General features: G+C 61.9%; 200 protein-coding genes, 2 tRNA genes, 3 rRNA genes and 15 pseudogenes (2 of these 220 cut by a window edge). 113 read left to right on the top strand and 107 right to left on the bottom strand.

The features are described 5' to 3' along the window. From B0G76_RS28765 to B0G76_RS28750, 4 genes and pseudogenes are all read right to left on the bottom strand, one after another. Nucleotides 1-248, bottom strand: partial view of a DUF2950 domain-containing protein gene (locus B0G76_RS28765; protein WP_183082167.1) — the start only. 718 nt of this gene lie to the left of the window's left edge; only the first 248 of its 966 coding nucleotides appear in the window; the start codon lies at nt 246-248; its stop codon lies off the left edge, out of view. 69 nt (nt 249-317) lie between these two features. After that, entirely contained in the window at nt 318-1,775 is a 1,458-nt protein-coding gene (locus B0G76_RS28760; RefSeq protein WP_120295482.1) for a DUF3300 domain-containing protein, read from the bottom strand. A gap of 638 nt (nt 1,776-2,413) precedes the next feature. Continuing rightward, nucleotides 2,414-2,665 (bottom strand): annotated as a pseudogene (locus B0G76_RS28755) (DDE-type integrase/transposase/recombinase); the annotation flags it as partial. A gap of 89 nt (nt 2,666-2,754) precedes the next feature. After that, on the bottom strand, nt 2,755-3,789 hold the full coding sequence (locus tag B0G76_RS28750) for an AraC family transcriptional regulator (protein WP_183082166.1): 1,035 nt from the start codon (nt 3,787-3,789) through the stop codon (nt 2,755-2,757). Nucleotides 3,790-3,991: 202 nt separating this feature from the next. Between B0G76_RS28750 and B0G76_RS28745 the strand changes: the two genes are divergently transcribed. The 14 genes and pseudogenes from B0G76_RS28745 (at nt 3,992) to B0G76_RS28695 (ending at nt 18,690) form a co-directional block, all read left to right on the top strand. Continuing rightward, nucleotides 3,992-4,915, top strand: coding sequence for a M24 family metallopeptidase (locus B0G76_RS28745; protein ID WP_120295480.1), 924 nt, complete (start codon nt 3,992-3,994; stop codon nt 4,913-4,915). A gap of 129 nt (nt 4,916-5,044) precedes the next feature. Further along, nucleotides 5,045-5,884, top strand: a complete 840-nt coding sequence (locus B0G76_RS28740; RefSeq protein WP_259460751.1) for an SDR family oxidoreductase — start codon at nt 5,045-5,047, stop codon at nt 5,882-5,884. A 140-nt stretch (nt 5,885-6,024) separates the two neighbouring features. Then, nucleotides 6,025-7,461: a DUF1254 domain-containing protein gene (locus B0G76_RS28735; RefSeq protein ID WP_259460877.1), complete on the top strand. Its 1,437-nt coding sequence runs from the start codon at nt 6,025-6,027 to the stop codon at nt 7,459-7,461. Nucleotides 7,462-7,708: 247 nt separating this feature from the next. After that, a pseudogene (locus B0G76_RS28730) lies at nt 7,709-9,338 on the top strand (3-(methylthio)propionyl-CoA ligase). A gap of 75 nt (nt 9,339-9,413) precedes the next feature. Continuing rightward, nucleotides 9,414-10,544: a porin gene (locus B0G76_RS28725; protein ID WP_120295478.1), complete on the top strand. Its 1,131-nt coding sequence runs from the start codon at nt 9,414-9,416 to the stop codon at nt 10,542-10,544. Nucleotides 10,545-10,725: 181 nt separating this feature from the next. Beyond that, a complete protein-coding gene (locus tag B0G76_RS43025) occupies nt 10,726-10,863 on the top strand; it encodes a hypothetical protein (RefSeq protein WP_183082164.1) in 138 nt (45 codons plus the stop codon). 17 nt (nt 10,864-10,880) lie between these two features. Then, nucleotides 10,881-12,518, top strand: coding sequence for a methyl-accepting chemotaxis protein (locus B0G76_RS44620; RefSeq protein ID WP_120295477.1), 1,638 nt, complete (start codon nt 10,881-10,883; stop codon nt 12,516-12,518). A 30-nt stretch (nt 12,519-12,548) separates the two neighbouring features. After that, nucleotides 12,549-12,681: pseudogene (locus B0G76_RS44960) on the top strand (helix-turn-helix domain-containing protein); the annotation flags it as partial. A 121-nt stretch (nt 12,682-12,802) separates the two neighbouring features. After that, nucleotides 12,803-14,539 (top strand): IS1634 family transposase, encoded by a 1,737-nt coding sequence (locus B0G76_RS28715; protein WP_120290289.1) that lies wholly within the window; start codon nt 12,803-12,805, stop codon nt 14,537-14,539. A 66-nt stretch (nt 14,540-14,605) separates the two neighbouring features. Beyond that, nucleotides 14,606-15,488: pseudogene (locus tag B0G76_RS28710) on the top strand (IS630 family transposase); the annotation flags it as partial. Between the two features lie 10 nt (nt 15,489-15,498). Continuing rightward, on the top strand, nt 15,499-15,762 hold the full coding sequence (locus B0G76_RS42575) for a hypothetical protein (protein ID WP_147394098.1): 264 nt from the start codon (nt 15,499-15,501) through the stop codon (nt 15,760-15,762). 983 nt (nt 15,763-16,745) lie between these two features. Then, nucleotides 16,746-17,276: a hypothetical protein gene (locus tag B0G76_RS28705; protein WP_120295476.1), complete on the top strand. Its 531-nt coding sequence runs from the start codon at nt 16,746-16,748 to the stop codon at nt 17,274-17,276. Between the two features lie 9 nt (nt 17,277-17,285). Beyond that, nucleotides 17,286-17,978, top strand: a complete 693-nt coding sequence (locus B0G76_RS28700; protein WP_120295475.1) for a protein mobD — start codon at nt 17,286-17,288, stop codon at nt 17,976-17,978. Further along, entirely contained in the window at nt 17,971-18,690 is a 720-nt protein-coding gene (locus B0G76_RS28695) for a hypothetical protein (RefSeq protein ID WP_259460750.1), read from the top strand. The genes B0G76_RS28700 and B0G76_RS28695 overlap by 8 nt, the downstream gene beginning before the upstream one ends. On the opposite strand, the gene B0G76_RS28690 is transcribed toward B0G76_RS28695, so the two are convergent. The 4 genes from B0G76_RS28690 to B0G76_RS28680 all read right to left on the bottom strand — a co-directional run bounded on the left by B0G76_RS28690 (nt 18,631) and on the right by B0G76_RS28680 (nt 22,356). Then, a complete protein-coding gene (locus tag B0G76_RS28690) occupies nt 18,631-18,990 on the bottom strand; it encodes a hypothetical protein (RefSeq protein WP_120295474.1) in 360 nt (119 codons plus the stop codon). The genes B0G76_RS28695 and B0G76_RS28690 overlap by 60 nt on opposite strands. 57 nt (nt 18,991-19,047) lie before the next feature. Continuing rightward, entirely contained in the window at nt 19,048-20,388 is a 1,341-nt protein-coding gene (locus B0G76_RS44955; protein WP_409076735.1) for a hypothetical protein, read from the bottom strand. Between the two features lie 60 nt (nt 20,389-20,448). Beyond that, complete coding sequence (locus B0G76_RS44950; RefSeq protein WP_409076734.1) at nt 20,449-21,390, bottom strand: ParB/RepB/Spo0J family partition protein; 942 nt, start codon at nt 21,388-21,390, stop codon at nt 20,449-20,451. 132 nt (nt 21,391-21,522) lie between these two features. Continuing rightward, on the bottom strand, nt 21,523-22,356 hold the full coding sequence (locus tag B0G76_RS28680) for a DUF932 domain-containing protein (protein ID WP_120295473.1): 834 nt from the start codon (nt 22,354-22,356) through the stop codon (nt 21,523-21,525). A gap of 605 nt (nt 22,357-22,961) precedes the next feature. On the opposite strand from B0G76_RS28680, the gene B0G76_RS28675 reads away from it, so the two are divergent. Continuing rightward, nucleotides 22,962-23,243: a hypothetical protein gene (locus B0G76_RS28675; RefSeq protein WP_120295472.1), complete on the top strand. Its 282-nt coding sequence runs from the start codon at nt 22,962-22,964 to the stop codon at nt 23,241-23,243. Between the two features lie 373 nt (nt 23,244-23,616). Here the strand turns inward: B0G76_RS28675 and B0G76_RS28665 are convergent, their stop codons facing one another. Together B0G76_RS28665 and B0G76_RS28660 are read right to left on the bottom strand one after the other, a co-directional pair. Then, nucleotides 23,617-24,168, bottom strand: a complete 552-nt coding sequence (locus B0G76_RS28665) for an SET domain-containing protein (protein WP_120296894.1) — start codon at nt 24,166-24,168, stop codon at nt 23,617-23,619. 176 nt (nt 24,169-24,344) lie between these two features. Then, on the bottom strand, nt 24,345-24,536 hold the full coding sequence (locus tag B0G76_RS28660) for a hypothetical protein (RefSeq protein ID WP_120295470.1): 192 nt from the start codon (nt 24,534-24,536) through the stop codon (nt 24,345-24,347). On the opposite strand from B0G76_RS28660, the gene B0G76_RS42570 reads away from it, so the two are divergent. Beyond that, on the top strand, nt 24,535-24,798 hold the full coding sequence (locus B0G76_RS42570; protein ID WP_147394097.1) for a hypothetical protein: 264 nt from the start codon (nt 24,535-24,537) through the stop codon (nt 24,796-24,798). The two genes, B0G76_RS28660 and B0G76_RS42570, sit on opposite strands and share 2 nt — an antisense overlap. A 101-nt stretch (nt 24,799-24,899) precedes the next feature. On the opposite strand, the gene B0G76_RS42565 is transcribed toward B0G76_RS42570, so the two are convergent. After that, nucleotides 24,900-25,532 (bottom strand): hypothetical protein, encoded by a 633-nt coding sequence (locus tag B0G76_RS42565; protein ID WP_147394096.1) that lies wholly within the window; start codon nt 25,530-25,532, stop codon nt 24,900-24,902. 139 nt (nt 25,533-25,671) lie between these two features. Between B0G76_RS42565 and gmtX the strand changes: the two genes are divergently transcribed. The 4 genes from gmtX to B0G76_RS28640 all read left to right on the top strand — a co-directional run bounded on the left by gmtX (nt 25,672) and on the right by B0G76_RS28640 (nt 27,054). Next, on the top strand, nt 25,672-26,085 hold the full coding sequence (gene gmtX, locus B0G76_RS28655) for a gamma-mobile-trio protein GmtX (RefSeq protein WP_147394095.1): 414 nt from the start codon (nt 25,672-25,674) through the stop codon (nt 26,083-26,085). A 38-nt stretch (nt 26,086-26,123) separates the two neighbouring features. Beyond that, nucleotides 26,124-26,315 carry a tyrosine-type recombinase/integrase gene (locus tag B0G76_RS28650; RefSeq protein WP_120295468.1) on the top strand — a complete coding sequence of 64 codons (192 nt, stop codon included), beginning with the start codon at nt 26,124-26,126 and terminating at the stop codon, nt 26,313-26,315. Between the two features lie 99 nt (nt 26,316-26,414). Beyond that, complete coding sequence (locus B0G76_RS28645) at nt 26,415-26,651, top strand: FitA-like ribbon-helix-helix domain-containing protein (protein ID WP_120295467.1); 237 nt, start codon at nt 26,415-26,417, stop codon at nt 26,649-26,651. Next, complete coding sequence (locus tag B0G76_RS28640; RefSeq protein ID WP_120295466.1) at nt 26,638-27,054, top strand: type II toxin-antitoxin system VapC family toxin; 417 nt, start codon at nt 26,638-26,640, stop codon at nt 27,052-27,054. The genes B0G76_RS28645 and B0G76_RS28640 overlap by 14 nt, the downstream gene beginning before the upstream one ends. An 84-nt stretch (nt 27,055-27,138) precedes the next feature. Here the strand turns inward: B0G76_RS28640 and B0G76_RS44945 are convergent, their stop codons facing one another. The 4 genes and pseudogenes from B0G76_RS44945 to B0G76_RS28620 all read right to left on the bottom strand — a co-directional run. Next, nucleotides 27,139-27,369, bottom strand: a complete 231-nt coding sequence (locus B0G76_RS44945; protein WP_409076767.1) for a hypothetical protein — start codon at nt 27,367-27,369, stop codon at nt 27,139-27,141. A 104-nt stretch (nt 27,370-27,473) separates the two neighbouring features. Continuing rightward, nucleotides 27,474-27,842: a helix-turn-helix domain-containing protein gene (locus tag B0G76_RS28635; RefSeq protein WP_120295465.1), complete on the bottom strand. Its 369-nt coding sequence runs from the start codon at nt 27,840-27,842 to the stop codon at nt 27,474-27,476. After that, a complete protein-coding gene (locus B0G76_RS28630; protein ID WP_120295464.1) occupies nt 27,835-28,206 on the bottom strand; it encodes a DUF6516 family protein in 372 nt (123 codons plus the stop codon). The genes B0G76_RS28635 and B0G76_RS28630 overlap by 8 nt, the downstream gene beginning before the upstream one ends. A gap of 444 nt (nt 28,207-28,650) precedes the next feature. After that, a pseudogene (locus tag B0G76_RS28620) lies at nt 28,651-28,803 on the bottom strand (transposase); the annotation flags it as partial. A gap of 405 nt (nt 28,804-29,208) precedes the next feature. Between B0G76_RS28620 and B0G76_RS28615 the strand changes: the two are divergent. After that, nucleotides 29,209-29,454 (top strand): AlpA family transcriptional regulator, encoded by a 246-nt coding sequence (locus B0G76_RS28615; protein ID WP_120296893.1) that lies wholly within the window; start codon nt 29,209-29,211, stop codon nt 29,452-29,454. Between the two features lie 409 nt (nt 29,455-29,863). Here the strand turns inward: B0G76_RS28615 and B0G76_RS44940 are convergent. After that, a pseudogene (locus tag B0G76_RS44940) lies at nt 29,864-31,140 on the bottom strand (tyrosine-type recombinase/integrase). A gap of 192 nt (nt 31,141-31,332) precedes the next feature. On the opposite strand from B0G76_RS44940, the gene B0G76_RS28605 reads away from it, so the two are divergent. Next, nucleotides 31,333-32,088, top strand: coding sequence for a DeoR/GlpR family DNA-binding transcription regulator (locus B0G76_RS28605; protein WP_120296892.1), 756 nt, complete (start codon nt 31,333-31,335; stop codon nt 32,086-32,088). Nucleotides 32,089-32,149: 61 nt separating this feature from the next. Here B0G76_RS28605 and B0G76_RS28600 read toward each other — a convergent pair whose 3' ends face one another. After that, the gene (locus tag B0G76_RS28600) at nt 32,150-33,274 is read right to left on the bottom strand and encodes a 2-aminoethylphosphonate--pyruvate transaminase (protein WP_409076766.1); all 1,125 of its coding nucleotides are present in this window, start codon (nt 33,272-33,274) and stop codon (nt 32,150-32,152) included. A gap of 351 nt (nt 33,275-33,625) precedes the next feature. Between B0G76_RS28600 and phnS the strand changes: the two genes are divergently transcribed. From phnS to rrf, 13 genes are all read left to right on the top strand, one after another. Continuing rightward, nucleotides 33,626-34,717 carry a 2-aminoethylphosphonate ABC transporter substrate-binding protein gene (gene phnS / locus B0G76_RS28595; RefSeq protein WP_120295461.1) on the top strand — a complete coding sequence of 364 codons (1,092 nt, stop codon included), beginning with the start codon at nt 33,626-33,628 and terminating at the stop codon, nt 34,715-34,717. An 88-nt stretch (nt 34,718-34,805) separates the two neighbouring features. Further along, a complete protein-coding gene (gene phnT, locus B0G76_RS28590; protein WP_120296891.1) occupies nt 34,806-35,906 on the top strand; it encodes a 2-aminoethylphosphonate ABC transport system ATP-binding subunit PhnT in 1,101 nt (366 codons plus the stop codon). After that, on the top strand, nt 35,884-36,834 hold the full coding sequence (locus B0G76_RS28585) for a 2-aminoethylphosphonate ABC transporter permease subunit (protein WP_120295460.1): 951 nt from the start codon (nt 35,884-35,886) through the stop codon (nt 36,832-36,834). Before phnT ends, B0G76_RS28585 begins: the two co-directional genes overlap by 23 nt. Beyond that, nucleotides 36,824-37,687, top strand: coding sequence for a 2-aminoethylphosphonate ABC transport system, membrane component PhnV (phnV, locus tag B0G76_RS28580; protein WP_120295459.1), 864 nt, complete (start codon nt 36,824-36,826; stop codon nt 37,685-37,687). Before B0G76_RS28585 ends, phnV begins: the two co-directional genes overlap by 11 nt. A gap of 82 nt (nt 37,688-37,769) precedes the next feature. Beyond that, a complete protein-coding gene (locus B0G76_RS28575; protein WP_120296890.1) occupies nt 37,770-38,507 on the top strand; it encodes a phosphonate utilization associated transcriptional regulator in 738 nt (245 codons plus the stop codon). A gap of 57 nt (nt 38,508-38,564) precedes the next feature. Then, complete coding sequence (gene phnA / locus B0G76_RS28570) at nt 38,565-39,821, top strand: phosphonoacetate hydrolase (RefSeq protein WP_120295458.1); 1,257 nt, start codon at nt 38,565-38,567, stop codon at nt 39,819-39,821. Then, nucleotides 39,818-41,269, top strand: coding sequence for a phosphonoacetaldehyde dehydrogenase (gene phnY / locus B0G76_RS28565; RefSeq protein ID WP_120295457.1), 1,452 nt, complete (start codon nt 39,818-39,820; stop codon nt 41,267-41,269). Before phnA ends, phnY begins: the two co-directional genes overlap by 4 nt. Before the next feature lie 4 nt (nt 41,270-41,273). Then, on the top strand, nt 41,274-41,834 hold the full coding sequence (locus B0G76_RS28560; protein WP_120295456.1) for a phosphonate degradation HD-domain oxygenase: 561 nt from the start codon (nt 41,274-41,276) through the stop codon (nt 41,832-41,834). A 566-nt stretch (nt 41,835-42,400) separates the two neighbouring features. Further along, a 16S ribosomal RNA gene (locus B0G76_RS28555) occupies nt 42,401-43,931 on the top strand. Between the two features lie 64 nt (nt 43,932-43,995). Next, nucleotides 43,996-44,072, top strand: a tRNA-Ile gene (locus B0G76_RS28550). Nucleotides 44,073-44,129: 57 nt separating this feature from the next. Then, nucleotides 44,130-44,205 (top strand) — tRNA-Ala (locus B0G76_RS28545). A gap of 342 nt (nt 44,206-44,547) precedes the next feature. Further along, nucleotides 44,548-47,427, top strand: a 23S ribosomal RNA gene (locus tag B0G76_RS28540). Nucleotides 47,428-47,577: 150 nt separating this feature from the next. Next, nucleotides 47,578-47,690 (top strand): 5S ribosomal RNA (rrf, locus tag B0G76_RS28535). Together the 16S, 23S and 5S rRNA genes with 2 tRNA genes alongside form the textbook arrangement of a ribosomal RNA operon. Before the next feature lie 221 nt (nt 47,691-47,911). Here the strand turns inward: rrf and B0G76_RS28530 are convergent. Further along, a complete protein-coding gene (locus B0G76_RS28530; protein ID WP_120295455.1) occupies nt 47,912-48,913 on the bottom strand; it encodes a LysR family transcriptional regulator in 1,002 nt (333 codons plus the stop codon). A 256-nt stretch (nt 48,914-49,169) separates the two neighbouring features. Between B0G76_RS28530 and B0G76_RS28525 the strand changes: the two genes are divergently transcribed. The 3 genes from B0G76_RS28525 (at nt 49,170) to B0G76_RS28515 (ending at nt 53,362) form a co-directional block, all read left to right on the top strand. Then, a complete protein-coding gene (locus tag B0G76_RS28525) occupies nt 49,170-51,278 on the top strand; it encodes an FUSC family protein (protein WP_409076733.1) in 2,109 nt (702 codons plus the stop codon). Between the two features lie 170 nt (nt 51,279-51,448). Next, nucleotides 51,449-51,664, top strand: a complete 216-nt coding sequence (locus B0G76_RS28520; RefSeq protein WP_120295453.1) for a hypothetical protein — start codon at nt 51,449-51,451, stop codon at nt 51,662-51,664. Between the two features lie 183 nt (nt 51,665-51,847). Then, nucleotides 51,848-53,362 carry an acetyl-CoA hydrolase/transferase family protein gene (locus tag B0G76_RS28515; RefSeq protein WP_120295452.1) on the top strand — a complete coding sequence of 505 codons (1,515 nt, stop codon included), beginning with the start codon at nt 51,848-51,850 and terminating at the stop codon, nt 53,360-53,362. A gap of 65 nt (nt 53,363-53,427) precedes the next feature. Here B0G76_RS28515 and B0G76_RS28510 read toward each other — a convergent pair whose 3' ends face one another. Together B0G76_RS28510 and B0G76_RS28505 are read right to left on the bottom strand one after the other, a co-directional pair. Continuing rightward, entirely contained in the window at nt 53,428-53,682 is a 255-nt protein-coding gene (locus B0G76_RS28510) for a GlsB/YeaQ/YmgE family stress response membrane protein (protein ID WP_028197420.1), read from the bottom strand. Between the two features lie 162 nt (nt 53,683-53,844). Continuing rightward, nucleotides 53,845-54,552 carry an MgtC/SapB family protein gene (locus tag B0G76_RS28505; protein WP_120295451.1) on the bottom strand — a complete coding sequence of 236 codons (708 nt, stop codon included), beginning with the start codon at nt 54,550-54,552 and terminating at the stop codon, nt 53,845-53,847. A gap of 722 nt (nt 54,553-55,274) precedes the next feature. On the opposite strand from B0G76_RS28505, the gene B0G76_RS28500 reads away from it, so the two are divergent. Then, complete coding sequence (locus B0G76_RS28500; protein WP_120295450.1) at nt 55,275-55,799, top strand: hypothetical protein; 525 nt, start codon at nt 55,275-55,277, stop codon at nt 55,797-55,799. Nucleotides 55,800-55,923: 124 nt separating this feature from the next. Here the strand turns inward: B0G76_RS28500 and B0G76_RS28495 are convergent, their stop codons facing one another. Continuing rightward, the gene (locus B0G76_RS28495) at nt 55,924-57,087 is read right to left on the bottom strand and encodes a metallophosphoesterase (RefSeq protein ID WP_120295449.1); all 1,164 of its coding nucleotides are present in this window, start codon (nt 57,085-57,087) and stop codon (nt 55,924-55,926) included. A gap of 376 nt (nt 57,088-57,463) precedes the next feature. Between B0G76_RS28495 and B0G76_RS28490 the strand changes: the two genes are divergently transcribed. After that, nucleotides 57,464-57,793, top strand: coding sequence for a hypothetical protein (locus B0G76_RS28490; protein WP_120295448.1), 330 nt, complete (start codon nt 57,464-57,466; stop codon nt 57,791-57,793). 23 nt (nt 57,794-57,816) lie between these two features. Here B0G76_RS28490 and B0G76_RS28485 read toward each other — a convergent pair whose 3' ends face one another. Next, nucleotides 57,817-58,401, bottom strand: a complete 585-nt coding sequence (locus B0G76_RS28485; RefSeq protein ID WP_120295447.1) for a malonic semialdehyde reductase — start codon at nt 58,399-58,401, stop codon at nt 57,817-57,819. Between the two features lie 166 nt (nt 58,402-58,567). Between B0G76_RS28485 and B0G76_RS28480 the strand changes: the two genes are divergently transcribed. The 5 genes from B0G76_RS28480 (at nt 58,568) to yjfF (ending at nt 64,465) form a co-directional block, all read left to right on the top strand. After that, nucleotides 58,568-59,167, top strand: a complete 600-nt coding sequence (locus tag B0G76_RS28480; protein ID WP_120295446.1) for an alpha-ketoglutarate-dependent dioxygenase AlkB — start codon at nt 58,568-58,570, stop codon at nt 59,165-59,167. A 346-nt stretch (nt 59,168-59,513) separates the two neighbouring features. Next, the gene (locus tag B0G76_RS28475; RefSeq protein ID WP_120295445.1) at nt 59,514-60,500 is read left to right on the top strand and encodes an ABC transporter substrate-binding protein; all 987 of its coding nucleotides are present in this window, start codon (nt 59,514-59,516) and stop codon (nt 60,498-60,500) included. 223 nt (nt 60,501-60,723) lie between these two features. Further along, the gene (locus B0G76_RS28470; protein ID WP_120295444.1) at nt 60,724-62,343 is read left to right on the top strand and encodes a sugar ABC transporter ATP-binding protein; all 1,620 of its coding nucleotides are present in this window, start codon (nt 60,724-60,726) and stop codon (nt 62,341-62,343) included. Continuing rightward, nucleotides 62,340-63,371 carry an ABC transporter permease gene (locus B0G76_RS28465; protein ID WP_120295443.1) on the top strand — a complete coding sequence of 344 codons (1,032 nt, stop codon included), beginning with the start codon at nt 62,340-62,342 and terminating at the stop codon, nt 63,369-63,371. The genes B0G76_RS28470 and B0G76_RS28465 overlap by 4 nt, the downstream gene beginning before the upstream one ends. After that, nucleotides 63,368-64,465: a galactofuranose ABC transporter, permease protein YjfF gene (gene yjfF, locus B0G76_RS28460; protein WP_120295442.1), complete on the top strand. Its 1,098-nt coding sequence runs from the start codon at nt 63,368-63,370 to the stop codon at nt 64,463-64,465. The genes B0G76_RS28465 and yjfF overlap by 4 nt, the downstream gene beginning before the upstream one ends. Nucleotides 64,466-64,487: 22 nt before the next feature. On the opposite strand, the gene B0G76_RS28455 is transcribed toward yjfF, so the two are convergent. Then, nucleotides 64,488-65,789, bottom strand: coding sequence for an MFS transporter (locus B0G76_RS28455; protein ID WP_183082163.1), 1,302 nt, complete (start codon nt 65,787-65,789; stop codon nt 64,488-64,490). A gap of 72 nt (nt 65,790-65,861) precedes the next feature. Next, the gene (locus B0G76_RS28450; protein ID WP_120295441.1) at nt 65,862-66,641 is read right to left on the bottom strand and encodes a putative hydro-lyase; all 780 of its coding nucleotides are present in this window, start codon (nt 66,639-66,641) and stop codon (nt 65,862-65,864) included. A 172-nt stretch (nt 66,642-66,813) separates the two neighbouring features. Between B0G76_RS28450 and B0G76_RS28445 the strand changes: the two genes are divergently transcribed. Next, complete coding sequence (locus B0G76_RS28445) at nt 66,814-67,752, top strand: LysR family transcriptional regulator (protein WP_120295440.1); 939 nt, start codon at nt 66,814-66,816, stop codon at nt 67,750-67,752. A 51-nt stretch (nt 67,753-67,803) separates the two neighbouring features. Here the strand turns inward: B0G76_RS28445 and mdcH are convergent, their stop codons facing one another. From mdcH to B0G76_RS28405, 8 genes are read right to left on the bottom strand one after another with little or no spacing between them, the layout of a single operon-like run. Then, entirely contained in the window at nt 67,804-68,742 is a 939-nt protein-coding gene (gene mdcH / locus B0G76_RS28440; protein WP_120295439.1) for a malonate decarboxylase subunit epsilon, read from the bottom strand. Next, a complete protein-coding gene (locus B0G76_RS28435) occupies nt 68,742-69,434 on the bottom strand; it encodes a malonate decarboxylase holo-ACP synthase (protein ID WP_120295438.1) in 693 nt (230 codons plus the stop codon). Before B0G76_RS28435 ends, mdcH begins: the two co-directional genes overlap by 1 nt. Next, nucleotides 69,434-70,249: a biotin-independent malonate decarboxylase subunit gamma gene (gene mdcE, locus B0G76_RS28430; RefSeq protein WP_120295437.1), complete on the bottom strand. Its 816-nt coding sequence runs from the start codon at nt 70,247-70,249 to the stop codon at nt 69,434-69,436. The genes B0G76_RS28435 and mdcE overlap by 1 nt, the downstream gene beginning before the upstream one ends. Beyond that, nucleotides 70,246-71,130 (bottom strand): biotin-independent malonate decarboxylase subunit beta, encoded by an 885-nt coding sequence (locus B0G76_RS28425; RefSeq protein ID WP_120295436.1) that lies wholly within the window; start codon nt 71,128-71,130, stop codon nt 70,246-70,248. Before B0G76_RS28425 ends, mdcE begins: the two co-directional genes overlap by 4 nt. Beyond that, nucleotides 71,127-71,441: a malonate decarboxylase subunit delta gene (locus B0G76_RS28420; protein ID WP_120295435.1), complete on the bottom strand. Its 315-nt coding sequence runs from the start codon at nt 71,439-71,441 to the stop codon at nt 71,127-71,129. Before B0G76_RS28420 ends, B0G76_RS28425 begins: the two co-directional genes overlap by 4 nt. Further along, on the bottom strand, nt 71,429-72,430 hold the full coding sequence (locus B0G76_RS28415) for a triphosphoribosyl-dephospho-CoA synthase (RefSeq protein ID WP_120296888.1): 1,002 nt from the start codon (nt 72,428-72,430) through the stop codon (nt 71,429-71,431). Before B0G76_RS28415 ends, B0G76_RS28420 begins: the two co-directional genes overlap by 13 nt. A gap of 2 nt (nt 72,431-72,432) precedes the next feature. Then, the gene (gene mdcA, locus B0G76_RS28410; RefSeq protein WP_120295434.1) at nt 72,433-74,103 is read right to left on the bottom strand and encodes a malonate decarboxylase subunit alpha; all 1,671 of its coding nucleotides are present in this window, start codon (nt 74,101-74,103) and stop codon (nt 72,433-72,435) included. Between the two features lie 8 nt (nt 74,104-74,111). Then, entirely contained in the window at nt 74,112-74,885 is a 774-nt protein-coding gene (locus tag B0G76_RS28405; protein WP_120295433.1) for a GntR family transcriptional regulator, read from the bottom strand. Nucleotides 74,886-75,070: 185 nt separating this feature from the next. Here B0G76_RS28405 and B0G76_RS28400 point away from each other — a divergent pair, with 185 nt between their 5' ends. From B0G76_RS28400 to B0G76_RS28390, 3 genes are all read left to right on the top strand, one after another. Next, nucleotides 75,071-76,369 (top strand): MFS transporter, encoded by a 1,299-nt coding sequence (locus B0G76_RS28400; RefSeq protein ID WP_183082236.1) that lies wholly within the window; start codon nt 75,071-75,073, stop codon nt 76,367-76,369. A gap of 266 nt (nt 76,370-76,635) precedes the next feature. Then, nucleotides 76,636-76,929: a type II toxin-antitoxin system Phd/YefM family antitoxin gene (locus tag B0G76_RS28395; protein WP_120295431.1), complete on the top strand. Its 294-nt coding sequence runs from the start codon at nt 76,636-76,638 to the stop codon at nt 76,927-76,929. 10 nt (nt 76,930-76,939) lie between these two features. Beyond that, a complete protein-coding gene (locus tag B0G76_RS28390) occupies nt 76,940-77,191 on the top strand; it encodes a Txe/YoeB family addiction module toxin (RefSeq protein ID WP_120295430.1) in 252 nt (83 codons plus the stop codon). Nucleotides 77,192-77,244: 53 nt separating this feature from the next. On the opposite strand, the gene B0G76_RS28385 is transcribed toward B0G76_RS28390, so the two are convergent. Next, the gene (locus tag B0G76_RS28385) at nt 77,245-78,162 is read right to left on the bottom strand and encodes a DMT family transporter (protein WP_120295429.1); all 918 of its coding nucleotides are present in this window, start codon (nt 78,160-78,162) and stop codon (nt 77,245-77,247) included. 114 nt (nt 78,163-78,276) lie between these two features. Here B0G76_RS28385 and B0G76_RS28380 point away from each other — a divergent pair, with 114 nt between their 5' ends. Next, nucleotides 78,277-79,158, top strand: a complete 882-nt coding sequence (locus tag B0G76_RS28380; RefSeq protein WP_120295428.1) for a LysR substrate-binding domain-containing protein — start codon at nt 78,277-78,279, stop codon at nt 79,156-79,158. 10 nt (nt 79,159-79,168) lie between these two features. On the opposite strand, the gene B0G76_RS28375 is transcribed toward B0G76_RS28380, so the two are convergent. From B0G76_RS28375 to B0G76_RS28350, 6 genes and pseudogenes are all read right to left on the bottom strand, one after another. Beyond that, nucleotides 79,169-80,227, bottom strand: a complete 1,059-nt coding sequence (locus tag B0G76_RS28375) for an ABC transporter ATP-binding protein (RefSeq protein WP_120295427.1) — start codon at nt 80,225-80,227, stop codon at nt 79,169-79,171. Nucleotides 80,228-80,266: 39 nt separating this feature from the next. Further along, complete coding sequence (locus tag B0G76_RS28370) at nt 80,267-81,871, bottom strand: iron ABC transporter permease (RefSeq protein WP_120295426.1); 1,605 nt, start codon at nt 81,869-81,871, stop codon at nt 80,267-80,269. Beyond that, nucleotides 81,872-82,903 carry an iron ABC transporter substrate-binding protein gene (locus B0G76_RS28365; RefSeq protein ID WP_120295425.1) on the bottom strand — a complete coding sequence of 344 codons (1,032 nt, stop codon included), beginning with the start codon at nt 82,901-82,903 and terminating at the stop codon, nt 81,872-81,874. An 86-nt stretch (nt 82,904-82,989) separates the two neighbouring features. Then, the gene (efeB, locus tag B0G76_RS28360; protein ID WP_120295424.1) at nt 82,990-84,291 is read right to left on the bottom strand and encodes an iron uptake transporter deferrochelatase/peroxidase subunit; all 1,302 of its coding nucleotides are present in this window, start codon (nt 84,289-84,291) and stop codon (nt 82,990-82,992) included. A gap of 78 nt (nt 84,292-84,369) precedes the next feature. Next, on the bottom strand, nt 84,370-85,521 hold the full coding sequence (locus B0G76_RS28355; RefSeq protein WP_120295423.1) for a hypothetical protein: 1,152 nt from the start codon (nt 85,519-85,521) through the stop codon (nt 84,370-84,372). A 124-nt stretch (nt 85,522-85,645) separates the two neighbouring features. Next, nucleotides 85,646-87,071, bottom strand: a pseudogene (locus tag B0G76_RS28350) (carbohydrate porin). On the opposite strand from B0G76_RS28350, the gene B0G76_RS44190 reads away from it, so the two are divergent. From B0G76_RS44190 to hutC (B0G76_RS28305), 10 genes are all read left to right on the top strand, one after another. Continuing rightward, a complete protein-coding gene (locus tag B0G76_RS44190; RefSeq protein WP_259460892.1) occupies nt 87,010-87,213 on the top strand; it encodes a hypothetical protein in 204 nt (67 codons plus the stop codon). The pseudogene B0G76_RS28350 and the gene B0G76_RS44190 overlap by 62 nt on opposite strands. A 290-nt stretch (nt 87,214-87,503) precedes the next feature. Next, a complete protein-coding gene (locus tag B0G76_RS28345) occupies nt 87,504-88,187 on the top strand; it encodes a hypothetical protein (protein ID WP_120295422.1) in 684 nt (227 codons plus the stop codon). A 191-nt stretch (nt 88,188-88,378) separates the two neighbouring features. Further along, on the top strand, nt 88,379-89,218 hold the full coding sequence (locus B0G76_RS28340; RefSeq protein ID WP_120295421.1) for an arylamine N-acetyltransferase: 840 nt from the start codon (nt 88,379-88,381) through the stop codon (nt 89,216-89,218). A gap of 62 nt (nt 89,219-89,280) precedes the next feature. Next, on the top strand, nt 89,281-89,961 hold the full coding sequence (locus B0G76_RS28335; RefSeq protein ID WP_120295420.1) for an isoprenylcysteine carboxylmethyltransferase family protein: 681 nt from the start codon (nt 89,281-89,283) through the stop codon (nt 89,959-89,961). A gap of 327 nt (nt 89,962-90,288) precedes the next feature. Then, entirely contained in the window at nt 90,289-91,113 is an 825-nt protein-coding gene (locus B0G76_RS28330; RefSeq protein WP_409076765.1) for a transporter substrate-binding domain-containing protein, read from the top strand. 91 nt (nt 91,114-91,204) lie between these two features. Then, a complete protein-coding gene (locus B0G76_RS28325; protein ID WP_120295418.1) occupies nt 91,205-91,927 on the top strand; it encodes an ABC transporter permease in 723 nt (240 codons plus the stop codon). A gap of 15 nt (nt 91,928-91,942) precedes the next feature. Next, complete coding sequence (locus B0G76_RS28320; protein WP_120295417.1) at nt 91,943-92,698, top strand: ABC transporter permease; 756 nt, start codon at nt 91,943-91,945, stop codon at nt 92,696-92,698. 34 nt (nt 92,699-92,732) lie between these two features. Further along, nucleotides 92,733-93,524, top strand: coding sequence for an ABC transporter ATP-binding protein (locus B0G76_RS28315; protein WP_028197383.1), 792 nt, complete (start codon nt 92,733-92,735; stop codon nt 93,522-93,524). Nucleotides 93,525-93,579: 55 nt separating this feature from the next. Next, a complete protein-coding gene (hutH, locus tag B0G76_RS28310) occupies nt 93,580-95,223 on the top strand; it encodes a histidine ammonia-lyase (protein WP_120295416.1) in 1,644 nt (547 codons plus the stop codon). 236 nt (nt 95,224-95,459) lie between these two features. Next, nucleotides 95,460-96,143, top strand: a complete 684-nt coding sequence (gene hutC, locus B0G76_RS28305) for a histidine utilization repressor (RefSeq protein ID WP_120295415.1) — start codon at nt 95,460-95,462, stop codon at nt 96,141-96,143. A 61-nt stretch (nt 96,144-96,204) separates the two neighbouring features. Here hutC (B0G76_RS28305) and hutC (B0G76_RS28300) read toward each other — a convergent pair whose 3' ends face one another. From hutC (B0G76_RS28300) to B0G76_RS28280, 5 genes are all read right to left on the bottom strand, one after another. Further along, nucleotides 96,205-96,954, bottom strand: a complete 750-nt coding sequence (gene hutC, locus B0G76_RS28300) for a histidine utilization repressor (RefSeq protein WP_120295414.1) — start codon at nt 96,952-96,954, stop codon at nt 96,205-96,207. Further along, nucleotides 96,951-97,820 carry an amino acid ABC transporter ATP-binding protein gene (locus B0G76_RS28295; protein WP_120295413.1) on the bottom strand — a complete coding sequence of 290 codons (870 nt, stop codon included), beginning with the start codon at nt 97,818-97,820 and terminating at the stop codon, nt 96,951-96,953. Before B0G76_RS28295 ends, hutC (B0G76_RS28300) begins: the two co-directional genes overlap by 4 nt. Before the next feature lie 20 nt (nt 97,821-97,840). Continuing rightward, nucleotides 97,841-98,503, bottom strand: coding sequence for an amino acid ABC transporter permease (locus tag B0G76_RS28290; protein ID WP_120295412.1), 663 nt, complete (start codon nt 98,501-98,503; stop codon nt 97,841-97,843). Nucleotides 98,504-98,532: 29 nt separating this feature from the next. Continuing rightward, nucleotides 98,533-99,183: an amino acid ABC transporter permease gene (locus B0G76_RS28285; RefSeq protein WP_120295411.1), complete on the bottom strand. Its 651-nt coding sequence runs from the start codon at nt 99,181-99,183 to the stop codon at nt 98,533-98,535. 103 nt (nt 99,184-99,286) lie between these two features. After that, nucleotides 99,287-100,114 (bottom strand): transporter substrate-binding domain-containing protein, encoded by an 828-nt coding sequence (locus B0G76_RS28280; protein ID WP_120295410.1) that lies wholly within the window; start codon nt 100,112-100,114, stop codon nt 99,287-99,289. 298 nt (nt 100,115-100,412) lie between these two features. On the opposite strand from B0G76_RS28280, the gene B0G76_RS28275 reads away from it, so the two are divergent. After that, nucleotides 100,413-101,402: an isopenicillin N synthase family oxygenase gene (locus B0G76_RS28275; RefSeq protein WP_120295409.1), complete on the top strand. Its 990-nt coding sequence runs from the start codon at nt 100,413-100,415 to the stop codon at nt 101,400-101,402. Beyond that, nucleotides 101,399-102,844: an FAD-binding oxidoreductase gene (locus tag B0G76_RS28270; RefSeq protein WP_120295408.1), complete on the top strand. Its 1,446-nt coding sequence runs from the start codon at nt 101,399-101,401 to the stop codon at nt 102,842-102,844. The genes B0G76_RS28275 and B0G76_RS28270 overlap by 4 nt, the downstream gene beginning before the upstream one ends. A 28-nt stretch (nt 102,845-102,872) precedes the next feature. Here B0G76_RS28270 and B0G76_RS28265 read toward each other — a convergent pair whose 3' ends face one another. The 3 genes from B0G76_RS28265 to B0G76_RS28255 form a co-directional block, all read right to left on the bottom strand. Continuing rightward, complete coding sequence (locus tag B0G76_RS28265; protein WP_147394094.1) at nt 102,873-103,586, bottom strand: hypothetical protein; 714 nt, start codon at nt 103,584-103,586, stop codon at nt 102,873-102,875. A gap of 204 nt (nt 103,587-103,790) precedes the next feature. Continuing rightward, nucleotides 103,791-107,201 (bottom strand): alpha/beta fold hydrolase, encoded by a 3,411-nt coding sequence (locus B0G76_RS28260; protein WP_120295406.1) that lies wholly within the window; start codon nt 107,199-107,201, stop codon nt 103,791-103,793. Nucleotides 107,202-107,407: 206 nt separating this feature from the next. Next, complete coding sequence (locus B0G76_RS28255) at nt 107,408-108,199, bottom strand: hypothetical protein (RefSeq protein ID WP_120296887.1); 792 nt, start codon at nt 108,197-108,199, stop codon at nt 107,408-107,410. A 288-nt stretch (nt 108,200-108,487) separates the two neighbouring features. On the opposite strand from B0G76_RS28255, the gene B0G76_RS28250 reads away from it, so the two are divergent. After that, nucleotides 108,488-110,272: a hybrid sensor histidine kinase/response regulator gene (locus tag B0G76_RS28250; protein ID WP_120295405.1), complete on the top strand. Its 1,785-nt coding sequence runs from the start codon at nt 108,488-108,490 to the stop codon at nt 110,270-110,272. Nucleotides 110,273-110,314: 42 nt separating this feature from the next. On the opposite strand, the gene B0G76_RS28245 is transcribed toward B0G76_RS28250, so the two are convergent. The 5 genes and pseudogenes from B0G76_RS28245 to B0G76_RS44185 form a co-directional block, all read right to left on the bottom strand. Then, nucleotides 110,315-111,088 carry a response regulator transcription factor gene (locus tag B0G76_RS28245; RefSeq protein ID WP_120295404.1) on the bottom strand — a complete coding sequence of 258 codons (774 nt, stop codon included), beginning with the start codon at nt 111,086-111,088 and terminating at the stop codon, nt 110,315-110,317. A gap of 339 nt (nt 111,089-111,427) precedes the next feature. Beyond that, nucleotides 111,428-111,619 carry a hypothetical protein gene (locus B0G76_RS28240; protein ID WP_120295403.1) on the bottom strand — a complete coding sequence of 64 codons (192 nt, stop codon included), beginning with the start codon at nt 111,617-111,619 and terminating at the stop codon, nt 111,428-111,430. Next, nucleotides 111,594-112,598: a cytochrome d ubiquinol oxidase subunit II gene (cydB, locus tag B0G76_RS28235; protein ID WP_120295402.1), complete on the bottom strand. Its 1,005-nt coding sequence runs from the start codon at nt 112,596-112,598 to the stop codon at nt 111,594-111,596. The genes B0G76_RS28240 and cydB overlap by 26 nt, the downstream gene beginning before the upstream one ends. A 23-nt stretch (nt 112,599-112,621) precedes the next feature. After that, complete coding sequence (locus tag B0G76_RS28230) at nt 112,622-114,034, bottom strand: cytochrome ubiquinol oxidase subunit I (RefSeq protein ID WP_120295401.1); 1,413 nt, start codon at nt 114,032-114,034, stop codon at nt 112,622-112,624. 287 nt (nt 114,035-114,321) lie between these two features. Further along, nucleotides 114,322-114,492 (bottom strand): annotated as a pseudogene (locus B0G76_RS44185) (helix-turn-helix domain-containing protein); the annotation flags it as partial. 565 nt (nt 114,493-115,057) lie between these two features. On the opposite strand from B0G76_RS44185, the gene B0G76_RS28220 reads away from it, so the two are divergent. Continuing rightward, entirely contained in the window at nt 115,058-115,879 is an 822-nt protein-coding gene (locus tag B0G76_RS28220; RefSeq protein ID WP_120295399.1) for an alpha/beta fold hydrolase, read from the top strand. Nucleotides 115,880-115,960: 81 nt separating this feature from the next. On the opposite strand, the gene B0G76_RS28215 is transcribed toward B0G76_RS28220, so the two are convergent. Beyond that, complete coding sequence (locus B0G76_RS28215) at nt 115,961-116,500, bottom strand: DUF2867 domain-containing protein (protein WP_120295398.1); 540 nt, start codon at nt 116,498-116,500, stop codon at nt 115,961-115,963. Between the two features lie 407 nt (nt 116,501-116,907). Here B0G76_RS28215 and B0G76_RS28210 point away from each other — a divergent pair, with 407 nt between their 5' ends. Further along, nucleotides 116,908-117,735 carry an NAD(P)-dependent oxidoreductase gene (locus tag B0G76_RS28210; RefSeq protein WP_120295397.1) on the top strand — a complete coding sequence of 276 codons (828 nt, stop codon included), beginning with the start codon at nt 116,908-116,910 and terminating at the stop codon, nt 117,733-117,735. 33 nt (nt 117,736-117,768) lie between these two features. Beyond that, nucleotides 117,769-119,061 carry an MFS transporter gene (locus B0G76_RS28205; RefSeq protein ID WP_120295396.1) on the top strand — a complete coding sequence of 431 codons (1,293 nt, stop codon included), beginning with the start codon at nt 117,769-117,771 and terminating at the stop codon, nt 119,059-119,061. Nucleotides 119,062-119,167: 106 nt separating this feature from the next. Here B0G76_RS28205 and B0G76_RS28200 read toward each other — a convergent pair. The 4 genes and pseudogenes from B0G76_RS28200 to garL form a co-directional block, all read right to left on the bottom strand. Continuing rightward, nucleotides 119,168-121,184, bottom strand: a pseudogene (locus B0G76_RS28200) (glycoside hydrolase family 28 protein). Between the two features lie 429 nt (nt 121,185-121,613). Further along, nucleotides 121,614-122,811, bottom strand: a pseudogene (locus tag B0G76_RS28195) (IS4 family transposase). Between the two features lie 72 nt (nt 122,812-122,883). Further along, nucleotides 122,884-123,798, bottom strand: coding sequence for a 2-hydroxy-3-oxopropionate reductase (locus B0G76_RS28185; protein ID WP_120295393.1), 915 nt, complete (start codon nt 123,796-123,798; stop codon nt 122,884-122,886). Between the two features lie 23 nt (nt 123,799-123,821). Next, nucleotides 123,822-124,622, bottom strand: coding sequence for a 2-dehydro-3-deoxyglucarate aldolase (gene garL, locus B0G76_RS28180; protein ID WP_120295392.1), 801 nt, complete (start codon nt 124,620-124,622; stop codon nt 123,822-123,824). 223 nt (nt 124,623-124,845) lie between these two features. Here garL and B0G76_RS28175 point away from each other — a divergent pair, with 223 nt between their 5' ends. Further along, nucleotides 124,846-126,429 carry an aldehyde dehydrogenase (NADP(+)) gene (locus B0G76_RS28175; RefSeq protein WP_120295391.1) on the top strand — a complete coding sequence of 528 codons (1,584 nt, stop codon included), beginning with the start codon at nt 124,846-124,848 and terminating at the stop codon, nt 126,427-126,429. 126 nt (nt 126,430-126,555) lie between these two features. On the opposite strand, the gene B0G76_RS28170 is transcribed toward B0G76_RS28175, so the two are convergent. The 3 genes from B0G76_RS28170 to kdgD all read right to left on the bottom strand — a co-directional run bounded on the left by B0G76_RS28170 (nt 126,556) and on the right by kdgD (nt 129,898). Further along, entirely contained in the window at nt 126,556-127,299 is a 744-nt protein-coding gene (locus B0G76_RS28170) for a FadR/GntR family transcriptional regulator (RefSeq protein ID WP_120295390.1), read from the bottom strand. A gap of 198 nt (nt 127,300-127,497) precedes the next feature. Then, nucleotides 127,498-128,850: an MFS transporter gene (locus B0G76_RS28165; RefSeq protein ID WP_120296886.1), complete on the bottom strand. Its 1,353-nt coding sequence runs from the start codon at nt 128,848-128,850 to the stop codon at nt 127,498-127,500. A gap of 130 nt (nt 128,851-128,980) precedes the next feature. Further along, a complete protein-coding gene (kdgD, locus tag B0G76_RS28160; protein WP_120295389.1) occupies nt 128,981-129,898 on the bottom strand; it encodes a 5-dehydro-4-deoxyglucarate dehydratase in 918 nt (305 codons plus the stop codon). A gap of 240 nt (nt 129,899-130,138) precedes the next feature. Between kdgD and garD the strand changes: the two genes are divergently transcribed. The 7 genes from garD to B0G76_RS28125 all read left to right on the top strand — a co-directional run bounded on the left by garD (nt 130,139) and on the right by B0G76_RS28125 (nt 138,357). Continuing rightward, nucleotides 130,139-131,728, top strand: coding sequence for a galactarate dehydratase (garD, locus tag B0G76_RS28155; protein ID WP_120296885.1), 1,590 nt, complete (start codon nt 130,139-130,141; stop codon nt 131,726-131,728). A gap of 34 nt (nt 131,729-131,762) precedes the next feature. Next, nucleotides 131,763-132,605: an NAD(P)-dependent oxidoreductase gene (locus B0G76_RS28150; RefSeq protein ID WP_120295388.1), complete on the top strand. Its 843-nt coding sequence runs from the start codon at nt 131,763-131,765 to the stop codon at nt 132,603-132,605. Next, a complete protein-coding gene (locus tag B0G76_RS28145) occupies nt 132,602-133,531 on the top strand; it encodes an SMP-30/gluconolactonase/LRE family protein (RefSeq protein WP_120295387.1) in 930 nt (309 codons plus the stop codon). Before B0G76_RS28150 ends, B0G76_RS28145 begins: the two co-directional genes overlap by 4 nt. 565 nt (nt 133,532-134,096) lie before the next feature. Continuing rightward, complete coding sequence (locus B0G76_RS28140) at nt 134,097-135,089, top strand: TRAP transporter substrate-binding protein (protein WP_120295386.1); 993 nt, start codon at nt 134,097-134,099, stop codon at nt 135,087-135,089. A 143-nt stretch (nt 135,090-135,232) separates the two neighbouring features. Next, nucleotides 135,233-135,712 (top strand): TRAP transporter small permease, encoded by a 480-nt coding sequence (locus B0G76_RS28135; RefSeq protein WP_259460749.1) that lies wholly within the window; start codon nt 135,233-135,235, stop codon nt 135,710-135,712. Between the two features lie 7 nt (nt 135,713-135,719). After that, nucleotides 135,720-137,072 (top strand): TRAP transporter large permease, encoded by a 1,353-nt coding sequence (locus tag B0G76_RS28130; RefSeq protein WP_120295384.1) that lies wholly within the window; start codon nt 135,720-135,722, stop codon nt 137,070-137,072. Between the two features lie 73 nt (nt 137,073-137,145). Next, on the top strand, nt 137,146-138,357 hold the full coding sequence (locus tag B0G76_RS28125; RefSeq protein WP_120295383.1) for a porin: 1,212 nt from the start codon (nt 137,146-137,148) through the stop codon (nt 138,355-138,357). Nucleotides 138,358-138,468: 111 nt separating this feature from the next. Here the strand turns inward: B0G76_RS28125 and B0G76_RS28120 are convergent. The 3 genes and pseudogenes from B0G76_RS28120 to B0G76_RS28110 form a co-directional block, all read right to left on the bottom strand. After that, nucleotides 138,469-138,666: pseudogene (locus B0G76_RS28120) on the bottom strand (4-oxalocrotonate tautomerase); the annotation flags it as partial. Nucleotides 138,667-138,749: 83 nt separating this feature from the next. After that, nucleotides 138,750-139,526, bottom strand: a complete 777-nt coding sequence (locus B0G76_RS28115; protein WP_120295381.1) for a class II aldolase/adducin family protein — start codon at nt 139,524-139,526, stop codon at nt 138,750-138,752. Between the two features lie 40 nt (nt 139,527-139,566). Next, the gene (locus B0G76_RS28110; protein WP_120295380.1) at nt 139,567-140,511 is read right to left on the bottom strand and encodes an urea transporter; all 945 of its coding nucleotides are present in this window, start codon (nt 140,509-140,511) and stop codon (nt 139,567-139,569) included. Nucleotides 140,512-140,784: 273 nt separating this feature from the next. Between B0G76_RS28110 and B0G76_RS28105 the strand changes: the two genes are divergently transcribed. Further along, nucleotides 140,785-141,339, top strand: coding sequence for a putative glycolipid-binding domain-containing protein (locus tag B0G76_RS28105; protein WP_120295379.1), 555 nt, complete (start codon nt 140,785-140,787; stop codon nt 141,337-141,339). On the opposite strand, the gene B0G76_RS28100 is transcribed toward B0G76_RS28105, so the two are convergent. From B0G76_RS28100 to B0G76_RS28045, 12 genes are all read right to left on the bottom strand, one after another. Continuing rightward, nucleotides 141,314-142,285: an alpha/beta fold hydrolase gene (locus B0G76_RS28100; RefSeq protein WP_120295378.1), complete on the bottom strand. Its 972-nt coding sequence runs from the start codon at nt 142,283-142,285 to the stop codon at nt 141,314-141,316. The genes B0G76_RS28105 and B0G76_RS28100 overlap by 26 nt on opposite strands. Then, the gene (locus B0G76_RS28095) at nt 142,282-143,181 is read right to left on the bottom strand and encodes a metal-dependent hydrolase (protein ID WP_120295377.1); all 900 of its coding nucleotides are present in this window, start codon (nt 143,179-143,181) and stop codon (nt 142,282-142,284) included. The genes B0G76_RS28100 and B0G76_RS28095 overlap by 4 nt, the downstream gene beginning before the upstream one ends. 82 nt (nt 143,182-143,263) lie before the next feature. Then, nucleotides 143,264-144,172 carry an SDR family oxidoreductase gene (locus tag B0G76_RS28090; protein WP_120295376.1) on the bottom strand — a complete coding sequence of 303 codons (909 nt, stop codon included), beginning with the start codon at nt 144,170-144,172 and terminating at the stop codon, nt 143,264-143,266. Between the two features lie 48 nt (nt 144,173-144,220). Then, nucleotides 144,221-145,837, bottom strand: coding sequence for an NAD(P)/FAD-dependent oxidoreductase (locus tag B0G76_RS28085; RefSeq protein ID WP_120295375.1), 1,617 nt, complete (start codon nt 145,835-145,837; stop codon nt 144,221-144,223). Nucleotides 145,838-146,115: 278 nt separating this feature from the next. After that, nucleotides 146,116-147,312, bottom strand: a complete 1,197-nt coding sequence (locus tag B0G76_RS28080; RefSeq protein WP_120289567.1) for an IS4 family transposase — start codon at nt 147,310-147,312, stop codon at nt 146,116-146,118. 250 nt (nt 147,313-147,562) lie between these two features. Continuing rightward, complete coding sequence (locus B0G76_RS28075) at nt 147,563-148,462, bottom strand: mechanosensitive ion channel family protein (RefSeq protein WP_120295374.1); 900 nt, start codon at nt 148,460-148,462, stop codon at nt 147,563-147,565. A gap of 397 nt (nt 148,463-148,859) precedes the next feature. Next, the gene (locus B0G76_RS28070) at nt 148,860-149,873 is read right to left on the bottom strand and encodes a sulfonate ABC transporter substrate-binding protein (protein ID WP_120296884.1); all 1,014 of its coding nucleotides are present in this window, start codon (nt 149,871-149,873) and stop codon (nt 148,860-148,862) included. 207 nt (nt 149,874-150,080) lie between these two features. Then, nucleotides 150,081-150,932, bottom strand: coding sequence for a MerR family transcriptional regulator (locus B0G76_RS28065; protein WP_120295373.1), 852 nt, complete (start codon nt 150,930-150,932; stop codon nt 150,081-150,083). A 23-nt stretch (nt 150,933-150,955) separates the two neighbouring features. Further along, nucleotides 150,956-151,318 carry a type II toxin-antitoxin system PemK/MazF family toxin gene (locus B0G76_RS28060; RefSeq protein ID WP_120295372.1) on the bottom strand — a complete coding sequence of 121 codons (363 nt, stop codon included), beginning with the start codon at nt 151,316-151,318 and terminating at the stop codon, nt 150,956-150,958. After that, a complete protein-coding gene (locus B0G76_RS28055) occupies nt 151,318-151,572 on the bottom strand; it encodes an AbrB/MazE/SpoVT family DNA-binding domain-containing protein (RefSeq protein ID WP_120295371.1) in 255 nt (84 codons plus the stop codon). The genes B0G76_RS28060 and B0G76_RS28055 overlap by 1 nt, the downstream gene beginning before the upstream one ends. Nucleotides 151,573-151,839: 267 nt before the next feature. Continuing rightward, nucleotides 151,840-152,451 carry a GNAT family N-acetyltransferase gene (locus B0G76_RS28050; protein ID WP_120295370.1) on the bottom strand — a complete coding sequence of 204 codons (612 nt, stop codon included), beginning with the start codon at nt 152,449-152,451 and terminating at the stop codon, nt 151,840-151,842. Nucleotides 152,452-152,721: 270 nt separating this feature from the next. Beyond that, nucleotides 152,722-153,033, bottom strand: a complete 312-nt coding sequence (locus tag B0G76_RS28045; RefSeq protein ID WP_120295369.1) for a hypothetical protein — start codon at nt 153,031-153,033, stop codon at nt 152,722-152,724. Nucleotides 153,034-153,096: 63 nt separating this feature from the next. On the opposite strand from B0G76_RS28045, the pseudogene B0G76_RS44935 reads away from it, so the two are divergent. Next, nucleotides 153,097-153,315: pseudogene (locus B0G76_RS44935) on the top strand (hypothetical protein); the annotation flags it as partial. Here B0G76_RS44935 and sapR read toward each other — a convergent pair. Both sapR and B0G76_RS28030 read right to left on the bottom strand, forming a co-directional pair. Beyond that, nucleotides 153,209-154,114: a sap1 transcriptional regulator SapR gene (gene sapR, locus B0G76_RS28035; protein WP_120295368.1), complete on the bottom strand. Its 906-nt coding sequence runs from the start codon at nt 154,112-154,114 to the stop codon at nt 153,209-153,211. The pseudogene B0G76_RS44935 and the gene sapR overlap by 107 nt on opposite strands. A gap of 111 nt (nt 154,115-154,225) precedes the next feature. After that, nucleotides 154,226-155,113 carry a DMT family transporter gene (locus B0G76_RS28030; RefSeq protein ID WP_120295367.1) on the bottom strand — a complete coding sequence of 296 codons (888 nt, stop codon included), beginning with the start codon at nt 155,111-155,113 and terminating at the stop codon, nt 154,226-154,228. 230 nt (nt 155,114-155,343) lie between these two features. Here B0G76_RS28030 and B0G76_RS28025 point away from each other — a divergent pair, with 230 nt between their 5' ends. Continuing rightward, nucleotides 155,344-156,717 (top strand): PLP-dependent aminotransferase family protein, encoded by a 1,374-nt coding sequence (locus tag B0G76_RS28025; RefSeq protein ID WP_120296883.1) that lies wholly within the window; start codon nt 155,344-155,346, stop codon nt 156,715-156,717. A gap of 24 nt (nt 156,718-156,741) precedes the next feature. On the opposite strand, the gene B0G76_RS28020 is transcribed toward B0G76_RS28025, so the two are convergent. From B0G76_RS28020 to B0G76_RS28005, 3 genes are all read right to left on the bottom strand, one after another. Beyond that, a complete protein-coding gene (locus B0G76_RS28020; RefSeq protein WP_120295366.1) occupies nt 156,742-157,827 on the bottom strand; it encodes a TAXI family TRAP transporter solute-binding subunit in 1,086 nt (361 codons plus the stop codon). A gap of 203 nt (nt 157,828-158,030) precedes the next feature. After that, nucleotides 158,031-159,101 carry a hypothetical protein gene (locus tag B0G76_RS28015; RefSeq protein WP_120295365.1) on the bottom strand — a complete coding sequence of 357 codons (1,071 nt, stop codon included), beginning with the start codon at nt 159,099-159,101 and terminating at the stop codon, nt 158,031-158,033. A gap of 441 nt (nt 159,102-159,542) precedes the next feature. Next, nucleotides 159,543-161,090 carry an MDR family MFS transporter gene (locus B0G76_RS28005; protein ID WP_183082161.1) on the bottom strand — a complete coding sequence of 516 codons (1,548 nt, stop codon included), beginning with the start codon at nt 161,088-161,090 and terminating at the stop codon, nt 159,543-159,545. A gap of 75 nt (nt 161,091-161,165) precedes the next feature. Between B0G76_RS28005 and B0G76_RS28000 the strand changes: the two genes are divergently transcribed. Then, on the top strand, nt 161,166-161,939 hold the full coding sequence (locus B0G76_RS28000) for a TetR/AcrR family transcriptional regulator (protein WP_120296882.1): 774 nt from the start codon (nt 161,166-161,168) through the stop codon (nt 161,937-161,939). Between the two features lie 13 nt (nt 161,940-161,952). On the opposite strand, the gene B0G76_RS27995 is transcribed toward B0G76_RS28000, so the two are convergent. Next, nucleotides 161,953-162,675 (bottom strand): ribonuclease activity regulator RraA, encoded by a 723-nt coding sequence (locus B0G76_RS27995; RefSeq protein WP_120295362.1) that lies wholly within the window; start codon nt 162,673-162,675, stop codon nt 161,953-161,955. Between the two features lie 502 nt (nt 162,676-163,177). Here B0G76_RS27995 and B0G76_RS27980 point away from each other — a divergent pair. After that, nucleotides 163,178-163,690, top strand: coding sequence for a response regulator (locus tag B0G76_RS27980; RefSeq protein ID WP_120295359.1), 513 nt, complete (start codon nt 163,178-163,180; stop codon nt 163,688-163,690). A gap of 132 nt (nt 163,691-163,822) precedes the next feature. Here B0G76_RS27980 and B0G76_RS27975 read toward each other — a convergent pair whose 3' ends face one another. The 3 genes from B0G76_RS27975 to B0G76_RS27965 all read right to left on the bottom strand — a co-directional run bounded on the left by B0G76_RS27975 (nt 163,823) and on the right by B0G76_RS27965 (nt 165,838). Further along, nucleotides 163,823-164,443, bottom strand: coding sequence for a Fur family transcriptional regulator (locus B0G76_RS27975; protein WP_120296880.1), 621 nt, complete (start codon nt 164,441-164,443; stop codon nt 163,823-163,825). A 109-nt stretch (nt 164,444-164,552) separates the two neighbouring features. Further along, nucleotides 164,553-165,179, bottom strand: coding sequence for a glutathione S-transferase N-terminal domain-containing protein (locus B0G76_RS27970; protein WP_120295358.1), 627 nt, complete (start codon nt 165,177-165,179; stop codon nt 164,553-164,555). A gap of 32 nt (nt 165,180-165,211) precedes the next feature. Continuing rightward, entirely contained in the window at nt 165,212-165,838 is a 627-nt protein-coding gene (locus B0G76_RS27965) for a glutathione S-transferase family protein (RefSeq protein ID WP_120295357.1), read from the bottom strand. Nucleotides 165,839-165,987: 149 nt separating this feature from the next. Between B0G76_RS27965 and B0G76_RS27960 the strand changes: the two genes are divergently transcribed. Then, the gene (locus B0G76_RS27960) at nt 165,988-167,691 is read left to right on the top strand and encodes an ATP-binding domain-containing protein (RefSeq protein ID WP_120295356.1); all 1,704 of its coding nucleotides are present in this window, start codon (nt 165,988-165,990) and stop codon (nt 167,689-167,691) included. A 4-nt stretch (nt 167,692-167,695) separates the two neighbouring features. Here the strand turns inward: B0G76_RS27960 and B0G76_RS27955 are convergent, their stop codons facing one another. Beyond that, a complete protein-coding gene (locus B0G76_RS27955; RefSeq protein WP_120295355.1) occupies nt 167,696-168,646 on the bottom strand; it encodes a phosphoribosyltransferase in 951 nt (316 codons plus the stop codon). 288 nt (nt 168,647-168,934) lie between these two features. Here B0G76_RS27955 and B0G76_RS27950 point away from each other — a divergent pair, with 288 nt between their 5' ends. Next, nucleotides 168,935-169,483 (top strand): molybdopterin-dependent oxidoreductase, encoded by a 549-nt coding sequence (locus tag B0G76_RS27950; RefSeq protein ID WP_120295354.1) that lies wholly within the window; start codon nt 168,935-168,937, stop codon nt 169,481-169,483. Further along, the gene (locus B0G76_RS27945; protein WP_120295353.1) at nt 169,453-171,315 is read left to right on the top strand and encodes an ATP-binding protein; all 1,863 of its coding nucleotides are present in this window, start codon (nt 169,453-169,455) and stop codon (nt 171,313-171,315) included. Before B0G76_RS27950 ends, B0G76_RS27945 begins: the two co-directional genes overlap by 31 nt. Nucleotides 171,316-171,405: 90 nt before the next feature. Here B0G76_RS27945 and B0G76_RS27940 read toward each other — a convergent pair whose 3' ends face one another. The 3 genes from B0G76_RS27940 to B0G76_RS27930 all read right to left on the bottom strand — a co-directional run bounded on the left by B0G76_RS27940 (nt 171,406) and on the right by B0G76_RS27930 (nt 174,162). Continuing rightward, nucleotides 171,406-172,260, bottom strand: coding sequence for a helix-turn-helix domain-containing protein (locus B0G76_RS27940; protein ID WP_120296878.1), 855 nt, complete (start codon nt 172,258-172,260; stop codon nt 171,406-171,408). 304 nt (nt 172,261-172,564) lie between these two features. Continuing rightward, nucleotides 172,565-173,905 carry a type II toxin-antitoxin system HipA family toxin gene (locus tag B0G76_RS27935; RefSeq protein ID WP_120295352.1) on the bottom strand — a complete coding sequence of 447 codons (1,341 nt, stop codon included), beginning with the start codon at nt 173,903-173,905 and terminating at the stop codon, nt 172,565-172,567. A 2-nt stretch (nt 173,906-173,907) separates the two neighbouring features. Then, the gene (locus B0G76_RS27930; protein WP_120295351.1) at nt 173,908-174,162 is read right to left on the bottom strand and encodes a helix-turn-helix transcriptional regulator; all 255 of its coding nucleotides are present in this window, start codon (nt 174,160-174,162) and stop codon (nt 173,908-173,910) included. A 206-nt stretch (nt 174,163-174,368) separates the two neighbouring features. On the opposite strand from B0G76_RS27930, the pseudogene B0G76_RS27925 reads away from it, so the two are divergent. From B0G76_RS27925 to zwf, 4 genes and pseudogenes are all read left to right on the top strand, one after another. After that, nucleotides 174,369-175,008: pseudogene (locus tag B0G76_RS27925) on the top strand (C39 family peptidase). Between the two features lie 153 nt (nt 175,009-175,161). Further along, nucleotides 175,162-176,256: a TrkA family potassium uptake protein gene (locus B0G76_RS27920; RefSeq protein WP_120295350.1), complete on the top strand. Its 1,095-nt coding sequence runs from the start codon at nt 175,162-175,164 to the stop codon at nt 176,254-176,256. 38 nt (nt 176,257-176,294) lie between these two features. Further along, nucleotides 176,295-177,248 (top strand): bifunctional Delta(1)-pyrroline-2-carboxylate/Delta(1)-piperideine-2-carboxylate reductase, encoded by a 954-nt coding sequence (lhpI, locus tag B0G76_RS27915; protein ID WP_120295349.1) that lies wholly within the window; start codon nt 176,295-176,297, stop codon nt 177,246-177,248. Between the two features lie 202 nt (nt 177,249-177,450). Continuing rightward, the gene (zwf, locus tag B0G76_RS27910; RefSeq protein ID WP_120295348.1) at nt 177,451-178,932 is read left to right on the top strand and encodes a glucose-6-phosphate dehydrogenase; all 1,482 of its coding nucleotides are present in this window, start codon (nt 177,451-177,453) and stop codon (nt 178,930-178,932) included. Between the two features lie 146 nt (nt 178,933-179,078). Here the strand turns inward: zwf and icmH are convergent, their stop codons facing one another. The 3 genes from icmH to tssJ all read right to left on the bottom strand — a co-directional run bounded on the left by icmH (nt 179,079) and on the right by tssJ (nt 181,937). After that, nucleotides 179,079-179,858: a type IVB secretion system protein IcmH/DotU gene (gene icmH / locus B0G76_RS27905; RefSeq protein ID WP_120295347.1), complete on the bottom strand. Its 780-nt coding sequence runs from the start codon at nt 179,856-179,858 to the stop codon at nt 179,079-179,081. After that, on the bottom strand, nt 179,855-181,201 hold the full coding sequence (gene tssK / locus B0G76_RS27900) for a type VI secretion system baseplate subunit TssK (RefSeq protein ID WP_120295346.1): 1,347 nt from the start codon (nt 181,199-181,201) through the stop codon (nt 179,855-179,857). Before tssK ends, icmH begins: the two co-directional genes overlap by 4 nt. 109 nt (nt 181,202-181,310) lie before the next feature. Continuing rightward, the gene (gene tssJ / locus B0G76_RS27895; protein WP_120296876.1) at nt 181,311-181,937 is read right to left on the bottom strand and encodes a type VI secretion system lipoprotein TssJ; all 627 of its coding nucleotides are present in this window, start codon (nt 181,935-181,937) and stop codon (nt 181,311-181,313) included. 363 nt (nt 181,938-182,300) lie between these two features. Between tssJ and B0G76_RS27890 the strand changes: the two genes are divergently transcribed. The 9 genes from B0G76_RS27890 (at nt 182,301) to tssA (ending at nt 193,142) form a co-directional block, all read left to right on the top strand. Next, a complete protein-coding gene (locus tag B0G76_RS27890) occupies nt 182,301-182,987 on the top strand; it encodes a tetratricopeptide repeat protein (protein WP_120295345.1) in 687 nt (228 codons plus the stop codon). Nucleotides 182,988-183,024: 37 nt separating this feature from the next. Then, nucleotides 183,025-183,573 (top strand): type VI secretion system contractile sheath small subunit, encoded by a 549-nt coding sequence (gene tssB, locus B0G76_RS27885; RefSeq protein WP_120295344.1) that lies wholly within the window; start codon nt 183,025-183,027, stop codon nt 183,571-183,573. An 18-nt stretch (nt 183,574-183,591) separates the two neighbouring features. Beyond that, nucleotides 183,592-185,082, top strand: coding sequence for a type VI secretion system contractile sheath large subunit (gene tssC, locus B0G76_RS27880; RefSeq protein ID WP_120295343.1), 1,491 nt, complete (start codon nt 183,592-183,594; stop codon nt 185,080-185,082). Between the two features lie 72 nt (nt 185,083-185,154). Then, nucleotides 185,155-185,658, top strand: coding sequence for a type VI secretion system tube protein Hcp (locus B0G76_RS27875; protein ID WP_074287739.1), 504 nt, complete (start codon nt 185,155-185,157; stop codon nt 185,656-185,658). Nucleotides 185,659-185,740: 82 nt separating this feature from the next. Next, a complete protein-coding gene (gene tssE, locus B0G76_RS27870) occupies nt 185,741-186,220 on the top strand; it encodes a type VI secretion system baseplate subunit TssE (protein WP_054036473.1) in 480 nt (159 codons plus the stop codon). A 138-nt stretch (nt 186,221-186,358) separates the two neighbouring features. After that, nucleotides 186,359-188,197 (top strand): type VI secretion system baseplate subunit TssF, encoded by a 1,839-nt coding sequence (gene tssF / locus B0G76_RS27865; protein ID WP_120295342.1) that lies wholly within the window; start codon nt 186,359-186,361, stop codon nt 188,195-188,197. Further along, a complete protein-coding gene (tssG, locus tag B0G76_RS27860) occupies nt 188,161-189,255 on the top strand; it encodes a type VI secretion system baseplate subunit TssG (RefSeq protein ID WP_120295341.1) in 1,095 nt (364 codons plus the stop codon). Before tssF ends, tssG begins: the two co-directional genes overlap by 37 nt. 35 nt (nt 189,256-189,290) lie before the next feature. After that, complete coding sequence (gene tssH, locus B0G76_RS27855; RefSeq protein ID WP_120295340.1) at nt 189,291-191,966, top strand: type VI secretion system ATPase TssH; 2,676 nt, start codon at nt 189,291-189,293, stop codon at nt 191,964-191,966. 66 nt (nt 191,967-192,032) lie between these two features. Beyond that, nucleotides 192,033-193,142: a type VI secretion system protein TssA gene (tssA, locus tag B0G76_RS27850; protein WP_120295339.1), complete on the top strand. Its 1,110-nt coding sequence runs from the start codon at nt 192,033-192,035 to the stop codon at nt 193,140-193,142. Between the two features lie 90 nt (nt 193,143-193,232). On the opposite strand, the gene B0G76_RS27845 is transcribed toward tssA, so the two are convergent. The 4 genes from B0G76_RS27845 to B0G76_RS27830 all read right to left on the bottom strand — a co-directional run bounded on the left by B0G76_RS27845 (nt 193,233) and on the right by B0G76_RS27830 (nt 200,216). Next, on the bottom strand, nt 193,233-194,189 hold the full coding sequence (locus B0G76_RS27845; protein ID WP_120295338.1) for an OmpA family protein: 957 nt from the start codon (nt 194,187-194,189) through the stop codon (nt 193,233-193,235). Between the two features lie 4 nt (nt 194,190-194,193). Continuing rightward, entirely contained in the window at nt 194,194-195,186 is a 993-nt protein-coding gene (gene tagF, locus B0G76_RS27840; protein WP_120295337.1) for a type VI secretion system-associated protein TagF, read from the bottom strand. After that, nucleotides 195,183-199,103 (bottom strand): type VI secretion system membrane subunit TssM, encoded by a 3,921-nt coding sequence (gene tssM / locus B0G76_RS27835; RefSeq protein WP_120295336.1) that lies wholly within the window; start codon nt 199,101-199,103, stop codon nt 195,183-195,185. Before tssM ends, tagF begins: the two co-directional genes overlap by 4 nt. A gap of 267 nt (nt 199,104-199,370) precedes the next feature. Next, entirely contained in the window at nt 199,371-200,216 is an 846-nt protein-coding gene (locus tag B0G76_RS27830) for a M15 family metallopeptidase (protein WP_183082160.1), read from the bottom strand. 125 nt (nt 200,217-200,341) lie between these two features. Here B0G76_RS27830 and B0G76_RS27825 point away from each other — a divergent pair, with 125 nt between their 5' ends. After that, a complete protein-coding gene (locus B0G76_RS27825; protein WP_120295334.1) occupies nt 200,342-201,307 on the top strand; it encodes a hypothetical protein in 966 nt (321 codons plus the stop codon). 350 nt (nt 201,308-201,657) lie between these two features. Continuing rightward, nucleotides 201,658-201,866: pseudogene (locus B0G76_RS44175) on the top strand (nucleoside hydrolase); the annotation flags it as partial. A gap of 37 nt (nt 201,867-201,903) precedes the next feature. Here B0G76_RS44175 and B0G76_RS27820 read toward each other — a convergent pair. Continuing rightward, complete coding sequence (locus B0G76_RS27820) at nt 201,904-202,860, bottom strand: LysR family transcriptional regulator (protein WP_147394093.1); 957 nt, start codon at nt 202,858-202,860, stop codon at nt 201,904-201,906. Nucleotides 202,861-203,676: 816 nt separating this feature from the next. Further along, nucleotides 203,677-204,729 carry an NAD(P)-dependent alcohol dehydrogenase gene (locus tag B0G76_RS27815; RefSeq protein ID WP_120295332.1) on the bottom strand — a complete coding sequence of 351 codons (1,053 nt, stop codon included), beginning with the start codon at nt 204,727-204,729 and terminating at the stop codon, nt 203,677-203,679. Nucleotides 204,730-205,049: 320 nt separating this feature from the next. Between B0G76_RS27815 and B0G76_RS27810 the strand changes: the two genes are divergently transcribed. Next, the gene (locus B0G76_RS27810) at nt 205,050-206,048 is read left to right on the top strand and encodes an AraC family transcriptional regulator (protein ID WP_183082158.1); all 999 of its coding nucleotides are present in this window, start codon (nt 205,050-205,052) and stop codon (nt 206,046-206,048) included. A 31-nt stretch (nt 206,049-206,079) separates the two neighbouring features. Here B0G76_RS27810 and B0G76_RS27805 read toward each other — a convergent pair whose 3' ends face one another. The 3 genes and pseudogenes from B0G76_RS27805 to B0G76_RS27795 all read right to left on the bottom strand — a co-directional run bounded on the left by B0G76_RS27805 (nt 206,080) and on the right by B0G76_RS27795 (nt 208,212). Continuing rightward, nucleotides 206,080-206,853 (bottom strand): molybdopterin-dependent oxidoreductase, encoded by a 774-nt coding sequence (locus B0G76_RS27805; RefSeq protein ID WP_120295331.1) that lies wholly within the window; start codon nt 206,851-206,853, stop codon nt 206,080-206,082. Beyond that, nucleotides 206,850-207,482: a cytochrome b/b6 domain-containing protein gene (locus B0G76_RS27800; RefSeq protein ID WP_120295330.1), complete on the bottom strand. Its 633-nt coding sequence runs from the start codon at nt 207,480-207,482 to the stop codon at nt 206,850-206,852. Before B0G76_RS27800 ends, B0G76_RS27805 begins: the two co-directional genes overlap by 4 nt. Nucleotides 207,483-207,580: 98 nt before the next feature. Continuing rightward, nucleotides 207,581-208,212 (bottom strand): annotated as a pseudogene (locus B0G76_RS27795) (hypothetical protein). A 184-nt stretch (nt 208,213-208,396) separates the two neighbouring features. On the opposite strand from B0G76_RS27795, the gene B0G76_RS27790 reads away from it, so the two are divergent. Next, complete coding sequence (locus tag B0G76_RS27790) at nt 208,397-209,068, top strand: heavy metal response regulator transcription factor (protein WP_120295329.1); 672 nt, start codon at nt 208,397-208,399, stop codon at nt 209,066-209,068. Continuing rightward, nucleotides 209,065-210,465 (top strand): heavy metal sensor histidine kinase, encoded by a 1,401-nt coding sequence (locus tag B0G76_RS27785; protein ID WP_120295328.1) that lies wholly within the window; start codon nt 209,065-209,067, stop codon nt 210,463-210,465. The genes B0G76_RS27790 and B0G76_RS27785 overlap by 4 nt, the downstream gene beginning before the upstream one ends. 21 nt (nt 210,466-210,486) lie before the next feature. On the opposite strand, the gene B0G76_RS27780 is transcribed toward B0G76_RS27785, so the two are convergent. Next, nucleotides 210,487-210,828, bottom strand: a complete 342-nt coding sequence (locus B0G76_RS27780) for a zinc ribbon domain-containing protein YjdM (protein ID WP_120295327.1) — start codon at nt 210,826-210,828, stop codon at nt 210,487-210,489. 220 nt (nt 210,829-211,048) lie between these two features. Between B0G76_RS27780 and B0G76_RS27775 the strand changes: the two genes are divergently transcribed. Continuing rightward, a complete protein-coding gene (locus B0G76_RS27775) occupies nt 211,049-211,372 on the top strand; it encodes a hypothetical protein (protein ID WP_120295326.1) in 324 nt (107 codons plus the stop codon). 172 nt (nt 211,373-211,544) lie between these two features. Next, complete coding sequence (locus tag B0G76_RS27770) at nt 211,545-211,847, top strand: putative quinol monooxygenase (RefSeq protein WP_120295325.1); 303 nt, start codon at nt 211,545-211,547, stop codon at nt 211,845-211,847. Between the two features lie 75 nt (nt 211,848-211,922). Here B0G76_RS27770 and B0G76_RS27765 read toward each other — a convergent pair whose 3' ends face one another. Continuing rightward, on the bottom strand, nt 211,923-213,350 hold the full coding sequence (locus B0G76_RS27765; protein ID WP_120295324.1) for a sensor domain-containing diguanylate cyclase: 1,428 nt from the start codon (nt 213,348-213,350) through the stop codon (nt 211,923-211,925). A 373-nt stretch (nt 213,351-213,723) separates the two neighbouring features. On the opposite strand from B0G76_RS27765, the gene B0G76_RS27760 reads away from it, so the two are divergent. Continuing rightward, entirely contained in the window at nt 213,724-214,656 is a 933-nt protein-coding gene (locus B0G76_RS27760) for a 2-hydroxyacid dehydrogenase (protein ID WP_120295323.1), read from the top strand. Between the two features lie 83 nt (nt 214,657-214,739). On the opposite strand, the gene B0G76_RS27755 is transcribed toward B0G76_RS27760, so the two are convergent. Then, nucleotides 214,740-215,498, bottom strand: a complete 759-nt coding sequence (locus B0G76_RS27755) for a GntR family transcriptional regulator (protein WP_120295322.1) — start codon at nt 215,496-215,498, stop codon at nt 214,740-214,742. Nucleotides 215,499-215,786: 288 nt separating this feature from the next. On the opposite strand from B0G76_RS27755, the gene B0G76_RS27750 reads away from it, so the two are divergent. The 6 genes from B0G76_RS27750 to B0G76_RS27725 are packed head-to-tail and all read left to right on the top strand — an operon-like array spanning nt 215,787 to nt 220,562. After that, nucleotides 215,787-216,515, top strand: coding sequence for a succinate dehydrogenase/fumarate reductase iron-sulfur subunit (locus B0G76_RS27750; RefSeq protein ID WP_120295321.1), 729 nt, complete (start codon nt 215,787-215,789; stop codon nt 216,513-216,515). Further along, a complete protein-coding gene (locus B0G76_RS27745) occupies nt 216,512-216,856 on the top strand; it encodes a succinate dehydrogenase (RefSeq protein WP_120295320.1) in 345 nt (114 codons plus the stop codon). The genes B0G76_RS27750 and B0G76_RS27745 overlap by 4 nt, the downstream gene beginning before the upstream one ends. Further along, a complete protein-coding gene (gene sdhC / locus B0G76_RS27740) occupies nt 216,853-217,248 on the top strand; it encodes a succinate dehydrogenase, cytochrome b556 subunit (protein WP_120295319.1) in 396 nt (131 codons plus the stop codon). The genes B0G76_RS27745 and sdhC overlap by 4 nt, the downstream gene beginning before the upstream one ends. Nucleotides 217,249-217,272: 24 nt before the next feature. Beyond that, nucleotides 217,273-218,178, top strand: coding sequence for a fumarate hydratase (locus B0G76_RS27735; RefSeq protein WP_120296872.1), 906 nt, complete (start codon nt 217,273-217,275; stop codon nt 218,176-218,178). Further along, nucleotides 218,168-218,803, top strand: a complete 636-nt coding sequence (locus tag B0G76_RS27730; RefSeq protein WP_259460748.1) for a fumarate hydratase C-terminal domain-containing protein — start codon at nt 218,168-218,170, stop codon at nt 218,801-218,803. The genes B0G76_RS27735 and B0G76_RS27730 overlap by 11 nt, the downstream gene beginning before the upstream one ends. Nucleotides 218,804-218,825: 22 nt before the next feature. Beyond that, complete coding sequence (locus B0G76_RS27725; protein WP_120295318.1) at nt 218,826-220,562, top strand: L-aspartate oxidase; 1,737 nt, start codon at nt 218,826-218,828, stop codon at nt 220,560-220,562. Here B0G76_RS27725 and B0G76_RS27720 read toward each other — a convergent pair. Genes B0G76_RS27720 through B0G76_RS27705 form a run of 4 tightly spaced genes read right to left on the bottom strand, consistent with a single transcriptional unit; the run spans nt 220,484 to nt 224,143 of the window. Beyond that, entirely contained in the window at nt 220,484-221,410 is a 927-nt protein-coding gene (locus tag B0G76_RS27720) for a LysR substrate-binding domain-containing protein (RefSeq protein ID WP_120295317.1), read from the bottom strand. The genes B0G76_RS27725 and B0G76_RS27720 overlap by 79 nt on opposite strands. A 16-nt stretch (nt 221,411-221,426) precedes the next feature. Next, complete coding sequence (locus B0G76_RS27715; RefSeq protein WP_120295316.1) at nt 221,427-222,332, bottom strand: ABC transporter permease; 906 nt, start codon at nt 222,330-222,332, stop codon at nt 221,427-221,429. After that, nucleotides 222,325-223,122 (bottom strand): ABC transporter ATP-binding protein, encoded by a 798-nt coding sequence (locus tag B0G76_RS27710; RefSeq protein WP_120295315.1) that lies wholly within the window; start codon nt 223,120-223,122, stop codon nt 222,325-222,327. Before B0G76_RS27710 ends, B0G76_RS27715 begins: the two co-directional genes overlap by 8 nt. A gap of 1 nt (nt 223,123) precedes the next feature. Further along, entirely contained in the window at nt 223,124-224,143 is a 1,020-nt protein-coding gene (locus tag B0G76_RS27705; protein ID WP_120295314.1) for an ABC transporter substrate-binding protein, read from the bottom strand. Between the two features lie 635 nt (nt 224,144-224,778). On the opposite strand from B0G76_RS27705, the gene B0G76_RS27700 reads away from it, so the two are divergent. From B0G76_RS27700 to B0G76_RS27685, 4 genes are all read left to right on the top strand, one after another. Then, on the top strand, nt 224,779-225,123 hold the full coding sequence (locus tag B0G76_RS27700; protein WP_259460747.1) for a UxaA family hydrolase: 345 nt from the start codon (nt 224,779-224,781) through the stop codon (nt 225,121-225,123). Between the two features lie 104 nt (nt 225,124-225,227). Further along, nucleotides 225,228-226,403 carry a UxaA family hydrolase gene (locus B0G76_RS27695; protein WP_120295313.1) on the top strand — a complete coding sequence of 392 codons (1,176 nt, stop codon included), beginning with the start codon at nt 225,228-225,230 and terminating at the stop codon, nt 226,401-226,403. 166 nt (nt 226,404-226,569) lie between these two features. Next, nucleotides 226,570-227,925 (top strand): C4-dicarboxylate transporter DctA, encoded by a 1,356-nt coding sequence (gene dctA / locus B0G76_RS27690; RefSeq protein ID WP_120295312.1) that lies wholly within the window; start codon nt 226,570-226,572, stop codon nt 227,923-227,925. Continuing rightward, nucleotides 227,922-228,080 carry the 5' portion of a hydroxyacid dehydrogenase gene (locus B0G76_RS27685; RefSeq protein WP_120295311.1) on the top strand. Its footprint extends 771 nt past the window's final position, so 159 of the gene's 930 nt are visible here — the first part of the coding sequence; the start codon lies at nt 227,922-227,924; the stop codon falls past the right edge of the window. Before dctA ends, B0G76_RS27685 begins: the two co-directional genes overlap by 4 nt.

The raw sequence follows: 228,080 nt of genomic DNA, 5'->3' as shown, positions 1-228,080 counted from the left end.
CGGTAATCTGCGCCCAGAACCTTTCTCAGTCCGTTGATATCGCTTGTTGCGAGCGTCTGCTGCAGCGCTTCGGCCGCCGCAGCAGGCGATGGATACGTCGCCTGCGCATTGCACTGGCTGGCCGCCGCTAGCAGGCCGCCGAGTATGGCGAGAGCGGTCAGCCCCCGTAAACAGCGCGATCTTTCCGGCACACTTCCGGGTTCGGGCGTCCGATTGTCTTGCGTAGACGATTGTGTAGACTGGGTCATGAGGCGCTCCATGCATCAGATGGCGTGTCAGGCTGCGACCAATGAGGCGTACAGTGATGTTCCCTGGACCTACGGACGGCGAAGACCGCCACCACCACCCCTGGCGCCCCCTCCCGCCCCGCCGCCAGCCGCTCTTCCGCTCCCACCTCGGGACGAATTGGCGGCACCAGCACCAGCACCATCGCGGGCATTGCCCTGGCGCGCTGTGTTCACGGCGCCACCCGGGTTCGCGTTGGCGGCGTTGCGACTTTGCAGGCCACGGTCAATGTTTTGCCGGCCGCCGTTGGCATTTCCCGCATCGCGCAGTGCATTGTCACGGTTCACGTTCTGCGCGCGGTTCTGCACATCAGCCCGGTTCACCGTCGCGGCTGCGTTGCTGCGTGCTGCTTCTTCCCTGCCACCGGCACCGGCGCCGCGGCTCCGTGCAGTTGCGGCATTGCCCCCGGCCACGCCCCCCTGACGCATGCTGTTGACGCGCTCGCTTGCCGACCCGCTCATGCTTTGCCCGGTGCGCTGGCTAAGCGTCTGGCTAGCCTGCGCCCGTTGCGCATTCTCGCGCCCACGATAGGCACTGCGATCGGCTGCCGCGCCAGGTACAGTTGGCCGTCCATTAATGTTGCCGGGTCGATTGCCTGTTGCCTGCATGCGATTGCGGTTATTGATCGCGTTAGTACGATCCCAGCCCGATGTGGTGCGGCTCGCGTCGATCCGACGGTTGACGTTGATGTTGTTGTACCGGTTGACGTTCACATTGACGTCGCGGCGCCCCCAGTCGCATCCGCCCCACAATGCATTGGTAATCGCGATGCCAGCGCCGAAAGCCATCCCCGCCGCAAGTGCATTGCCCACCACGTATCCAGGAGGTGGAGGCAGGTACGTCGGTGGATACGCCGGATAGGGCCACGGACCGTAAAAGATCGTGGGGTTGTAGGCCGGCACATAGACGACCTGCGGATTGACTGGCTGGATGACGATCGTATTCGTCGCGGGTTGAACCACGACAGTCTGCTGCGGGGTCGCTTTCAGGTTGCCCGCCTTATACGCCGCCTGACGAAGCCGCTGCACGGAATCCATTACGTCGGAGGGCTGGGTGAGGAACGCCTGTCCGATGGCTTCAACCCAGTTCGGATTCTGAGCCATGGTCGCGAGCGCCTGCGGAAAGGCCAACAGCGACTGGACGCTCGGATCCCAAGGCATCGAGGCCGCCGCCTTCACAGCGTCATCGCCCTTCAGGTCGGGATGACTCTCCGACCAGGCCGCAGCCGCAACAACGTCATCCGGAAACGTCGTTGCCATAAGCACCTGCGCGAGCAACGGGTCAGGATAGGCTGCAATAGGTGCAGTCAATACGTCGAGTTGCTGAGCATCCAGTTTCGGCGCAGCGGGCACCGACGGCAGAGGTGTCTGTGCAAAAGTCAGCGAGTCGGTGCTAGTCACGGTGTTTAGCGCCAGAATCGCGCAGGCCGTGAGAATGGCTCTGCCCCCCCACGCGACGATCCTGCCGGCATACGCAGCGGCGATTAGCATTTTCTGCTCCGATTGCGTCGACAATGCGACATCAGGAAGAGGACCAGACTGATGTCGTAGGAATTCGTGATGCGAAGCTGCCCGATCGCAACCGCAACCGGCGAGTTGGCCGTCGCGGCGTCTAGGCTCAAGCCCTTTGCGCCAACCCGGCACCCGCTTATGGGAGAAAAAAGTATGGCGTTCCCGGGACAATGTCGTTGTGTCTGCGCCGGTCATAACATGGAGGATCCTTCTCTTTAATCATTGCCAGAAGAACATGAAATGCTGACTGCGGTGTCGTTCAAAAACGCAAGGCATAACGTTTACACAACAGGACCATGGCTTGATGCACCGAGCGATGTTGTCACTTTCAATATCCTCAAAATGTTCTGTCCGGGCAATAGGACTTTGGTCCTACAGAACAATGGCGTGGCGCTCAGGAAATCGCGCACTACGACGTGCAACGGCGACAGTTTCGGCGTCGCTTGGTATGTAGATACGACGGACCTCCCGGTTCGATATCAAAGTCCGCGTAGCGCATGGAACGACAGCCATCTACGCGAGGCCGCGCATGTGGCGAGATCGCAGGTGCTCCTTGCGCGAGCCACTCTTCCACAGGAAGGGAATTACTGACGTGTGCACCATATGATAAGAACTGCTTATATCACTAGCGAATAGAATCGCTCGGCAACAGTCCGTTGGATGGCCGCGTCCTTCATCTGCCCTTTCCTGATCATATGCATCACTTCGATGCCTGACAGGATGACGCGGACGCAGCGAAAATTCTTGAAGCCCATCACCGGCCTGATGATACGTTTGATGGCACGATGGTCCTGCTCGACATAGCGACCCGCGGCAGCCTTGTCGCGATAGGCCCGAAGCAGGAAATCGACGGTATTGCCAGCCTTGTCCGATCCGGCAGGTAGCAACCGAGCCGGTTCGCCGCAAGGTCGCCTCGCGACGAGACAACAAAGAGCGCGGTCCACCAACTGCCTCGGGACTACAGGCGAGAGGCGCGGTCAACCTTGCCGGCTGTCATGCCGTGCCAGCGACGAAATGCGCGGCAGAAAGCCGTCACGTCGGAGAAGCCAAGGATCTCGGCAATTTCGGCTTGGGAGAGCCTGGACTGGCGTAAGTAACGCAACGCGAGTTCGGCGCGCATCCGGTCTCGAATCGCACCAAAGCTCTCCCCACATTCGGCGAGGCGACGCTGCAAGGTGCGTTCGGACAATCGGAGCGCCGATGCTATCTGCTGCCGTGAGCACGCCGAATAAGGCAGCATTGCCCCCACAGTCTCTTCGACTTTCAAAACCACATCCTTGGGAGTTGCTCCGCGTCGAGTGTCCAGCAAAGCCTCAATCTGACGGTGACGGAGCATCGAACCCGATACGATCGGTCCTTTCAATAAATCGTGCTCGAGTAGTACTGTACTTCGTGCCTGGTCGAACACCAGATTTGAACCAAAGACCTTGCGATGCAAGCCGAGATCCTGTGGTGCACTGTGTCGGAACTCTACAAGGGACGGCTGCCAGCCTCGAGGAGCATAGCCACGGAGTTCGTTGCATAGCACGGCGATACCAAGCTCAATCGTCTGCACATCCGAGACTGGGATTCCCGGCGAGAGGCTATAGCCGATCGACAGCCCTTCCGCCGTGCGAGATGCCATCACTTGCGCGCCGCGAGTATGGAGCATGAAATACCGCGCCAGGTCCTGCAACATCTCGAGAACTGTCGACGCGCTCTGCATCAAGAGCCATACCGGACCGAGTACGGCCAGGCTCTGCTTCGCGGCGAGTTGCACGCCGAAGCTCTCGTGCTTCGTCTGTCTTGCCGCCTGTTCCAGAAAGCTTACGAACTGCGTAGCCGTGAGTGGAAAGTCTCCCTCGTTCAGGGACTGCGACGGCACACCTGCTGACAGGCAGACCGCCTCAGGATCTCCCCCCAATTCGATGATCAGCTCCCTCGCGCCTGTCAACGCTCCACTTCGGACCCAGGATTCTGGGGCACGATGTGCCGTATCGGGATAAGTACTCATGGCTTCCATTGTCAATAATTTGGCTCACAGAGTCAATTGTGACGAAGCTCTGACTGCTACATTCGTATCGCTCCCGTCGAGTTAATCGACTGCCTTCTGGGACTTTCTCCCTTAAATCGGGGCTGTGGCTGCCTTTGTGCGCGGTCGCTTTGGGGCTGATAGGGATCTACCACGGTGCATAGACAGCAAACAAGAGACAATCATGCAATATTCGACTATTCGCGCATCAGACCTTCAGCGGTTTCGCCAGGTCCAAAAGCTGGCCTACGACTGCGTGGAATACACCGCGGCAAGTTTGCGAACCGGCATGACGGAAAAACATGCATGTGCTCTCATGAGAGACTGGCTGAAGGCTCACGGGGTACACGATCTGTTTCACGATCCGTTCGCCTGGTTCGGCGATCGCGCAGCATTCAAGGGGTTCTGGGCGGACCACAAGTTTCTGCCGTCGGACCGTCGGCTCGAGAACGGAATGACGGGGATACTCGACATCGCACCAATCATCGACGGCTACTCAGCCGACATCGGTTATTGCTTCGTCCACGGGAAAAATCCGGCTACCCAGGCGATCCTTGACGATATGAACCGTACCTTGTTGCAGGTGCGTGAACTCATTCTCGATGGTGTTCGGGAGCGTCGGACCTTCAAGTCCATCTATGAGGAGGTCGACTCGATCGTCGAGGCGGCCGGATACGTCAGTCAGCACAGACGCTATCCCCATCGGGTTCTCGGTCACCGTGTCGGACGCCATTTGTCGAACCCCTTGAATAAGGTGCGGTGGCTGGGTTTTGGGTTGCCTACCTACGTCTGGCTGATGTCGCGTCAGTGGGCGTCGAAGCTGACACCGGGAACCATTCATTCGCCACTATGGAATGATCGCCGTGAGTCCGATCACCAGCCGTTCGAAGGCTTGTGGGCCGTCGAACCGCATATCGCCCTGCCGGATCAAAGCCTCGGAACCAAATGGGAAGAAATACTGGTGATCACCAAGGACAATGCCTGGTGGCTGGACGATGACGTCCCACACTGCCGGCGTGCCGCAGCGCAAGGATGGTGGAGCGCATCAACTGAGTCAGCCGCACAAGCCTTCACTGGCAAGTCGCCTGACCTGCTCATTTGCGGATGAGCAAATCCTGCCTCAGAGGCATCTCTATTTCAAACCTTGACCGCCGTCGCGGTCACACAAGCAAATGACGTCGCAAGCGATCACGCTGATCTTCCGTGAGAGCGAGCCACATCGCTTCGACAAGGAGACATGATGTCAATTACAAAACTCAAGAACAAGCAGGTTCTTGTGACCGGCGCCTCATCGGGGATCGGTTATGAAACGGCGATCGCGTTTGCGCGCGGCGGCGCCAACCTCATCCTCGTCGACATCAATGCGGAAGGGCTCGCGGCAGCGGCAGAGTCGGTTCGTACCCACGGTGTCGAATGTCTGACGTTTCGGGCCGACGTCGCCGATCCACAGGCGATGGCGGATCTCGCCCAAGAGGTAAGCGAGTCTGTTGGTGCGCTCGATGTGCTGGTGAACAACGCCGGTGTTGGATTTATCGGGACATTCATCGAAACGCCGGTCGAGATCTGGCGCCGCCTCCTGAACATCAACCTGATGGGCGTGGTAAACGGCTGTAGCGTGTTCCTGCCGAAGATGCGCGAAGCGGCTGGCCCAAGGCATATCGTCAATGTGGCGTCCGCTGCCGGCCTTGCGCCGACGTGCAACATGAGCGCATACGCGGCATCCAAACACGCCGTGGTCGGGTTGACTGACAGTTTGGCGATGGAGCTCGCCGGATCGGAAGTCCGGGTTACCGTGGTTTGCCCTGGCATCATCAACACACCGATTGCCCATGCCAGTTCGGCGAACGTTGGTAAGAGCATCACGCGAGAGCAACTGGATCGCCTTGCCGAGTTCTACCGAACCAAAGGCGCGCATCCGCGCGTTGTCGGCGAGGCCATCGTCGACGCCGTGCTTTCGGACAGGGGTCTGGTGCTCGTTGGACCTTTCGCCCGACTGATCTACAACCTGCGTCGCGTATCCCGCTCGCTGCTGTTCAGGGTTCTGATCGCCGACTCCAGGAAGATGGGGTGGATATGAACCGAGGACACTTCAGGAGCGACTCAAGCCGTCGGGCACAAGAGGCCTCTTCGGCATCTGACGCTGTGGAGCATCATGCGACGGTCAATCGGAGTTCTCGTCGAATCGTCGTCACGGTTGGCGTGGCAGCCGTGCTGGCGATGATCTTCTTTGTGAACCTGTCGTATCTGATGGCCTTCAAGCGTGGCGTGCAAGCCTATCTTTATGGGTATCCGCTGGTTTCGATGGACGTAACCAGACAGGTGATGACCGCGCCACAAGTCGCACGTGTACCAGGGGCACGCCTCAGGCTTGGCGCAGGCCCGATCAATCAGTTCACCCACGTTGGAGAATTCCCCGATCCCACATTCAAGGATGTGGTGGCACCCAACGCAGATACGCTATACAGCATCGCATGGCTCGACCTGAAGGCAGAACCGCTGGTGCTGAGCATGCCGGACATGCACGGACGTTGGGTGCTGATGGAAGTGCTGGACGCCTGGACCAACGCGTACGCGTCACTGGGTACCCGCCAGTATGGCGGCGGGCCGCGGCAATACCTTATAACCGGCCCAGGCTGGACCGGCACGGTGCCCGCGGGAATGATTCAGATCAAGTCGCCCACAAACATGAACTGGATCATTGGCAGAACCTATACGAAAGACGCGGCCGACTTTGCACCTGTGCACGCGCTCCAGGTCCAGTACCGCCTGACCACGCTGTCGAAATTTTTGAATCAGCCGATAGCCGTAGATCCCGCTCACGCAACCGGCGGTGCGGTCGATACGACCACACCGGTTCTCACGCAGGTCGCGCGACTCAACACACGCGAATTCTTCTCCAGGCTGGCCGCCCTGATGGGAGACAATCCGCCGAGCCCCTCAGACAAGGCAATGGTGGACCTTCTTGGGCGGCTCGGCATTGTGACGGCCCAACCCTTTGCCTGGGACCGGCTCGATGCGGCAACGCGCAACGGGCTGGAAGATGCGGTCTGGTTTGTGCGCGCGCTGTTCGAAGCGAGGTCTCCGGGCACGCAGGGTCCTACTGACACAAATCGTGTGCAGGAGGCGTTTTTCAGGTGGGCAAATGCCGCAATGAGCAAGGTGATGCTGAACTCGCATAACGGCTGGCTTGTTCCCCTCAACCTTGGTCGCTATGGGACGAACTATGCTCTGCGCGCAATGGTGACACTCGTTGGACTTGGGGCTAACGTACCCGAGGACGCGGTGTATCCGTCCACAGCCGTTGATGAAGGGGGCCATCCCCTTGACGGCATAAATCGCTACCAGCTGCATTTCGAGCGCAATGCTCTGCCACCTGCCAGAACTTTCTGGTCGCTCACGATGTACGACTCCAAAGGCTTCTTCGTGGAAAACCCGATCAGGCGTTATGCGATCGGGGACAGAAACGGCTTGCATTTCAACCAGGACGGCTCTTTGGACCTTTGGATACAGCGCCAGCAACCAGAGACCGAGAGGAGCTCAAACTGGTTGCCGGCGCCGGCCGGACCTTTCAAGCTGTACATGCGCATTTACGACCCCAAACCAGAGGTTCTCGAGAATCGCTGGGTACCACCGGTGATTCAGAGAATTCATTGAGTCTTCGTTATCACTGGAACGTCTTCAGCAATGCCGCCCGGTCCGTCTGCAATGCTCCATAGAAAAGCAGAATCCAGCGCTAAGGAGGGGCGGCGAGAGTCGCCGCCGAGCCTGAAGTCCACGAAGATGAGGGTGACAGACCGCTGCGGTGGTCCCGGTTAGCTGTCTTGCGGGTCATGTCGCGATGATATTGGGCCTCCGCATGTAATAAGTATTGCATAGCATACAAATAATACGGAATTCAGAAATGAAAGGCTTGATGATGCAGCAGCCGCTGCTGGTCGCGTCGCTGTTGACGCACGCCGAGCGGCATCACGGTGGGCAGGAGATCGTATCGCGTCGCGTCGAAGGTGACATTCACCGCTATTGTTTTCGCGATCTTGCACAACGCTCGCGACGACTGGCGAACGCGCTCGCGAAGCTCGGCATTGCGCCAGGCGAGCGGGCGGGAACACTCGCCTGGAACGGCTACCGGCACATGGAGCTGTACTTCGCCGTATCCGGGCCCGGCGCGGTGCTGCACACACTCAACCCGCGGCTGCACCTCGATCAGTTGGTGTACATCATCGAGCACGCGGACGATAGGGTTGTCTTCTTCGATCTGACTTTGCTGCCGATTATCGAAACCGTAGCCGCCCGCGTGAAGAGCCCGAAAGTGTATGTAGCGATGACCGATCGTGCGCATATGCCGGAAACTCGCGGCCTGCCTGTCCAGCTCTTATGTTACGAAGACCTCGTCGACGCGCACACCGATGACTTCGAGTGGCCCCTGCTTGACGAGAACACGGCCGCGTCGTTGTGCTACCCGTCCGGGACCACCGGCAATCCGAAGGGTGTGCTGTATAGCCACCGCTCGACCGTCCTGCATACCTACGCAGCGGCGCTCCCGGATTCGCTGAACTGTTCGACGCGTGACGTGATCCTGCCCGTCGTGCCGATGTTCCATGTGAACGCATGGGGGCTGCCGTACATCGCCTGCATGGTCGGCGCAAAGCTCGTCTTTCCGGGGCCGGGGCTTGACGGCAAATCGCTCTATGAATTGATCGAAGCCGAAAAGGTCACGCTCTCTGCCGGCGTTGCCGACTGTCTGGCAGGGCCTGCTCGCGCATGTCGAGGAGCCTCAGCACGCGTTCTCGTCGATGAAGCGCACGGTAATCGGTGGTGCGCCCTGTCCAACCGCGATGACAGCGACGTTTCAGGAGCGTCACCAGGTCGACGTACTCCACGCATGGGGCATGACCGAACTGAGTCCAGTGGGCACCGTTTGTAGTTTCAAGTCACAGCATCAGTCGTTGCCGTCGAACGAGCGCTACGCGTTACAAGCCAGGCAAGGCCGGGCCGTGTTCGGTGTGGACATGAAAATCGTCGGGCCGGCTGGCAACGAGCTGCCGTGGGATGGTCATGCGGCCGGTGAACTGCTGGTCCGCGGTCCTTGGGTCACGTGCGGGTATTTCGGCACTAAGGATAAGTCACTGCTGCGCGATGGCTGATTTCCGACTGGCGATGTCGCGACCATCGACGCCGACGGCTTCATGCAGATCACCGATCGCAGCAAGGACGTAATCAAGTCCGGCGGAGAGTGGATCAGTTCAATCGAGATCGAGAACATCGCGGCCGCGCATCCGGCGATAGCAAGCGCCGCGTGCATAGCGGCAAAACATCCGAAGTGGGATGAACGGCCGCTGCTACTTGCCGTCAAGCGGCCTGACGCGCACGTGAGCGCCGAGGAATTGCTGGCGTTCTTCGAGGGAAAGATCGCGAAGTGGTGGACGCCGGACGCGGTCGTGTTTGTCGCTGCAGTGCCGCTTGGCGCGACCGGCAAGGTGTTGAAGAACCAGTTGCGCGACGAGTTTCAGAATTATCTGTTGCCCTCGTGAGCCGACAGGCAGTCTTTTGTGGTGAGCGTGGATGTAGATCGTTTGGGTTATATAAAGCAATAAATCGGAGACGCAATGAAATTGAAATGGGTAGCGGCCGCTGCAATGGCTGCGCTTGGCAGTGCCGCACATGCGCAATCGTCGGTGACGCTGTACGGTGTAGTCGATTCGGGGCTGATGTATCAGAGCACGTCGGCGGCTTCGTTCAGTCCAGCGGCGAAGAACCTCGGGAAGGTCTATCGCTTCAAGGATGGCGGCATCTACTCGAGTATCTACGGCATGAAGGGTACCGAGGACATTGGCGGCGGATATCACGTCAACTTCAAGCTGCAAGGGTCTTTCGACAGCGGCACCGGCAAGTTCGGTCTCGCCGATACCACAGGTGCTTCCGCGATGTTCAACCAGTTTGCGACTGTCGGCATGTCGGGACCGTTCGGTTCGGTCACTGCGGGCAGGCAGATCGTCCCGATGGCGTACGCAATGGCCGAGACCGACGTTCGCTCGGGGGACTACTTTGGCAGCATCCTGACCGCGTGGATCGGCATGAACACGGCAGCGGGCTGGGCGGGCGCCAACACCAATGGCCCGATCGGTGCACTCTACGACAGCAATGCGATCGTCTACGAGTCGCCGAAATTCGCCGGGGTGTCGGGCTTGCTCGAATACGCGCCCGGCGGCGTCGCGGGAAGCTTCCAGGGCGGCACGCGCGAATCGGCCGTGCTGAAGTACTCGAACTATGGCCTCAGCCTGGCGGCCTTTTATTACAACGGTCACGACACCAACACCGGTTTGACGCCGCCCGTCCCCACCGGGCTGGACAATAACCGCATGTGGTATGTGGGCGCAAAATATACGACGCTCAGCGGCATCTCGATGTCCGCGTCGTACAGCAACGGCAAGAACCCGGCCCATGCGAATCTGGTCAACCTGGACATGTATACGGCAGGTCTGGGCTATCAGATTTCGCCAGCGTTGAAAGTCACAAGCGGCGTCTATTATCTGAAAGACAAGAACAGTTCGGCCAACAAATCGCTTGAGGTCGCTGGAGGCGGTGAATACAGCCTGTCAAAGACCACGCTGGTCTATGCCCAGGTGGGTTGGGTGAACAACCACGGAGATATGACCCAGACGATTGCATACGGCCAGCCGGCTGCGCCCGGCATGGGCACGACGGCTGTCATGCTCGGGATGCGTCACGCGTTCTGATCGAGCGAAATAACGGCTCGCAAGCAGTCGTTGCTCGCGAACCGCAATCGTCTGAGCAACGGTATCGGATAGCCCACGAAACCCGCCGATGACCGGGGCGGTGGACTGTCCAGGCAGGTCCGGTGGACCTGTTCCCAGTTGCTCAGGTACAGCGCAATTCTTTCGGTAAGCGAGCAGGGAAATGAAAGTTATTGTCGCCTTCGGCGCGATCGGCGTTATCGCTCTGGCTGTCTGGCTACCTGCAGAGGCACTGGATCAAAGCAACAACATCACCGTTCCGGCCACCCTGACTGCGGTCAGAGATCTGGTCGAGCGTTGAGATCAACCGGGTTCGCCATGAATAAAATCAGCATCAGGACCCGCCTGGTCCTATTGGTTGCCGCGCTGCTCGCTTTGCTCACGACGGCATCGGGCTTCGCTGTCCTGCGGCTGAGTCAAGCCAATGCATCGATTGAAACCATTTACAACGATCGCGTAGTGTCTCTCGGTCAGCTGAAAGGTGTATCGGATGGTAATGCCGTGAACATCATCGAGACGGCGCAAAAAGTTCGGGATGGGATCATACCGGCAGCAGAGGGAATAAAAAGGATTACTGATGCTCGCAGCCGCATTGGCAGGGACTGGAGAAATTACTCGGCGACCTATCTTACGAACCGTGAGAAACAGCTAGTTAGCGAGGCCACACCACTCATGGATCGGAGCGACGCTGCTGCTGCGCGTCTGCTCGAACTGCTACGGTCAAACGACGCGGAAAGCTTGCGCGCATTCGTCGCAAACGACATGTATCCGGCATTCGATCCCTTGTTGGTGGTACTCGGCCAGCTAGTGCAGCTTCAGATGGATGTGGCGCAGCGAGAGTATGTCAAGTCGCACGAAGCGTATCAGCGCGCACGGTGGGGGAACTCCATCGTGACCGTGTTTGTGCTGGCCGCCGCTACCATGGTCTGCTGGTTGCTGATTCGCTCGATCGTGAGGCCACTCGCCGAAGCGGTGCGGGTTGCCGAGACTGTTGCGGCCGGCGACCTGACCTATCGAATCGATGTGACGGGGCGCGACGAGACAAGCCAGTTGCTGGGGGCACTCAAGCAGATGAACGGCAGCCTCGTGGAAATCGTCGGTGGAGTGCGGGCAAGTGGCGAGTCAATCGGGGCGGCGACAAAGCAGATCGCGGCAGGCAACATCGACCTGTCTTCTCGCACTGAGGAGCAGGCGGCATCCCTCGAAGAGACCGCTGCAAGCATGGAGGAGTTGACCGGCACGGTTCGGCAGAATGCGGAAAACGCCCGTCAGGCAAGTGCGCTGGCCAGCAGCGCAGCGGATATTGCGAACCGCGGAAACGACGCAGTGGCACGCGTCATCGGTACGATGGGCGAAATCAGCGAAAGCTCGACGAAGATTGCCGCCATCATTGCCTTGATCGAGGGTATCGCATTCCAGACCAATATTCTGGCACTAAACGCTGCGGTAGAGGCCGCGCGTGCCGGCGAGCAGGGGCGTGGTTTCGCCGTGGTCGCCGGGGAGGTGCGAGTACTTGCCCAACGTTCGTCGAGTGCTGCGAAGGAGATCAAAGCGCTGATCGAGACGTCAGTCGCGCGCGTGGCAACCGGCACGGAACTCGTCAATCAGGCCGGCAGCACAATGCATGAAATCAATAACGCCGTGTCCAGAGTGACCAGCATTATGGGCGAAATTGCGGCGGCGTCGGGCGAGCAAAGTAAAGGTATCGATCAGGTTGGTCATGCGATCACCCAGATGGATGACGTCACGCAACAGAATGCTGCCCTTGTGGAACAGGCGGCGGCTGCCGCGCAGTCACTTGAGGACCAGGCCACAAGGCTCAATGCGGCCGTGGCAACGTTCAAGCTCAATACGGATGCAAGAGCGGTCGTGCACTCACCTTTGGGGCCGGTTGTCAGCGGGCGTGAGTCGGGGGCGTACCGGCGTGCGTTGGATTCGCGTTGCCAGACGACGTGAAGGGCAGCGGGTCCATCATTCAAAAGTAAGGCGGCTGACGGAGAACCTAACAGCGCGATTGCGCAGCATCTGCAACTCACGCGTGCCACGGTGGGCAAGTGGCGTCTGTCTGCGGTTCCTGGAGCAGCGCATTAACCCGAAGTTCCCCCATCCACCCAAGCCACCAAGCGGGTGCAAGCCCCCGTGTTTCAAGGCATCCGCGCTTTCGAAGCCCTTCCTGTGGATTACAAAATGTAGTCACTAAAATTTCTTGAAATCTACGCAATATTACCTATATTTGTTCTATGGCAAGCAGGACTGGAACCGCTCACGTCGTCACCACAACGCGCACTTACAAGGGCACGGTGTACCGCACGCACCTGCTGCGACGTAGCTACCGCGAGGACGGCAAGGTCAAGAACGAGACGCTGGGCAACCTCTCGCATCTGCCCGAGCCGCTGATCGAGATCATTCGGCGCTCGCTGCAGGGCGAGACGTTCGTCCCGCTGGGCCAGGCGTTCGAAGTCACCGGCTCCCTCGCTCACGGCCATGTGCAGGCCGTTGAGTTGGCGATGCAGCGCCTGGACTTCGCGTCGCTGCTGGGCAGCAAGCCCTCACCTGAGCGCGAACGGGTGCTGGCGATGGTGGCCGCGCGCATCGTGGCGCCGCACACAAAGCTGGCCACCACGCGCTGGTGGCACACCACCACGCTGGCGACGGACTTCGGCGTGGCCGACGCGAACGAGGACGATCTGTACGCGGCGATGGACTGGCTGCTCGCGCGCCAGGACGCGATCCAGAAGAAGCTCGCCGCGCGGCATTTGAGCGCCGGCGGCCTGGTGCTGTACGACCTGAGTTCGAGCTACTTCGAGGGCACCACCTGCCCGCTGGCCCGGCTGGGCCACAACCGCGACGGCAAGAAGGGACTGCTGCAGGTCAATTACGGACTGCTCACCGATGCGCGGGGCTGCCCGGTAGCGGTGTCGGTGTATGAAGGCAACGTGGCCGACAGCAGCACCTTCCTGCCCGAGGTGCAGCGCCTGCGCGAGAGCTTCGGCGTCGGGCAGCTGGTGATGGTCGGCGATCGCGGCATGATCTCCAGCAAGGCCATCGACGAGCTGCGCGAGACGCAGGGCATCGACTGGATCACGGCCTTGAAGAGTGCATCGATCCGCGCACTGGTCGAGCAGGGCCAACTGCAGCTGGGGCTGTTCGATGAGCACAACCTCATGGAGATCGCCTCGCCGGAGTATCCCGGCGAGCGGCTGGTGGCGTGTCGCAATCCGCAGCTCGCGACGCTGCGAGCGCACAAGCGGCAGGACCTGCTCGCTGCTACCGAAAAGAACCTGCAGCAGATCAAGGAACGCGTGGAAGCGGGCAGACTCAAGGGCGCCGATGCGATTGGGCTGCGCGTGGGCAAGGTGGTCAACCAGTACAAGGTGGCCAAACACTTTGAACTGCAGATCAGCGACGGGAGCTTCTCGTTTACGCGCAAGCACGAGGCGATCGCCGCGGAGGCCGCGCTGGACGGCATCTACATCATCCGTACTTCGGTCGAGGCCACGCGCATGGAGGCGGCCGAGTGCGTGCGCAACTACAAGGCGCTGGCCAACGTCGAGCGGGCCTTCCGCAGCCTCAAGACGGTGGACCTGAAGGTGCGCCCAATCCACCATCGCACGGCTGCTCGGGTGCGCGCGCACATTCTGCTGTGCATGCTCGCCTACTACGTGGAATGGCACATGCTCGAAGCCTGGCGCGAACTGATGTTCGCCGACACCGACCTGGCGGCCAAGGCCACGCGCGACCCGGTGGCGCCGGCGCAGCGCTCGCAGCAGGCGCAGGAGAAGGTGGTGAGTCGCACCGTGGCGGATGGCTCGCCCGTCCACAGCTTCTCCACGCTGATGGCCGAGCTGGGCAGCATTGTGCGCAACACCTGCCGCACACCAGGAGCTGGCCCCGAGGCGCCGACGTTCGACATCATCACCACGCCCAATGTGACGCAGCGTCACGCACTCGATCTGATCAGACAGATCCACCCGTAGACAGAAACCGGATCTCCGAATTTATGCCGGTGCCTGTGGCACGGGGGCAAACTCGCCCGGCCAATACTGGAACTTCGGATTAACGGGCTGTATGACGAAGTGCGTCCCGGCAAGCCGCGCACGATCGACGATGAACGGCTGGCCCAACTGATTCACAAGACCCTGCACACGAAACCTGTGGATGGCTCTACACACTGGAGCGCGCGCACGATCGCCGCCGAAACTGCCATCTCGCCGACCAGTGTGCACCGTTACTTCAAGTTGCTGGAGCTGCAACCGCACCGCAGCGAAAGCTTCAAGCTGTCGACCGATCAATTCATCATCGAGAAGCTGCGTGATGTGGTGGGTCTGTATCTGAGCCCGCCGGAGAATGCACTGGTACTGTGCGTGGACGAGAAGAGCCAGTGTCAGGCGCTTGAGCGTACGCAACCCATGCTGCCGATGGGTTTCGGATACGTCGAAGGCGTCACGCACGATTACGTTCGTCATGGTACGACCACGATGTTCGCCGCCCCTGAACGTGCTCAACGGCGCCGTACTCGCCACCTGCAAGCCGCGTCACCGGCATCAGGAGTTCCTGTCGTTTCTGCGTGAAATCGACAAGGCAGTGCCGACCGACCTTGACGTGCACTGCATCGTGGACAACTACAGCGCCCACAAGCATCCGAAGGTCAAAGCGTGGCTGGCAGCACGCCCTCGGTGGCATATGCATTTCATTCCGACTTACAGTTCGTGGCTTAACCAGGTCGAACGCTTCTTCGCGCTGATCACCGGCAAGGCCATACGCTGTGGCTCGTTTGGTTCGGTCAGGCAACTGGTTAAACGTATCGATCAATTCGTCTCTCACTACAATCAGGACTGCAAGCCATTCATGTGGACCGCTACCGCCGATTCGATCCTTGCCAGGCTACAAAGACTATGTACGCGAATCAGCGGCACAGAACACTAGGCCCAGTTCAATGAAAAGGTTGCTCTTGAGTGTGGTGCGTCGCTTTTGCATCAATCGTGGAAAAGGATTTATTTTGGCGACGGTTTTCCACCTGTCGTTCTGGGCGCTGCGCTGGGATCTCCTCGGGCGGCGCTCGGCGGGCTCCCCGACCTGTATACCCAATACCATTTCCTATGTCTTCGCAGGCTTGGGCGAGTCGTTTATCGGCGATCGGATCGATACGACGGGGTATGCCTCTGTGATCTTCTCGGTATCGCGGCGGCGTCCGCATTGAGTGCTCTATCTGTCCGCTGATGATCGAGCGATAGAAATCTGCAGTTGGGCAAGCGTGTTGCCGTCCTTGCCCAGGTTCTCCAGGGCGCTAGTACGTACTTGGTGCCCAAAACCGGCGATAGCCTATCCTGCGCTCACTCATTTCCATTGCGTTTTTTGTTGCCCGTAGTAAACGTTTTGCGCAGAGGTAGCGGCTTTCACGCAAATGACAGATTGAGCCCTGTAGAAACGCTGCGTCACCCCGTGCGAAGAGATGACGTAATGGTCGCCGCGAAAGCGCAAATGCAGCGCGCTTCCGGGTGCGAAAAAAATCCGTACGTCCGTACGTCATGCTCTCCGGCTTAAGATTAAACCGCGTGCGAGAACGTTGCATACCTGGTGCGTAAGAGATGTGTATCGGTGTGCTTATCTCGTGCGTCGAGGTGGTTACACCAGACGCAAACCGCGTGCGTTAAAAATGCGCTTTGGCGGAACGACGCAATGCGTTATGGCTGCGTACCCGAAAAACGGGCGAGAGCTTATCGCTGCGTATCGCCTGCGCCCGGCGGATACAGGACATGTCCAGTGCCGTGCGCTATACAGGATGCAAGGTGAGCGTGAAGTGAGCGCAGAAATGGCGAACCTATGGCCAAACCGCATGCGTTGAGGGTTCACAAGGATGTGCAAACCGGTTGCGTTAGCGGCGGTGACGTTGCGGCGTCAAGGTGTCCATGTTCATCGCAAACGCAACGCATAACGGTGGCGACAAGCTCTCTATGCTCAGCGCAGATCGCCTGCGCAATGGCGGTGAATGGGAATGCGTCAGAGGAGAAACGTTGCGCGCGCACGACACGCGAAAAAAAGTGCGTTGTTCTCCCGTGTTCCCATGAGTTCCATGGAGTACCCACGGTGCCTTGCGGTGCAAACGGACGGCGTTGACACGTGCTTTATGCGTGAGCAGGATGGAGCGCAGGCGGAGTGGTCCGATGTGCGCTGGAGGTGGCGATGCCTGTTGCCAGGGTCTATACGAAATCGCAATGGGATGCGTTTGCCCGGACGCTCGATGCGCTGCCGGAAAAACCGCAGGCCGAACGCGGCCTGAGTGTTCGCGAAGCGATGAAAGAGGTGCGTGCCCCTATCCGTCACGCGCAGGGGAAGGGATATGCGCTGGAGCAGATCGCGGAGCAGGCGAAACGGGCAGGCATCGATATTACGGCTGGCATGATCCGCTATGCGCTGCGTTCTGAAGGGAAGGGAAGCCGTGCAGGAAAGGGAAACAGCGCAGGCAGCATGGCGCGTCCTGCGACCGGAGCGCCAGCAACGGGAACTGTCACAACACTGCCCCGCGCGCATGGAGCAGCGCACGGTGGCGTATCACGTGCGAACAGCCTGCGCAATGAGGGGCGCACTGAAGATGGCAATGAAGGCCGCAATGAAGCGCATCCACATGGGGGAAAAGCAGAAGTCAAACCGCAACCCATGCCGGTACAGGGCTCGCTCGTATTTGCGATCAAACCCGATACCGACGACCTGTAAAGGACGGCAATGGCAACGACCCTCAACCCCATCTATCTGGTAGGTGGCAGCAAAGGCGGCGTGGGCAAAAGCATCGTTGCGCTGGCGCTGGCCGATCATCTGCAACGGCGCGACGAGAGCCTCGTTCTGGTCGAGACGGACACGTCCAATCCGGATGTCATGAAGGCGGTCCACGGCGAGATCGAATGCGCGGCGTTTGACCTCGACGAGGCGGACGGCTGGATTGGACTGGTCAACTACTGCGATGCGAAGCGCGATGCGGTGGTGATCGTCAATACGGCGGCACGCAATCAGGCGGGTGTGGCGCGCTATGGCGCGACGCTTGCCAGTACGCTTGATGAACTGTCGCGGCGGCTCGTCGTGTTCTGGGTCATCAACCGGCAGCGCGATAGTCTGGAGTTGCTGCGCGAATTCGGCGCGACGTTTCCCGATGCGACCACCCACGTCGTGCGCAACGCTTACTTTGGCATTGCCGACAAGTTCACGCTCTATCAGGATTCGAACATCCGCAAGGGGATCGAAGCGAAGGGGAAATCACTGGATTTTCCGGACCTTGCGGATCGCGTGGCCGATGACCTTCGCAGCCAGCGCCTGTCGGTGCGCAAGGCGGCAGAGACGCTGCCCATCGGGCAGCGTGCCGAACTGCTGCGCTGGCGCTCGCTCTATGACGCAATGTTTACCGGTGTGATTGTCGATGACTGATGGGACATCCGGTGCCTGGACGCACCCGGGACGTCTGCGCCGCTCGCGGCGCACCCGCCCGCCCGATCCGCTTGCGCGCCTGTTCCTCGACGTGTCGGGCGAGGTCCCGAACGAGGCGAGCATCGCGCGCATGCGACGCGTGTCGGCGGCGCTGAACCTGCACGATAACGATGCGCTGTGGTCGGTACTCGCCGTGCTCGAATACTATGCGCGGCTATATGAGGTGATGCCGGATCGCATCAGGAAAGTGGGCGAAGGCGGCCTCGATACGATGCGCGCCGAAGTGAGGGAAGCGACGGATGTGCTGATGGCGCAGCACCGCGATGCGCTCGCGCGTTGCAAGGAAACGATACGGCTTGCCGAGCACATGATCCACGAGCATGAGGAACGCTACCGGGCCGCTCTCGCGGGACTGAACGAGGCCGCGCTCGATGCGCTGGTGGACCGCTCTGCCAACCGGATCGCGCGTGCTGCCGGCAACCGTCTGATGGGCGCGTTTGCCGTCGCCACACGTGAGCAGCGCGCGCGACTTGACGGGGCCATCGCGGTTTTCGAGCGGGCGACGCTGGAAGCGGGGCGGCAGGCGCAGGCCGGGGCGCAAATACTGGAGCGCCGGTACTGGCGCGCGCTCAGGGCCGTGCTGGCGCTCGGGTTAACAGTGCTGGCCGGTGCGGCAGCGATAGCTGTCTGGCTGGCCGTGTGGCGGGGATAACAAACAGGTGCGACAGGCGCGAGAAGTGGAAAGGGGATCCCCGGCCTGTCGCGTGATGCGCTCGTGCATGACGTTGCGCCGTGCGATGAATGCGCTGATGTCTATCAGCAACCTGACCAGATCGTCGGCCTCCAGTGCCAGCATGGGAGTCACGAAGCCCGTGTCGGTGGCCCGCGTGACAGCGATACGGAAATGCTCGGCGTTGCGGTATTCATCGTCGGTCACTTCAACCGGGGTTGTGAAAACGTGGCCGGAGCCGTTGTTGATCGCGATCACGATGACCTTGATGCATTGTTTCATGATTGCCCCTGTCCGGATATGCACGCCTGACGGCATGCGGTTACGCAGCGTTCTGCGTCATGGACGCGTCGTCAGGCGGCGCCTCGGTTGCGGCGCTCGCAACAGTTGCGGCAGTCGGGAACGGCCACGCGGGGGCGGACCGTTGCGGTCTGTCGCGGCGGGCTCCTGTGTCCCGGTCGGGCCGTCCACCGGCGACGGGGTTCCGGTGCCTTCGCCGGGTTCCGTGCCGTTGATGCGGTCGTGGCCGTGACTGTCGCCGTGGTCGTCGCCTTGCGCGTCGCCGTCCTGCGCTTCATCGCCGGTGTCGCCTTCCTCGTCGTCACCCTCATCCGCGTCATGGGCCACGCCGTAGGAACGGGCTGCCGGGATTTCGCGATCGGTGAGGATTTCAGGCAACCATGCCGACTTTGCGAGTCGCAGTTCGGCGGCGGCTGCCGCATCGGCCTTCTTCATCTTGCCGAGGTCGGCGGCGATCTTCGGTGACACGGCGCTGGCGACGACTTCCGCGATGCGCGCCTTGCTGACGTGATCGAAATACGAGGCGCGCGTGGGCGTCCAGTACCGCGTCATGTCGAGGTTCAGCGCGCTGGCAAGCGCATTGATGGCGTGAGGCGTTTCTTCCCCGGCGATGCCGTCGAGCAGCGTGCCGGTGCAGCAGGCGAGCAGGTCCAGCAGGGTCGTGCCGGGGTCCTGTTCGATCAGCCACGGCAGCAGGTCCGCGCGCCGCGCGGGCAGTTCGCGGCCCCAGTGCTCGCGCTGCGCCTCGAGGACGCCCCATGCGGTGGTGGCGGGCAGGTCGTCCGCCGCGTCGAGCAGGCTGTCCCGGTTGCTGTTGCACGACAATGCCAGTGCGTGCGGCGCGAAGCTGAGTCCGTACCGTTCCGGAAAGATTTCCGGAATCCTGCGTTGCAGGAGCGCGGCGAGCGCGACGCACGGCTGTGCGATGAGTTCCGCATGAACGGCGGCGGTACGGTGCGCGGTCAGGCGCTGGCAGAGCTTCGCGCTGTGAACAGGCTTCTCTTTCTGCACCGGTTGTGCTGTCGGGTCCGGTTCACTGTCCGCTTCGGGCGTGCCGGTCACGGTCGCGCCCGCCGCATCCAGTGCCGCACTGTTCTCACGTCGCACCAGACCCCGCTCGACCACCAGTTCGCCCTGCGGGCTCAGGATCACGAACGCGCCTGCCTCGGCCATCTGCTGAACGTCCCACGTCAGCATGCGGCTTTCGAGCGCGATGAGGGTGGTGTTCACCCGGTCGATTTCGGTTTCGAGCCGTTCGGCTTCCTCGTACGCGTTCTCGCTGTCCTCGCCCAGGGCGTCAAACTGTTCGGCCGGTTCGTCCTGCCTCGCGATGAGCGCGTCCATTTCCCGCTGTTCGTCGTTGGTGAGGGCGCGCTGCACCGGTTACAGCCTGCCGTAGCGGTTCAGTTCAAACACATCGTGCTCGATGCGGCCCTCGGCCTAGCCCCATCCCTCATTTCGGACTGCTTCGGCGACGGCGTCGAGCTTCTGTGCGGCGAGACGCTGCAGCAGCTCGGCATCGGCAATGTATCCCGCGTTTTCATCGTCGCTGAAGGGGTCACGTCTCACGTAACCTCCCTGTGCTTCATAGGCGTCCAGCCCCACGAAGCGCACCAGACGGCTGCTGCTCGCGTCGATCTCGGTGCGCGTGATCGCCTGACGCAGATAGTTGGGCTGGCGTTGCCACTCGTTTGCATCGAACCAGATGCGTTCCTGCGTTTCGTGATCCTCGGTAAGCGCGAGCGCCGAAAGCTGGTCGAGCGTGATGGCGTCCTCGCGCAGCAGGGCAAGCAGCTTCGGGGAGGTGCTGGCGAGCTTCATGCGTCGTTTTACCGTGATCGGCGCAGCCGAGAAAAGTGCCGCGATGTAATCGACGCTGCGACCTTCCCCGGCCAGCATCCGGTAGGCGCGCAGCACGTCGAACGGGTCGAGTCCTTCGCGTTCGTTGTTCTCGATCAGCGAAATGGCGAGGGCTTCGCCTTCGCTGACGATGCGCACCGGCACCGGGTAGTCAGCGGTAATGTGACCCTGCCCGAACAGCAGGTCGAGTGCGGCCTGTCGGCGCTGACCGGCACAGACGCCAAGCTTGCGATGCTTGCCTCGCGAGCCCTTCATTTCGTGAACAATGAGGTTTTGCAGCAGCCCTTTCGCCCTGATGTTCGTGGCGAGCGCGTCAATGCCCGACAGCGGTTTCGTACGGGCGTTGAGCGGCGAGCGCCGCAGGGCGGAATACGGCACGGTCACGACCGGCTGCTCGTTGCCGAAACTGGTTTCGAGCAGTGGCGCAGCGTTAGCCGTCGCGTCTGTGATGACGTCGGCTTCGGCGGCGTTTGCGGTATCGTTCGCAGTGTCGTTCATTCGCGTGTTGACTTCGGCTTGCATGATTCACTCCAGATAGAAAATGGAAGGTTCCGGGTCGCGTTGGTACGGAATTCCGTCAGGGCTGGACCCGGATAGGAATCCTGACAGAATGAACCGGAATCGGGCGGCGATGGGCCGCCGCCCGTGCCGTGCTTACGCCTTCATCTGGCGCATCGCGTCTGCGAGCATCCACAGCGCACGGTTCAGTTTCACGTTCTGGTCGATGCCGGTGACGGGGCGGGTGGACATGGAGCGTCCGCTGCGCGAGCGTCCATGCAGGCCGCCCTTGGTCAAGGACTCCTGAATCCGGTTAAAAACGGTCCAGAGATCGTCGCGGCAATCCTCGAAGCGGCGCACGTTCAGAAGCTGGCTTTCGGTAACCGGGGCGGGCGCTTGCGCGTCGGTCGGGTCGTAACGCAGCGCGAGGGCGGAGCGGGCGAACGCGTGCTGTTCGTCGCGGCTGAGTGTTACGGCGCGCATGCCGTCCTTCTGTTCGCGGATCAGGTCAAAGCCGTCGAGCACCTCGAATGCGCCGATGACGACGTTCTGCACGATATTGCCCTTGTGGGGTATGCGAACCTCGCCGACGGTTTCGCCCGCGACCATGCCGTTCTGGCAAACAAACCGGTAGACGCCACCCAGCATTTGATAAGAGCTGGTCCCATCGTGCGAATTGAGGAGAATGATTTCGTTGACGTCCTCGCCGGTAATCTCGTTCGCGGGGCGCATGCGGATCAGATGTTTTGTGAATTCGCGCCTGTCCTGATCGCGCACGCGGGTCTGGCAGACCATGAACGGCTGGAAGCCTTCGTTGCGCAGGCCGCGCAGCACGTCGATGGTCGGGATGTAGGTGTAGCGCTCCGAGCGGCTTTGGTGCTTGCCGTCCGCGAAGATGGACGGGGCGACGCGGCGAATCTGGTCGTCCGAGAGGGGGGAGTCGGAGCGGAGCATCGGGGAGCCATAACGGAAGGAGGAAGCAAGTTGCATGTCAGTCTCCAGAGAGAGAAACAATCAAAAAGGGTTGATCGGTGTTGCGCTGACCGGGCTCCAAGATTCGCCCCGCTGTAGGGGTTGGGCTCGTCCTGGTGGAACCCGGGGCTGGCTTTGCTGCCGCCAGTCTCCTGAGTTCGCGCCCGTGCGACTCAAGGAGCCGATGGGGGGCAAACGTCAAGGAAAAAAGGCGAGGGAGGGGTGCGGGCAACACGGTCCCTCGCCCCTTGACGTTTGCCCCCCATCGGCTACTGTCGCGGGTGTCGGGCGGGAACTGAGGAGACTGGTGAATGCAAGGCGTCGGGTTTGAGCGGGATGAGCCGCCGCGCGGCGAGCGCGAATGTGGAGGCCGCCTGCGGCCTTCACCTGATTGGGGGTTAAAAGGTGTTGGGTGTTGGGTGTTGGGTGTCGGAGGTTGAGGTTTTGCGCCAGAGGTTGAAGCCCGGGAGGGCCGGGACGCCGCCGGCGGCCCGGTGCGAAGCACGAAAGCCCGCCCGCAGCGCAAGCGGAGGGGGTGCCCTGAGAGGGCGTTGGGATCGCAGTGACGTAGCTTCCGGCATCGTTGCTAGAATGCCGGACTGAAGAACGGACCGTTGCGACCCATGCCTTTGCCAGTCGATATTGAACTGCTCGCGGATGTGAGCATGAATGCCCTGGATGCGACGCGACAGCGTGACCAGATGTCCGGGCGTGCGCGCACCAGCGCCTTCACCGGATCGCGCATCAGGATGCGGGACCACGAACTGCTGGTGGTCGAAATTGGCCCCTTCGGGCAGGGGCCGGGCCGTACGGTGACCTTCCGCGCGCAATCGGTGGGGGCGGTCGTCGCACCGGCGGGTGCGATTCTCGATACGCGCTGGGGCATCTGCGAAGTGGTGGCCTGAACCTGGGTGCGAGGTTGCGCACAACGGGCGTTCAGGCGGCGTTACCGTGTGCGCATGTACACGGGATAAAGCGACGGGCTCAGTTCGCACAGGTCCGCACGGCGTTCGACCAGGTCGTGATGACGCCTTTGGCACCTCAGATTCAGCAGATCAGGACGAGGCGCATTTCCCGTTCGCGGCAAGCCGTCGGGAGGGTTGCGCGAGACCGGTTTTCCCGATCAGCGGCCAGGCGGTAAACCAGGCCAGATCGGAGTTGTTGCCGGCTCCTTCGTAGCCCGCATTGAACCTCACGAGCAGGGGGCAGACGCCGGTCGCCTGTGAAACGTTGCTTGAATACGAACCGCTCGCACACCCTGACATTCCACTGGAGCATTCAATCCTGAAGGGCGTCGCAAGGATTGCGTGCCTTTGCTGACCGTCTTCTGCGTTCGGCTAGCATGGTCCTTCGGCACTCTGGCGAGCCGCAATGGCAGGCGTACCGCTGGCGGAGTTCACGTGTGTGACGACCTTCCACGAAGAGCGCGTAGTCGATGCTGAGCTCCTCGCCAGCCCGTATCGGCTGAACGGTAAGTATGAATATCCGGCCGTTGTGATCCTCAGCCTCGCAGTTGGGGCGGCACGCATGGTTGATCCAGCGGGCGCTGTTGCCGCCTACTGCCCCGTCGATAACAGTGCCGTCGCCGAGGTCGAAATAAAAAGTGTGGTCCGGATGTGCCGGATCACGTGGATGGCGGCGCAGTGCTTCGTCCCACGGGATACGTTCGCCGAGGTACTCACAGACGAGTTCGCCCGGGGCAAGCTCACGCGTGGCGAACACCCCTCTGCCGTGGACCGTCGACCGCCGGACAGCAATCCGGCGGCTGCGATCACGGATGGCATTGGAGGGTTTCAACGCGGGAGCATCAGAGGTGTTCGTCAGGGGCATTGTCGACACAGTTGCAGGGCGGATGGAACCGGACAGGAGCAAAAGCATAGGGTGCACGGCCGAATTCACCTTTGCAACCGGCGCGGGCGGTTCCTGCATCAAAGGCAAAAACGGAAGGACGGACAACCAGCATGGCGTGACGTGCTGCCGCGAAGCGGGGGCAGGGCCTGAAAGAGCTACAGGATCCTCAGATCCCGGATCCTGCCGATCTGCGGTGAGCGTTTCAGGATCAGCTCGGCGATGAATTCAGGGAGCAGGGCGCGAGGAATGCTCGCCGGAACATCGTCAACCCGTTGTGAAGCGATGCGCGCGATAAAGTCATTGGGGGCACTTGCCAGACTGTGCTCATAGCTCACGCAGTAGTCCATGATGCAGCGTGCTCCCAAAGATATTTTTCATGCGCCTGCTGATTCTATCAGCAGCGGAGCGGTGCGCTCCACGGTGACTGCAGGGAAGCTGGCATCGACCGAGCGGTTACGCTGGTCGCTGGCAGATGACGTGTCTGGCCTGAAGCTGAAACTGGAGTCGACGGATTTTCGCCGGGGACGCGTACCGGTGCGACGGGATGGCGGTAAATCTGGCGCGTGTCGGAACATGGCCGAGATCTGGACACATCGGGAGGGCAATTAATAAGACCCGTTGGGTAGAAAGTCAGATGATCGGGGAACATGGACGGTTCATGCCATTTGGAAACAACAAAACATTGGTGGGTGTCAGCCCGCGGGACGGTTTCAGATCGTCGACGGGCGGCAATGAACCGTGAGCCGTCGCAATGCTTCGTGAGATAGATGCCGTAATGACGTCGGCTCTTTGCGGCGCGCGCTCAAGCAGTGCAACACGGGCAACTGGAAAAATGCTGTGGGAAGGACAGGGATGGCCATTGCAACGAGGTGCGATCGAAACAACGGCAAGACCGTGCACGACCCCTGATAGGAGTGTCGAGGCATCGCCGATTCAGGTGTTGCATCGCTATCTGGCGCAATCGGCGATAACACGTCGGCTGCAAGAAAACGCTTCAACCGTTCTTCGGCCTCTACAATCCGATGGGAGGGCATCGCAGTGAGCTGTTCGTCATGCAGCAACAGGACGTGTTCAAGAGCACGCCTGTCAGCTTCGGATAATGGCCGGCCACCTCCCGTTTTGGCGCACACGGCAACAGAGTGAAGTGCCGTTTCCGAGATTCGAAACGGCGCGAGGTCGCGAGGGCCACTGGTTGCTTCCTGAACGAAGTAGGCAATGTACAGGGTTCTGAACAGCCGACCGATCAGCTCAACGTTGCAATTCCCTGCACGCAGCGCGGCAAGCGCAAGGTGGTGTCCCAGAGTGCGATCGCGCGAGATCGTCGCCGGGAGAGGTAACAACATGTCCCGTGTCATCGGCCGTCTGCCGGTGGTTTGCTTTGACCTGCGTGACTTTGGGTTGGATGCCATAGAACATTCTTCGATTCGTTAGCGTATTTTCCGACACGGAAAATCCATGTGCGGGCGGCGTCAGGTCAAAGATATGGAAAGCAGACGCACGGAAAAATCTGGCAAAGAATATCAAGGCGCGCCTGCTGAAGCGACTGGCATCTGGACATTACCAGGCATCAGAGAGACTGCCGCCAGTAAGAATAAACGGGTCGACGAGGGGCGAAGAAATGTCGGAATGAATCCGATGGCCAACCAGAACTCGGTGCTCGATCTTTCCGGACCTAATTCGACTCTACCGGAACGGGCGGCTCCGCCAATCGGGCTCCGGCTCACGCTTCAGGAAGTATCCGCTCTGGAAGCAGCCATCAGTTCGTCCACGATGTCGCACTGGGGCTGGAAGGTCGACGCTGCTGGCAGAGTTACCGCTGAAAGTGGCCAAGTGGTCTTCCGTGCAGGCTTTGCCTCGGCGATCCGTAAAACCGTCGATCACGTTGCGGATTTCTAATATGATGAAAACACGCGCAATGCTTTGAAGTTGTTGAAATGTTATATACAGCACTAGCAAAAACGGCGCGGCGCACATTCGCGAGTCGGCTGCTCGCAAACGGGCATTCGTTAGAAACCGTGCAAGTTCTGCTTGGGCATGCGCATCTGGACCACGTTTCGCCATACCTTGAAGTTTCGCCACGTGAGCGGCGTGCCGCGGTCGCTGGGTTCGACGGATGGTTAGATTAAAGAAAATGAGGATTCCGGCCGTTAAATCACTGACGCTATCAATGCTTGCAATCTCTACCTTGCATGCTATCATTGATATCAATGAGGCAAGGAGTAGATATGGCAAACCTTTTGGTACGTGGGGTGGATGACGCGCTTGTTCAAAGCTTGCGCGAGTTGGCGGCTGCTCATGGCCGCAGCTCAGAAGCTGAGCACAGGGAAATTCTTGCCAGAGCGCTGCGACGACCGAAGCGAAAGAGCTTTGCGGAAGTGCTGATGGCCATGCCCGATGTGGGCGAAGACGCAGATTTCCAGCGCGTTGACGACGCGGGTGAGGTCGCGCGTGTATTTGATTGATACGAACGTCATCAGTGAAGCAAGGAAGCGCGATCGCGCGAACAGCGGCGTCAGAAAGTTTTTCAGACAGGCGGCAAAGAGCGACGCGGAGATCTACATGTCGGTCGTGACCGTCGGGGAACTGCGTCGGGGCGTTGAGCTGGTCCGGCACCGTGGCGACGCCGCGCAAGCGAACTTGCTTGAAACATGGCTTCAAACAATCCTGATTGAGTACGCGCAGAACATCCTTCCGATTGACGAAGACGTTGGACAGGTTTGGGGGCGTCTTCGAGTGTCGCATCCCGAGCACGTCTTGGATAAATTGATCGCAGCGACGGCTTTGATTCACGATCTAGTCGTCGTGACGCGGAACATTGACGATTTTTCGGCGACGGGTGTTCGTCTGTTGAACCCATTTGAATAACGGAAAAGAATCTTTCCCGTTGTCCAATCACGACGCGCTCGATGCGCATAAATGCGGCCTGAGAAATGTCGTTATCAAATCGATCTATGGCATCCGTAGGCCGAGTACGCTGACAATGATCGCGATGGCCGCGCAGTTGACGTGCTCATATGCAAGCATCTGCTTCAGGGTCTTGCTGGTGGGGCCGACGCGTTTCGCGATCTCCTTCGTGCCTTTGTCTTTGACGGCATGGCCGAGGGACGTACGGATTTCTCCTGAGTCGCCGCTCTCGTAGGCCTCAGCGAGGTAGTGGCGGATGGTCTCGTCGTCGGTCAGCTACTCGGACGCGTCGAATGGTTTTGCTTTTGTCATGTGGACAAAATAAAGAAGCCCGCGATGCCGGTCGGCGTGTCGCGGGCTTGGCGCCGTGAGTAGGGGTGTTAGGCGAACGACATTTCGAGGCTGATGCCTGAATAGTTCACCCGTGGTGCGACCTCGCGGCCATCGCCCTTCTCGAAGTACACAATGCCGTACCGCTCCATCGTCTTAAGCGTGCGCGAAAGGTTGGACTTGGCCCGTCCGGACGTTACGGACAGCTCCGTCAATGAAGCCGGATTCGTCTTGGCAATCAGAGCGAGCAACGCCTGATTTTTTCCCGACAGCACTTGCGCGAACGACTCAGGCGACGAAAACCAGATCTTCGGCTCGTCAGGTGACGGCTTGTATTCGCCCCGCGCGATTGCCATCGTCCGGGCCTTGAATTGCTCCATCGGGGCAATCCCGACTTTCAGGATGTGTTCGTTAGTCATCGCTCTCGCTCCTTTCCTTCATCACTGTTTCGACTTCGGTCCAGAAGTCTGCAAGCAGTGTCGCGGCATCCATATAATCGTAAAACCGGATGCGCTCGCCAGCGTGCTTGTGGTCGTACTCGATCCGAGTCCGTGCGCCGGGGCCTGCACCTTCCCTGACCGGATGCGCGTTATCGAATCCCAACAGGCGCGTACCCTTCTCATCGTGCAACGTCAGGGAATATTTCATTCCGTGTGGGCGCTCCGGTGATACTGCGATGCGCGCTACTTCAAATTTCACCCAGCAACACCCGGTCTCGTCGACGGTGTACATCACGCCGTCCAGCTCGAGCAGGGTGTCCAGGCTGTGGACTCGATCTGTCATGGCCGTAATGTTATCATCGGATGACAACTAAAGCAAGGGATGCTCGGTTTCCGGGAACACGTCGATGACGAACGCGACATAGACGAAGCCCTGCCAGCTCGCCAGTGGAGTAAGAGACCGAGCGTAGTCGAACTATTTCCCGGTCTCTCCTCCCCGAACCGGACTTGCGCCTCTCAGCGCATCCGGCTCTCCATTCAAGCGTTGCTCATAGCAAAGGCGACATCGGCATAGCGAGACTCGATGGTGTTGCGTGTCTCATCGCGCATGATGTACGGATTTTCCGACGGCGTACGCCACCTGAACTGACCCTTGCGGCTGGTGACCAGGCGCCGCAGCGCCACCGCCCCATACCAACCCCGACTGTTCTGGCCTTGTAACATCCATGTTGCAGCCTGTCCCGGCTCCGGTGCCCGGATATGGTCGCGCATCAGCGACCGGAACCCGCTCCTGCAGTTGCTTCTTCCAGTCCGTGATCTGGTTCGGATGGACATCAAACTGCTGGGCCAACTCTGCCAGCGTCTTGTCGCCCTTGAGCGCCGCGAGTGCCACCTTTGCCTTGAACGCCGGTGAGTGTGTCCGTCGGTTTCGTTTCGTCATCTTCTGGTTCCTTGTCGCCGGCCATTATGACCGACTCACGCCCCAGCTTTTCCACTCAACGAACTGTCCGAATTCTCGGCGCCACCTCTCTGCTTGCCGCATACGTTTTACGGAACGCGGAATAAAAAAATCAACGTCAGGAAGCGTGGCGCCGATGATTTTCAGTTCAAGCTGATTTTGCATAGGACTACGGGGGAACTCCTGGGAAAACTATCGTGCAATGGATGCGCCGCGAAACGCAATTTTGTTCTCGCAAGGCGATTTGCCCAACTCGACCTCGCCCGCTAAATCCGGAAGTACGCTTTGCGCACATTTGATGCGCTAGCCACTCCCCCGTCGTTCGTATTGGAAACAGTGCCGTGCGGATAGGGAGTCATCGGCAACAGACGGAAGGTGGAGACGGCGATGAAAATCCGTTTTTCTCTGAAAGAAGTGGCAGAGGCGCTTTCCTTGTCGCCGACGACCGTACAGAAACTGGTGCGCGAAAAAAGCTTCCCTGAACCGCGGTTACTATCCGGCCGCAGGGTGGGATGGCTCGCACACGAGGTCCGGAAGTGGGCTGACGCTCGCCCCGTTGCTGACCTGCTGCCGCCGGAGAAAGCGGGCGCTAGAAAGCGGCAAATTCCTCAAGGCGAGCGGCCAGCTTCGTGATCCATTCGCGTTTTCCGGCATCGTAGCTGTAGAGGTTGTCGCCGCCCACCCCCCAACGACACTCAGCTTAATGTTACGAATGATGTTGTCGGCTACCTCGTTGATGCACCTCTCCGCGCCGAGGATCGTCCGTGCGGTTTTCGACCAGGGTTGTGCAGCGTCCGTCCCGTCACCAGGATCGGGAGATCAGTCATTGGCTCGCTGCTTGCCTTCCAATAGGGTTGGTAGCGCACAATGATGTACGCGATAGCCGCCCGCGTAAGGCGTTCTGTGGTCGGGGCGAGGCGACGTCCAGCATTCTGGGCAGTGTAAGGAAACAGATAGTGGGCGCCGCAAATCACCCATCGTTGCTTAACGATCAGATCGACCGGCGAGCGGGGCCTGGTGTGCAGTCGCAAATTCTATCCGCTTATTTTTTGTCCTTGCCTGCGGAGTTGCCCGTTATATGTTCAAGATGGATCGCGAGTTGCGTGAGCCATTCGCGCTTCTCCTTATCGTATCTGTGCCGGTTATAGATGCCCGCGACGCCCGGCAGCACGTGGCCGAGAACAGCCTCGGCCACCTCGTGCGGACACCCGAGAGCAGCCAGCATAGTTCGGGACGTGCGGCGCAGATCGTGCGGCGCCCAGTGTGACACAGGTAGTTGCGGTCGCAACGTCTGGCCCGGCTTGAGCGAGTAGGGTTGGTGCGCCCATACAACGGCCTGCACGCTTTTCTGAGGTATATGGCGACTGTCGGCAGTCGGAAACAGGTAGCCTTTCCCGTATAGTCCGAGCCGACGCTGGACAATCTTTTCCGCGCGCCCGGCCAGCGGCACGCGATGGTCGGTAGCGGACGCCCGGTTCTTGTTCTTGGTCTTTGCCTTTGGAATGGTCCACCACAAGCCGTCCGGCTCTTTCGACATTTCCTTGCCTTCCATCACAACTATTTCGCCGCCGCGCAGCCCGGTCCATAGGTACATGGTCAGCACGTCGGAGATCGTTTCTGACAGCTTCGACAGCCACGGATGAGAGTAGCCAGTTCGTCTTCGCTGAGCACGCGCTTGACGTTCTCCACCTTTCCGCTGCGTTTTCGCCCCACGCTTCTCAGTTTGCCGCGCATGACCTGCCGCCACCAGTTTGGGGTGTCCTCTGGAACGCGGCCCGCGTCCAGCGCGTAATCCCATGCTGCGCCAAGCTCGGAACGCAGAATGGCAGCGTTCCGCGGTGCCTGACGCTCCCCATCGAGCAGGTCGAACGCCTGTTTTCGCGTGACCGAGGCGGCGGCCAGGCCGGCAATCGGGGCGATCTTTGCCATGATGCGCCGACGGGACTGCGCGGCGCCGAGCGAATCGCGGTACCGTTCAATATGGCCCGTGAGGAAATCCTCACACAGTTTTCGCACCGTGTATGATTCCGGCGTCGCAGCTATCACAGGTTGGTTCGATGCCTTGCGTGTGAGAACAGGGTCTTCGCCAGCGTCGCGGCGCGTCCGGATTTCTTGCCAGTCGGCTATCGCGGCAGCGTAGGACGTTGCTGGCCACTCTCCCAGCTTCTGCTGGCGCATCCGGCCGTCGACGGGCGACTTGAACCGGTAGGTCCAACTGCGCCGCGATGCAGTCGCTTCCAGACGAAGGCCCGGGAACGCCTCGAAGGTGATGTGGGTACCAGGTTTGAGCTGTTTCGCGGCCTTGGCATCAAATCGCATGGTCGGCGTAGGTTTTAAGCGATTCAGAGTAAAAAGCTACGCCAACGTCTAGAGTTTTGCAACTTGGCGATGACCGTAGATACCTCTTGCGGCGCAGGTTGTGGATGCAAAAAGCCCTTATGTGAAGGGCCTTTGATGAAGAAGTGCCTCGCGTGACAAGCCTCTCGCGGGATGATGAAGGAAAAGGCCTCGATGCTCGCAGAACAACGTCACCAATACATCCTGGCGCAAGTCGCCAAAACCGGCGCGCTCTCGGTCGCTGAACTGGTGCGCGAACTGAATGTGTCGCGCGAGACGATCCGCCGCGATCTGAATGCGCTGGCCGGGCGCGGTCTACTGGTCACGACCCACGGCGGCGCGCTGTCGAGCGACCGGCGCGAGCCCGACCTCGATACGCGCGAAGCCGCCAATGCGGGCGCCAAGCGGGCGATCGGCGAGCGCGCGGCCGAGTTCGTGCCGGACGGCGCTTCGCTGATCATCGATTCGGGCAGCACCACCCAGGCGGTGGCGCGGGCGTTGCTCGACCGCCATCGCCTGGCGGTCTATACGAACGACTGGCGTATCGCGCTGCTGCTCGGCCGCCGCAACGATAACCGCGTGACGCTGCTGGGCGGCGAACTGTCGGATATCGAAGACGCCACCTTCGGTCTCGACACGGTGCACCAGTTGACGCAGTACCACGCGGACTTCGCCTTTATCGGCGCGGGCGGCATTTCGCCGGACGGCTACCTGACCGACTACAGCCGCATGGCCGCCGAAGTGCGCAGCCGCATGATCGCCGCCGCCGACACGGTGGTGATCGTCGCCGACCACTCGAAGTTCGGGCGCGTGACGCCGGTGCGCATCAACGGCATCGAATCGGCGCGTTATCTGATCACCGAACTGGCGCCGGAGAAGGTGCTCGGCAAGGCGATCACGGCGCATGGGCCGGAAATCCTGATCGCCTGAGCGGTTGACGGTCCAATGTCTCGTGCACCTCGGGGTCACGCTGTGCTCCGCCGCGTCCCCATCACTTCACTCGAATCCCAAGCTGTTTCAGCGCACGGTCGATCGCCGCCACCGCGTTATGCAGTTCGTTCGCGTCGATCGCGCCGATGCAGCCCACGCGGAACGTTTCCACCTGCGTGAGCTTGCCCGGATACAGCACGTAACCGGCTTCGCGCACCGCGGCGTAAAAGTCCGCAAAATTCCACGCGGGGTCGCGCGGCGCGTGAAATGTGACGATCACCGGCGCCTGCACGTCGGGTTTCAGAAACGGCTCGAAGCCGAGTGCTTTCATATCGTTCACCAACGCCGCGCAGTTCTGCCTGTACCGAGTGCCGCGCGCCGCTTGTCCCCCTTCCGCGATGAATTGATCGAGCGCCTGACGCAAAGCCGCGACCACATGAGTCGGCGGCGTGAAGCGCCACTGCGTCGTCTTTTCCATATAGACGTATTGATCGTGGAGGTCCAGCGCGAGCGACGGCGAGCGTCCTTCGCCCCGTTCCAGCACGCTGCGCCGCACAATCACGAATCCCATTCCCGGCACGCCTTCCAGACATTTGCCGCTCGCCGAGATCAGCGCGTCTATGCCGCCGCGCCGCAAGTCGATCGGCAGCGCACCGAACGAACTCATCGCGTCCACGATCAGGCTCTTGCCGTGCCGCTGACACACTGCGGCGATATCGTCGAGCGGATTGAGCAGGCCGGCGCTCGTTTCCAGATGGACTTGTGCAACGTGGCTGATGCGCGAATTGCGATTGAAAGCGTCTTCGATGGCGGCAGCGCTGACCGGTTCGTCCTCGCGCAGCGCCAGTTCGACATAAGCGATCCCCATGCGCTGCAAGATGCGGATCAGGCGGGCGCAATACGCGCCGTTGTTCGGCACCAGCACACAGCCTTGACGCGGCACCAGCGTGCCGAGCGCCGCTTCGACCGCGAAGGTGCCGCTGCCCTGAAGCGGTACGCATACGTAGTCACTTTCGCCATTTACGATCTTCACGAGATCGGCGCACACGCTATGGGTCATGCGATTGAACGCGGCGTCCCACGAACCCCAGTCGCGCAGCATCGCCTCGCGAGTTTGCGGCGAGGTGGAGAGCGGTCCCGGGGTCAGCAGGATTGGGTCGTTTCCAAGGATCACACAAGCCTCCATCATCAGATGAATGTTCGTCGCCCAGACCGGGTGACAAAAAGATTGATTTGGATATTATTGGCGAATTGTGTCATTTTTTGGAATTCGACAGAATAGTCACGGCGTTGTCATGGAAACCTGTGATCCTTGCCGTGCCCGTTCAGGCATGGCCGGCAGCGCGAACGTTGTTGGGGAGCTGTTAGTCAGGCTGAAGGAGAAGCGGCAAAGTTGTCGGCAATCTGCAATCCAAGCGGAACTGCACGGCAACTGGCTGCGGGCAACACGCAAGCGGCACGGCGCTAACGCCGTTCAATCACAACAGGTATCGGGCTATCCCGACCGTCTGGTTTTTTGCCTTTCGGAGAGAGCGACATGACAAAGACGAATTCCTTTCACGCCACGGCCGGCCTCGCACGCAAACTGTTGCCGGCGCTGATCGCCGCGGCAGCATTCGGCGGCACGGCAATGCAGGCGCATGCGGCTGACGCAGTGGTGCTGTACACCGCCGACGGCCTCGAAAACCTCTATAAGGATGTGCTGCCGGCCTTCGAAAAGAAGGAGGGCGTGAAGGTCAACATCGTCACGGCAGGTAGCGGCGAAGTGGTGAACCGCGCCACCATCGAGAAGGATCAGCCGAAGGCCGACGTGATCGTCACGTTGCCGCCGTTCATTCAGCAAGCCGACCAGTCCGGCCTGCTGCAGGCTTATCAGAGCGCCAACTACAAGAACGTGCCGGCAATCGCCAAGGCGCCGAATGGTGCATGGGCGACCTTCGTGAACAACTACTTCTCGTTCGCGATCAACCCGGACGTCACGAAGAACCAGCCGAAGACATTCGCCGACCTGCTGCACCCGGACTACACCGGCAAGGTCGCCTACTCGAACCCGGCCACGGCTGGCGACGGCATGGCTGTGATCATCCTGACCACGTCGCTGATGGGCGAAGACAAGGCGTTCGATTACCTGAAGAAGCTTGAAGAGAGCGCCAAGTTCCACACCAAGGGCACGGGCTACCTCGACGTGCTGCTCTCGCGTAACGAAATCGCCTTCGCCAACGGCGACCTGCAAATGGATCTGGACGACGCAGCGAACGGCGGCCTGTCGCTCAAGCCGATCTTCCTCGCAGCCAGCGCCGGCGGCAAGCCGACCACGTTCCAGTTGCCGTACGCGATCGGCCTGATCAAGAACGGTCCGAACCAGGCAGAAGGCAAGAAGCTGATCGACTACCTGATGTCGACCGACGTGCAAGCCAAGGTGCCGGACATCTTCGGTATCCCGGGCCGCACCGATGTGCCGCTCGCCGGCAAGAACGGCGAAGCAGTCAAGAAGGCGATCGCCGGCGTGACGCTGATTCCGGTGGACTGGACGCAAGTGATGGCGAAGAAGGCTGACTGGACGGCACGCTGGAAGAGCGACGTGATCGGTTCGTCGGGCAAGCAGATCGAAGTCGTCAAGCCGAAGTAAACCGGACAGTTCGCAATTGAGTCAGGCGGCGCCCCGGCATGCGAGCGGGGCGCCGTATCAGCATTAATCTAGTTAGAGGATGAACCCGGTGAATACGGCCAGTCTTGCTCACCAAGGCGCGCTCGGCGCCTCACCGGACGCGCTTGACGCCGCGCGTTCGAACACGCCGGGCGGCGTGCAGATCGACCATCTGACGGTGCGCTTCGGTTCGCGCACGGTGCTCGACGATCTGTCGCTGACCATTCATCGTGGCGAATTGCTCACCGTGCTCGGCCGCAGCGGTTGCGGCAAGACCACGCTGTTGCGCTTCATCGCCGGATTCATTGAAGCGGATGGACTGTCGGGCACCTTGACCGTGGCCGGTCACGACCTGACGCATGTGCCGCCGCATAAGCGCAATCTCGGCTTGCTGTTTCAGAGCTACGCGCTGTTCCCGCATCTGTCGGTGTTCGATAACGTGGCGTTCGGGCTGCGCGCGCGTCGCACGCCGTCGAAAGATGTCGCCCGACGTGTTGCCGATGCCTTGAAACTCGTGCAGTTGGGCGACGCCGGGCATCACATGCCCGCGCAATTGTCGGGCGGCATGCAGCAGCGCGTGGCCTTGGCGCGCGCGCTCGTGATCGAGCCGGACGTGCTGTTGCTCGACGAACCGCTTTCCGCACTCGACGCCAATCTGCGCGCCTCGGTGCGATCCGAATTGAAAGCGCTGCACGAGCGCCTGCCGAATCTGACGATCGTCTGCGTGACGCACGATCAGGACGACGCGCTGGTGCTGTCCGACCGCACGCTGCTGATGCGCGAAGGTCGCATCGCGCAACTCGGCACGCCACAGCAGTTGTACGACACGCCGAACGACGGTTTCGTCGCGCGCTATCTGGGCGCGGCCAATCTGCTGCCGCCGCAGGTCGCATTCAGCATGGGTGACGTGCGCCATAACGAGCGCGATCGCGTGGCCTGTCTGCGTCCGGAAGCACTGCGCATCGTGCCGCTCGGCGAAGGGCAATTGCACGGCGCGATCACGTCGGTCGAATGGTACGGCGCGGTGCTGTCGGTGTCGGTCGTTCTGGACGCGATGCCTAACGAGCCGGTGCTCGTCACCATGCAGCGCGGCCAAGGCATGACGCCGGAGAAGGGCGCGCGTATTTCCCTGCGTTATGAGGCTGACGATGTCGTCCTTATCAACCGCTGATACCCCCAATTCCCTCGGCGCGGCCGCCGATGCCGCCGATGCCCGCCGCAACGCGAGCGCGGCCTCGCATACGGCCGCGGTGAAGCGACGCGAACGCGCGGCGCAATGGCACCTGCTGTTCCTGGCGGTGGTCGTGCTGGGTCCGCTCGTGATCTACCCGCTTGTTCGCCTGGTGCTGCTGAGTGTCACCGGCACACACGGTTTGAGCCTGCAGGCCTACTCGACGTTTTTCAGCAATCCCGAAACAAGCGGCGTGGTCGGCACGACGCTGTGGATTCTGTTTGTGAGTGCCGGGCTCGCCTCTTTGCTCGGCATTGCCCTCGCGGCGCTGTTGTTCTTCAAGCCGTTTCCCGGCGCGCGCATGGTCACCCGGTTCCTCGAACTGTTCGTCGCGTTCCCTTCGTTTCTGGTCGCCTTCACGCTGATCTTTCTGTATGGCTCGCAAGGATCGGTCAGCATTGCCTTGCAGCGGCTGTTTCATCTCGAGGCGCCGCCGCTCAATTTCCTGTTCGGTGTGGGCGGCGTGATTCTCGCGGAAGTGGTCTTCTACGCGCCGTTCGTCGTGCGCCCCACGCTGGCGTCGTTCGCCACGCTCGACATGCGTTTGATCGAAGCCGCCCGCAGTCTCGGCGCAAGCGGCTGGATGGTTGCGTTCAAAGTGATCCTGCCGCTCGCGTGGCCGGGCATCGCCGCGGGCACGATCCTGTGTTTCCTGCTGACGTTGAACGAGTTCGGCATTCTGCTCGTGCTCGGCAGCGCGCATCTGATCACGCTGCCGGTCGCGATCTATAGCTCCGCGACCGTCGACCTCGATCTGCCGACCGCTGCTGCTGGCGCGGTGGTGATGCTGATCATGTCTTTGTCGCTGTACGCGTTGTACCGCCAGGTCAACCGTCGCAAGGTGAAAGGAGCGGGCCATGGCCGTTGAACTCGACCCGACCGTATTGCCGGTCATGCACAAGAAGGCGCGGCCGGTGCGCCGCAGCCTGCCGGTGCGCATGCTCGGCAGCCTGTTTCTCGGTTTTGCCGCGTTGCTGTGCTTCTGGCTGTTCGTCTTGCCGGTGCTGGTGGTCGCGCTGTCGAGCATGGCCGGGCACTGGTCGGGCACCATCCTGCCGGACAGCCTCAGCATGCGCTGGTTCGAGCGGCTCGGCTCCAGCGACTTCGACGCGCTGACGACAAGCCTCGAAATCGGCATGGGCGTCGCCGTGCTTGGCACGATTCTCGGGCTGTGGCTGGCGTTGGCGCTCGAAGGACGCGACCGGCGCGGTCTCGGCGCGATCGTCGACACCATCGCGATGATGCCCAACGGCGTGCCGAGCGTGGTGCTCGGGCTGGCCGTGCTGATCGCCTATCACAAGCGGCCGCTGGATCTGTCGAGCTCGGCGGCGATCGTCGTGTTCGTGCAGCTCGCGCTGGTGCTGCCGTTCTGCTACCGCTGCGCGGCTGCAGCGTTGCGTCCGGAATTGACCATTCTGCGCGAAGCGGCTGCGAGCCTGGGGGCGCCGCCGTCGATGGTGCTGCGCCGCGTCGTGCTGCCGCAACTGGTGCCGGCGATCCGTGCAAGTCTCGCGCTCGGCTTCGCGCTTTCGCTCGGCGAACTGGGTGCCACGCTCACCGTCTACCCGCCGGGCTTTGCGACGGTGCCGATCGTCGTCGTCGGGCAGGTGGAGCGCGGCTACTACCTGCCGGCTTCCGCGTTGTCGCTGATTCTGTTGATGGTCTCGCTTGCTGCGCTGCTGCTGATCGCGGCACGTGTCCCGCGCCGTCGGGCGGACTGACGAGTACCTTCCGATGGTTGTGCGTGCGCGCCTTGATGGTGCGCAAGCCTATCCATATATCGATGTGGCAAAATTTGTCAAAATGACCGAATATATGCAAACTGCTTCTGTCGATCCGATTGAGGTTGTGCGCAGGCATTCGCTGACGACGCTGGTCCGCGACGAAATCGAACGGCACATCATCGAAGGGGCGATCGCGCCCGGCGATAAACTCAACGAAGCCGACTGGGCCGCGCGTCTGCAGGTGTCGCGCGGGCCGGTGCGCGAGGCGTTTCGCGCGCTCGAACAAGCAGGCCTCGTGCGCACCGAGAAGAATCGCGGCGTGTTCGTGCGGACGGTGTCGCTGGCGGAAGCCGACGAGATTTATGCCGTGCGTGCGGTGCTCGAAGAGGCGGCGTGCCGGATGCTGGCGTCGCGTATCGATGCACGCAAGCTTGCTGTGTTGCGCGACTGGCTCGACGCGATGCGCGCGGCGCTCGACGCCGAGGATCACGATGCCTACGCGCTCGCCAATGTGGCGTTTCACGACGCGATCGTGGCGGCCTCGGGCAACGGCAAGCTGTATGAGACGTATCGAAGACTGGTGAGCGAGTTGAGCCTGTTTCGCCGCGCCGCGCTGGTGGTGCATGCCGACGCGATGGAGCGCTCGCTCGCCGAGCATCGCGCGATCCTGACGGCGCTGGCTTCGCGCGACGCTGAACATGCCGCGGCGCTGATGCATGCGCATGTGAACGGCGGGTTGCAGCGCGCGCGTGAGGCGTGCGAATCGGCGGGGCCCTTGGTTGGGGCGGCGCGAATATCGGCGGTATCGAACGATTGAGACTGGCCGCAACGGATTGACAAGAGCACGCGTGCTCTCAACGCATGGAAGGTAACGATGGCAAACGCAAGCGAACGTACGATCGAAGTCAATGGCCGTAGCTACCGGCTGCCCGCACAGCCGACTGTGGTGGTGTGCGTCGACGGCTGCGAATACGATTACCTCGAAGCCGCGGTCGCGGCGGGCGTCGCGCCGTTTATCGGCAAGATGCTCGAAAGCGGCGCGGCCTTCAAGGGCGACTGCGTGATTCCGTCGTTCACCAACCCGAACAACCTCTCGATCGTGTGCGGCGTGCCGCCCTCAGTGCACGGTATTTGCGGCAACTATTTCTGGGACCCGGACGCGAACGGTGGCGAAGGCGCGGAAGTGATGATGAACGATCCGGCCTATCTGCGCGCGGGGACCTTGCTGGCCGCCGCAGCGGAAGCCGGCGCCGCGGTTGCCGTGGTCACCGCGAAAGACAAACTGCGCCGGCTGCTCGGCTGGCAATTGAAGGGCATCTGCTTTTCGGCGGAGAAAGCCGACACGGTGACGCGCGAAGAAAACGGCATCGACGAAGTGCTCGATCTGGTCGGCTTGCCGGTGCCGGATGTGTATAGCGCGGGTCTGTCCGAATTCGTGTTCGCCGCCGGCGTGCGGCTTGCTGAAACCCGCAAGCTCGACCTGATGTATCTGTCGACCACCGATTACATCCAGCACAAATGGGCGCCGGGCACCGAAGGCGCGAACGCGTTCTACGCAATGATGGATGGCTACCTCGCCAAACTCGATGCGCTGGGCTGGGTGATCGGCTTGACCGCGGACCACGGCATGAACGCCAAGCATGACTTGAAGACCGGCGAGCCGAATGTGATCTATCTGCAGGATGTGCTGGACGATTGGCTTGGGCATGGGAAAGCGCGCGTGATTCTGCCGATCACCGATCCGTATGTCGTGCATCACGGCGCGCTCGGTTCGTTCGCGACAATTTACCTGCCGAGCGACATGAGCGTCGCGCAGGTGATCGAACGGATCGGCGGTTTGCAGGGTATCGAAGTGGTCCTCGACAATCGGGCCGCATGCGAGCGCTTCGAATTGCCGAATGACCGTGTGGGCGATATCGTCGTGGTCAGCACCCAGCACGTGGTGCTCGGGACGCGCCGCGATGAACACGATCTGTCCGGACTGACCGTGCCGTTGCGCTCGCACGGCGGGATCTCCGAGCAGGAAGTGCCGCTGCTATTCAATCGTCGCGTCGAGGGGGTGCCCACCAATAAACGGCTGCGCAACTTCGATATCTTCGACGTCGCATTGAATCACGTGTCGGCATCATGAACGCCGTACTGCGGGACCATCCTGCATTTCGGGCCGAAGCGCTGCGGCTCAAGGGCGAGCGCGCGACGCGTTCGCGCACACTCGACGTGCTCGATCCTTTTACGGGGACGCGGGTGGGCACGGTCCCGTTGGCGAGCATCGACGACGTGCGCGCGGCGTTCGAATATGCCGCCGCGTATCAGGCGAACCTCACACGCTACGAGCGCTCGCAGATTCTCGAACGCGCCGCTGCATTGCTGCGGGAGCGGACCGAAGACGCCTCGGACTTGATTTCGCTAGAGTCGGGTTTGTCGAAACAGGATTCGCGCTACGAGATCGGCCGCGTTGCCGACGTGTTCAAGTTCGCCTCGATCGAGGCCTTGCGCGACGACGGCCAGAGCTTCTCCTGCGATCTCACGCCGCATGGCAAGAAGCGTCGTGTGTTTTCGCAGCGTGAGCCGCTGGCGGGTGTGATCGTGGCGATTACGCCGTTCAACCATCCGATGAACCAGGTCGCGCACAAGATTGCGCCGGCGATCGCGACGAACAATCGCGTGGTGCTCAAACCGTCGGAGAAGGTGCCTTTGTCGGCGTTGTATCTGGCGGACATACTTTATGAAGCGGGTTTGCCGACGCCGATGCTGCAGGTCCTGACCGGCGATCCGCGCGAAATCGCCGACGAACTGATCACGCATCCGCTGGCGGAACTCGTGACGTTCACGGGTGGCGTGGTGATCGGCAAATACATCGCGGCGAAGGCGGCCTACCGGCGCGTTGTGCTGGAACTGGGCGGCAACGACCCGTTGATCGTGCTCGAAGACGCCGATCTCGATCGTGCGGCGACGCTGGCCGTGCAGGGCTCGTATAAGAACTCCGGGCAGCGGTGCACCGCGGTCAAGCGGATGCTGGTGCAAAAGAGCATCGCGGCGGATTTCACGGATCTCGTTGTGGAGAAGACGCGCGCATGGACCTACGGCGATCCGTTCGACGCATCGAATCAGATGGGCACCGTGATCGACGTCGCCGCCGCGCAGCTATTCGAGGCGCGCGTGAACGAAGCAATCGCGGCCGGCGCGCGCTTGCGGATCGGCAACCAGCGCGACGGCGCGCTTTATGCGCCGACGGTGCTGGATGGCGTCGACCCGTCGATGACACTGGTGCGCGAGGAAACGTTTGGCCCGGTGTCCCCGATTATCACCTTCGATACGCTCGACGACGCTATCCGTATCAGTAACGGCACGCCGTTCGGGTTGTCGTCCGGGGTGTGCACGAACCGGCAGGACGCGATCACACGCTTCATCAACGAATTGCGTGTGGGCACGGTCAACGTGTGGGAAGTGCCGGGATACCGGATCGAGCTGACGCCGTTCGGCGGCATCAAGGACTCCGGGCTTGGCTATAAGGAAGGCGTTCAGGAAGCGATGAAGAGCTTCACCAACCTGAAGACCTTTTCATTACCGTGGGAGTAAGAGCGTGGCATTGAGTCTGAGCGACATCCGTTCGTTATTTGAGCAATACGGGAATCTTGCCTACAGCGGCGAGCCGGTGACGCAGCTTGAACATGCGCTGCAAAGCGGTGCATTGGCGGAAGAGGCAGGCGCTCACGAGGAACTCGTTGCCGCCGCGTTTCTGCACGACCTCGGTCACCTGCTGAATCTGCAAGGTGAAACGCCGACGGAGCGGGGCATCGACGATCTGCATCAGTATTTCGCGCTGCCATTCTTGCGGCCGGTGTTGCCGGACGCGGTGTTGGAGCCGATCCGGCTGCATGTCGACGCCAAGCGCTGCCTCTGTGCAATCGACGACGCGTACTTCGGCCAGCTTTCCGTCGATTCGGGGCGGAGCCTGGAATTGCAAGGCGGTATCTTCAGCAAGGAAGAGGCTGAGGCGTTCCTGCAGAAGCCGTACGCGGAAGATGCACTACGCCTGCGCAAATGGGACGATCGCGCCAAAGAAGAGAACCGCGCGACGCCGGGCCTCGATCATTATCTGGGCGTAGTCGAGCGCGTGATGCAGAAGCGCGTGGCTGCCTGAACGAGGGGGTTGTCGGCTGATCTTCGGGTGTGCTTGTTGTGCCATCTTCGCGCCATTTCTGGCGCAATCCATGCATATCAAAATAACGCTTGCAAGGCACGGTGCGGCTCGCTAGAATCTCGCTCTTTCGTGCTCCGGACAGCGGGGCACGGGAAGCGGGAGAGCCAGTAGTGGCAAGGCTTTGAGCGAAGTGAACGGGTTCAGGAAGTTAAAGAAACCTGTTGACGACGTAGCGAAAGTTCTTCATAATCTCGTTTCTCTGCTGCTGATGCAGCGACGCAGAACGAAGCGGTGCCGGGTGTTGTGATGGTTGCAGCGCGGTGCCGGTTTGGTAGTGGATGCGGACTCGATCTTTAAAAATTAACAGCCGATAAGTGTGGGCGCTTGATGCGCGACGCGCCGGTGGACTCTTCGGGGTTTGCCGGGAAGCGAAAGTATCAAGTCTCACACTAGTATTAAAGGAAGGTTTTCCTGCTGGTATGGATTCATGCTGGCAGGATGATCATTCGTCAGTACGTTGAGTGAGCGACCGGTTTCGAAAGAGACCGAAAAACAGTAACAGGTTTGAACTGAAGAGTTTGATCCTGGCTCAGATTGAACGCTGGCGGCATGCCTTACACATGCAAGTCGAACGGCAGCACGGGGGCAACCCTGGTGGCGAGTGGCGAACGGGTGAGTAATACATCGGAACGTGTCCTGTAGTGGGGGATAGCCCGGCGAAAGCCGGATTAATACCGCATACGCTCTACGGAGGAAAGGGGGGGATCTTAGGACCTCTCGCTACAGGGGCGGCCGATGGCAGATTAGCTAGTTGGTGGGGTAAAGGCCTACCAAGGCGACGATCTGTAGCTGGTCTGAGAGGACGACCAGCCACACTGGGACTGAGACACGGCCCAGACTCCTACGGGAGGCAGCAGTGGGGAATTTTGGACAATGGGGGCAACCCTGATCCAGCAATGCCGCGTGTGTGAAGAAGGCCTTCGGGTTGTAAAGCACTTTTGTCCGGAAAGAAAACCTCCGCCCTAATACGGTGGGGGGATGACGGTACCGGAAGAATAAGCACCGGCTAACTACGTGCCAGCAGCCGCGGTAATACGTAGGGTGCAAGCGTTAATCGGAATTACTGGGCGTAAAGCGTGCGCAGGCGGTCCGCTAAGACAGATGTGAAATCCCCGGGCTTAACCTGGGAACTGCATTTGTGACTGGCGGGCTAGAGTATGGCAGAGGGGGGTAGAATTCCACGTGTAGCAGTGAAATGCGTAGAGATGTGGAGGAATACCGATGGCGAAGGCAGCCCCCTGGGCCAATACTGACGCTCATGCACGAAAGCGTGGGGAGCAAACAGGATTAGATACCCTGGTAGTCCACGCCCTAAACGATGTCAACTAGTTGTTGGGTCTTCATTGACTTAGTAACGTAGCTAACGCGTGAAGTTGACCGCCTGGGGAGTACGGTCGCAAGATTAAAACTCAAAGGAATTGACGGGGACCCGCACAAGCGGTGGATGATGTGGATTAATTCGATGCAACGCGAAAAACCTTACCTACCCTTGACATGTATGGAATCCTGCTGAGAGGTGGGAGTGCCCGAAAGGGAGCCATAACACAGGTGCTGCATGGCTGTCGTCAGCTCGTGTCGTGAGATGTTGGGTTAAGTCCCGCAACGAGCGCAACCCTTGTCCCTAGTTGCTACGCAAGAGCACTCTAGGGAGACTGCCGGTGACAAACCGGAGGAAGGTGGGGATGACGTCAAGTCCTCATGGCCCTTATGGGTAGGGCTTCACACGTCATACAATGGTCGGAACAGAGGGTCGCCAAGCCGCGAGGTGGAGCCAATCCCAGAAAACCGATCGTAGTCCGGATCGCACTCTGCAACTCGAGTGCGTGAAGCTGGAATCGCTAGTAATCGCGGATCAGCATGCCGCGGTGAATACGTTCCCGGGTCTTGTACACACCGCCCGTCACACCATGGGAGTGGGTTTTACCAGAAGTGGCTAGTCTAACCGCAAGGAGGACGGTCACCACGGTAGGATTCATGACTGGGGTGAAGTCGTAACAAGGTAGCCGTATCGGAAGGTGCGGCTGGATCACCTCCTTTCTCGAGCTAACGTGTCAATGCGTTGAGCGCTCACGCTTATCGGCTGTGAACAGGACAGACTCAGGGGTCTGTAGCTCAGTTGGTTAGAGCACCGTCTTGATAAGGCGGGGGTCGATGGTTCGAATCCATCCAGACCCACCACTGTTTCTGCGGTGGCTGAACTAACCAACCGGAGACACCTGAGGTACTTGTGTGACTGGGGGATTAGCTCAGCTGGGAGAGCACCTGCTTTGCAAGCAGGGGGTCGTCGGTTCGATCCCGTCATCCTCCACCAATCTTCAATGCCGGTTTTACTGCGGCAAACCCTGAAAGAGGTTTGCGGTGTAGTGAAACGGGCATTGGCGATTGAGCCAGTCAGAGTGATATGCGGTTATAGCAACCGCAATATCGGCTGTCGTTCTTTAACAATCAGGAAGAAGTAGTAAAGAGATTCACGAAAGATCGCCTGGAGATGGGTGATTGAGTAGGTGAATCAGGGTTGTGATTGTATCAATGTATGAAAAGAGGGATCGAGAGATCGCTTTTGGAATACGGCGCAACACGAATACTCAACCTGTAGCGATTGTGAGGAACACGTCATTCCCAGTGGATGAGGTGGGAGACACACCCGTTATAGGGTCAAGCGAACAAGTGCATGTGGTGGATGCCTTGGCGATCACAGGCGATGAAGGACGCGGTAGCCTGCGAAAAGCGGTGGGGAGCTGGCAAACGAGCTTTGATCCACCGATATCCGAATGGGGAAACCCGGCCCGAATGGGTCATCCATGACTGAATACATAGGTCATGTGAAGCGAACGCGGTGAACTGAAACATCTAAGTAACCGCAGGAAAAGAAATCAACCGAGATTCCCAGAGTAGTGGCGAGCGAAATGGGACCAGCCTGTACTCTTTATCTTCATTGTTAGTCGAAGGCTCTGGAAAGTGCCGCCATAGCAGGTGATAGCCCTGTAGACGAAAACAGCGAGGAAGAACCAGGGGTACGACAAGTAGGGCGGGACACGTGAAATCCTGTCTGAAGATGGGGGGACCATCCTCCAAGGCTAAATACTCGTGATCGACCGATAGTGAACCAGTACCGTGAGGGAAAGGCGAAAAGAACCCCGGGAGGGGAGTGAAATAGATCCTGAAACCGCATGCATACAAACAGTAGGAGCCTCGCAAGGGGTGACTGCGTACCTTTTGTATAATGGGTCAGCGACTTACATTCAGTGGCAAGCTTAACCGATTAGGGCAGGCGTAGCGAAAGCGAGTCCGAACAGGGCGATTCAGTCGCTGGGTGTAGACCCGAAACCAGGTGATCTATCCATGGCCAGGATGAAGGTGCGGTAACACGTACTGGAGGTCCGAACCCACTAACGTTGAAAAGTTAGGGGATGAGCTGTGGATAGGGGTGAAAGGCTAAACAAACCTGGAAATAGCTGGTTCTCTCCGAAAACTATTTAGGTAGTGCCTCGTGTATCACCTTCGGGGGTAGAGCACTGTCATGGTTGTGGGGTCCATTGCGGATTACTACGCCATAGCAAACTCCGAATACCGAAGAGTGCAATCACGGGAGACAGACATCGGGTGCTAACGTCCGGTGTCAAGAGGGAAACAACCCAGACCGCCAGCTAAGGTCCCCAAATATTGCTAAGTGGGAAACGAAGTGGGAAGGCTAAAACAGTCAGGAGGTTGGCTTAGAAGCAGCCATCCTTTAAAGAAAGCGTAATAGCTCACTGATCGAGTCGTCCTGCGCGGAAGATGTAACGGGGCTAAGCAATATACCGAAGCTGCGGATGCACATTGATGTGCATGGTAGGAGAGCGTTCCGTAAGCCTGCGAAGGTGCACTGAAAAGTGCGCTGGAGGTATCGGAAGTGCGAATGCTGACATGAGTAGCGATAAAGGGGGTGAAAGGCCCCCTCGCCGTAAGCCCAAGGTTTCCTACGCAACGTTCATCGGCGTAGGGTGAGTCGGCCCCTAAGGCGAGGCAGAAATGCGTAGCTGATGGGAAGCAGGTTAATATTCCTGCACCATTGTTAAATGCGATGGGGGGACGGATCGCGGAAGGTTGTCCGGGTGTTGGAAGTCCCGGTCCTTGCATTGGAGAAGGCGCTTAGGCAAATCCGGGCGCGCAATTCAAGGGTGCGAGGCCATTCACTTAGGTGAAGAAGCAATCGGAAGTGGTTCCAAGAAAAGCCTCTAAGCTTCAGTTTAACAAGACCGTACCGCAAACCGACACAGGTGGGCGAGATGAGTATTCTAAGGCGCTTGAGAGAACTCGGGAGAAGGAACTCGGCAAATTGGTACCGTAACTTCGGGATAAGGTACGCCCCTGTAGCCTGACTCGCCTGCGCGAGAAGGGTGAAGGGGTTGCAATAAACTGGTGGCTGCGACTGTTTAATAAAAACACAGCACTCTGCAAACACGAAAGTGGACGTATAGGGTGTGACGCCTGCCCGGTGCCGGAAGATTAAATGATGGGGTGCAAGCTCTTGATTGAAGTCCCGGTAAACGGCGGCCGTAACTATAACGGTCCTAAGGTAGCGAAATTCCTTGTCGGGTAAGTTCCGACCTGCACGAATGGCGTAACGATGGCCACACTGTCTCCTCCCGAGACTCAGCGAAGTTGAAGTGTTTGTGATGATGCAATCTCCCCGCGGCTAGACGGAAAGACCCCATGAACCTTTACTGTAGCTTTGCATTGGACTTTGAACCGATCTGTGTAGGATAGGTGGGAGGCTATGAAGCGTGAACGCCAGTTTGCGTGGAGCCGTCCTTGAAATACCACCCTGGTTTGTTTGAGGTTCTAACCTTGGCCCGTGATCCGGGTCGGGGACAGTGCATGGTAGGCAGTTTGACTGGGGCGGTCTCCTCCCAAAGTGTAACGGAGGAGTACGAAGGTACGCTAGGTACGGTCGGAAATCGTGCTGATAGTGCAATGGCATAAGCGTGCTTAACTGCGAGACCGACAAGTCGAGCAGGTGCGAAAGCAGGTCATAGTGATCCGGTGGTTCTGTATGGAAGGGCCATCGCTCAACGGATAAAAGGTACTCTGGGGATAACAGGCTGATACCGCCCAAGAGTTCATATCGACGGCGGTGTTTGGCACCTCGATGTCGGCTCATCTCATCCTGGGGCTGTAGCCGGTCCCAAGGGTATGGCTGTTCGCCATTTAAAGAGGTACGTGAGCTGGGTTTAAAACGTCGTGAGACAGTTTGGTCCCTATCTGCCGTGGGCGCTGGATATTTGAAGGGGGCTGCTCCTAGTACGAGAGGACCGGAGTGGACGAACCTCTGGTGTACCGGTTGTCACGCCAGTGGCATCGCCGGGTAGCTATGTTCGGAAGAGATAACCGCTGAAAGCATCTAAGCGGGAAACTCGCCTTAAGATGAGATATCCCCGGGGCTTCGAGCCCCTTGAAGGGTCGTTCAAGACCAGGACGTTGATAGGTCAGGTGTGGAAGCGCAGTAATGCGTTAAGCTAACTGATACTAATTGCCCGTAAGGCTTGATCCTATAACCGGTGTGTTTTACACACGCACGGTTGAGATCAGTGTTGTGCCGGAAACAACACAGCCCAGACTTCATCTGATGAAACCATCATCAGAAACTACTTCTTCCCGATTGGTTGTGCCGCCCACCAGGGCGACACGGCAACAAGTCATGCCTGATGACCATAGCGAGTCGGTCCCACCCCTTCCCATCCCGAACAGGACCGTGAAACGACTCCACGCCGATGATAGTGCGGATTCCCGTGTGAAAGTAGGTAATCGTCAGGCTCCCCCGCAGCAAACAGAAACCCCACCCGGAAAGGTGGGGTTTCTGCGTTTACGGCCCGCAAAAAACAGCGGCAAGAAAGCGGACGCGTCACTCCCTGCAAACCAAAAAACATTCCCGCTAAGTGGCGGACCATAGAGGCCATCACACATGGGTCGCCACTTCGCTATCCGCGTCGCTGTCCTGTGCAAACGCGGTCCGCTCTTCGGCATTCAAATCTGCGTCAGCGCGCGGCGACGTCTCCGTCTCCAATGGCGGCCGCTCCCACCGGCGCCACGCCATCAGCCGCATACAACTGGCCGACTTCCGCTAGTAGCGCCTCGTCGCGTGCAATTACCTTCGGCAGATGCGTGCGTAGGAATTCAACCCATGTCCGCGTCTTCGCATCGATGAACTTGCGCGACGGATACAGCGCATGAACGTTCATCTTCTGCAGCGTGTATTCAGGCAACACGCGGACTAACGTCCCGTCACGCAACCCGGCGATCGCCGCATAGAGCGGCACCATACCTATGCCCATTCCCTCGTGAATCGCGACGATCAACGATTCCGCGATATTCACGTGCACGGGTCCGTTCACTTCCATCATCTCGCTGCCGTTGGGGCCGTCGAGTACCCATTCATGGGGCGGGAATGCTGGCGTGTGCAGGATCAGACACTCGTGATGCGCCAGGTCGCTGGGCTTTTGCGGCGCGCCGTGAGCACGCACGTAAGCAGGCGATGCGCACAAAATGCTGAAAGTTGTACCGAGCGGGAGCGACACGAGCTCGGAATTCGGCAGGGTCGAGGCACCGATCACAGCGACGTCGGCGCTGCCTTCGAACAGGTCGGGCATGCGTTGCGACAACGTCAGTTCGACGGTCACTTCGGGATAAAGCGCGCGATAGCGCGAGATGGCCGGCAGCACGTAATGCTGCCCGATGCTGGCAAAGCTGTGCATGCGCAACGCGCCGCTCGGGCGTTCGTGCGCGCAACTTGCTTCTTCTTCGGCGGTATCGACATCGGCAAGGATCTGTTGAGATCGCTTCAGGTAACGCTCGCCTGCAGTGGTGAGCGCGAGCCGCCGCGTCGACCGGTTCAGCAAGCGCGTACGCAGATGAGCCTCGAGTTCAGAGACCGCGCGGGACATTGCCCCAGTCGTCGAATTGAGTGACAGCGCGGCGGCGGTAAAGCTACCGGCTTCAACCACGCGCACGAACACTCGCATATTTTGTAACGTATCCATCGATCCTTCTATTTCACGGCCGAAGCCGTATTGTCCGCCTGTCCCGCAAGCCCATTGTTGTTCGATCTGGAAGGGACGTTCCGCGCCCGTCCTATTAATGCGCGCAGCGCATGGTCCTACAATCGGCGCCTTGCCTGCCGGTGTGCGCAGCGTTCGCCGGTGCCTTTTTCAGCAACAAACCGGGACGCGTTGCTTTCTGATGAAACGCCAACATGCGATCAAACCGACGGTGGATTCCCGCCGGCCGTGGAGCGTCATGTTGCCAACGCCCAGTCCGGTCATTCGCGACTGGGCGAATAGCGACGGTCTGGTCTGGCTGCATCTGCTGAAGACGGTCACGGCGGGTCTGTTGGCGCTCGGCATTGCCATGCTGCTGGATCTCCAGCAACCGCGAATCGCAATGACTACCGTATTCGTGCTGATGCAGCCGTTCAGCGGCATGGTGCTCGCCAAGAGTTTCTATCGGATTCTCGGTACCGCGGCGGGTACGATCGCCGCACTGGTGCTCGGCGCGCTGTTCGTCCAGCAGCCCGAGTTGTACATGCTCGGGATGATCGGCTGGGTGAGCGCCTGTATCGCGGCAGCGGTCCGGTATCGGCATTTCAGATGGTACGGCTTTGTGCTGGCGGGCTATACCGCCGCTCTGATTGGCATCCCGAACGTCACGGCGCCTCACGATCTGTTTCTGGCGGCGCTCACGCGCGCGGCAGAGGTGGCGGTCGGTATCGTGTGTTCGAGCGCGGTGAGCGCATTGATCGTGCCTCAGCGTTCCAGCCTTGCATTGCGGCGCGCGCTCCAGATTCGCTATGCAAATTTTACTGCGTTCGCTGCCGATGTGCTGGGTCGTGGAGTCGAGCGTGGGCAGTTTGAACGGCGTTTTGCGGACCTCGTCGACGAGATCGTTGGTTTTGAAGCGACGCGAACATTTGCTGCCTTCGAAGATCCGGCCATGCGCTCACGAAGCCAGCATCTTGGTCGTCTGAACGGCGAGTTCATGGACGCATGCGCGCGGCTGCATGCGCTGCACCAGTTGCTCAAACGTCTACGCGTTGGCGGCTCGAGCCGGATAGTCGATGCCATCACGCCATACTTTCACGAGTTGTCGGCACTGCTGGCGCCTACCCAGGACGCGGACGTCGAGGCATCACGCACAGCAGCACGTATGCGGTTATTCCAGGCGAGCTTGCCAAGGCGCGTACGCGAAACGAGGCGGCCGCTGGAAGCCGCTCCCGCCGAATCGCTGGCGGACTTCGATACGGCCGCGGAATTGCTCTATCGGTTCGTCGGCGAATGGATTCGTTACTCCGAGACGTACGCATCTTTGGCGCGGCGCAAGCCGGGAGCCGGGCAGCCTATCGCTGGGCGCTACGTGAGCAGGACGAACGGCTTCGTGGTCGCGTTGACCTTTGCCCGGTCGGCGGTGGTTATGGCGATTGCCGGCTGGTTCTGGATCGCCACCGACTGGCCCAGCGGCGGACTGGCGGTAATCGGCGCGGCGCTGGTCTGTGCGTTGACGTCGACCGCGCCGAACGCATCGAAAATGGCCATGCAGATGGCAGTCGGCACCGTGCTGGCGACCATGACGGGCTACCTTTTCACGTGTTACGTGTATCCCAACATCGACGGCTTTCCGCTGCTTGGCGCGACGCTCGCTCCGGTGCTCGCACTCGGCGCCTTCATCGCGTCGCGTAAGCGCGCGGCAGGGTTTGGTATCGGTTTTTCGGTGTTCTTCTGCCTGCTCGCCGGGCCGGACAACGTCGTCACGTATGCGCCCGATCTGCTGATCAACAACGGCATAGCAATCACCGCCTCGCTCTTTCTTGCAGCGATCGTTTTCGCGGTTGTGTTTCCCGCGGATATGACGTGGCTCACGGAGAGAATCAAGGGCGATTTGCGTGCGCAGGTCGTGTCTGCCTGCAAGGACGAACTGCCCGGACTCAATCAGCGCTTTCAGTCGAGCACACACGATCTGACCTCGCAGTTGCGCATGCTGCTGACGCGCCGCTCCCGACGCCGCCGTGATGCCTTGCGCTGGATGCTCGTCACGCTCGAAGTTGGGCACGCCGTGATTGATCTGCGCAATGAAGCGGCGCGTGCCGGCTACGCGCAGGGCCTTCATTCGCGCTGGAGCAGCAGCCTCTCCCAGACTTGCGACGACCTCGCGCGGCTTTTCGCGCGGCCTGGAGCGCGTGCTCTCGATCAATCGCTCGTATCCGTGCGCTCGGCCACGTGGATCGCGCAGGACGTTCTGAAAACCGTTCATGCCGATCGCGACAAGCGGCACGACCTGCAGCGCATCCTGAGCTGTCTGCACTTCATCCGTACAGCATTGCTCGACAAAGACGCGCCGTTCAATGCACGTTGATCCAGGTGCGTCGCATCGGGCGTGCGCCTCAATCCTTCTGTCAGATGGAAAGATCACTTCCGTCCAGGCCCGTTTATCTGCGCAGGTGGCGGTCATATAGTTTCATCACTGCCACGCAGTCTCCCAAAGGGACTTCCTACTGGCAGTAACCGTAAGTACTGGAGAACGAAATGAATGTGTTGAAGATTGCTCTGATTGCCTGCTCTTTATCCGTTGTCGTCGCCCATGCGCAGACGGCGCCGGCCGCGCCGGAACAACAGGTCGCACAAGCGAATGCGCCGCGCGCCAATAGCGTCGCCGCGCAAGGCAGCGTCGTTGCACCGAAGGTCAAAGCTGAAGAGTGCGTCGGGCCCGTAAGCTTTTGCACGATCTACTTCGGCAGCTAGGCAGCGCCACGAGCAACACTCGCTGTACCTGTCGCGGGAATTTTGCACGTGACGAAACGCCTCGCCGCGACGCCGTCCCATCGAGACGCCGCGGCTGGTGCGACACTCTGGCTACCGAGCGAAGCACACCGCAGACGTGCGCACCGGTAGACTGGACGGGTGACTATGGAGAGACTCAGTTTCATGTACCAAGACCGGATTCGTTGCTCCGCGCTGCGCGGAAAAATCACTTCAGCCGCCGAGGCGGCGCTTCTGATTCAGGACGGCATGCGCGTCGGCGCCAGCGGCTTTACGCGCGCGGGCGACGCCAAAGCGGTCCCAGTCGCGCTCGCCGAACGTGTTCGCCAGGAAGGCAAGCCGCTGCAAATTACGTTGATGACCGGGGCATCGCTCGGTCACGACGTGGATCGCATGCTCACCGTGGCGCATGTGTTGGCGCGCCGCTTGCCGTTTCAGGTCGACAAGACCCTGCGCGATGCGATCAACCGCGGCGAGGTGATGTTCGTCGATCAGCATCTGTCCGAAACCGTCGAGATGCTGCGCGCTAATCAGCTCGGCAAACTCGATATCGCCATTATCGAAGCCGTCGCGATCACCGAAAGCGGCGGCATTGTGCCGACCACCTCAGTCGGCAACTCGGCCAGCTTCGCGATCCTCGCCGACAAGGTCATCGTCGAAATCAATCTTGCTCAGCCGCTCGCCCTCGAGGGACTGCACGACATCTGGATTCCGGGCCGCCGGCCGAATCGCGAACCGCTGCCGATCGTGCATCCGCAAGACCGTGTCGGCACGCAAGCAATCGAGATTCCGCTGGATAAAATCGCGGCGATCGTGATTACCGATAAGGCGGACAGCCCGTCCACGGTGCTGCCCGCGGATACGGAAACCGAGTTGATCGCCGGCCATCTGATTGAGTTTTTCCGGCATGAAGTGTCGCGCGGGCGCATGCTTCGTCACTTACCGCCGTTGCAGGCAGGTATCGGCACGATTGCCAATGCGGTGCTGGCGGGCTTTGTTGATTCGCCTTTCGAAGCCTTCGAAATTTACTCAGAAGTGCTGCAGGATTCGACCTTCGATTTGATGGACGCCGGCAAGGTGACGTTCGCCTCGGGGGCGTCCATCACGTTGTCTGCCGCGCGTCAGGCGCAAGTGTTCGGCGAACTCGAGCGCTATCGCGATCGCCTGGTGCTGCGTCCGCAGGAGGTCAGCAATCATCCTGAAGTGATTCGCCGGCTCGGTCTGATCGCGTTGAATACCGCGTTGGAGTTCGACATATACGGCAACGTGAATTCCACGCACGTCGGCGGCACGCACATGATGAACGGCATTGGCGGTTCGGGTGATTTCGCGCGCAATGCGTCATGCGCGATCTTTGCGACGAAGTCGATGGCGAAGGGTGGCCGTATTTCGAGTGTCGTGCCGATGGTGCCACACTGTGATCACAACGAGCATGATGTGGACGTGGTCGTGACAGAGCAGGGCCTCGCCGATCTGCGTGGACTGGCGCCACGAGAACGCGCTACGTTGATCATCGACAATTGCACGCATCCGCTCTATCGCGATCTGCTTCGCGACTACTATCGGGAGGCCTTGCAATGGGGTGGGCAAACGCCGCATCAGTTGGAGCAGGCTTTTGCCTGGCATACGCGGCTGCGTGACACCGGCTCGATGTTGCCGGCAGTGGAGGCGCCCCTCTAAACACCAGGTAAAGCCGGCGTCAGGTGGCATTCGCCGCTGACGCCGTAAGACATCAGGTGCTACGCTCAGGTACCGCGCCGGACGAGCCGGATAAGAAACAGCAGAATGACCGCGCCGATCACAGCGGTGATGATCGAGCCGATCCAGCCGCCGCCGAGTGAAATGTGCAGCACGCCGGCAAGCCAGCCGCCGATGAATGCGCCGACAATCCCGACGATGATGTCGACGATCAGGCCGAAGCCGCCGCCCTTGACGAGCACGCCGGCAAGCCAGCCGGCGATCGCGCCGATGATGAGCCATGCAATGATGCCGTGTTCCATAATCGAGACTCCATGGTTGAGTGTGAAAAATTCACGGTGACAGAGCTTAGTCGAAGGTTATGGGACAGTCCATATTCAGGACGCGGAATTAACATTGTCTAAATCTATTGCAAGCTAAGTGTAGACGATGCGCGCGAATATGGGGAGCTTACGCGTGATGACTCACTCCGGCGTCGGCTCTGCTTCTTTGGCCGTCCAACTGACGCTCGATACGCTCTTTTCCATGCTGATGCGGCTCGCCATCAGTTCGAGCTTCGACTGATCTTTCGGATGCAGTTTTAAGGTTGCCGTAACGCGAATGCGTCCCGTATCGTCTTCGACGTCTTCGCTCGTCAGGCTCTGGAACGACAACGGCGCCGAATACATCGAGTTGGATACCGCTGTGCGAATGTGAATTTCATCAGCCTCCCGGCACACGATCGTCAGCACATACTCACGCACCAGGTCCGCGTTCGAAACAGGCGTCGAGTTGATCATACGGCTCACTTCACGCAGCACCGTATTGGTCAGCAGTACGACCGCGGTGCCGGCGAGGGCCGGGCCGTAGTGCCCCGCACCGCACAATACACCGACCGCCGCCGAGCACCACAAGGTCGCGGCGGTATTGATCCCCTGAATGGAGCCCTTGTCGCGCATGATCACGCCGCCGCCGAGAAAGCCGACGCCGGATACGACATACGCCGCAATCTGTGTGATGCCGGCCGTGCCGTTGCCAGTCAGCACGCCGAGCGTGACGAACAGGCACGCGCCGCTGGCGACCAGCGTGATGGTGCGCAGGCCGGCGTTGCGCTGGCGCATCTGCCGTTCGAGGCCGATCGCGACGCCGCAGCTGAAGGCGGCAAAGAGCCGCAAGACGAATTCAATTGTCATCAGTAAGAAAGGTTGAGGCGCGTGTTCGCACAGTGTGAACCTTACGCGTGACAGCCGCACGTATCAGCACGTATCAGCACGTGTCAGCACGTATCAGCACGTGTCAGCACGTGTCAGCACGTGTCCGCGCGTGGAACGCGGCGGCGGTCAGGCGTGACGAGGCAAGCGAGCCAAAGCTGGCGCGCTGGAAAGTCATGGAGCGACAGCCGGGCATCGAGCCATGCGGCGCTTCACTGGCAGTACGAGGATATAGACGACGTGCACCGTCGGGCCCGAAGGCAAGACGGCGACAGGCAAAGGCTGACGCGGAAATCTTGCCGATCAGGCGATCGGGCGAATCGAAGCTCGACTGGTACGGCTGCTACTGTCCAAGATCGTGATTCCGGTTAAGTGAACTGGGCGAATTTTAGGCAGCTCTGCAAAGTTAAGTCAAGCCGGAATGAAGCAGGGCGGCGAAAGGCGTTCTTTGACGCTTGTGGATTTTTCCGCGTCAGACTCGGAATTTTCCTCGCATCAATACGGACTCCGAATGTTGACGGTGTCCATCCCGGAAAACACACTGTTGGCACACTTCGAAACACGTCGTGCGTTTTGGCGCTCAATCCGCGTTTCACCTCTTACGGTTTCGCCCAGAAAGTTTCCGGTTGTCCTCGCGCTATGTGAGACGCATCTGATCCGCGCGACATCATCTCTTTTCCGCTGGTCACCCAATTGAGGAATGTATGAAAGATAAGGCTTTTGGCATCATTGCTGGTGCATTGATTGCTGCGGCTCCCCTCGTGTCATTTGCCGCTAGTTTGCCCGCGCCGTTTGAAGGCAGCAGCACGCTGCAGGCCGATGGTGTCGTGAAGTCGGTTGATCAGGCTAAACATTCGGTGACCGTGATCGATGCACAGGGCGGCGAAGCTTCCTTCAACGTCACGGATCCGAGCAACCTGGCTCAGATCAAGCAGGGTAACAAGGTTCACATCCGGATGATGCGCAACGCCATGATTAGCGTTATGCGTGGTGCCGACGGCCACGGCACGGCTGCGCAACCGGTGCAGCAGAACACCGTCCAGAGCGTGACCGCCGAAGCTCAGGCCGTCGACCACGCGTCCGGCGTTTTGGCCTTGAAGGACCCGAATGGCTCGGTGTTCCATATCCGCGGTCGTGAGCCGGCAAAGGTCGCCGGCGTGACGCCGGGTATGCACGTGTCGGTGGCGTACGCGCCGCAGGTCAACGTGGCCGTAGCGCCTGCGCAGTAACTCAGGCTAGCTTAAGCGGCGCGTCAGCGCCGAAGCGCGAATGTCCTTTGCGGACATCCGCGCTTTTTTTCGCCCAATTCAAGACGACGTTGACGCGCTGATACCTGGCGCGTGGCTCGACGCTTCAGTCGGGCTCGCCGGGAACGAGGCGCAGTCGTGTGATTTCCGAGGGGGCGCCCAGGCGCTTTGGTGGTCCCCAGTACCCGGTGCCGCGACTCGTGTAAACCCACAGGCCGTTCAGCCGCGCGAGACCGGCCGTGAACGGCTGCTGGAAGCGCACAAAGAAATTCCACGGGAAGAACTGGCCGCCGTGCGTATGGCCGGATAGCTGCAGCGTAAAACCTGCTGCTGCGGCTGCTTCTGCCGAGCGCGGCTGGTGCGCGAGCAGGACTTTGATCAGCACGTCGCCGGGCGCGCCGGCGATGGCCGCAACGGGGTCGCTGCGATGCAAGGGATCATGATGGCCCGCGGAGTAATCGGTTACCCCGGCAATCACGGCGCGCGCGCCGTCGTGCTCCACGATCACATGCTCGTTAAGCAGAACGTTCAGCCCCAGGCGCCGGAATTCATCGATCCAGGCGTTCGCACCGGCGTAATACTCGTGGTTGCCGGTCACGAGGAACGCGCCGTGACGTGCACTGAGCCGCGATAGGGGCTGCGTGTGTTTGGTCAGTTGCGGCACGCTGCCATCTACCACATCGCCGGTGACCGCAATCAGATCCGGCTTGAGACGATTCACCGCGTCGACGATTGCATCCACATAACGGCCTTTGATGGTGGGGCCGACGTGGATATCGCTGATCTGGACGATCGTGAAGCCGTCGAGCGCTGCCGGCAAGTCGTCGATCGGCACCTCGATCGTCACCACTTTGGCGCGGCGCCGTGCGTTGAACAGGCCGACGAGTGTCGAGAGCAACGCGAGCAACGGGACCGCTGCCGCCGAGCCGATGCGCCAGTGCGCGATGGCAATCGTGTTCGGCCAGATGGCATCGACGGTGAGCAGCGAGGCGAGCGCCAGGTCGCGCGCGAACGTCAGGACCAGCAGCGACGAGAAGAAGCCCATCGCCAGCAGGCCGACCCACGCGAGGCGGTCGCTGAGCGGCTGCTGCTTGATGGTGCGCGCCAGCATGCCGAGGGGGATCAGAAAGATCGACAGCACCAGCCACAGCGCGCAGAGCCATCGGCCGGCGGCACTGATCGGCATGTCGGGAATCAAACGAAGGCCGACGTAGATATGCAGCAGGATGCCAATCAGGATGAAGCGAACAAGAAACGATGAGCGGCGCATAGAGAGGGCAGAGGCGGGAAGGGGCCGACACGAACGGAGCAACGGCGGAGTCTCGCCAACTGCAACCGGAAAAAAGTGGACGAGCCGGATCATTCTACCGAGATGTGCACCCGCTTGCCGACGGCGCCAGATTTGCGCCCAAGGGCGGCCGAGGATGTCCGCGATTGACGTGGAAAAGGGTATTGCGTTGCAGCAATTTTCTTTGCCGCATGTCGGTCAGCTGAACTGCTGCGGCACCCTAATTAAATGGACTGTGAATTGTGTTCCGGGTGGACTATTCTCAAATAGAACCGCCTGGTATCAGCACAATCAGGGCAATCGTGGCCCACGGACGGTTCGTTTTGTGGTCGGTTGAAGGCGAGGCGGGAGGCGCATCATGAAACTGCTTGGATCAGGCAATCACGTACGCCACGGACTTCATGGGCATCACGTCGGACGAGAGGGCAGCCACGTCATGCTGCCGCTGGTGGGCATATCGGTGATGGCGCTTGCCTTGTACTTCGGCGTGCGCGGCATCGAATTCTCCGAACTGGGCAAAAGTGCGTTATTCGACGTGGTGATGGTATGCGTCGCGCTCGGCATCGCGGGGCTGTTCGGCGTCGTCGGCGCGTGGTTGCGTTCCAATGGTGACGACGCCGAAGAAGGCTTCTGCTTTATCGGTGCGGTGATCGGCGCGGTGGTGTTCTACGTGGCGCTCTTCAGTTAAATGCACCGGCGGCCTAAGGCCTGTCAGACGATCCGGGCGGCTTCGTCGAAGGAGAAGCGCGGGCTGCGCGGGAACAGCTTCGACGGGTCGCCGTAGCCCAGATTGATCAGGAAGTTCGACTTCACGGTCGTGCCGGCGAAGAAGGCCTCGTCGACCTTGGCGGCGTCGAATCCCGACATCGCACCCGTGTCCAGACCGAGCGCGCGGGCCGCGAGAATCAGATAGCCACCTTGCAGTGTCGAATTGCGAAAGGCCGTATCCGCGATCGCCTTGTCGTTGCCGGCGAACCAGCTACGCGCGTCGGCATGCGGAAACAGTTTCGGCAGATGCTCGTAAAACGCCATATCCATGCCGACGATCACCGTGACCGGCGCCGCCATTGTTTTCTCGAGATTGCCCGGCGACATGGCCGGACGCAGCTTTTCTTTGCCTTCGGGCGTTTTCACGTAGACGAAGCGGCCGGGGCTCGAATTGGCCGAGGTCGGCCCGAGCAGCACAAGCTCGGTGAGCTGTTTGAGCACGGCGTCGTCGACCGGTTTGGCTTGCCAGCCGTTATGCGTGCGCGCTTCGCGAAAGAGCTGATCGAGCACCTGATCGGAAAGAATCATAATGAAAATCCGTTGAAGTAGCAGAGTGAGAAAAACGGATGACAGCGCAAGCCGCAGGCGTGAGCGCCGTCGTCGTTGCCGCCATAATAGCCAGAGTTTTCACTCGCGCACGTATCGCTTACCTATCGCGCACAACTCGCGCACGCAATCGCATTCAGGCAATCTCATGGCGGACCTTTTCGACGACCTTCCGGCGCCCGACGTGGACTGGTATCCCGAGTGGCTCGAGCCCGAGGCCGCGGCGCACGCCTTGACGCAACTCATCGGCGAAGTGGCATGGCGTCAGGACATGATGGGCACGCCTGCCGGCCGCGTGCCGCTGCCGCGGCTGACTGCCTGGCAGGGCGAGGCGGACGCGATCTACGTCTACTCCGGAATTCGCAACGTACCGCAACCGTGGACCCCGACCGTCGCCGAACTGCGAGCCGCCGCGGAGGCGACTTGCCACGTGCGCTTTAACAGCGTACTGATCAACCGCTACCGCAGCGGCACGGACAGCATGGGCTGGCACGCGGACCGCGAGCCCGAGCTCGGCGCCCAGCCGGTGATTGCGTCGATCAGTCTCGGCGTTACGCGCACCTTCGACTTGCGGCACAACCGGACCGGCGTGGTGCAGTCGTTTTTCCTGAAGGGTGGCAGCTTGCTGGTGATGAAGGGCGACACGCAGGCTAACTGGCGGCATCGCGTGCCGAAGGAGCCGCGTGTGGCCGGAGAGCGCATCAATCTGACGTTTCGCTGGGTGACGCCGCGCGAAGCAGTTCGTTAGTTTCAGATTGGCCGGCGGCTGTTTAAGCGCCGGTCCGAAGCCCGAAGCCTGCTCACCGCCCACCGCACGCTCGGACTCCAACGTCGAGCACTTAAACGCATAAAAAAGCGCTCCCACGCCACGCTCCATCACCTTCAGCACTCGACCAAACCCCACCGCATTCCCCACGTCCGTGCCACAGCCGATACCGCTCGCGATACCAAAATTGATATCGCCGACGCGAATCATATGATTGGACGGTTAACGCCCCAGACACTACGCTACAGCACGATCCACGCACCGTGAGGGCCGCAAACACCGGGCGGGTTCGATGGATCGCCTACACAACAACGATCAGGAGACAGTCATGGCGAATACACGACGCGCCGCATGTCGTGCGTTGGGCGCGCTCGCGCTTTGCTCGAGCATTGGTGTGCTGGCGCTGACCACGCCGGGCGCTTACGCGCAGGACAAACAGATCACGCTCGGCTTCGCGCAGGTCGGCGCGGAAAGCGCATGGCGAACCGCCAATACCGAGTCGGTGAAGTCCGCGGCGGCCGACGCCAAAATCAAGCTCAAATTCTCCGACGCCCAGCAAAAGCAGGAAAACCAGATCAAGGCGATCCGCTCCTACATTGCGCAGAAAGTCGATGTGATCGCGTTCTCTCCGGTTGTCGAATCCGGTTGGGAGCCGGTGCTGCGTGAAGCGAAGGCCGCGAAAATTCCGGTGATCCTGACAGACCGCAACATCGACGTGAAAGACACGTCTCTGTACGTGACGATGATCGGCTCGGACTTCATGGAAGAGGGCCGGCGCGGCGGTCATTGGCTCGCGGATCACTATAAAAATGATCCAGGTCCCATCAACATCGCCGAACTTCAGGGAACGGTCGGCTCGGCGCCCGCCAACGACCGGCATTCCGGCCTGATCGAAGTGATCAAAAGCGATCCCAAATTCAAGATCATTGCGTCGCAGAGCGGCGACTTCACGCTTGCCGGTGGCAAGCAGGTGATGGAGGCGTTTATAAAAACTTATGGAAATAAAATAAATGTAGTTTATGCGCATAACGACGATATGGCGCTCGGCGCCATTCAGGCGATGGAAGAGGCCGGCATGCATCCGGGCAAGGACATCACCGTGGTCTCGTTCGATGCGACCAAGGGCGGCTTCCAGGCGATGGCCGCGGGCAAGATGAACGTCGACGTGGAGTGCAGCCCGTTGCTGGGACCGCAACTGATGTCGGCGGTCAAGGATGTGGTGGCTGGCAAGCCGTTGCCCAAGCGGATCCTGACGGAAGAGACCGTCTTCCCGATGAGCGTCGCGGCGCAGACTTTGCCGACGCGCAAGTACTGAGGCGAAAGGTATTAGGCAGAGCAGGGTGGCTAACTGATTAGCTGTCCATACGGAAGGCGCAGGACACAAGCGAAGTACGGACAGATCGCAGGGGTTTCTCCAGCGGTGCCTGACCGCCCGGCTGCTTCGGCAACGGGCGGTCTCTTTTCCGCCGGATCAGGTTGCGTGCAACTTCACCCGCCTGAGCCCACCCGACCCACGCACCGCCCATCGAGCGAGGTCTATGACGCATCCCGCATCGGAATCCAATCCACTGGGCACGAAAGACATCGCAGGCGACGCTCGCTCAGGCGTCGCCTCGAATGCACGCGATCCCATTGAGCCCATTCTGGCCACGGCCGGTGTCAGCAAGACGTTCCCGGGCGTGAAAGCGCTGCAGCGGGTCGACTTTCGCCTCTTTCCCGGCGAGATCCATACGCTGATGGGGCAGAACGGCGCCGGCAAATCCACCCTGATCAACGTGCTGACCGGTGTGGTTGCGCCCGACGCCGGCACGATCCGCCTGGGTGGCGAGATCGTGGCGTTTGCCTCGCCGCAGGAGGCCGAGGCGGCCGGCGTGCGCACGCTGTATCAGGAAGTGAACCTGTGTCCGAACCTCTCGGTGGCGGAGAACATTTTTGCGGGCAGGCAGCCCAAACGGTTTGGCGCGATCGATTGGCCCGACATCAAGCGCCGCGCGCAGGCCGCGCTCGCGCGCCTCGACGTTTCGCTCGACGTCACCCGATCGCTCGACGCCTATCCGATCGCCGTGCAGCAGATGGTGGCGATCGCCAGAGCGCTGTCAGTCGACGCCCGCGTGCTGATCCTCGACGAGCCGACCTCCAGTCTCGATGACGGCGAAGTCGCGCAGCTTTTCAAAATACTTCGTTATCTTAAGCAATCGGGTATCGCCATTCTGTTCGTCACGCATTTTATCGAGCAGACCTATGCCATCTCCGATCGCATCACGGTGATGCGCAACGGCGAGCGGGAAGGCGAATACCTCGCACGCGATCTGCCGGCCGATCAACTGGTCGCGAAGATGGTCGGTCACGAGCGCATGAGCGCGCGCCTGCGCGAAGCGGCGCAGGAGGGGCACGCTGCTCACGAAGGGCCTCAAAGCAAGGAAGCGGTTCAACCGTTCATCGAACTGCGCGGCGTCGGACGGCGCGGCACGCTTCAGCCGGTCGACCTCGACGTGCAGCCGGGCCAGATCCTGGGGCTTGCCGGTCTACTCGGCTCGGGCCGCACGGAGACCGCACGGCTGTTGTTCGGGGCGGACCGCGCCGATAGCGGCACCATCCTGATCGAAGGCCGCCCCGTGCGGCTGCGTTCGCCACGGGACGCGGTGCGGCACGGCATCGGCTACTGCGCGGAGGACCGCAAGAAAGAGGGTATCGTCGCCGAATTGTCGATCCGCGAGAACATTCTGCTGGCGTTGCAGGCGCGACGCGGCTGGTGGCGCAAGATCAAACGGAATCGCGCGCGTGAAATCGCGGACCTGTGGATCGAGCGTCTCGGCATCAAGGCGACTGACGCCGAACAACCGATCGGCCTGCTTTCCGGCGGCAACCAGCAAAAAGCGCTGCTCGCGCGCTGGCTCGCCACCGACCCCAAGCTGCTGATTCTCGACGAGCCCACGCGCGGCATCGACGTCGCCGCGAAGTTCGACATCATGGACCGCCTGCTGGCGCTGTGCGCGAACGGCCTGAGCATCCTGTTCATCTCGTCGGAGATCGGCGAGGTGCTGCGCGTGAGTCATCGCGTGGCGGTACTGCGCGACCGCCGCAAGATCGCTGAAGTGACCGGCAACGCGTCGAACGAAGACAACATCTATCGACTCATCGCGGGGAGCGGCGAATGAAGCTATCGAACTGGTTCGTGCGCGATGGCGCGGAGCGTCCGTTGATCTGGCCGTGCGTTACCCTGGTGCTGTTGTGCGCCCTGAACCTGTGGGTGAATCCGCATTTTCTATCGCTGCGGATGCTCGACGGCCACCTGTTCGGCGCGCCGATCGACGTCCTGAATCGCGCGGCGCCGCTGGTCCTGGTCGCGACCGGCATGACGCTCGTGATCGCCACACGCGGCATCGATATTTCGGTCGGCGCGGTCGTGGCGATTGCCGGCGCCGCCGCGGCCACGATACTCGCCACGCAACCCGCGCCGGGCGCGGGATTGATCGCGCAGGCGCTGCTAGCGGCGTTGCTCGTCGGCGTGTTGAGCGGCATGTGGAACGGGCTGCTGGTGTCGTTCGTCGGCATGCAGCCGATCATTGCCACGCTGATCCTGATGGTGGCCGGCCGCGGTATAGCGCAATTACTGACAGCGGGGCAGATCATACCGATCGGGGCACCCGGCTATCTGTTCGTCGGTGGCGGTTATTGGCTCGGCGTGCCGTGCTCCGTGTGGATTGCGAGCGTTGCCGTGCTGGCCACCGCGGCGCTCGTTGAAGGCACGGCGCTCGGGCTCTTCATTCGCGCGATCGGCGTCAATCCGGTGGCGACGCGTCTTGTTGGCCTGCGCTCGAAAGCGCTGGTATTCGCGGTGTACGGCTTCTCGGGATTGACCGCCGCGATGGCGGGCGTTCTCATCAGCTCGAACGTGCGAAGCGCCGACGGCAATAACGCGGGTCTGCTGCTCGAACTCGACGCGATTCTGGCGGTGACGCTCGGCGGTACCTCGCTGCTCGGTGGCCGCTTCAGTCTGACGGGCACGGTGCTGGGCGCGCTGATCATCCAGACACTCACCTACACGACCTATTCAATCGGCGTGCCGCCGGAAGCGACGCTCGTCGTCAAGGCGGCCGTCGTGCTCGCGGTGAGCGTGATCCAGTCGCCCTCGGCACGCTCGCTCGCCATGTCGCTCTTTACGCCGCGCGGGGTGGCGCGATGAGACGACTCCTCGAAGCGTGGGCCCATATCGTCGATCCGCGCACGCTGCCGATCGCCGTCACCGTCGTGCTGTTTTGCGCGCTGTTCGGCTTCGGCTCGGTGATGTACACCGGCTTTTTCTCGTGGCAAGTGCTGCTCGATCTGCTGGTCGATAACGCCTTCCTGCTGATCGTCGCAATCGGTATGACGTTTGTGATCGTGTCCGGGGGGATCGATCTGTCGGTGGGCTCGGTGGTGGCGTTGACCACCATTGTTGAAGCAGTGCTGTCCGAACATTTGCATCTGTCGGTGTGGCTGATCGTGCCGATCGTGTTGCTGATGGGGACGGTGTTCGGCGCCGTACAGGGTGCGCTGATTCACTTCTTCCGCTTGCAGGCGTTCATCGTTACACTGGCCGGCATGTTCTTCGCTCGTGGCTTGTGCTTTCTGATCACGACGCAGTCGATCACCATCAACGATCCGACGTTCCAGAAGATTTCCGCGTTTCGCCTCGACATCGGCGTCGGTTCGGTGACCGCCAATGTGTTGATTGCCCTTATCACGCTTGCCGCGGCGATCTATGTCGCGCATTTCACGCGATTTGGCCGCAACGTTTACGCGGTGGGCGGCAACCCCCGCTCGGCGTTGCTGATGGGCTTGCCGGTCGCGCGTACGCGGATCGGCGTGTATGCGCTGAGCGGATTCTGTTCGGCGCTCGGCGGCGCGGTGTTCACGTTCTACGTGCTGTCGGGTTATGGCCTGCAAGGGCAGGGTATGGAACTCGACGCGATCGCGGCGACCGTGATCGGCGGAACGTTACTAACGGGCGGTGTCGGCTATGTGATCGGCTCGCTGTTCGGCGTCGGCATTCTGGGTACGATCCAGGCGTTGATTACCTTCGACGGCACGCTCAGTTCGTGGTGGACCCGCATCGTGATCGGCGCCTTGCTGTGTGCGTTCTGCCTGCTGCAACGGCTGATCGAGCGGCATGCAAAATCGGCGCGGCGTCCGGGTGGCACGGGGGCCGTTGTGACGCCAGGCCGCCAGCACGGTCGGGGCGACACAGCGGCGTCCGATTCGCATGCGATCGGACGCGCGCCAGAGCAGGCGCTGTAGCGTAAATGTGCGGTGGTGCCGTTCAAGCGTTGAGTACGCGTCCTTTAGTTTCCGGCAACGTCAGCGCGGCGAGGATCACGATACCGTAAGCCGCGGCGGCGAATACACCGATCGCGTGACCGAGCGTCATGGTCTGCGAGACGTAGCCGATCAGGAACGGAAACGTCGCGCCGATTGCCCGCCCGAAGTTGTAGCAGAACCCCTGGCCGGAGCCACGAATGCGCGTCGGAAATAGCTCGGTGAGGAACGCGCCCATTCCCGAGAAAATGCCCGACGCGCAGAAGCCGAGCGGGAAACCGAGCGCGAGCATGGTGAGGTTGTCGAGCGGCAGTTGGGTGTAGATCAACGCGATCGCACACGAGGCCAGCGCGAACGCGATGAAGGCGCGCTTGCGGCCGATTTTGTCGCTGACGTAAGCGCCCGTCAGATACCCGCAGTACGACCCGACGATCACGACACCCAGATAGCTGCCGGTGCCGATCACGCTCAGATGCCGCTCGGTTTTCAGGTACGTCGGCAGCCACGTGGTCACCGCGTAGTAGCCGCCTTGCACGCCGGTCGCGAGAATGGACGCGCGCAGCGTCGTCCAGACGATATCGCCGCGGAAGATGTCGAGTAGCGAAGGGCGAGTTTGTGCCGCGGCCTGCGCTTGTTTCTGCTGCCGATGCACCTCCGGCTCGTCGACAAAGCGGCGGATCCAGATCACGAACGGCGCGGGCGCAATGCCGATCGCGAACAGCACGCGCCACGCGTAATCGGCCGGAATCCATGAAAACACGGCCATGAACAGCAACGTCGACACGCCCCAGCCGATCGCCCAGCCTGCCTGTACCAGACCGACCGCCTTGCCGCGGTCGCGCGGACGGATGACTTCGCCGATCAGCACCGCGCCGGCCGTCCACTCGCCGCCGAAGCCGAGTCCCATCAGTCCGCGCGCCCACAGCAACTGGGAGAAGTTCTGCGCCAGCGCGCAAGCCAGCGTGAACACGGCGAACCAGAGAATCGTGATCTGCAAGGTCTTCACCCGGCCGATGCGATCGGACAGCACACCGGCTGCCCAGCCGCCGAGTGCCGAACTCAGTAGCGTGACCGTTCCGATGAGACCGGCTTCGCCGCGCGTGATGCCCCATGTCGCAATCAGCGTCGGAATCACGAAGCTCAGGAATTGCGTGTCCATTGCGTCAAGCACGTAGCCGATCTTGCAGCTCCAGAACGCACGCTTCTCGCCGGTGGAAATCTGCTGATACCACGCGAACGGTCCTTTTCCTATGCCGGGCGCGTCGTAGCGTTCGACGTCCGCGGTCAATTGCGCTTCGGTTTTCATGCATGGGCTCCGGTCGTATTCAAGGCCCGCGTCTTGCCGCGCGGCTTATTGTTGGGACAAATAACGCGGTGGTTAGAGGACCGCCAGCGTGGTGTTGGGAATGTCGGTGACGAGCATGTGTCCCGGTTTGTGCGCGATCGCGAATGGCAAACGCGCGCTTTCTATCGCGGCTTGCGGCGTGACGCCACATGCCCAGAACACGGGCAACTCGTCGCTGCGCACGTCGACTGCATCGCCGAAATCGGGCCGCGCGATGTCACGAATGCCGATCAGCGAGGGGTCGCCGATATGAACGGGCGCGCCATGTACCGCGGGAAAACGGCTGGTGATCTGAATGGCGCGGATCGCGTCGGCGGCTTTCATCGGCCGCATCGAGACCACGCGGTTGCCACCGAACACGCCTGCGCTCACGTTGCGTTCACCGGTTCGATACATCGGCACGTTGACCTGCTGTTCGATATGGCGCAGCGGAATGCCTTCGCGTTTCAACATTTCTTCGAATGAAAACGAGCAGCCGATCGCGAACACCACCAGATCGTCGCGCCACAGTGCGTCGAGACTACGCACCTCCTCGGCACGTTCGCCGTGGCGGTAGACGTAAAACGCGGGGACGTCGTTGCGTATGTCGAGATCGGCGCCGAGCGACGGAACGCGCCATGCGCCCGGTTCGCCGATGCCCAGCAACGGGCAAGCCTTCGGATTGAGCGTGCAGAAGCGCAGAAAGTCGTCGGCGTACTGCCTCGGCAGGATGGCGAGATTGGCTTGCGCATAGTCGCCGCAGTAGCCCGCAGTCGGCCCGGACAGGCGGCGGCTGCGAATCTGCTGACGAAACTCCGATGGCGTGTAGGACATGAACGGCTCGACTCCAGCTAGGTCCGGGTGACCGATGGAAGCCAGATTAGTAACGCCAAAAATATCCATCCAGCGAGTTATTCTTGTGTTTCGTTAAATTAAACTTAACAGCGCCAGAGAGTTTTGCGGCGATGATCGAATGTATCGGGTCGCTGTTGGGAGAGCTAATATAATGAATACCCGCTTTGTCGAAACGTTTCTGACGCTCGCGCGTCTGGGCAGTTTTCGCGCGACCGCTGCAGCCATGCACGCAACGCCCGCCGCGATTTCGCTGCGTATCAAAACGCTTGAAGCCGAGTTGGGCGTCGAATTGATCGAGCGCGACGCGGCGGAGTTTCAACTCACAGCGCATGGAGAACGGCTGCTCGCGCATGCGCGGTCGGTAGTCCAGGCCACGCGCTCGCTGCAACTGGCCGCGCAGGACGAAACTCAGGTGACGAAGCGGCTGCGGCTCGGCGTCATCGAAACGGTGGTGCATAGCTGGCTGCCGGACTACATCCGGATGCTGAACGTCGAGTACCACCGCATCGTTGTGGATCTGAGCGTCGACTCGAGTGCGGTGCTTGGGCCCCGGTTGCGCGCGGGCGAACTGGATCTCGTGATTCAGGTGGAGGAAACCGGCGAGCAGGAAGCGTCGATTGTTTCGACCTTGCTCGCTAGCTATCCGGTGCGCTGGATTGCGCGCAACGATCTGATTCCGGCGAGCCGCGCGAAACATGTGCAGACGGTATTGCAGAAACCTGTTCTGACGTTCGGCCGTGGCACCGCACCGCAAATCGTAGTGGAAGCGATCGTCGAAACGCTAGCGAAGCGCGCCGGTGTGCCGCTTGCGGATACTCAGGTGACCTGCATGCCGTCGGTGGCGGTGATCGTGAAACTGTTGCGCGATGGCTATGGAATTGCGGCCGTGCCGGCCTTGTTCGTCGAGCCTTTCCTGAGCAGCGGCGAACTGGGGCAATTGCAGGTGCGTCCGCTGCCGCCGCCGATTGACGTTGCGATGTACTACCGCGACGACGCCGACGTCGGTGTGCTGGCGGCGTCACGTGTTGCGCGTAGTGCGTGTGATCAGTATGCGAAGGTGATGGGGCGGCAGTTGATTGAGAGGCGGTGATGTGCCGCGACGTCAGTGGATGGAATTCAAACGCAATGGCGAGGCCGCGTCTTAAGGCCCATCCATGTCGAGGCGCCGACGCGCGGCCGCGACCAGTTTGTCGAAGGAAAAGCTGCTCGCGGCAAGCGCGGTGGTATCCGGAAAGTTCTCACGCGTGATGTCCGTCAACACCTGGCCCGGCGGGGCTTCGATCAGTACGCGGGCACCCATTTCCTGCATGACGGTGAGCGCATCGAACCAACGCACTGTGTGGCGCATATTGGTCGCGAGATCGTCGCGAATGGCATCCGCCGTGTACAAGGGACGGCCGCCGCGATTGCCGATATAGGCGCTTTGCAGTGCATGAAAAGGGATGTCCTGTGCGTATGCGACCAGCTCGTCTGTTGCATGCGCGAGCAGTTCGCAATGTGACGGCACACTCACCGCAAGACGGATCGCTTTGCGTGCGCCCGCCGCCAAAGCGCGTTCGATAAACGTGTCCAACGCATCGTTCGCCCCGGCCATGACGATCTGGCGTGGTGCATTCACATTGCCGATATAAGCGCGCTGATTGCCCGCATCCGCGTGTTCTGCTGCGAGTGTTTCCAGTTGGTGCTCGGTCAAGCCCGACACGGCCACGAGACCGTAGCCCGACGGGTACGCCGTCTCCATCAATTCGGCGCGCTTTCGCACCATCCGTAATGCGTCGCCAAAGCGAATCGCGCCGCAGCTGACCGCCGCTGCATACGCACCTACCGACAAACCCGCGCTGATCTCCGGCGTGAGCTGTTCATCCGCCAGAGCGCGCGTGATCGCCACGCCCGCGACGGTCAAACCGATCTGAACGGCTACGGTCGAGCGCAGCGCGTCGGGTGTGTCGAGTGTGAGCACGTTGGTGCCGAGCAATTGAGACGCTTCTTCGAGCGTGTCGGTCACAGCGTGGTGCTGCGGCAGACGATGCAGGAATCCCTCCGACTGCGCGCCCTGGCCGGGAAACAGAAGGGCAAGCATCAGGCATCGCCGTGAGCGGGCGCCCACGGATCGATAACCAACTGGGGACCCCGAGCGTGGCGCGCCATCACGCGTGCTTTGCTCGTTGCCCACTCGACGAGCGCAATGCCGCCTGCAGGTGTTTCCAATTGTGCGTCCACGCGAATGCCGACGCGGTGTGCGATTGCTTGCAGATGATTCAGCAACTGCATGGCTGTGTCGTGCGAGATTTTTTCCGGCGCGCGGATCAGCAGATCGAGATCGCTCGACAACGTGACGGTGGGCACCTGAGTGGTCAGTTCGAAACCTGTGCTGCCGGTTGGTCCCCAGACGAATCCAGTCAATGCGCCGACCGCGTCGCGTTGTAATGCGGCAAGCGCTGCGAACGCAGGTAACGCATTGCGCTCCGCAAGCGGGCTGTGCCGCGCTAACGCTTCCGGCGGCACGAGGCTTTCTATATCGTCCAGATGCGCCCACGTGCCGTAACGCTGGGATCGTTCGACACCGCGCAAACCGATCGCCACGAAGCCGTCAGCGGCCGGCGCGCGTCTTACGACCGCATACGGTGCGCGTTCGAACGACTCGTGAATCCATGCCGGTTCGCCGTCAAACTGCCGCAAATGGTTCAAGCGCAGCAGATCGTGCGGCCGCCAACGCGCTTCGCGCGACGATGCGTGATCGGCGGCAAACGGCCGCGCTGCGCAGATCTGCATTACACGGCGTCCCATTGTTCGGCGAGACGCCGTCGCACTTGGATCGAAGCCGCGCGATTCTTGTGAGCCGCAGCCGATTCCAGACGATGCGACAAACCGCGGCTGCCGTCACGTGCGCTGCGAATCTGCTCGGTCAACACCTGACGCACGCGCTCGATTTGTGCGGCGTCCGGCGCATCGGCATCGACGTTTTCAATCAGCTGATCGAGCAGGCCGAGTTTGGCAAACGACGTCATCGAGTACGACATCGGCACGATGGTTTCGCCGAGCGCATCCAGTGCTTCGACGGTGCGCCGCGTGACCCGGGCAGCCGCTTCCTTGCCCATTGCGTGGACCATCGTGCCGGGCGCGTCGAGTGCGACGATCCGGTTGGCCTGATAGCCATGCGCGAGGAACGCGCCCGACATGGCCGGCCCGACGATCAGCGCGATCACGGGATGCCCGGCGTCGCGCGCCGATGCATAGGCATCGATCGCGGCGGCGCAGGCGAGGTGAATGCCGAGCATCTCTTCGCGGTAGCCGTACGCCTGGCTTTTGACATCGACGATCGCGACGATCGGGCGGCGCGTACCGCTCGCTTCGTCATGCTCGATGGCCTCGCGTACAGCACGCGCGAGCTGCCAGCCTTGCTCGAGTCCGACGACGTTATCGGTCGCGCGGGGAAAGCGGTTGCCGGGATCAGGGACGACCGCGATGAAGCGCGCGGTCTCGCCGCCGAGCGACGCATCGCCGCTCCATACGGGCGCTTTACCGGACGGTTCGCCGGCCAGTGCGTGGAACCAGCGTGCGCCGCGGCTGAGAGTGGTATCGCTCATGCCTGCTCCTTGCGCGCGTTGTTCTGCGCATGCGGGTTGTACACCTCACGCATCGTTTCCGGCGTGACGCTGGCCGGGTCGATCCGCGCGAGGCGGTCAAGAAAAGTGTCGACCTGTTCGCTGCGATGCGCAGTTGGCAGTCCTTGAATGAATGCCGAACGCACGGCGGCACGCACTGCGTCTGCATCGTCGTCGACCAGTTGATCGGCGAGCGCGGTCGCAGTCCGTTGTTCGCCGCCGATCAACTGCCACACGCGGCGCCGATCGCTCGCGTCGAGTTCGTCGATACCGGCTTCCTGTTCGATCACTTCAGGGCCGTTCATGCCAAGCCGTCCTTGCTTCGTCACGACGAGATACGAACACAAGGCCGCCGCCAGCGACATGCCGCCAAAGCAACCGACCATTCCCGCAATCACGCCGACGACCGGCACATGCCGGCGCAACGCAACGATCGCGGCCTGAACCTCGGCGATCACCGCGAGGCCGAGGTTGGCTTCCTGAAGCCGCACGCCGCCGGTTTCGAACAACACGACAGGGCGGACGATCTTGCCTCGTTCGCAGTCGCGCAAGGCCATCTCCAGCGCGGCGGCGATCTTGCTGCCCGAGACTTCGCCGATGCTGCCACCCTGGAACGCGGACTCGATCGCGGCGACCACGGCCGGCTCGCCGTCGATGGTGCCGCGCGCGATCACGCATCCGTCATCGGCCTGGCAGACGACGCCTTGCAATGGCAACCACGGCGATTCGATCTTGTCGAACGGTCCGAGCAGTTCGCGGAACGTGCCCGCGTCGAGCAGCGAGCGGGCGCGTTCGCGCGCGGGCAGTTCAATGAAGCTTTCGCGCAGCAGCGGCGCGGAATGGACGGTGGCGACAGCGTTCATGCGTCGTCTCCCTGTTCCGCGGCTTCGATGGCTTCTGCCAGCCGTAGCGCCACAACGCCGGGCGTCGCGCCGAAGTCGTTGATTTCGATTTGCGCCGCGCCGTCGTAACGGGTGAAGAAGCGGTCGAGCACGCTTTTCCAGATGTGGCTGTAGCCGTCGACGCTGGTCCGCACGACCACATGCGCGGTCAGGGCGGCGCTGTTTTCAGCAGGCGACAGCAGCACTTCCAGATCGCCCGAGCCCACTACGCCGACCTGCGCACGGGTCGTGACGGCGCGTTGCGCCGGATAGTCGAAGGTCAGATGTTCCATGAGGCTGAACTCCCGCTGGCGTCGCGATGCGCCAGCATGTCGAGAAAGAGGGTGGCGGCGAGCAGATCGGCTGCGCCGCCAGGCGATGCGTTGAGCGACAGCAATGCGTGTTCGAGTGCAACGAGAGCGGTGTACCCCTCCGGCGTCGAGCTTCCGCCGGCTTGCAGCACGCGGCGCGCGCCGTGTTGCGCAGCGTGCAAACCCGGCAAGCCCGCGCGATGCAGCAGGCAGGTGTCGTCGAGCGACACCATGATCGAGAGCAGGGCGTCGATACGCGCGGCGTTTTCGTCGATGCCGTTGGCTCGCGCTGCGAGCAACGCGGGCAAACCGATATCGATGACGTGCGGGAAGCCGTCTTGTGCCTCACGGCGCGCTCCACCCACCTGATAGCGCTGTCGTGCTCGCTCGCCGTGACTATCGGCGGGGGCGGCGAAGCGATCCGGGAAGCACGCGATCCGCGCGGCGAGCGTGCAGACTTTCGATGCGTTCGGACGTGTGGTGTCGTCCGTCATCGAGGCGCCCGCCACCAGCAGCCCGACGATCCAGATTGCGCCGCGATGTGCGTTGCTGCCGCCGGTGGCACGCAGCATGTCCTGTTCGCCGGCGCGGCCGATTTGCGCGAGTTCAGCACGCACAAGCGCGGATGGTTCGCCGCGGCGCTGCGCGGCGCGTGCAAGAGCGGCGAAGGTGGGTTCGAGCGCGTGCGCCGAGCGCAGCATGGTGGCGAGATCGAGGTCACGATGCGCACCGCTGCCGCGCCGGTCCACCAGCGCGGGTTTCGGCGTGAGTTGCGCTTCCTCGATCAGCGCGATGACGGCGAAGTGCGCGAGTTGCGCATCGCACGGTGCTGTCCGTGCGCTAACCGTCGGCCTGTGTACCGTGCTTGCCGCGCGCAAAATCGTGGCGTGCCGGCAGGCCAGGGGCGTGAGTCCGGCTTTCGCCTCCGGCATGGCGTCGGCCTCGCGTTCGAGCAAAGCAGCGGGCGCCATCGTCACCAGCTCCTGAAGCGGGCCGGCGGCGCGTACAGCCCGCCCGACCACGTCACCAGATCGTCAATGCTGCGTGCCGCCAGCAGCGAACGCTTGGCTTCGCCGCGACGAATGCCGAGGTCTTCCGGATACGCGACGATGCCGCGCCGGCGCAACTCGGCCGTTTTCTCCGGCTTGGCGCGCAACCCGATCGGTGTGACACCGGCCACCGCTGCCAGCGCCGCGCGCCGCTCGTCGATCCCTTCGGCCTTGTGCAAATACGCGATGCCTTCCTCGGTGACGACATGGCTCACGTCGTCGCCGTAGATCATCACGGGTGCGATCGGCATGCCGCTTTTCGCGCCGACGGCAACCGCATCGAGTTCATCGACGAAGGTCGGCTCGCCGCCTTTCTTGTACGTCTCCGCCATTTGCACGACCAGCTTCTGCCCACGCGAGACCGGACCCTGGTCCTTCAGCAGCTTGAGCCACGCTTCGCTCGAATGACGCCGGCCGCGCGGATCGTGGCCCATGTTCGGCGCACCGCCGAAACCGGCAAGACGCCCGCGCGTGACCGTCGACGAATTCGCGTCCGCGTCGATCTGCAAGGTCGAGCCGATAAACAGATCGACGCCGTATTGACCGGCCAGTTGGCACAGCACACGGTTCGAGCGCAGGCTGCCGTCGTTGCCCGTGAAAAATACGTCGGGACGTGCCTCGATATACGCCTCCATGCCGACTTCACTGCCGAAGCAATGGATGCTGTCGACCCAGCCCGATTCGATCGCGGGAATCATGGTGGGGTGCGGATTGAGCGTCCAGTTGCGGCAGATTTTGCCTTTCAGGCCGAGCGATTCGCCGTAGGTGGGCAGCAGCAGTTCGATCGCCGCGGTATCGAAGCCGATGCCGTGATTCAGCGAGCTCACGCCGTACGGTTCGTAGATGCCGCGAATCACCATCATCGCGGTGAGCACCTGCAGATCGCCGATATGCCGTGGGTCGCGCGTGAACAGCGGCTCGACGGCGAACGGTCTATCGGCCTCAACGACCACGTCGACCCACGAACCCGGAATATCCACGCGCGGCAGTTCGTCGACGATCTCGTTGACCTGCACGATCACGATGCCATGCCGGAACGCGGCGGCTTCGGCGATGGTCGGCGTGTCTTCGGTATTCGGGCCGGTGTACAGATTGCCTTGACGGTCGGCCTTTTCCGCGCACAGCAACGCGACGTGCGGCGTGAGATCGACGAACATCCGCGCGTACAACTCGACGTACGTATAGATCGCGCCGATTTCCAGCTGGCCGTCTTCGAGCAACTGTGCGACGCGCAAACTCTGTGGCCCCGCAAACGAGAAATCGACCTTGTGCGCGATGCCGCGCTCGAACAGCGTCAGATGTTCAGGACGACTGATGCTCGAAATCAGCAGATGCACGTCGTGTATTTTTTGCGGGTCCACCTTGGCGAACGAGCGCGACAGGAAGTCGGCCTGTTTCTGGTTGTCGCCTTCGAGCGCGACGCGGTCGCCCGGTTGAATCAGTGTTTCGAGTGCATCGACGATGCGGTTTGTCGGCAGGATGCCGTCTTCCAGCCACGGTGCAATGGCCGCGAGGCGGCGGTTCTTTTCGTCGCGGCGCGTGGTCCAGGAGCGTGCGGTGGCGGACGCTTCGGCGGCTTCGGCGGGTCGGTTCATCGGCGGATTCAGCTCCCGGTAGTGGCGCGCGCGCGTCTGCCGCGCGGCTTGGGTTGGTTCGCAAGCGCGGCTTCCGCCTGCGCGCGTTCGGTCAGGAAACGATGGAGCAGGTCGCCTGTGCCGAGCAGATGCGCGACGACCAGGGACTGCGCAGCAGGAATGTCGCGGCGTTGCACCGCGTCGAGCAAGGCGGCGTGTTCGTTGTCCGACTCGCCTTTGTACGACGGCAAGCCGAACTTGAGGCGCAAATACCGTTCGCCGCGCCGATGCAGCGTGCCGATCATGTCCTCGAGTTGCGGACGGGCGGCGGGTGCATACAGGCTCATATGAAAGGCCACATTGCGTGCGACGTACAACGACGGGTCCGGCTCGCGTTCGGCGGCCCGGCACAGTCTGGCGCATTCGCGCAGCGTGGCGGCAGTGTGACTCGGAATCGCGAGGCCGATGGCGAGGCTTTCCAGCGCTGAGCGGATCTCATAGATTTCGCGCGCTTCATCCGCCGACAACGGCGCGACAGTCGCGCCCTTGTGCACGGCGGCTCGCGCCCAGCCTTCGCTTTCGAGCTGACGCAAAGCCTCGCGCACGGGAATCGCGCTGACCGAGAAGTGCCGCGCGATCGCGTCCTGCCGCAGTGGCGCACCAGGCGCCAGCGTGCCGTCGACAATCGCCGCGCGCAGCGCCTCCGCGATGACGTGGGACGTGCTCTCACGCGGCGCCGCCGCGGGTAAAAGCGGGATGCGCGCCGGGGCGTCCAGGGGAAAACCATCGATTGCGTTGCTCATGATTTCAAATATTATATATAAAAATTAGAGTTTTGAAGACGGGCAAACCCGCAAAATTTTCACCACCGGCGCCTGCAGTGTCCTCGCAACGTTATACGAGGCACCTCGATTCACCAACAAGCGCGCCGTCTCGTTGTCCCCCTTTAGTAAGCCAGGTAAGCCAACCGCAGGGCCGGAGGAGCATGATGAATTCAGTTACCGAGAGCGTGTCAAACGCGCGGCGCCGCACGCCGCTCAATCGTTCGCAGATCGCAGGGTTTTGGGGAGCGTGGGCCGGCTGGACGCTCGACGGGATGGACTCGTTCATCTACGCGCTCGTGCTGACGCCGGCGCTGACCGAGCTGTTGCCGCGCTCGGGGTACGCCGCGACGCCCGCGAATGTCGGCCTCGCCGGCTCGATTCTGTTCGCGCTGTTTCTGGTCGGCTGGGGGCTGTCGTTCATCTGGGGGCCGTTGGCGGATCGCTTCGGCCGCACCAAGGTGCTGGCGGGCACCATTTTCACGTTCGCCATTTTCACGGGACTGGCCGCGACGTCGCACAACGTGTGGGAGCTCGCCATCTATCGCTTCATTGCCGGAGTGGGCATTGGCGGCGAGTGGGCATTGGCGGGGACGTATGTGGCTGAGTCGTGGCCGGAAGATCGCCGCAAGATGGGCGCCGGGTATCTGCAAACGGGCTACTACGCCGGGTTCTTTCTGGCGGCCGCGCTCAACTACACGATCGGTGTGCATTTCGGCTGGCGCGCGATGTTCCTGACGGGTGCGGTGCCGGTTGTAGTCGCGATTCTGGTGCTGTTGCGCGTGAAGGAATCGGAGAAGTGGCAGAAGGCGGACGCACGCACCGAGCACGTCAAACCGCTGCGCGAAATCTTCGGACCGGTGTATCGGCGCCGCACGTGGGTTGCGTGCATTCTGCTGACGATCGCGATTGTCGGTTTGTGGGCGGGCGCTGTGTACGAGCCGTCGGCGGTGATTCAACTGGCGACGAAGGCCGGCATGGCGAAGAACGACGCGATCAGGACGGCGTCGCTGGCAACCGGCTTGCTTTCGATTGCGACGATTCTCGGTTGTCTTGCGTTGCCGCCGCTGGCCGAGCGGTTTGGCCGCAAGAAGACCCTGGCGTTTTACTTCACCGGCATGGCGGTGGCGATTGCCGGCAGTTTCGGGTGGGCGTTCTATCTGCCGAACGGGCTCGCGCCGTTTATCGCGTGGCTCTTCGTGCTGGGATTCTTCGGCGGTAATTTCGCGCTGTTCAGCTTGTGGCTGCCGGAGCAGTTCGAGACTCGCGTACGGGCTACGGCGTTTGCGTTCTGCACGTCTTTCGGACGGTTTGTTGGGGCGGGTGTCAACTTTCTGCTCGGCGCGGCGGTGCTGCATATGCATACGCTCGGCGCGCCGGTGGCGCTCACGGCGCTGGCGTTTATTGTTGGCCTGTTCGTGATTCCGTTCGCGCCGGAGACTAAGGGCGAAGTGCTGCCGCAGTGAGATTGGCCGTTTGGCTGAGTGGCGGGCGGGGTCGCTAGCGGGCATGCTTCCTATTGGTTGGGCGACATCTTCCTACGCAGTTTTGGGTTTGCTGATATGTACAGTGCTCTGTACAATGATTGTGGTGGCTCAGCGCGGTTTTGTTGCTGCGAGCTGCCGCCTCATGTGGCAGCCTTCGGGGTACAAATACTCCGTTCAGCGGCGGAAACGTCTCTAACTTTTTGACAGGAGCGACTGGAGGGAAACCTCTCAGATCGAGAAAACGAATGAACGTCCTTACTTATAGCGAGGCACGCGCTGGCTTTAAGCAAGCGATGGACGACGTCTGCCGCGATCACACGCCCATGCTGATAACCCGGCAGAGCGGCGAAAATGTGGTCATGGTTTCGCTCGAGGATTTCAACGCGATGCAGGAAACCTTGTATCTGTTGAGTTCGTCGAAGAACGCCCAGCGGCTTGCCAGATCCATCGCCCAGTTGAATGCCGGCAGTGCGGTTTCTCGCGACCTGCTGACCGATGAACAAACAGAAAAGCCGCAACGAGGAGGCCGCAAAGGCTAATAGTGTTTTTATGTTCACGGACGAAGCGTGGGACGACTACCTGCACTGGCAAGAGACTGATCGAAAGGTCTTGCGCAAGATCAATACGTTGCTAGAGGAATGTCGGCGCGATCCTTACCGCGGCACGGGAAAACCGGAAGCGCTGATGGGCAGCCTAAGCGGCTTCTGGTCACGACGCATTACTCATGCTGACCGTTTGGTCTACTTGCCGGGAGACGGAAAGATCTATGTGATTGCTTGCCGCTTCCACTACGATGACTAAACCAATGAAACCGGGCGCAACTGAAATCGCCCGGTTCTTTTTTGCTTAGCGAATCAACGCGTGCTGCGCGTCCGTCCCCCAGGACGCAACATTGAAAGCAGCGGCCAGCCAAGATTCACCCCAAGGCTGGCGATCACGATCAATACCATCCCCGCAAGCTGCGGCAGCGACAGCGCCCGCCCATACACCACAGCATCGACCACGATCGCCGTCAGCGGATAAACGAACAGCAGCACGGCGATGATCGGCGTGGTCAGCTTCGGTAGCGCACCGTAGATCAGCACATACGAAAGCCCCGTATGCAGCACGCCCATGCCGACCAGCCAGAACCACTGCATCGGCCCGATATGCACGGCGGTGAGCGGCGCAATGAACGGCAGGCACACCACGCCGACCGCGCATTGCGCGAGCGTCAGCAGATGCGGCCGCAAATTGCCAAGCCCTTTGGCGATCAACGTGACGCTCGCGTACATCACCGAGCCTACCAATGCCTCGCCGATGCCGATCAGATAGCTCGTATGCCCCTGCAGATTCGCGGCCGCCAGAACACCCGAGGCAAGCACGAGCCCGATGAACGCGGTCGCGATCCAGCCGAGTCGGTCAACGCCGAGTCGTTCATTGAACAGCGCCGCGCCCATCAACACGACCCAGAACGGCTGCACATGAAATACCACCGTCGCCACCGCAATGCTGGTGCGATGGATCGCGTCGAAGAAACCGACCCACTGTGTGACCATCAACACGCCGGAGATCAGCGCGAGCGCGACGGTGCGCGGCTTGAAATGCGCGCGCGTGAAGAAACCTTTCCACGCGCAATACGCCGCGAGCGAAAGGAAACCGAACAGACAGCGAAAGAACACCAGCGTCAGCGCACCGAGCCGCGCTTCCTCGACGAAGATGCCGATCGTGCCCATCAGAAGCCCGCCGCTGGCCAGCGTAATGGCGCCCTGTTGACGTTGGGTGAGGGACATGCGAAGCGGCTCCGGAAGTGGGTCACATAAAGTCGAGCCACAAGTATGGCGCGGCTTGCCTCATGTCGACAAACGAATTAAATTGAGAAATTCCATAAGCTGGATTGATAAATCATGCATCCGGAATTCGACGTCGATCTGCTGCGCACCTTCGTCGCGGTGGTCGAAACGGGCAGCTTCACGAAGGCTTCGACTACCGTGCATCGTTCGCAGGCGGCGGTCAGCATGCAGATCAAGCGGCTCGAAACCATGCTCGGCACCACGCTGTTCGCCCGCAACACGCGCAATCTCTCGCTCACGCGGCCCGGCAATACGCTGCTCGAGTACGCGCGGCGGGTGCTGGCGTTGCATGAAGAGGCGTGGTCGGCGATCGTGCGGCCCGAGGTGACCGGGCGCGTGGTGCTGGGCGCACCGGACGACTACGTGTCGTCGCTGCTCTCGCCGGTGTTGCGGCGCTTTTCGAATCTGTATCCGCATGTGGAGATCGAAATCGTCTGCGCGCAGAGCACGTCGCTCGCGCCGATGCTAGCCGATAACAAGATCGATCTCGCCTTCGTCACGCGCGACCACAAATTGCGCGGTGAGTTCGTGCGTAGCGAACCGATGGTATGGGTGGGGGCGTCGGTGGATACGCCGGTACTGGCGACGTCGCCGTTGCCGGTCGGGCTGTACGAGCCGGGCTGTGTCGCGCGCCAGCATACGCTGGCGGCGCTCGACGGTGCGCGTATCCGCTATCGGGCGGCGTTTAGCAGCGCAAGTCTGATGGGTTTGGTGGCGACCGTGGATGCGGGGCTGTCGGTGATCGCGCTCACGCGCTGCAGCGTGCCGGCGCGGCTCGCGATACTCGGCGAAGCGCAAGGCTTGCCGACGATCGCGCCGCTGGAAATCGTGGTGGCGCGCAGCGCGAAATCGGACCGGCCGACGTGCGATTATCTGGCCGCGCAGATGGTGCAGGATTTGTCGCTGCGCACGCCAACGCGCGGGGCGGCGGCGTAGTGTTTATCGCCTAGACGCGCGGATAAGCCGTCACCTCGCCATCCACCGCAAGCCGCACGTGCTCACCCGGCCGCGGCGACAGATACCCCGGCACGCGAGCGCGCACCACCGTCCGCGCGCCGGACTGCAATTGCAGCGTGACACCCGCGTCCTGTCCCTGAAAGATCACCTCCTGCACGACGGCATCATGGGCCGCAGCGCCATTCGGGATCGTTTCGTCGGCACGCAACAGACGGATCTGTTCAGGCCGCACCATGACGTCGACCGCGCCGTTGCCCATCGGCTCGCACAGCGGCAAATCACCGAGTTCGCAGTCGACGCGATTCTGCTTGACCACGCCCGGCAACAGCACCGCTTCACCGACGAACGACGCAAGCTCGCGCGTCACCGGACGGCGGTACAGCGTCTCCGGTGTCGCGGTCTGGATCAGCCGGCCGTTCCACAGCACCGCGACCTCATGGCCGAGCGACAGCGCTTCCGATTGATCGTGCGTGACGAGCACGGCAGTCGCGCCGGCTGCGGCCAAAGCACTGGCCACCGCCTGGCGCGTTTCGAGCCGCAATGCGGCGTCGAGCGACGAGAAGGGCTCATCGAGCATCACCAGGGTCGGCGAGGGGGCGAGTGCGCGAGCCAGTGCGACACGCTGCTGCTGGCCACCCGACAACTGCTGCGGCGCGCGCGCGCCGAAGTTCGCCGGCAAGCCGACAAGCTCCAGCAATTCGGCCACCCGATGACGCGCGCGGCGCTGCGTGCGCGGCAAGCCGAACACGATGTTGTCCGCCACGGAAAGATGCGGAAACAGCGCGCCTTCCTGCGGCACATAGCCGATGCGGCGCTGCTCGGATGGCACATGCAGGTTGTCGCCGGCCACGCGCCGGCCGTCGATCTCGACGCTGCCGCTATCCGCGCGTTCGAAGCCGCACAACAGGCGCAGCAAGGTGGTCTTGCCGCTGCCGGACGGTCCGAGCAGCGCGAGCAGTGTGCCGCGCTCGACGGAGAGATCGATGCCGTGCAGCACCGGATGGCCGTCGAACGATTTTTGCAGTCCGCGGATACGAAGTTCGCTCATGAAAATCCGATGGAAAAAGCAGGCGATGGCGCGCGGCGTTCAGCTGCGCTCGCCAAGTAACGCCGATTTGCCGAGCAACGCGAACAGGAGGCCGGAGGCGAACAGCGAGATGCCGGTGAGCAGTGCCGCATAGGGCGCTGCGGCGGCAAACGCCATCGTCGACGTGTCGGCCCAGACCTGGGTCGCAAGAGTTTGGGTGTCGATCGGGGAGAGCAGCAGCGTTGCGTTGAGCTCGGTGACGACCGAGATGAACACCATCGCCGCTGCCGCGCCGAGCCCTGGGCCCGCCAGCGGCAACACCACGCGAAACAGGGTCTGCGTCCAGGTCAGGCCGAGCGCGCGCGCCGTCTCTTCGAGACGCGGCTGCGCCTGCATGAACGCGGCGCGCACGCTCACCAGCGCGATCGGCATGAACAGCATCGCGTACGCGATCACCAGCAGCGTCGCGCTTTGATAAAGCGGTTGCAGCGCATGCACCGCGAGCGACACGATGGCCAGCGCGATTACCAACCCCGGTATGCCTTGCGCCAGAAACACGGTGCGTTCGAACAGCGTCGCGAAACGTGTCGGATAGCGCACCAGCAGGAACGCCAGCGGCACGACGAGCAGTGTGGTCAGCAGCGCGGCGGCGAGCCCGAAGCCGAGCGACGAGATCGTTGCGTTGAACAGCAGTTCGGGTGAGACGTCGGCTGGTGTGACGGCTGCCGCGCCCGGTTGTGTGAGCCAGTAGCCGATCATACCGAGCGGCACGCCGAGCGTGGCGATCGCCAGGGCGGCGAAGCCGGCGACGACGACCCAGCGCCATGCGCCGAGGTCGTAGCGCAACACTGCGCGACGTGTGCCGCGATCGACGCGTTCATAACGCGCCGCACCGCGCACGCGAAACTCGAATGCCAGTACAACCAGGCAGATGACGATCAGCAGGCACGCGAGCAGTGAAGCGCCGCCGCCGTCGAAACTGGTGCGGTATTCCGCGTAGATTTGCGTGGTGAAGGTTCGAAAGCGCAGCAGCGTAAACGCACCGAATTCGGACAGTACGCCCAGCGCCACCAGCAGCATGCCGCCGAGCAGTGCCGGACGCAGTTGCGGGAGCACGACGCGAATGAACGTGGTCCAGCGGTTGCAGCCGAGCGCGCGCGCGCTTTCTTCGAGCGCGGGGTCCATGCTGCGCAACGCCGCGGCCACGGGCAGATAGACGAGCGGGAAATACGCGGAACTCAGCACCAGTAACGCGCCGTTGAAGTCCTGCAGATCCAGGCTCAGCGACACCCACGCATAGCTTGAGATGAACGCCGGCATGGCGAGCGGCGCCGCAGCGAGCACCGCCCAGATTCGACGCCCCGGCAGATTCGTGCGTTCGACAAACCATGCGGCGGCCGTGCCGACGACAGCGCAGACGAGCGTTGTCGATACGGTGATCAGTACCGTATTGATGAGCAGTTCGCCGACGAGCGGACGGAAGATCAGATCAACCGCTTCGCCGATACCGAAGCTCGCGGCACGCCAGAAGGTAAACGCAATCGGCAGCAACACCAGCAAAGCGCTGAGTGCTGCTGCCGCAAACAACCCGCGCGGCGCGCGCGAACGGGCGCGCACCGGGGCGGGGGTTCCAGCCGGAGGCCCGGCTGACACGGCATCGCTCATTTACAGCAAACCTGCCTGGCGCAACAGCTTGCCGGCCTGGCTGTCGTCGCCGAGTTGCTGGATGGTCAGCGCCGGCGGGCTCAGTTCAGCGAGGGGCTTGAGGATCGGGGCCGGTGCCACGCCTGCATGCAGCGGATATTCGAACATGACGTGGCTGTTCGCCATCAGCTGCTGGGCGCGCTCGCTGACCAGATAGGCCAGAAACTTCTGCGCGCCATCCGTGTTGTGAGCCGACTTCAGCACCGCTGCGCCCGACACGTTCACCATCGCGCCGGCGTCGCCTTTGCCGAAGTGATAGATCGCGCTGCGGGTTTTCGCATCGCCGAGTTCGGCGTGCAGACGCGCCCAGTAGTAGTTGTTGATGATGCCGGTCGCGACGCCGCCGCGATTGACGGCTGCCACCACGCCTTCGTCGTCGTCGAAAATCTGCGCGTTGGCTTTCAGGCCCTTCAGCCATGCGACGGTTTGTGCTTCGCCCTTCAGCGCGAGCACGGCGCTCACCAGCGGCAGGAAGTCGCTGTCGCTCGGTGCGATGCCAACCTTGCCTTTCCATTCCGGCTTGGCGAGATCGAACAGCGACTGCGGCAGTTGCGATGTCTGCAGCTTGGTCGTGTTATAGGCCAGCACGCTTTCGCGCGCGGTCACGCCCACCCATGCGCCGGTCGGCGAGCTAAAGCGCGCCGGCACGGTGGCGAGCGTCGAGCCGTCCACCTTGTTCAACAGGCCTTTCTCTTCGAGCAGCATCAGCTCGGGCGAATTTTCCGTGAAGTACACGTCGGCGGGCGTTGCCGCGCCTTCCGCGACGATTTGCGCGGCCATTGCCGGGCCTTCGCCGTTGCGGATCTTCACCGAAATGCCCGACTGCTTTTCGAAGTCTTTGGCGAGCAGATTGACGACCTGTTCGTGCTGCGCGTTGTACAGCGTGATCGACGCGGCGTGCGCCGTCGACGGCACGGTCGCGAACGCAGCCAGCGTGAGGGCGGCAGCGCTGCTGACGAGGCGCAGGCGGGAGCCAAACCAGGAATGAGCCATGATCCTAAAATCCGTTGATGATGTTGTCGTTGGTCTTTGATGCGCCGCCATGCCTCGCGGCATGGTGGCTTCCTTCGCGGCTTGCCTTACGTCTCGAACAGGCCCGCGCCGATATACGAACCCGGTTTCGCGCCCGGCGGCACAGCGAACACCGCGCTGCCGACGTGCGTCGTGAACTGGTTCATCATGTCGAACTTCGCGAGTTTATCGTTGATCGGAATGAAGCCGGTACGCGGGTCGCTCTGGTGAGCCACAAAAATCAGCCCCGCGTCGTATTCGGTTTCCTGACGCCATGGCGGCCAGCGCTCGATATAGAAGTTCGTGCCGTCGTTGTACGAATAGGAACGGCGCAAAATCTGCGCACCGTTGTTGCTGGCCTGATTCGACAGACGCACGTGCGAGTTCTCCGGGATCACCGGATTGCCGTCCTTGTCTTCTTCCTTCAGGTCTACGGCGTCGAACTCGTTCTTCTTGCCGATCGGCGCGCCGCTGTATTTGTGACGGCCAAACACCTGTTCCTGGAAATCGACTTCGGTGTTGTCCCAGTGTTCCAGCGTAATGCGAATGCGCCGCACGACGGTGTAGGTGCCGCCTTCCATCCACGGCGCGTCGGCGGTGGCGCCGGCCCAGACGAATTCGTTCATCAACTGCGGCTTCGCGGTCGACGGATTGTTGGTGCCGTCCTTGAAACCCATCAGATTGCGCGGCGTCTGACCGCGCGGACCGGACAGGAAGCCGGACTGGCCCCAACGCATTGCCGCGACGCCGTAAGCGAGGCGCGACAGTTGACGCACCGCGTGAAACGCAACCTGCTGGTCGTTCGCGCAAGCCTGAATGAACAGGTCGCCGCCGGTCTTCTCGGCGATCAGCTGGTCGCCGTTGAAGCGCGGCAGGTCGACAAGCGCGGCCGGGCGGCGCGCGGCCAGCCCGTAGCGGTCCTTACCTTCATGCGTGAAGAGGCCGGGGCCGAAGCCGAAGGTGATCGTCAGGCCGCAGGGGCCGAGGCCGAGCACGTCGCCGGAATCGGGTGCGGCTTTGTTATTGCCCGTGTCGCCTGTGGGCAGCGGTGCGGCCGTGGCGCCTTGCGCCAGGCGCGCGGCAGCGTCGGTCCAGGCACGCAGCAGGGCGATCACGTCGTCGCGTTTGTCGGTCGTCAGATCGAGCGCGGCCACGTACGTGTGACTTTGCTGCGGTGTAACGACGCCGCCTTGATGCAAGCCGTAGAACGGCTCGACCGCCATCTGCGGGTCGGCGTTGTGCGCCGGCGTCTTGCCGAGCGCGGCCTGGGCGGCGGCGGTCGCACCAAGGCTCGCGCCCGCTGCGACCGCCGCACTGCCGGCCTTCAGAAGACCGCGCCGTGAGGGCCGCGGGGGTTGATCGATTGCCATGGTTACTTCACCTTCTTGTGGCCGTGGGGTGTGCAGGAAGCGCCTTCGGCCTGGGGGCCAGATTTGCGCGCCTGGTTTTTACTTCGCAAGGACCAGCGTGTTTACGTCGTCTTGCACGTAATAGAAGCCGTCGCCTTCGGGTGTCATCGCAAGACCGAAGAGGTCGCCGTTGCCCGGGGGCGATTGCGCCTTGTCGGTATCGATCCAGCGCGCGTAGATCTGCTTGCCGCTGGCAGGGTCGATCTCGACGATCTGGCCGTTCAGTGCGTTGGTGACGAGCAGGTGGCCGTTCGGTGCGGTGACCATGGCGAGCGGGCGATGCAGCAGGCCGTCGGCGGTCAGTTGGCGACCCACACCCGCGCTCGTGTCGCGCGTCATCGGATCGTCGATTTCGGTGATGCGGTTGCCGATTGCGTCGGACACGTACAGCAGTTTCTGATCGCCCGAGAGCGCGAGGCCGGTCGGACCGACGAGGAACACGCCCTTGTCCGCTTGCGCGCCAAAGCCGCTGCCGATCACGGTTTCCTTCTTCACGACCGGCGGCTTACCGGTCGGCACGTCCAGGTCCAGACGCAGCACGGTGGCCTGCTTGAACACCGGCGGATTGCCGTTCGCACCGCCCACGCCGAAGCCGGCGTTGCTGACGAACAGCGTCGCGCTCGTGCCGTTGTCGACGACCGCCAGGTTGCCCCACGGATCGTTGATGTTCGGGCTGTTGATGGTCGACGCGATCTTGCCGTTCGGATCGATCACGATCAGGCAGCCGGCACCCTTGGTGCCGGTGGTGCCGTCATTGCTCGGCGTGCTGCCGACGATCACATAACCCGACTTGAGCATCGTCATCGCGGTCGAGAGGCCGATGCCGCCCGGGCATTCCTTCAGATCGCGCGGCACCGTCGCGAACACCGTCATCTGTTTGGTGTCCGGATGATAATTGATGATCGTGCTGCCGGTGCCTTGCAGATTGGTCGAGTTATTGAAGTTGCCGACCAGCACGTCACCCTTTTTGACGGTGCCTGCCGTGACCGGCGCGACCACCACCGCATACGGATTCTGGTCGCCGTTTTCCGGCACGGTGTTGATCAGCGTGGTGTGATGCTTGACGGTCTCGAGGAAACCTTGCGGGTCGGCGTGCGCGACGCCGGCCGTCGCGAATGCGGCGGCGCTGACGGTTGCGGCAATCAGGGCCCGCGCGGCGCGCGGCGAAATGGAGCGCGTGGGGTTGTTCATGAATGAGCCTCCGTGCCTGCGCACAAAGCGGTAGTTGCGGTCATGATCGAAAGCATGGGATTCGATTTATCTTGAGCGTGCAGATTTGCGTACGAGTGTGCTGTTGGTGTCATGGCGAACGGCATCAGAACGTGATGTTGGTCCGCACGCCGATGACGAACGTGTTGCGCAGCGGTTGCGTCGGATCGCTCGGGTTCTGGCCGGCGCCGGCATTGAACGTGTATTGCGCATCGGCTTGCAGTTGCCACCACGGGTTGACCTGATACTGGTAGGTCGCTTCGAGCGTGGTTTCGCTGGTGCGCACGCCGTAGGGGCCACCGCTGAATGCCCGGTTATCCTGATCGAGACCATTCACGTGGTTGCCGATCTTGATGTACGTGAGCGCGATACCGGCGCTGTCGTTGTCGCGGCCGGCGAACGGCGCTTTCATCACGATGCCGAGGTTGGCGGCGAGGCTCACCAGGTTGCGGTCGCCCGGCGCGCCCATCACACGCGCGAAGACATTGAGGCTGCGTGGCTCGTCCGGATCCGGGCGCCAGATCATCTGGTCGGCGACCGCGTAAAGGCTGTAGTCGCCGCGATGATTCTGCGCAACGCCGGTACTCGCCGGGTTCGCAAGCGAGAGACCGGTGTTGTCGAAACGCTGGTCAGCAAAGCTGCCGTTGTTGTACCAGACGCCGACTTTGTAGGTGCCCGGCAAACCGCCGCCGCCCGCACCGACCATTTCGCCGTCGGCCGGCTGGTTGATCGCGTACTGCAGCTCGCCGATGAACAGTGTGCCGTTGTGCAGGTTGAAGTTGGTCCCGCTCAGGTTGTTCGGGTTGTTGCCAAGCGGATCGCCATCGAACACACCCGCGAGCGCCGTCAACGAAGGCGTGATCTGGCCGCGCACACGCACGCCGAGGTCGGCCAGCGGATAAGCGGGACCGCCGGAGGGCATGTCGTAGGACGGCAGGGCAGGCCAGCCGAACATCGTATTCACGAACAGCGCCGAGTTTCGTGCTGGCGATGAATTCCTGGTCGATACTTTGCTGACCAATTTTGACGTCGATGCGCTTGTTCAGGAACGATTGCTGATACCACAGTTCCCACAGGCGGGTGGTATCCTGGGCTTCGATACCGCTCGCCGTATTCAGCGTGCCCAGCTTGTTGGCGCTGAGATTGGCGCCGTGGATCTGCAAGGCGCTGACGTTGAACAGGCCGCCCGGCAAACCGAACGCCTTTTGCGTGTCCATTTGCACGGTCGCTGTTGTCAGGCCGTCGTAGTCAGCGCCGCGCGCCAGACCGCCACGAACGTTGGCGAGCACTTCGCTGGTTTCGGTGAGCGCGAAAGTCACGCCATACTTGCCGAGCCACGGACGCAGGCCGCCGATGTCGCCGAGCATGGTCGGGCGATTCCAGAAGCCGGTCCATTGATTCGTTTGCGTCGCCTTGATGTTCAGGTCGGCTTCCGGCGCTTCCGGTGTGGCATCGGGATTGGCGTCGGCCATGGCTGCGCCGGCGGTCAAGGAGGCCCAGGCGAAAGCCGTGCAGAGCGCGGTGCGCCGCATGGAAGGCAAGCGCGAACGACGCACGGCGCGGGCAGCGGAGTCGCGAAGCGAAGGTGCCCGGCCCGCGAATTCAGTTGATTGGGCGAACTTCATCGAAATCCTTATTTGTGTTGTATCGACTCATCTAACGATCGCAGCATGACGTTGTCGTGTGCCTGCGATTTGCCGCATCGGTTCGCGACGCCAGATGCAGCAGATGGCGAGATCGTACGCATGCGGAATGGGTGCGTCAACACAAATGAGAACGATTCGTATCAATATTTCCAATGTGTAATTTTGAGTTTTACGTACTGCCGCTAAAGGTTGTTTGAGTGAAAGTTAAATGGAATTAAAACGTAATGTTTTGGCATGAATGTGGTCATATCGAACCGGTCCCGGTGAGTGGTGTCGAAGGGCACGAGTACCCCGAAAGGCCAATGTCAGGAGATAGAGATGAACAAACGCATCCTTTTGCTTTCGTTGCTGGCGAGCGCCGGTTTGCTGGTGAGCGGCGTATCGAACGCGCAACTGAATCTGAAGCAGTTCGGCATAGGCGGCGGCAATAGTTCGGCGGATGCAGGCGCGACGGCTTCGTCGGGCGGCGTATCGCAGTTGTTGCAGACCTACGTGGGCGCGAACCAGCAGGTGCTGAGCGGCCAATCGAGTCTTGCATCGGCAATGGGCATGACGAGCGCCGCGGGGCAGGCGCAGCAAGCGGCGGGATTGCTGAGCGGCGGAACGCCCTCGGTAAGTCAGTTGACACAGGTGGGCAGCACGCAGCAGTCGTTATCGCAGTCGTTGACCCAGGCATTCGCGAGCCGCGCGAGTGGCGGCGCGTCGGCAACGCCGGTGAACAAGCAGGCGTTCACGGATGGATTGTCCTCGTTGGGGAAGGGCGTGAGCCAGTATTCGAGTTTGCAGTCGGGGCTGGGCAGTCTCGGCCAGATGAATCCGTCGTCGCTGTTGCAGGCGGGGATGAATCCGCAGACGGCGCAGAGCGCGTCCTATATCGCGCAATCGGCGCCCGGCCAGTTGCAATCGTTGATGTCGACGCTGAGCTCGGCAGTACAGTTCGCGTCGAGTCATGGAATCAGCGTGCCGTCGATCGCGACCGCGGCGTTGAAGGGTGGGCAGTAATGAGCGCTTTCTGAAGGTGGTGCCGCCTCGCAATGGGGCGGCGCCAATAGACCCAATATCGGTCACTACGCAAACAAGAAAGACCCGCGTGCTGGGCGGGCAACAAAAGCAGCTATGATCGTCTTCCGATGCCGCGCCGTTGCGCGAAGCCCTTGAGTGCCCAGCCCCCAAACCAAACCGGGACGACACCGATGCCACACACCGTGAATCTGGATAATTACTTCACCCGCATAGGCTACGAAGGGCCCCGCGCGGCGACGCTGGAAGTCCTCCAGGAAATCCATCAGCTGCACCCCCGATCGATCCCCTTCGAGAATCTGAATCCGCTCACGCGCCGCGCGGTAAAACTCGATCTCGAATCAGTCGAACACAAGCTGATCACGCAAAAACGCGGCGGCTACTGCTTCGAACAGAACGCACTCTTCGCGAACGTCCTGACGCAGTTGGGCTTCAACGTAACGCCCCTGATCGGGCGAGTCTTGTGGGGCCGCGAATCCGGCACAATCCCTCCTCGCACGCACATGGTCTTGCGTGTCGACATTAAAAACGAAGCATGGATTGCCGACGTCGGGTTCGGCAGCGTGACGCTAACGGCACCGCTGCGCCTGATCGCCGGCACCGCGAAGCACACGCAACTCGGCACGTTCCGTCTGGCCGACGCATCGCACGGGGCGTTCTACCTCGAAGTGCAATCGCGCGACGAAACCTGGGCTCGCATCTACCGTTTCGACTTGCACCCGGTCGAATGGATCGACTATGAGACCTCGAACTGGTACACCTCGACCGCACCGGATTCCATCTTCCTGAACAACCTGATTGTCTGCCGGGTTCTGTCGGAATCGCGCCTCACGTTGCTGAACGATCAACTGAATGAACGCTCGGCGGATGGTCAGGTTATCGGCGAGCGCCAACTGAAGACCGCGGACGAACTCGCAACCTGCCTGCGCGATCAATTCGGTCTGAACACGGGCGACATCGATATGGCAGACGTGTTCTGGCGCGTGCGCTCACCCGCGGCGGCTTCCGCCTGAGACCAAAGCGTGACACGTACCTACAACCGCCAACGACTAGAAACGAGCGCCACGACCCGACTATGATCACACGCCTCATCCTGCAAACGGTGGTCTGGCTGGCATGCATGGGCGCACTGCTGTTCGGCGCCGCGGGTACGTTCGCCTGGCCGGCGGGGTGGTGGTATCTGATCGAGACAGGCGGGCTGAGTTTATGGGTCGGTTTCTGGCTGGCTCGCCACGATCCCGGTCTGCTTGCCGAACGTCTCGCGCCAATCATTCAGGCGCAACAGAGCCGTTGGGACCGCTTCTTTATGGTGGGTGTGGCGGTGATGTGGTGCGCCTGGCTCGTCCTGATGGCACTCGACGCTATGCGCTATCGCTGGTCGGCGCCGTTGCCGGTCTGGCTGGTGAGCCTCGGCTCGCTCTGCATCTTCCTGTGTATTTTCATGTGCCTGATCGTCTTCCGGGCCAATAGCTATGCCGCGCCGGTCGTGAAGATTCAGGCGAGCCGCGGCCATAAAGTCATCGATACCGGCCCGTATGCCCTCGTTCGCCATCCGATGTACTCGGCCGCATTGCTGATGTTCGTCGGCACGCCTTTGCTGCTTGGCTCATGGTGGGGGCTCGCCTGCGTGCCGCTGCTGGTGATCGGCATCGGCTGGCGCGCGGTACGCGAGGAGCGCGTCCTCGCCGCGCAACTCGACGGCTATACCGACTACACCTCACGCGTACGTTATCGCTTCGTGCCGTTCATCTGGTAGGGCGCGCAATGCGCCAACTCGATGCGCGTCGACGCTTCACGCACCAACCTGTCTAGACAAAACGCACCACGCTGATGCGTCCGGATTCGACCGGCGCGTTGCCTTTGCACTTTCAAGACTCCCTTAAAAGCCTTGCTGCGCCGCATCTTATAGGGGCTTACCCGATGATTCCCGCGATTTTGAACAAATCCTCTTGCGAGGGCTTTTTGACTGATGCAGACTTGTCTATACAAATCCGGTGTCAGTTAAACAACCCGCCTCGACGGTTTCCTCAATCCAAGGAGTTTCGACGTGAAAGTGAAGCGCACGACGTTAGCAAAAGCATTGATGGGCGCCGTTCTCGGCGCCGCGACAATTTTCGCGGCACCGGTGCAGGCTAAAGACTGGAAGTCGGTGACGATCGCGCTGGAAGGCGGTTACGCACCGTGGAACCTGACCTTGCCGGGCGGCAAGCTGGGCGGCTTCGAACCTGAACTGGTCGCTAATCTGTGCGAGCGCATCAAGCTGCAGTGCAACCTGGTTGCACAAGACTGGGACGGTATGATCCCAGGCCTGCAAGCGGGCAAGTTCGACGTGCTGATGGACGCGATCTCGATCACGCCGGAGCGCGAAAAAATCATCGCGTTCTCGAAGCCGTACGCCGCCACGCCGGCCACGTTCGCCGTGACTGACGTGAAAGTGCTGCCCAAGGCCGTGCCGACCGCGGCCGTCGTCAAGCTGTCGGGCGATCCGAAAACCGATCAACCCACCGTCGACGTATTGCGCAAGCAGCTGAAGGGCAAGACCATTGGCATTCAGTCGGGCACGGTCTACACCAAATTCATCAACGACAGTTTCAAGGACGTCGCCACGATCCGCGTCTACAAAACCTCGCCTGAGCGCGACCTCGATCTGGCTAACGGCCGTATCGACGCCTCGTTCGACGACGTGACCTATTACGCCGCCAACATCGACAAGAAAAATGCCACGTCGGTCTTTCTGGCCGGCCCGAAGATCGGCGGCCCGATCTGGGGTCCGGGTGAAGGCATCGCATTCCGCAAGCAGGACGCCGACCTGAAAGCGAAGTTCGATACCGCGCTGAGTGCCGCGATTGCCGATGGCACCGTCAGGAAACTCTCCACCAAGTGGTTCAACACCGACGTCACGCCTTGATTCGCCTGAGCGTTCAGCTGTAACGGCCCCGCGCGGCGTCACGCCGCGCAGGCCGGCGGTTCGATCCGCCGTCATGGATGAGGGATAGGGAATGGCTCTGATAGAGATGCTCGGCTTCGGGCCGGAAGGCTGGGGCGGCGTATTGCTGCTCGCGGCATTGATGACGGTCGTGCTCACGCTGGCCGCGCTCGCAGTCGGCGCAGTGTTCGGCGCGCTGATCGCGGCGGCCAAGCTGTCGCGATATCGCACGCTGCGCGTGATCGGCGATGTGTACACCACCGTGTTTCGCGGCGTGCCTGAACTGCTCGTCATCTATCTGTTCTATTTTGGCGGCTCGACGCTCGTGACCACGATCGGTCAATGGTTCGGCGCAGAAGGCTTTGTCGGCGTGCCGCCGTTCGTGATCGGCGCGCTCGCCGTCGGGATGATTTCCGGCGCGTATCAGGCCGAGGTGTATCGCTCGGCGGTGCTCGCGGTTTCGCGCGGCGAACTCGAAGCGGCGCGTTCGATCGGCATGCCCACCATGACCATGGCGCGCCGCATTCTTATTCCGCAAGTGTTGCGTTTTGCGTTGCCGGGCATCGGCAACGTCTGGCAATTGAGCCTGAAAGACTCGGCGCTGATTTCCGTCACGGGGCTCGCCGAACTGCTGCGCGCCAGCCAGGTGGCGGCAGGTTCGACGCATCAGTACTTCACGTTCTTCGTGGTGGGCGGCGCGCTGTATCTGCTGATGACCAGCATCTCGAACCGGATCTTCAACCGCGCCGAAGCGCGCGTGGGCCGATCCTTCAAGCGCAACTTCGCGCGCAACTGACGAGGACCGGACATCATGCATTTCGACTTCGATTTCCTGCTCGACACGCTGCGGCAACTGCTCGCGGCCGTGCCGACCACGCTCGGGCTGTTCTTCTGCTCGTTGATTCTGGGCGGCCTGCTTTCGCTCGTGATCGTCACGATGCGCGTATCGCCGCACTGGCTGCCGAATCGCTTCGCCCGCGCTTATATCCTCGTGTTCCGCGGCTCGCCGCTGTTGATCCAGATGTTCCTCGTCTACTACGGCATGGGCCAGTTCGGCGTGATTCGCGAGAGCTTCCTGTGGCCGGTGTTGCGCGAACCGTACATGTGCGCGGTTTTATCCCTGGCGCTGTGCACCGCCGGATATACCGCCGAGATTATCCGCGGCGGGTTGATGGCCGTGCCGGTCGGTCAGATCGAAGCGGGCTATTCGATCGGCTTGTCGGGTTTCGCACTGCTGCGCCGTGTGATCGGTCCGATTGCCTTGCGTCAGTGTCTGCCCGCGTACTCGACCGAGGCCGTGCTACTCGTCAAATCCACCGCGCTCGCCAGTCTTGTCACCGTGTGGGAAGTGACGGGCGTCGCGCAGCAGATCATTCAGCAAACGTATCGCACCACTGAAGTATTCATCTGCGCCGCGCTGATCTACCTGTTCCTGAATTTCGTCATCGTGCGTTTGCTCGGCTTCCTCGAGACGCGTCTGTCGCGCCACCTGCGTGCGGCGCCCACGCAAAGCTCGCCGAAGCGGCCGGTTTCGACCACGACCGAAGCACGCCGCGCCGCACCCTGAACGATCGCACCATTTTCAGAATCTGGAGAACTCCATGAACGCTACCGCACCTGTTGCACTGTCGGTCAAGAACATTCACAAATCGTTCGGCGACCACCACGTGCTCAAAGGCATTTCGCTCGACGCCCATCAAGGCGACGTGATTTCGATTCTTGGCGCGAGCGGCTCCGGCAAGAGCACGTTCCTGCGTTGCCTGAATCTGCTCGAAACGCCCGATGACGGCTCGGTGGCGCTCGGCGGCGAAGAGCTGAAAATGAAGCGGCGCGGCGACGGCAAGCTGCAACCGAGCGACCGCCGTCAGGTAGACCGGGTGCGCTCGCAACTCGGCATGGTGTTTCAGAACTTCAACCTGTGGTCGCATATGACCGTGCTGGAGAATCTGATCGAAGGGCCGATGCGCGTACAGAAGCGCAGCCGCGCTGAATCGGTTGAAGAAGCAGAAGCGCTGCTCGCGAAAGTCGGCCTCGCGGAGAAACGCGGTCACTATCCGGCGCATTTGTCCGGTGGTCAGCAGCAGCGTGTGGCGATCGCCCGCGCTTTGGCGATGCATCCGAAGGTGATGCTGTTCGACGAACCGACTTCGGCGCTCGACCCTGAGCTGGTTGGCGAAGTGCTGCGCGTGATGCGCTCGCTTGCCGAAGAGGGCCGCACAATGCTGGTGGTCACGCACGAGATGGGTTTCGCGCGTCATGTGTCGAATCGCGTGATGTTCCTGCATCAAGGTCAGGTCGAAGCCGACGGCACGCCGGACGAAGTATTCGTCGAATGCAAGTCGGACCGTTTCCGTCAATTCGTGTCGAGCCACCAGGATCGCACGACTAACTAATCGACCTGCAATAGCGGCTCGACCATCTCGTCATTTCACCGGGCAGAGCACTATCATGACCGTCATCCGTTCCGATCGTTCTCTCAACTGGCAGCAGGTCGCAGCGGTTGCCGCTGGCGAGCCGCTTGAGCTTTCCGCCGATGCGCGTGCACGGATCGCCGCGTCGCGCGAACTGGTCGAGCAGATCGTCGCGCGCGGTATTCGCGCTTATGGCGTGAATACAGGCGTCGGCGCATTGTGCGACGTCATCGTCTCGCCTTCCGAGCAGCACACGCTGTCGCGCAACATTCTGATGAGCCATGCCGTCGGCGTTGGCGTGCCGCTCGGTAGCGCTGAAACACGCGCGATCATGGTGGCGGCCGTCAACAACTACGCACACGGACATTCGGGGATTCGTCTTGAAGTCGCCGACCGGCTCGTTGCGTTGATCAACGCAGATTGCCTGCCCGAAGTGCCGGCGTTCGGCTCGGTCGGTTATCTGAGCCATATGGCGCATATTGCGCTGGTATGCATCGGCGAAGGCCATGTGCGCTATCGCGGCGAACGGCTCAAAGGGCGCGACGCGTTGCAGATGCTCGGGCTCGAACCGCTGGTGCTCCAGGCCAAGGAAGGCCTGAGCCTCGTCAACGGCACGCCGTGCGTGACAGGTCTCGCGGCGTTGGCATTGGCCCGCGCCGAGCGCCTGCTCGACTGGACCGACATGGTCGCCGCGATGAGCTTCGAGAATCTGCGCGGTCAGCTCGCCGCGTTCGATGCTGAATCGCTGGCATTGCGCTTCTCGCCCGGCCTGAGCCTTGTCGGCGAACGGATGCGCCTGGCGCTCGCCGACAGCGGCATCCTCGCTGCGGTGGCCGGCCAGCGCACGCAAGACCCGTTGAGCTTGCGGACCATTCCGCACGTGCACGGTGCCGCGCGCGACGTGCTGGCCGCGACCGCCGAGGTGCTCAATCGCGAGCTCGCATCGATTACCGACAACCCGATCGTCGCCGGCACGCCGGAGAATCCACGTGTCTATTCGCAGGCGCATGCAGTGGGGGCGTCGATCGCATTGGCAATGGACAGCCTCGCCACCGCGATCGCACAAGTTGCTGCGATGGCCGAGCGGCGTCTGGATCGTCTGGTCAATCCGCTCGTGAGCGGTTTGCCGGCGTTTCTCGCGGAGCCGGGCGGCACCTGTTCCGGCTTCATGATCGCGCAGTACACCGCGGCCTCGCTGGTGGCGCAGAACCGGCGCCTTGCGATGCCCGCGAGTCTCGACGGCGGCATCACGTCTGGCCTGCAGGAAGACCATCTGTGCCACGCCACGCCCGCCGCGCTGAAAGCGCTGGAGATCGTCGACAACGCCGGGCGTATCGTCGCGATCGAATTGCTGGCGGCGGCCCAGGCCTATGACCTGCAAAGCATCGACGCGCCGCGCGCACCGCACACTGACTCGCTGTGGCAACTTGTACGCCGCGCCGTGCCGACTTATCGCGACGACCGGCCGCTCGCGGACGACATGTCGATTGCGTTTCGTCTGATCGCCGACGGAATGCCGCCGCCGCTGCCAAACCCGGGTAATATTCGGCCCGGGCCGGATGCTTCAATCGGCGGCGCGGGTCTTGCCGAATTGGCGAGCGTGACGAGCGTTGCCGCGGCGGCCAAGCTCGGTACCGATTCGGCGGCCAACGATGGCCGGGCGACGGCCCACGCGAGTTAAGGGACTCGGGTGTAGCGTTGGAGTTGATGGAACCGGATTGATGGAACGGTATTGATGGAGACAGAGCCGGTAAACGGGCTTACCCGCCGGTGAACCGGCGCGAATGTGGACGATCCGTGCACCACCCGTGCACCCCGCGTACCACCCACGAGGTCGACGTGAACACTATTACAAACGCGCAAACCGTAGACACGCAGGACCGTCCTGGCCTTACCCAGGAGACACCCGCCAAGGCGATGCCCGCCTATGAGCAGATCAAGCGCTACGTGATCAGGCGCATCAGCGAAGGGCACTGGAAGCCCGGCGGCCTGATCCCATCCGAGACGGAATTGGTCAAGGAATTTGGCGTTGCGCGCATGACAGTATCGCGCGCGCTGCGTGAACTCACCACCGAACGCGTGCTGACGCGGGTGCAAGGTTCCGGCACGTTCGTCGCGCCGCGGCGCTACGAATCGACAGTGCTGGAAATCCGCAATATTGCCGACGAAATCGCCGCGCGCGGCCACCGCCATTCAGCGCGCGTCCTGACGCTCGAACCCAGCGACGATCCGCACGCGCTCGAATCGCTCGGTCTCGCCAGCGGCCCGGCTTTTCACTCGTGCATCGTGCACAGCGAAGAGGGTGAGCCGATCCAGTACGAAGACCGCTACGTCAATCCGAAGGTGTTCCCCGACTACCTGCAACAGGACTTCACCGTCGAGACGCCGAATCACTACATGGTGCGGCTCGCACCGATCCAGCGCGCTGAGTTTCGCATTTATGCGCAGAAGCCCGACGCGTATGTCCGGCGGCATCTGACGATGGAGATCGGCGAACCCTGCTTGCAGCTATGGCGCCGCACGTGGGTGGGCGACGATGTGGCGACGTCGGTGCAGTTGTGGCATCCGGCCTCGCGTTTTCATCTGGCCGGCAACGTCTGAGCGGCAAGCCCCGCGGGTAAGACGCCGGTAAGACGCCGGCGAGGGCGCGGCGTGCGCGTCGCTAGCCCTGGCGCTGCGACAGATCCGGCGTGAAGCGGCAACCCAGTCGATAGCGCGAGCCCGGATGCACGAAACGCGCGAACGTGACCGCAACGCCGCTCGTCCATGTGCGGCGCATCAGCGTCAGGCACGGCTCGTCGGCGCGAATTTCCAGTAACTCGGCTTCGGCGCGCGTCGGCAGGCCCGCGTCGACGACATGCTCGACGTCGTGCGCCGGGACGGTCACGTACAGATACTCGGACGGCCGCGTCGTGGAGAAATCCTGCTTCAGAAAGTCAGGTGCGGTTGCCGGATTGACGTAGCGGTCTTCGAGTTGCACCGGCAAACCGTTCTCGCGATGCACGCAAATCACATGAAATACGGAAGCGCCAGGCGCGAGCCCTAAGGCGTTCGACACCGTCACCGGCGCGGTTTCGCGTTGTGAAAGGACCGTGTCATAGCTGTATTCGTGACCCCGTGAGCGGATCTCGTCGCCGATATGGGCGATCATCAGCAGGGTGGATTGCGGCTTGCTTTGCGCGACGAAGGTGCCGACGCCCGACACACGGGTGACGAGGCCTTCATCGGCGAGTTCGCGCAGCGCGCGGTTCGCCGTCATGCGTGACACGCCGAGCGTCGCGACCAGCTCCAGCTCGGACGGCAGACGCTCGCCCGCCTGCCGCCCGCCCGATTCGATGATCTGGCGGATGTGGTTCTTGACCTGTTCGTAGCGGGCGGCCGGTGCCTCGGTGGTCACGCGCGCGGTTTTCATTGCGGCTCTACATCGTCAGGACCGCGCGCCCAGAACGCATTGCGGTCGAAATAGTTTTGCAGGAACTGCCGCAAACGTGGCTGCCCCGCATCGTGAAAGACTTCGCGCGGCTTGCCTTGCACCGCGATGCGTCCCTGGTCGATGAACATGACCTTGTCGGCGACCTGTGCGGCAAAGCCCATTTCGTGCGTGACCACGGCCATCGTCATGCCGTCGCGCGCAAGCTGCTTCATCACTTGCAATACTTCGCCGACCAGCTCGGGATCGAGCGCCGAGGTCGGCTCGTCGAACAGCATGATGTGCGGCTCCATCGCCAGCGCGCGGGCGATGGCCACGCGCTGCTGCTGGCCGCCCGAGAGTTTCGACGGGTAGGCGTCGCCTTTGTGCGCGAGGCCCACGGTTTCAAGCATCGCATTGGCGCGGCGGCGCGCTTCGTCACCCGACAGATGGCGCACGCGCAGCAAGGCTTCCATCACATTGCCGAGCGCCGTCATGTGCGGCCACAGATTGAATTGCTGAAACACCATGCCGACGTTGCGCCGCACGCGATTGATCTCGCCCTGCGTCGCTCGCACGCGTTTTCCATTGCGCTCGCTATAGCCGAGCAGTTCGCCTTCGATACGCACGTCGCCCTGATCGTAAGTTTCGAGCGCGGCGAGGCAGCGCAATAGCGTGCTCTTGCCCGAGCCCGACGGGCCGATGATGCAGACCACTTCGGAGCGGGCGATCTCGAGATCGATGCCGCGCAGCACTTCGACTTCGCCGAATCGTTTCTTCAGGTCGCGTACTTCGATCAGCGGCGCACCGGGCGGCGTACCGAAGGCGGCGGCGGACGCGGAGGAGGGCATGTCGGCGATGGCGTTCATAAGGTGGTCTGGATTTCCGTTCATGCCATGAAGCGCGCGATGCGGGTTTCGGCCCACATGCCCACACGCGAGGTCAGTTCAACCAGAGCGAGATAGCACACGCACAGCACCAGCAGCGTTTCGACGAAAGCGAAGGTGGCCGATCCGATGCCGGTCAGCACGAACGTGAGTTCGGGGACGGTGACGATCGACAGCACCGCGGTTTCCTTGCTCAGCACGATAATCAGATTGGTCAGCGCGGGCACGATCAGCACCAGCATTTGCGGGACCTGAATGCGCAAGACAGCTTGCCAGCGAGTGAGTCCGAGACAGGAGGCCGCTTCGAGATGGCCCGGCGGCACCGATTGAAAGCCTGAGCGGAATGCTTCCGCGAAATACGCACTGCCGTAGAGGCCCAGGCCGAGCACACCGGCCGTCATCGGTTCGAGCGTGAGGCCGATGGAAGGGCCGCCGTAGTACAGCAAAAACAGTTGCACCAGAAATGGCGTGCCGCGGAATAGTTCGATATAGACGCGCAAACCGCCGCGCACCCAGCGTCCGCAAAAGAGCTGCAGCACGGCGATCAGAAAGCCGATCAGGATGCCGATCGCCACGCCCGCGATCCAGGTGCCGAGGGTAGTCGCGAGACCGGCGGCAATCGGCTGCAGATTGTGGGTGATGACAGTGGGGTCGAGCGTTTGCATGGCTTATTCGATCTCGAGCTCAGGGTTGCTCAGGCGTGCTGCAAACGATATTCTGCGGCATGCGCGACGAGCGCGAGGCTGCCGCAGATCACGAAGTAAATCAACCCGGCGGCGAGGTAGGCTTCGAGCGGCCGATATGTACTCGCCGCAATATTCTGCGCGGTGCGTGTCAACTCGGCCACCCCTACCACCGAGATCAGCGACGAAGCCTTGATCAGCAGCACCATTTCATTGACGAGCGAGGGCAGCGTCAACTGGAACGCTTGTGGCACCAGAATGCGGCGCAGCATATCGAACGGTGAAAGCCCGAGCATGCGTGCGGCTTCGAGATGACCCGGCGGAATGCTGAGGAAACCGCCGCGCAGAATCTCGGCGATATAGGAAGCGGAACACAGCGACACGGCGCTGAGCGCCGCGACGATGGGCGATACGTTAATGCCGGCGAACGGCAGCAGGTAGTACACCAGCAGCAATTGCACCAGCATCGGCACGCCGCGAAAGAAGAACACGTAAGCGCCGCCGAACATGCGCGCGGCGCGCTTCGGCGAGAGGCGCGCGGCACACACGCCGATCGCGACGAAGAAACCGATCAGGAGACCGGTCAGCGAAATGCCGACGGTGGCGAGCGCCGCATGCAGCAGCAGCGGCAAACCCTGGACGAAGACGGTTGTGCTGAACATAAGCGTCGCACTCGCTAGAACGGAGAGGGCGATGCGGCTCGTCGAAGAGCGCGCATCGCGTACACCAGGAACACGTGTTGCGGCACATCAAGCCATCAATGCATTAGTAGTTCGGCGCCGGCATCGTAGTCGGCGCATCCATTGCGACGCCGAACCACTTTTTCTGCAAGGTCGCGAGACGCCCGTCGCTGTGCATTTTCACGAGCGCCGCGTCGAAGGCGTCGGCGAGCGGCTTGCTATCCGCGTCTTTACGCAGGCAGTAAGCAAAGTACACTTTCGCGCCGAACGGCGGCTGCACGACGGCGAAGGTTTCGGGGCGTTGCTTGGCGACGTACGCGATGTTGGTCATCGAGTTCGCGACCGCCGCAATGCGGCCGGCGGCGAGGTCGGCGTAGGCCTGATTGTTGTCGACGTATTCGCGGATTTCAGGCGGCTTCGGCAAGGTGGCGACATAGGTCTTCAACTGGTCGAGCTGGGCCGAGCCTTTGCCCGCGCCCACAGTCTTGCCGGCGATATCCGACGATTGCTTGACGGAGGCGTCGTTGGCGCGCTTGAGCAGGGCGTCGGTGGCGTCCGCGATCGGCAGGGTGTACGTGTAGCGTTCCATGCGCGCCTTGGTGACCGTCAGCGGGCCGCCCACCATGTCGAACTTGCCGGCTTCGAGACCCGGCAGCACGCTCGGCCACGGCAAATCGATGAAGCGTACCTTCACGCCCATTTCCTTGCCGACCTCGGCGAACAGATCCTTATTGAAGCCGGCCTGCTGGCCGTTTTCAAGGAAGTCGAAGGGGGCGAACTGCATCTCGGTGCCGACTACCAGTTCACCGGCTTTCTTCACTTTGGCGAGCTGGTCTTCCGCGTGGGCGGTGACGCTTGCCGCGCACAACGCCAGCATGATCAAACGACACTTCCAGCCTGCAAGGATGCTCATGGGATTCTCCGGTTGGCAAAGCGGTCTCGTGCGAAAGCGGTTCGTCAGCGGGCCTTGCGCGAGTTATGCGAGGCAGTATATACCGCAGTTTCCGTGCAAAATAAATATTCGCGTGACTAGAGAAAAGCCCTTACGTGAAGCTCCGAGAAGGAACTTGCGGGTGTGCTTTTGGCGGTATATACAACGAGAATGGTTGGGGCGTGCGAGCTTGTCACGCGTGCTTCGCAAGCCGGTTCGCAAGCCGGTTCGCATGCCTCTTTCATCAGTTGAATTGGTCCGCCTTCCAGGGAGCAGCGCAATGCCCGTGACCCGCATTCCGATCATCGATCTTGCCGGCGTTCGCGCGTGCGACCCGCAGGCTTTGACGCGCGTGGCGGACGAAATCCGCGAAGCGTGCACGACGATCGGCTTCTTCTATATCGTCAATCACGGCGTGCCGCAAACGGTCATCGATACCGCCGAACAGGCCGCGCGCACGTTCTTTGCGTTTCCCGTTGAGACGAAGCGGCGCGCGGCGGTCAATCAACGGCATCGCGGTTTCAACGCGCTCGGCGACGCCACCATGTATCAGGCGAAGCGTCCCGACTACAAGGAGTTCTTCAGCATCGGCCTCGAGTTGCCGGAGGACGATCCCGACGTGCGTGCGGGCCAGGCGCTGCGTGGGCCGAACAACTGGCCGGATTTCATGCCGGAATTGCGGCCCGCGCTTTACGGTTATTACGAAGCGGTTGCGGCATGCGGCGCCGATCTGCTGCGGGCGGTGGCAATGAGTCTCGGCGTCGACGAGCACTTCTTCGCGCCGCGCTATACGAAGCGGATGCAGCGCACGCAGATGGTCTACTATCCGCCGCAGCCGCCCCAGCCGGACGCGGATCAGTTCGGCGTCGCGCCGCATACCGACTACGGGTGCATTACCTTGCTGTGGCAGGACCAGGTAGGCGGCTTGCAGGTGCGTGAGATCGCCAACGATACGTGGGTCGATGCGCCTCCGATCGAGGGCAGCTTCGTGGTGAACGTCGGCGATCTGCTGGCGCGCTGGACCAATGACCGTTTCCGTTCCACCTTGCATCGCGTGATCAATACGTCGGGGCGCGAGCGCTATTCGATCGCGACGTTTTATGATCCCACTTACGGCGCGATGGTCGATCCGCGTGAGCTTGGTACGAGCGACTCCGATCTCAGGTACCAACCGGTCTCCGCGGGCGATTACATCCTTGGGCGGATCAATGATTCGATGGGTTATCGAAAGAAAGCGGCCGTTGAAGGCACGCAAGGAACTCCTGCATGACAGATGACCGTTTGGCGAGTGACGTGGCGGGAAACGCAGGCAACGCAACCCGCAGCGCCGCACCCCTTTCTACAACGCTCGATGCGCTACGTGCCGCGCTCGGCGCCGACGCGGTGCGTACCGGCGATCAGATCGGCGAACACGCGATGACCGACTGGACACGCCACGATCCGACGCGTCCCGCCGCGCTGCTCTTGCCGCGCAGCACGGAAGAAGTCTCGCGCGCCTTGGCGATTTGTCACGCAGCGCATCAACCGGTGGTGCCGCAGGGCGGCATGACCGGCCTCGCGGGCGGCGCGATTGCCCGCTCGACGGATGTCGCGCTGTCGCTCGAACGGCTCACGGGCGTCGAAGAAATCGACACCGCCTCGGGCACGCTAACCGTGCGCGCCGGCACCACCTTGCAAACCGCACAGGAGGCCGCCGCCGAAGCCGGCTTCGAACTCGCCCTCGATCTCGGCGCACGCGGCTCGTGCCAGATCGGCGGCAATCTGGCGACCAACGCGGGCGGCAATCGCGTGATCCAGTCAGGCACCGCGCGCGATCAGGTGCTCGGCCTCGAAGTCGTGCTCGCCAATGGCGACGTACTGACTTCGCTCGGCAAGATGGTCAAGAACAATACCGGCTACGACCTGAAACACTGGTTCATCGGCTCGGAAGGCACTCTCGGCGTAATCACGCGCGCGGTGCTGCGGCTCCATCCGCCACGCGCGGCGCGCCATACGGCGCTCGTCGCACTCGACGGTTACGAGGCAGCCGTGAACCTGCTGCGCCGCCTGTCGACGCGCTTTGGCAACGACATCGGCGCGTTCGAGATTATGTGGCCGGATTTCTACGATTTCGGCGTGAAGCTGACCGGCACGCGCTCGCCCTTCGCCGACTCGCATCCGCTTTATGCATTGATCGAACATGCGAGCTTCGACGTGGGCGACGACGGCGAACGCTTCTCTGCCGCACTCACCGAAGCGCTCGAAGCAAAGGCGATCCGCGACGCGGTGATCGCTCAATCGGTGGCCGACGTACGCGCGTTATGGGCGATTCGCGAATGCACCGCCGAGTTTCCGGTGCGGCTGGATGCGATCAACTTCGACGTGAGCTTGCCGATCGGTGAGATCGGCGCTTTCGTGGACCGTTGCCGAGCGGCGCTCGATCAGCGCTGGCCCGGCAACGCGTCGTATTTCTTCGGCCATATCGGCGATTCGAATCTGCATGTCACCGTCGACGGACATTCGATCCCCGGCGTCGATCACCATGCCGTGTATGCGTTCGTCTATGAGATGCTGAGGTCCTTGCACGGCTCGGTGTCGGCGGAACATGGGATCGGCTTGCTCAAGCGCGAGTTCTTGCCGATCTCGCGCTCACCCGCTGAATTGGCCGCCATGGCCGCCATCAAACACGCGTTGGACCCGCACGGGATTCTGAATCCGGGCAAGCTGTTCTAATAAGCGAGGCGGCGCGTGCGTGACCCGTTCAGGGCGCGAGCTCGCCGACCGGCTGGTCGCTGACAAGCGCGCGCAGTTCGCCGGCGAAACGGGCGTAAAGCCAAGACAGCGTGACGGCACTCAGCACCGAGAACAGCGTGCTCAAAAACGCCTGGCCCGCTGCAATGAGCATGAGCTGCTGCACCGGATGCAATCCTTCAAGGAGCGGTTTCAAGGCGAGCGCGGCGGCAATGCCGATCACCATCAGCGGCGCTGACACGAAGAACATCATGCCGCCTATCTGCCAGAAATGCTTTCGACTGTCGCGCCACGCGGCCTTCAACGCAAAGCGGCTGCCAAGCGACAGGGCGGGGAACAGCAGGCTGAGCCGTACGGCGATAAACAGGCCGACGGCGAATGAAAGCAGGAGTGTGGCTGGCGAAGCAACCGGCAGATTGAATACGAACTTTCCTGTCAGCATGATGGCGATGGCAAACAACAGCGTCGCTACGCCGATCAGCATGTAGAGGCCAACATACCGTGGCACCACGCGGCGCTGGGCTGGAAACAGCGGCTTTTCTCCTTCACCTAGCAGCACCGTGCGATGAATCTTGACGGATAGCAGGGCGCCGATGAACACGCGCGCCAGGTTCATCACGCTCGACCCGGGCGCAGCGCGTATCGCCTCGTGAGCGCCTGCATCCGGTGCCGCTGCAGCGGTGAGAATATCGGGAAAAGCGAACGTACAGGCTAGGGCCGCCATAAAGCTCAGCAAGAAAAACGGCATCGTTGTTACGATTTGCCATGTACCCAACCACGATTTACCGGCGCACTCGCCGAAACTCATCTGCCGCATGTCGAATCACTCGTATTGTTCGTTTAGGTTGTCATCCCGCCGGGCAGATTCTATGCCGCTTTGCGAATCGAACGTAAAAGAGTGTTCCGGCAAGCGTGCCTCGAGTGTGCCTCAATGTGCATCCAGATACCTGGCAATCACCGGATAAACATCCACTACCGCGTTCTTGCCGAAAATGCAGTCAATATGCCCGTAGCCGGGAATCAGATGCCGCTCATACGGCTGCTCAGGAAACCGCTTGACCAGCATGTCGTACGTGAGTTCGGTACTCCTCGGCAGATAGGTTTCGTTTCTAACGCCGTGGATAAAACCAATTGGCAGGCGCATGCCTTCCAGGCCTTTCATGCCGTCCATACCCGTCAGGTAAACGTCTTTGCCCTCGGCATCGACAACCTTGCCCGCCCGTACCATGGCGGCCAGATGTTTGAATACCTCGATGTCGTGCACGCCGAACAACTCCTGCAGGTTCGAGTGAAGCGTCTCGCTCAATTGTTCATGCTCGTAGAGCAGGCCGTAGAGGAAGGTCGCCCGGTGGCAGATCGGGCTGCCGCAACCTTCTTTGTGATTGAGCGGGTAGAACCGCAACGCTTCATCGAGCAGGTTATGGGGCCACGACCTGTGCTCCGTAAAAGCGGTCAGATCCAGCACGCCGAGATGCGCCATGATGTCCGGGATATGCAACCCGCACTTGATCTTTTCCAGCGTGCCCGGCACCGGATGCGCCGAGACCTGCGAGATGACCGCGGAGCGCACGCCCTCGAGGCCGGATAGCAGCGACATGGTCAACGCCAACCCACCCATGCAATGGCCCACCACCTGAATATCCGGCGCGCCGGTCAACGCTCGCACTTTAGCGACCGCGGCCGGAATGTCCTCGCGAGCGACTTTGTCCACGTTGGTCGGCACCAGCACGCTCGGCATTTCGATGCTGACGCGCAGATCGACGAGCCACACGTCGTAGCCGTCCGCACAGAGATATTCCACCAGGTTGGTCGTGATCAGATCGGTGGAAAAGATCCGGCTCGACACGCCCGAACCGTGGATCAGCAGCACGGGGCGCAGCGGTTTGCTGGGCGATCCGGCGTAGCGCGTGAACCGCAGGGTGGTCCCGTCGGGCGTGTCGAAGAAAACCACTTGCGGCGCGGGTGCGCGCAGCACGCGCTTCAGGCGCGGCGCCGCCTTCGGATCAAAAAACTGCAAGGGCGCGGCCACGCTGCCGTATTCGGTGAACAGCACGCCCGCGAAAAACTTGCCGAACTTCAGGGTCCATTCGAGGCGCGTTTCAAGATCGGGCGCGTTGGTGACTTCGAGTGTGCGTTGCTGTTTGAGGAAATTCTCGGGCGTGATGATCAGCGTTGCTTTGCCGATCGCCGGCGCGTCCGCTTGCGCCGACTCGCGGATTTCCGCGTAGAGCGTGTTGGTCTGTTCCCATAGATTGATCGGCGACGTCCGCGTGATGATCTTCTGTCCGCTCAGGTAGTACGTCTTGCCTTCGGTGGCATTGAGCGTCATGCGGTAATTCATGTTGCGCTCGTCCACATCCGACTCATCGACCACGAACAGGTTGAATGTGCCCTCGGTGATCGTCATGGGTTGCGCGGAGAGGGCGGGGCAAGTCAGGGTGCCGGAGGTGTGGGCCAGATGCTGCGGATTGCTTAGCATATCGGCCAGGTCGTCCGATTCCACGGTCAGCGTGAATTCGATCGGACTGGTGGCGGCTTCGCCCACCACGGCCGGCGTATACGTGCCGATCATCGTCTCGGTGAAGCGCAGGCCGATCTGTTGGGGTGCCGGCGTCGCGGCCGTGCCCTTGGCCAGGTAGTCGATCTTCCAGCCTCGTGCGTTTGCGAGCAGCGCGCAATTGCGCTCCGCCAGCGCGGAAATCGTCAGCAGCGGATTGACGCCGAGCGACATCGGCATGACCGCGCCGTCCATCACATACAGGCCTTCGTGCACCGCATTTCCGTTCGTGCTGCTGAAAACCCGGCCCTGATGATCGACGACGCCGCGCGCCGCGTCTTCACCCATCCCGCAGCCGCCGAGCGGGTGCACGGTGACGGTGCGGTTTTTGAGCATCCTGGTCGAAATCGGGTTGCGCACGGATTTGCCGCCGAGCGGCGCCTGCGCCTTCTCGAGCGTCGCTTCGACGGTGCTGAAGATCGGCTGCTTGCCGGCGTTTGGCCAGTCGATGCGCGGCCTGCCTGCGTCATTCACGCTGATCTGGCCGCTTTCGTCGTCGTGCGCCATCACCAGGTAGGTTTGCGTGTGGTTGAGGGCGCCGTAATAGGGCCCGCGCAGAAGGCCCTCGATCACGCGCGCGTCGTAGCCGAGGGGTTCGTCAGCGTCGCGCGGCGCGGGAATGTCGACGCCTTCGAGCGGCGCGGCGCCGCCGAGCAGGGCAACCATTGCGGCGCCGACCGGCCCGGCGAGCGAGCCCTCTTCGATCACGAAGCCGTCTTTCACGTTTGGGGTATTGCGGTGGTCGATGATGCCGGTAATGGTCGGCCCGACCGGCGGGAATTCGCCTTTCTCATGGACACCCCAACCGACGCCGTTGATCACCTCCTCGGTGTTATAGGCGAAGGCCAGGACGTCGCCGTTCCCGGTGAAGTGTTTGCCGAGCATGTCCGATACGGCGAGTCCCGCCTTGCGCGAACGCAGCAGCAGAGCGGTGGAACCAATTGTGCCGGCCGACACGATGACGATATCGGCGCTCACGAACAGATCAGGTGCGTCATAACTCTCGCGGCCGAGGCTTACCTCCTGAAAGCCCACGGTCCACTTCTGCGTGGCTGCGTCGCGCAACACGGAATGCACCGCTGCGCCCGTGAAAATATGGGCGCCGTGCGCGACCGCATCGGGCAGATAGTTCATGTGCGTCGAATTTTTCGCATCGTAATTGCAGCCGGAATTGCAATCGCCGCAACCGACGCAGGCTCGCTGCTCGACGCCCGCAGCGTTGATGCGGTTCTCGAAGGTGACAGTGACCGGTGGCGGGTAAAAGCGATCTTCCATCCCGAGCGCCTGCGCGGATTTTTTGAGCGCCTGCAGTTTTGGCAATTGCAGAAAATCGCCGGATACGGGCGACGGCTGCAGCATGGCGCGGGCAAGTTCGTAGCCCTGGTCGCGTCCCGCCTTGTCGGCGCGTAGTGCTTCGGGCCAGCGGTTGTCATCCCATAGCCGCGGTTCGGCTTCGAGCGCGACGTTCGCGTTGATCAGCGACGTGCCGCCCAGTCCGCAGCCCACCACCGCATTCACGTCTTCGTTCACGTGTACTTCGAGCAGCGCGAGCGGCGAGCCGATTTGCGCGAGGGCGGTGTTGTATTGCACCTGTGCGGCGCCTTCGAGCGGCGTGCGCGGATAGTCGCCGGCCATGAATTCGCGCCCGCGTTCCAGCACGCACACGCTTCCGCCGGCGCGCGCCATGCGGCTCGCGGCAATCGCCCCGCCATATCCCGAACCCACCACCACCACGTCGTAATGCGGCTGCATTGCTGTCAGGGCGCTCGATAAGCGGTTCATGAGAACTACCTCGTCAGGAAGGGGGTGCCGGGTAGGGGAACCCGGACTTCGGAAGGAAGACGGCCTGCGGCTGCAGCTTTTTTATCGTAGGCGGTGCGCGGAGACAAAAAAAGGCGCATCGTACGGGGCGCGTGCGTGGAGCGTGCCCGATGTCCGGAAGGAAGAAAAAGCCGCAGCCGGCCCGCGCCAGTTTGCGCGGCGCGCTATTAGGCGGCTACTTCATTCATCTCGCTGTCGCTCGATTCGGCGGCGAGCAGGTTCAACGCGAGCAGAATCACCGCGCGATTGTCGATGACGATCTCGATGCCGAGTTCGTCGGTCAGCCAGCGGCCGATCTTGGTATTGGAAAATTCGTCGGCGCCGGCCGTCTTTTTCATGGTGACGCCAAGTTTGACGGCACGATAGTGATACGAGGGCACACGATGCTGAGTCGCGACTGCCGACAGGCCGCCTTTTTCTTCCGAGCACCAGCCGAGGCTGCCGGCCAGCACAATGCGCTCCGGCTCGTCGAGGCTGTCGATAAAAGTGCGCGCCGCGAGCCGCACGCGTTGTTCGTCGAGGCCGTATTGCAGCAACACGCTTTCCACGGGGTCTTCCAGCGCTTGCGCGTGCAGGTCGATTTCCTGCGCCATGCCTTCATTTTCCATCGACACATTGCGTTGATGGCCGGCGCTGCGCAGGCAGTCGATCAGGTAACGGCGAAAATACGCGCACAATGCGTAGCCGTTGGACGGCGCGCTGTCGGCGCAGGCATGGGTTTCCGTGTGGCCGGGCGCGAGGCGCAGTACTTTCGCGTAGATGAACTGCGCAACCAGTTCTTCCTTGTCTTCGCCGAGCGCCTGCAATTCAAGGGGGTGATAGGTGCGCAGCGCCCGTTTGACCAGATCGACCATCGACACCATTTCGTCGGCGGACAACTGGGTACGCCGGCGCCACAGGTCGGGCAGGATCGCATCGTCGAGATTGCGGACGAACGCGTGGCTCGGAACTGCGCCCATGAAAACCTCCATAAAGGGAAAGGCCAGGAGCGCGGAGAGCCTCGACTGCAGGCAGGGAAGGAGTATTGAAACTGTAGGCCGCGCTGGAATGAACCCAGTATGGTTTCCGGCGACGGCTTCGCCTATATGGATTAAGTGGTAGCTGATGGGTAAACTGCCGGGTAAACCATCCGGTCCACAGCTTTGCATGGGACCGGAGTAAGTGCTTTGCATGGGGCCAGAGTAAGCGCTAAAGCGCCAACTCTGGCCGACAGCTAAAGCGCTAACTCCGGTCGACAAGGAGACCGCATGACGCGGGCCGACCCGATCCAGCGTGCAATCGACGAAGACCTGGTGCGTGTGCTCTACGCGCAAGATCCGATCGCCTTCTTTTCGCACTGGTTTTCGATCGCGGTGCTGGTGGCGATCTACTGGCCGAACGTCCCGTCGCCGCATCTGTTCGTGGCGTGCTTCGGGTTTTACGCGGTGGCCAATTGCGGCGGCCTCGCGCTGTGGATCTGCAATCGGCGCTACCCGCACCTCGTCACGCCGCGCGGCTGGATCAACCTCCACGCGGTGCGCGGCGTGCTGCTGTATAGCGCGCCGGGTCTGGCGGTGTGGTTCGCGTTTCAAAGTCCGCAAACCGATTTGCCGCTGCTGCACACGGTGATGCTCGTCACGCTGGCGGCGGGCGTGTTCATGTCGAACGGCTTCGATCTGCTCAACTTTTCGACCGCGATTCCGTTTCTGCTATTTCCGTCGATCCTGCTGCATTTCGGCACGCACACGTTCGATCGCACGATTCTCGCGATCGTCCTCGCGTTTTTCTTCTGCGCCATCAACGTCTATGCGCTGAGCTATCGCAAGCTGTTCCAGCAGGTCGTGCAGGCGCGTGTCGATCAGCAGTACCTGGCGGAATCGCTGGCGGCGCAAAAGCGTGTCGCCGAAGACGCCAGTCTCGCCAAAACGCGCTTTTTTGCCGCCGCAAGCCACGATTTGCGCCAGCCACTGCACGCAATCGGGCTGCTGGCGGCTTCGCTCAACGACACGGCCGCGACGCCGGTCCAGCATGTGAAAACGGCCCAGCACATCGTCTATAACGTCGAGGCGCTGAACCAGCTGTTCAACCAGGTGCTCGATCTCGCCAGGCTCGAAAGCGGCGTGACCCAGGTGATCCGGTTGCATTTCCGGCTTTCGGAACTGTTCGAGCGGGTCGGCAGCCAGTACCGTCCGCAAGCCGCGGCCAAGGGTCTGGCGCTGCGGATCGCGCCGTCCTCGGTGGTCCTGCATGACGATCCGGTGCTGCTCGAACGCGTGCTGAGCAACCTGCTCTCGAACGCGGTGCGCTATACCGAGGAAGGGGCGATCTGGGTGGGCTATCGCCGCGCCGGGCGTTCTTCGGGCGGCTATATCGAGGTGCGCGATTCCGGCATCGGCATTCCGGCCGAAGAGCATCAACGCATTTTCGAAGAGTTCTATCAGGTCGCCAATCCGCAGCGCGACGCGCGTCAGGGGCACGGGTTGGGCCTGCCGACCGTGAAGCGTCTGATCGAGATGCTCGGTGGCGAGTTGCACCTGCGCTCGGCGCCCGGGCGCGGCTCGGTATTCCGCTTTCCGGTGCAGGCGGGCGAGGCTGGCGGGATTGTCGCGAGCCTGAACGAGACGGTGGCGGGCGGGCTGTCGGCACAAGGTCGGCGCGTGCTATGCATCGACGACGAACCGTCGATTCTCGAAGGCCTCACCAGTCTGCTCGGACGCTGGGGATGTATCGTGCACGGCGCGCGCGACGAGGTCGACGCGCTCGTCGCGCTGGAAGACGGCTTCGTGCCGGATGCCGTGTTATGCGACTACCAGCTGGCCAATCACCGAACGGGCGCGCAAGCGCTGTCGGCCGTGCGCAATGTGCTGGCGCGGGCGGGGCACGAAGGCGTGGTGACCTTGCTGATCACGGGCGATATGGCGTCGGCGGAACTCGCGGCGCTGGCCTTGCAGGGGATTCCGGTGCTGCACAAACCGGTCACGCCGGCGCGCTTGCGGCGCACCCTCGAAATGCTGTGGCAGCAGGCGGAGCTGGATAAAGGGCGGGCGGCTTGAAGGGTGGATTGAAGGACGGCATGAGCGCCGCCCATCGACTTGTTACAGGGTTCTCCCGGCTTCGAGCCAGCCGTTGATCACGGCGATCGCCGTGGAGCGGTTGTGCACACCGAGCGCCCGGAAGATTACCGACAGATGAACCTTGACCGTTCCTTCCGCGACGCCCAGTTCGCGCGCGATCATCTTGTTGGTCCAGCCGCGATGGACAAGCCGCATGATGTCCTGCTGTCTTGGCGACAGGTTCTCCAGCAAATGTTGCTGGTGCGGCTGCAGCGCCTGGATTTGCATAATCGGCTCGGTCAGCGCGGTGCCGCCCTGAGTCGAGGCGTGAGCGGCGCCCCCCGTGGCGCCTTGAGCGGCAAGCTCGGCCGCCGCCTCGGCGCGCGCAGATGAAGAAGTCTGCGTCTCCCGCGAGCCCAGCAGGCTGAGCGCTTCCATCGGCACATAGGCGCCGCCTGACAGGACCAGTTCGATCGCCTTGAGCATGACGCTGGCGGGTTGCCGTTTGGGCACGAAGCCGAGCGCGCCGGCGGCCAGCACCGCGCGCATTTCGTCGGGCGATTCTTCGGCGGAGAGTACGACCACCGGCAGCGCAGGGTTCGCCTTCAACAGCAATTCCAGCGACGAAGCGCCGCTCATGCCCGGCATATGCAGATCCACGATGGCGAGGTCGTGGTCGGCGTCGGGCCGCGCGGCGGCAGCGAGTGTTTCCCAGCTTTCGGCTTCGTCGAATTGCGCGTCGGGATCGAGGCCGCGCAGCAGCCCCTTGACGCCTTGCCGGATCAGTTCATGGTCGTCGGCCACAAGAAACTTCATGATGTCTCCGCGAGTCGGGCCTGCGCGTTGTGGACTACCGTCGCTGTGCTTCTGCCATTACTTCCCGTTTTACTTCTATTTTCGATTCGCGTCATGTCCGGCTACCCCGCGATCATATGCCGATCGGTGGCGCGGCGCGCCTTCCGGTTCGCCGCATAATTATCAGTCTATTTATATGATCGCCGGCTGGTTAGCTGCACCAGCATGATGCGTAAGGTTGGTCTCCCGCGCATAGGTTCCGGCTTGTTACGTAGACGAGCCGCGTGACACAATTTTGAAGCCTTCCACGCGGGAATCCGAAGGTTATGCGCGCCAGATGAAATCACGCCAATGCGTGATTCATTTGACTGCGAATAATGTCGCGTTCATCAGAAGCTTGAACGCGAAACCGAGCGACACGGCCGAGACCACGCCGAAGCACCACAGCGCGATGAACCACAACCAGCCGGGCAGCCGGCGCGCCGGCTTGTGAGACGCGTTGCGGGCGGCGTTGGCGCCCGCGTCCTTAGTGATAGTGATGTTGGTCGCCATGTCGCACCTTGCCACGAAATACCCAATAACCCATCGTCGTATAGCCGATGATAACCGGCAGAATTACCGCTGCGCCGACCAGCGTGAACATCTGGCTCGAGCGCGGCGCGGCGGCTTCCCAGAGCGTCATGCTCGACGGAATCGCATACGGCCACAAGCTCACCAGCAGCCCGGCGTAACCGAGCAGCACCAGCATGAGCGCCAGCACGAACGGCGTGTTGTGATGCCGGGCACGCACCGCGTGGTGCATGAAGAACGCGCAGATCGCCACGAGGAACGGCACCGGCAGCAGACGGTAGAACAGGTTGTCGTGGAACCAGCGTTGCGCGATGGTCGGATCTTGCAGCGGCGTCCACAGACTGACCATTGCGATGAAGCCGAGCAGCACGAGCGTCAGCGGCCACACCACGCGATGCAGGCGGCGTTGCAGATCGCCTTCGGTTTTCGCAACCAGCCAGCAGCAGCCGAGCAGCGCGTAAGTGATAACCAGACCGAGGCCCGTCAGCAGACTGAACGGCGTGAGCCAGCCGAAGGCGTCGCCCGCATAGCCGCCGTCGATCACCGGAATGCCTTGCAGGAACGCGCCCAGCACAATGCCCTGGAAGAACGTTGCACCCGCCGAGCCGCCGATGAACGCCAGGTCCCACAGGTGTTTCGTGCGTTGGGCCTTGGCGCGAATCTCGAACGACACACCCCGGAAAATCAGGCACACGAGCATGAAGATCAGCGGCAGATACAGTGCGGACAGCACGGTCGAGTAGACCACCGGAAACACCGCGAACAGCGCGGCGCCACCCAGCACCAGCCAGGTTTCGTTGCCGTCCCACACGGGCGCGACGGTGTTCATCATCAGATCGCGTTCTTTCTCATCGGGGAAGAACGGGAAGACGATGCCGATGCCCAGATCGAAGCCGTCGAGCACCACGTACATGAATAGGCCCAGCGCGATGATCGCGGCCCACGCTACGGTTACGTCCATTTTCTTACTCGCAGGCAGAGAGGTTAGGCGGCGTCGATCAGATGATCGGCGGCGGACAGCGGGCGGCGCGCGGTCTGATTCGGGGTGTGGTCAGGCACGCCGTGCGGTGTGTGACCCGGCAGTGCCGGACCCGTGCGCATCAGCTTGAGCATGTAGTAGATGCCGGTGCCGAACACGAGGAAGTAGACGACCACGAACGCCATCAGCGAGATGCCGACCTGCTGCGTGGTGAGCGGCGACACCGCTTGTGACGTGCGCATCACGCCGTACACCACCCACGGCTGACGGCCGGCTTCCGTGGTGACCCAACCCGCCAGCAACGTGATGAACCCGCTCGGGCCCATTGCGACCGCGACGCGCTGGAACCACTTCGCTTCGAACAGGCGTTCGCGGCGGCGCAGCGCCCATGCCGCGAACGACATCAGGATCATCAGCACGCCGAGCCCGGCCATGATGCGGAAGCTCCAGAACACCACGGTCGAGTTCGGCCGGTCTTGCGGCGGGAATTCTTTCAGCCCGCGAATCTCGCCGTCCCAGCTATGCGTGAGGATCAGGCTGCCGAGGTGCGGAATCGACACGGCATAACGCGTGGTCTCCGCGCGCATATCCGGAATGCCGAACAAATTCAGCGCGGTGCCGCCTTTCTCGGTTTCCCACAGACCCTCGATCGCGGCGATCTTGGCCGGCTGATACTTGCGCGTGTTCAGACCGTGCTGATCGCCGACGAATGCCTGAACCGGCGTGAGGATCAGGAGCAGCCACAGCGCCATCGAGAACATCTTCTTGACGGCTGGATCGCGCCGGCCGCGCAGCAGATGCCATGCGCCCACCGCCGACACCACCAGCCCCGCAACGATGAACGCCGCGATCGCCATATGCGCGAGCCGGTACGGGAACGACGGATTGAAAATGATCTTGAACCAGTCGAGCGGTACGACACGGCCGTTCACGACTTCAAAGCCTTGCGGCGTTTGCATCCAGCTATTGGACGCGAGAATCCAGAAGGTCGAGATCAGCGTGCCGATCGCTACCATCAGCGTGGCGCCGAAGTGGGCGCGAGGACTTACGCGCTGCCAGCCGAACAGCATGATGCCGAGGAAGCCCGCTTCGAGGAAGAACGCGGTCATGACTTCGTACATCAACAACGGTCCGGTGATGGGTCCGGCGAAGCTGGAGAAGCCCGACCAGTTGGTGCCGAACTGATAGCTCATCACGACGCCGGACACGACGCCCATACCGAAGGCGACTGCGAAGATTCTCGACCAGAACAGGCAAAGATCTTTGTAGTACGCCTTGCCGGTTTTCAGCCAGCGCCATTCGAGGACGGCGATGAAGCTGGCGAGGCCGATGCTGAGCGCCGGAAAAACAATGTGAAACGAAACGGTGAACGCAAACTGAATGCGGGCGAGATCGAATGCCGAAATTGCGGAGTTCATGATCGTGAAGTGCGTAAGGTGCGTCGTGCCCGAAGGCGGACTACGCGCGTCGACCGTTGTCGGTGCGCACTGCGCTGGGCAGATGGCGCAAGAGTAGGTGAACGCACGATTTTTTGCTGCGTCGCGACGTGCGTCAAAAAACCACCTTGTTTCACGCGAATTTTCGATTTTGAGACGGCAAGGCCTTGATGGGTATCAAGTTTTTCTGATTAGGCGCTTGCGTGTGTTTCTCGTGGCCGGCACCAAACTGCGGCAATAGACCGCGCTGCAGCAAAGGAGGGCGCCGGTTAGGCGATCGAGATAAACAGTTGCTTGCCGCACGCGGCCGCGTATCTGCGCAACGTGTCGATAGAAGGCGAGTGCTGCCCCGAAGCCAGCGCCCGTTCCAGCCGGGTGATGGCCGGCGCTTTCGTGCCCATGCGCTCGGCGACTTGCGCCTGCGTCAAACCGGCGTTGGCGCAACTGGCTGTTCGGCTGGGTAGAGTCGTGCGGGTCGTGCGGGACGCGATATTGAGCGCGGCACGGTAGAGGTCTCCTTTGACATTGGCTGGTTGAGCGGGAATGGCGAATCAAGGGCCACCCGTCACCAACCGACAATAACGCCGTTCGTGCCGACTTTCTATTAGCCTGTCGGCTAGCCATCGGGCTAGTTTGCTTCTACCATGCAAACTGCCAACCGGCGGTTCCTCCGAGAGTCGCCGCAGGCTCGAGTTGGATGAGCGCAGCATCGCCATCCGCTGTTTCATTCCTGGTAGTTGTTTCGAATACCGCGTGAACCGGTCCGGTTCTTTGTGGGTCCGTCATCAAAGTGTGTTGCAGGCCGTGTCATGCTTGAGTGAGCATGACACGCCGTGTATCGCCGGTCGTTTTTCTCCCATGCTCCATCCACGCGCGTCGAGTGAGTTCTGCATTCGCGGTTAACGGTTTTCGTCGGGCGGCACGGTTCGTGGCGCCCGAATGGTTTGAGAGGCACGCTTCATCCACCTGCCGGCGACGGCAGACTTCATCCAAAGGAGTCAGCAGATGAGCACGATCACAGCGAAAGACGGTACGGAAATCTTCTACAAGGACTGGGGCAAAGGCCGCCCGGTTGTCTTCTCGCACGGTTGGCCGTTGTCCGCGGACGCCTGGGACGCGCAGATGCTGTTCCTCGGCAGCAAAGGCTTTCGCGTGATTGCACACGACCGACGCAGCCATGGCCGTTCGGCGCAGACATGGGACGGCAACGATATGGATACCTATGCCGATGATCTCGCCGCGCTGATCGAGCACCTGGACCTGCAGGACGCCACGATGGTCGGCCATTCGACCGGCGGCGGGGAGATCGCGCACTACATTGGCCGGCACGGCACGAAACGCGTGGCGAAGGCTGTGCTGATCGGTGCGGTGCCGCCGTTGATGCTCAAGACCGAGGGCAACCCCGAGGGCACGCCGATCGATGTGTTCGATGGCATCCGTCGGGGGGTGGTCGACGACCGCTCGCAGTTTTTCAAGGATCTGGCGCTGCCGTTTTACGGCTACAACCGTCCGAACGCGAAGGTGTCGCAAGGCGTGATCGATTCATTCTGGGCACAAGGCATGGTGGGTTCGATCAAGGGCTTGTACGACTGCGTCAAGCAGTTCTCCGAAGTCGACTACACGGAAGATCTGAAGAAGATCGATGTGCCGACTCTGGTACTGCATGGCGACGACGACCAGATCGTGCCGATCGACGCGGCAGGCCGCAAGACGGCGAAGATCGTGAAGAACGCCACGCTCAAGGTCTACCCGGGCGGGCAGCACGGCATGTGCACCGTCGAGGCGGACAAGGTGAATGCCGATCTGCTGGAATTTATCAGCTCGTAATACGCTGGCGTAGCGAGTGCGGCCGGCGTGCGGCGATTGCCTTGCGTCAGTCGCATCCGTGCCCGCCTGTGACGGCGCCGCTCAGGCAGTCGGCCAGCCGATGCGCGCCGCCCGGCGCAATGACGAGCGAACCACCAGCCGGTGGAACGGTGCGATGACGAGGATATAGAAACGCCCGAACCCATTGTGGCAGTGCACGACGGTGGACAGGATCAAATAGCGCGTGCTCCCTTCGCGCGTATCGCGTGTTTGCTGCAACACCGAAAGCCGGAAGTCGAGATGGCTGTCGTTCTCGCCGAGGATGATCTCGCGCGCGCTGCGCGTGTAGATTCTGAAGAAGTCGACCCGTTCCCTGGAGGCGTGCGAACTTGCCGCGCGCAACTGCTTCGCCGTTTTGAGTCCGAGGCGAGCGACCAGCGCATCGCGCAAGCTCAAGAGTTTCGCAACCCATGCCGGCTGGTGTGCGAACAGAAAGCGCGCGAGTAATTCCGGATCGTCAATTGCGTTGTCCGGCAAGCGGACAGCGTACGCGTCCGCGAGGTCCGGGGCATCGTACAGGCGGGCTATGCTGGATTCGGCCGGCACAGCGACGGAAAGCACGGAGCGGTTGGCGTCTGGCATGGGAAGGTGCTGTGCTGAAAATAGATCGTGGTGAGAAGGGCAACTTTGCCGCGGGCGCGCCGAAGTTCAGTTCGATCACGCGCATGCGCATCAAGTCTACGCACGCTTGACGATAAGCGCGCGAACGGCAATGCCCATCGAGCCAACCGGGCGTATGACTTCACAATGATCCATGTCTTATGTTATACGACGTCATATCAATAAATTGGCCGTACGTGTCTGTTTATCAAAGATAAATTGCCCGGAGACGAAAGCAGGTGCGGGTAAGTGCCTAGTTGAAATCAATCTGAAGATCGTAAATAGTACGTTATCGTACAACTAGTCGGTCATTCCCGGCCCGATGCCACCACGGCTCGACCGCTTGCCGTCCTCCGGCTCAATCGCGCACAGCGCTGTTAAGGAACCTTATGAAGAAGATTGCCCTGAGTGGGGCCGGCGGCCAGCTCGGCTCGGTAGTGCGCGCGGCGTTGATCGCGCGTGGAATCAACTTGCGTTCGGCCGCGGGCTCGCGAGCCCTGGTGCCGCTGGCGGAAGGCGAGGACGTGATGCACGGCGACCTGCGCGATCCGGCCGTCGTGGATCGCCTGCTGGAGGGCGTCGACGTGCTGATTCACTTCGCCGGCACGAGCGTGGAGCGTCCGCTCCCGGAAATCATCGATAACAACCTGCGCGCGCTGGTCGAGGTCTACGAAGGCGCGCGTCGGCAAGGCGTTCGGCGCGTGGTGTTCGCCAGCTCCAATCATGCGATCGGTATGTATCCGGTCTCCAGGCATCTCAGTCTCGACTGTGAGCTGCGCCCGGACGGTTTCTACGGCCTGAGCAAGGTGTGGGGCGAAGCACTCGCGCGCATGTATTGGGACAAGCACGGTATCGAGAGTATTTGCGTGCGCATCGGCAGTTGTCTCGAACGGCCGACCGAGCAGCGGCACCTGAGCACCTGGTTCGGTCATCGCGACCTGATGCATTTCCTCGACCGCTGTGTCGAGGCGGAAGACATCGGCTTCATCACTGTGTGGGGCGTGTCGGCCAACAAGCGTAGCTGGTGGGACAACAGTGGCGCCGCGCGCCTCGGTTATCTGCCGACCCAGGACGCCGAGGCCTACGCCGAGGAAATACTGCCACGACCGAATCCGCTCGATGCATTGGGTCAGCGTTACCAGGGCGGCAGCTTCGTCGGTATCGATTACTCGCGAGACGACGCCGCAAGCAACGACACGGCGGGCCAGCCGCGCTGATCGGTAAGTTAAGGAATACGAGGAGACGCAGTCATGAAAATCAAGGGCATCCGCTGGTGGATGGTCGCTCTGGTCGCGGCCGGGCTCATTATCAATTACCTTGCGCGCAATACGTTGTCGGTGGCGGCGCCGACGTTGATGAAGGACCTCGACATCACGACCGCGCAGTATTCGCACGTGGTGGTGGCGTGGCAACTTTGCTATGCGTTCATGCAACCGGTCGCGGGCTATGTGCTCGACACCGTCGGCACCAAGATCGGCTTTGCGGTGTTCGCGCTGGCCTGGTCGCTGGCCTGTGCGGCGGCGGCATGGTCGACGGGCTGGCGCAGCCTGGCGTTTTTCCGCGGCGTGCTCGGTATCGCCGAAGCGGCGGGCATCCCTGCCGGCGTCAAGGCGACGAGCGAATGGTTCCCGGCCAAGGAGCGTTCCGTTGCGATCGGCTGGTTCAATATCGGTTCGTCCGTCGGCGCGCTGCTGGCGCCGCCGCTGGTCGTCTGGGCGTTGCTGCATGGTCAATGGCACTGGGCGTTTCTGATCGTCGGCGTGGCGGGGATTGTCTGGAGCGTGCTGTGGATGCTGCTTTACAAGCACCCGCAGAAGCAGAAGCTGTTGAGCGACGCCGAGCGGAATTACATCCTCAGCGGACAGGAGGCAAAGCACAGTGACCTCGGCGCGGTCAAACGCAGTTGGACTGCCATGCTCGGCAGCCGCGACTTCTGGGCAATCGGCATTCCCCGGATTCTTTCCGAGCCGGCCTGGCAGACCTTCAACGCGTGGATCCCGCTGTACATGATGACCGAGCGGCACATGAACCTGAAGGAAGTCGCGCTGTACGCGTGGATGCCTTTTCTGGCGGCGGATATCGGCTGCGTGCTCGGCGGCTACCTCAGCCCGCTGTTCCATAAGCACGCGAAGGTTTCGCTGTTCACGTCGCGCAAGATGGTTTTTGTCGTTGGCGCGCTCTGCATGATCGGGCCGGCCTGCGTCGGACTGGTGGCGAGTCCTTATGCCGCTGTGGCGCTGCTGTGCGTCGGCGGCTTTGCCCACCAGACCCTGTCGGGTGCGCTGTACGCGATCACCTCCGACATGTTCGGCAAGAACGAAGTCGCTACCGCCACGGGCATGGGCGGCATGGCGGGCTACCTGGGCGCGGCGGCGTTCACAGCGCTGTTCGGCGTGCTGGTCACGCAGATCGGATATAGCCCGTTGTTTGTGGTGCTGGCGGTGTTCGACATTATCGCGGCGGCTGTGGTGTGCCTGCTGGCCCGCAGCGGCGACAAGGTGCCGGATCCGCGTTGGGGGGCTGCGACTGCTGTGGTCAAGTGAGGAATTTTGAGTAACGATTTAGACCGGCCGCGAATCGCGCCGGGTAATGAAGGAAAATGGAAAAATGGCGGCGCCCGAGGGCGCCGCCATTTGTTTTACCTCTCGCTTAACGTTGATCGACGACCGTCGTGTTGTAAGTCGTCGAACCGATGATCACGTTTTTCAACGTGATTGCATTGACGTTGTACGCATAGATCGGCCCCGGTGTCGTAGCGCTTGCGGGCCCGGCGGAGACCGCCGTGCCCAGGTTGCAGTTCGAGATCGTGACGCCGCTGATTGGCGGAACGGACGGCGTTGGGGCGGGCCCGTTGTAGTCGAAGGCGACTGGTCCCTGAGCCACGATTGCCTGAAAACATGAACCCGTTACCCCGTTGAGCGTGACGTTGCTCGCCTGCACGTTGGAAATATTCACGTTCTGTACAACCGCGGGGCGAGTGCGAATGGCGTCGTTTGCCGGTTGATAGTCGCAGTCGAACGTAATCAGACCGCCCTGCGATGCGGAAGGATTACCCGCCGTCGCCGTGACGACGCCCACCGGCACCGTGCCATTGATCGGACTGCCGCTCAGCAACGCGCTGCCGTAGCCGCCGCCTTTCAGATTGATGCCGTTGGGCAGCGTGACTGTATCGACATAGAAGTTCTTCACGAAGCCGCCGCGATTCATATTCGTCTTGATGCGGATCGCGATGTTCAACGGATTGGTGGCCCAGTTCTGATTCAGCATCTGCAGATTGCGCGCGTAGATATTCTGCACACCGCCGCCCATTTCACTGCCGAGCGTGATGCCGCCGTGGCCGCTATTCATCGTGCAGTTCTGGATCACGTGATTCTGCGCGGGACCATACTGCGTATCGAGGTCCTTGCCTGACTTGATCGCGATGCAGTCGTCGCCGGTGTTGAACGTGACGCTGTCGCAGAGAACGTTGTTACACGCGTCCGGATCGAATCCGTCGTTGTTCGGGCCGATGCTGTCAGCCATCACGCCGCGAATCACGACGTTCTTGCAATCGGTTGGGTGGTGCTGCCAGAACGGCGTGTTGTTGGTGTGATAGTTCTCCATCAGCACGTTCGTACAACCAATAAACTCGACCATGCACGGACGCAGATAATGTCCGATGCCGAAAATCCGCTGTGCGATCGGCACGCCCGCTTCGGACAAAGCTGGCAGGTAGTTTTGATCCTCTTGCCAGGGTGTCGTAGGGCTTGTCAACAGCGTGTACAGCGCGTCGGAGATGCCGGGGTGCAGCAGTTTTAAGGTCGACGTTCTTCGGATTGATGTAGGCCTGTGAGGGCGTCGACGAGTTCACACAGCCGTAGGCCCCGTTCGATCCCTTGTAGGTCCACCAGCAGGTGGCGGTGTTGCCGGTTCCGGCGAACGGCGTCATCGCCTGGCCGTTGAGAATTGACGTAGTGTCTTCGCCGGTTAGGGCAATGTTGGTCTGATTGCGTGCGTAGACTGGCGAGCCGTAATTGAGGCAGTCGTTCGCCTGCCAGCGGCTATAGAAGAGGTTGCCGTTCGCGCCGCAGTTGACCGGGCCGTCTTTCGCGTAGTCCGCCGGGTTAGGGCTGAAATAGATCGTGCAGTTCGCGCTGAGGTGGAAGTTAACATTGCTGAGCAGGACGATCGGGCCGGCGCAATACCACGTGCCGGCCGGCACGACCACGCGGCCGCCGCCGGCCGCATTGCATGCCTGTATCGCGGCGAGAAACGCGGGCCTCGCGTCGGGCGCGTTCGCGGCATTGGTTTGCGCCGAGCCCGGACTCGCAACTGAAGACGCGCCCGTGTACGGATTGGTCGCGGCGACGACCGCGCAAGGCGCTGCGCCGTACTGGGTGACCACAAAATCGCGCGCCGGGAACATTGCCTGCGTGATGTTCTGGAGCGACGCGATGATCTGCGTCGCAGCGCCCGAGGTGCCCCAGATCGGGTCTTGCACCACCGGTGGAGTCGTGGTGGGAGCGGTGACGGAGCCGCCGCAAGCGGACAGTCCGCCTAGCAGGGTTGCGCCTGCGGAGGTTCCTGCGAGCACAATAAACGCTCTGCGATTAGGTGAGTTCGGCTCGTCCCGGTCGCGGATTCTCGATGTTGCCGGCTTGCCGTTGTTTTTATCTTTAGTTGCCACGGATGTCTCCTTGCCCTTTGCGGGCGTTGTGAGTGATCGTCAGTACTCGGAGGTCGTTATCGAAACGGTCTCTCTTGTCGTCAGTCATCCTTAATACTTGTAATAGAAGGCTGAGAATGAGCGTGAAACTGTTGTCGTTGAGACTCGCTCGCTCAGGCTGTGAACGTGCTGATGCGCCGCTCCATCTTCTCTATCTGCATAGAGGGGATGGAGCGGCGCGTGGAACAGGGCTGCGGGTTTAGGCGAAATACTGTTCACTTGATGACCGCTTTCGGTGAAATTCGCTGATTCAGCGGCTCCGATCGTCGGCGTATCCGGAAGTTCGACATCTTTCGCTTCACGCCGCGGGGATTACGCTTGCCGCGGCTTTGCACGGCACGCCCACTGGCGATTTCCCGCAGTAAGCTGAGCCTCCAACTTTGCCACTGCTCAGGGGGGAACGGCCGCCGCCTCGGGCAGGCGTCGGTTCAACACGCGTACGGCATGAACGAACGATAAGTCTTCCGGGTGCTGCCCGCTGTCCTGGGCAGCCTCATACATCAGTCGACGGATCGCCGCGTGGGTAAGCATTAACGCATAGAACTCCTGACGGACCAGATCAGGCGTCTTGCTACGCAGCACCTTCTTGCCGTCGCACAGATGTGTCTTGATCTCGTCAAACATCTCTTCTATTTTCCAGCGCCGGTGGTACAGCGCCGCGAGTTCTATGGCAGGCGCCACCGCTGCGTCCAGCAGATTGGTGATCAGGCGATACTGCGGCTCGGCATCAGGCACACCTTCCAGGCGATACTCGATGACCCGCACCTGCATGCCGTTGCGCTGGTGTCGCCTGTCGGTGTCACTGGCATAGACAGTGCTCAGGTACGAACCATCTGCCAGCGGCACTTCGCACGGCAGCCGCAAATTCGACTTCACGCGCCACAGCAGCTTCGCTCCGGTGGCCACCGCGTCGCGCCACATGTCATAGCCATAGAACAGGCGATCGGCCAGCACCAGCATGTCGTCCGAGAATGCCGGAAACAGCTGGCGTGTGAGCGCCTGTTCGCTGTGCTCGCATACCCCGCCCATCTGGACCTCACACAGCGCGTGCGTCGCACATTCGGCCAGCGCTACGAAGCGAATCTGCGGATACGCGGCCTCACCGCGCCCTCCCTGCGCATATCCGAACGCTTGCGCATTGGCCTTCTCATCGGGCACATCCAGCGTGGAGCCGTCCACGCTCATGACCCGATAGCCCGCATAGTCGCCGCCTGCGGTTCGTGGGTGTTGCGCCGCCTGCCGGGCGAACAGCTCGCGCATCACCTGCCATCCCAGGCGTGCGCGACCCTGCGAGATCGCCGCCTTGCTGACCTGCGCGTCGCGTACCTGGTCGCCGTAGATGCGCCGCAGTCCCTCGATCACCAGACGAAAACACTTCCTCATAGGCCACGCGCGGATACAGGCACATCGCCATCACGAAATACACCAGCACTTCACGCGGCATGTCGCGGCGCACGCGCGTCTGCACGCCGCACTTCGTGAGCGCCTCCTTGACCTGTCCCAGGGAGCAGTTCAGCGCCAGATACCCCACCGCCAGATAGTCCGCGAGCCGCGCCCCGCCTGGCAGCGTTGCTTCCGTTCTTGCCATCCTTCAAGCTCTTCTTGTTGGTTCAGAGGCTTGAAAGTTAACACAAATTTGAGCTTGTTAACAGTATTGGGGTTAGGCGGGCTGCTGGCCGATCTCGTGATTGGCGAGTATTTCGAGTGCGCGCACCATGGCGGAGTGATCCCATGCCTTGCCGCCATGCGCCGCGCAGGCGTTGAAGAGCTGCAGACAGGTGGCCGTATTCGGCAAGGAAACGCCGAGTGCCTGGGCTGTCGAAAGCGCGAGATTCAGATCCTTCTGGTGAAGCTCGATCCGGAAGCCCGGATCGAAGGTGCGCTTCGTCATCCGTTCACCGTGCACCTCGAGAATGCGCGAGGACGCAAAGCCGCCCATCAGCGCTTCGCGCACGCGCGCCGGATCGACGCCGGCTTTGGAGGCGAGCAGCAACGCTTCGCCGACGGCCTCGATCGTCGCGGCAACGATCACCTGATTGGCCACCTTGCACACCTGGCCTGCGCCGACCGCGCCGATCAGCGTGACATTCTTGCCCATCATGTCGAAGAGCGGCTTGACGCTCTCGAAGGTCGCCGTTTCGCCGCCCACCATGATGGTCAGCGAACCGGCCTTGGCGCCGACTTCGCCACCTGAAACCGGTGCATCCAGATAGTCCGCGCCGTGCTCGCGCACACGGGCCGCGAAGTCGCGCGTGGCCATCGGCGAAATCGAGCTCATGTCGACCACGATTTGTCCCGGGCGCAAGGCGTCGGCGAGTCCGTGTTCGCCAAACAGCACGCGTTCGACGTCCGGCGTGTCCGGCACCATGACGAAGATCACGTCGGCATGCGCCGCCACGGCGGCCGGGCTGTCACAGGCGACAGCGCCGGCCTGGGTGAGATCGTCGGGCACACCGCTGCGCGTGAACGCAGCAAGGGCCACGCCGTTCTTGAGAAGGTTGGCGGCCATGGGCTTGCCCATGATGCCGAGTCCAATAAAGCCTGCTTTTTGCATGGAATTCTCCGTGGATGTCATGGCGGCGGTTTCTACTTCCGTTGCTACTTCGCGTCCGCCTGTTTCTGCATGAAGTGTTTTTGAACCGTCTGTGCCGCGCCTTTTAGCAGTCCCATATCCGCACAGACCGCGATGACGCGGCAGCCCATCGAGAGATAGCGCTCCGCGTCGGCTTGCACGGGAGCAAGGATGCCGCTCGGTTTGCCGGCGGCCTGGGCGCGCTCGAAAACGCGTGCGATTGCCTGCTGCACGTCGGGATGATTCGGGTTGCCGATGTGGCCGTAGGCGGCCGCGAGATCGGACGGTCCGACGAAAACGGCGTCGACACCGTCCACGGCGAGAATCTCGTCAATGTTGTCGACGGCCTTGCGGCTTTCAATCTGAACGATGACGCAGACGTTGTCGTTGGCGATGTCGAAGTAATTGGCGACCGTCGCATAGCGATTGCCGCGCTGACTCACCGAGACGCCGCGGATACCCTGCGGCGGGTAGCGCGTCGCGGCGACAGCGCGCGCCGCGTCTTCGGCGCTGTCGACGAACGGCACCAGAAAATTCGAGAAACCACTGTCCAGGAGGCGCTTGATAAACACGCTGTCGTTAGCCGGCGGGCGTACCACCGGTGCGCTCGGGCTGTCCTTGAGCGCCATGAGTTGGGGGATCAGCGTCAGAACGTCGTTCGGTGCGTGTTCCGCATCGAGCAGCACCCAGTCGAAGCCGACAATGCCGAGCAATTCCGTGACGATCGGGCTGGCGAGCGAAGCCCAGCAGCCGATCAGGGTTTCGCCGCCGCAGACGGCGCGGCGAAAGCTATTGGGTAAGGGCTGGTAAGGCGTGGCTGCTGTCATGGGGATGTCTCCTGGGACTGCAATTAACCGGGCAAGCTCTGACGGTTACTAAACAGAACGTCATAGGTTGTCGTACGTCTTGGTGAAGATTAGCATCGGCTCATCTGCTTGTAACTGCCACGTAAACCCGAACTCCTCATGAGACAAGGGTTTCGGCTTGCGCGTATGGCGCTCAATGTTGTAGGATGACCTATATCTGTGATGTCCATCCAAGGAAAGCGAAATGTTGATTACCGGCGAAATGCTGATTGGCCGCCAAGCCGTGCGCGGCGAGGAAAAACCCTTGCGCGCGCTCAATCCCGCCACGGGATCCGAGATCGCCGAGCCGGTGTTCGGCAGCGGCTCGGTCGCGAATGTCGAGCTCGCCTGCGAACTCGCGCAAAAAGCGTTCGATCCGTACCGGCATCTGCCGCTCGCGGTGCGCGCCGAATTCCTCGAGCGTATCGCGGACGGCATCACGGCGCTCGGCGACGCGCTGATCCAGCGCGCGCACGAAGAGTCCGGCTTGCCGAAGGCGCGTCTCGAAGGCGAGCGCGGCCGCACGACGGGTCAGCTCAAACTGTTCGCGCAAGTGGTGCGCGCCGGCCAATGGCTCTCCGCCACGCTCGATTCGCCGTTGCCCGAACGTAAGCCTTTGCCGCGCTCCGACTTGCGGATGCAAAAGATTCCGCTGGGTCCGGTCGCGGTGTTCGGCGCCAGCAACTTCCCGCTCGCGTTTTCGGTGGCGGGTGGCGATACCGCGGCGGCACTCGCGGCGGGCTGCCCGGTGGTGGTGAAGGCGCATCGCGCTCACCTGGGTACCTCGGAGATGGTCGGCCGTGTGATTCAACAGGTCGCGCAGGATATGGACTTGCCGGAAGGCGTGTTCTCGATGATCGTCGGTGCCGGCAATTCCGTCGGTGAAGCGCTGGTCGCGCATCCGGCCATCAAGGCGGTGGGCTTCACGGGTTCGCGCGCCGGTGGCACGTCGCTGATGCGTGTCGCGGCCGCCCGGGCCGAGCCGATTCCGGTGTATGCGGAAATGAGCAGCATCAACCCGGTGTTCCTCCTGTCGAATGCGCTGTCGCAACGCGGTGAGGCCGTCGCGCGTGGCTTTGTCGATTCGCTGGTGCTCGGCGCGGGGCAGTTCTGTACCAACCCGGGGCTCGCGATCGCCGTCGACAGCGACGCACTCAAGGGCTTCGTTGCAACGGCGTCCGAGGCGCTGAGCGGCAAGCCGGCCCAGACCATGCTCACTGCCGGCATTCACGCGGCCTATGAAGAGGGTGAGGGGAAGCTGGCGGCAACAAAGGGTGTCGAAACGGTCGCGCAGGGTGTCGACGCGACGGGCCCGACGCAAGCACGCGCGGCCTTGTTCGTGACCGACGCGCTGACCTTCCTGTCCACGCCGGTCCTGGAGGACGAGGTTTTCGGGCCGGCGTCGACCATCGTGCGTTGCAAGGACGAGCAGGAAATGCTTGCCGTTGCAGAGCACTTTTCCGGTCAGTTGACCGCCACGGTGCAAATGGATAGCGCCGATCTGGCGGCGGCGAAGAAGCTGGTGCCGATTCTCGAGCGCAAGGCCGGCCGGATTCTGATCAATGGTTTCCCGACCGGCGTCGAGGTCTCGCACGCGATGGTGCACGGCGGCCCGTTCCCGGCCACGTCCGATAGCCGGGCTACGTCAGTGGGGACGACGTCGATCGAGCGTTTCCTGCGTCCGGTGTGCTATCAGGATTTCCCGGCCGATCTGCTGCCGGTGTCGCTGGCCGACGGTAATCCGCTGGACCTGTGGCGCCGTCGCGATGGCGAGATCACGCGTAGCTAAGCGACATAAGCGCGACACATGAGCGGCGTCTGAGTGGGCGCTGCGTAAGATAAAAAAATGGCCAGGATATCCCGGCCATTTTTTTGCATCCAGCGTGACGAATCAACGGTCGCTCAGTACACCGATTCAGCTATTCGCTTCCGCGCTTTCGTTGGCGCGCCGCAGCCGCTCGCGGCTATTGGACAGATGCATGCGCATTGCCGCGCGCGCGCCTTCGGCGTCGTGCCGCGTGATCGCTTCGAGAATGCTCTCGTGCTCCAGATTGACGAGCGACAGATACGCGTCGGGTTCGGCATGCGCGATTCCCGCCGAATCGAGCCGGTTGCGCGGGATCAGCGCGCTGCCCATTTGCGTGAGGATGTCGACGAAATACCGGTTGCCGGTTGCACGCGCCACGGAGATATGGAACTGCAGGTCGGCGTCGACGCTATCCAGGCCGTTGTGGCGGGTGGCTTCGATCGCATCGAGGGCGGCGCGCATGCGCGCGAGGTCGTCCGGCTTGGCCCGCTGAGCGGCGAGACCGGCGCATTCCGTTTCGAGGCTGATGCGCAGTTCCAGAATCGACAGCACGTCGCGCAAGGTGGTGGCGGGCACCATGTCGATGCCCAGCTTTTCGCGCTGCGGTTCGAGCACGAAGCTGCCGATGCCGTGGCGCGTCTCGATGATCTTGCCCGCCTGCAAGCGTGAAATCGCTTCGCGGATAACGGTGCGGCTCACGCTCAGCGTGACCATCAGCTGTGATTCGGTCGGCAGTTTGTCGCCGGGCTTCAAGGCGTTAGACGCAATTTGCTCGGTGACGTAGCTGACGACAAACTCGGCAAGATTGCGCGCGCGTCGTGGCGGTGCCGCGGATGCCAGTGGTGTAGCCATCGAAAACGCCCCTCGAATCAGATAGTTGCAGATACTTCCTGTTGTTCATTATACCGTCGTCTGACGACTGATTATATAAACGCCGGATCATTTTCGGCATCGACGTCAAACTCGGCGTCGCTGCCCGGTTTCAGGCGCCAGGCGGGCAAGCCGCCTGGTTTTGCCGGCACCCGGGGAAGTACGATAACAGCCTGACTGCTAGCCCGTGCGCAACTCGACCCGTTTGATGTCTTTCACGATGACCAGGTAGCTGAACACCGTCAGCAGGGCATTCAGGCCGACGAAAACCAGCGCGCCGTTGAACGATCCGGTCTTCGCGACGAGGTAGCCGATCACGATGGGCGTCACGATGCCGGCGACGTTGCCGAACATATTGAAGATGGCGCCCGACAAACCGAGAGCCTCCTTCGGCGAGGTATCCGCCACGACGGCCCAGCCGAGTGCCCCGATGCCCTTGCCGAAGAACGCGAGCGACATGAGCGCGACGACGATCCAGTCGGTCGACACATAGTTGCAGCCGATGATGCACACCGACAGCAGCATGCCGCCGACAATCGGCACCTTGCGCGCGATGGTGAGCGAATGCCCGCGCCGGATCAGCCCGTCGGACAGGATGCCGCCGAGCACGCCACCGGAGAATCCGCAAATCCCGGGCAGCGACGCCACCAGACCCGCTTGCAGAATCGTCATGCCGCGCGCCTGCACGAGGTAGATCGGAAACCACGTCAGGAAGAAGTAGGTCAGCACGTTGATGCAGTACTGCGCGAGATAGACGCCGAGCAGCATCCGGTTGCTCAGCAGTTGACGCACCAGCGACCAGCCGCCGGCGCTGGTGACGTCCTCGACCCGGGCCGCTTGCTGATGCCCGTTCACCACGCCGCCGCCCTGTTCGATGTAATCGAGCTCGGCGCGCGAGACGCGCGGGTGGTCGGTGGGGTTCTTCATCACCTTCAGCCAGGTGATGGCGAGCAACAGTCCGGTCACGCCCATCACGAGGTAGACCGCGTGCCAGCCGAATGCATGGGTCAGCCATGCCATCAGCGGCGTGAAAATGACCGCCGCGAAGTATTGCGCCGAATTGAAAATGGCGGAGGCGGTGCCGCGTTCGTTGGTGGGAAACCAGCTGGCCACGACCTTGGCGTTGGCCGGAAACGCCGGCGATTCCGCCGCGCCCATCGCAAAGCGCAGCACGAACAGCGCGGTGACGGCGGCCGCCGCGCTGCCCAGCAGGCCGATCGAACTCTGCAGCAGCGTAAACAGCGACCACAGGAAAATGCTCGCCGCGTAGACGCGCCGCGCGCCGAAACGGTCGAGCAGCCAACCCGCCGGCAATTGCGACAGAACATAGGCCCAGCTGAACGCGGAGAAGATGTAACCCATCTTGATCGCGTCGAAGCCGAACTCGGCGCGCATCGCGGACCCGGTCACCGAGAGCGTGGCGCGGTCCGCGTAATTGAATGTCGTGATCACGAAGATCAGCAGCAAAATCGCGTAGCGGACTTTGGTGCGCTTGGCGACATGGGCGGGGCTCGCGGTGCGGCTCATTTCCATCGTCATCTCCTGAATTCTTATCAGTAAAGAGCGCCCGGCGACGTTACCATCCCGGGCGCTCTTTGCAGTGCCGTGTGCGCGAACCTGGTTCGCACGGCCTGGCGCCTTGCTGGGTTACTGCGTCATTGCGTTATTGCGCGCCGAGCTTCTTGATCAGCACGTCGAGTTGCGCCATTTCTTCTTCGGTCAGATCGGTCAGCGGTGCGCGCACCGGACCTGCGCTGTGGCCAACCAGCTTCGCGCCGGCCTTCACGATACTGACCGCATAGCCCTGGCGGCGGTTGCGGATCGCCAGATACGGCAGGAAGAATTCGTCGATCAGCTTGCCGACGGTCGCGTGGTCGTCCGCGGCAATCGCGCGGTAGAAGTCCATCGCGGTCTTCGGGATGAAGTTGAACACCGCCGACGAATACACCGGCACGCCCAGCGCCTTATAAGCCGCGGCGTAGACTTCAGCCGTCGGCAGGCCGCCGAGGTACGAGAAGCGGTCGCCAAGACGGCGGCGGATCGACACCATGTTCTCGATCTCGCCCACGCCGTCCTTGAAGCCGATCAGGTTCGGGCAGCGCTCGGCCAACCCTTCGAGCATGTCGGCGTTAAGCTTGGAATTCGCGCGGTTGTAGATGATCACGCCCATGTTCGGCACGGACTTGCAGACTTCTTCCGCGTGCGCCGCGATGCCTTCCTGGCAGGCTTCGGTCAGGTAGTGCGGCATCAGCAGAATGCCGTTCGCGCCGTGACGTTCGGCTTCCTGGGCATACGCGATCGCTACGCGGGTCGGGCCGCCCGCACCGGCGAGAATCGGCACCTTGCCTTTGCAGACTTCCGTGGCCGTGCGTACGACGTTCGAGTAGTCGTTATGCGTGAGGGAGAAGAATTCGCCCGTGCCGCCGGCGACGAACAGTGCCGACGCACCGTAAGGCGCGAGCCATGCGAGGCGCTCGGCATAGGTATCGGCGCGAAAATCGCCTTGTTCGTCGAAGTCGGTAACGGGGAAGGACAGAAGGCCTTCGGAAACGATCTGCTTCAGTTCCTGCGGTGTCGTCATGATGAGTATCCAGGGCGTCGAATAGGGTCGGTATTTGAGAAATGGAGATTTCTTATACGTCATCGTACAACAACAAATCGACTAACTCAACGGTGTTTTCACGGCATAATGCATGCCATAGGGTAAATGCGGACCATCCTGATCATCTTTCATGTTGTAGGATGACGTATGAATGATTGTCGCAACGACTGGCGCAACGACTGGCGCAGCACGCGTGAAATCGTCACAAGGATCGATGTAATGGAACACACCCCTCTCTATATTCGCGTTCACCCCAACGACAATGTCGCGATCGTCGTCAACGACGGCGGTCTGGGTGAGGGCGCCGTATTTCCCGATGGCCTGGCGCTGCGTGAGCGTGTTCCGCAAGGGCACAAGGTCGCGCTGGCCGATCTCGCGCAAGGCGACGAGGTCATCCGCTATAACGTGGTGATCGGTTACGCGCTCAAGGCTTTGCCGAAGGGCAGCTGGATCAACGAGCACGTGATCCGCATGCCGAGTCCGCCCGGACTGGAAGATCTGCCGATCGCCACCATCAAGGCACCGGAGATGCCGCCGCTGGAAGGCTTCACGTTCGAGGGCTATCGCAATGCCGACGGCTCGGTCGGCTCGCGCAACATTCTGGCGATCACGACCACGGTGCAATGCGTCGCCGACGTGGTTCAGCACGCGGTCACGCGCATCAAGGCCGAGCTGCTGCCGCATTATCCGAACGTCGACGACGTGGTGAGCCTCGGGCACACCTATGGTTGCGGCGTCGCGATCGACGCACCGGACGCGATGGTGCCGATCCGCACCGTGCGCAACATCAGCCTGAATCCGAATTTCGGCGGCGAGGTGATGATGGTCAGCCTCGGCTGCGAGAAGCTGCAACCCGAGCGTCTGATGCCGCCGGGCACGATTCCGATTGCCGCAGCCGCGAATGTCGCCGAAGTGGCTGACATTGGCGATGTCGAGGCCGATCTGAATGGCGACGTGGTTGTGCTTCAGGACGAAGCGCACGTCGGCTTCCAGTCGATGATCGAGTCGATCATGAGAATGGCCGACGGCCATCTGAAGCGGCTGAACAATCGCCGCCGCGAGACTTGCCCAGCCTCCGATCTGGTGATCGGCGTGCAATGCGGCGGCAGCGATGCATTTTCCGGGCTGACCGCGAATCCCGCCGTCGGCTTCGCCACCGATCTGCTGGTGCGCGCCGGTGCGACGGTGATGTTCTCCGAAGTGACCGAAGTGCGCGACGGGGTCGATCAACTGACGGCGCGCGCAGCCAATGCGGACGTGGCGGCCGCGATCATCCGCGAAATGCAGTGGTACGACGATTATCTGAAGCGCGGCGGCGCGGACCGCAGTGCCAACACCACGCCGGGCAACAAGAAGGGCGGCTTGTCGAACATCGTTGAAAAGGCCATGGGTTCGATCATCAAGTCGGGCAACTCGGCCATCTCCGGGGTGTTGTCGCCGGGTGAAAAGGTCAGGCAGAAGGGCCTGATTTACGCGGCCACGCCGGCCAGCGATTTCATCTGCGGCACGCTGCAGGTCGCGGCGGGCATCAACCTGCACGTGTTCACGACCGGCCGCGGCACGCCCTACAGCCTCGCGGAAGTACCGGTCATCAAGGTCGCGACGCGCTCCGATCTCGCGCGCCGCTGGCATGATCTGATGGACATCAACGCCGGTACCATTGCAACCGGCGCCGCGACAATCGAAGACGTGGGCTGGGAGCTGTTCCGCCTGATGCTCGACGTGGCGAGCGGACGTAAGCAGACCTGCGCGGAAAAACTCAAGCTTCACAATGCGTTGACATTATTCAATCCGGCACCGGTGACCTGATAGTACTGAACGTAACGACGAATAAGACTGGAACATGACTGACTCGAACCTTGAGCGCCCGGCGGCGCAAAAACCTTTCCGCCGTCTTCTGCTCACCGGCGCCGCCGGTAACCTCGGCCAGCAGTTGCGCGGTGCGCTCGCCGCGTGGGCCGATGTCGTGCGTGTCACCGATATCGCGCCGCTCGGCGACGTGGCGGACCATGAAGAAGCATCGATCGTCGACCTCGCCGATGAAGCCGCTGTTCACGCGCTGCTTGAAGGCGTGGATGCGGTGATCCATCTTGGCGGCATTTCCGTCGAGGCGCCGTTCGAAGATCTGCTCGCCGCGAATATCCGCGGCCTGTACAACCTCTATTCGGCCGCGCAGAAGCAGGGCGTGAAGCGCATCGTGTACGCGAGCTCGAATCATGCGGTGGGTTTTCATCCCACGACATCGGTGCTCGATATCGACGCGCCGCTGCGTCCCGACAGCCTGTATGGCGTGACGAAGTGCTTTGGCGAATCGCTGTCGCGCTACTACTTCGACCGCTTTGGTCTCGAGACCGTATGCCTGCGGATCGGCTCGTCGTTCGAGCAGCCGAAGAATCCGCGCATGCTCGTCACCTATCTGAGCTTTCGCGACTTTATCGAACTGGTGCGCTGCTCGCTGTTCACCAATCGGGTCGGGCACGCCATCGTTTATGGCGTTTCGGATAACCGCACCAAGTGGGTCGATAACACCAGGGCGGCGTTCCTCGGCTTTCGTCCGCAAGACAGTTCGATCGAATTCGAGCATCTCTTCCCGGTCACGGCGCCCACTGCCGAGTTCGATGATCCGACCCAGCATTTCCAGGGCGGCCCGTTCGTGCTGGCCGGTCCGATGGAGCCGAAGCGATGAGCGCCGCGGCCAACCCGCGAGTGGAGCGTCTTGAGGCGGAAGGGCAGGCACCCGCCGCGGTCGGCGAGAGTCCGGTGTGGCGTGCCGCGGAACAGGCGCTCTACTGGGTGGATATTCCTGCGCAAAAAATCGTGCGGCTACGGCTCGAAACGGCCGAGCGCGCCGAGTGGCAGTTGCCGGAGAAAGTGGCCTGTCTCGCGTTCGATCGTCGAGGGACGGTGCTGGCGGGCTGTGAGACCGGGCTCTTCGCGGTCACATTGACCGAAGGCGCGCCCCGCGGCGAGCCGATGAAGGTGACGGGCAGAAAACTTGCCGCGCCGGTCTTCGCGTTCGACGATATGCGCTTCAACGACGGCCGTTGCGATCGGCAGGGGCGCTTCTGGTCCGGCACGATGGTGCAGGACATGGCAGCGGCCATTCCCGCGGGCGCGCTCTATCGCTTCGATGAACACGGCGTGTTGTCGGAGCCGGTCGTCGACGCCTTGATCACGCAAAACGGTCTGGCGTGGTCGCCCGATGGGACCACGATGTATCTGTCGGACTCGCATCCTCTGCGCCGGCAAATCTGGGCATTCGACTACGACATCGAAGCGGGCGAGCCGCGCAATCGGCGTGTATTCGCCGATCTGCATCACTATGCCGGGCGGCCGGACGGCGCCGCGGTGGATGCGGATGGCTGCTACTGGATCTGCGCGAACGACGCAGGCCTGTTGCTTCGCTTTACGCCGAAAGGCAAGCTCGACCGGCAGATCGCCGTGCCGGCCGTAAAGCCGGCGATGTGCGCGTTCGGCGGCCGCAATCTGGACACGCTGTTCGTGACGTCGATTCGTCCCGCGACTGGCGCGAGCGAACACGACGGCCATCTCTTCGCCGTTCGCCCCGGCGTGACCGGGCTGCCCGAGCCTGAATACGCAGGCGAACTCTGAAAAAACGACGTATTTGAGACGGGGCGCCGGGGTATTAGCACGTCGGCGCCCAACAGTCGCAATCTTTTATTCATCACTTGTCGTACAACATAGTGGCGTAAATGCCACTTTCGGGTCATCTTCCTCTCTACGAAAAACATCAATGCGCGAGGCGCGGATTCCGCCTGCCTTCCCATCTGTATTGAATTTGCGGCTGATTTTAATCCGGAAACTCTTACTTCCTACCCGTCGCGGTGCGGGTAAATACCGGCTGTACAACTCAAACTCCGTTTTATAGACTTCATATGTCGTCGTACAACATATGGGCCCAAACAAATTCATTTCAAGATAGCCTGGGCCGCTGGACAAAGAGGACAGCGTTCTCTGTGTGTGACCCATTCGCGCGGAGTCCAGGCCGATGCAGTCGAAGCAAAGAAGTCGAATTGTCTGAGAGGAGTGCTGAGGATCTGTGCCGGGGATCGCGCGCAGGCCCGCACGCTAACAACCACGTTAACACTCTCGCCACCCGAAAGGGCGGTTGCCCGCCGCAATCGATTGGATGATCCATTTTTCAAGGAATGTCACGATGAACAAGAAGTTTGCCTCTTCCCGTGTTTCGATGATTGTCGCGGCCTCCGTGCTGGCGTTCAGCACCGTGTCGGCACACGCTCGCGTGTTCCGTGTGTCGGACGTGCATGGCGACACCTATCCGACCAATATGGCCGTGAAATACATGGGTGAAGAAATCAGCAAGGCAACCGGTGGCAAGGATTCCGTGAAGGTCTTCGGCAACAGCGCGCTGGGTTCTGAAAACGACACGATCGATCAGGTGCGCATCGGCGCACTGGACATGGCGCGCGCCAACGGTGCCGCGTTCAACGAGATCGTTCCTGAATCGATGATTCCGTCGCTGCCGTTCCTGTTTCGCGATATCGACCATTTCCGCAAAGTGATGTACGGCCCGGAAGGCCAGAAGATTCTCGACGCCTTCAAGGCGAAGGGCATGATCGCGCTGACGTTCTATGAGAGCGGCGCGCGCTCGATGTATGCGAAGAAGGCGATCCATTCGCCCGCCGACATGAAGGGCCTCAAGGTGCGCGTGCAGCCTTCGGATCTGATGGTCGACGAAATCAGGGCGATGGGCGGCACACCCACGCCGATGCCGTTCGCCGAAGTCTATACGGGCCTGAAGACGGGTCTCGTGGATGGCGCGGAAAACAATCTGCCGTCGTACGAAGAAACCAAGCACTTCGAAGTCGCGCAGTTCTATTCCGAAACCCAGCATTCCATGACGCCAGAAGTCCTGGTGTTCTCCAGGAAGGTGTGGGACACGCTGACGCCGCAGGAACAGGAGATCATCAAGAAGGCTGCGGCCGACTCGGTGCCTTACTACGAGAAGCTGTGGACCGCGCGTGAAGCGGACGCGGCAAAGACGGTCACCAAGGGCGGCGCGACGATCGTGACCGCCGCGCAGATCGACCGTCCTGCTTTCGTGAAGGCGATGCAACCGGTCTGGGCAAAGTACGAGAAGACACCGCAAATGAAGCAGATCGTCGACGAAATCCAGGCAGTCAAATAAGTTACGGCAGTAACGCGGTGTTGAAAGGTCTTACAGCAAATGCTGTGGGCCTTTCGCGCCGTACGGTTTCCTGAGCCGATCGTGGTGGCTAACAGGATTCCTGAAGATTAAAACTAAGTCCGTCGTAGGCAAGGATGGGGTCAATGAGATTCATGAAGCGCCCAAATGATTTTCTCTTCCGCGTGCTGGTTGTCGTGGCGTCGGCGAGTCTTGCCGCGCTGTGCCTGTTGGTGATCTACAGCGTTGTGATGCGCTATGTCTTCAGCGATGCACCGGATTTCGTCGAGCCCATTGCCCTCCTGCTGGTGATTGTGATCGCCATGTTCGGCGCCGCGCTCAAGGTTCGCGAAGGCGGTCATATCGGGCTTGACTCGCTGGTCAAGAAGCTGCCGCCGAAAGGTCAGGTCGTCGCTCATGCATTCCAGCATCTTTGCCTGATCGTGTTGGCCGTGGCAATTTTCTTCGGCTGCTGGCAGATGGCGGAGACGACGATGGACGACAAGATCCCGATTCTGGGCCTTCCGGAAGCGCTTCGTTATGTGATCCCGGTGATTGCCAGCGCCTGCATTGCTCTGTTCTCGTTCGAGAACCTGCTGGGGCTTTTCGCACAGAAACAAAAATAGAAGAATCATGGAACTTGCCATCCTCTCAGTTAGTTTCCTCGTTTTCCTCGTATTCGGGGTTCCTGTTTCGTTTGCGCTGGGACTCTCGTGCGTCCTGACGTATCTGTATGAAGGCTTGCCGGCGGCCACCGCCATGCAGTCGATGATTTCGGGAATGAACGCGTTTTCGTTCCTCGCGGTCCCGTTCTTCATTTTCTCCGGCGAGTTGATGCTGCACGGCGGTATCGCCGATCGTATCCTGCGTTTCGCACAGGCCACGGTGGGCCATTTCCGCGGCGGGCTCGGGATGGCTAACGTGGTCGCGTGCACGTTGTTCGGCGGCGTGTCCGGTTCGCCGACGGCGGATACTTCGGCCATGGGCGGCGTCGTCATTCCGCTGATGAAGCGCGAAGGCTACAGCGCGGCCTATGCCGTCAATGTGACGACTCATTCGTCGCTAGCAGGTGCGCTGATGCCCACGTCGACGAACATGATCATTTATGCGTTCGCTGCACAGGGCATCACTGGGACGTTGAACGGTCACCAGATGAGCGGCGTGTCGATCGGCGATCTGTTGTTTTCCGGTCTCTTGCCGGTGCTGTGGGTGATGGGTTTCGTGCTCATCGCCGCGTACTGGCAAGCGGTCAAGTTCGGCTATCCGCGCCGCGCTGACGGCTCGAGCGAATTGCAGCGCTTTCCCGGCTGGTTCGCGGTAGCCCGCACGTTCCTCGGCGCATTGCCCGGCTTGATGGTGATCGCGATCATTCTGTTCTGTGTGGCGAGAGGTATTGCCACTGCGACGGAAGCAGCGGCCATTGCCGTGGCTTATTCGCTGGTGCTGACCATCGTCGTGTATCGCTCGATGACGATGAAGAAGCTCTTTCACGCGCTCTCCAAGGCGGCAAAGACCACTGGCGTGGTGCTGTTGCTGATCGGCGTGTCGAACATGCTGCGCTACCAGATGGCTTATCTGGAGATTCCCGACGCCATTGAACACATGCTCGACGGTGCAACGAGCTTGCCCTGGTTGATGCTGCTTTATATCAACGTCATCCAGATCTTCCTAGGTACGTTCGTCGACATGGCGGCACACATCCTGATCACCACGCCGCTGTTCCTGCCGATGGCGATGCACGCCGGCGTTGGCCCGGTGCAGTTCGGGATCATGATTTTGCTGAACTGTGCATTGGGTCTCGTGCATCCGCCGATCGGCTCGGTGCAGTTCATCGGCTGTGCGATCGGCAATGTGTCGATAGGTGAAACCACCAAGGTGGCGTGGCCTTATTACCTGGCTATCTTCAGCGCGATCAACATTGTGACTTACGTGCCCATGTTTTCGACATGGTTGCCTAGCCTGATCAATGGCCACCCGGTGTTTTGAACGCTTGATTAAGAGCTGGCGCCGGTGCGGCACTGCCTGACGCAAAGAATAATTTTTTTAAAGAGGAGCAGAAATGAAAAAGGTAATAGCAACCTCGGCCCTTGGGTTGGTCGTCCTCGGCGCGCACGCTCAGAGCAGCGTGACGTTGTACGGTATCGTCGATACGGGGATCGGCTATCAGAGCAGCCAGACGTCGCTGGGTTCGACGAGCGGTGGTCGCTCGGTGATCAAGATGGTCAACGGCATCTGGGCGGGCAGCCGCTTCGGCCTGAAGGGCGGTGAGGACCTGGGCGGCGGCACGAAGGCGATCTTCCAGTTGGAAGAAGGCTTTAACAGTGCAACCGGCGCGCAGTCCGTCTCCGGTCTGGCGTTCAACCGCCAGGCGTATGTCGGCGTGACCAACGCGATGTACGGTACGTTCACGGCTGGCCGCCAGTACACGTCGTACTACACGCTGCTGTCGCCCTATAGCCCGACCACGTGGCTGACGGGCGCGTACGGCGCACACCCGGGCGATATCGATTCGCTGGATACGCTGTACCGCGCGAATAACTCGCTGGTGTACACGTCGCCGAACATGCATGGCCTGACGGTGAGCGGTTCGTATTCGCTGGGCGGCGTGGCGGGCAGCACCAATGCCGGTTCGACGTATAGCGCGGCGGTCCAGTACCTGAACGGTCCGTTCGGGATCGCGGCAGGCTACCAGCGCATCAATAATGCGGCGTCGGGCGGCGGTGCGTGGGACCCCAACTCCACGACGTCGAATAACGGCGCGCAGACGGCGGTGTCGGGCATCAACAACGGCTACCAGACGGCGCAGGCGCAACAGCGCGTGGCGGTGACGGGCGGCTATGCGTTCACGTCGCAATGGGATGTCTCGTTCTCGTATTCGAACGTGCAGTACATCCCGGGCATCCACTCGGCGTTCCAGAACGAGGCGATTTTCAACACCGCTGGCGCCGTGCTGCACTTCAAGCCGCTGTCGGTGCTGGACCTGGCCGCCGGCTATAGCTACACGCGCGCAACCAAGGCAAATGGCATTACGAGCGCGGCCAGCTATCAGCAGTTCAATCTCTCGCAGTACTACAGCCTCTCCAAGCGGACCGGCCTGTATGCACTCGAGGCTTATCAACGTGCGGGTGGCCAGACCCTGGTCCCGAACAAGGCCGGTACGGCGACGAGCATCATCAACGCAACGGCCGATATCGGCGACGGCCAGAACGGCGCGCCGTCCTCGTCACGCAGCCAGTTCGCGGCAGGCGTGGGTATCATTCACCGCTTCTAATTGGCGGGTGACGTGACGGCGTCTGTCGACGCCGTCACAGCGACGCGTTTCAGAGACGCGTCGCTCAGCAGTACCAGCTGCGCGCGCCACGCGCGCAGTATTTCCGGGCGCTCACGCGTCTTTTTCGGACCACAAACGCCCACCCGTTGCCCAGTTTTCGCGTTTGACGTCGGTGAGGATGATGTCCACCGAGTTCGGCTCGACGCCGAGCGATTCGCACGTCGCCTTGGTGATGGCTTCGACGAACTGGCGTTTCTGTTCCAGCGAGCGGCCTTCGAAGAGTTCGATATGAAACGTGGGCATTGCGTGACTCCGTGATGATTGATGGCGAGAGGTTACGTGGAGACGTTACGTCGGGAAGTTACGTCGGGAAGTTACGTCGGGAAATGAGTTCAATCACGGTACGTGCGATCGAGCCGGTCGAGCTTGCGTAGCAAGGCGGGCCATTCCAGCGCGCCTTCGATCGCACCGCCGTCGAACAGTTGCTCGGCTGTGCGTGCGGCTACGGCATCGCCCGGCACGACGAGCTCGCGGCCGCATGCCTGCGCCTGCAACTGGATTTCGCAGGCCTTGATCAGCGTGGCCATCAGCACATAGGCTTCGGCAACGGTGCGGCCGGCGGTGAGCGTGCCGTGATTGCGCAACAGCATGGCCGGTTTGTCGGCAAGATGCGCGACGAGGCGTTCGCCCTCGGTCGGCGTAAAGGCGAGGCCTTCGTAATCGTGATACGCGAGGTGGCCGTAAAAACGCAGCGCGTGTTGCGACGCCGGCAGCAAACCGGCCGGCTGCGCGGAAACCGCCACGCCTGCCGTGTTGTGCAGGTGCATCACGCAGAAAGCATCGGCGCGGGCTGCATGCACGGCGGCGTGCAGCGCGAAACCGGTGGCGTTAACCGGATGGGCGCTCGCGCCGACGATGTTGCCTTCAATATCGATCTTCACCAGGTTCGACGCGCACACTTCGTCGAATGCGAGACCGAACGGATTGATCAGGAAGTGGCCGGGTTCGCCGGGAACGCTGGCCGAGATATGCGTGTAGATCAGGTCGTCCCAGCCGTTGAGCGCCGCGAGGCGATAGGCGGCGGCCAGATCGAGGCGGGTCTGGTGTTCGGCTTCGGACATCGGCCCCGCCTCGGCGACACGGCCTGCGGGCGTGTGGGTGAACGACATGTGTGTCTCCTGAGATTGGCTGGTGGGCTGTGACTGCGGCCTAACCCGCGCGCCTGGCCGATGCTGTTGACGTGACGCGCCGTCCGGCTTCGGCGCGCTCCGCCGATTCGGGGACTGCCGCACCGCGCTTAAGCTGGCCATTGAGCCACTGCATGCTCCATGTTGCGAGGACGAATGGCGCAGTCATGGCCGGCAACGCATAGTAAGCGGCCGTCGCCTGTAATACGACCGAAATCGCAACACCGCCGAGCGTTACCGCGATACCGCAATCGGCCAGTGCGATCGCGGTCAGTGCACCGTTGAATCCTAACAGGCCCGCGTCGAACGAGTTCGTACTTGCGCCAAGGAGCAGATGCGCGGCGCACGCGAGGCCCACACCGATCAAGGCCCACAGCGCATGCCGCCGTGACGCCGCCGCGATGCCGATCAACACAAGCAAACCAGGCAGTGCGCCGGACGCAAAACCGGTTTGCGCGAATCCGGCGAGTACGCCGGTGCTCAACTTCGCCGCACCGAGCGCGTGCTCAGCGGTGAGGCTGGCTTGCGGCGCGACGCGCGTTACCAGCGGCAGCCAAAGCCACGTGACGATCAAACAAGGGCTGGAGAAATAGCCGAGCCCACACACGCGCAAGCGGCGCGACCACGGTTCCAGCAGCCACGCCGTGCCCGTCGCGGCCAGGATCGCCACGGCGGCGGCCGTCGCGTTGTCGGCGATGAAGCTGAATGCGGCGAGACCGGCCAGCGCGCCGTTAAAGCCGTGCAGTCCTGCCCGTGTGTCGTCCTCCCGATAGCTGGCCAGCACCGCGCTCACGTTGGCCGCGATCACGCCCATTAGCGCCGCGCAGGCGAGGCGCGGATCGCATAGCAGCCACGCGGCGAGCAGGCACGCACCGGTGAAAGCGTTCGGCTGCAGCACGATCTGGCCGAAACTGCGCAACAGGGTGCGCAAGGCGGCGGATTGTGCTTCGTTTGCGGCGGCGTGCATGGTTTAAAGGCGGCGAATTCGATGCGGCGCGAGCTGGCCGCATGCAAATAAAGCGCACGCAGCAGGTCAGGTTGAGTGTGAACCGCGAGCATAGGCCACTTGCCCCGCGGCGGGCATTGCCAGGCGTTGATAGTGGCTATTTGCGACACATCCGGATCCTCGCGCCATGAGCCGAAAAGCAGTGTGTCGGCGCACCGAAAAATTTCGCGCTAGGATAGGAACCCGGCGCGCTTGCCGTGCCGTTCCGTTTCGTTCCAAAAAGGGGGCAGGCTGATGCGTGAACTAAGGTGGGCATCGGAAGAAGGCGAGGGCTTCGAACATCTGGTATTCGACGCGCGCGCGGACGGCTTTGCGGTGGAAAGCGTCGTGGTCGGGGAGCGCTACGGCAAAGAGTATGGCCTTTACTACAAGGTGCGCTGCGATGCGCAATGGCGCACCACCTATGCGTGGCTGAAGATCGTCGGCGGCGGCGAGGTGGAGTTGCACGGGGACGGCGCCGGCCATTGGCACGATGGCCATGGCCTCGTACTGAGCGCGATTGAAGGGTGCATCGATATCGATATCGCCGCGACGCCCTATACGAACACGTTGCCGATCCGCCGCCTGCAACTGGCCGAAGGCGAGCGTCAGCCGATTTCGGTGGCCTATATTTCGACGCCGGATTTGCAGGTCACGCCTGCCGAGCAGGCGTATTCGTGCATCGAATTGAACCGCGTGTATCGCTACGAAGGCATCTTCCGCAATTTCACCGCTGACCTGACGGTGGATGAAGACGGCCTCGTGATCGACTACCCGACGCTATTCACACGCCTGCCGCGCGAGCGTTGATCGTCGAGGTGCCGGGGCCGCCGCTGGCTGCCGGCCGCGGCGCCCGGTGCTGCTCGACAAAGCGCTCGATGCCTGCCGCGATACGCTCGGGTTCGCGCAAGACGACCCAATGGCCGGCATCGATTTCCATGCGGCTATACGCGCCGAGCCAGCCTTCGAGTCCGATGGAAAGCTCGGGCCCGACATAGCGATCGCGCAGCGGCACGATGAATTGCACCGGCGCATGCGCATGGCGTGCGCGCGGGTGCAGCAACTTATCGATGAAATTGGCGCGGTAGAGATTCAGGCCATTGATCGCGTTGCGCGTTTGCGCCGGATCGCGTTCAGGGCGCACCCGTTCCGTCAGGCGCAGCCATAACGGCCACATGCGTGCGCCGCCCGCGCGCCAGACCAGTTCCGGCAGCAACGGCAGGTGAAAGAAGAAGATGTACCAGGATTTGAGCGTTTGCCGAAGTCCGCTGCCGAACGGACGCTTCGCTGCCTGACGTGCTTTGGGCTGTCCCTCATGATCCTCACCTGCGCCGCCGCGTAAGTCGAGCGACGCGTGATCGAGGCACGGCCCGGAGATCGACGTGTACGATGCAATGCGGCCCTTGAAGGCCGGGTCGGTGACCGCTTCCCAGCTTTGAATCGACCCCCAATCGTGACCGACCAGGTGAAACGGTTGCGCGCCGCACGTTGCATCGGCGACGGCAGCGAGATCGGCGGCCAGCCGCTCGAGCGGGTAAGCCGCGCGCGACTGCGGCGCGCCGGACGCGCCCGCGCCGCGCACGTCATAGCTGATCACGCGGTAGCGCGCGTCGAGTTGCGCGCGGACCGGTTCCCACACTGCCGCCGAATCCGGATAACCGTGCACCAGCACGATCGGCGGCGCGTCGCGCGGTCCACTCACGTAGACGGCGAGCCGCACGTCGCCGGCGTCGACCGACAGCGTGTCGCGTATCACGCTGCCGCCTGCGCGCCACGCCGCGTGGCTTTGCGTGTGCCCGGTGTGATCGCGTTCGTGGCGTTCATCGCGTTACTCGCGTCGACCGCGGCGACGAGTCCGTCGATGCGCGCCAGTTGCGCGCGATTGTCGTGATCCCACGGATGAAAGCCCGGTCGGAAAAAGCTCAGCCATTCACCGGCAATCCGCGGAAACACGCCGTGACGTGGGCCGTACAGATACTTCACGACGCGCCACATGCCGCGGATATGCCCACCGCGTTTGCGATCGGCGATGAGCAGGCGCACGTGAAAGTCGAACACGATCAGCCAGAAGGTCAGCGTGGTGGTGAGCATCGTGCCGGTGCGCAGCAGGTAGCGTCCGAGGCCGGGCTTCAGCACCGCGTTCCATACGTCGTACGACACCGCTTTGTGTTCTGTTTCTTCAAGCGCATGCCACGTCCACATCTGCGTATAGCCTTCAACCGAACCGCTGATCCGCGAAGCGTCTTCCAGCAGCAAAGCGGCCAGCATCGCCGTGTAGTGCTCGAGGCAGACCGTCACCGCGAGTTGATACGAATGCGGCAGGTGTCTGCGGAAGAAGTTGAGAATCGCCCACAGCCGCTTGTCGAGCTTATGCGCGGGTAAGCCGGCTTCCTGCAGCAGATCGTTGTATTCGATGTGCTCGCGCGTATGCATCGCTTCCTGGCCGATGAAGCCGTGCACCTGCTTCTTAAGCACAGGGTCGTCGATCTGGTCGCGGTAGTTGCGCACGCTGTCCATGAAGAAACGTTCGCCAGCCGGGAATAGCAGCGAAAGCGCGTTGAAGAAGTGTGTCACATGCGAGCCCTGCACGTGCCAATCGCAGGCGCGTTCCTGCGGCAAGTTGAAGCGAAGGTCGCGGCGAACCGGCATCATGGCCTTTCTCCTTTTGATTCTTTATGTGCTGCTGATCGTGCTGATCGGTTTCTTTGCATTGCGTCAGATCGCGGGCGAACTGTCAGGCACGCCGGCCGTCCACTTGTGCGGCGCGGCGCGCGCGTTTTTCCGCAATGCGCTTCATGCGGCGCGTCTGCATCACGACCAGCGCCTGATAGGCCGCCGGCAACGTGCGCGCCAACCAGTCGGCGGCGCGCGCATCGCGGCCGATCAGCACGCGCCGCTTGTTCTTGCGCACGCCGTCGAGAATCACGCGCGCGGCTTCGTCGGCGGTGGTGATAAAAAACTTCTCGAAGTCGTCCTTGCCTTGCTGTTCGTTTTCCAGCATGAAGCCGACCATATTCGACGAGATGCGGCTCGATTGCGCGATGCTCGTGCGAATGCCGCCCGGGTGTACACAGGTCGCCGATACGCCGCACTTCATCAGATCGAGTTCCTGGCGCAACGCTTCTGTGAAGCCGCGCACGGCGAATTTGGTCGCGTTGTAGCCGCTCATGCCGGGTTGCGAGAAGAGGCCAAACACGCTCGACGTATTGACGATGTGTCCCGCGCCCGACGCCTTGATATACGGCAGAAACGCCTTCGTGCCGTGCACCACGCCCCAGAAATTGATGCCGACGATCCACTCCAGGTCGGCGTACTCCATTCCTTCGATGGTGCTCGACAGCGCCACACCCGCGTTGTTGAACACGAGGTTCACGCGCTGATGCTGCGCGGCCGTTTCGGCGGCCCATTCGAACATCGCCGCGCGGTCCGACACGTCGAGCACTCGCGTGGTGATGCGCAGCGGCGAGCCGACGATATGCGGCGCGGCGGCCTGCGCGAGCTGCGCGGTTTCGGCGAGGCTCGTGGCATTGCGGTCGGCGAGCGCGAGGTGGCAGCCTTCGCGCGCCAGCCGGATTGCGAGCGAACGGCCCATGCCCGAGCCTGCGCCGGTGATCGCGGCCACTCTGTCGGTAAAGTTCTTCATTGGCTTATCTCCTGTCCTCTCTGAACGGTGCCTTGTCGTTATGTTTATTCAGGTTGCTTCCGCGGATGTCGTGGCCGCTGTCGTCACGGCAGTGCCGTGCGTATGCAGAGCCTGCTGTTGCGAGCCCGCATGTCCACTCAGCGGCTGCGGGGTAGGCGAATACGCGAGGTAGTCACCCATGCTGAAAGTGCGGGTCGCCTGGCGGAATTTATAAGCGAATCCGGGCCACAGCGTGGTGTTCTTGCCGGTCTTCGGATCGAGATACCAGCTCTTGCAGCCGCCCGTCGACCAGATCGCGCGGCCAAGTTTCTGCTGGATCTGTTCGTTGTAGGCACGCTCGACATGCGGGCGCACCTCGATCGCAGCGGCGCGTTCCGCGTTCATCGTCTTCAGTGCGCGCAGAACGTATTCGACCTGCGATTCGATCATGAACACCATCGAGTTGTGACCGAGGCCGGTGTTCGGGCCGACGATCATGAAGAAGTTTGGATAACCAGGCAGTGTCGTACCGAGATAGGCGTGCGCGCCGTCGCGCCATGTATCGACGATATCAACGCCGCCGCGGCCACGCACCACGCCCGCCGGAAACGGATCGGCCACCTGAAAGCCGGTGCCGAAGATCAGGCAATCGGCCGGATGACGCGTGCCGTCGGTCGTGATCACCGCGTCTTCTTCCACACGGGCGATGCCCGTGGTCGTCACCGATACGTTCTGCCGTGACAGCGCGGGGAAGTAGTCGTTCGAGATCAGGATGCGCTTGCAGCCCATCGTGTAGTTCGGCGTGAGCGTGGCGCGCAATTGCGGATCGGGCACCTGGCGGCGCAGATGCCGCTCCGCGACTTTCTGTGCGGTCTTCATGAGCGAAGGATGAATCGCGAAGCCGACAGCACGCGATTCGAGCATGCAGTAGAGCGCCGAACGCATGATCTTCTGCGTGAACGGCAGATGCCTGAATAACCACTGTTCGAACGGTTTCACCACACGGTCGGCCTTCGGCATGATCCACGGCGGCGTGCGCTGGAACAGGTTCAGATGCGAGACGCGTGGCGCGATCTGCGGCACGAACTGAATCGCGCTCGCCCCCGTGCCGATCACCGCGACGCGTTTGCCTTCAAGCGGATACGTGTGATCCCAGTGCTGCGAGTGGAACGCCTTACCCTTGAATGTCTCGATGCCCGGAATATTTGGCACGGCGGCGCGCGAGAGTCCGCCCATTCCCGAGATCAGCACGCGCGCCGACCATTGCAGCCCGTTTGCGAACGTCAGTTGCCAGCGGTGACGGGTTTCGTCGTAGATTGCCGAGGCAAGCTCATGACCGAAGCGCAGATGACGCTGGATGCCGAACTTCTGCGTGCACTGTTCCAGATACGCGCGAATTTCCGGCTGACGTGCGAACATGCGCGTCCAGCGCGGATTCGGAGCGAAGGAGAACGAATAGACGTGGGATTGCACGTCGCAGGCACAACCGGGGTAGTGGTTGTCACGCCAGGTGCCGCCGACCGACTCGGCTTTTTCGGCGACGATGAAATCCGTCATGCCGGCTTGCCGCAGACGGATCGCCATGCCGAGGCCGGCAAAGCCTGAGCCGATGATGGCGATATCGGTATCGATAGGCGCGGATGCGTTGGGCGCCGCGTCGTCGAGGGGCATCATGCGTGCGTTCATCCGATCCGTCTCCTTGTTGTCCGTTCTTAACTGTTACATTGACTAATGTAACAATAGGGGCTGTCAACGGATGACGCAAGCAGCGGGTTAGACGCAATACTGTTCACTTGATGACCGCTTTCGGTGAAATTCGCTGATTCAGCGGCTCCGATCGTCGGCGTATCCGGAAGTTCGACATCTTTCGCTTCACGCCGCGGGGATTACGCTTGCCGCGGCTTTGCACGGCACGCCCACTGGCGATTTCCCGCAGTAAGCTGAGCCTCCAACTTTGCCACTGCTCAGGGGGGAACGGCCGCCGCCTCGGGCAGGCGTCGGTTCAACACGCGTACGGCATGAACGAACGATAAGTCTTCCGGGTGCTGCCCGCTGTCCTGGGCAGCCTCATACATCAGTCGACGGATCGCCGCGTGGGTAAGCATTAACGCATAGAACTCCTGACGGACCAGATCAGGCGTCTTGCTACGCAGCACCTTCTTGCCGTCGCACAGATGTGTCTTGATCTCGTCAAACATCTCTTCTATTTTCCAGCGCCGGTGGTACAGCGCCGCGAGTTCTATGGCAGGCGCCACCGCTGCGTCCAGCAGATTGGTGATCAGGCGATACTGCGGCTCGGCATCAGGCACACCTTCCAGGCGATACTCGATGACCCGCACCTGCATGCCGTTGCGCTGGTGTCGCCTGTCGGTGTCACTGGCATAGACAGTGCTCAGGTACGAACCATCTGCCAGCGGCACTTCGCACGGCAGCCGCAAATTCGACTTCACGCGCCACAGCAGCTTCGCTCCGGTGGCCACCGCGTCGCGCCACATGTCATAGCCATAGAACAGGCGATCGGCCAGCACCAGCATGTCGTCCGAGAATGCCGGAAACAGCTGGCGTGTGAGCGCCTGTTCGCTGTGCTCGCATACCCCGCCCATCTGGACCTCACACAGCGCGTGCGTCGCACATTCGGCCAGCGCTACGAAGCGAATCTGCGGATACGCGGCCTCACCGCGCCCTCCCTGCGCATATCCGAACGCTTGCGCATTGGCCTTCTCATCGGGCACATCCAGCGTGGAGCCGTCCACGCTCATGACCCGATAGCCCGCATAGTCGCCGCCTGCGGTTCGTGGGTGTTGCGCCGCCTGCCGGGCGAACAGCTCGCGCATCACCTGCCATCCCAGGCGTGCGCGACCCTGCGAGATCGCCGCCTTGCTGACCTGCGCGTCGCGTACCTGGTCGCCGTAGATGCGCCGCAGTCCCTCGATCACCAGACGAAACACTTCCTCATAGGCCACGCGCGGATACAGGCACATCGCCATCACGAAATACACCAGCACTTCACGCGGCATGTCGCGGCGCACGCGCGTCTGCACGCCGCACTTCGTGAGCGCCTCCTTGACCTGTCCCAGGGAGCAGTTCAGCGCCAGATACCCCACCGCCAGATAGTCCGCGAGCCGCGCCCCGCCTGGCAGCGTTGCTTCCGTTCTTGCCATCCTTCAAGCTCTTCTTGTTGGTTCAGAGGCTTGAAAGTTAACACAAATTTGAGCTTGTTAACAGTATTGGGGTTAGACGGGAAACTCTATGGAGCGGAGAAGGTTGTGGCGCAAGGCGCAAACGGCGACGGCGCGGGCGAGGGCGAGGGGAGGGCTTCGAGACTAATGCGGAAGCGGATGCCATTCCGCTATGTGAAAAATGCTGGGCGGATTCGCTTTGGAAATCCGCCCGGCTTACAGCTTTAGCGCGTTATTGGACCGAAGCCTTCGGCGCGGCAATCACGCGAGCCGCGGCAGACTCGTCCGCGTCGTTGCTTTGCACGATATGCAGTTCACGGGTGCGAACCGGCAAGCCGCAGTGGGCGTCGTTGAGTGTTTGACGGACCCGGCGAGCGAGATCCCAGCGCATGTCCCAGAACGTGTCGATGTTGGCCCACACGCGGATGTTCAGGACCACGGTGCTGTCGTCGAAACGGGCCACCATCACCTGCGGCGCGGGCTTTTGCAGCGCGCGCGGGTCGGCAGCGGCGAGATTGCGCAGTGCGGCCAGCGCCTGGTCGACGTCGTCACGCACGGAGATTTCCACTTCCAGATCGAGGCGGCGGGTCGGATTGCGGTTGTAATTGCGGATCGAATTGCTCCACAGCGCGCTGTTCGGCACGTATTCGCAAATGCCGTCGGCTTTCGTGAGGCGTGTCGTGAACAGGCTGATTTCTTCGACCGTGCCCGCGACGGTGCCCGTGCCGGCTTCAATCGAATCGCCCACCTTGAACGGTCGCAGCAGCAACAGCATGATGCCGGCCGCGATGTTTTGCATCGTACCCTGCAGCGCGAGACCAATAGCGAGGCCGGCGGCGCCGAGCACTGCGACGATGCTCGCCGTCTGGATACCCAGTTGCGACAGCGCGCCGATGATCGAGATGACGCGAATGCTCCACAGGCAAGTGTCGCAGATGACCGGACGCAGCGTGGTGTCCATGCGCGACTGGCTCGCGAGCAGCCGGTTGAGCGAGCGTGCAACGCGGCGGGCGACCCACCAGCCCACCACCAGTATCAATGCGGCCGCGCACAGGTGCATCGAGATCGTGGAGAGTGCGTCCCAGAGGAAGGTCCACCGGTCAGGGTGAATCTCAGCGAGTAAATTCTGCATAACCTTGACGGTCCTGATTTTTTAAGCAGCGGCGTATTGTTCGCCGCATGGGTTACAAGAAGCATGGATACCGTATGCCCGCGAAACGCGAGTGAAGGGCAGGTATCCGGAGAACGACGCAATTAAAGCGTGCAAAAAATGGACCGTTTCGCAAATGGAAAGTTCTGCCCGTACACCCTTTTTAACAAAATGAGTGTCCGGATGCGAAAGGGCGCGCGGCGCGCATGGCGACGTGAGGGGCGTGTTGTCGTGGTCCCGTCATGGAATGAATGACGGGTGACCCGTGAAATGAGGCGGTGACCTGAGAAGCTATTCCTCAGGCCGGCGCAGCGTCAAGGCATTATTTGATACGGACGACGAAGTAACGTGTCCTGCCGTGTTTTAGACCAACCAGCGTCTATTTTCCCGTAAGACTGGCTGCCACCTCGCGGTTCTGCCAGACGTTGTCATTCACGGTGATCTTTTGCGGAATCAGATGCGCGCCATAAAACGCATCGGCAACGACCTGTTGGGAGCGCACGATCTCGTCGGTGACGGCGGTAGTGCCGTACGGATATCGGCGCACCCAGGTTTCGACCAGCTTCTGATCGAGACCGACCTTCGGCGCAATCAGCGCGGCGGTTTCAACCGGATGCGCGTTCACCCACAGGCCGGCGGTGCGCAACTGCGCGAGAATCGCGCCGACCACATCGGGATGCTGCTGGGCGAAATCGCGCGTGGCCTCATAGAAGTTATAGGGACTGTTGAGCCCCGAATAATCGACCAGCGTGCGTGCCTTCAGCGCCTGTTGTGCGGAGGCATAGTAAGGGTCCCAGATCGCCCATGCGTCGACGGTGCCGCTTTCGAAGGCCGCGCGCGCGTCCGCGGGCGCCAGATACACCGGGCGAACGTCTTCGTAACGCAGGCCGGCTTTTTTCAGCGCTTCGAGCAGCAGATAGTTCGCGCTCGAACCTTTCTGCAGCGCGACGCGCTTGCCCTTCAACTCCGCCACGCTACGCAGCGCCGAAGCGCTGCGGACCAGAATCGCTTCGGCGTGCCGCCCGGACGGCTCCGCGCCGACATAGACGAAGCGCACGCCGCCGGCCTGCGCGAACACCGCTGGAGGTGCGCCGGTGTAGCCGAAATCGATGCTGTTGGCGTTCAGCGCTTCGAGCAATTGCGGGCCGGCCGGAAACTCGAACCACTTGATGCTGTAGCCGAGCGGCTTGAGCTTTTCGTCGAGCGAGCCTTGCGCCTTGAGTACCGCGAGCAAGCCTGATTTCTGATAGCCGATACGCAGCACGTTGGCCGGCTCGCTGCCGCTGCCGTTACCGCTACTGCTACTGCTGTTCTGCGCTGTTGCGCTCAATGTGGTGAGCGCCGCCAGCAATGCGGCGGCGATGTGCAGTGAGATACGGGTATGACGGGCCATCGTGCGACTCTCCATTGCGTTCGATTGATCGAAGATCGTCGCATGGACGTCCCGCCGATCAAACGAAGCAATGCAGATTTGAATATGACGCGCACGCGAAGGGGAATGGAAACGCTCGCATAAATCGCGACAGGAAAGGCGCGTGTCACCACGCATGTCACGACGCATGTCACAAGCGCGGTTGGCCGCGAGCGCCCGCAGGAACGGCTATTTTTTCGGCTTGTTTTTCGTGGCCGCCGTGCCCTCGGCCGGATGGCCCAGCTTCTTTTCCATGATCGCCGCGACGCGGTCGCCGAGATAATCGCCGGAGGCTTCTTCCAGCGCGCGATTCATTTCGCTTTCGACCAGCACCATCGCCAGTGGCCGCACACGCCAGATCGCGTCGACCAGTGCGGGCACGTCGGCGGGCGGGGGCAGCGCGTCGGGATCGTAACGGTCCAGTTGACGGACCACCAGATCGACCAGCGCCTTGGCGACCGCATTGAAATGCGGCCTTGCAACGCCAACGGCGTCGAGCAGGTCGGCGAGCGGAATGCCTTCTTTCGCCATGGTCGCGCCGGCGGCCAGCGCTGTGGGGCTGCCGGATACGAAGGAGAGCCCGTCGCGCTCCAGCAAACCCAGATCGACCGCTTTACCGAGTGCACTTGGCGAGGCTTTGTCGCCGAACATGTGCAGCAATTCGATCAGCGAGTATTTTTTGGGCCGTTCGCGTGACCAGCGGCCGCCGATCGCGGTTTCGAGGCCGAGAATCGAACGCAGATCGTGGCCTTCGTCCACCGCCATGATCAGGTCCTGGATGTTCGCAAGCGTGTAGCCGCGCGCGAGCAGATGGTTGATCAGCTTCAGACGCGACACATGCGTGTCGTCATACACGCCCACGCGGCCGCGCTTTTCCGGCGGCGCGAGCAGGCCGCGGTCCTGATAGGCGCGCACGTTGCGCACGGTGCTGTCGGTGACGCGCGCGAGTTCGTCGACCGTGTATTCGTTGCGCGGCGCGTCGCTTGGCCGGACGTTCGAGTCGGCGGGCAAGGGCGGAAAGGGGGGCTGCGGTTTGGGCATGGGGGGATTTTAACGCGGCGCACCTAGTCGCAAATTGCGATGATCTGGTTCAACTGCTCGCACGCGGCTGCAAAGACTTCATCGGGTACACGTTTCCACGGATGCGCTTTCGCGCCCCGCGCTCGCCAGTCAAACGACTTGGGCTGGTGTCCAAGCACGTAGCTCGTAACGTTTTTTGGTCCCTGAAATCTGATGGCAAACGGATTCGTGTCGTTGAACCTGGCTGTCGTCATCGGGAGTCCGATAACGATGCTGGTTCGCTCGTTGAATGGCTTCGGTGACAGGACCAGCATGGGGTGCAAATCCTTCATCTCGCGACCGACCTGAGGGTTGCAGTCAATCCAGATAATGTCGCGGCGATCCGGCACCCACACAGCGCCTGCCATCAGAACACCTCCGCACCGACGCGACCGGTGATCATCGCCTCACCGCCGTGCGTTGCAGGATCGAACGCCGCCAGCTTTTCCGCGAGCGTGAGCTTACGCGGCCCAACCGGCTTTACCGTCACGCCGATCTCGTCAGTCGTCACTTCGACTTCCTGGCCGACCTCGAAATGCGCCGAGCGTGCGACAGCAGCGGGAATGCGGACAGCCAGGCTGTTTCCCCACTGCTGGATCCTGAGCGTTGCTGTTTTTGCCATGATTCCAACCTCCTATGGACGTTTAAACAAGTTTATACGTCCAACGAGAAGGTTTCAACATGTTTATACGTTCCGGGCGGGCAGGATGTAAACAGTTCTTCGTCAAAGTTAGCGGGGCGGCCAGCCGTTTGCTGAATGTCAACACACTGTTGCAGCGGTTTGGGTGCACCAGCGCGGTGGTTCGAGGCAGGGGGCGACGGGGGAGCGACGGGAAAAGGCCGCTTCGCGAAGAGCCGCCTTTCCAAGGCCGGGGTGACACTCGGCGCTTTATCCGCGGCCCTGCGGCACGTCGTCCGGTGCGCTCGAATCGCCCACGCCCAGTGGGCGCTGCATCAACGTGGTATCGAGCCAGCGGCCGTGCTTGAACCCGACCGCCTTCAACGTGCCGGTCAATTCGAAACCCAGTTGTGTATGCAGGGACAGCGAACCACCGCTGCCGCCGTCGGCGATCACGGCGACCATCTGGCGCCACGGTCCGGTTTCGCAACGTTCGATCAGCGCCTGCAATAGCACGCGCCCCAGGCCTCGCCCACGATACGCGTCGCTCACATAGATCGAATCTTCGATCGTGTTGCGATAGGCGGCGCGCGGCCGGTACGGCGTCGCGTAGCAATAGCCGGCGATTTCACCGTCGATCTCGGCGACCATGTAAGGCAGCCCGTGGCTGCGCACGGACGCGAGCCGCGTGCGCAGATCGTCGACGGAAGGTGGGATTTCTTCGAACGAAGCAACCCCGGTCAGCACGTGGTGCGCATAGATCGCCTGGATCGCGGGCAGATCGGCTTCGGTGGCGTCGCGGATCAAGGGCGCGGCGGGCGGCTGGGTGGAGGCTGAATCAGTTGTATGGGGTGTGGAGGGCGCGGGGCGGGTGGTGCTCATGCGTGTTCCTGTCGTGGCCGGTGAGTCTGCGGATACGTTTTACTATGCCCGCCGCGCGCGCGAATTTGAAGCGCGTCAAAATTCGCCATGAGCTATAGACGGTATCGGCGTATGCGTAGGTGACTGGCGCGACTGAGGTAGGGTGCGTTCGGTGTAGGCAGAAGTGATTGATGTGTCCGAGGTGTCGCGCGTAGCGCCCGTCCATGCGACTGTGCCGGGCGCTACGGATTTCCTCGCGCAGATGCGTGCACGCGGTGTGTTTTCCGGCGCTCAGCTATGCGAGTACATATCCGGCTGTGTCACATGCCCGCGGTAATGCCGGTGATGCTTTGCCTTGTGCTTCGGCTTGGCCTTGGTCTTGGCCGGAGCATGTTCCGCGGGTTGTGGTTGCGGTTGAGGCTGGGCTTGCATCGGCTGCGGTTGCGGCTGTTGGGCCTGTGCGGCCGGCGCGGGCGCCGGATGGGTGTTGCCGGCCGGCAGCGCGCTCTGGCCTTCGCCGAAGCGAAAGGTTTGCGAGGTCTGGGCGTACGCGGTGGCGGACAGCGTCAGGGCGGCGAGCGCCACGCAAATCGAAAACTTCATGAATCCATTCTCCTTGTGAACGAGCCGGTGAGGATACCGCAAGGCGGCCTCCGGCTTCTTTGGCAAGGTGTGACGTTCCTCATGGTCGAGCAGAACGTTAGCGTCGCGCTGGAGATCGCGCATGACGGCTATGTGTTGCAGACCGTCCGCGTCATGCTCGAAAGCACGGCTGGATTCAAAGATCGAACTGGTCGAATTCGCTTTGCAGTTCGCGATTACGTGCAACGCGTTCGTCGATGCCCGGCCCGAGCCGTTCGACAATCGCGGAGATCAGCAGGTTGAACAGGCAGGTAAGCGGCGCCAGCGAATCCCAGAACTGACCGACATCGGTTTTCACCTGCAACAGATCGCCGTCGAACTCGCGCGCCCACGGGCAGTAAATATCGGTGACGAGCGCGAAGGGCAGGCCACGGCGCGTGGCGGCTTCGCAATAGCGGCGCGCGATCATCGAGTAGGCGCGCGTATCGGTGATGATCAGATAGGGCGATTTGAACTCGGAGTTCAACGAATCGACATAGGAGCCCGACATGCCGTCCGAATAGAAGACGCGCGGGCGGATGTACTCGAGGTAGCTGTAGAACGCGTTGCTGATGCCGCGCGTGGACTGAATGCCGAGGATATAGACGGCGTCCGCATTTGAAATACGGTCGGCCATGCGGGCGAACACCGGCGATTGCGCAAGGCAGTAGACATGCTGGATCGCGCCGATTTCAAGTTCGAGCGAGTGGGCGAGAGCGGGGTTGGGGGCGGAGTTGGCTGCGCCGGGCTCGCTTGCGGCGAGTGTGGCTTCGTCGTGCTGACCGGAGGTGCGGCGAAATGCGTCGAGCCGGTCGGTAATCAGCCACGGGCGTTCCTGCGCGCCGCGCAGTTCGCGCTTCAGGTCGTCGAGGTTCTGGTAGCCGATGCTGCGTAAAAACCGGCCCACCGAGATGCCGCTGGTGCCGGCTTGCTGGGCGATCTGATCGGCGGTTTCGAGGCCGAGCCGCTCGAGATTCGCCAGCATGTAACTGGCGACGCGTTTGGATGTGGGCGTGAGTTCGGCAAAGCGGGCTTCGACGGTTTGAGCAAAAGCGGTCGGCATCGTAGTCGCGGCGCGGGTGGTGGATCGATCATCAGGATGATGACATATTCAACCGACAGCCAACCGCGCGGTCCCAAAAATGCGGACGCGCTCGCGCGGGCGAAACCCTGTTCAGACTGCCGGCCGCACCGGCGCGGTCCGCGAGAAGCGCCGCGCGCCCGCTACACACGCCACCACCACGACCGTCACCAGGATCATCGCGGGCGGCACCTGTTCGTGCAGCAGCAAGCCGGCGAGCAGCAAGCCGAAAAACGGCTGCAGCAACTGCAGTTGCCCGACCCCCGCGATGCCGCCGAGCGCCAGCCCGCGATACCAGAACACGAAGCCGATCAGCATGCTGAAGAGCGACACGTAAGCGAGCCCCCACAGCGCCGCGTGGCTCACGCCTTCAAACGAGGCCGGCCGCGTCCACAAAGCGAGCGGCAGCATCACCGGCAGCGACAGCACCAGCGCCCACGAAATCACCTGCCAGCCACCGAGATGGCGCGACAGCCGCGCGCCTTCGGCATAACCGAGGCCGCAGACGACGATCGCCGCCAGCATCAGCGCATCGCCGATTGGCGACGCGTCGATGCCGTGGCGCAAGGCGAACGCGACCACCGCGCCGCTGCCGAGCGCCGAGAACACCCAGAACGCCGGCTGCGGGCGCTCGCCGCCGCGCAGCACGCCGAAGATCGCGGTGAACAGCGGCAGGAGCCCGACGAACACCACGGCGTGCGCGGCGTTGACGTGGCGCAGCGCGAGGGCGGTCAGGAGCGGAAAGCCGACCACCACGCCGAGCGCGACCACCACCAGCGGAATGAGATCGCGCCTGGCGGGCCGCGCCTCGCGAAACACCAGCAGGAGCAACAGACCCAGCGTGCCCGCGATGGTCGCGCGGGCGACCGTCAGAAACACCGGATCGAGGCCTTGCACGGCGATGCGGGTGGCGGGCAGCGAGCCGCTGAAAATCAACACGCCCACCATGCCGCTCACCCAGCCGTTCGTTGTCTTGTCCATCGAAAGAGTCCGTGCGCATCGAAAATAGAATGCATAGCATCCGCTTTTCCGCTGCAAAGGGTAAGCTACGGATCAGTACAATTCGTACAAACTGTACCGAACATGGAGCAGTACAGATGGCGGAAAGTGATAGCAAGCGAGCGGCCTCGGGCGCGCAAATCGGGGCACAAACCGGCGCACAAGCCGGCGCACAAACCGGCGCACAAGCCGGTACGCGGGTCGGTACGGTGATGGACAGCTTGCGCGAGCGTATCGCGAGCCGTTCGCTGATGCCGGGCGCGCGCGTGCCGTCGATCCGTGCGATGACGGAGACACTCGGTGTGTCAAAGTCGACAGTGGTGGAAGCGTACGACCGGCTGGTCGCGGAAGGGGTGATCGTGGCGCGGCGCGGTTCCGGCTTTTTCGTGTCGGGTCATGCGCCGCCGCTCGCGCTCGCCGATCTCGGGCCGCGGCTGGATCGCGAGGTCGATCCGCTGTGGCTCACGCGGCAATCGCTGGAGGCCGGTGCGAAGGTGTTCAAGCCGGGTTGCGGCTGGATGCCGCCCTCATGGCTGCCGGAAGACGGCGTGCGCCGCGCGTTGCGTGCCGTGGCGCGCGATCCGCAGTCGCCGCTCGCCGACTATGCAAGCCCGCTCGGGTTACCCGCGCTGCGTCAGCAACTCGCCTGGCGGCTTGCGCAGCATGGCGTGGCGGCGCCGCCCGAACAGATCGTGCTGACCGACGGCGGCACGCATGCGCTCGATCTCGTCTGCCGTTTTCTGCTCGAACCCGGCGACACGGTCCTGATCGACGATCCGTGCTACTTCAATTTTCAGGCGCTGCTGCGCGCGCACCGTGCCCGCATCGTCGGTGTGCCTTATACGCCGTCCGGCCCCGATCTGGCGGCATTCGAGCGCGCGTTGATCGAGCACCGTCCGCGGCTTTACGTGACCAATTCCGCGATCCACAATCCGACCGGCGCCACGCTTGCGCCGGCCGTCGCGCATCGGCTGCTGAAACTGGCGGGCGAGCACAATCTGCTGATCGTCGAGGACGATATCTTCGCCGATTTCGAGGACGAACCGGCGCCGCGTCTCGCGGCGTTCGACGGTCTCGCGCGGGTGGTCTCGATCGGCAGTTTTTCGAAGACCTTGTCTGCGGCCGTGCGCTGCGGCTACATCGCGGCGCGCAGCGAATGGGTCGAGCCGCTGGTCGATCTGAAGCTGGCCACCTCGTTCGGCAACGGCCAGCTTGCTGCGAGCGTCGTGCATCGGCTGCTGGTGGATGGCACGTACCGGCGGCATCTGGAATCGATGCGCGCGAAACTCGCGGACGCCATGAGCGAGACGATCAGGCGGTTGGGCTACGCAGGGCTGGAAGTGTGGACGCGGCCGCGCGCCGGTATATTCGTGTGGGCGCGCCTGCCGGATGCGCTCGACGCCGCCGACATCGCGCGTCACGCGTTGGCCGAGAGCGTGGTGTTCGCGCCGGGCAATGTGTTCAGTGCGTCGCAATCGGCGGCCGGTTTTCTGCGCTTTAACGTGTCGCAGTGCAACCGGCCGAAGGTGTACGAGGCGCTGCAACGGGCAATGGATGTGTCGGCCGCAGCGAAAGAGCACGCCTGAACGCGCGCTCGTCGCCACGCCACATTACTTGCATAGCAAAAGCAGACGCTCCTGATCCGTGCAGGCGGCGTGCGGTTTCTGAGCGGCTTGGGCCTGCGCTTGCGCCGCCGTCGCGCTGATCCCCGCGTTCCGGTTCGTGATACACGCGCGCAAATGTTTCTCCACGGGGCCGTAGTATTTCCATCCGCGCACGAGCGTCGGCAATTCGAGTTTCACCTGCTTCCACTTCGGATGCCCGTGTTCCTGCAGATTGTCGAAGTTGGCGCATAACGAGTCGGCAAAATGATTCAGGTTGCCGACGGTATCGCGCAGCCCGTAATCGTAGGTGACGAGAAAGGCCTTCACCGTCAGCGTGGGGACGTCTTCTTTCAGCCAGTTCGGATAGCTGGTTGCGCGGAGCGTGGCGGGAAAATACGTTTGCTTCGCGCGAGCGGTTTCGGGTGCGTTGGGATCGACCCTCAGAGGGCGGATCTGTTGCAGCAGTTCGGGGTTCATGTCGGTGAACAGTTTCGCCGGCTGCCCGACCACGATGATCGCAACATCCACCTTCTTGACGATCAATGCGGCCAGCGCGTCTTCGTTACTCAGGTGCTGGATGTTCTGCTCGGGAATGCCCTGCCCGAACATCAGGTGATAGAGCGTCGTGGCCGATTGAGCGGTGCCGCTGCCGATGAGACCCACGCTGATGCTCTTGTCCTTGATGTCGGCGAAGGTTTTCATTGGCGAGTCCGCGCGCACCACGACGTTAATTTCCTCGTCATAGAGCGGCATGATGAGCCGGAGCGGCCGGATTGTCGTGCCCGCGTCGGTATTGCCGGCGTTGGCCATGTCGATATAGGCCTGATACACGTCGGACTGCACCAGCGCGAGCTTTACGCCCGGCTCGAAGCGCATGCGCTGAACGTTCTCGGCCGAGCCCTTCGATGCCATCACGTCCAGGTCGATGCCCGCCGGCTGCGCGACCCATTTCGACAGATCCTGGCCGATCTGAATATACGTGCCCCGTTCCGGACCGGTGACGATCTTGTAGTGCGCAGGCTCGGCGCTTGCCATCGAAGACACGATCATCAGCAGCAGCCCCAGCCATCCCGCCAGAAGTCTCTTCAGCATGATCTACCTTCCTATCGGTCAGGGTTGAACTGCTTCTCGCGCCGGCACGCGCGAAGCACCGGCGAGCCGGCTTGCCCGCTCATGTTCGGTGTGCTGCGCGTGCCTTGTCCGTCTGTTTCCGCTCAGTGGGCAAACGATCGCCGGTGCGATCGCGCGTGCCGTGATTCACGGCGGTCGGCGAGAGCAATCGATCTCGCCAACCGCTATGCAATTCGGTATCCAAACGATTTATCGATGAGCGGACTGTCTACCGCTGCATGCGGCTTGATTGGCGCCCAACCTGTCTCGTGAATTACGCGCTCGAGGATCGTTTTTGCGGCGTCGTTGCCGGTGTCGATCGCGAGCGCCTCGTTGGCGTGCTGACGTGCGCAGCTCCACGACTGTTGCGTTGCGCACGCTTGCGCTGCCTGCAACGCGGCGTCGCGGCGCGCGGCGAGCGGCTTCAATTCCGTCTGCAGGCTTTGCGCGTCGCTATTGCCGGGTTGCAGCGTTTGCGCTGCGCCAAGCGCCACCTGTGCCGCGGACAGATCGTTGGCGCGGAAGGCGAGACGGGCTGTCTGCAGCGCTTGCGCGGCATCGCGGAACTGCGGCGTCGCCGGTTTTACGGGCGCTGCGGCCAATGGCGGCGCGATGGGCATGGATGGCATCGCCGGTGCGGCTTTGGTGGGACTGGTGGGGCTAGGGACGGCGGGCTTACTCGCTGTCGCCTCTTTCGTCGATTGAGCCGGCGCGTAGGGCGCAATTGTGCCGGTTGCCGTCCTCGCGTCCTGGACGTTGTCTGCTGTCTGCTCGGCATTGCCGTTCTGCGATTCGCGGTTGTCGCTGAATAGCGCGTAAGCGACATACGCTAGTCCGATTGCGCCAATGGCCGCGATCGCGAGCAGCACCCGGCGCAACGGGACAGCACTGCGGCCTTCAGATTGCGGCGCGTCGGTGGAATGCGGCGGATCGGTGCGCGCAGGAAGCGACGCGAGTACCGGCAGTTGCAGCGGAGGCTCGATAGGAGCGGCTTCGTCGACAAACGCAGCCTGCACGGTGGGTTCGGTTTCAGCCGGCTCTGCCGGATCGAAGCCGCTCTTCTGCGCCGCCTTGTTCATGGCGCTAGCGCTGGCGCTGGCGCGGCTGCCGGGAATCACGGTGCGCTTGTGTGGGCCGGCGTCGAGTGGATGTACCGCGCCGCAATATGGACAATAGTCGACTTGCCGGTACAGGGCGCCGCCACAGCGTTTGCAGGGCATCGGAAAACTATGGCCGAGTATTGTCTGGGTGGACATGCTGTGGCCCCACCTGTGGAAAACAACGTCGTTACGGCATGCTCCAGATCGTGTTGAGGCAGGAGGTACGTCCGCGGAAATCACGATCCACATGCGCCGGAGAGCCTTGGGACGCAAGTTCTCGCTTGCGGTGCCGCTGCTTGAAATATGTGGCGTTTCGGTGAGAACGTCAATCGACGTTCTCACCTACCCCAGATGCGGAAAAGCACATTTGTAGGTATGACGAAACACTTCATATGTCGGCAGAACGAACAGGCGGGTCGTTTTTTTCACATCGATTGCGTGGCCATGACTTGCAGGCGAGCTAACGACCGCGGGCTCGGCGGAACGGAAGGGCGGCGACGAAAACAGAACGAGGTCGAAGCCCGTGGCGTTCGACCTCGTCATCAAGCGCTTGCAGAAAACGCTCGCAGAAAATGCCTGCAAAAACGCGATACGGAATCAGTGCTTGCGCAGCGGATGATCCTTCAGAAGCCACGCAAGTGCGAAGGCCAGCACCACCACGCAGGCCGCCGACAGATACACCGTATGCAACGCGCCGGCAAACGCCTGCAGATAATCGTCGCGCAACGCTTGCGGCAACTGGTGGATGGTGGCCGGCCCGAGCGCGTGCGGCAATTCGGTGTCGGGCGGAATCAGTTTTTCCAGGCGCGCGGCAAGGCCGTTCGAAAACACCGCGCCGAAACTGGCCACGCCGATCGAGCCGCCGATCGAACGGAACAGCGTCGCGCCCGACGTGGCGACGCCCATGTGCTTGAACTCGACCGTATTCTGCACGGCGAGAATCAGCACCTGCATCACCATGCCGAGGCCGCAACCGAGAATGCCCATGTCGATATACATCACATGAATCGGCGTGCTGATCTGCAGGCGCGCGAGCAGCAGCATGGCCACGGCCACGAGGAACGTGCCGGCGATCGGAAACATGCGGTACTTGCCGATCTTGCTGATCAGGCGGCCGGTCACCATCGACATCACGAACAGGCCGCCCATCATCGGCAGCATTTGCATGCCGGCTTCCGAAGGTGTCGAGCCCTTGACCACTTGCAAATAGAGCGGCAGGAAAGTGACCGAGCCGAACAGCGACACGCCGATGATGAAGCCGATCAGACTGCTCAGCAAAAACGTGCGTTGTTTGAAGAGTTCGAGCGGCATGATCGGTTCGACGGCGGTGCGCTCTTCGTGGATGAAACCCCAGATCGCCGCGAGCCCCATCCCTAACGTGAACCACAACTGCGGCGACGACCACGGCAGGATCGTGCCGCCCTGGCTCGTGAACAGAATGATGCAGGTGAGGGCGCCGGCAAGAAACGCGGCGCCCATGTAGTCGATGGTGTGCTTCACGTGCCGCACGTGCGGTTTGAAGACCGCGCCGATCACAGCCAGCGAAATGATGCCAAGCGGCAGGTTGATGTAGAAAATCCAGCGCCATGACAGATGCTCGACAAGAAAACCGCCGAGCAGCGGGCCGATCACCGTTGCGAGACCGAACACGCCACCGAAGACACCCTGGTAGCGGCCGCGTTCAGCCGGCGGAATCACGTCCGCGATCGCGGCCATCGTCACGACCAGCAGACCGCCGCCGCCGAGCCCCTGCAGCGCGCGCAGGATGATCAGCTGGGTCATGTCCTGCGCGATACCGCACAGCGCGGAACCGACGAGAAACACGATGATCGCCGTTTGCAGCACGATCTTGCGGCCGAACAGATCGCCGAATTTGCCGTACAGCGGCACGACGATGGTCGAGCTGAGCAGGTAGGCGGTCACCACCCACGAGAGGTTGTTGAGCCCGCCGAGTTCGCCGACGATGGTCGGCAGCGCGGTCGAGACGATCGTCTGATCGAGCGCTGCAAGCAGCATGACCAGCAGCAATGCCGGAAACAGCAGGCGGATCGGCGGGTGATCGGTTGCCTGCGCGCCGGGCTGCACCTCGGGCTGCGCGCCTGGCTGCATGAGCCCGGCGGGTTGAGTCGTTGTCGATTGGTCCATGGCACCACGGTGTTGAAATTAATTAATTCGGAGATTAATATATGCGACATCGCGTCACTCGTCAAATTGAATGCAATGGCAAGGATTCCGGCAGATGAACACAAAGTGAAACGCGCACCGCGCAAGACGGTCGCCGAGAAGACGCGCAAGCTTTCGAAGGCGGCGTCAACTTCCATGAGCGAACCGGCGAAGGCGGCATCCGCACCCCCGCGTCGCCCCGGCAGGCCTTCGGGTTCGGCTGGCGGCACGGAGCAACGCAGCCGTTTGCTGGACGCCGCGCTCGCCTTATTCGCGCGGCAGGGCATCGTCGACACGACGCTTGGGGAGATTGCCCGCGAGGCGGGTTTCACGCCGGCGATGATGCATTACTACTTCAAGACGCGCGATCAGCTGCTCGACGTGCTGATCGACGAGCGTTTCGTTCCCTTACGGCTGGAGATCGGGGTGCCGTTCCGGGAACATCCCGACGACCCGGTGGCGGCAATCACGCAACTTGCGCAGCGTTTGGTGCAGGTGGCGAGCGATAACCCGTGGTTTCCGTCGCTGTGGGTGCGCGAAGTGATCAGCGACGGCGGCCTGCTGCGCCAGCGTATGCATGAACGTTTCGGCGACGCGGCTCAGAAGGCGTCGCTGTCGGCCATCGAGCGCTGGCAAAAGGAAGGGCGCCTGAATGCGGGGCTGGAGCCGTCGCTCGTATTCGTCACGTTGCTGGGTCTGACGATACTGCCGCTGGCCGCCTCGAAGCTGTGGCGTAACGATCCCATGCGGCGCAATATCGGCGGCGCGGAGATCGCCCGGCATGCGGTGGCCTTGCTGATGCAGGGCATCGGTTCCGGCAAAGCGAACTGACATCCCGGCTGATTCATTCAGAATGACGATTTTGCCGCCACGCCTCGTACGCGGCCTTCGTCTTCTCGTTTGGCGGATAAGTGCCGGGCAAGGCAGCGCCGTCGCGAATACGCTCGGTGAGAAATGCTTCGAGTAGTTCCTGCTCGGCCGCGGCCTGCGCAACGTCGGCTGCCATTTTGCGCGGGATCACCACTACGCCGTCCGCATCGCCCACGATCACGTCGCCGGGAAACACGGCTACACCGCCGCAGCCGATCGGTACGTTGATATCCGCCGCATGGTGCCGGATCAGATTCGGCGGCGCGCTTGCCCCGGCGCAAAACACCGGCATGCCGAGCGCGACGATCGTCGTGCTGTCGCGTACCGGACCGTCGGACACCATGCCCGCCACGCCGCGCACCTGCAAGCGTTGCGAGAGGATCGAACCGAACGAGGCGCTGCCGCGCTCGCCGCGGCAATCCTGCACGAGTACATGGCCGGCCGGAATGGTTTCAACGCATTTGCGCTGCGCGTACTCCGGATCGGCAAATAGTTCGAGCACGTCGATATCTTCGCGCGAGGGAATATTGCGCAGCGTGAATGCCGGACCGACCAGATTCGCGCCACTGTGCGCGGCGAGCGGCGCGACACCCTGCATGAACGTATTGCGCAGGCCGCGCTTGAACAACTGGGTGGTCAACGTGGCGGTGCTGACGTGGCGGAGTGTTTCGAGCGTGGCGGAGTCGAGATCGGGCATGGTGTGTCGGGCGGCCTCAGGTTTAGGGCGGGGAGATGGCGCTCATCTGCCGTGTTGCGTCGCAGCGGCCGAACGCAGCCGCTGCGATCTCGCGCATCCGATGATAGCGCCGCCGTGGATCGCGCAGCAGGCTCGCGCAACCATGCCGGCGCAATCGTGCCGCGGCGTAACGGCGCAACTGACAAAAGCGCCGAGGCACGCAACATGCTACTTGAAGGGGTGGATGCAATCGCCGCGCGTGAAACGTAATCGCGCTGGCGTTGCAAGAGAGCATCAATGTTCAGCGCACACGCCTCGCGTACAAAGGCGGCGCACGCGGGTTTCTGTCAGCGGTCACGGCGAATCGGGTGGCGGCATCTGTCTGCCGGAGCAACGGCGCCGAGGGCCGGTTTTTCATCGGCGTGCAATTTTGGCGCGTTACTGTGCGCACGCGTTGCGCTCAGGCCATGTTTTACAATCGCGGGCCTGCATGCAACTCGACGCACGAAATCGAGTCGGAGCCATGAACAGCAATACCGCAGCCGCGCAAATTCGCGGCAAACAGCAGGGCGATATGTTGGCCGCATCTGACGGCCCAACCGGTTTTTTAGAGCAACAACAGCACATGAACGGAGCATTGAGACTCGATCAGGCCACGATCGTGCTCGTCGAAGACGACCCGGATAGCCGGGAATCACTGGCCTTGTTACTCGAGGCGGAAGGCGCGCATGTCGTCGCAGTGGCGGATGCGGAAGAGGGTGTCGAAGCGGCGCTGCGGCTGTTGCCTGACGCCGTGGTGTGCGACCTGGAATTGCCGGCCATGGACGGCTTTTATCTGATCCAGCGGCTGCGCGACCACGAGATTCGCGGCGACCACGCGCCTTCGGTAGCGGTGGCGCTCACGGGTCATACCGACGACGCTTACCGCTTGCGCAGCATCGGCGAAGGCTTCCAGCATTTCATGACCAAGCCGGCTTTGCCGGAGGACCTCGTGACGCTATTGCACGATGCGATCGACGCCCGCGCGGCGGGCTGAACGGTCTTGCAGGCGGGTGGCGGGTTCTTGCCGCCGCATCTCGGGCGGCAAGCTTGCGCGCGAAGTAACAGTCAGCAAAGGGTCAGCTAAGGGTCGGCAACCAGATTGAAGATCTGATTGCCGGCGGTACTGTTATTTGCCGGCGCCGACCGGCGTTGCGGCACTGGCACCGGCGTTGGCTGCTTCTGCTGCCGCTTTTGCTCCCGCTTCTGCTCCCGCTTCTGCTGCCTGACAGGCGGCACACAATCCCTTCAATTCGATTTCATCGCTGGCAATGCGATAGCCCGCGTCTTCGATTTGCGCGACGAGCGCCTGGCGCAGCTTGGGCTGATGCAGTTCGGTGACGTTGCCGCATTGCTGGCAGACCACCAGAATGCCGTGCTGGCATTGCGTCAGGTCGTGGCAGACGGTGAACGCATTGATCGATTCGATGCGATGGACGAGCCCGGCCGAAAGCAGAAAATCGAGCGCCCGGTAAACCGTGGGCGGCGCCGAGCCGGGGTGAATCTGGCGCATATCGTCGAGCAACGAATACGCCTTGGTGGCGCGCCCGGAATTAAGCAGCAATTCGAGCACTTTGCGGCGAATTGGCGTGAGTTTTTCGCCGCGTTCGCGGCAATATTCGTCCGCGAGAGTCAGTGCGGCTTCCTGCGATTGACCGTGCTCACCATGCAGGTGCCCCGGCTCATGATGATGAGCGGAGGCGGCAAGGGTGGTTTTATCGGCGGTCGCGGCGGGCTTGGCGGTCTTCATGCGTCGATTATAAAGGCCATCGTGCTTCGCTGTGCCGGTGTCCGGTGCGCTTGCCGGTCGCAGCTGGGCGCTGCCGCAAGGCATGAGTCCGCCGATGAGGCCGCCGGACTCAATCGAGCTTCACCGCAAAGCCGCGCTGCACGCCGGGCCGCGCGAACAGCGCCGTGTACCAGCGTTGCACGTTCGGGTAGGTGGCGAGGTCGACTTTGTGCCGTTCGTGACGCCATGCCCAGCCGAGAATCGCAAAATCCGCCACTGACAATTCGCCCGCCACGAACTCCGTTTGCGCGAGGCGCCGGTCGAGCACGCCGTACAGGCGGTGGGTCTCGTCCGAATAGCGCTTGAGGCCATACGCGCGGTCGGCGGCCGATTCGAGCGCGGCGAAATGGTGTACCTGGCCCGGGATCGGCCCGAAACCGCCCATTTGCCACATCAGCCATTCGAGGACCGGGACGCGTTCGCGCAGCGTCTTCGGCAGGAATTTGCCGGTCTTTTCGGCCAGATACAGCAGCACCGCACCCGACTCGAACACGCTGATCGGCTGGCCGTCCGGCCCGTCTGTATCGACAATGGCAGGAATCTTGTTGTTCGGGCTGATCTGCAGAAAATCGGGCTGGAACTGATCGCCACGGCCGATGTTGACCGGTTGCACCGTGTAAGGCAGTTCCATTTCTTCGAGCGCGACGCTGACCTTGCGGCCGTTCGGCGTGCCCCATGCGTAAAGCGTGATTGTCATGTCGGATGGCCGCCGGATGGCCCAGGTCGGTGTTAAGTCAGGGGGAAATCGACGTACTTCTTGAACCCCGGGCGTGTCGCAAGCCGCGAATACCAACGCTCCAGATTCGGCAGCGGGGGACGTTCAACGCCGTCCAGCCCGAACCAGCGTTTCGCGTACGCGCCGATCACGATATCGGCGAGCGTGAACTTCCCGCCTTCGAGGAAGAAGCGGCCTTGCAGATGGTTGTCCAGCAGGCGCCACAGCAACGTAACCGCGGCGAAGTCGCTGGCGAGCCTGGCCGTGTCGCGCTCGGTGGCGGGCGTGCGCACTAGAGCCCAGAACACGGGCCGTTCCGCGGGTTGCAGCGTGGTGAGCGACCAGTCGAGCCAGCGGTCGATGCAGGAGCGCAGTCTCGGCTCGGACGGATACAGGAGGCTCGATTCGCCGTATTGCAGCACCAGATAGCGCAGGATCGAGTTCGATTCCCACAGCACGAAGTCGTCGTCGACCAGCGTCGGAATCTTGCCCGTAGGGTTCATTGCCAGATAGTCGGGCTCGTTGTTGCGGCCGAATTGCAGGCCCGCGTCGATGCGTTCGTACGGCAGCACGAGTTCGTCGCAACACCACAAGACTTTCTGTACGTTGACCGAGTTGGCGCGTCCCCAGATCGTAATCATCCGGCAAATCCTTTTTTACATGGCGGTTGGCAAGCCGCGCGCGGCGCGCGGCGTTCAGCGAGTAACGATACACGATACCGTGGTTTTGCACGCCGGCAACGCGCGGGCGTTGCGTACAATGAGCGCACCCGAATACGACGAGGCACCGCATGGCCCGCATTGTCCCCGACGACTGGAAGAGCCTCGCCGCCACCGGTGCGGCGGCACGCGAACGCGAAACCCTCGCCTTGCTGGAAGATGCGCTTCCTGATGGCTACACGGTCTATCACGGCGTGCATTGGACCCGCCTGAACCAGAATTTCTCGGTGTTCGGCGAAGCCGATTTCGTGATCGTCAGTCCGGCCGGGCGTGTGATGATCGTCGAACAGAAAACCGGTTTCCTGCGCGAAACGCCGAAAGGACTCGTCAAGGTCTATCTCCAGACGGAACGCAATGTGGCGATCGCGCTCGCGCACACCGTCGAAACGCTGCACCGGCGCTTCACCGCGGCGTTCGGCGCGGGTACTTATTTCATCGAAGAGCTGCTGTATTGCCCGGACCACATTGTCAAAGACGCGGCCATTGCCGGCGTCAATCCCGCGCGGATCGTCGACGCGACGCGTAAGGACCGGCTTGCCGCGATCATTCGCGAAGCCTTGTCGGCCGATGAAGCGCGTCTCGCCTGCGCCCCGAAAATCCACCACTTTCTCGCCGACGAACTCGCGCTCACGCCCGACGCCAGCGCGCTGGTCGGTCAGGCCGGCACGCTCGTCACGCGTCTGGCGGGCGGCCTCGCGACCTGGGCGCGGCGGCTCGAGTTTTCGCCGTTCCGGCTGCGCGTGATCGGCACGGCCGGCTCCGGTAAAACCCAACTCGCGGTGCAGGTGATGAAGGAGGCGGTGGGGCGCGGGCAGCGGCCTTTGTATGTGTGTTTCAACCGGCCGTTGGCGGATCACATCGCGCGGGTTGCGCCGCCCGAGGCGAAGGTGGCGAACTATCACCAGTTGTGTGACTGGATTGCACGCGACGCGGGTCGCGAGCCCGATTTTCAGTCCGGTGACGTGTTCAACTGGCTTGAAACGACTTTCGCCGAAACGCCGATCGACGCGCGCTGGCAATTCGACGTGCTGATCGTCGACGAAGGGCAGGATTTCCAGCAGCCCTGGGTGGCTGCGCTCGCCCGCCTGTTGCGGCCGGGCGCCGCGTGGTGGTGGCTCGAAGATCCGCTGCAGAATCTGTATATGCGCGAGCCGGTTGAGTTGCGCGGCTGGACCACGCTGAAAGAAACCACCAATTACCGCAGTCCGCGCGACATTCTCGATTATGTGCGCGACGTGGTGGGCGCTTCGGTGCCGGTGGCGGCGGGTCTGGCGTCGGGCAGTCCGTTCGACGGCTCCGACATTTCGCTCTCCGTCTACGACGAAGCGAATGCTGCCGAAGGCAGCATCGAGGCGACCAAGCGGGCGATCACGCAGGCTTTGTCACTCGGCTTTCGCAAACAGGACATTGCCGTGCTCTCGTTTCGCGGCCGCGAAGGCTCGGCGATGACCGCGCAGGATCATCTCGGCCCGCATCGGTTGCGTAGTTTTACCGGTAAGTACGATCTGTTCGGCAACCCGGCGTACCGCGAAGGGGATGTGCTGTTCGAATCGATCTATCGCTTCAAGGGGCAGGCCGCGCCTTGCGTGATTCTCACCGAAGTCGACTTCGAATCGTTCGACGAACGTATCGCGCGCAAACTGTTCGTCGGCGCTACGCGCGCGACGATGAAGCTGATCATTGTCGCCTCACAGCGGGCCGCGCGGCATCTGCATCTGCGCGACAGTAAGGACGGGAAAGAAATGAAAGAGCTCAGGGAGGCGAAAGAAGCCTAACGCTTCATTCGTTCCACGCGCGCGCCCCGACCAGCATGCCCGTTTGCGTGAGCGCGTCCCACCAGATCACGCGCAGCAACGGCGCCTGTTGCGCAATCAGCAGTGCCTGCACCGGATCGCTCTCGACAAAATGCGTGACGCCGCCACGCAATGCCGCAGCGGCCTTGTGAGCGGCGGCGCCGGCGGCGCTTTCATCGTGCGTGCCGGGCGTGCGCATCACCAGTTGCATATGACCGAAGCCGTGCCGCGCGAGCCACGCTTCGGTGCGCGCGCGATCCAGTTCCGGCCGGCCGGTGATGATCGTACGCACGCGTTGCAGATCGATGCCGGGCAGCACCTCGAACGGCAGCAGCGCGTCGCGTTCGGCGAGCGCCGCGGCCAGATCCTCGTCGTAGCGCGCGAGGGGCACGTCGGGCAGCAGAATGCCGTCGAGGTCGATCGCGTAGGTGGCGTATTCGTGATCGTCGGCCATGGCGGGCGCGGCGCCGGCTTCAACGCGCTCCCAGTCCTCGCGATAACGCTCGGTGTAGGCCTGGCGCTCCCACGGAAACAGCGCGAAGTAGCCGCGCGCGTCGATCGCATAATCGGGTTGGATGCGGCTCAGGTCGTCGACCGCGGCGGTCAGCGTCCTGACGTCGAGACCATGCTGCTGAAGGAAGGCGATGCAATCGGCCAGCGTAAAACCGCGCCCCGCGATGTCTTCGCACAACAGCACTTTCGAACCCGCGGGCGGAATCGCCAGCGTCGAGTCCCACGCGACCGTGCGCGACTGGCGGTCGTAACGCAGGAAGGCGACCGGCGTGCCGGCCGCATGCGAGACCATCAGCGCAAGCGGCGCGCCGCCACGCAGAATGCCGATCGCCATCGTGAAGCGCTCCGCCAGCAACGCGGGTTGCAGCGATTCGATCCAGTGATCGAGTTGTTCGTACGTCAGGGGCAAAACCGGCTTGTTCATGACTCTTATGGCGTCGCGTTGTGCGCGTAGGGCGGGTGTCCCATAGACGGGGAGCGGCGCGCGGCGCAGCACAGCGGCAGGTCCTCGTTTTTGAGACATAGAATTTTGGCGATATTATGCATGCGGTTCAAAGATCGCGCGTCGGGGTGACGCGCGTCGCCGAACGGAGGGTGCCGCAAAGACCACCGTCGCGGCGGAAAAAGGGGCGCTGCAGGTTCGCTGGCGGGTTGAGCCGGCGCAGTCTCGCGCCGCCCGCAAAAATAACAAACGATGGAATAAGCCAGGCAGATGACCAAGATGAGCGCAACGGTGGGCGGCAGGAACGGTGTGTACAGGGGCGCATGGTGGGGGCTGGGTCTGCTCCTCGCGTTCGCCGCGTGGAGCATGCAGGCTCAAGCTCAGGCAGAGTCGTTGCCGTTGTCGCTCGACGTGACGGGCAAAATCAGCAAGACCAACGATGCGGAGCACCAGCTCTATCACTTCACCGAGGCGCAACTGCTGGCGTTGCCGGTCCATCCGATTACGACCGCCACCACCTGGACGCCGCGTTCCACCTTCACAGGACCGCTGCTCGCGGATATCCTGAAGGCCGTCGGCGCAACCGGCAGCGCAGTCGAGATCCATACGCTCGACGACTATACGTACACCATCCCGGTGTCGGACTGCGATCGCTACGGCGTGATCGTTGCCTACAGCATGAACGGCCGGCGCCTGAAGATCAGCGACTTCGGGCCGCTGTTTCTTATGTATCCGCGCGACGCGTTCCCCGATGAACTCATGGGCGCGGCGGGTGACTCGAAATTCGTATGGCAGATCAAGGCACTCATCATCAAATAACAACGCGCCGCCCCTGGCGTCGTGTCCTCTATGTGCTGATCTGGCTGACCGCGCTCGCGGCGCCGGCCGGCGCAATCGGCTATCTGTTGTACGCGAACCTGCTCAACTCGCGCGCGACCGAACCGCTGACCGGTCAGTACGACGGCTTCTATTGGGATGCCGCGCAATTGCAGATTGCGTATGCGCGTTTCGAAAACCAGCTGCTGCTGTATCAATCCGGCGTCGACGACGACTATCAGCGGCTCACGCTGCGCTATCAGTTGCTGCAATCGAAGCTGCATGTGATGGCCGGATCGACACGCCGGTTGACCACGCAGCTCGCACTGCTGCAAAGGCAAATGGATGAAATCCAGTCGATCGATCATGTGCTGGGCGAGATTCAGCCTGAGGTGGATGCCTTGCCGAAGGACCGCAGCCGCGCCAATCAGATCGTCGTGGCGTTGCGCCAGCATTGGAACGAGGTCAACGATCTCGCGTTGAGCCGCCGTTTCGCCGACGTGGCCGACCGTGAGGCGATGAACCGCGATTTCATCGACAAACGCCGCATGCTGTTCGCGGGCGGCCTGTTGCTGCTGTTGCTCTCGGCTGCTGCGACCACGCTGCTGGTGCTCAACGGCCGGCGCCGTACGCGCCTGATGTATCAGCAGCACGCGGCGCTCGAAGCGGAGCATCAGGCGAGCCGCGCGGCGCGCGAGGCGAGTCTCGCGAAGGACGCGTTTCTCGGCATGATCAGCCACGAACTGCGCACGCCGTTGCATGCGATCGTGTCGTCGATCGAATTGCTGGGCTTCAACTATCACTCTGAAGCCGACCGCAAGGTGATCCAGCGGCTCGAAACCGCGGGGCGGCACCTGGAAGCGCAGATGAAAGACCTGACCGACTACGCGCGCCTCGGCGCCGGCAAGCTCGAGTTGCGCCACGAGCATTTCGAGCCGCGCGAGCTGCTGGCGTCGATCGTTGACGAACACGCGATGTCGGCCGCTTCCCGAGGTCTCAAGCTGGAAAGCGAGGCGAGTGGCATGAGCGGCCCCGTCGATTCCGATCCGCACCGGATCCGCCAGATCGTCAACAACCTGGTCACCAACGCGATCCGTTACACCGAAACCGGCACGGTGCGCGTGGAATTGAGGCAGCGGCCGACGGTGCTGATCTTTGTCGTGAGCGATACGGGGCCGGGCGTGCCGCAAGCGCAGATTCCGCTGATCTTCCAGGAGTTCACGCAACTGGACGCGTCGCGCACGCGCCGCTTCGAAGGCGCGGGGATGGGGCTCACGATCGTACAAGGGCTCGTCAGGCTGTTTGGCGGCACCGTCGAAGTGGCGAGCAAGGTAGGCAAGGGCACTACCTTTACGGTGACGATCCCGGTCACGCCGGTCGCAGCAAGCGCGCCGCCTGGCGTGGCGGCTCACGCTGATCCGGTCGGGGCGCGTCCGTGCGTATTGATCGTCGACGACAACCGGCTGATTCGCGAGTCGCTCAGCGAAATGATCGCGCACATGGATTTCGACGCGCACGCTGTCTCCAATGCCGACGATGCGCTCGCGTGGCTCGACGCGCGCCGCTGTGACGTGGTGTTGCTCGATCTGCATATGCCGGATCGCGACGGCTATACGTTTCTTGCGGATTTCGCGGCGCGCGGGGGGCCGTCGTCGGGCGTTCCCGTGATCGTGGTGAGCGCGTATGCGCCGGAGGCGGATAGCGTGGCGAGTGAGGCCGGGGAGGCAGGAGGAGCCGGCTCGCAGCCGATTTTCGAAGCGTTATTAAAGCCGGTACATTACGAGGAGTTGCGCAGCGCGTTGCAGCGTGCGTTGGCTTCGCGGCATACGGTGTGATGCGGCGCCTGGAGAGACGTGATGCCGCAGATGCCTCGGATGGAGGAGGGCTCAACCTGAGCACACACCTTCAGCCGTCTTGCCGATGCGTCAGGGCCGGTTGAGGCGCTTCGACAGATCGGCGACCAGGATCGCCATACGCGCGGGCTTCTCATAGCACGCGACGTCGTAATTGCGGATGACCTGGCTGATCTCGGATTCACTAGCCTTGCCGGTCAGCAGTTCGCCGGTCAGCACGAAAATCGGCGCGTCCGGATTCTCCGATGCCCGCACCGCCCGGATCGCCGCCGCCGAGGTCTGCGAGCCGAACAGCCAGTCGATCACGACGCCGTCGAAGACCTGCGTTTGCAGTTGTTCGGTGAATGCGGCGAGGCCGTAGATCGCCACCGCCGCGAAACCGCTGCGTTCGAGATAGTCGCGCAGGTTGTCGGCGGAGGGCTGATCGTCGTCGACCACGGCGATGGTCGGCTTGTCGGTTTCAGCGCGGCGCGGATAGATCTCGATCTTGTGGACCTCGTACGCGCCCTGGTAAAGCGTGCCGTCGTGACGCGCAACGCGCCATTGGCCGAGCTTCGGGTACGCGACAAAGTCAGGGCGGCTGCCCGGTTCGAGCGCGGCGCCGACCCATGCGGTGCAGGCCAGCTCGATCGCGCCGACGCAGAACACCGCCTCCTGGGCGATGGCGCCGACCATGCCCGGATCGAGCGACTGTGCGCCGAATAGCTGAGCGGCAGGTTCGCCGAACACCTCGGCCACCTTCTTGATCTGCGAGAGCGTCCAGGGGCTGTTGCCGCGCAGCTTGCGGTGTCCCTGTGAAAAACTCAGATCGAGGATGCGGCACAGCTCAGTGGTTTGCTGGCGTTTGCCGATTCCATGCCGGCTCATCAACTCGCGCACGCGCTCGGCGACTGCGATGGAGTCAGGTGAGTGTGTTTCGTTGGTCATACTGCGTGATGATCTGCCTTCTTGATGGGTGGCTGTGGAGCGTGCGTACGACACGCGCAGGGCGGCCATGCACATTGGATGCGCGTGGACTCGGCTACGCGGAGGACAGCAAATGTACCGTAAAAAATATCGCGGTCTGTGTTTTGTATGACCGCCGCCGAAGCTGCCGGTGCGAGGTGCGAACGGGAAAATTCGGCGATCTGTTTATGCTTTTAGCATTGAAATGTATTTTACCGATGAAACCGTTTGTCATTTGTAGAGAAATAAGTCCGGCTAGTGTTTTCCTTATGCGACATACGCAACGCTATGCCGGCGGCATGGTGTCGAGCTTCGCCGCCGAGCTTTTCAGGCCTTTGAAAATCCGCTCGGCGACCTTGCCTGGAAACCGCTCGGGCAATTCGGCCGAGACCTGCGCGATGACCTCCGGCGTCTGTTCGATCAGCCGCTGGATCAACGGCTCGGCATTCGCGCCGTACGAACACCGCGGCGCCATGGTGTTGAAGTGGCGCCGCTGCACTTCGCGGAAGGCGTCGTGTTTGCTGCGCGACCACATCGCCATGGCGAGCTTGGCCTTGAACCACGACCATTGATTCGGGCCGTTGCCTTCCACCGGCCAGATCGACATCACGTCGTACAGCGGCGTCAGGCGGTACTGGCCGCCCGCCAGCAGGCGAATGCTGAAATTCTTGGCGTGGCCGTGCGGCGCCGCCAGCATCCAGAACAGGATCTGGCTTGCCAGCAGCGTCTCGATGTCCTGTTGCGCCGACACCGATTGCTGAAGAATTCGCGCGAGGTCCAGCACGCCCGGACCGCCTTCGTTTTCATACTTGCGATGCGACGGCACGCCGTACACCTGGCAGAAGTCTTCCTGCGGCAGGCGCAGCAGCCATTGCCCGCTCGAATGCAATTGCCGGTCGAAGCGTTCGACGCTCAGCACCCGCTGTTTACCGAACGTCATGATCTCGGTGTTGGCCACCGGCAGGCCATAGGCGCGCAGAATCCGCAAACACAGCCATTCGTTTTCGACCGAGGTGCTGAGGTCAGCGAGCCGGTTGCCGACCAGCCCGAGCGGCAGCTTGAAAATATGCGTGGTGGGCGTGGCGCCATGCGGACGTTGCCACTTGCCGTCGTGCCACAGCAGGGCGGTCTTCTCCTGCGCGCCGGCGAGCGAGATGCGGAAATCGTCCGCTTCGCCGGGCGGGCCAAGGGCGGAGTTGCTGACGGTGCGCGCCAGCATGGCCTCGATCTCGCTGTCGGAGAGCGGCGTGCCTTCGATCCGTTCGACGTCGGCGGGCGCATCATCAACGGCCAGCAACTGAACGGCGCCCACGCAATCGCGGCCGATGGCTTGCAGCAGGTCGAACGCCTCGAGCGTATCGGTCTGGTAGCGCTGGGCGATGCGCTTTCTGATCGCCTCGCTGTCAGGTAACAGATTGTCGAAATAGTTGAGCACCCGCGGCCCTTTGTGCGCCACGTTGCTCGGCGCGAACGGCAGCGAGAGCGATAGTGGCCGGCCGGCGGGCGAGGCGACCCATGCGGGGTCGTAAGTGAACTCCATGGGGCCGCGGGTGGGCAGGCGCCAGACGCCGACGCGCTCGCCATTTGCCCACACCGAAAGCGTCCGGGAATGCGTTTGGCGGCCCATGCTTACCACTCGATCAAAGGCGTTGGCTCAGGTGCCGGCTGGCTCTTGTCGCGCACCTGCAGTTGCAGGCCGTAGGCGCCGCACAGCGCCAGCAATTGCGTGAGGGTGAGCGCGGTGGCGTCGGTTTCGAGCGCCGAGATGCGGCTCTGACTGATGCCGACGCGCGCGGCGGCTTCGGCTTGGGTGAGACCGGCCTGGCGCCGGCCGGCAGCAAGCAGTTGGGCCATCTGGTCCGGTGTGGCAACGAGGTGGATCATGGCAAATTATCCGTGAGACGAATAAACGCACTTTATGCGTCACACAGATATTTGTCAAATATTCGTGTGACGCATATTCGGCAAATATCTGTCTGGCGAATAATTGGCAAATATCTGCGAGACGAATAAATTTCATCTGCGTGCGTCCCTGCTGGATGGCCGTGTAGCATGCTGTAAAAACATCTTCTACCGACTCCGCGCGACTCATGAACGAACCGACGCTACGCCATACCGACGTGCCGTACTACACGCAATGGGGCAGCCCCGACTGGGTGCGCCACATTGTCGAACAACAAGGCGACCCATGCGACGACCCATACTGGCAGCGCAGTGGTTTCGCCGACCCGGAGCGTTACCGTTTCTGGGCCAAACGCCTGTGCGGTCTGACCTGCCTTGAATCCGCGCTCGACTACTGGGGCATCGAACACGCGCCGCGCGCCGCATTGCTGGATGACGCGTTGCGCCACGGCGTGTACCGGCTGCGCGACGACGGCGGCGTTGATGGCTTGATCTACCGGCCGTTCGCCGATTGGATCGGTGAGGCATTCGGCATTCGGCATTCGGGTCGAGGTGCTGCCACAGGCGCCGCTTGAAGAACTCGCCGTACGCATTGACGGCGACACGCTGGCGATCGTCTCCGTGAGCCCCGAGATTCGCTACCCCGAACGGCCGAATCAGCGCCAGGGCGGGCATCTGATCCTCCTGCACGGACGTGATCGCGACGGCGTCTGGTTTCATAATCCGTCGGGCATCGCGCCTCACCAGGCAGATGTGTATCTGCCGTTCGCAACGATGGCGCGTTTCTACGCAGGGCGTGGCATGACGCTCACCCGCATCGTGCGCTAGATGCGGCAGCCGCCACGCCGTACGGCGAATGCACTGATCGGATCCGGTTTCTGTCGAGGGACTTCACACGGACATCCTTCGCATTCCCGCGATCCGGCCCCACGGCGCGCCGGGCGTCGTAGAATCGTTTGTTCCCGATTCCCGGAGTAGCGCGTGTCTGATCAACCACCCCCGCAGTCACGCCCACCGCGTTTTCGCCTGTCGCGCCGTGCCCGCACACCCTGGCAGGCGCCGCGCGCCCGCACGCTCTTCACACGCCCCGCGGCGTCGCCGCAGCGCGTGCTGCTGCAGCGCGTCTATCTCGTGCTCGGCCTGTGCGTGCTCGCCTTCGCAGTGCTCTATCTCGACCGCGATGGTCTGCACGACGCCAACCGCAAGGTGCTCGGCATCGTCGATCTGATGTACTTCACGATGGTCACCGTCGCCACCGTCGGTTATGGCGATATCGTGCCGGTTACCGCCCGCGCGCGGCTCATCGACGCGTTCTTCATCGTGCCGATCCGTATCGTCATCTGGTTCGTGTTTCTGGGCACCGCTTATCAGTTCGTCATTCAACGCGTCATCGAGGAATTCCGCATGAAACGCCTGCAAAAACAACTGCGCGATCACGTCGTGGTGTGCGGCTACGGATTGAGCGGCTCGGTCGCGGTGCGCGAACTGCTGGAAAGTGGTTTCGCCGCGGAATCGATCGTCGTCATCGATTCGCAGCAGGACGCGCTCGAAGCGGCCACGGCGTTGGGCGTGGCAGGCCTGCTCGGCGATCCGTCGCGCGAGGACCTGTTGCAGCAGGCGCAGGTGCGCATCGCCAAGGCCGTGATCATCTCCGTGAGCGACGACGCGGTCGCGATCCTGCTCACGCTGACCGTGCGCAGCGTCGCGCCGGACACGAAAATCGTCGTGCGGATTCAGGAGCAAACCTACCAGCGCCAGTTGCGCCAGGCCGGCGCCGACGTGATCGTTTCGTCGACCAAGATCGGCGGACTGCTGCTCGCCGACGCGGTGGGTAGCAACTACATCGTGCCGTTCGTCAACGATCTGCTGTCGTCGCGCGGCCGTGTCAATCTGGTGGAACGTCCGGCGACGGCGCAGGAAGTCGGCCGCTGGAGCAATGCGTTGCCGGGCGTGGTGGTGATCGGGCTGATACGGGCGGGGCGCATGCTGTCGTTCTATGAAGACGAGCCGTGTCCGATCGAGCCAGACGATCTGCTGATGGTCATCCAGTCGTCGCGCCACGCGAGTGCAATGTGAAAGACGCATCCTCTCGCAAGGACAGGAAAAGCCCGCTTATGACCCGCCCGACCACGCAGATTTTCGACGCCGCCGCTACTGCGCGGCTGATCCCGTACGCGACGCTCATCGACGCGTTGAAGCGCGCGAGCATCGACTATGCGCGGCAACGCATCGCAAGTCCTGAACGGCTCGTCGTGCCGCTCAACGAGGGCGGCATCATGCTGTCGATGCCGGCCACCGCGCCCGATCTCGCGATCCACAAGCTGGTCAACGTGTGCGCGAGCAATGGAGCGCGCGGCATTCCGACGATCCACGGCCAGGTGATGGCCTTCGACGCCGACACCGGCGAGACGCTCTTCATTCTCGATGGCCCGACGGTGACCGGCCGGCGCACGGCGGCGATGTCGATGCTCGGCATCCGCACTTTCGCGCCGGCCCGATCGCACGAATTCCTGCTGATCGGGACCGGCACGCAGGCAGTGAATCATCTGGAAGCGATCGGCGAGCTGTTTCCCGACGCGCGCGTGTGGGTGAAGGGCAGTGCGTCCGCGCGGGCTGAGGCGTTTTGCGCGGCCCATGGTGCGCACGCTGGGGACGCTGGCAGAGTGCGCGAATTGAAACCGTTGACCGACCCCAATGCGCCCATCCCCGATTCGATCGACGTGGTGATCGCGCTAACCACCAGCAAGCAGGCCGTCTACAACGAAGCGGCGCGCGCGGACCGGCTCGTGATCGGCGTTGGCGCGTTCACGCCGGCCATGGTCGAGATCGGCGCACGCACGATCGCAGGCAGCGTGCTGTTCGTCGACGACGAAGCGGGTGCGAGGCATGAGGCCGGTGATTTCATTCAGGCCGGTGTCGATTGGGCGCAGGTCGGCGGAATCGCCGCAGGGGTGGAAAACGCCGCCTTGTTGCCGCTGGAAAAACCGATTGTTTTTAAAAGCGTCGGCTGCGCGGCATGGGATCTGGCGGCGTGCCGCGTGGCGCGCGAAGCCTTGTCAGGCGGCTGATCGTGGACCGTTTGCCGCGCCCGGTGCATGGCGGTTCGCCGGTCCCCGTTGGCATCTTGCGCCAACCTGCGGCACATGTTGCCGTGCAAACAATCTCAAAACGTTGCACCATAGGCGTTTGCCAGAAAAAAGCGCCGGTTCGCCGGCGCTTTTGCCCCCTTGTCCTTTGATCTGACGCCTATCACGACGCCGCGACCGCGCTATGACGACCCAACACGCTTCAGCCACTCCCAATCTGCCGCTCGACATGATCATCTTCGGCGGCACCGGCGACCTGTCGTTTCGCAAGCTGCTGCCAGCGCTCTACATGGCGCATCTGCACTGCAATCTGCCGCCGGATACCCGCATTCTCACGATCGGCCGCAAGCCGTGGTCGCGTGAGGAGTACATCAACGAATTCATGGAAGCGAAGGCGAAGCCCTTCATCGAAAAGAAAGCATTCGATTCCGCCTCCTGGGACAAATTCCTGGCGCTGTTCGAGTACGTGCGCATGGACGTCGATTCAGTCGAGGACTACCAGCGTCTGAAGGAAGTGTCGCGCGAAGGTGTGCGGCGCGTGTTCTACCTCGCGACCTCGCCAGATCTGTTCACGAATATTTGCGAAAACCTTTCGACGGCGGGATTGGTCGACGAGAATTCGCGGGTGGTGCTCGAGAAACCGCTGGGCCACGATCTGGCGTCCGCGCAGGAGATCAACACGGCGGTTGGCAAGCATTTCAGCGAAGCGCAGATCTACCGGATCGATCATTACCTGGGCAAGGAAACCGTGCAGAACCTGATGGTGCTGCGCTTTGGCAACGCGATTTTCGGCCCGCTGTGGCAGGCGCCGTATATCAAGCGCGTGCAGATCACGGTGGCCGAAGAGGTCGGGGTGGGCAGCCGCGCGGGGTTCTACGATAAAACCGGCGCGCTGCGCGACATGGTGCAGAACCACTTGCTGCAGTTGCTGTGCATCGTCGCCATGGAGCCGCCGGTGTCGCTCGATCCGGACGCGGTGCGCGACGAGAAGCTCAAGGTGCTGCGCTCGCTGCGTCCCATGACGCCCGAGGATATCGCGCGCGATACCGTGCGCGGCCAGTACACGGCCGGTGCGGTAAACGGCGAGCCGGTGAAGGGCTACCTCGAGGAAGACAACGTACCGGTCGGCAGCCGCGCCGAGACTTTCGTCGCGTTGCGCGCGCATATCAACAACTGGCGCTGGGCCAATGTGCCGTTTTACCTGCGCACCGGCAAGCGTATGCAGAAGAAGGTATCGGAAATCGTTATCGAGTTTTCCGAATTGCCGTTCTCGATCATTCCGAGCGGTGGGCGCAATTACGGCAACCGTCTCGTGATCCAGTTGCAACCGGAGGAGTCGATCCAGTTGCAGATGCTCGCGAAGGAACCCGGCAGCGGCATGCACATGTTGCCGGTGAATCTGAACCTGGACTTGCAGCAGGCTTTCACCGAGCGTCGCGCGGAAGCGTACGAGCGTCTGCTGATCGACGTGATTCGCGGACGCCTCACGCACTTCATGCGCCGTGACGAACTCGAAGCGGCATGGGCATGGGCCGAGCCGATTCTGGACGGCTGGGCCAAGTCGGGCGACAAGCCGCGTGGTTACACGGCGGGTACGTTCGGTCCGGCTGCGGCGACGGCGCTGATGGCGCGCGAAAACGCCGTGTGGGCGGAAGAATCGCAGTAAGCGGGACAGTTGTTGAGCGTCGGCGGTTCGTCGACGCTTTGATGCCTTCGTTTTGATACGTTCGCTTTGATACGTCCGTTTCGCAGAGAAAAAAAGGCGGCCCGCAAAAACGGGCCGCCTTTTTTGTTACGTCCTGCGGTGCGGATTTAAGGCAGCGAAATCGTCAACGTAGCCGACTGCGGACCAAGCTTGACCACCTGCGAATACGGTGCAAGCGTGCGCAACGTCTGATCGCGCAGATAGGTGTTCAGGCCCAGATAAGCGAGCAGTCCGACCAGCGCGAACACCGCCCCGATCGACCACAACGGCACCTCGCGCTTGAGCCGGTGCGCGACCTGATCCGGCAGCGGCCAATGCGGCGCGAACGGTGCGCGCTTGCCCTTCATATGCGCGATTTCGTCGCCGATGCGCGCGGTCAGATACGCGAGCTTTTCCGGTCCTTCGAGCAGATACTTGCCCTGGAAGCCGAGCAGCAGGCACATGTGGAACACTTCGAGCGACTGCAAACGCGCGGCGCCCTGCGCGCGGCATTCCTCGAGGTACTGGAAAAATTTCTCGCCTGCCAGTTGCTCGCCGAACAGCACCAGCTGCAACGGCCGGCGCTCCCATTCCGTGCGGATCTTGAATGTCGACGACAACACTGATTCGTCGATCGCCGCGCAGAACGCAAACTTGGACGCGTAGACATCTTCCGCCGACGCATTGAGCTTCTTTGCGCCGCGCTCGAAGTCGCCGAGAAACTGCTGGATGCGCTGGCTGAATTCCTGTGCGTCGCCGGGTTCGCGGCCGTTCTTCAACAAAAACAGCATGAAGAAACCGTCGTACAGCAGATCGAGCAGCGATCGAACCTGGTAGCTCGGCTCGGTCATGGGTGCGGGCGTCGCGGCAGGCGTGCTGCCGCCAAACAGGGAGGGCGCGTAGCTCATGATGTGACGGCGATCAGTTCGAGTTGAAGATCGTTGATGCCCGACGGCGCGTAGATCATTGCCGATTGGGCCTGCAACATGCGGTCATACAATGCGCCGCGCGATTCGCAAGAGAAGTAGCAGGCGCCCGGCCGTACCGGAATGGCGGGCGGCACTTGCGGTGTGTACACGAGGCGCACGCCCGGCATGGCCGAGAGCACCAGCTTGTCGACGTCGTCCGGCGCGCCGACCTTGAAACGGGCGGGGACGGCTTCGACGAGTTCCGCGGTCGGCATGTCCGCGGAGACGGCAATGTAGAACAGGGTCTTGTCGTCGATCTTGCCCGAGTCGAGACGGCCCGCATGGAACGACGGACGCACCTCTTCGAGCGCAATCGCGAAGTAACGCGTGGAGATCACGGTTTCGAGCAGATCGCGCAGGATCGTGTCGAGGCGCGCAAATCCCGGGCCCGGATCGTCATGCCGGTAGGCCGGCAGGTCGGACAGCGCATAACCTTTCGAAAACGTCATCAGCTGGCCGGCCAGTCGCAACAATTCCTGAAACAGACGTTCCGGATGCAGCGCCGAATGCTGATACAGATGCGCAAGTGAGGCAAACGCGGCGCTCGCGGTGTGCAGCAGCCAGAACGACGCAATGTCGCCGGAACGGAACTCGATGATGTTCTTGGTCGGCTCGCGGTGAAAACCATACAGCGCGTTGACCTTGGCCTGCAGCGCGTCGATCAGTTGACGCAGCCGTTGATGCAGGATCGGCGATGCGTCGATCGCGAGGCAGGGCGGCACGAACGTGTCGTCGATTTCAAAACCCGACGTGGCGGTGCGGCGCACGCGCACGAGCGGCACCGACAGCAACTGGTCGCGCGGCTCGCTATGCGCAATGAGTTTGACGCTGGTTTTCAGGAAGGTGATGTCGGCTTCGGCGGCGTCGGTGAAATGATCGGCCACCGGCGTTTGCTCGCTGATGTAACGCGAGACGAAGCCCGCGTTGCTGTCTTGCGAATAGTTCGCGCCGGTCTCGCGCAGGGGATGCAGCGCCAGATAAAACGTGAATTCGTTGATGCCGTCGGGCAGCGTGTCGAGCGCGATGGGCGGCGGCAGGTCGTCGGCTTGCGGTGCGGAGTAGAGCGCGCCATCTGGAAACACCAGCGAGAGTTCGCTCACGCGCAGCACGTTGCTGCCGAGCGCGTCGCGGTCGAGCCGCGCCGAGCGCACGCCCCAGTTGTACGGCTGGATCGCCTGGATCGATTCGAACAGGCGCGCCTCATGATAGGCGTCCTGACGCTGAAAATGCTGCGGCCTCAGAAACAGGCCTTCCCCCCAGAGCACTTTTGCGGAATAACTCATCTCAAACCTGTTATATGCGTTCAGCGTATGGCGTGCCCGGAGATAAACCGATTCGAGCGCCGCATTGTTAATTCTCTAAAAATTGTTAAATCGTATTTGTCCAGCATCTTTAACCGCAGCTTACTGAAGAAAGCATATTCAGCGCTTGGGCGGGCAGTCCCTGTTCAGCCGGGATCACAGTGCCGTTGGTTACCGTCATTGCGCAGTTATGCAGGCCGATCATTATGCCGGATTTCTCCGACTTCGCCGGGTCGAAGGCGAATTTCCAACGCTGCATTGCCGGATCGCGGAATAGAGCGACGATACCGAATGCCTGCGCTTCACGCGAGACTTTTTCGGTGACGACGTAACGTTGACCGGGGATCAGCGTCACTTCGCGCACGCCCAGCAAATCGCCGCCCAGCGTGGTCTTTTCCTTGGCCGGATCGGTAAATGCATCGAATGGCGCCTGCTGGAATGAGGTGGGGTCTTTCAGCACGTAAAGCCGCACGACCAGCGCCAGTGGGCGGTTATCATTGGCGGCATTCAGATTCGGCGCGGCGTATAAGGTGAGGCCGACATTACGTGGCGGCTTTTGCGCATCCGGTACGTCGGGCTTGCCGAGGCCGCTCGCCTGCAAAACCGCGTTGGCAGCGGCTCCCAGCGCGGGCACGGCGGCCGCGCAGCCGCCCAGCAGCGCGCACGCCACGGCACTGGTAATCAATAGCGATGCATGGCGAACAAGACGCGAATTCATATACATCGACCGGCTCGGCGCCGTCCCCCGTCAAAACATCAATAACGAAATCAATCCGGCAATTTTTCAGCAACGCTATGCCGCGTAATGCCGCTTTATGCAAAGCGCATTGTTCCCCGGGACTCGCGCGTTAGCTGCCTGGTGTGCGGAAAATTTTTCCGCTCTTCGCAATGCGGCTATTGCAGCAGGAAACAATTTCTGCATGTTTCGTTTAAATCATCCCCATGCATTTTTTTTGTGCAATGCTTCTTCACACGAAAGTTGAATTATCGAAAATTGGCCTGTACTATACCCGCGCAGTTGAAGCAAAGCAAAACTCCGGTTTCTCCTTGAATTAAAAAAATCGCACGTCGGTGAAAAACGATGAATGACCGTCTGTTAGTAAAACTATCTGGGGTAGTGTTGGCATGCGGCGTGATTGCCGGTTGCGCGACACAGGGCAACAACGCAGCGACCACACCGGAGGCTTTTAATAAGCAACTCGCGGACGCGGATACCGTCGCCAAGGGTGGTGATCAGGATCGCGCCATCGCGCTTTACCAGCAATTGTCAAAATCCGATCCGACCCGTGAAGAACCGTGGTCGCGCATTGCGCAGATCCAGTTCACGCAGGGTCATTACGGCCAGGCCATTGTCGCCGCGCAAGAAGCGCTGCAGCGCGACCAGACAGACCGTCAGGCCAAGAGCGTGCTGGCTGTAGCCGGCCTGCGCGTGGCCACGCAATCGCTCGGCGAACTGCGTCAGGACGCGTCGCTCGCGGGCGATGCGAAGTCGGACGCGCAAGCGCTCGCCAAACAGTTGCGCGACACGCTCGGCGAAGCCACGTTGTTCCCGCCCGACCCGAACGACAAGCCCGCCGTGAAGAAGAAACGCATCGTGCGTCACGTCGTTAAGGGCAAGGCCACGGATACACCGGAGGTAACCGCCGGCGCAGCAGCGCCTGCTGCCACGGCGCCCGCGCCCGCTGCACCCGCCGCACCGGCGCCGGCAGCGCCCGCCAAAGCCGCGCAAAGCGGCGGCGCGTCCGATCCGTTCAGCGCACTGCGCTAATTGACACGCCTGACCTATCTGCATCCGGGAGCCGACGATGGCGAAGAAAGAAAGTATTCAGAAACGTTTGCAAAAAGTGCGGCCTCCGCGCGTTCAACTGACGTACGAAGTTGAGCGCGGCGATGCGATCGAGATAAAGGAACTGCCGTTCGTCGTCGGCGTGGTTGCCGATCTGGCGGGGCAGTCCGAAGTCGAGCAGCCGAAGCTGCGCGATCGCAAGTTCGTCAATATCGACCGCGATAATTTTGACGACGTGATGAAAGCGATCGAGCCGCGCGCCGCGTTCCAGGTGGAAAACCGCCTGAGCGAGGCCGGTGGCAAATTCGCCGTCGACCTGCGTTTCAAGTCGATGGCCGATTTCAATCCGGATGAGGTGGTCGAGCAGATCGAGCCGCTGCGCCGTCTGCTCGAAGCACGGTCGAAGCTGGCCGACCTGCGCAACAAGCTGGCCGGTAACGACAAACTCGAAGACCTGCTGAGCGAAGTGCTCAACAACACGCAGCAGTTGCAGGCGCTGGCAAAAGACCAGGGCAGCGCGACAGACCAGCACGCCGGCGCGCCGGATCACGACAAGCAGGGCGATTAAGTACGCACGGGGTGTGAGATGAACCAGCAAACGGCAGCAGCCCAACTCGCCAGCGCGCAGAGCGGCACGGAATCCACGCTGCTCGACGAAATCGTCGAGAAGAGCCGCGTGGCCAAGTCCGAGTCCGAGCACGCGCGGGCGAAAGACCTGATCGGTGAACTCGTGCACCAGGTGCTTGATGGCACGGTGGTGGTATCCGACAACCTGTCGGCCACGATCGACGCACGCGTCGCGGAACTCGACCGCCTGATCTCCGCGCAACTGAGCGCGGTGATGCATGCGGCGGAATTCCAGCGCATGGAAAGCACGTGGCGCGGCCTCGATTATCTGTGCAAGGAAAGCAATACCGGCTCGACGGTCAAGATCAAGGCGCTGCACGCGCCCAAGCGCGACCTCGTGCGCGACTTCAAGAACGCCATCGAATTCGATCAGAGTGCACTCTTCAAGAAGGTGTATGAAGAAGAGTTCGGCACGTTCGGTGGTGCACCGTTCGGCACGATCATTGGCGACTTCGAAGTGACGCGTCAGCCGGAAGACGTGTACTTCATCGAACAGATGGCGCACGTCGCGGCCGCGGCGCATGCACCGTTCATCGCATCGGCTTCGCCTGAACTGATGGGTCTCGAGACGTTTGCCGATCTCGGCAAGCCGCGCGATCTCGGCAAGGTGTTCGATACCGTCGAATACGCGAAATGGAAGTCGTTCCGCGACTCCGAAGATTCGCGCTATGTCGGCCTGACCTTGCCGCGCTTTCTTGGCCGCCTGCCTTTCAATCCGAAAGACGGTGCCACGGCTGAAGGCTTCAACTTTGTTGAAGACGTGGACGGCACCGATCACAGCAAATACCTGTGGTGTAACGCAGCGTGGGCATTTGCCGCGCGCCTGACGGCTGCATTCGACGACTTCGGCTGGTGCGCGGCGATTCGCGGCGTGGAAGGCGGCGGTCTGGTGGAAGACCTGCCCACCCACACGTTCAAGACCGACGACGGCGAAGTCGCGCTGAAATGCCCGACCGAAATCGCGATTACCGATCGCCGCGAAAAGGAACTGAGCGACCTCGGTTTCATTCCGCTCGTGCACTGCAAGAATTCGGATTACGCCGCGTTCTTCGCCGCGCAATCGGTGCAGAAGCCCAAGAAGTACAGCACGGATAGCGCGAATGCGAATGCCGTGCTGTCCGCGCAGCTGCAGTACATCTTCTCGGTGTCGCGCGTGGCGCACTACCTGAAGGCGATGATGCGCGACAAGATCGGCAGCTTCGCATCCGCGCAGAACGTCGAAGTATTCCTGAACCGTTGGATTTCGCAGTACGTGCTGCTGGACGACAACGCGACCCAGGAGCAGAAAGCGCAGTTCCCGCTGCGTGAGGCATCAATACAGGTCTCGGAGATTCCGGGTAAGCCGGGTGCGTATCGTTCGGTCGCTTTCCTGCGCCCGCACTTCCAGCTGGACGAACTTTCGATCTCTCTGCGTCTTGTCGCCGACCTGCCGAAACCGGCAAATTCATAAACGAAGTCAGAAAACCCGTGCCGGCCGCACGGGTTAGCTGTTAAAACCACCTTTTTGGGGAGTCGATGAGTTATGAAGGACATCTATTTAAAATTCGGCAATCCGGCGATCAAAGGCGAATCTGCCGATAAAGATCATGCTGGCTGGATCGAAATCGATTCGTGGAGCCACTCGATTACGCAACCGCGTTCGGCAACGGCTTCGACGGCGGGCGGTCACACGTCCGAGCGTTGCGAACACGCCGACATGCAGTTCACGAAAGACATCGACGTGGTCAGCCCGCTGATCTATCAACACGCATCGGGCGGCACGACGTTCGACGAAGTGACGATCGACTTCATGCGTTCGGACGGCGAAGGCAATCGCATCAAGTACCTGGAAGTGAAGCTCAAGTACGTGATCATCTCGAGCGCCACGCCGAGCGTGGTCGGCGAAGGCCTGCCGAGCGAACAGTTCTCGCTGAAGTACGCTGCCGTGCAGTGGAAGTACACGCAGCAGAAGATCGGCGGCAACCAGGGCGGCAACGCGCAAGGCGCGTGGAGCCTGACGAAGAACGACAAGACTTACGCGGTCTGATGCCGGGGCGCACGCGGCGCGCGCCTGAAAAGGCTGACGCTCGCCGCGCGCGCCTCGCGTCGAACCGGTTCTTCGGACGCTGATGAAACGCTTCGAACCTAGCTTTCTCGACAAGCTGTTCGACGACGAACCGCATCTGCCGGCTTCTCCGGCGATGCGGCAATTGTCGTTGGACGAGTTGAAGGCCACTGTGGCACGCGACGTCGAGGCGATCCTGAACACCCGGATCGCCCTGACCGAGCACGAACTCGCGGCGCTGCCGGAATGTCAGCGCTCGGTGCTCACGTACGGCCTGAACGATTTCGCGGGCCTGAGCCTTGCGAGCCACTACGACCGTACGTTTATCTGCAAATCGATTCAGCAGGCAATCGCACGGCATGAGCCGCGCCTGCAGCAAGTGGCGGTTACGCTCGAATTGAACGAACAATCCACCAACGCGCTGAACTTTGCGATTCAGGCGTTGCTGGTCGTGCACCCGGCGGAAGAACCGGTGAGTTTCGATGCGATGCTGCAGCCTTCCACGCTGCAATACTCGGTGACGCGCGCACGCGCGAAGCTTTAGTACCTGATTTTGGCGGCCGGGTTTAGTACCGGCGATTTAGTGCCTGCGTTTTAGTATCTTGAGTACCGCTTTGCCGCCGCTTACGCGCACCGGTGGCGATAGTTTGAGCGGAGAGGGTTCAGGTTCGGGGATAGATCGATGGAAGAATTGCTGCCGTATTACGAGCGCGAATTATCATTTTTGCGGCGCTATTCGCGCGATTTCGCCGAACGCTATCCGAAGATCGCGGCGCGTCTCGCGATGTCAGGCGAGCACTGCGAAGATCCGCATGTCGAGCGGATGATCGAATCGTTCGCGCTGTTGGGCGCGCGCATCAACAAGAAGCTCGACGACGATTACCCCGAATTCACCGAAGCGCTGCTGGAAGTGCTTTATCCGCACTATCTGCGGCCGTTCCCGTCCTGTTCGATCGCGCAGCTGGGCACCTCGGCTGCGCTCAGTCACCTAACCGAGCCGGTTCTGGTCGATCGCGGTACTGAACTCAAGTCGCGCCCGATTCGCGGCGTGCAATGCCGATTCCGAACCGCCTACGACGTGACACTGGCGCCCATCCGCATCTCGGAGGCGAAGTACACGTCGGTCGCCATGGCGCCGAGCGCGACCGTCCTGCCGGGCAACGCCACGGCGATCGTGTCGATCACGTTCGAATCGACGGCCGCGCAGCTCGATCTCTCCGCACTGAAAGTCGGTACCTTGCGCACGCATCTGCACGGCGAGCAATCGTTTATCGCGGCGCTGGCGGATTGCCTGTTCGTCAATGCATTGGCAACTTATGTCGAAGCCGACCGCCGCGGCGTGTGGAAGCAACTTCGTGAATCGCCGGTCGTACAAGCCGGTTTCGACGAAGACGACGCACTAATCGACTATCCGGCGAAATCGCATCCAGCGTACCGGTTGCTGACCGAATACTTCGCGTTCCCTGAAAAATTCAATTTCGCCGATTTCGATCTGGCGGCAATGACGCGCGCGAGCGGCCGCTGCCAGCGTCTGACGCTGCATGTCGTACTCAAGGAAGTGCGCAGCGATTCGCACGTCGCGCGTCTGCTGGATTCATTGTCCGCGCATCACTTCCGCTTGTTCTGCACGCCGGTCGTGAATCTGTTCGAACAGCACGGCGAGCCGATCCGCATCAGTCATCAGGCGATTTCGTATCCGGTGATCGCCGAGGCGCGCCGCGCGTTCGCGTACGAGGTCTATTCGATCGACTCGGTGAAACTCGTCCGGCAGCAAGCACATGAAGAATCGGTGATCGAGTTCCGGCCGTTCTATTCGCTGCATCACGGCGAAGCGGCGCGTGCGGGGCACTACTGGTTCGCACGGCGTAACGATTGGGTTGCGCAGAAAAGCCCGGGTTACGAGACCGAAATCTCGATTGTCGATATCGACTTCGAACCAGCCGCACCGCAAACCGATACGCTGAGTCTCGATCTGACCTGTACCAATCGCGACCTGCCAGCCGGTCTCGCGGTGGGGCTCGAAGGCGGCGATCTGTTTCTGGAAGGCGGCTCGCTGACCGGCAGCATCGCGATGCTGCGCAGGCCTACGCCCAGTGTGCGGTTCGAGCGCGGCCGCGCTTCGCACTGGCGGCTGATTTCGCATCTGGCGTTGAATCATGTGTCGCTCGCCAATAGCGGGCTGTCGGCGCTCAAGGAAATGCTGGTGCTTTACGATTTGCGGCGCACGGCGGTGTCGGCGCGGCATATCGACGGGCTGGTCGGCATCGAGCAGCGCGCAGCGGTGCAATGGCTGCCGGGCAAGCCGTTCGCGACCTTCGTGCGCGGCATCGAGATTCGTTTGACGATCGACGAAGAACATTTCGTCGGCACGAGTCTCGCGTCGTTCGTGCGGGTGATCGATACGTTTTTTGGGCTGTACGTGCATCTGAACAGCTTTGTGCAACTGGTTGTCGTGTCGAAGCGCACCGGCGAGGAGATTCTGCGATGCAAACCGCGAAGCGGCGAATCGATCCTGGCGTAGTCGAGCGGCTTCTCGACGAACCGCATCGCTTCGAATTCTTTCAGGCGGTGCGGATTCTCGAGAAGTGGTTCGCCCAACAAGCGCCATCGAGTAACGGACGGCCCGGCGAGATCGTCGCGCAGCGAATTGCCTTTCGCAATTCGCTGTCGATGTCGTTTCCCCCTAGCGAGATTCACAGCGCGCAGTCTTACGACGAGGCAGGCGCGGCGCTGAAAGAGAAGCCGCAACGCACCACGGCGCTCGAAGCAGGTTCGCTCCACAAGGTGGATATCACGCCGGCGTTTTTCGGTTTGCTCGGCGGGCAGGGCGCCTTGCCGCTGCACTACACCGAGCAGATCATCGCGCGTGAGCAGATCAAGCGCGACCGGGCCGCGCGTGAATTCTTCGACGTGTTTTCGAATCGCGCGACCGCACTGTTTTACGCGGCGTGGAAGAAGTACCGGCTGCCGTTTCACTACGAACTGGATCGCGACGAACGCTATCTGCCGCTATTGCTGGCGCTCGCAGGCGTCGCCGACGACGACACCCGCAACAGTCTGCAAAACGGCGACGGCGCGCTATTCGACGAAGCGATCGCCGGTTACGCATTGGCCGCACGGCACCGGCCGGTTTCCGCGGCTTATTTGCAACGCACCCTGTCCGAGTACTTCAAGGTCAAGGTGCGCGTCGAGCAGTTCGTCGGCAAATGGTACGACGTGCCGAGCGATCAATTGACCGTGCTCGGCGGCGTCAACGCGACGCTCGGCGCGACGGCGCTGGCGGGCGAGCGGGTCTGGCAGCGCGACATGCGCGCGCGGCTCGCGATCGGCCCGCTCGACAAAGCCGACTACGAAGCGTTTTTACCCGGCGCCGACCGGGCTGTAGCGCTCGAGCGCATGCTGACGCTGCTCGCCGGCGTGACGCTCGAATACGAGGTCTCGCTGGTGCTGCGCCGCGCGGAAGTGGGCCCAAGCATGTTGAGCGGGGGCGCGCGCCTCGGCTGGGACGCTTTTCTGTGCACTAGAGAGGCCGACCGTGACCGCGCGGATGCCCGCTACGAATTGCACGTGATTCACTGACCATAACGATAGAACCAGGACCCGGATCGCACGACATGAGCACGTCCCTCAATACCCTGATCGCCAAACTGAATCCGACCTGCCGGCAGGCGGCTTTGCTCGCGGCGAACAACTGTCTCGCGCGTGGTCACTACGAGGTCGACCTCGAGCATCTGTTGCTGGCACTGCTGGATGAACCGGCGAGCGATGTCACACTGGCGCTGCGTGCGAGCAGGGTCGACGCACATGCGTTGCGCGCGGATATCGAGCGCGAATTGCAGCGGTTGAAAACAGGCAATACGCGCACGCCGGTGTTTTCGAAGCATCTGATCGATTTGCTCGAACAGGCGTGGTTGATCGCGTCGCTCGATTCGCAGATCGGACGGATTCGTTCGGGGCACTTGCTGCTCGCATTGTTGACGGCGCCTGACCTCGCGCAGTTCGCCGAGCGTATGTCGCCGCTGCTGCGCGACGTGCGGGTGACGGATCTGAAGCACAAGTTCGACGACATGACCGCGGGGTCGCGTGAAGTCGAACGTAGTCACGCCGCAGAGAACTCGGCAGAAAGCGTGAGCGATGAAGTTGTTGCCGGCTCGGCACCCGGCGCGCCTTCCAAAACCCCCGCGCTCGATACCTACACCAGCAATCTCACACAGCGTGCGCGTGAAGGCAAGATCGATCCGGTGATCGGCCGCGAAGGCGAGATTCGCCAGACCATCGACATTCTGATGCGTCGCCGGCAGAACAATCCGATCATGACGGGTGAGGCGGGCGTCGGTAAAACGGCAGTGGTCGAAGGCCTCGCGCTGCGCATTGCGGCTGACGACGTGCCCGCGCCGCTGAAAGGCGTCGCGCTGCACGTGCTCGATATGGGGCTGTTGCAAGCCGGTGCGAGTGTGAAAGGCGAGTTCGAGAACCGCCTGAAGAATGTGATCGACGAGGTGAAGAAGAGCCCGCATCCGATCATTCTGTTTATCGACGAAGCGCATACGATCATCGGCGCCGGTGGCCAGGCCGGGCAGAACGATGCGGCGAATCTGCTGAAGCCGGCCCTGGCGCGCGGCGAATTGCGCACCATCGCGGCGACCACGTGGAGCGAATACAAAAAGTACTTCGAGAAAGATGCGGCGCTGGCGCGGCGTTTCCAGGTCGTGAAGATCGAAGAACCGAGCGAGACGCTCGCGGCGGCGATGTTGCGCGGCATGGCAGCGTTGATGGAAAAGCACTTCAACGTGCGCGTGCTGGACGATGCGATTACCGAAGCGGTGCGTCTGTCGCATCGTTACATCAGCGGCCGGCAACTGCCGGATAAGGCGATCAGCGTGCTCGACACCGCCTGCGCGAAAGTCGCGCTCGCGCATAGCTCGACGCCTGCCGCTATCGACGATACGAAGAAACGGCTCGAGCGCATCGACGCGGAAATCGCCACGCTGGAACGCGAAGTGGCGAGCGGCGCGCTGCACGACGAACGGCTCGCGGAACTGCGCAGCCTGCGTGAAGAAGACGTGAAGGACCTCGCGGAAGACGAAGCGCGCTACGACAAGGAGCGCGCGTTGGTGACGGAGATCATCGGCTTGCGTGCCGAGATCGACGCCGCGCGCGTGAGCAGCGCAGATGCTGCTCAGGCCGACAAGGCACAGCAGGCGCGCGAAACGCTGGCCACGCGTGTTGCGGAATTGCACGCCCTGCAGGGCGGTCAGCCGATGGTCCCTTTGCAGGTGGATGGCCATGTGGTCGCCGAAATCGTCGCTTCATGGACCGGCATTCCGCTCGGCCGCATGATCAAGGACGAAATCCAGACCGTGCTGAATTTGCAGCCGCTGCTGGCCGCTCGCGTGATCGGGCAAGACCACGCACTCGATGCGATCGCGCAACGCGTTCGCACCGCCAGCGCGAGTCTCGAAGATCCGAATAAACCGCGCGGTGTGTTCATGTTCGTCGGACCGTCGGGTGTGGGCAAAACCGAAACCGCGCTCGCGCTTGCGGACGTGCTCTACGGCGGCGAGCGCAAGATGGTCACGATCAACATGAGCGAGTACCAGGAAGCGCACAGCGTGTCCGGCCTGAAGGGCTCACCGCCGGGCTACGTCGGATATGGCGAGGGCGGTGTGCTGACCGAGGCCGTGCGTCGTAATCCATATTCGGTGGTGCTGCTCGACGAAGTGGAAAAGGCGCACCCGGACGTGCTGGAAATGTTCTTCCAGGTGTTCGACAAGGGCACGATGGACGACGCCGAAGGGCGCGAGATCGATTTCCGCAACACGCTGATCATTCTGACCTCGAACGTTGGCTCGCAAGCGGTGATGCAGGCCTGCCTGAACAAAAGCGCCGAAGAACTGCCGGATGCCGACGAACTTGCTGAGACGTTGCGCCCGCAACTGTATAAGGCTTTCAAGCCGGCGTTTCTCGGCCGCATGAAACTGGTGCCGTACTACCCGATCTCAGACGACGTGCTTGCCGAAATCATCGACTTGAAGCTGGAGCGGATTCGCCGTCGCATCGAGTCGAATCACAAGGCGGTGTTCGAGTGGGACGATTCGCTCGTCGACGCCGTGCTGGCGCGTTGCACCGAAGTGGACTCCGGCGCGCGCAACGTCGACCACATTCTGAACGGCACGCTATTGCCCGAAGTCGCGCAGCAGGTGCTCGAGCGCATGGCCAACGGCGCCGCCATCGAACGCATCGCGGTACGTGCGAGCGAAGCGGGCGAGTTCGAATACACGGTTGTGTGAACGGGCATGCCTCGCCTGCTTGCCAATCTGTTTTAATGCCGTACCCAATACTTATTGCTTTCTGTCATGTCGACTAATCTGAACACGCTGCTGGATCCGATCAGCGAAGCCTCGCCCTGTGGCGACGACCTGCTGTTTTCAGCGGATTTCGATGCAATCCAGCACGCGCGCCGTTTTGAGGACCCGTCGCTGGATCAGGGTGAATGGGTCACGGATATTAAAGAAGCCGACTGGCCGTTCGTGGTCGAACGCGCGAGCAATCTGCTGCAAACGCAAACGAAAGACCTGCGCCTCGCGGTCTGGCTCACCGAGGCGCTTGCCATCGAAGAGGGCGTGACCGGTCTCACGCAAGGTTATGCGCTGCTGACCGGGCTGTGCGAAAAGTACTGGGATCACGTGCATCCGCTGCCGGAGGGCGACGACACCGAGTACCGCCTCGGCAACGTCGCGTGGCTCGTTGGCCGCACCGGCGATCTGTTGCGGGCGATGCCGCTCACGTCCGCACAAGGCAGCTCGTTTAGCACGATCGATTGGGACGTGGCCACGCATGTCGCGCAAGCGGTCAAGCGCGATCCGGATCACGCTGACGATATCGCGCGCGGCAAGCCTTCCATCGAGCAGATCGAGGCGTCGAAACGCGCCACACCGCCGGCGTTCTATTCGACGCTGCTGGTCGATCTGAAAGCGTTCGAAGCGGCAATGCTCGCGCTCGAACAGGAACTGGACCGGCGTGCGGCCGATTCGGCGCCGAGCTTCCGTCAGGCGAAAGATGCGTATGAGAGCGTCTACCGGCTGGCGGAACGCTTCGCGCGTGAACTGGGCGTCAGCGCTGAAGCGCCGCCGCCGAAAGTGCCGAAGCCGGAAGAACAAGAACGCGCCGAGCCTACCTTCAAGACTTCACCGCAACGCGAGGAACCCGTGTTGACGACCATGCCGACCACGATCAGCCCGATTGCAGGAATCCAGAGCCGTGCGCAAGCCATCGCGCAGTTGCGAGCCGTGGCCAAATTCTTTCGCAGCACCGAGCCCCACAATCCGGCCGCTTACCTCGCCGACAAGGCGGCGGAATGCGCGGATATGCCTTTGCATCAGTGGCTTTCGTCGGTCGTGAAAGACGATGGGTCGCTCGCGCATATTCGCGAACTGCTGGGCGTGAAGCCTGAGGGAAATAGCTAGAACGTCCTTAAGCGCAAACAAAAAGCCTGGCATCGAACATCACCGGTGCCAGGCTTTTTTTAATCACGCGGCGGTCAAGCAAACGACAACTCAGGACCCCGCACGAAACTCGATGCGCCGGTTGCGCGCGCGCCCGTCGTTTGTATCGTTGGAGGCAATCGGCTGATCCGGGCCGACCCCTGTGGTCGTCATCTGTTCAGGCGGGATGCCCTTGGCGACCAGATAGCCCTTCACCGCGTCCGCCCGCGCCTGGCTCAGGGCGATATTCGAGGTGCGATTACCCGAGTTGTCGGTATGACCGATGATCGCCACCGTCTTCGTCTGCATCTTCGAGAGGACGGCGGCCATCTGATCGAGAATCGCTCGGCCTTGCGGCGTGAGCGTCGCGCTGCCCGTCTCGAACTCGATCGTGCGATTCGCCAAGGTCTGATCGAGCAGCCCCTGCTCCGATGCGCTCACACGCAGGCCGTTTCTGATCGTGTAGGTCGGATTCAGCGCATTCGCCATGTCGCTCGCGAGCTGCTGGCGCTGCGATTCGTTATGCACTTCGCCTTTCACGTCGATCTGCGTGCCGTCGATTTTCAACTGGCCTTTGCTGATCTGCTTCAACTGCGGGCCGATCAGCTTTTGCACGTTGGCGGACCAGTTCGGCGGCGTCGCGACATCGGCGACTTCGATCTGATCGACCACGTTGGCCGCGCCGTAAGTGTCGCGCAGACGGGCGAGCACCGCCGCCTTGGTCGCTTCATCCGGCACTTTTCCCCCTACCACGACCTGGCCTGGCATTGCGTTGGCGGGCCGCGGCGAGGCGCTGATCGCGCCGGTGCCGGCACCCGTGGTGCCGCTGGCCAGCCCGGCCGTATTGACCGCGGGCCCGGCATTGCCCGGCTGTGCCGACGCAGACGCGGGCAGAATGATCGTGTGAATCGCAATGCCGCTGTTGTCGACGGGTGTGACGCGTGCCGGGCCGTCGTTGTCGGCATGGGCGAGGGCGCTGATGAAAAGGCCTGCCAGCAGCGAGGCAATGCGCGTGTGTTTGCTCAACATCGTGTCACGCTCCCGTGAATGCTTCGCGGAACGTGTCGATGCTGACACGCAACGACAGTTGCGGTTGGTCGAGGTAGCTGACGAGCTTGCTGATGCCATGATCGTTTTGTGCGTGTTCGTCGATCCACTCGGGATCGTCGATATCGATGTTATGTGCCGCGTACGCTTGCGGATCGACCACGCTATGCAGCGTTTTGGCCGAGGCGCCGTTAAAGCCGATGATGAGCCGCTCGCGCTCGGCAATCGTGCCGATAAAAATCGCCAGTTCGAAATCGGCCTGAGAAACGAACGGCGCGATCAGTTCGAGCCAGAACGCGGCGACGAGCGAGCGATAGAACGGATCGTTCGGCAGCGGCAGGGTCAGCCCGCGTTCGAGATGCGACGAACCGCTTTGCATCACCGGACGCAGCAGCGAACCGAGCGCCAGCATCGCGCCGCGCAGGCGCACCGGATGACCGCTTGCCAGCAACATCTGTTCGAGGCCGGAGAGCGTCTGGTGCTCGACGAAATCGTTGAAGGTGCCGTCATGCGGATTGCCCGGGCCGCCGCCGATTTCGATCGGCACTTGCGTTTCGCCGAGTGCCTGTAGCGCGCCAGCCGGCTCGCCCACGCCGAGTAAGGGCTTCATCTGCGAGGCGATGCGCGACCACAGGCGTGCAAAGGCCAGCGGACTGTGCGCCAGAAACGTCAGCGGTTTTTCAACTTCCAGCGCGGTCGCGGCAAGAAACGGAAAGCGGCGCGACGATTGATCCTGGCTCGCCACCATATGCCCGGCGATCGCCAGCTTGCTGCGCGAACCGAGGAACGCGAAGTGCATCGGCTTGGCGTTTTCGTAGACGATCTTCCAGCGCGGATCCTCGGTGAGCAACTCCATGGCCTCGGCGATCCAGCGATCGAGCGTGGCCAGCAGCTGCGGGTTATGCGCGCTTTTGACGAAGTCGCCGCGCGACGGAATCTTGCCGAAATAGGCGATTTGCGCCTGCACGGTTTGCGTCATTGCGCACCCCCTGTGTTCGAAACCGCGGCGGCGGCCGTCGCGGGCCGTGCCGCCGGCGAGGCCGGTGCGACAGCAGGCGTGGTGCCCGCTGTTCCTGTTGGTGCCGTTGGTCCGCTAATAACCGCTCCACCCGCAGCCGTCGCATTGACCGAGTTCGCCGCAGCGCTCACATCCGCCACCGAGGAAGGCAGGCGCAACCCGCGCAGGCTTTGCTGTTGCGGCGCGTCGCTGCTGCCGCCCGAGGCCTGCGACGTGCTGATGATGCGCATGCTGACCGCCACCGTCACGTTGCCTTGCGTCCACGACAGGTCGAAGGTGCCGTCCGGACGGCGCTTGCGTTGCGCCGAGTTGATCAGCTTCTCCAGACCGTAGCGGCCCGGCTCGTTGACCAGCTGCAGCGTGCGGCCGTCGAAGGTCGTCGCATTCAGTGTTGCACCAGGCGAACCCGACGGATTCGGCCACACGAAGTTGGTCCACTGCGGTGGCGTATTGCGGTAACGCATTTGCTGGCCGTCGATTGCGAGCGTGTATTCCGTGGTGCCGCTGCTCGGCTGCGGCAGGATCTGGAACACGGTCTGCGGCTCAGCCGAGCTTTGGCCCGACGAGCTCGCGGCTCCCCCTGCGAGCGGTGCCACCCAGCGTGCGAAGCCGCTGGTGAAGTCGGGCGTCAGCGCGAGACCCATGTCGCCCCACGTGCGCGAGGTCAGCGTGTCGCCGCGGCGCACCGCGAGCGGCCCGAGCGTGGTGCCGACGAACTTGGCGATCGCGCCATCCGGCCCGAACACCTGGCCGATTTCACCGGCGCCGGCTTCGACCTTCGCGTCGCTTGCAAACGGATACTTGTTCGCGAGCGAGTTCTGGAAGGTCTGATAGACCTGTGCGTTCCACACCTTGTTGACTTCGACGCTGGCCGGCTGGATCACCACCGCATACGCCGCCATCAGCGGACGCACCAGCAGCGGGCGCAGTGCCTTGCGTTGCGAATCGGTGAGACCTGTCAGCATCTGTTCGTCGACGTACTTCAGCGAATCGGCCAATTCGGAGCCGTTGCCGTCGAGCGTCTGCTGCATCAGCTGACGCGCGCCCGGCCCCGGATCGCCCTGGTTCTTGATGACGTTGAAGCGCGTACGGACCTTCGAGAGCGTGTCCATGTAGCCCTTCAGCATGGAGCCGTTGTCGCCGGAGACGACGATGCGGCCCAGTGCCGAGAACTCCTGGCCGATCGGCCCCATCGGCACTTCAACCGGATTGCCGTTGATGTCGATATTGGCGTTAATCTGGCCGGTCGGCGCACGCGAGAACCAGTTCTTGAACCAGCTGGTCACGCCGGTTTGCGCGCGCTTCAGGTTCGCGTTGAAGAGCGACGGGTTATCCCACGAAGTCTGGTCGTACGCGGTTTCGAGCACCTTGCGGATCGGCGAATCCTGCGGATCGCCGAGACGGTTCATCGCATCCACGGCCTGACCGAAGCTGCCGAAGCTCTGCACGGCAATGCCTTGCATGAACTTCTGCCAGTGCATTGCGTACTCCGTTTTGTACATCGCTACGAGGGCTTTCTGGATCTGCTCGGGGCTGCCTTCCAGCGTCAGATCGTCATGCGCCGAGGTGTTGAGCACCCAGTCTTTGGCCTGCAATTCCTTCGTGGCGGCATCGCGAATTGCCGGTTGCACGTACTGGAACCACGCTTCACGCGTGAAGGTGCCGGGAATCGCATAGCTGCCGGCCACCAGCGCCGTATTGTTTTCGCCGACGATCCGCGCGATCGTCATCGGCGCGAAACGGGTCGACGCACGCGCCTTGATTTCCTCGTAGACGCGCTGACGGGCCGGCATGCCGCGCACCACGCGGCGCAGGTTTTCACGGGTCTGGTCGACGAGGCCGAGGTTCTGGTCGATCATCGGCCAGTCGTTGTCGGACACACGCGACAGATAGAACGTGATCATGCGCTCGGCGCTGCGGATCATCTCGTCGCGGGGCATGTTGCCGCGATTCGTTTCAAGCCAGCCGCGCCAGAAGCGCGCGACCTGATCGGTCAGGTGAGCGGTTTCCACGTGACGCTTGTCGCTGAGCATCAGGTAGGTCTTGAGCGCGTTGTACGCGTCTTCCACGTTGGTCGGCGACGCGTCGCTATACAGGCCACCCTGGCCGTTTGTCGCCATCGCGTTGTGCGCCGATACGGGAATCGGCGCGGCAGCGTCCGGATTGCGGTTCAGCGGCGCGAGCTGATCGGGATGTGCGTTGACGTCCTTCAGGAACGACGCGAGATTCTGCGAGACCGGGTCGAGCAGGATCTGGCGCACGCCGTTGTAATACTCGGTGAGCAGGTGCTGCTCGAGGCGGTCGCCTTGATACAGCCCGAGCGACACCGCCAGCGGCTTGTCGCGGCGGAATTGTTCAAGCTGGTCGATGCGGTCTTCCAGAATGTCCATGGCCTGCAAGCGCGATTGCAGGTCGTTGCGGTTCTGCTGCAGGCGCACCACGTTGTCGAGGTCGGCTTTGACATTGTCGGCGAGCTGCTGATTGCCGATCGTCGACCACGTCCAGCCGCCGAGCGCCAGCGCGAGCACCGCGACAAAGCCGAAGAATGTGGCATACCGCATGCGCGTTTTGGCGGGGCTCGCGAACTGCTTGACGGTCTGCCGGTCGGCGAAGATCACCTTGGAGAACAGGTCGCGCAGGAAGAAGCCGTTCTTCGAGAACGCGCTATGCGGCTTGGGCAGGCTGTCCGCGGAGAGGCCGAAACGGTTGGCGATGCGCGTGGCGGCGGCGCTGTTGGTTTCGCCTTCCTGCAATGCGCTCGTGAAGTAGAAGCCGCGGAAAATCGGCTTGTGCTGGAACGGGTTGGTTTCGAACAACGTGGCGAGAAACGCGCGCAAGGCGGGCTTGATCGTCGAGAATTCGAGCGGGAAGCTCAACTGACCCGGCGAGAGCTTGTTGCCGCGGCTGATCGACATCTGCGCAACGCTGATTTCTTTCAGGCCGTCGTAGAGCTCTTCAAAGTGTTCGTCAAAGAGGCCCACCACGTCGCGCTTTTCGTCGGGTTCGTAGGGCAGGGTGGCGCCCCACACGCGGTCGTACTCGTGACGCTCGCTGCCGCTGAAGAATTCGGTGAAGCCTGTGATCAGGTCGGCCTTGGTGAACATCACATACACCGGCGCGAACACTTCGAGCTTCTCGGTCAACTCCTGCACGCGCTGGCGCAGATTCTTCGCGAGATTGATCGCGAACTCGGGCTTGCTGCTGGTCAACTCGGCAATGCTCGCCGTGACGATGATGCCGTTGATCGGCGCCTTCGGCCGGAAGCGCTTGAGCAGGCCAAGGAAGCCGAGCCACTCGGTGCGGTCTTCTTCGTGCACGGAATAGCGGCCGGCGGTGTCGAGCAGAATGCCTTCCGTGGTGAAGAACCAGTCGCAATTCCGTGTACCGCCGATACCGTGAATTACCGCGTTGTTCTTCTCGGCGAAAGGAAATTGCAGGCCGGAATTCAGCACGGCGCTGCTCTTGCCCGCAGCCGGGTTGCCGATCACGATGTACCAGGGCAACTCATACAGCGCCGAGCCGCCGGACATCTGACCGATCTTCGAGGTCTTGATCGTTTTCACCGCGTCTACGAGGCGCGTACGCAAGACGTCGAGTTCGGCCTGGCGCGCGGGCGTGGGCGCGGGGCCGGTTTCGGTCTGCTTTTCGGCTTGTTGCTCGAGCATTTCGCCGAGCTTGTCGTTCGCGCGCCGCGCGCGCAGGCGGCGCACCACCCAGAGCAGCAGCCATAGTGCGATCACCGCGCCGAGCACGATGGCAGGCCACATCATGTCGATCTGCAAGGTATCGGCGCCGATGAATAAAACAGCAGCGAGCGCGAGCAAGCCGATGATCGAGAGCGTGCGTGTATGGGTCAACACGTTAAGAATGCGTCGCATAAGCCGTTCAGGTCTTGGTGATGTGTGTTGTGGCGCGTGTGTGGCAAACAGCAAGACGCGAGCGCGGGCAAAATCTGCCGGCGCCGCGTTTGAAACAAAATGAAAGCATATTCAGGCGAAGGTGAATGCGGGCGAATTGTTAAATCCGCCATAGGATGTCCCGCCAATGGCGACTGGACGAATGCCGTTATGCACGCGGCATTGCCGCCTTTTGCCAGAAATATTGATTGAACGCCCCATTGCAACCTCTTTATTGCCCGCCTTGCCTTAATGACCGCGCCCCAGGACGAAACCGGGCTTGTGATATTCAACGTGCCCGAGATCCATCAATTTCCAGCGGCCACCCCACGTCAGGCCGACCTGTTCGGCCGTCTGTCCGTATAACTGATAACCTCGCATGGCCCAGGGATCTTTTTCTGAAATGACGAGCTTGCCGTCGCGCAAAAACGCGTTGTCCGCGGCAAGACCGTATTGGTGATAGCTCTGAAACGCTGCGGCATTCGTGACGTTGCCCCCCATTTGCGCCAGGCGGTTTTGCCGCTCCGGACTGCGATAACCTTCCAGCAATGCCATTTCATAACCGTATTGCTCGTGCATGATTTTGTACACGAGCAATAAACGCGTTCTGAAATCGGCGTCGAGCAGATTCCAGTCACGGCTCGCGTCTTTCAGCGCGGGCCGGATCTGCTCCACTTCCCGCGTTGCAAATACCTCGGGCGGCAACGGCGGCGGGGGCACGAGCTGTTCGCCATTCAATAACGCGGCAATTTTTTCGTCCGGTACTCTTGCAGTGTCATCGAATTGGAATAATTGCCTGCCGCGTAAAGCCAATGCCACCAATGGCGGCGTCGCAAGAATACCTGTGGTGGTAAAAATCAGCAAGCGCCGCTTTGCCAGTAACTTTTGCATATCGACTGCAGTCGATTGCGAAATTTTTGCCGAACGTGCTAATTGACCACGAGCACGTGCTGCACCTTGCGATGCCCCACGCATAACGCGGCCGTGAATGGCGAGTGCGGCGCCTAATAAAGAGGCGCGTACCGCCGGCAATAGGAGCATTGCGGCGATCACAACGGCAATGGCGAAATAGGCGAGAAGTACTACGGCAATCAAAGTCGACCCCGGAAATTGGAAACAATTGTATTTTGTAATGCTTGCTCTTAGAATCAGGCCTGCTCGGAGAGGAGCCGGAACGGTATTATCACGGCGAAATAATCCAGGATTCAATGAGACAGTGAATGAGTGCGCCGGAAAGTTCGAATTCCAAAGCCCCACCTAGCCTGTTATCCGATAAGGCTAAGGGCGCCGATGGCAATGGTTCGCGAATTCTTGCGAACCTGGAAGGCCGCGTCGAGCCGCCTACCGATAAACCACGCCGGTCCAAAACGCCGCTTGTGCTGGTCGCCTTGCTGGTGATCGCAGCCGGCGGTTGGGGGGCGTGGCATATGCAGCAGCGTGCGCAGACCGAGTCGCTCGCATCGGCTACGCCGACCAGTGCCGGGAAAGTCGCCGTGCCGGCGTCTGCCGCAAGCGGTGCGCCGCAGGTAACCGCGAAAGTGGGTGCGCCGGCCGCGGCTTCGTCGCAAGCGGCCACGATCGTGGCTGACGACAGCGATAGCAAGACGCCCGCGGCATCCGCGAGTGCGCCTGCAAGCGGCGATGAAAGCCGTTTATCGCGCGCGCTTGCGGATGGTGCTGAGCCGAGCAACGCGTCCACACCGGTTGCGTCCGCAACGGCTGCGTCCGCAACGGCTGCGTCGGCGGTCACAGTGCCGGCGGCGAAGCACGGTAAGAGCGCAACGGCTCTCGCCAGCAATGCGAAACACGATACGGCGACGGCGGCGCACGGCAAGAAGGAGACCGCGACCGCGAGCAATCATCACGCAAGCGCACCGACTGCGGTCGCTCAAACGAAGAAGCCGCGCACGGCCGGTAATGCTTCGAAAGATGATTCGGATGCCGATCTATTGGCTGCGCTCGTGGCAAGGACCAAACCGGCCGACACGAAAGCGGCCGACGGCAGCACGGCCACCAAGATCAGTGCATCCGCGGCCCCTGGAAACGCCAAGCTGGCTGAACGCGTGAAAGAGTGCGGACAACGCGGCTTCTTTGAAGACCAGTTATGCCGCTGGCGCGTGTGCGACGGACATTGGGGTAAAGATCCGGCTTGTCCGGGGGCGGCGCCTCAGGCGCGCCAGCCGTAAGTTCAGGCACTGTGCCGCGCGTCTTCGTGACTCGCGGCAACCAGGCTCGTATTCCGCGCGGTGTCTGACCATCGCTGACCTGCGTCTTATCTTCCACAAACACGTCGATCCCGCGTTGGTTCGCGTCAAGCAACCGCGGGCCGCTCGTCGCCGTTGCAAAGCTGAATCGCAACCGGTTGCGCACTGGTAGATCGGCGGGGGCTGTGACGTACGGTGGGGTGCCAGGCGTTTCTTTGGACGGCAGGTGCTGGTCAGCGATCCTGCCTTCGGTGGTGGGCGGTTGTTCGTCGGGTAGTCCAACGAATCTGGCGGCGGTGATCTCAATGCACAGACGGATCCACTTGGGGTGCTCGTTTGCGGCGCGGACGGTGGATGAACAAGTGGATGTGAATATGAGGTTCGGCGCCAATGACGGCAAGTCGACCGCTTACATTCGTTCGCCGCCGGCAGGTGTGTAGAAGAGGGCGATCGTCAAACGCTTCGACAGTCCGAGGTTTTCAATTTCTTTGTTGATTTCTTGACGCGTCTGGTGCCGCTGATGGTGAGGCTTCCGAACTAACGCGGCCGCGATGTTGCGGGCCTGCATGAAACCCGCCTCAGGCGGGATGCAGACCACGCAACAATTGACGGACGCGCGACAGGTCCTGATCGACGTGTTCGGTCTGCTCGAACAACTCCGCGAGCCAGTCGACGAAGGCGCGCACGCGCGGCGACACGCGGCGGTTCTTCACATACGCGACCGAAACCGGCATCGGTACGGGTTTCCATTGCGGTAGAACTTCGCGCAGCAGTCCCGAATCGAGGTAGGGCTGTGCGGCGATTCGCGCGGGCTGGATCAGGCCCAGGCCTTGCAATCCGCAGGTGAGGTAAGCCTGCTCGTCGCTTACTTTGACGAAGCCTCTGACCTTGACGTTTTGCGCTTCGCCGTCCACTTCGAAATCGAAGTCGACTTCGCGGCCGTTATGCGGCGACATGCAATTGACGGCAGCGTGTCCGCGCAGATCGTCGAGACCGGTGGGCGTGCCGTGGCGGGCCAGATAGGCCGGGCTTGCGCATGTCACGTGTTCTAGCGTGCCTAATTGCCGTGCGACCAGATTTGAATCCGGCAAATCGCCTAGCTGGATGCTGCAGTCGATTGCTTCCGAGATCAGGTCTACGGTGCGGTTGCTGATGCCGATCGCGAGATCGAGGTTCGGGTAGCGGGCGTGGAAGTCGTCCAGTGCCGGCAGGACGATGGCGCTTGCTACCGCGCCGGGCATTTCAATGCGCAGGCGGCCGGTGAGGTTATCCGTCGAGTGACGGAGGCTCGCTTCCATTTCGTCGATGTCGGCGAGGATTTGCGCGCAGCGTTCGTAGTAGGCTGCGCCTTCTGGGGTGATGCTTAGGCGCCGCGTCGTGCGGGTTAGGAGGGCGGTGCCTAGCAGGGCCTCCAGGTTCTGGACGATGGTCGTCGCTGTCGCGCGCGGGATGTCGAGGGACTCCGCTGCGCGGGTGAAGCTGTTGGTGTCCACGATTCGGATGAATGTTCGCATTGCGGTTATTCTGTCAATCACGATTCAAACTCCTGTTGGTGTTGAGGGTGGTTTTTTTTGCCTTTGCGGCGGTGGGCTTTTCTTGGTTTGTTGGCCTGTTCGGCGGTTTTTTTGTATGCCTGTGGGGTTGGCCTTTCCTTGATTTTTTATTGATTTGTTAGCGTTGCCCCTGTGCGGGGCAGCACCTACTTTTCTTTGGCCTGCCGCAAAGAAAAGTAGGCAAAAGAAAGCGGCTCAAACCGCTAGCTCTTAAGCGGGTCCCCTGGCTTGGAGGGGGCAGTGGTGCATCTGGAATCTGTGCTCTCGCGCATTCGGCGTGAGTGACAAGGCCGTCATACTTCCGGCGGCGCTGCGCGCGCCGACGCGGTACTTCATTAAACCGTCTGTGTTATTCGATGCCTGCGGCGATTCTGAAGCGTTGGGTCCATTAGCATTTCGCCGAGGCGAAGCCGATGGCTCCAACCACGCCCAAAACGAAGCCTCATGTTTTCGGAGGAACCTTTCCGGCGAGCACATCGTGCGAGGCGGGAAGCATGACTGCCTTGTCACGTACGCCGAATGTGCGAGGGCACAGATTCCAGATGCACCACTACCGAGACTGTGCGGGGGACCCGCTTAAAAATTAGCGGTGTGAGCCGCTTTCTTTTGCCTACTTTTCTTTGCGGCAGGCAAAGAAAAGTAGGTGCCGCCCCGCACAGGGGCAACGCTAATAAACCACTAACAAAGCAAGGAAAGGCCAAAAATCAAAGCAAGAAAAGCCCAAAAATTCCAGATCAGGAAAAGCCCCTGCCTGCAAGGCACCCAACCCCACCAAGCGCCGCACAGGCAAAACCCAAATCACTTCCGCATGGAATCCAGATCAACCACAAACCGATACTTAACATCACTCTTCAGCATCCGTTCAAAAGCCTCATTGATCCCCTGCATGGCAATCACTTCAATGTCCGAAGTAATCCCATGCTCGCCGCAGAAATCAAGCATCTCCTGTGTCTCGGCAATCCCGCCAATCAACGAACCAGCCAGCCGGCGACGCTTGAAGATCAGATTGAACACCTGCGGCGACGGATGATCGTGCTCCGGCGCGCCGACCAGCGTCATCGTCCCATCACGCTTCAGCAGATTCAAAAACGGATTCAAATCATGCTGCGCAGCAACGGTATTCAAAATGAAATCGAAGCTGTTGGCATGCGCTCCCATCTCTTCAGCATTCTTCGAGATGACAACCTCATGCGCCCCAAGCCGTTTCGCATCTTCAATCTTCGACGGCGACGTCGTGAACAACACGACATGCGCACCCATCGCACGAGCCAATTTCACGCCCATGTGACCCAGGCCGCCAAGACCGACAATCCCGACCTTCTTGCCAGGACCAGCACCCCACGTGCGTAGCGGCGAATACGTCGTGATACCCGCGCACAGCAAAGGCGCCACACCCGCCGGGTCGAGATTCTCCGGCACCCGCAGCGTGAATTCTTCATCCACCACCAGTTGCGTCGAATAACCGCCGTAAGTGTTCTGACCGTCAACCCGGTCCACACCGTTGTACGTGCCGACAAAACCGTTCTCGCAATACTGCTCGAGACCCTCTTCGCAACTGGCACACGTACGGCACGAATCGACCAGGCAGCCCACGCCTACCAGATCGCCTACCTTGTACTTCGTCACGTCCGGGCCGACCGCCGTAACGCGGCCAACAATTTCATGACCCGGCACCACCGGAAACACCGTGTTCTTCCATTCATTGCGCGCCTGATGCAAGTCGGAATGGCACACGCCGCAAAACAGAACATCCATCTGGACATCGTGGGCGCGTAACGCGCGGCGCTGGATTTCGAATGGGGCGAGCGGCGCGGTAGCGTCAGTCGCTGCATAGGCATAAGTCGTGCTCATGGGTAGCTCCAGCAAAGAGGGTGATGTCGCAAGGCGCCGACGATTGGCGACGCATGTCGCCAATACGGCTAAACCCTGTTGTGAACCGGGATCACGGCGCAAGCGGTGGTCGACGTATTCACCGAAAAAGTGAACGGACAACCGAGCCCGGCGCGGCGCGGAAAAAGTTGATCCGGCAGGGTTCCCATAGTAGAAGCCGGGAGCGAACCGGGGAATACCCGAAAGTCTTGAAGATTTGCCTAAAACTCCTGGCGGTGAGCGCAGTAGGTCGTTCGGTGCTAAATTTCAAGCATTATTCTCTTGCGCGTCACTATACCGTCATGTCAACCCGTTCCGTTGAACCCACATCGATCGATCGCGACCCGGTCAATGGCGCCCCGATCGATCCTGCCCAGCAACGTCTGCTCGAATTGTTCGACTCGCTCGCGCCCAATCCCGGCATCACGCGTTCCAGCGTGGAAGGCGTCAATCTGATGCGGGCCAATACTCCGATGCCGCGTCTGCCCGTGATGTACGAGCCGAGCATCGTGATCGTCTGCCAGGGACGCAAGCGCGGTTTTCTCGGCGATCAGGTGTTCCAGTACGACGCGCAGCAGTACCTGGTGCTGTCGGTGCCGCTGCCGTTCGAATGTGAAACCGAGGCGAGCCCGGAAGTGCCGTTCCTCGGTATCTCGGTGCGTATCGATCTGACCATGGTGGCCGAGTTGTTGATGGCGCTGAATGAAACGCAGGGCACCGCGCAGAAGGAGCCGCTCGGCATCTATTCGACGCCGCTCGATCCGGCCTTGAGCAACGCCGTGCAGCGGTTGATAGAGGCGTTAGCCTCGCCGCTCGACGCGCGTATTCTCGCGCCTGGCGTGGTGCGCGAAATCTGTTATCGGGTGTTGACGGGCGAGCAGGGCGATGCGATTCGCGCGGCGCTCACGCATCAGAATCATTTCGGCCGCATCGCCAAGGCGCTACGGCGAATCCATGCCGACTATCACGGGCAACTCGATGTCGATACGCTCGCTTCCGAAGCGGGTATGAGCCTCGCCGTTTTTCATGCGCAATTCAAGGCCGTGACGGCAACTTCGCCGATGCAGTACGTGAAGACCACACGCTTGCATCACGCGCGTTTGCTGATGGTGCAGGACGGTTTGAATGCAGGCGCGGCCGCGGCGCGCGTTGGTTACGAAAGCGCGTCGCAATTCAGCCGCGAGTTCAAGCGCCTGTTCGGCCTGAGCCCGGTCGATGAAGTCAAACGCATGCGCAGCGTGTACGATGCGCCGGCGCCGCGGGTGGTCAAACCGGTTGCGCGTTATGTGACCGCGGTCTAGGCGCACGTGTGCCGGCAGCGTTATCGAAGCGTTATAACCCGCTGAACCAGTTGTACCCCTGGTCTTCCCAATAGCCGCCGGGGTTCGTGTTGGTCACGAAAATTGCCGCGATGTGCTTCGGATTCTTGAAGCCCAGTTTGGTCGGTACGCGCAGCTTTAGTGGGTAGCCATATTTGGCCGGCAGCGGCGCGTCGCGGAAATCGAGCGTCAGTTGGGTTTGCGGATGCAAGGCAGTCGCCATGTCGAGGCTCGAGTAGTAACGGTCCGCGCATTTGAAGCCGACATAGCGAGCGCTCAGATCGGCGCCAATGCGTTCTAGGAACGTACGAAACGGCACGCCTCGCCATTGCCCGATCGCGCTCCATCCTTCAATGCAGATATGCCGCGTAATCTGTGAAGCCTGCGGCAAGGCGCGCAGTTGATCGAGCGTCCACGTGCGCTTGTCCGACACCAACCCCGACACTTCCAGTTGGTACGTCGAACCGTCGATATCCGGCGCGTCGAACTCCGGATAGAACGCGTTGAAGGGGAACGGGTCGGTGATTTCGCTCGCCGAATAAGTGGGCGCGAGCTTATTGCGATCGAACAGCCATCCTTGCACGCGATCGTTCCAGCGCGACATGGCCCACAACACCTTGTCGACGGAATCGCCGTCCTGCATGTTGCAACCCGAGAGCATCGCCAGCGCGCCGATCGAAAGCGACGAGCGCAGGAACAGGCGCCGCTGCAGGCGTTCGATTTGCGGTTTGTGGTCGGCGAGAACAATGCGTGTGTTGCGCGAGTCCTTGCGTTCTGATTCGTTCATGCCTCGCTCCCGTCGTGTGTGGCGAGCCGGGCGCGGCCGGTCACCATCGGCAGTAAGGTGCGCGGCACCAGCAGCATCAGCGCCAGATGCACGACAACAAAACCAACCACACCCGCCATCGCGACAAAATGCACGCGACGCGCGAAATCGAAGCCGCCGAATAGCGCGGTAAGCCACGAGAACTGCACCGGCTTCCAGATCGAGAGCCCCGAGGCGACCAGCAGCACGCCAAGAAACAACACGAACAGATAGAGCGCGCGCTGCACCGCGTTGTATTTGCCGGTATCGTGCGGCAGCTTGAAGCGCATCGCTAATGCGGCATCGTGTACGACATCGAGCGGATAGACGGGCAGGAGCTTGCGCCGAATGTGCCCACGTCCGATGGCATACGCCAGATACATCAGGCCGTTCGCGCACAGCAGCCACATCGCTGCGAAATGCCAGGCAATCGAGCCGCCCAGCCAGCTGCCGACCGTCGCCCACACCGGAAATTTGAATGGGAAGAAGGGCGACGCGTTATAGATCGCCCAGCCGCTCATCACCATGCAGACCATCGCAAAAGCGTTGATCCAGTGCGTGATTCGTACGACGAGTGGGTGGACGATAGAGCGCGCTTGCGGTTCGGGCATGATGAGCGGTCATGAAACAAAGACAAATCGGACGGCCGCGTCATCGAGGCACGCGGCTGTCCGAGCGGCTGAAAAGCGAACGATTGAAAAGCGCCGTCTTACATCGGCGGCGTTAAGCCGTGCTCGCCCGCCGAGATGAAATTCGCCGCCATGGTGCCGTCGGCTTCCTTATGGCGAACAGCACGACCTTCGCGCCCGGCACCAGCAGCGAGCGGTCACCCGGTTCGAGGGCGACGATAGGTACGTCTTGCGGGATCACGATCTTCTTTTCGCCGTCCTTGTACTTGACGGTGATCGTGCGGCCGTTACTGACCACGAGCGAGCCCACCGTGCCGTTGGTCATCGTGCTGTTCGAGCCGAGATCCCACGGGCGATAACCTTCGCCGGAGCCACGCATGCTCGCCGGGAAGACGTGTACTTCGAGCGCTTTTAGCGTGCCGTCGGGCTGCGGAATCGCGGCGGTACCGACGTAGCTGTCCGGCTTGATGTCGTTCACATTGGCGAGCGCGACGCCGCGGATCGGCGTGTCGTTGGCGAGCTTCACGTCGACGTCCCTGCCGTCGCGCGTGTGGACCTTGAGCACGTCGCCCGAAAGCGCGGTCACCGTGCCGCGTACACCCGTGGGCGGGGCGCTCTGGGCTTGCGCGGCGGATCCTGCGGCAAACAGCGAGGCAGCAACGAGCGCGGGGGCGACGATGGCGCGTATCGCATTAGCGGAAACAATCTTCATGAGTCTGCTCTGGGTGGGTGAAGGATAGGGGCAGATTAGGCGCGGGAGTGGCTCCGTAAAGTGACGGACGGATGACAAAAACGTCATGAACGGAGCGGCGCGGCCACGTAGAATGGCCGTCATATCCACGTCCACATTCATGACCCGCGCCCACGGCGGCGCCCGGGTCCGAAAGAACAGGTCCATGAGCATTCTCGTCATCGAAGACGACCCGAAAACCGGCGACTACCTGAAGAAGGGGCTGCGCGAAAGCGGCTATGCGGTCGACCTCGCGCGCACCGGCACGGACGGCCTGCATATGGCGCTCGAACACGCGTACGACCTCGTGGTGCTGGATGTGATGCTGCCCGGCATCGACGGTTGGGAAATCATGCGTGCGCTGCGAGCGCGGCGCGATCTGCCCGTCATTTTTCTGACCGCGCGCGATCATGTCAGCGACCGCATTCGCGGCCTCGAACTCGGCGCCGACGATTACCTCATCAAACCGTTCTCCTTCACCGAGTTGGTGTTACGCGTCCGCACGCTGCTGCGTCGTGGCGTGATTCGCGAGAGCGACGTGTTCGAGATCGCCGACCTTAAGCTGGACGTGTTGCGCCGCAAGGTCACGCGCGAAGGCGTCGAGATTCCGCTGACCAACAAGGAATTCATGCTGCTGCATCTGCTGGTGCGCCGACAGGGCGAAGCGCTATCGCGCACGCAGATCGCCTCGGAAGTGTGGGATATGAATTTCGATAGCGACACCAATGTGGTCGACGTCGCCATCAAACGGCTGCGCGCCAAGATCGATCATCCATTTGAAAAGAAGCTGATTCATACGGTGCGTAGCATTGGCTATACCTTCGGCGACAGCTCATGAAATTGTGGAGCGAACGTTCGTTGATGGCTCGCACCACCGTGCTGTTCGCCGCGATCGCGTGCGTGGTGATCGGAACGCTGGGCGCGTATTTCTATCACTCCGCACAGCTGTCGTTACAGCGTCGCGCGGACGTGGTGCTCACAGGCCGAGTCGAACATTTCAGCCGCATCGTGCGCGATCTTTATTCGGTGAGCGAGCTGAAGAACCGGCCTTTGCTGTTCGAGAGCATGTTCGGCGCGGAGGCGGACGTGCTGCTGTTTCGCCGTCCGGGCGAAGCGCCGTTTATCGACGTGAACCCCGCAAACATTGCGGTGCCCGCCCTGCAGGCCGGCGCGGAGAACCGCATACCGACGCTCGCGGACGTCCGCCAGACTCTGCTGCCGGACGGCGTGCCGGTTCATTGGACGATTGCCACCGTCAAAGCACGCGAGGACGGCAGCGAGGTCGAAGTGATCGCCGCGCACCCGATGACTCAGGAAGTGCGGATGCTGGCCGCGTATCGCAATCGCATCGTGCTGGCCACGCTTATCGGCATGCTGGCCGCGACGCTGCTCGCCTATTACGTCTTGCGCCGCGCGTTCCGGCCGGTGCGCGAGATCGCCACGCGGGCGGCGCAGATCAGTCCGGCGAGTTTGTCGGTGCGGCTCGACAGCGAGGCCGCGCCGGTCGAATTACGTCAGCTTACGCACGCCTTCAACGCCATGCTCGACCGTCTTGCCGATGGTTATCAGCGCCTCTCGCAGTTCTCCGCCGATCTGGCGCATGAAATTCGGACGCCTGTGGGCGCCTTGATCGGGCAGACTCAGGTGACGCTCGCCAAACCGCGCGACACGGATGAATATCAGCAGTTGCTCGAATCGAATCTCGAAGAGCTGAGCCGGTTGAGCCACATCGCGGAAAACATCCTGTTTCTCGCACACGCGGATCATGCTGCGCTGTCTATCGAGCGCGAGCCTGTCGATCTGCGCGACGAACTCGTCAGGATCGCCGACTATTTCGAGGGCCCCGCCGACGAGCGCGGTATGCGCTTTACCGTCGAGGCTCAGGGTGTGGCATCGGTCAATCCGATGCTGTGCCGGCGGGCGATCAACAATCTCGTTGTGAATGCGGTGCGGTACGGCGCGAACGATACGGTGGTGCGTTTGAGCGGCACGCAGGACGAACGGGGCGCGACGGTGGTAGTGGAAAACGACGGCGCGCCGATTCCCGAGGAGCAACTGAACCGCCTGTTCGACCGCTTCTACCGCGCGGATGCGGCGCGCAGCGAGTTTACCGAATCGAGCGGGCTTGGGCTCGCGATCGTCAGGGCGATCATGCAACTGCACGGCGGCACGGCGCACGTGGTGTGTCCGGTGCCGGGCGTGGTGCGTTTCGAATTGCGCTTTCCGGGCGCTTAGTCGGCGGCTTAATCGGCCGCCTCAAACCTTCTTCAGATACTCAGCCTTCAGCATGAAGTTGCCCGCATCCATTTTGCAGTCCACTTCATGATCGCCGCCGACCAGGCGAATGCTCTTCACCTTGGTGCCCATTTTCAGGGTGATCGACGAGCCTTTCACTTTCAGGTCCTTGATCAGCACCACCGCGTCGCCGTCGGCCAGCGGGTTGCCGTTGGCGTCCTTGACGATACGTTCGTCGGCCTCGTCAGCGCTTGCGGCGGCGGTCATCGGCCATTCGTGCGCGCAATCGGGGCAGACGTAATTTTCGCCGTCCGGGTAAGTGTTCTCCATCGCGCATTGCGGGCAGGCGGGAATCGTCGACATGATTTTCTTTCCAGACCGCGGCGCACCGCGGAAAGCGTCAGGGATAAATTCAGGGCCGGCGAGTATAGCGGACGTTGGCCCAACCGCAGTCACCCTGCGCACGGGAAGCTGTTTTAACGCAAACCGGTAATGGCGATACCGGGATGATTGCGCAACTGGTTGCGACGGTGCTTCGCCGATACGATGAAAACACCTCATTCCAACCGTCAGGACAACTGCTATGAAACGCTTCCATATCGCTTTGGCCGTTACGAGTCTCGAGGCTTCCATCGAAGATTACACCCGCCGTCTCGATCAGCCGCCCACCGCGGTTGTACCCGGCCGTTACGCGATGTGGCGCACCGATCTGCTCAACTTTTCGATCAACGAGATGCCGGATAAAGCGGGGCAGCTTCGGCACGTCGGCTTCGAGGACGATTCCGTAGAAGGGTACGCGAGCAGCAAGGACGTGAATGGGCTCGAATGGGAGCTGTTTTCGGTGGAAGAGCAGGACCGGCGAATCGTCAGCACTTACGGCGAGGCCGTGCGGACCGACAAAGGCTGACGCGCCTTTCCGCCAGGGTGCGGCCCAGATGCGGCCCAGACCCACGCTGGCGCAGCTTCACGAACACCGCCCTATACTTGCTGAGTGCTCGACGAGCAGACACCTTTCACCGCGCTTTGTCGGCCGCTGCAAAGCGGATCCATTATCCCCATTTCACCCAAGGAGTCGCGCCATGGTCAAACTTGCTCTGTACGTTCGTCTTGAAGCCAAACCCGGCAAGGAAAAGGATGTCGAGGCCTTTTTGCTGAGCGGCTTGCCGCTCGTCGAGGAGGAGCCTGCCACGACGGCATGGTTCGGTCTGAAGCTGGGCGCGTCCACATACGGCATTTTCGACGCTTTCCCGGACGAAGCGGGCCGTGATGCGCATCTGAACGGCAAGGTGGCCGCCGCGCTGATGGCGAAGGCCGGCGAGCTGTTCGCCACGCCGCCCAGCATCCAGAAGGTCGACGTGCTGGCGTCCAAACTGCCGGGCTGATTGAGCGCCTAACCCTCCGACACGGCGCGGCCTTTTCAACAATCTTCAACAATCGAAAACCGCCGCGCCCTGGCGTCAGTCGCCCGACGTGTCCGTGGCCGGACGGTTTGCGTAGTGCGCGCGCTTTTCCTCATACATCAGCAGATCGGCGCGTTGCACGCCGGCTTCGAGGCGGTCGCCGCGCTGGCACGTCGCCACGCCCATCGAAAAACTCAACAGCGAACCCGGATAAAACTGATTGTTCAAATCGACCAGCTGGCGGATCGCGTCGACCATCGCGGCGCCGCCGCGCTCGTCGGTGTCCGGCATCAGGATCGCGAATTCGTCTCCGCCGATGCGCGCCGCGTGAAAAGGCGCGTCCGTCGCCTTGGCCAGCACTTCGCCGGCGCGCCGTAGCAACGCGTCGCCGGCCGCGTGCCCAAGCTGGTCGTTCACGCGTTTGAGGCCGTTCAGGTCGGCCATGATGATCGTCAGCGGCCACGGACCCTTGCGCTCCAGCCGGTTCAGTTCATCGACGTAGAACGAGCGATTGCGCAGCTTGGTCAGCACGTCGTGCTTGCCGAGGAACTCCAGATACGCTTCGGCCTTTTTGCGTGCCGTGATGTCGGTGAGGGCCACCAGCACCAGGTCCCAATTGCGTTCATGGCCCGGCAGCACGGAAAATTGCAGGTGCACGTGCACCTCGTTGCCGTCGAGCGAATAGTTGAGCACTTCGCGCTGCTGAAACAGTTTGCCGTCCCAGAGATCGATTAATTGCTCGCGGAAATGCGGTCGCATGTCGTCGCGGAAAACGTCCGGCAGGCGCGCCAGCAGCGTTTTTTTGTCTTTCGCTACGAACATGTCGAGCGTGTGCTGGTTCACATCGAGCACGTGAATTTCCTGCATGCAGCGCTCGACAAACTCGGGATGCACGTCGGTGAACACCCGAAAATCGTTGATGCCGGCCGAGCGTGCATCGTCGAGCAGACGCTTGACGGCGCTGAAATCTTCCACCCACAACGATACCGGCGAATACTCGAACAGGCCGCGCACATACTGTTCCGCCAGCGTGACGCGATGCCGCGCGCCTTCGAGTTCGGTAATGTCTTCAACCGAGACGAGCACGCGGTCCCAGCGGTCTTCATGGCCGGGCAGCACGGCGCCCTTGAGCAGTACGTCGAGGCGCCGCCCGCCGAGCGTGTAGTTGACTGTCTGGCTCGTGAACTGCGCCTGGCCCGCCCACAATTGGCAGAGCTCTTCGAGGTGGGTCTTGAGCATGTCGTCGCGGAACACCGCGGCGAGATTGCTGGTGAGCGCTTCGAAATCGGCGGCTTCGAATTGCGTCAGCGTTTTCTGGTTGACCTTGACGACGCGGATGCTGTGCGCACATTCGGCGACAAGGGCCGGAAATTCGGCGAAATGGGCGCGCAGGTTCGTCACACCTTGCGCGCGCCACGTATCGAATAACGCGCGCACGCCGCTGAAGTCTTCGAGCCAGAGCGAGACCGGCGCGAGTTCGAACATTTCGGAGTCTTCTCCCAATCCCCTATGAGGACTTCCTTCGGGGCGGGAGACTTCTTGCAGGGCGTAGTGGGCGGGCACTGAGCCACGCGGGGGGGTATCCAGCATGAGATGTCCGTGGTCGGCGTTCGGGCTATTTTAAAGCGGCCTGGGTTCAGCTCAAAAGAAAGAAGCATGACGCATAGCGTTCGCGCCGGTCCATTCAGGAAGATAACGGCACGGTTCGGATGGACTTTAGTCTGCGCGGCAGCAGGTTTGCAACAGGACTTTTCGCTCGCAGCGGTTTGCGCATCACCTCCGATCCCTTGCCAGCAGGCCTGCGGACTGCTTGCTACACTCACTCGTCCTGTCACCGCCTTAAAGAAATGCGCCCGTCATGAAGCCATCCTTGCTGGTGTTGATCCCCTTGAAAGACGCAAGCCGCAGCAGTGTCGAAGCCGCTTTCGACGTCGTCTACGCACCCGATGCCGCCCGGAGGGCCGCTGCGATCGCCGCGCATGGCGAGACGATCCGCGCCGTGCTGACCAACGGCACGAACGGGCTGACGGCCGCCGAAATCGACCTCATGCCGCGACTCGAGTTTGTCAGCGCGCTCGGCGCCGGCTATGAAAACCTCGCCATCGACCACGCGCGCTCGCGCGGCATCGTGCTCGTCAACGGCGCGGGCACGAACGATCATTGCGTGGCCGATCACGCGTTTGCCTTACTGCTTGCGGTGGTGCGCGATGTGCCCCAACTCGATCAGGCTACCCGCGAGGGCGCCTGGCGCGACACGTTGCCGATGCGGCCGAACGTGTCCGGTAAGCGGCTTGGCATCGTCGGGCTCGGCCATATCGGCGAGAAAGTCGCGCGGCGTGGCGCCGGGTTCGATATGGAAATCGGCTATCACAACCGCAAACCGCGTGACGGCTCGCCGCTGCGGTATTTCGACAGCGTGCTGGGCCTCGCGCAGTGGTGCGATTTTCTGGTGGTGGCGACGCCCGGCGGCGCCGGTACCCGTCATCTGATCGGCAAAGCGGTGCTGGACGCGCTCGGGCCGGACGGTTTCGTGGTCAACGTCTCTCGCGGCAGCGTGGTGGATACCGCTGCGTTAGCCGCAGCGCTCACGGCCGGCGCGATCGCCGGTGCGGCACTCGACGTCTATGAGGGCGAGCCGCATCCGCCCGAAGCCTTGCTGACGCTGCGCAACGTGGTCCTGACGCCGCATGTGGGCGGGCGCTCGCCGGAGGCGATTACGGCTTCGGTCGACAATTTCCTGACTAACGCGACGCGGCATTTTGCCGGTGAGGCGGTGTTGACGCCGATTTGACGGTGTGACGCCGCGAAGCTGGGCGTCAACCGGGTAGGCCACTCGCGGCCGACCGCGGGCCGCCGACCCTTGCCGGGCCCAGCCTACCGCTGTTCTTCGCGGCCTGGGCGGGCCCCGATGTACTCGTACTCTTCGGTGTTCAGCCGCGAAACGCGCAGTTCGACGGCGTTGCGATGATACGAATAGGCGATCCGCCGGATCTCCAGCAAGGGTTCACCGACCTTCACGCCCAACAGGCTGCTTTCCAGTTCGTTCGCCAAGGCGACGCTCACACGTTCGTCGGTTTCAACCACGTTGATGCCGAACACATCCTGGTAAAAGTTGTAGAGCGTATTGGGCCGGTTGCGCAGTTTCGCCTCGGTGAGGCCAGGAAAATGGGTGTCCGGCACCGTGATGTGTTCGATCAGGACCGTCTTGCCATGCAGCGCCAGGCCGTTGACGAACTGGAACACGCGTGCGCCGGTTTCGATGCCGAGCGTTGCCGCCACCTCGCGGGATGCCCGCGCTTTTTTAAAATCGATCAACGTGACAACCGGATATACCTTGTCGCCATCGCGCCGGACAATGCGAAAAAAACGGAAAAAATGCCGGTCGTGCTGATGCATGGACACGAAGGTCCCGAGACCCTGATGACGGGTCAGAATGTTCTCGGCACAGAGTTCGTCGATGGCCTTGCGCAGCGTGCCGATGGATACGCCGAACCGCTCGGCCAGCCGCTTCTCCGAAGGAATGCATTCGCCGCCTTTCCATTCGCCCGCCGAAAGCGCGGCCAGAATCGCGCTCTTGACTTCCTTGTACCGCGTGCCGCCCAGCGCGGGCGGATTGAAGGCGAGCGTGCTCATGACAACCCCTGAGATGCGCGGGCCGCGCGATGCCGCCCGCGAAGGTTAAACCTGCCCCGATTTTAGCCGACAAATTCATCTAGCACATCTAGATGAGATAGGTTTTGTAGGCGACTCGCTACAAGGGTTTATACCCGTGAAACCCGGCCTTCTTTCGCGCTGCGCATGCGCAAGAAACACTTGTCCTCGAGCGAAGAATTATTGGCTTTTCAGGCGGCCGCGCCGGGCTCTAGTCTGATGGTCAGCCGGTATCTTCCAGCAGAATAATTGGGCCATTCAACTATCCCTATGCAACCTCCTGTCAGCGACTTGCTGAGCGTGCGCGTGTGGCGCGGCGCCGAAGACGGCGCGTTCGAATCATTCGAGGTTCCGCGCCGCGCCAGTCAGACCGTGCTGGATGTCGTCACGCATATTCAGCGCAGCATCGACGCCACGTTGTCCTACCGGTTCGCGTGCCGGGTCGGGATGTGCGGCTCCTGCGCGATGACCGTCAACGGCCGTGCGCGCTGGACCTGTCGCACGCACGTAGCGAAGGTGCTGCGGCATCCGCGCGACGTGCTGGAAATCGCGCCGCTGAATCATCTGCCGATCGTCAAGGATCTTGCGGTCGACATGACGCAGTTCTTCGACAAATGGCGCGACGCCAAGGGCTTTTTCGCCGGCAACCGTGACCGCAACGCTCCACTCGAACGAATCGATCCGGCGTCGCCCGAACGGCGGGCGGCCGATGCGGGCATCGAGTGCATCGGCTGCGGCGTGTGCTATGCGAGTTGCGACGTGGTCGGATGGAAGCCGGACTATCTCGGACCGGCCGCGCTCAACCGCGCATGGACGCTCGTCAACGATAGCCGCGACATTCAACAGGCCGCTCGCCACGAGGCAGTTGCGACCGACGCGGGCTGCCACGCCTGTCACACCTTGGGCTCGTGCACCGAGCGCTGTCCGAAGGCGCTTGCGCCGACCGCCAGCATCGCCGGCCTCAAGCGTGTGGGACGCTTCAAGGGAGGCGCGCGATGAATCGAAGCCTCGACGGCTGGTGGCTGCAGCGCCTGTCCGCCATGGTGCTGACGCTCTGCGTCGCCGTGCATCTGGCAACCATGATCTGGGTCGTGCATGGCGGTCTGCGTGCGGCGGATGTCATTGCGCGTCTGCACGGAAACGTCGTCTGGGGTTTGTTCTACGCGGTCTTCGTGATCGCCGCGGCAATGCACGTGCCGGTGGGCTTGCGCCGTATCGCCGACGAGTGGCTGAATTGGCGTGGCGTGTGGGCGGCGCGCGCCAGTATGCTCGTGGGCGTTGCGCTGGCGCTGGCGGGTCTGCGCGCGGTCTACGCGCTGATTGCGGGAGCGCCGGCATGAGCACCCACGCGCGCACGTCCGCACGCGCGGTCACGCCCGGCCGCAAGCTCGACTTCCGCGCGCGTAATCATCCCGCATGGTGGGCCTTCCTGGTTCATCGGCTATCCGGTCTCGCGCTGGCCTTCTTTTTACCCGCGCATTTCTGGGCGCTCGGCACGGCGCTCCACGGCGCGGCGCCTTTCGAATCGTTTCTGACCGTTACGCGTGCGCCGCTATTCGTTTTCGCGGAGTGGGGGCTGGTCACGCTGCTCGCGGCGCATCTGATCGGCGGGGTGCGGCTGCTGCTGATCGAGTTCCGGCCGTGGAGCGGTTTGCGCAAGGATCTGATCGCGCTGACCGCGGGCGGCGCGTTGGTCATCGGTATGGCGTTTGCGCTTTCGCTGACTCTGTGAGCGAGCTTGTTCGAAGAGGCTTCAATGCAAACCACAACGAGATTCACAACGGATTTCACGGTCGACTACGCGTTAGTCGAAGAGATCGCAAAGACGCTGTATATCCGTGCACTCAAGCAGCTTCCGCTGGATATCAAGGCAGGCATCGCGAAGCTCGAAGCCGATGAGCGTAACGAAACCGCCCGGCGCGTGCTCGGCACGATGCGGCAGAACATTGTGGTGGCCGAGCAGGACGACAATCTGCTTTGCCAGGACACCGGCCTGCCGATCTACACGATCACGATCGGTCAGGGCGTGCGGTTCGATGGCATGCGCCTGAAGGCCGCGATTCGTAGCGGTTGCGCCCGCGCCACGCATGAGCATCCGCTGCGCTCCTCGGTGGTTCATCCGCTCACGCGCCATAACGAGCAAAACTCCTGTGGCGCGGAAGTGCCGGTGATCCACGTCGATTTCGATGCTACGCCGGGCGCGCTGTCGATCGAGATGATTCCGAAGGGCAGCGGTTCGGAGAACAACTCGTTTTTGCGCATGGCGATTCCGGCCGAAGGTGTGGATGCCATCCGGCGCTTCGTGATCGACTGCGTGGTGGACGCAGGCGGCAAGACCTGTCCGCCGACGATTGTCGGCGTGGGCATCGGCGGCACCTCGGATCTTTGCGTGGCGCTGGCGAAACGGGCGGCCACCCGGCCGCTCGGCACCGACTGCCGCGATGAACACGGCGCGGCGCTCGAGCAGCAGTTATCGGCGGCGGTCAATCAACTGGGCGTCGGGCCTCAAGGACTGGGCGGCGACGCGACCGCGTTTGCGGTGCACGTCGAACTGGCCGCCACCCACATCACGATGAATCCGGTCGCCGTGAACATGCAGTGTCATTCGGCGCGGCGCTCGCGTGCGACCGTGAACGTGCGGGGAGTCGAATATGGCTACTGAGAAGCCTGCCACCGGCACGCATTCCGTGCTCGGCATGCCGGCGAGCGAAGCTCAGATCCGCGCGTTGCGCATCGGCGATACGGTGACGCTCAACGACACACTGTTCGGTATTCGCGACGCCACTCAGATCCAGATGTTCGATCACGGGCGCACCACGCGATTCGATTTGCGCGGCCACGCGGTGATTCACACTGCGCCGAATGTGCGGCGTGTGGACGTGTCGCCGGAACATCCCGCAGGTTATGAACCCGTTTGCATCGGCACGACGACGTCCGCGCGCATGGAGCGCTTTACCGCGCCCTTGATGCGGACCTATGGCGTGCGGGCGGTCATCGGCAAGGGTGGCCTCGGCGCGGCGTCGAGTGGCGCGTTCGTGGAATTCGGTGGCGTGTACCTTGCGATCGTCGGCGGCACGGCGGCGCTGGAAACCACGTGGATCGAACAGATCGAAGACGTGGATCTCGACGATCTCAATCCTGAATCGCTCTGGCGCTTCCGGATTCGCGGCTTCGGCCCCTTGCTGGTCGCCATGGACAGTCACGGCGGCAGCCTCTACACGGCAGTCCAACAGAACACACGGACGCAGCGCGATGCGGTGCTCGCGTCGCTCGGTATTCGCGTGTGAAAAACATCCGGAACGCGACCCCATGAAACAGATCGATACCGACATTCTCATTCTGGGCAGTGGCGGCGCCGGCCTGTTCGCTGCGCTGCATGCCCAGGCGGTCGCGCCGCAATTGCGCATCACGGTGGCCGTGAAGGGGCTGCTCGGCAAATGCGGCTGTACGCGCATGGTGCAGGGCGGCTACAACGTCGCGCTCGCGCCGGGCGATTCGATTGAGCGGCACTTCATGGACACGATCGAAGGCGGTAAATGGCTTTCGAATCAGGACCTGGCGTGGATGCTGGTGACGGGCGCCGTCGAACGGATTCGCGAACTGGAAAACGAACTGGGTTGTTTCTTCGACCGCAATCCGGACGGCTCCGTGCGGCAGAAAGCATTCGCCGGCCAGACCTTCGACCGCACCGTGCATAAGGGCGACCAGACCGGCATCGAGATCATCAACCGGCTGGCGGAGCAGGTGTGGGCACGCGGTATCGACCGGTTGGAAGAGCATCGCGCGGTCGAGTTCATCCGCAGCCGCGACGGCGAATCGCTCGCCGGCGTGCTGATGATCGACATGCGTAGCGGCGAGTTCGTGTTCGTGCGCACCCAGGCCGTGCTGCTCGCGACCGGCGGCGGCCCGACGATGTACCGCTATCACACGCCGAGCGGCGACAAGAGCTGCGACGGCATGGCGATGGCCTTGCGCGCCGGGCTCACGCTGCGCGACATGGAGATGGTGCAGTTTCATCCGACCGGACTGCTGGCCGGCGCCGATACGCGCATGACCGGCACGGTGCTCGAAGAGGGGCTGCGCGGGGCGGGCGGCTATCTGCTTACCGGCGCGGGCGAGCGTTTCATGCAGGCTTACGACCCGCGCGCCGAACGGGCGACGCGCGACGTCGTCTCGCGCAGTATCTTCCGCGAATTGCGCGCCGGACACGCGACGCCCAATGGCGGCGTCTATCTGCAGATGCATCATCTCGGCGCCGAGAGTGTGCGCAAGCGCTTCAAGGGGATGGCCGAGCGATGCACCGACTGCGGCTTCGATCTCGCGGGCGGTCTTGTCGAAGTCGTGCCGACCGCGCACTACATGATGGGCGGCGTGGTCTTCGACGCGAACTGCGCCACCTCGCTGCCGGGCCTGTTCGTAGCGGGAGAAGATGCCGGCGGCGTGCACGGCGCAAACCGGTTGGGCGGCAACGGCGTGGCGAATTCGACGGTGTTCGGCGGGATTGCGGGCGACACGCTGGCGGCCTGGGTGCCGCGCCACGGCCAATTCGCCGACTTCGATACGGACGCGATCAACGCGGCGATGGCCCGCTGCACGCGCCCGTTGCGCCAGCCGCCCGGCAATCTCGAAGCGATCCGTGACGCGCTCGCCGAAGTCATGTGGAACGATGTCGGCATTCTGCGCGACGCAGTAGGGCTCGAGCGCGCGAGGCGCCGGCTCGTGGAGCTGGACGCAGAGCTCGACGTGACCGGCATCGACGGCCGCGACTTGCGCTTCAATCTTTCCTGGCACGACTGGATGAACCTGCGCAATCTGATCCTCGTGAGCCGCGCGATCACGGAATCGGCGCTGCTAAGGGAGAATTCACGCGGCGCGCACTATCGCGAGGACTTTCCGGATTCGGGCGATCTGGAGACATCCGAGTACATGTGCCTGCGCCTCGAAGGCGACGACTTCGCGGCAAGCCGTCAACCGGTTGAGTTCACGCGAGTGCGCCCGGGCGAATCGCTGATCGAAGAAGAAAGTTCGGCGGTGTCGATGAAATGACGCTTCACGGAATCCGTGAATGCTTTGCGTGGGTGATCGCGCCGCTCCAGCAGACCGACCCGGCGCGGCGTGATGCGCTCGGGCAGCGGCGTGACCTGCAGGCCCGTCTCACGCGTCCAGTTCGCGTTAGCGAGAAGCGGCACGATGGACACGCCAAAGCCGCGCCGCACCATTTCCGAAATGGCCTCGATCGAATTCAGCTCCATGATTTCGCTGTGGGCCTGGCCTAGCTGGCGAAGCGCGTTGTCGACGAGCACGCCGGTCCAGGTATGACGGTCGAAACGGATAAACGGCTCTTCAAGCAAGGCTTCGATCGACGCGGGCTGACCGCTCGTGGATGAAATGAACACCATCGGCTCGCTATACAGCACGGTCCATTTGAGGGCGGCCGGCAGCGTCGACGGTGATTGCGTGACGATCGCGGCATCGAGTTCGCCGCTCTCCACACGCGCCGCAAAGTCGCTCGACAGCCCCGTAAACAGCTTCAGATCCAGACGCGGATAGCGCTGCTTGAGGTTGAGCATCGCGTCGGCGAACGCGCCCATCAGCGAGGAAACGAGGGCGCCGACGCGCACGGTGCCGGATAGCTCGCCGGCGTCGCCCGTGGCGAGAATCTGCCGGTAGGTGGCCACCAGCGTTTCCGCGAGCGGCAGCACCGCACGCCCCTGCGCACTGAGCGACACCGAACGGGCGGCGCGATCGAACAGCACGAGGTCGAGATCGCGTTCGAGCGAACGCATCTGCAAGCCGACCGCGGCCTGCGTGAGACACACCTCTTCAGCGGCGGCGGCGAACGAGCCGTGCCGCGCCACCGAGAGAAACGTCACGAAATAACGAATCGCGCTCACGACGGCTCCGCTCCCTTTACTGCATGCCCCAGCGCTGCACCGTATGACGTTCCAGCACGCGGAAGATCAGATTCTCGACGGCGAGCCCGATCAGGATCACCGTGAACAGACCGGCAAACACGTTGGCGATGTCGAGCAGATTCTTGTTCTCGTAGATGAACCAGCCGAGGCCGCCCGAACCGGAACTTACGCCGAATACCAGCTCGGCGGCGATCAGCGTGCGCCACGCAAAAGCCCAGCCGATTTTCAGCCCGGTGAGGATGCTTGGGAACGCCGCCGGCACGAGAATCTGCAGCACGTAGCGGCCGCCGCGCAGACCGTAGTTGCGCCCGACCATCTTTAGCGTATTGCTGACCGACAAAAACCCCGAGTGCGTATTAAGCGCCACCGACCACGTGACCGAATGCACCAGAACGAAGATCAGGCTGCCGTTGCCGAGGCCGAACCAGATCAGCGCGAGCGGCAGGAGCGCGATGGCGGGCAGCGGATTGAGCATGGAGGTCATCGTTTCCAGAAAATCGGTGCCGATGCGCGAGGTGATCGCCGCAGCCGTGAGCAGGGCGGCGAGTATGATCCCGAACGCATAGCCGATCAGCAGCACATGGATCGACGCCCATGCCTTGCCTGGCAATTCGCCGCTCGCAATGCTTTTGAAGAATGCTTCGATGGTTGCGCTGAACGTCGGAAACAGCAGCGGGTTGTTCAGCACCCGGCCATAAATTTCCCAGAGGCCCGCTAGCAGCAGCAAAATGACCAGCTTGCGGATCCAGGCCTGGTTATACAGCCGCTCGAACGGCGACAAAGGTTTTTCGACGACGCTGAACTCGCGTGTCTCGGATGGCTCGCGGACCACCTCGGAGCGCGGTACGACCGGCGGGACATTGCGATGATGGGTGCCGCCGTGGGTAAGCATGTCAGACATTTTCCGCCCTCTCGATCTCGTCTTCGAACAGCATGTGCTGGATACGTTTTTCCAGCGCAATCGCGGCTTCCGGCGTCGCCGCCGTTTCCAGTTCGGCCTTCACCTGGCCGGGATGCGGCGACAACAGCAGAATCCGGCTGCCCACCTTGATCGCTTCGGGAATCGAGTGCGTGACGAACAGCACGGTGAAGTGTGTCTCGTCCCAAAGCGCAAGAAGTTCGTCCTGCATCTTGCGGCGGGTGAGCGCGTCGAGCGCGGCGAACGGCTCGTCCATCAGCAGGATGTCGGGCTCCATCGCCATGCCCCGCGCAATTGCGACGCGCTGCTTCATGCCGCCCGAAAGCGTATGCGGATAGCTGTCGGCGAACGACGAGAGATTGACCTTGTCGATGTAATGCATCGCGCGATCTTCGATCTCGCTTGCGGGCAACCGGTGCGATGCCTGCAGCGCGAACATCACGTTCTGCCTGACCGTTTTCCACGGCAGCAACTGGTCGAATTCCTGGAACACCATCATGCGGTCGGGGCCCGGGCGCGTGACGACTTTGCCCTTCAGCGAAATCGTGCCTTCGGTCGGCGCGAGATAACCGCCCACGCTCTTGAGCAAAGTCGACTTGCCGCAGCCGGACGGGCCCAGCAGGACGAATCGATCGCCGCGGAATACTTCGAAGTCCACGCGGTAAGTGGCCATCACAAGGGTCTTCGGGGTTTTGTATTGCAGCGTCACGCCGCGCACGGCGAGCAGTGGCGACGTGTCGGGATAAGGGGGGGCTTCAGTCGCGGCGCGCATGTCAACTTCCTTGAAGGGATTGAACGGTAGGGAAGAACAGGTCCTTCCACGATTGCGGCCGGGCCTTGATCAGCCCGGCGCGCGCCATGAAGTCCGCGTATTTAATGGTGTTTTGTGGCACCGTGGTGAACGAGACATCCGGCGTCGAAATCATCTTCTCCACTTCGTCGACCGTGCTCTTCTCCTTCGATATCCGCAGATAGGCGACGGCGGCCGCATGCTTGTCATGATTGATCCAGGCTTCCGATTCGTCTAATGCATCCATGAATGCTTTTGTCAGCTTCGGATTCTCCTGATAGAAGCGTGTTGTGCACCAGACAAGGTTGAAACTCGATTTGCCGCCAAGCACGTCATACGAATTGAGCACGGTATGCACATTCGGCTTTTGCAGTTCCTGCTCCTGGAACGGCGGCGAGCCGAAGTGCGCGGTGACCTCGCTGTTGCCGGACATCATGGCCTGCTGCGCGTCCGGGTGGGCGAGCGACACGGTGTATTTATCAAGCTGCCCCTGATTGCCCGCGCCGAACGCTTTTTCCGCGGCCATCTGCAAGGTGATTGCCTGGATCGACACTTTGGCTGCGGGCAGTGCGATCTTGTCCTGACCGGTGAAGTCTTTCACCGTCTTCACTTTCGCGTTGGTCGTGTTGAGCAGCAGCGGCATTGAATTGATCGCGGAAAGCGCCTTGACCTCGACCGGCGTGCCCTTGGTGCGCGACCACAGCAGCACGAGCGGCGCCACGCCGCCCGAGGCAATCTGCAACGAGTCGGACAGCAGCGAATCGTTCATCACATTGCCGCCGGCAAACTCGACCCATGAAACCTTCAGATCCTTGATGCCCATCTGCGCCGCGTGTTTTTCCAGAAGCTTCTGGTCCTGCATGATCATCAGCGGCAGATAGCTGACACCGTATTGCCGCGCGATTTTCACCTCGCTGAGTTCCGCCCGCGCGGAACCGGCGGCAAGCATGCCGGACAGCACACAGGCAACGCCTATCGATCGAATCACTCTCTTCACGTTCATTGCTGGCACACCCTTATGGTTGCGGAGCGCCGACGAGGCGCGCGTGGGGACGAACACAGAAAAACGAGGCAGGCAGCCTGGCGCTCACTGCCGCAGGGCAATTCGCCCGACGCCTCGCATGACGGGATACGCACGTGAGTACGTCGATGAGTTCGCGAACGATGGAGTGAAGGACGGCGTAGGCCGTGTGGGCGCAAGCAAGGCCCACGGCGTGTCGAGAGGGGCAAGCATCATGCGTGTCTCCTGTGGCCAGTCGTGCGTCGTGCGCGCACTGCATGCCGGCATGCGTTCAGCTCTTTTCTGGTGGGACGGGAAACGTGTTGCAGTGCAGTGCAGTGTTGCAGCGCAGTGTTGCAGCGCATCCAATGACCTGTGTTATTTAGGTCATCTGTATGAGTGCGAAGTCTAGGCGATGATGCGTGTGAAAGCAAACTGGTAGAAACGCGGCACTCATTCGCATGGCTGCGTTCGCCAGCCGCACACTACGGGCACTACTGGAAAACACTCATCTAAGACATATATATGACCTAGTTGACATGCACAGACCTGCCGCCTAATATCGATTCACAGCAGCGCGTTTGGCTCGCTGCCCCGGCGGGACCCACACCGCATTCAACACACGAACGGAGACGCTAATGAGCAATCCCACGGCAGACATCAACGGCAGCGCGGCTGAGGGCGCGACGCCCGAACGCCAGACGATTCACATCGTGCTGCACGAAGCGAAAGACACGGTCGGCGTGGCGGTCGTCGAGGGCATCAAGGCGGGCACGCAACTCAACGCGTGGATCATGGACGACGACGAGATCGTGACGTTCCCGGCCAGGCAGGATATTCCGATCGGTCACAAGGTGGCGCTCAAGGACATGGCAGTCGGCGACACGGTGTTCAAGTACGGCGTGGATATCGGCAAGGTGGTCGCGCCGATCAGCGCCGGCGAACACGCTCACGTGCACAACATCAAGACGAAGCGCTGGTAAGTGCTAAACGAGCGGGGGCGTGTTTTCCGGCCGCCGCTTGTCCGCTCGTGCTTCTGCGAACCGCATCAAACCGAATCGAACCGAACCCGAACGGGAGACACACCGTGAGCGTGATTGATCTGGATACGACTTTCCGCGGCTATCGTCGCGACAATGGCCGCGTTGGCGTGCGCAACCACGTGATCATTCTGCCGGTCGACGATCTGTCGAACGCTGCCGCGCAGGCCGTTGAAAACAACATCAAGGGTACGATGGCGCTGCCGCACCCGTACGGGCGGTTGCAATTCGGCGCCGACCTCGACCTGCATTTCCGTACCCTGATCGGCGCGGGCAGCAATCCGAACGTCGCGGCCGTGGTCGTGATCGGCATCGAGGAGGGCTGGACCAAGCGTGTCGTCGACGGCATTGCGAAAACCGGCAAGCCGGTGATGGGCTTCGGCATCGAACTGCACGGCGACCACGAAACCATCATGCGTGCGTCGAAGGCGGCGAAAGAAATGGTGCAGTACGCCACGTCGCTCGATCGTGAGGAGTGTCCGATCTCTGATCTCTGGGTCTCCACCAAATGTGGCGAGTCGGATACCACCTCCGGATGCGGCGCTAATCCGACGGTCGGCAATGCGTTCGACAAACTATATGGCCTTGGCACCACGCTCGTGTTCGGCGAAACCTCGGAACTTACCGGCGGCGAACAGATCGTTGCTGCGCGCTGCGCCAACGACGGCGTGCGCGAGCGTTTTCAGTTCATGTTCGACCGCTATCAGGAGATGATCAACCGCTGGAAAACAGACGATCTTTCGGAGTCACAGCCGACCAAGGGCAATATCGCAGGCGGCCTGACGACCATCGAGGAAAAGGCGCTCGGCAATATCCAGAAGATCGGCAAGAAGTGCATGGTGGACGGTGTGCTCGACAAAGCCGAGGAACCGACGCACTCGGGCCTGTGGTTCATGGACTCGTCGTCGGCGGCGGCAGAGATGGTGACGTTGTGCGCGGCGTCCGGCTTCGTGGTCCACTTCTTCCCGACGGGCCAGGGGAACGTGATTGGCAATCCGATCGTGCCGGTCATCAAGATCTGCGCGAACCCGCGTACGGTCCGCACCATGGGCGAGCATATCGACGTCGACGTGACCGGCATCCTGCAGCGCGAACAGAATCTCGACCAGAGCGGCGACAAACTGCTCGAATGCATGATGGCGACGGTAAACGGCCGTTTCACGTCGGCGGAAGCGCTCGGCCATCGCGAGTTCGTGCTGACCCGTCTGTTCGAAAGCGCCTGATTCGGGCGGCCAGGCCGCTCCGGGAGCTTGGTAAGATCGGGGCGGACCTCAACATTCCGGCGCGTGCCGGCACGGAGACTGGCCGCGGCGCCACCCGTGCCCGGCAAGCCATGCCGCAACGGCGCCGGTTCGACATCTGGCGGCAGCGAGTGGAGGAGACACCATCTTGCGCGTGCTCAAACATCTCTACGTGCAGGTCCTGATCGGACTTGCAGCCGGAATTCTCGTCGGTTACCTCGCGCCTTCGTTCGGCGTCGAAATGAAACCGCTCGGCGACACCTTCATCCGTCTCATCAAGATGCTGATCACACTGGTGATCTTCTGTACGGTCTCGGTGGGCATTGCGCGAATGGAGAGCCTGAAACAGGTGGGCCGCGTCGGCTTCAAGACGCTGCTGTACTTCGAGGTGGTGACCACCATCGCGCTCGTGATCGGACTTGTCGTGGCGAACGTGCTGCATCCCGGCGCGGGGCTGAACATCGATCCCGCTACGCTCGATGCGCATGCCATGTCGCATTACGTCGCGGACGCTCACGCGGCGTCATCAAGTTTCTTCGACCTGATCGTGCCGAATTCGGTGGTGGGTGCGTTCGCGCGCGGCGATTTGCTACAGGTGCTGCTGTTCTCAGTGCTGTTCGGCATTGCGCTCTCGATCATGTCGCAACGCAGCCGGCTGCTCATGCGCGGCATCGAGCAGTTCGGCGACACCCTGATGCGCATTGTCGAGATGATCATGCGGCTCGCGCCGCTCGGCGCATTCGGGGCGATTGCCTTCACGGTCGGCAAATACGGCATCGGCACCTTGCAGCAACTCGGCCTGCTGATTCTGTGCTTCTACATCACCAGTATTCTGTTCGTGGCCGTCGTGCTCGGCGCCGCGGCGCGCTGGGCAGGGGTGGGGCTCTGGCCGCTGCTCAGGTACTTCCGCGAGGAATTGCTGATCGTGCTCGGCACCTCGACGACGGAGTCCGTGCTGCCGCGCCTCATGGAGAAGCTCGAACACATGGGTTGCCCGAAGGCGATTGTCGGACTCGTGCTGCCTACAGGCTATTCGTTCAATCTCGACGGCGCGGCGATCTACCTCACGATGACCTCGCTCTTCATCGCGCAGGCCACCAACACGCATCTATCGCTGGTGCAGCAGCTCGGACTGCTGGCGATCCTGATGCTGACCTCGAAGGGCGGTGCGGGCGTGGCCGGTGCGGCGCTGGTTGCGCTGACGGCGACGCTGTCCACCCACAACATTATTCCGGTCGCGGGGATCACGCTGATTCTCGGCGTCGACCGGGTGCTCAACGAGGTTCGCGCGCTCACCAATATGATCGGCAATGTGGTGGCGACGCTCGTCGTCGCGCGTTGGGAAGGCGCATTCGATGCACGTGCCGCGCGCGAATTCCTCGCCGCGCTGCGCGAGTCGCAAGCTCCAGCCCAATCTCAAGGCAAGCCGGCGACGGTCCGGCCCGGTCTCGAAGAAACACGCCATCCCGCTGCTCATCCGCTGCTGGAAAAGGCGGCTAAATGAAGAAGATCGTCATTAGCGAGTTCATGGACGACGCTGCGGTCGACACGCTACGACAAGACTTTGACGTCCACTTCGATCCCATGCTGGTGGACCGTCCCGAGCGCCTGATGGCCGAACTCGCGGATGCTCACGCGCTGATCGTGAGAAACCGCACG

Source organism: Paraburkholderia sp. BL23I1N1, assembly GCF_003610295.1.
Taxonomy (GTDB): Bacteria; Pseudomonadota; Gammaproteobacteria; order Burkholderiales; family Burkholderiaceae; genus Paraburkholderia.
Note: the sequence above shows the minus strand (reverse complement) of the source record. Positions and strands in the feature narration are given on the sequence as shown.

Bases quoted from the DNA above. Each gene is read 5' to 3' on its own strand.
- B0G76_RS27805 (WP_120295331.1), bottom strand. From the start codon at position 206,853: ATGAACGAATCAGAACGCAAGGACTCGCGCAACACACGCATTGTTCTC.
- phnV (WP_120295459.1), top strand. From the start codon at position 36,824: ATGGCCGTTGAACTCGACCCGACCGTATTGCCGGTCATGCACAAGAAG.
- B0G76_RS28390 (WP_120295430.1), top strand. From the start codon at position 76,940: ATGTTCACGGACGAAGCGTGGGACGACTACCTGCACTGGCAAGAGACT.
- B0G76_RS28415 (WP_120296888.1), bottom strand. From the start codon at position 72,430: ATGGCGCCCGCTGCTTTGCTCGAACGCGAGGCCGACGCCATGCCGGAG.
- B0G76_RS27790 (WP_120295329.1), top strand. From the start codon at position 208,397: ATGAGCATTCTCGTCATCGAAGACGACCCGAAAACCGGCGACTACCTG.
- B0G76_RS28665 (WP_120296894.1), bottom strand. From the start codon at position 24,168: ATGCCCCTGACGAACACCTCTGATGCTCCCGCGTTGAAACCCTCCAAT.
- B0G76_RS28345 (WP_120295422.1), top strand. From the start codon at position 87,504: ATGAACAAACGCATCCTTTTGCTTTCGTTGCTGGCGAGCGCCGGTTTG.
- B0G76_RS28090 (WP_120295376.1), bottom strand. From the start codon at position 144,172: ATGAAGAACTTTACCGACAGAGTGGCCGCGATCACCGGCGCAGGCTCG.
- B0G76_RS28335 (WP_120295420.1), top strand. From the start codon at position 89,281: ATGATCACACGCCTCATCCTGCAAACGGTGGTCTGGCTGGCATGCATG.
- B0G76_RS28530 (WP_120295455.1), bottom strand. From the start codon at position 48,913: ATGGATACGTTACAAAATATGCGAGTGTTCGTGCGCGTGGTTGAAGCC.
- B0G76_RS28745 (WP_120295480.1), top strand. From the start codon at position 3,992: ATGCAATATTCGACTATTCGCGCATCAGACCTTCAGCGGTTTCGCCAG.
- B0G76_RS43025 (WP_183082164.1), top strand. From the start codon at position 10,726: ATGAAAGTTATTGTCGCCTTCGGCGCGATCGGCGTTATCGCTCTGGCT.
- hutC (WP_120295415.1), top strand. From the start codon at position 95,460: ATGCCCGCCTATGAGCAGATCAAGCGCTACGTGATCAGGCGCATCAGC.
- zwf (WP_120295348.1), top strand. From the start codon at position 177,451: ATGACGACCCAACACGCTTCAGCCACTCCCAATCTGCCGCTCGACATG.
- B0G76_RS28450 (WP_120295441.1), bottom strand. From the start codon at position 66,641: ATGTCCTACACGCCATCGGAGTTTCGTCAGCAGATTCGCAGCCGCCGC.
- B0G76_RS28600 (WP_409076766.1), bottom strand. From the start codon at position 33,274: ATGGAGGCTTGTGTGATCCTTGGAAACGACCCAATCCTGCTGACCCCG.
- B0G76_RS28085 (WP_120295375.1), bottom strand. From the start codon at position 145,837: ATGAACGCACGCATGATGCCCCTCGACGACGCGGCGCCCAACGCATCC.
- B0G76_RS27930 (WP_120295351.1), bottom strand. From the start codon at position 174,162: ATGATCCACCTCGTTGCCACACCGGACCAGATGGCCCAACTGCTTGCT.
- cydB (WP_120295402.1), bottom strand. From the start codon at position 112,598: ATGGACGTAACCGTAGCGTGGGCCGCGATCATCGCGCTGGGCCTATTC.
- B0G76_RS27890 (WP_120295345.1), top strand. From the start codon at position 182,301: ATGAATGACCGTCTGTTAGTAAAACTATCTGGGGTAGTGTTGGCATGC.
- B0G76_RS27955 (WP_120295355.1), bottom strand. From the start codon at position 168,646: ATGAACAAGCCGGTTTTGCCCCTGACGTACGAACAACTCGATCACTGG.
- B0G76_RS28705 (WP_120295476.1), top strand. From the start codon at position 16,746: ATGCCTGTTGCCAGGGTCTATACGAAATCGCAATGGGATGCGTTTGCC.
- B0G76_RS28340 (WP_120295421.1), top strand. From the start codon at position 88,379: ATGCCACACACCGTGAATCTGGATAATTACTTCACCCGCATAGGCTAC.
- B0G76_RS28175 (WP_120295391.1), top strand. From the start codon at position 124,846: ATGTTGATTACCGGCGAAATGCTGATTGGCCGCCAAGCCGTGCGCGGC.
- B0G76_RS28065 (WP_120295373.1), bottom strand. From the start codon at position 150,932: ATGCCCAAACCGCAGCCCCCCTTTCCGCCCTTGCCCGCCGACTCGAAC.
- B0G76_RS28735 (WP_259460877.1), top strand. From the start codon at position 6,025: ATGATCTTCTTTGTGAACCTGTCGTATCTGATGGCCTTCAAGCGTGGC.
- B0G76_RS27825 (WP_120295334.1), top strand. From the start codon at position 200,342: ATGAGTGCGCCGGAAAGTTCGAATTCCAAAGCCCCACCTAGCCTGTTA.
- B0G76_RS28240 (WP_120295403.1), bottom strand. From the start codon at position 111,619: ATGGCGACCAACATCACTATCACTAAGGACGCGGGCGCCAACGCCGCC.
- B0G76_RS28070 (WP_120296884.1), bottom strand. From the start codon at position 149,873: ATGGCCCGTCATACCCGTATCTCACTGCACATCGCCGCCGCATTGCTG.
- tssF (WP_120295342.1), top strand. From the start codon at position 186,359: ATGGAAGAATTGCTGCCGTATTACGAGCGCGAATTATCATTTTTGCGG.
- hutH (WP_120295416.1), top strand. From the start codon at position 93,580: ATGACCGTCATCCGTTCCGATCGTTCTCTCAACTGGCAGCAGGTCGCA.
- B0G76_RS28505 (WP_120295451.1), bottom strand. From the start codon at position 54,552: ATGACAATTGAATTCGTCTTGCGGCTCTTTGCCGCCTTCAGCTGCGGC.
- efeB (WP_120295424.1), bottom strand. From the start codon at position 84,291: ATGGCAATCGATCAACCCCCGCGGCCCTCACGGCGCGGTCTTCTGAAG.
- B0G76_RS28425 (WP_120295436.1), bottom strand. From the start codon at position 71,130: ATGAACGCTGTCGCCACCGTCCATTCCGCGCCGCTGCTGCGCGAAAGC.
- tssE (WP_054036473.1), top strand. From the start codon at position 185,741: ATGAAACGCTTCGAACCTAGCTTTCTCGACAAGCTGTTCGACGACGAA.
- B0G76_RS28605 (WP_120296892.1), top strand. From the start codon at position 31,333: ATGCTCGCAGAACAACGTCACCAATACATCCTGGCGCAAGTCGCCAAA.
- B0G76_RS27760 (WP_120295323.1), top strand. From the start codon at position 213,724: ATGAAGCCATCCTTGCTGGTGTTGATCCCCTTGAAAGACGCAAGCCGC.
- B0G76_RS28495 (WP_120295449.1), bottom strand. From the start codon at position 57,087: ATGCGCCGCTCATCGTTTCTTGTTCGCTTCATCCTGATTGGCATCCTG.
- B0G76_RS28230 (WP_120295401.1), bottom strand. From the start codon at position 114,034: ATGAACTCCGCAATTTCGGCATTCGATCTCGCCCGCATTCAGTTTGCG.
- B0G76_RS28490 (WP_120295448.1), top strand. From the start codon at position 57,464: ATGAAACTGCTTGGATCAGGCAATCACGTACGCCACGGACTTCATGGG.
- tssJ (WP_120296876.1), bottom strand. From the start codon at position 181,937: ATGAATTCGCGTCTTGTTCGCCATGCATCGCTATTGATTACCAGTGCC.
- B0G76_RS28295 (WP_120295413.1), bottom strand. From the start codon at position 97,820: ATGAACGCCATCGCCGACATGCCCTCCTCCGCGTCCGCCGCCGCCTTC.
- B0G76_RS28750 (WP_183082166.1), bottom strand. From the start codon at position 3,789: ATGAGTACTTATCCCGATACGGCACATCGTGCCCCAGAATCCTGGGTC.
- B0G76_RS28130 (WP_120295384.1), top strand. From the start codon at position 135,720: ATGGAACTTGCCATCCTCTCAGTTAGTTTCCTCGTTTTCCTCGTATTC.
- garD (WP_120296885.1), top strand. From the start codon at position 130,139: ATGGAACACACCCCTCTCTATATTCGCGTTCACCCCAACGACAATGTC.
- B0G76_RS28380 (WP_120295428.1), top strand. From the start codon at position 78,277: ATGCATCCGGAATTCGACGTCGATCTGCTGCGCACCTTCGTCGCGGTG.
- B0G76_RS28525 (WP_409076733.1), top strand. From the start codon at position 49,170: ATGTTGCCAACGCCCAGTCCGGTCATTCGCGACTGGGCGAATAGCGAC.
- garL (WP_120295392.1), bottom strand. From the start codon at position 124,622: ATGACAGCAGCCACGCCTTACCAGCCCTTACCCAATAGCTTTCGCCGC.
- B0G76_RS28020 (WP_120295366.1), bottom strand. From the start codon at position 157,827: ATGCTGAAGAGACTTCTGGCGGGATGGCTGGGGCTGCTGCTGATGATC.
- tssG (WP_120295341.1), top strand. From the start codon at position 188,161: ATGCAAACCGCGAAGCGGCGAATCGATCCTGGCGTAGTCGAGCGGCTT.
- mdcH (WP_120295439.1), bottom strand. From the start codon at position 68,742: ATGCTTGCCCTTCTGTTTCCCGGCCAGGGCGCGCAGTCGGAGGGATTC.
- B0G76_RS44620 (WP_120295477.1), top strand. From the start codon at position 10,881: ATGAATAAAATCAGCATCAGGACCCGCCTGGTCCTATTGGTTGCCGCG.
- phnS (WP_120295461.1), top strand. From the start codon at position 33,626: ATGACAAAGACGAATTCCTTTCACGCCACGGCCGGCCTCGCACGCAAA.
- B0G76_RS28255 (WP_120296887.1), bottom strand. From the start codon at position 108,199: ATGGGCGCAGTTCCGAGCCACGCGTTCGTCCGCAATCTCGACGATGCG.
- B0G76_RS28005 (WP_183082161.1), bottom strand. From the start codon at position 161,090: ATGGACCAATCGACAACGACTCAACCCGCCGGGCTCATGCAGCCAGGC.
- B0G76_RS28115 (WP_120295381.1), bottom strand. From the start codon at position 139,526: ATGTCGTTCACCCACACGCCCGCAGGCCGTGTCGCCGAGGCGGGGCCG.
- kdgD (WP_120295389.1), bottom strand. From the start codon at position 129,898: ATGACGACACCGCAGGAACTGAAGCAGATCGTTTCCGAAGGCCTTCTG.
- B0G76_RS28660 (WP_120295470.1), bottom strand. From the start codon at position 24,536: ATGGACTACTGCGTGAGCTATGAGCACAGTCTGGCAAGTGCCCCCAAT.
- B0G76_RS28370 (WP_120295426.1), bottom strand. From the start codon at position 81,871: ATGAGCGATGCCGTGTCAGCCGGGCCTCCGGCTGGAACCCCCGCCCCG.
- B0G76_RS27960 (WP_120295356.1), top strand. From the start codon at position 165,988: ATGGCCCGCATTGTCCCCGACGACTGGAAGAGCCTCGCCGCCACCGGT.
- B0G76_RS28325 (WP_120295418.1), top strand. From the start codon at position 91,205: ATGGCTCTGATAGAGATGCTCGGCTTCGGGCCGGAAGGCTGGGGCGGC.
- B0G76_RS28075 (WP_120295374.1), bottom strand. From the start codon at position 148,462: ATGCAGAATTTACTCGCTGAGATTCACCCTGACCGGTGGACCTTCCTC.
- B0G76_RS42565 (WP_147394096.1), bottom strand. From the start codon at position 25,532: ATGTTGTTACCTCTCCCGGCGACGATCTCGCGCGATCGCACTCTGGGA.
- tssC (WP_120295343.1), top strand. From the start codon at position 183,592: ATGAACCAGCAAACGGCAGCAGCCCAACTCGCCAGCGCGCAGAGCGGC.
- B0G76_RS27775 (WP_120295326.1), top strand. From the start codon at position 211,049: ATGAAACGCTTCCATATCGCTTTGGCCGTTACGAGTCTCGAGGCTTCC.
- B0G76_RS42575 (WP_147394098.1), top strand. From the start codon at position 15,499: ATGAAAAGGTTGCTCTTGAGTGTGGTGCGTCGCTTTTGCATCAATCGT.
- B0G76_RS28000 (WP_120296882.1), top strand. From the start codon at position 161,166: ATGGCAAGGATTCCGGCAGATGAACACAAAGTGAAACGCGCACCGCGC.
- B0G76_RS27710 (WP_120295315.1), bottom strand. From the start codon at position 223,122: ATGCGCGCCGCGACTGAAGCCCCCCCTTATCCCGACACGTCGCCACTG.
- B0G76_RS28520 (WP_120295453.1), top strand. From the start codon at position 51,449: ATGAATGTGTTGAAGATTGCTCTGATTGCCTGCTCTTTATCCGTTGTC.
- B0G76_RS42570 (WP_147394097.1), top strand. From the start codon at position 24,535: ATGATGCAGCGTGCTCCCAAAGATATTTTTCATGCGCCTGCTGATTCT.
- B0G76_RS28395 (WP_120295431.1), top strand. From the start codon at position 76,636: ATGAACGTCCTTACTTATAGCGAGGCACGCGCTGGCTTTAAGCAAGCG.
- B0G76_RS27755 (WP_120295322.1), bottom strand. From the start codon at position 215,498: ATGAGCACGCTCGCCTTCAATCCGCCCGCGCTGGGCGGCACGCGGTAC.
- B0G76_RS28030 (WP_120295367.1), bottom strand. From the start codon at position 155,113: ATGGACAAGACAACGAACGGCTGGGTGAGCGGCATGGTGGGCGTGTTG.
- B0G76_RS28485 (WP_120295447.1), bottom strand. From the start codon at position 58,401: ATGATTCTTTCCGATCAGGTGCTCGATCAGCTCTTTCGCGAAGCGCGC.
- B0G76_RS28185 (WP_120295393.1), bottom strand. From the start codon at position 123,798: ATGACATCCACGGAGAATTCCATGCAAAAAGCAGGCTTTATTGGACTC.
- B0G76_RS28630 (WP_120295464.1), bottom strand. From the start codon at position 28,206: ATGACAGATCGAGTCCACAGCCTGGACACCCTGCTCGAGCTGGACGGC.
- B0G76_RS28045 (WP_120295369.1), bottom strand. From the start codon at position 153,033: ATGAAGTTTTCGATTTGCGTGGCGCTCGCCGCCCTGACGCTGTCCGCC.
- B0G76_RS28515 (WP_120295452.1), top strand. From the start codon at position 51,848: ATGTACCAAGACCGGATTCGTTGCTCCGCGCTGCGCGGAAAAATCACT.
- B0G76_RS28145 (WP_120295387.1), top strand. From the start codon at position 132,602: ATGAGCGCCGCGGCCAACCCGCGAGTGGAGCGTCTTGAGGCGGAAGGG.
- B0G76_RS28265 (WP_147394094.1), bottom strand. From the start codon at position 103,586: ATGGCGGCCCTAGCCTGTACGTTCGCTTTTCCCGATATTCTCACCGCT.
- B0G76_RS27770 (WP_120295325.1), top strand. From the start codon at position 211,545: ATGGTCAAACTTGCTCTGTACGTTCGTCTTGAAGCCAAACCCGGCAAG.
- B0G76_RS27815 (WP_120295332.1), bottom strand. From the start codon at position 204,729: ATGAGCACGACTTATGCCTATGCAGCGACTGACGCTACCGCGCCGCTC.
- tssH (WP_120295340.1), top strand. From the start codon at position 189,291: ATGAGCACGTCCCTCAATACCCTGATCGCCAAACTGAATCCGACCTGC.
- phnA (WP_120295458.1), top strand. From the start codon at position 38,565: ATGGCAAACGCAAGCGAACGTACGATCGAAGTCAATGGCCGTAGCTAC.
- B0G76_RS28245 (WP_120295404.1), bottom strand. From the start codon at position 111,088: ATGAAGTTTCTTGTGGCCGACGACCATGAACTGATCCGGCAAGGCGTC.
- B0G76_RS28650 (WP_120295468.1), top strand. From the start codon at position 26,124: ATGTTATATACAGCACTAGCAAAAACGGCGCGGCGCACATTCGCGAGT.
- B0G76_RS28165 (WP_120296886.1), bottom strand. From the start codon at position 128,850: ATGGAAATGAGCCGCACCGCGAGCCCCGCCCATGTCGCCAAGCGCACC.
- B0G76_RS28635 (WP_120295465.1), bottom strand. From the start codon at position 27,842: ATGACTAACGAACACATCCTGAAAGTCGGGATTGCCCCGATGGAGCAA.
- icmH (WP_120295347.1), bottom strand. From the start codon at position 179,858: ATGAGCTACGCGCCCTCCCTGTTTGGCGGCAGCACGCCTGCCGCGACG.
- B0G76_RS28615 (WP_120296893.1), top strand. From the start codon at position 29,209: ATGAAAATCCGTTTTTCTCTGAAAGAAGTGGCAGAGGCGCTTTCCTTG.
- B0G76_RS28060 (WP_120295372.1), bottom strand. From the start codon at position 151,318: ATGGCAGGCGCTGTGTGGGTGCCGGATCGCCGCGACATTATCTGGATT.
- B0G76_RS28205 (WP_120295396.1), top strand. From the start codon at position 117,769: ATGAAAATCAAGGGCATCCGCTGGTGGATGGTCGCTCTGGTCGCGGCC.
- B0G76_RS27810 (WP_183082158.1), top strand. From the start codon at position 205,050: ATGTCAACCCGTTCCGTTGAACCCACATCGATCGATCGCGACCCGGTC.
- B0G76_RS28355 (WP_120295423.1), bottom strand. From the start codon at position 85,521: ATGAACAACCCCACGCGCTCCATTTCGCCGCGCGCCGCGCGGGCCCTG.
- B0G76_RS27845 (WP_120295338.1), bottom strand. From the start codon at position 194,189: ATGTTGAGCAAACACACGCGCATTGCCTCGCTGCTGGCAGGCCTTTTC.
- B0G76_RS28095 (WP_120295377.1), bottom strand. From the start codon at position 143,181: ATGATGCCGGTTCGCCGCGACCTTCGCTTCAACTTGCCGCAGGAACGC.
- mdcE (WP_120295437.1), bottom strand. From the start codon at position 70,249: ATGAGCGATACCACTCTCAGCCGCGGCGCACGCTGGTTCCACGCACTG.
- B0G76_RS28475 (WP_120295445.1), top strand. From the start codon at position 59,514: ATGGCGAATACACGACGCGCCGCATGTCGTGCGTTGGGCGCGCTCGCG.
- B0G76_RS27945 (WP_120295353.1), top strand. From the start codon at position 169,453: ATGGCAGATCAAGGCACTCATCATCAAATAACAACGCGCCGCCCCTGG.
- hutC (WP_120295414.1), bottom strand. From the start codon at position 96,954: ATGAAAACCGCGCGCGTGACCACCGAGGCACCGGCCGCCCGCTACGAA.
- B0G76_RS28715 (WP_120290289.1), top strand. From the start codon at position 12,803: ATGGCAAGCAGGACTGGAACCGCTCACGTCGTCACCACAACGCGCACT.
- sapR (WP_120295368.1), bottom strand. From the start codon at position 154,114: ATGCCGACCGCTTTTGCTCAAACCGTCGAAGCCCGCTTTGCCGAACTC.
- B0G76_RS28210 (WP_120295397.1), top strand. From the start codon at position 116,908: ATGAAGAAGATTGCCCTGAGTGGGGCCGGCGGCCAGCTCGGCTCGGTA.
- B0G76_RS28140 (WP_120295386.1), top strand. From the start codon at position 134,097: ATGAACAAGAAGTTTGCCTCTTCCCGTGTTTCGATGATTGTCGCGGCC.
- B0G76_RS27935 (WP_120295352.1), bottom strand. From the start codon at position 173,905: ATGGGCCGCCAAACGCATTCCCGGACGCTTTCGGTGTGGGCAAATGGC.
- B0G76_RS28260 (WP_120295406.1), bottom strand. From the start codon at position 107,201: ATGAACCGCTTATCGAGCGCCCTGACAGCAATGCAGCCGCATTACGAC.
- B0G76_RS27705 (WP_120295314.1), bottom strand. From the start codon at position 224,143: ATGAACGTGAAGAGAGTGATTCGATCGATAGGCGTTGCCTGTGTGCTG.
- B0G76_RS28215 (WP_120295398.1), bottom strand. From the start codon at position 116,500: ATGCCAGACGCCAACCGCTCCGTGCTTTCCGTCGCTGTGCCGGCCGAA.
- yjfF (WP_120295442.1), top strand. From the start codon at position 63,368: ATGAGACGACTCCTCGAAGCGTGGGCCCATATCGTCGATCCGCGCACG.
- tssB (WP_120295344.1), top strand. From the start codon at position 183,025: ATGGCGAAGAAAGAAAGTATTCAGAAACGTTTGCAAAAAGTGCGGCCT.
- B0G76_RS28055 (WP_120295371.1), bottom strand. From the start codon at position 151,572: ATGGCAAAAACAGCAACGCTCAGGATCCAGCAGTGGGGAAACAGCCTG.
- B0G76_RS28725 (WP_120295478.1), top strand. From the start codon at position 9,414: ATGAAATTGAAATGGGTAGCGGCCGCTGCAATGGCTGCGCTTGGCAGT.
- B0G76_RS28740 (WP_259460751.1), top strand. From the start codon at position 5,045: ATGATGTCAATTACAAAACTCAAGAACAAGCAGGTTCTTGTGACCGGC.
- B0G76_RS28575 (WP_120296890.1), top strand. From the start codon at position 37,770: ATGACCGAATATATGCAAACTGCTTCTGTCGATCCGATTGAGGTTGTG.
- B0G76_RS28675 (WP_120295472.1), top strand. From the start codon at position 22,962: ATGCCTTTGCCAGTCGATATTGAACTGCTCGCGGATGTGAGCATGAAT.
- B0G76_RS28375 (WP_120295427.1), bottom strand. From the start codon at position 80,227: ATGAGCGAACTTCGTATCCGCGGACTGCAAAAATCGTTCGACGGCCAT.
- B0G76_RS28250 (WP_120295405.1), top strand. From the start codon at position 108,488: ATGACGCGGGCCGACCCGATCCAGCGTGCAATCGACGAAGACCTGGTG.
- B0G76_RS28170 (WP_120295390.1), bottom strand. From the start codon at position 127,299: ATGGCTACACCACTGGCATCCGCGGCACCGCCACGACGCGCGCGCAAT.
- B0G76_RS44950 (WP_409076734.1), bottom strand. From the start codon at position 21,390: ATGCAAGCCGAAGTCAACACGCGAATGAACGACACTGCGAACGATACC.
- tssA (WP_120295339.1), top strand. From the start codon at position 192,033: ATGTCGACTAATCTGAACACGCTGCTGGATCCGATCAGCGAAGCCTCG.
- B0G76_RS28400 (WP_183082236.1), top strand. From the start codon at position 75,071: ATGAATTCAGTTACCGAGAGCGTGTCAAACGCGCGGCGCCGCACGCCG.
- B0G76_RS28150 (WP_120295388.1), top strand. From the start codon at position 131,763: ATGACTGACTCGAACCTTGAGCGCCCGGCGGCGCAAAAACCTTTCCGC.
- B0G76_RS28125 (WP_120295383.1), top strand. From the start codon at position 137,146: ATGAAAAAGGTAATAGCAACCTCGGCCCTTGGGTTGGTCGTCCTCGGC.
- B0G76_RS27975 (WP_120296880.1), bottom strand. From the start codon at position 164,443: ATGAAGACCGCCAAGCCCGCCGCGACCGCCGATAAAACCACCCTTGCC.
- B0G76_RS28220 (WP_120295399.1), top strand. From the start codon at position 115,058: ATGAGCACGATCACAGCGAAAGACGGTACGGAAATCTTCTACAAGGAC.
- B0G76_RS28315 (WP_028197383.1), top strand. From the start codon at position 92,733: ATGAACGCTACCGCACCTGTTGCACTGTCGGTCAAGAACATTCACAAA.
- B0G76_RS27750 (WP_120295321.1), top strand. From the start codon at position 215,787: ATGCAACCTCCTGTCAGCGACTTGCTGAGCGTGCGCGTGTGGCGCGGC.
- B0G76_RS28500 (WP_120295450.1), top strand. From the start codon at position 55,275: ATGAAAGATAAGGCTTTTGGCATCATTGCTGGTGCATTGATTGCTGCG.
- B0G76_RS28320 (WP_120295417.1), top strand. From the start codon at position 91,943: ATGCATTTCGACTTCGATTTCCTGCTCGACACGCTGCGGCAACTGCTC.
- B0G76_RS28690 (WP_120295474.1), bottom strand. From the start codon at position 18,990: ATGAAACAATGCATCAAGGTCATCGTGATCGCGATCAACAACGGCTCC.
- B0G76_RS28445 (WP_120295440.1), top strand. From the start codon at position 66,814: ATGAATACCCGCTTTGTCGAAACGTTTCTGACGCTCGCGCGTCTGGGC.
- B0G76_RS28275 (WP_120295409.1), top strand. From the start codon at position 100,413: ATGCCCGTGACCCGCATTCCGATCATCGATCTTGCCGGCGTTCGCGCG.
- phnY (WP_120295457.1), top strand. From the start codon at position 39,818: ATGAACGCCGTACTGCGGGACCATCCTGCATTTCGGGCCGAAGCGCTG.
- lhpI (WP_120295349.1), top strand. From the start codon at position 176,295: ATGACCCGCCCGACCACGCAGATTTTCGACGCCGCCGCTACTGCGCGG.
- B0G76_RS28385 (WP_120295429.1), bottom strand. From the start codon at position 78,162: ATGTCCCTCACCCAACGTCAACAGGGCGCCATTACGCTGGCCAGCGGC.
- B0G76_RS28585 (WP_120295460.1), top strand. From the start codon at position 35,884: ATGTCGTCCTTATCAACCGCTGATACCCCCAATTCCCTCGGCGCGGCC.
- B0G76_RS28435 (WP_120295438.1), bottom strand. From the start codon at position 69,434: ATGCAGATCTGCGCAGCGCGGCCGTTTGCCGCCGATCACGCATCGTCG.
- B0G76_RS27725 (WP_120295318.1), top strand. From the start codon at position 218,826: ATGAAACAGATCGATACCGACATTCTCATTCTGGGCAGTGGCGGCGCC.
- B0G76_RS28025 (WP_120296883.1), top strand. From the start codon at position 155,344: ATGGACAGCTTGCGCGAGCGTATCGCGAGCCGTTCGCTGATGCCGGGC.
- B0G76_RS28420 (WP_120295435.1), bottom strand. From the start codon at position 71,441: ATGGAACATCTGACCTTCGACTATCCGGCGCAACGCGCCGTCACGACC.
- B0G76_RS28110 (WP_120295380.1), bottom strand. From the start codon at position 140,511: ATGCACGCCGCCGCAAACGAAGCACAATCCGCCGCCTTGCGCACCCTG.
- B0G76_RS28510 (WP_028197420.1), bottom strand. From the start codon at position 53,682: ATGGAACACGGCATCATTGCATGGCTCATCATCGGCGCGATCGCCGGC.
- B0G76_RS27800 (WP_120295330.1), bottom strand. From the start codon at position 207,482: ATGCCCGAACCGCAAGCGCGCTCTATCGTCCACCCACTCGTCGTACGA.
- B0G76_RS27995 (WP_120295362.1), bottom strand. From the start codon at position 162,675: ATGCCCGATCTCGACTCCGCCACGCTCGAAACACTCCGCCACGTCAGC.
- B0G76_RS27785 (WP_120295328.1), top strand. From the start codon at position 209,065: ATGAAATTGTGGAGCGAACGTTCGTTGATGGCTCGCACCACCGTGCTG.
- B0G76_RS28280 (WP_120295410.1), bottom strand. From the start codon at position 100,114: ATGAGCATCCTTGCAGGCTGGAAGTGTCGTTTGATCATGCTGGCGTTG.
- tssK (WP_120295346.1), bottom strand. From the start codon at position 181,201: ATGAGTTATTCCGCAAAAGTGCTCTGGGGGGAAGGCCTGTTTCTGAGG.
- B0G76_RS28470 (WP_120295444.1), top strand. From the start codon at position 60,724: ATGACGCATCCCGCATCGGAATCCAATCCACTGGGCACGAAAGACATC.
- B0G76_RS28105 (WP_120295379.1), top strand. From the start codon at position 140,785: ATGCGTGAACTAAGGTGGGCATCGGAAGAAGGCGAGGGCTTCGAACAT.
- B0G76_RS27700 (WP_259460747.1), top strand. From the start codon at position 224,779: ATGAGCAATCCCACGGCAGACATCAACGGCAGCGCGGCTGAGGGCGCG.
- tagF (WP_120295337.1), bottom strand. From the start codon at position 195,186: ATGACGCAAACCGTGCAGGCGCAAATCGCCTATTTCGGCAAGATTCCG.
- B0G76_RS27965 (WP_120295357.1), bottom strand. From the start codon at position 165,838: ATGATTACGATCTGGGGACGCGCCAACTCGGTCAACGTACAGAAAGTC.
- B0G76_RS28645 (WP_120295467.1), top strand. From the start codon at position 26,415: ATGGCAAACCTTTTGGTACGTGGGGTGGATGACGCGCTTGTTCAAAGC.
- B0G76_RS27765 (WP_120295324.1), bottom strand. From the start codon at position 213,350: ATGTTCGAACTCGCGCCGGTCTCGCTCTGGCTCGAAGACTTCAGCGGC.
- B0G76_RS28480 (WP_120295446.1), top strand. From the start codon at position 58,568: ATGGCGGACCTTTTCGACGACCTTCCGGCGCCCGACGTGGACTGGTAT.
- B0G76_RS27875 (WP_074287739.1), top strand. From the start codon at position 185,155: ATGAAGGACATCTATTTAAAATTCGGCAATCCGGCGATCAAAGGCGAA.
- B0G76_RS44190 (WP_259460892.1), top strand. From the start codon at position 87,010: ATGGCTGCGCCGGCGGTCAAGGAGGCCCAGGCGAAAGCCGTGCAGAGC.
- B0G76_RS28465 (WP_120295443.1), top strand. From the start codon at position 62,340: ATGAAGCTATCGAACTGGTTCGTGCGCGATGGCGCGGAGCGTCCGTTG.
- gmtX (WP_147394095.1), top strand. From the start codon at position 25,672: ATGGAAAGCAGACGCACGGAAAAATCTGGCAAAGAATATCAAGGCGCG.
- tssM (WP_120295336.1), bottom strand. From the start codon at position 199,103: ATGCGACGCATTCTTAACGTGTTGACCCATACACGCACGCTCTCGATC.
- B0G76_RS28285 (WP_120295411.1), bottom strand. From the start codon at position 99,183: ATGTTCAGCACAACCGTCTTCGTCCAGGGTTTGCCGCTGCTGCTGCAT.
- mdcA (WP_120295434.1), bottom strand. From the start codon at position 74,103: ATGAACCGACCCGCCGAAGCCGCCGAAGCGTCCGCCACCGCACGCTCC.
- B0G76_RS28680 (WP_120295473.1), bottom strand. From the start codon at position 22,356: ATGCAACTTGCTTCCTCCTTCCGTTATGGCTCCCCGATGCTCCGCTCC.
- B0G76_RS27735 (WP_120296872.1), top strand. From the start codon at position 217,273: ATGCAAACCACAACGAGATTCACAACGGATTTCACGGTCGACTACGCG.
- B0G76_RS28050 (WP_120295370.1), bottom strand. From the start codon at position 152,451: ATGAGCACCACCCGCCCCGCGCCCTCCACACCCCATACAACTGATTCA.
- B0G76_RS28455 (WP_183082163.1), bottom strand. From the start codon at position 65,789: ATGAAAACCGAAGCGCAATTGACCGCGGACGTCGAACGCTACGACGCG.
- B0G76_RS28760 (WP_120295482.1), bottom strand. From the start codon at position 1,775: ATGCTAATCGCCGCTGCGTATGCCGGCAGGATCGTCGCGTGGGGGGGC.
- B0G76_RS27730 (WP_259460748.1), top strand. From the start codon at position 218,168: ATGGCTACTGAGAAGCCTGCCACCGGCACGCATTCCGTGCTCGGCATG.
- B0G76_RS27950 (WP_120295354.1), top strand. From the start codon at position 168,935: ATGACCAAGATGAGCGCAACGGTGGGCGGCAGGAACGGTGTGTACAGG.
- B0G76_RS28080 (WP_120289567.1), bottom strand. From the start codon at position 147,312: ATGGCAAGAACGGAAGCAACGCTGCCAGGCGGGGCGCGGCTCGCGGAC.
- B0G76_RS28270 (WP_120295408.1), top strand. From the start codon at position 101,399: ATGACAGATGACCGTTTGGCGAGTGACGTGGCGGGAAACGCAGGCAAC.
- B0G76_RS28015 (WP_120295365.1), bottom strand. From the start codon at position 159,101: ATGTCCACCCAGACAATACTCGGCCATAGTTTTCCGATGCCCTGCAAA.
- B0G76_RS27980 (WP_120295359.1), top strand. From the start codon at position 163,178: ATGAACAGCAATACCGCAGCCGCGCAAATTCGCGGCAAACAGCAGGGC.
- B0G76_RS27780 (WP_120295327.1), bottom strand. From the start codon at position 210,828: ATGTCGACGATTCCCGCCTGCCCGCAATGCGCGATGGAGAACACTTAC.
- B0G76_RS28700 (WP_120295475.1), top strand. From the start codon at position 17,286: ATGGCAACGACCCTCAACCCCATCTATCTGGTAGGTGGCAGCAAAGGC.
- B0G76_RS27940 (WP_120296878.1), bottom strand. From the start codon at position 172,260: ATGACCAACGAAACACACTCACCTGACTCCATCGCAGTCGCCGAGCGC.
- B0G76_RS28290 (WP_120295412.1), bottom strand. From the start codon at position 98,503: ATGCAAACGCTCGACCCCACTGTCATCACCCACAATCTGCAGCCGATT.
- B0G76_RS27745 (WP_120295320.1), top strand. From the start codon at position 216,512: ATGAATCGAAGCCTCGACGGCTGGTGGCTGCAGCGCCTGTCCGCCATG.
- B0G76_RS28135 (WP_259460749.1), top strand. From the start codon at position 135,233: ATGAGATTCATGAAGCGCCCAAATGATTTTCTCTTCCGCGTGCTGGTT.
- B0G76_RS27715 (WP_120295316.1), bottom strand. From the start codon at position 222,332: ATGTCTGACATGCTTACCCACGGCGGCACCCATCATCGCAATGTCCCG.
- B0G76_RS28405 (WP_120295433.1), bottom strand. From the start codon at position 74,885: ATGAGCAACGCAATCGATGGTTTTCCCCTGGACGCCCCGGCGCGCATC.
- sdhC (WP_120295319.1), top strand. From the start codon at position 216,853: ATGAGCACCCACGCGCGCACGTCCGCACGCGCGGTCACGCCCGGCCGC.
- B0G76_RS28330 (WP_409076765.1), top strand. From the start codon at position 90,289: ATGGGCGCCGTTCTCGGCGCCGCGACAATTTTCGCGGCACCGGTGCAG.
- B0G76_RS27970 (WP_120295358.1), bottom strand. From the start codon at position 165,179: ATGACAATCACGCTTTACGCATGGGGCACGCCGAACGGCCGCAAGGTC.
- B0G76_RS28695 (WP_259460750.1), top strand. From the start codon at position 17,971: ATGACTGATGGGACATCCGGTGCCTGGACGCACCCGGGACGTCTGCGC.
- B0G76_RS28365 (WP_120295425.1), bottom strand. From the start codon at position 82,903: ATGGCTCATTCCTGGTTTGGCTCCCGCCTGCGCCTCGTCAGCAGCGCT.